Annotated in this window: 209 protein-coding genes and 13 pseudogenes (1 of these 222 cut by a window edge); 104 read left to right on the top strand and 118 right to left on the bottom strand. The window is 61.6% G+C overall.

Features of this window, described 5'->3' with window-relative positions:
- From ACF8R4_RS17895 to tssB, 11 genes are all read right to left on the bottom strand, one after another.
- Positions 1 to 216, bottom strand: the beginning of a protein-coding gene (locus ACF8R4_RS17895; RefSeq protein WP_104835031.1) for a type VI secretion system Vgr family protein. Its footprint begins 1,953 nt before the window's first position; only the first 216 of its 2,169 coding nucleotides appear in the window; its start codon is at positions 214 to 216; its stop codon lies beyond the left edge, outside the window.
- Positions 217 to 290: 74 nt separating this feature from the next.
- Positions 291 to 806, bottom strand: coding sequence for an Hcp family type VI secretion system effector (locus ACF8R4_RS17890; RefSeq protein ID WP_060499231.1), 516 nt, complete (start codon positions 804 to 806; stop codon positions 291 to 293).
- Positions 807 to 938: 132 nt separating this feature from the next.
- Complete coding sequence (icmH, locus tag ACF8R4_RS17885; RefSeq protein ID WP_060499230.1) at positions 939 to 1,802, bottom strand: type IVB secretion system protein IcmH/DotU; 864 nt, start codon at positions 1,800 to 1,802, stop codon at positions 939 to 941.
- 1 nt (position 1,803) lies between these two features.
- Positions 1,804 to 3,141 (bottom strand): type VI secretion system baseplate subunit TssK, encoded by a 1,338-nt coding sequence (gene tssK, locus ACF8R4_RS17880; RefSeq protein ID WP_104835029.1) that lies wholly within the window; start codon positions 3,139 to 3,141, stop codon positions 1,804 to 1,806.
- 56 nt (positions 3,142 to 3,197) lie between these two features.
- Positions 3,198 to 3,998, bottom strand: coding sequence for a type VI secretion system lipoprotein TssJ (tssJ, locus tag ACF8R4_RS17875; protein ID WP_104835028.1), 801 nt, complete (start codon positions 3,996 to 3,998; stop codon positions 3,198 to 3,200).
- Positions 3,995 to 4,564 (bottom strand): FHA domain-containing protein, encoded by a 570-nt coding sequence (locus tag ACF8R4_RS17870; RefSeq protein ID WP_060499227.1) that lies wholly within the window; start codon positions 4,562 to 4,564, stop codon positions 3,995 to 3,997. The genes tssJ and ACF8R4_RS17870 overlap by 4 nt, the downstream gene beginning before the upstream one ends.
- The gene (gene tssG, locus ACF8R4_RS17865) at positions 4,561 to 5,577 is read right to left on the bottom strand and encodes a type VI secretion system baseplate subunit TssG (RefSeq protein WP_156866769.1); all 1,017 of its coding nucleotides are present in this window, start codon (positions 5,575 to 5,577) and stop codon (positions 4,561 to 4,563) included. The genes ACF8R4_RS17870 and tssG overlap by 4 nt, the downstream gene beginning before the upstream one ends.
- Complete coding sequence (tssF, locus tag ACF8R4_RS17860; RefSeq protein ID WP_223624682.1) at positions 5,541 to 7,307, bottom strand: type VI secretion system baseplate subunit TssF; 1,767 nt, start codon at positions 7,305 to 7,307, stop codon at positions 5,541 to 5,543. The genes tssG and tssF overlap by 37 nt, the downstream gene beginning before the upstream one ends.
- Before the next feature lie 3 nt (positions 7,308 to 7,310).
- Positions 7,311 to 7,721, bottom strand: coding sequence for a type VI secretion system baseplate subunit TssE (gene tssE / locus ACF8R4_RS17855; protein WP_104835023.1), 411 nt, complete (start codon positions 7,719 to 7,721; stop codon positions 7,311 to 7,313).
- Complete coding sequence (gene tssC / locus ACF8R4_RS17850; protein ID WP_060499223.1) at positions 7,718 to 9,208, bottom strand: type VI secretion system contractile sheath large subunit; 1,491 nt, start codon at positions 9,206 to 9,208, stop codon at positions 7,718 to 7,720. Before tssC ends, tssE begins: the two co-directional genes overlap by 4 nt.
- 17 nt (positions 9,209 to 9,225) lie before the next feature.
- Complete coding sequence (gene tssB, locus ACF8R4_RS17845; RefSeq protein ID WP_104835022.1) at positions 9,226 to 9,729, bottom strand: type VI secretion system contractile sheath small subunit; 504 nt, start codon at positions 9,727 to 9,729, stop codon at positions 9,226 to 9,228.
- A gap of 328 nt (positions 9,730 to 10,057) precedes the next feature.
- Here tssB and vasI point away from each other — a divergent pair, with 328 nt between their 5' ends.
- The 3 genes from vasI to tssM are packed head-to-tail and all read left to right on the top strand — an operon-like array spanning position 10,058 to position 15,782.
- The gene (gene vasI, locus ACF8R4_RS17840; protein ID WP_082426398.1) at positions 10,058 to 10,708 is read left to right on the top strand and encodes a type VI secretion system-associated protein VasI; all 651 of its coding nucleotides are present in this window, start codon (positions 10,058 to 10,060) and stop codon (positions 10,706 to 10,708) included.
- Positions 10,696 to 12,159 (top strand): type VI secretion system protein TssA, encoded by a 1,464-nt coding sequence (gene tssA, locus ACF8R4_RS17835; RefSeq protein WP_223624686.1) that lies wholly within the window; start codon positions 10,696 to 10,698, stop codon positions 12,157 to 12,159. The genes vasI and tssA overlap by 13 nt, the downstream gene beginning before the upstream one ends.
- Positions 12,156 to 15,782, top strand: a complete 3,627-nt coding sequence (gene tssM / locus ACF8R4_RS17830) for a type VI secretion system membrane subunit TssM (RefSeq protein WP_392493037.1) — start codon at positions 12,156 to 12,158, stop codon at positions 15,780 to 15,782. The genes tssA and tssM overlap by 4 nt, the downstream gene beginning before the upstream one ends.
- Before the next feature lie 18 nt (positions 15,783 to 15,800).
- On the opposite strand, the gene ACF8R4_RS17825 is transcribed toward tssM, so the two are convergent.
- From ACF8R4_RS17825 to ACF8R4_RS17810, 4 genes are read right to left on the bottom strand one after another with little or no spacing between them, the layout of a single operon-like run.
- On the bottom strand, positions 15,801 to 17,483 hold the full coding sequence (locus tag ACF8R4_RS17825) for an FAD-dependent oxidoreductase (protein ID WP_392493035.1): 1,683 nt from the start codon (positions 17,481 to 17,483) through the stop codon (positions 15,801 to 15,803).
- 40 nt (positions 17,484 to 17,523) lie between these two features.
- On the bottom strand, positions 17,524 to 17,844 hold the full coding sequence (locus tag ACF8R4_RS17820; protein WP_025753224.1) for an NIPSNAP family protein: 321 nt from the start codon (positions 17,842 to 17,844) through the stop codon (positions 17,524 to 17,526).
- Positions 17,829 to 19,562 carry an FAD-dependent oxidoreductase gene (locus ACF8R4_RS17815; protein WP_392493033.1) on the bottom strand — a complete coding sequence of 578 codons (1,734 nt, stop codon included), beginning with the start codon at positions 19,560 to 19,562 and terminating at the stop codon, positions 17,829 to 17,831. The genes ACF8R4_RS17820 and ACF8R4_RS17815 overlap by 16 nt, the downstream gene beginning before the upstream one ends.
- Before the next feature lie 4 nt (positions 19,563 to 19,566).
- Positions 19,567 to 20,376 carry a shikimate dehydrogenase family protein gene (locus ACF8R4_RS17810; protein ID WP_392493032.1) on the bottom strand — a complete coding sequence of 270 codons (810 nt, stop codon included), beginning with the start codon at positions 20,374 to 20,376 and terminating at the stop codon, positions 19,567 to 19,569.
- A 154-nt stretch (positions 20,377 to 20,530) separates the two neighbouring features.
- Here ACF8R4_RS17810 and ACF8R4_RS17805 point away from each other — a divergent pair, with 154 nt between their 5' ends.
- Positions 20,531 to 21,301, top strand: a complete 771-nt coding sequence (locus tag ACF8R4_RS17805) for an IclR family transcriptional regulator (protein ID WP_104835010.1) — start codon at positions 20,531 to 20,533, stop codon at positions 21,299 to 21,301.
- Positions 21,302 to 21,413: 112 nt separating this feature from the next.
- Here ACF8R4_RS17805 and ACF8R4_RS17800 read toward each other — a convergent pair whose 3' ends face one another.
- The 8 genes from ACF8R4_RS17800 to ACF8R4_RS17765 all read right to left on the bottom strand — a co-directional run bounded on the left by ACF8R4_RS17800 (position 21,414) and on the right by ACF8R4_RS17765 (position 29,370).
- Complete coding sequence (locus tag ACF8R4_RS17800) at positions 21,414 to 22,658, bottom strand: OprD family porin (protein WP_392493030.1); 1,245 nt, start codon at positions 22,656 to 22,658, stop codon at positions 21,414 to 21,416.
- A gap of 194 nt (positions 22,659 to 22,852) precedes the next feature.
- Complete coding sequence (locus ACF8R4_RS17795; protein WP_019099336.1) at positions 22,853 to 23,896, bottom strand: polyamine ABC transporter substrate-binding protein; 1,044 nt, start codon at positions 23,894 to 23,896, stop codon at positions 22,853 to 22,855.
- Positions 23,893 to 25,029 (bottom strand): NAD(P)/FAD-dependent oxidoreductase, encoded by a 1,137-nt coding sequence (locus ACF8R4_RS17790; protein ID WP_392493029.1) that lies wholly within the window; start codon positions 25,027 to 25,029, stop codon positions 23,893 to 23,895. The genes ACF8R4_RS17795 and ACF8R4_RS17790 overlap by 4 nt, the downstream gene beginning before the upstream one ends.
- Positions 25,026 to 26,384: an FAD-dependent oxidoreductase gene (locus ACF8R4_RS17785; RefSeq protein WP_392493028.1), complete on the bottom strand. Its 1,359-nt coding sequence runs from the start codon at positions 26,382 to 26,384 to the stop codon at positions 25,026 to 25,028. Before ACF8R4_RS17785 ends, ACF8R4_RS17790 begins: the two co-directional genes overlap by 4 nt.
- The gene (locus tag ACF8R4_RS17780; protein ID WP_060499212.1) at positions 26,381 to 26,671 is read right to left on the bottom strand and encodes a (2Fe-2S)-binding protein; all 291 of its coding nucleotides are present in this window, start codon (positions 26,669 to 26,671) and stop codon (positions 26,381 to 26,383) included. Before ACF8R4_RS17780 ends, ACF8R4_RS17785 begins: the two co-directional genes overlap by 4 nt.
- Positions 26,672 to 26,685: 14 nt before the next feature.
- The gene (locus tag ACF8R4_RS17775) at positions 26,686 to 27,480 is read right to left on the bottom strand and encodes an ABC transporter permease (protein ID WP_156866759.1); all 795 of its coding nucleotides are present in this window, start codon (positions 27,478 to 27,480) and stop codon (positions 26,686 to 26,688) included.
- Positions 27,481 to 27,484: 4 nt separating this feature from the next.
- Positions 27,485 to 28,354: an ABC transporter permease gene (locus ACF8R4_RS17770; RefSeq protein ID WP_060499211.1), complete on the bottom strand. Its 870-nt coding sequence runs from the start codon at positions 28,352 to 28,354 to the stop codon at positions 27,485 to 27,487.
- Positions 28,351 to 29,370 (bottom strand): ABC transporter ATP-binding protein, encoded by a 1,020-nt coding sequence (locus tag ACF8R4_RS17765; protein WP_060499210.1) that lies wholly within the window; start codon positions 29,368 to 29,370, stop codon positions 28,351 to 28,353. Before ACF8R4_RS17765 ends, ACF8R4_RS17770 begins: the two co-directional genes overlap by 4 nt.
- A gap of 249 nt (positions 29,371 to 29,619) precedes the next feature.
- Here ACF8R4_RS17765 and ACF8R4_RS17760 point away from each other — a divergent pair, with 249 nt between their 5' ends.
- Complete coding sequence (locus ACF8R4_RS17760; protein ID WP_025753220.1) at positions 29,620 to 30,447, top strand: IclR family transcriptional regulator; 828 nt, start codon at positions 29,620 to 29,622, stop codon at positions 30,445 to 30,447.
- 3 nt (positions 30,448 to 30,450) lie between these two features.
- Here the strand turns inward: ACF8R4_RS17760 and ACF8R4_RS17755 are convergent, their stop codons facing one another.
- Positions 30,451 to 32,304 (bottom strand): ABC transporter ATP-binding protein, encoded by a 1,854-nt coding sequence (locus ACF8R4_RS17755; RefSeq protein WP_156866758.1) that lies wholly within the window; start codon positions 32,302 to 32,304, stop codon positions 30,451 to 30,453.
- A 590-nt stretch (positions 32,305 to 32,894) separates the two neighbouring features.
- On the opposite strand from ACF8R4_RS17755, the pseudogene ACF8R4_RS17750 reads away from it, so the two are divergent.
- The 20 genes and pseudogenes from ACF8R4_RS17750 to arsH form a co-directional block, all read left to right on the top strand.
- Positions 32,895 to 33,410: pseudogene (locus ACF8R4_RS17750) on the top strand (MFS transporter); the annotation flags it as partial.
- Positions 33,411 to 33,698: 288 nt separating this feature from the next.
- Positions 33,699 to 35,189, top strand: coding sequence for a BcsE family c-di-GMP-binding protein (locus tag ACF8R4_RS17745; RefSeq protein WP_104834999.1), 1,491 nt, complete (start codon positions 33,699 to 33,701; stop codon positions 35,187 to 35,189).
- Positions 35,186 to 35,371, top strand: a complete 186-nt coding sequence (gene bcsF, locus ACF8R4_RS17740; protein WP_104834998.1) for a cellulose biosynthesis protein BcsF — start codon at positions 35,186 to 35,188, stop codon at positions 35,369 to 35,371. Before ACF8R4_RS17745 ends, bcsF begins: the two co-directional genes overlap by 4 nt.
- Positions 35,364 to 36,977, top strand: a complete 1,614-nt coding sequence (gene bcsG / locus ACF8R4_RS17735) for a cellulose biosynthesis protein BcsG (RefSeq protein ID WP_104834996.1) — start codon at positions 35,364 to 35,366, stop codon at positions 36,975 to 36,977. The genes bcsF and bcsG overlap by 8 nt, the downstream gene beginning before the upstream one ends.
- Positions 36,974 to 37,192 carry a cellulose biosynthesis protein BcsR gene (gene bcsR, locus ACF8R4_RS17730; RefSeq protein ID WP_104834994.1) on the top strand — a complete coding sequence of 73 codons (219 nt, stop codon included), beginning with the start codon at positions 36,974 to 36,976 and terminating at the stop codon, positions 37,190 to 37,192. The genes bcsG and bcsR overlap by 4 nt, the downstream gene beginning before the upstream one ends.
- Positions 37,189 to 37,896 (top strand): cellulose biosynthesis protein BcsQ, encoded by a 708-nt coding sequence (gene bcsQ, locus ACF8R4_RS17725; RefSeq protein WP_104834993.1) that lies wholly within the window; start codon positions 37,189 to 37,191, stop codon positions 37,894 to 37,896. The genes bcsR and bcsQ overlap by 4 nt, the downstream gene beginning before the upstream one ends.
- Complete coding sequence (gene bcsA / locus ACF8R4_RS17720) at positions 37,893 to 40,502, top strand: UDP-forming cellulose synthase catalytic subunit (protein ID WP_104834991.1); 2,610 nt, start codon at positions 37,893 to 37,895, stop codon at positions 40,500 to 40,502. Before bcsQ ends, bcsA begins: the two co-directional genes overlap by 4 nt.
- The gene (bcsB, locus tag ACF8R4_RS17715; RefSeq protein ID WP_104834990.1) at positions 40,499 to 42,787 is read left to right on the top strand and encodes a cellulose biosynthesis cyclic di-GMP-binding regulatory protein BcsB; all 2,289 of its coding nucleotides are present in this window, start codon (positions 40,499 to 40,501) and stop codon (positions 42,785 to 42,787) included. The genes bcsA and bcsB overlap by 4 nt, the downstream gene beginning before the upstream one ends.
- A complete protein-coding gene (gene bcsZ / locus ACF8R4_RS17710) occupies positions 42,787 to 43,902 on the top strand; it encodes a cellulose synthase complex periplasmic endoglucanase BcsZ (protein WP_104834988.1) in 1,116 nt (371 codons plus the stop codon). The genes bcsB and bcsZ overlap by 1 nt, the downstream gene beginning before the upstream one ends.
- The gene (bcsC, locus tag ACF8R4_RS17705) at positions 43,890 to 47,408 is read left to right on the top strand and encodes a cellulose synthase complex outer membrane protein BcsC (RefSeq protein ID WP_223624705.1); all 3,519 of its coding nucleotides are present in this window, start codon (positions 43,890 to 43,892) and stop codon (positions 47,406 to 47,408) included. The genes bcsZ and bcsC overlap by 13 nt, the downstream gene beginning before the upstream one ends.
- Positions 47,409 to 47,752: 344 nt before the next feature.
- Complete coding sequence (dapA, locus tag ACF8R4_RS17700) at positions 47,753 to 48,619, top strand: 4-hydroxy-tetrahydrodipicolinate synthase (RefSeq protein WP_104834985.1); 867 nt, start codon at positions 47,753 to 47,755, stop codon at positions 48,617 to 48,619.
- Between the two features lie 186 nt (positions 48,620 to 48,805).
- Positions 48,806 to 49,849 (top strand): aliphatic amidase, encoded by a 1,044-nt coding sequence (locus tag ACF8R4_RS17695; protein ID WP_060499207.1) that lies wholly within the window; start codon positions 48,806 to 48,808, stop codon positions 49,847 to 49,849.
- A gap of 54 nt (positions 49,850 to 49,903) precedes the next feature.
- Complete coding sequence (locus tag ACF8R4_RS17690; protein WP_060499206.1) at positions 49,904 to 51,025, top strand: AAA family ATPase; 1,122 nt, start codon at positions 49,904 to 49,906, stop codon at positions 51,023 to 51,025.
- Between the two features lie 21 nt (positions 51,026 to 51,046).
- Positions 51,047 to 52,204: a transporter substrate-binding domain-containing protein gene (locus tag ACF8R4_RS17685; RefSeq protein WP_060499205.1), complete on the top strand. Its 1,158-nt coding sequence runs from the start codon at positions 51,047 to 51,049 to the stop codon at positions 52,202 to 52,204.
- On the top strand, positions 52,201 to 52,785 hold the full coding sequence (locus tag ACF8R4_RS17680; protein WP_060499204.1) for an ANTAR domain-containing response regulator: 585 nt from the start codon (positions 52,201 to 52,203) through the stop codon (positions 52,783 to 52,785). Before ACF8R4_RS17685 ends, ACF8R4_RS17680 begins: the two co-directional genes overlap by 4 nt.
- A gap of 12 nt (positions 52,786 to 52,797) precedes the next feature.
- Positions 52,798 to 53,310, top strand: coding sequence for an AmiS/UreI family transporter (locus ACF8R4_RS17675; protein WP_060499203.1), 513 nt, complete (start codon positions 52,798 to 52,800; stop codon positions 53,308 to 53,310).
- Between the two features lie 474 nt (positions 53,311 to 53,784).
- Positions 53,785 to 54,141, top strand: a complete 357-nt coding sequence (locus ACF8R4_RS17670; protein WP_025753212.1) for a metalloregulator ArsR/SmtB family transcription factor — start codon at positions 53,785 to 53,787, stop codon at positions 54,139 to 54,141.
- A gap of 29 nt (positions 54,142 to 54,170) precedes the next feature.
- The gene (locus ACF8R4_RS17665) at positions 54,171 to 55,454 is read left to right on the top strand and encodes an arsenic transporter (RefSeq protein ID WP_019099351.1); all 1,284 of its coding nucleotides are present in this window, start codon (positions 54,171 to 54,173) and stop codon (positions 55,452 to 55,454) included.
- A 14-nt stretch (positions 55,455 to 55,468) separates the two neighbouring features.
- Complete coding sequence (locus tag ACF8R4_RS17660; RefSeq protein ID WP_023048558.1) at positions 55,469 to 55,939, top strand: arsenate reductase ArsC; 471 nt, start codon at positions 55,469 to 55,471, stop codon at positions 55,937 to 55,939.
- 23 nt (positions 55,940 to 55,962) lie between these two features.
- The gene (arsH, locus tag ACF8R4_RS17655) at positions 55,963 to 56,676 is read left to right on the top strand and encodes an arsenical resistance protein ArsH (RefSeq protein WP_392493019.1); all 714 of its coding nucleotides are present in this window, start codon (positions 55,963 to 55,965) and stop codon (positions 56,674 to 56,676) included.
- A gap of 324 nt (positions 56,677 to 57,000) precedes the next feature.
- Here the strand turns inward: arsH and ACF8R4_RS17650 are convergent.
- Together ACF8R4_RS17650 and ACF8R4_RS17645 are read right to left on the bottom strand one after the other, a co-directional pair.
- Positions 57,001 to 57,425, bottom strand: a pseudogene (locus ACF8R4_RS17650) (transposase); the annotation flags it as partial.
- Between the two features lie 291 nt (positions 57,426 to 57,716).
- Positions 57,717 to 59,405 carry an NAD(P)H dependent flavin oxidoreductase family protein gene (locus ACF8R4_RS17645; protein WP_104835468.1) on the bottom strand — a complete coding sequence of 563 codons (1,689 nt, stop codon included), beginning with the start codon at positions 59,403 to 59,405 and terminating at the stop codon, positions 57,717 to 57,719.
- A 78-nt stretch (positions 59,406 to 59,483) separates the two neighbouring features.
- Between ACF8R4_RS17645 and ACF8R4_RS17640 the strand changes: the two genes are divergently transcribed.
- Complete coding sequence (locus ACF8R4_RS17640) at positions 59,484 to 60,968, top strand: PLP-dependent aminotransferase family protein (RefSeq protein ID WP_392493017.1); 1,485 nt, start codon at positions 59,484 to 59,486, stop codon at positions 60,966 to 60,968.
- Positions 60,969 to 60,972: 4 nt separating this feature from the next.
- Here ACF8R4_RS17640 and ACF8R4_RS17635 read toward each other — a convergent pair whose 3' ends face one another.
- Entirely contained in the window at positions 60,973 to 62,217 is a 1,245-nt protein-coding gene (locus ACF8R4_RS17635) for a DUF1835 domain-containing protein (protein WP_104834980.1), read from the bottom strand.
- Between the two features lie 226 nt (positions 62,218 to 62,443).
- On the opposite strand from ACF8R4_RS17635, the gene ACF8R4_RS17630 reads away from it, so the two are divergent.
- Complete coding sequence (locus tag ACF8R4_RS17630) at positions 62,444 to 63,334, top strand: alpha/beta fold hydrolase (RefSeq protein ID WP_104834978.1); 891 nt, start codon at positions 62,444 to 62,446, stop codon at positions 63,332 to 63,334.
- A gap of 140 nt (positions 63,335 to 63,474) precedes the next feature.
- A complete protein-coding gene (locus tag ACF8R4_RS17625; protein ID WP_104834977.1) occupies positions 63,475 to 65,100 on the top strand; it encodes a methyl-accepting chemotaxis protein in 1,626 nt (541 codons plus the stop codon).
- A 77-nt stretch (positions 65,101 to 65,177) separates the two neighbouring features.
- Here the strand turns inward: ACF8R4_RS17625 and ACF8R4_RS17620 are convergent, their stop codons facing one another.
- Complete coding sequence (locus ACF8R4_RS17620; protein WP_392493094.1) at positions 65,178 to 66,404, bottom strand: MFS transporter; 1,227 nt, start codon at positions 66,402 to 66,404, stop codon at positions 65,178 to 65,180.
- Positions 66,405 to 66,656: 252 nt separating this feature from the next.
- Positions 66,657 to 67,532, bottom strand: a complete 876-nt coding sequence (locus ACF8R4_RS17615; protein ID WP_104834975.1) for a universal stress protein — start codon at positions 67,530 to 67,532, stop codon at positions 66,657 to 66,659.
- 243 nt (positions 67,533 to 67,775) lie between these two features.
- Here ACF8R4_RS17615 and ACF8R4_RS17610 point away from each other — a divergent pair.
- A pseudogene (locus ACF8R4_RS17610) lies at positions 67,776 to 67,877 on the top strand (DUF2780 domain-containing protein); the annotation flags it as partial.
- A 117-nt stretch (positions 67,878 to 67,994) separates the two neighbouring features.
- Here ACF8R4_RS17610 and ACF8R4_RS17605 read toward each other — a convergent pair.
- Positions 67,995 to 68,948 carry an RHS repeat-associated core domain-containing protein gene (locus tag ACF8R4_RS17605; RefSeq protein WP_159924421.1) on the bottom strand — a complete coding sequence of 318 codons (954 nt, stop codon included), beginning with the start codon at positions 68,946 to 68,948 and terminating at the stop codon, positions 67,995 to 67,997.
- A 367-nt stretch (positions 68,949 to 69,315) separates the two neighbouring features.
- Here ACF8R4_RS17605 and ACF8R4_RS17600 point away from each other — a divergent pair.
- Positions 69,316 to 69,723 (top strand): annotated as a pseudogene (locus ACF8R4_RS17600) (hydratase); the annotation flags it as partial.
- On the opposite strand, the gene ACF8R4_RS17595 reads toward ACF8R4_RS17600, so the two are convergent.
- Positions 69,713 to 70,531, bottom strand: a complete 819-nt coding sequence (locus tag ACF8R4_RS17595; protein ID WP_025753189.1) for a helix-turn-helix domain-containing protein — start codon at positions 70,529 to 70,531, stop codon at positions 69,713 to 69,715. The pseudogene ACF8R4_RS17600 and the gene ACF8R4_RS17595 sit on opposite strands and share 11 nt — an antisense overlap.
- A 106-nt stretch (positions 70,532 to 70,637) precedes the next feature.
- Here ACF8R4_RS17595 and ACF8R4_RS17590 point away from each other — a divergent pair, with 106 nt between their 5' ends.
- The 11 genes from ACF8R4_RS17590 to ACF8R4_RS17540 all read left to right on the top strand — a co-directional run bounded on the left by ACF8R4_RS17590 (position 70,638) and on the right by ACF8R4_RS17540 (position 81,316).
- Complete coding sequence (locus tag ACF8R4_RS17590) at positions 70,638 to 71,069, top strand: MAPEG family protein (RefSeq protein ID WP_025753187.1); 432 nt, start codon at positions 70,638 to 70,640, stop codon at positions 71,067 to 71,069.
- An 80-nt stretch (positions 71,070 to 71,149) separates the two neighbouring features.
- The gene (locus ACF8R4_RS17585) at positions 71,150 to 71,383 is read left to right on the top strand and encodes a hypothetical protein (RefSeq protein ID WP_016714321.1); all 234 of its coding nucleotides are present in this window, start codon (positions 71,150 to 71,152) and stop codon (positions 71,381 to 71,383) included.
- Positions 71,384 to 71,523: 140 nt separating this feature from the next.
- Positions 71,524 to 72,555 (top strand): phosphate ABC transporter substrate-binding protein PstS, encoded by a 1,032-nt coding sequence (pstS, locus tag ACF8R4_RS17580; RefSeq protein WP_105948661.1) that lies wholly within the window; start codon positions 71,524 to 71,526, stop codon positions 72,553 to 72,555.
- A 70-nt stretch (positions 72,556 to 72,625) separates the two neighbouring features.
- The gene (pstC, locus tag ACF8R4_RS17575) at positions 72,626 to 73,591 is read left to right on the top strand and encodes a phosphate ABC transporter permease subunit PstC (protein WP_104834972.1); all 966 of its coding nucleotides are present in this window, start codon (positions 72,626 to 72,628) and stop codon (positions 73,589 to 73,591) included.
- The gene (gene pstA / locus ACF8R4_RS17570; RefSeq protein ID WP_016714318.1) at positions 73,591 to 74,484 is read left to right on the top strand and encodes a phosphate ABC transporter permease PstA; all 894 of its coding nucleotides are present in this window, start codon (positions 73,591 to 73,593) and stop codon (positions 74,482 to 74,484) included. The genes pstC and pstA overlap by 1 nt, the downstream gene beginning before the upstream one ends.
- Positions 74,485 to 74,535: 51 nt before the next feature.
- Positions 74,536 to 75,321, top strand: a complete 786-nt coding sequence (gene pstB, locus ACF8R4_RS17565; RefSeq protein ID WP_060499193.1) for a phosphate ABC transporter ATP-binding protein PstB — start codon at positions 74,536 to 74,538, stop codon at positions 75,319 to 75,321.
- Between the two features lie 90 nt (positions 75,322 to 75,411).
- Positions 75,412 to 76,110 (top strand): hypothetical protein, encoded by a 699-nt coding sequence (locus ACF8R4_RS17560; protein WP_104834971.1) that lies wholly within the window; start codon positions 75,412 to 75,414, stop codon positions 76,108 to 76,110.
- Positions 76,110 to 76,709 carry a hypothetical protein gene (locus ACF8R4_RS17555; protein ID WP_060499191.1) on the top strand — a complete coding sequence of 200 codons (600 nt, stop codon included), beginning with the start codon at positions 76,110 to 76,112 and terminating at the stop codon, positions 76,707 to 76,709. The genes ACF8R4_RS17560 and ACF8R4_RS17555 overlap by 1 nt, the downstream gene beginning before the upstream one ends.
- 258 nt (positions 76,710 to 76,967) lie before the next feature.
- Complete coding sequence (locus ACF8R4_RS17550; protein ID WP_016714314.1) at positions 76,968 to 78,155, top strand: porin; 1,188 nt, start codon at positions 76,968 to 76,970, stop codon at positions 78,153 to 78,155.
- 130 nt (positions 78,156 to 78,285) lie between these two features.
- Complete coding sequence (gene nosP / locus ACF8R4_RS17545) at positions 78,286 to 79,449, top strand: nitric oxide-sensing protein NosP (protein WP_060499190.1); 1,164 nt, start codon at positions 78,286 to 78,288, stop codon at positions 79,447 to 79,449.
- Positions 79,379 to 81,316, top strand: coding sequence for a NahK/ErcS family hybrid sensor histidine kinase/response regulator (locus ACF8R4_RS17540; protein ID WP_374754798.1), 1,938 nt, complete (start codon positions 79,379 to 79,381; stop codon positions 81,314 to 81,316). The genes nosP and ACF8R4_RS17540 overlap by 71 nt, the downstream gene beginning before the upstream one ends.
- 106 nt (positions 81,317 to 81,422) lie before the next feature.
- On the opposite strand, the gene ACF8R4_RS17535 is transcribed toward ACF8R4_RS17540, so the two are convergent.
- The 6 genes from ACF8R4_RS17535 to ACF8R4_RS17510 form a co-directional block, all read right to left on the bottom strand.
- On the bottom strand, positions 81,423 to 82,088 hold the full coding sequence (locus ACF8R4_RS17535) for a response regulator (protein ID WP_392493013.1): 666 nt from the start codon (positions 82,086 to 82,088) through the stop codon (positions 81,423 to 81,425).
- 54 nt (positions 82,089 to 82,142) lie between these two features.
- The gene (locus ACF8R4_RS17530; RefSeq protein ID WP_156866752.1) at positions 82,143 to 82,691 is read right to left on the bottom strand and encodes a PQQ-dependent catabolism-associated CXXCW motif protein; all 549 of its coding nucleotides are present in this window, start codon (positions 82,689 to 82,691) and stop codon (positions 82,143 to 82,145) included.
- Positions 82,692 to 82,814: 123 nt separating this feature from the next.
- Positions 82,815 to 83,606: an ABC transporter permease gene (locus ACF8R4_RS17525; protein ID WP_060499187.1), complete on the bottom strand. Its 792-nt coding sequence runs from the start codon at positions 83,604 to 83,606 to the stop codon at positions 82,815 to 82,817.
- Positions 83,603 to 84,343 carry an ABC transporter ATP-binding protein gene (locus ACF8R4_RS17520; protein ID WP_164524460.1) on the bottom strand — a complete coding sequence of 247 codons (741 nt, stop codon included), beginning with the start codon at positions 84,341 to 84,343 and terminating at the stop codon, positions 83,603 to 83,605. Before ACF8R4_RS17520 ends, ACF8R4_RS17525 begins: the two co-directional genes overlap by 4 nt.
- Positions 84,340 to 85,326, bottom strand: coding sequence for a YVTN family beta-propeller repeat protein (locus ACF8R4_RS17515; protein WP_060499185.1), 987 nt, complete (start codon positions 85,324 to 85,326; stop codon positions 84,340 to 84,342). Before ACF8R4_RS17515 ends, ACF8R4_RS17520 begins: the two co-directional genes overlap by 4 nt.
- 30 nt (positions 85,327 to 85,356) lie before the next feature.
- Positions 85,357 to 86,535 carry an ABC transporter substrate-binding protein gene (locus ACF8R4_RS17510; RefSeq protein WP_060499184.1) on the bottom strand — a complete coding sequence of 393 codons (1,179 nt, stop codon included), beginning with the start codon at positions 86,533 to 86,535 and terminating at the stop codon, positions 85,357 to 85,359.
- 161 nt (positions 86,536 to 86,696) lie between these two features.
- Here ACF8R4_RS17510 and ACF8R4_RS17505 point away from each other — a divergent pair, with 161 nt between their 5' ends.
- Entirely contained in the window at positions 86,697 to 87,971 is a 1,275-nt protein-coding gene (locus tag ACF8R4_RS17505; protein ID WP_060499183.1) for a histidine kinase, read from the top strand.
- Positions 87,971 to 88,609, top strand: coding sequence for a response regulator (locus ACF8R4_RS17500; RefSeq protein WP_392493012.1), 639 nt, complete (start codon positions 87,971 to 87,973; stop codon positions 88,607 to 88,609). The genes ACF8R4_RS17505 and ACF8R4_RS17500 overlap by 1 nt, the downstream gene beginning before the upstream one ends.
- Positions 88,610 to 88,703: 94 nt before the next feature.
- Here ACF8R4_RS17500 and ACF8R4_RS17495 read toward each other — a convergent pair whose 3' ends face one another.
- A complete protein-coding gene (locus tag ACF8R4_RS17495) occupies positions 88,704 to 89,363 on the bottom strand; it encodes a pentapeptide repeat-containing protein (RefSeq protein WP_200928529.1) in 660 nt (219 codons plus the stop codon).
- Positions 89,364 to 89,429: 66 nt separating this feature from the next.
- The gene (exaA, locus tag ACF8R4_RS17490; protein ID WP_033693183.1) at positions 89,430 to 91,325 is read right to left on the bottom strand and encodes a quinoprotein ethanol dehydrogenase; all 1,896 of its coding nucleotides are present in this window, start codon (positions 91,323 to 91,325) and stop codon (positions 89,430 to 89,432) included.
- A gap of 254 nt (positions 91,326 to 91,579) precedes the next feature.
- Here exaA and pedF point away from each other — a divergent pair, with 254 nt between their 5' ends.
- From pedF to ACF8R4_RS17445, 9 genes are all read left to right on the top strand, one after another.
- On the top strand, positions 91,580 to 92,041 hold the full coding sequence (gene pedF, locus ACF8R4_RS17485; protein WP_016714301.1) for a cytochrome c-550 PedF: 462 nt from the start codon (positions 91,580 to 91,582) through the stop codon (positions 92,039 to 92,041).
- Between the two features lie 5 nt (positions 92,042 to 92,046).
- Complete coding sequence (locus tag ACF8R4_RS17480; RefSeq protein WP_104834964.1) at positions 92,047 to 92,922, top strand: ABC transporter substrate-binding protein; 876 nt, start codon at positions 92,047 to 92,049, stop codon at positions 92,920 to 92,922.
- Between the two features lie 9 nt (positions 92,923 to 92,931).
- A complete protein-coding gene (locus ACF8R4_RS17475; RefSeq protein WP_016714299.1) occupies positions 92,932 to 93,693 on the top strand; it encodes a quinoprotein dehydrogenase-associated SoxYZ-like carrier in 762 nt (253 codons plus the stop codon).
- A 39-nt stretch (positions 93,694 to 93,732) separates the two neighbouring features.
- Positions 93,733 to 94,689, top strand: a complete 957-nt coding sequence (locus tag ACF8R4_RS17470) for a quinoprotein relay system zinc metallohydrolase 1 (protein WP_060499178.1) — start codon at positions 93,733 to 93,735, stop codon at positions 94,687 to 94,689.
- A gap of 105 nt (positions 94,690 to 94,794) precedes the next feature.
- On the top strand, positions 94,795 to 96,582 hold the full coding sequence (gene pedH, locus ACF8R4_RS17465) for a PQQ-dependent alcohol dehydrogenase PedH (protein WP_060499177.1): 1,788 nt from the start codon (positions 94,795 to 94,797) through the stop codon (positions 96,580 to 96,582).
- A gap of 133 nt (positions 96,583 to 96,715) precedes the next feature.
- The gene (locus ACF8R4_RS17460; RefSeq protein ID WP_104834961.1) at positions 96,716 to 98,236 is read left to right on the top strand and encodes an aldehyde dehydrogenase family protein; all 1,521 of its coding nucleotides are present in this window, start codon (positions 96,716 to 96,718) and stop codon (positions 98,234 to 98,236) included.
- A 229-nt stretch (positions 98,237 to 98,465) separates the two neighbouring features.
- Positions 98,466 to 98,537 (top strand): pyrroloquinoline quinone precursor peptide PqqA, encoded by a 72-nt coding sequence (gene pqqA / locus ACF8R4_RS17455; RefSeq protein WP_010455123.1) that lies wholly within the window; start codon positions 98,466 to 98,468, stop codon positions 98,535 to 98,537.
- A gap of 144 nt (positions 98,538 to 98,681) precedes the next feature.
- Complete coding sequence (gene ercA / locus ACF8R4_RS17450) at positions 98,682 to 99,845, top strand: alcohol dehydrogenase-like regulatory protein ErcA (RefSeq protein WP_014591380.1); 1,164 nt, start codon at positions 98,682 to 98,684, stop codon at positions 99,843 to 99,845.
- Positions 99,829 to 101,493: a NahK/ErcS family hybrid sensor histidine kinase/response regulator gene (locus ACF8R4_RS17445; protein ID WP_060499175.1), complete on the top strand. Its 1,665-nt coding sequence runs from the start codon at positions 99,829 to 99,831 to the stop codon at positions 101,491 to 101,493. Before ercA ends, ACF8R4_RS17445 begins: the two co-directional genes overlap by 17 nt.
- Positions 101,494 to 101,661: 168 nt before the next feature.
- Here ACF8R4_RS17445 and ACF8R4_RS17440 read toward each other — a convergent pair.
- A pseudogene (locus ACF8R4_RS17440) lies at positions 101,662 to 101,916 on the bottom strand (hypothetical protein); the annotation flags it as partial.
- Here ACF8R4_RS17440 and ACF8R4_RS17435 point away from each other — a divergent pair.
- Positions 101,908 to 102,030: a hypothetical protein gene (locus ACF8R4_RS17435; RefSeq protein ID WP_263298266.1), complete on the top strand. Its 123-nt coding sequence runs from the start codon at positions 101,908 to 101,910 to the stop codon at positions 102,028 to 102,030. The pseudogene ACF8R4_RS17440 and the gene ACF8R4_RS17435 sit on opposite strands and share 9 nt — an antisense overlap.
- Positions 102,031 to 102,254: 224 nt before the next feature.
- Here ACF8R4_RS17435 and dsdC read toward each other — a convergent pair whose 3' ends face one another.
- Genes dsdC through ACF8R4_RS17420 form a run of 3 tightly spaced genes read right to left on the bottom strand, consistent with a single transcriptional unit; the run spans position 102,255 to position 105,964 of the window.
- Positions 102,255 to 103,202 (bottom strand): DNA-binding transcriptional regulator DsdC, encoded by a 948-nt coding sequence (gene dsdC, locus ACF8R4_RS17430; RefSeq protein WP_060499173.1) that lies wholly within the window; start codon positions 103,200 to 103,202, stop codon positions 102,255 to 102,257.
- A 34-nt stretch (positions 103,203 to 103,236) separates the two neighbouring features.
- Entirely contained in the window at positions 103,237 to 104,586 is a 1,350-nt protein-coding gene (locus tag ACF8R4_RS17425) for a D-serine ammonia-lyase (RefSeq protein WP_392493011.1), read from the bottom strand.
- Between the two features lie 34 nt (positions 104,587 to 104,620).
- The gene (locus ACF8R4_RS17420) at positions 104,621 to 105,964 is read right to left on the bottom strand and encodes a gluconate:H+ symporter (protein WP_060499171.1); all 1,344 of its coding nucleotides are present in this window, start codon (positions 105,962 to 105,964) and stop codon (positions 104,621 to 104,623) included.
- Positions 105,965 to 106,161: 197 nt separating this feature from the next.
- Between ACF8R4_RS17420 and ACF8R4_RS17415 the strand changes: the two genes are divergently transcribed.
- Positions 106,162 to 106,425: a DUF3077 domain-containing protein gene (locus ACF8R4_RS17415; protein WP_164524462.1), complete on the top strand. Its 264-nt coding sequence runs from the start codon at positions 106,162 to 106,164 to the stop codon at positions 106,423 to 106,425.
- Here the strand turns inward: ACF8R4_RS17415 and ACF8R4_RS17410 are convergent.
- From ACF8R4_RS17410 to ACF8R4_RS17375, 8 genes are all read right to left on the bottom strand, one after another.
- Complete coding sequence (locus tag ACF8R4_RS17410) at positions 106,416 to 107,138, bottom strand: hypothetical protein (RefSeq protein ID WP_060501652.1); 723 nt, start codon at positions 107,136 to 107,138, stop codon at positions 106,416 to 106,418. The two genes, ACF8R4_RS17415 and ACF8R4_RS17410, sit on opposite strands and share 10 nt — an antisense overlap.
- A 73-nt stretch (positions 107,139 to 107,211) precedes the next feature.
- Positions 107,212 to 107,991, bottom strand: a complete 780-nt coding sequence (locus tag ACF8R4_RS17405) for a transglutaminase family protein (protein ID WP_060501654.1) — start codon at positions 107,989 to 107,991, stop codon at positions 107,212 to 107,214.
- Positions 107,988 to 108,938: an alpha-E domain-containing protein gene (locus ACF8R4_RS17400; RefSeq protein WP_060501655.1), complete on the bottom strand. Its 951-nt coding sequence runs from the start codon at positions 108,936 to 108,938 to the stop codon at positions 107,988 to 107,990. The genes ACF8R4_RS17405 and ACF8R4_RS17400 overlap by 4 nt, the downstream gene beginning before the upstream one ends.
- A 3-nt stretch (positions 108,939 to 108,941) precedes the next feature.
- Positions 108,942 to 110,351 (bottom strand): circularly permuted type 2 ATP-grasp protein, encoded by a 1,410-nt coding sequence (locus ACF8R4_RS17395; RefSeq protein WP_060501657.1) that lies wholly within the window; start codon positions 110,349 to 110,351, stop codon positions 108,942 to 108,944.
- A gap of 372 nt (positions 110,352 to 110,723) precedes the next feature.
- Entirely contained in the window at positions 110,724 to 111,653 is a 930-nt protein-coding gene (locus ACF8R4_RS17390; protein ID WP_060501660.1) for a LysR family transcriptional regulator, read from the bottom strand.
- Between the two features lie 98 nt (positions 111,654 to 111,751).
- The gene (locus ACF8R4_RS17385) at positions 111,752 to 112,261 is read right to left on the bottom strand and encodes a flavin reductase family protein (RefSeq protein ID WP_060501662.1); all 510 of its coding nucleotides are present in this window, start codon (positions 112,259 to 112,261) and stop codon (positions 111,752 to 111,754) included.
- Between the two features lie 25 nt (positions 112,262 to 112,286).
- Complete coding sequence (locus ACF8R4_RS17380; protein WP_060501664.1) at positions 112,287 to 113,321, bottom strand: methionine synthase; 1,035 nt, start codon at positions 113,319 to 113,321, stop codon at positions 112,287 to 112,289.
- A 27-nt stretch (positions 113,322 to 113,348) separates the two neighbouring features.
- The gene (locus tag ACF8R4_RS17375) at positions 113,349 to 114,332 is read right to left on the bottom strand and encodes a DUF1852 domain-containing protein (RefSeq protein WP_060501666.1); all 984 of its coding nucleotides are present in this window, start codon (positions 114,330 to 114,332) and stop codon (positions 113,349 to 113,351) included.
- A gap of 491 nt (positions 114,333 to 114,823) precedes the next feature.
- Between ACF8R4_RS17375 and ACF8R4_RS17370 the strand changes: the two genes are divergently transcribed.
- The 5 genes from ACF8R4_RS17370 (at position 114,824) to ACF8R4_RS17350 (ending at position 117,675) form a co-directional block, all read left to right on the top strand.
- Complete coding sequence (locus ACF8R4_RS17370) at positions 114,824 to 114,964, top strand: hypothetical protein (protein WP_177337144.1); 141 nt, start codon at positions 114,824 to 114,826, stop codon at positions 114,962 to 114,964.
- A 329-nt stretch (positions 114,965 to 115,293) separates the two neighbouring features.
- Positions 115,294 to 115,584, top strand: a complete 291-nt coding sequence (locus ACF8R4_RS17365; protein ID WP_060501668.1) for a hypothetical protein — start codon at positions 115,294 to 115,296, stop codon at positions 115,582 to 115,584.
- 177 nt (positions 115,585 to 115,761) lie between these two features.
- Positions 115,762 to 116,262, top strand: a complete 501-nt coding sequence (locus ACF8R4_RS17360; RefSeq protein WP_156866747.1) for a peroxiredoxin — start codon at positions 115,762 to 115,764, stop codon at positions 116,260 to 116,262.
- A gap of 383 nt (positions 116,263 to 116,645) precedes the next feature.
- Positions 116,646 to 117,221, top strand: a complete 576-nt coding sequence (locus ACF8R4_RS17355) for an NAD(P)H-dependent oxidoreductase (protein WP_060500019.1) — start codon at positions 116,646 to 116,648, stop codon at positions 117,219 to 117,221.
- Between the two features lie 73 nt (positions 117,222 to 117,294).
- Entirely contained in the window at positions 117,295 to 117,675 is a 381-nt protein-coding gene (locus tag ACF8R4_RS17350; RefSeq protein ID WP_060500020.1) for a MerR family transcriptional regulator, read from the top strand.
- A 196-nt stretch (positions 117,676 to 117,871) separates the two neighbouring features.
- Here ACF8R4_RS17350 and ACF8R4_RS17345 read toward each other — a convergent pair whose 3' ends face one another.
- From ACF8R4_RS17345 to ACF8R4_RS17335, 3 genes are all read right to left on the bottom strand, one after another.
- Positions 117,872 to 118,231 carry a cupin domain-containing protein gene (locus tag ACF8R4_RS17345; RefSeq protein ID WP_060500021.1) on the bottom strand — a complete coding sequence of 120 codons (360 nt, stop codon included), beginning with the start codon at positions 118,229 to 118,231 and terminating at the stop codon, positions 117,872 to 117,874.
- Positions 118,228 to 118,836, bottom strand: coding sequence for a GNAT family N-acetyltransferase (locus tag ACF8R4_RS17340; protein WP_392493010.1), 609 nt, complete (start codon positions 118,834 to 118,836; stop codon positions 118,228 to 118,230). Before ACF8R4_RS17340 ends, ACF8R4_RS17345 begins: the two co-directional genes overlap by 4 nt.
- A 314-nt stretch (positions 118,837 to 119,150) precedes the next feature.
- A complete protein-coding gene (locus ACF8R4_RS17335) occupies positions 119,151 to 119,564 on the bottom strand; it encodes a low molecular weight phosphatase family protein (protein ID WP_104834945.1) in 414 nt (137 codons plus the stop codon).
- Between ACF8R4_RS17335 and ACF8R4_RS17330 the strand changes: the two genes are divergently transcribed.
- Positions 119,564 to 121,123 (top strand): mechanosensitive ion channel family protein, encoded by a 1,560-nt coding sequence (locus ACF8R4_RS17330; RefSeq protein WP_392493008.1) that lies wholly within the window; start codon positions 119,564 to 119,566, stop codon positions 121,121 to 121,123. The genes ACF8R4_RS17335 and ACF8R4_RS17330 overlap by 1 nt on opposite strands.
- 36 nt (positions 121,124 to 121,159) lie before the next feature.
- Here ACF8R4_RS17330 and ACF8R4_RS17325 read toward each other — a convergent pair whose 3' ends face one another.
- The 7 genes from ACF8R4_RS17325 to ACF8R4_RS17295 form a co-directional block, all read right to left on the bottom strand.
- Positions 121,160 to 121,777 (bottom strand): LysE family translocator, encoded by a 618-nt coding sequence (locus tag ACF8R4_RS17325; protein WP_060500026.1) that lies wholly within the window; start codon positions 121,775 to 121,777, stop codon positions 121,160 to 121,162.
- Between the two features lie 69 nt (positions 121,778 to 121,846).
- Positions 121,847 to 122,479 carry a hypothetical protein gene (locus ACF8R4_RS17320; protein WP_060500027.1) on the bottom strand — a complete coding sequence of 211 codons (633 nt, stop codon included), beginning with the start codon at positions 122,477 to 122,479 and terminating at the stop codon, positions 121,847 to 121,849.
- A 125-nt stretch (positions 122,480 to 122,604) separates the two neighbouring features.
- Positions 122,605 to 123,414 carry an AraC family transcriptional regulator gene (locus tag ACF8R4_RS17315; RefSeq protein ID WP_060500028.1) on the bottom strand — a complete coding sequence of 270 codons (810 nt, stop codon included), beginning with the start codon at positions 123,412 to 123,414 and terminating at the stop codon, positions 122,605 to 122,607.
- A gap of 75 nt (positions 123,415 to 123,489) precedes the next feature.
- Entirely contained in the window at positions 123,490 to 123,957 is a 468-nt protein-coding gene (locus tag ACF8R4_RS17310) for a DoxX family protein (protein ID WP_392493006.1), read from the bottom strand.
- Between the two features lie 9 nt (positions 123,958 to 123,966).
- On the bottom strand, positions 123,967 to 124,722 hold the full coding sequence (locus ACF8R4_RS17305) for a DNA-binding domain-containing protein (protein WP_060500030.1): 756 nt from the start codon (positions 124,720 to 124,722) through the stop codon (positions 123,967 to 123,969).
- On the bottom strand, positions 124,719 to 125,552 hold the full coding sequence (locus ACF8R4_RS17300; RefSeq protein ID WP_060500031.1) for a DUF692 domain-containing protein: 834 nt from the start codon (positions 125,550 to 125,552) through the stop codon (positions 124,719 to 124,721). The genes ACF8R4_RS17305 and ACF8R4_RS17300 overlap by 4 nt, the downstream gene beginning before the upstream one ends.
- 16 nt (positions 125,553 to 125,568) lie before the next feature.
- Positions 125,569 to 125,853 (bottom strand): DUF2282 domain-containing protein, encoded by a 285-nt coding sequence (locus ACF8R4_RS17295; RefSeq protein ID WP_060500032.1) that lies wholly within the window; start codon positions 125,851 to 125,853, stop codon positions 125,569 to 125,571.
- Positions 125,854 to 126,033: 180 nt separating this feature from the next.
- On the opposite strand from ACF8R4_RS17295, the gene ACF8R4_RS17290 reads away from it, so the two are divergent.
- The 3 genes and pseudogenes from ACF8R4_RS17290 to ACF8R4_RS17280 form a co-directional block, all read left to right on the top strand.
- The gene (locus ACF8R4_RS17290) at positions 126,034 to 126,621 is read left to right on the top strand and encodes a sigma-70 family RNA polymerase sigma factor (protein ID WP_104834942.1); all 588 of its coding nucleotides are present in this window, start codon (positions 126,034 to 126,036) and stop codon (positions 126,619 to 126,621) included.
- Complete coding sequence (locus ACF8R4_RS17285; RefSeq protein WP_060500033.1) at positions 126,608 to 127,249, top strand: DUF1109 domain-containing protein; 642 nt, start codon at positions 126,608 to 126,610, stop codon at positions 127,247 to 127,249. Before ACF8R4_RS17290 ends, ACF8R4_RS17285 begins: the two co-directional genes overlap by 14 nt.
- A 32-nt stretch (positions 127,250 to 127,281) precedes the next feature.
- Positions 127,282 to 127,623, top strand: a pseudogene (locus ACF8R4_RS17280) (isochorismatase family protein); the annotation flags it as partial.
- A gap of 42 nt (positions 127,624 to 127,665) precedes the next feature.
- Here ACF8R4_RS17280 and ACF8R4_RS17275 read toward each other — a convergent pair.
- Both ACF8R4_RS17275 and ACF8R4_RS17270 read right to left on the bottom strand, forming a co-directional pair.
- Positions 127,666 to 128,673: a zinc-binding alcohol dehydrogenase family protein gene (locus ACF8R4_RS17275; protein ID WP_104834940.1), complete on the bottom strand. Its 1,008-nt coding sequence runs from the start codon at positions 128,671 to 128,673 to the stop codon at positions 127,666 to 127,668.
- A gap of 135 nt (positions 128,674 to 128,808) precedes the next feature.
- The gene (locus ACF8R4_RS17270; RefSeq protein ID WP_060500035.1) at positions 128,809 to 129,603 is read right to left on the bottom strand and encodes an SDR family oxidoreductase; all 795 of its coding nucleotides are present in this window, start codon (positions 129,601 to 129,603) and stop codon (positions 128,809 to 128,811) included.
- A gap of 106 nt (positions 129,604 to 129,709) precedes the next feature.
- Between ACF8R4_RS17270 and ACF8R4_RS17265 the strand changes: the two genes are divergently transcribed.
- From ACF8R4_RS17265 to ACF8R4_RS17240, 6 genes are all read left to right on the top strand, one after another.
- Entirely contained in the window at positions 129,710 to 130,651 is a 942-nt protein-coding gene (locus ACF8R4_RS17265) for a GlxA family transcriptional regulator (protein WP_392493005.1), read from the top strand.
- 126 nt (positions 130,652 to 130,777) lie between these two features.
- Positions 130,778 to 132,028: a dienelactone hydrolase family protein gene (locus ACF8R4_RS17260; RefSeq protein WP_164524470.1), complete on the top strand. Its 1,251-nt coding sequence runs from the start codon at positions 130,778 to 130,780 to the stop codon at positions 132,026 to 132,028.
- Between the two features lie 3 nt (positions 132,029 to 132,031).
- Positions 132,032 to 132,817 carry an SDR family oxidoreductase gene (locus ACF8R4_RS17255; protein ID WP_060500038.1) on the top strand — a complete coding sequence of 262 codons (786 nt, stop codon included), beginning with the start codon at positions 132,032 to 132,034 and terminating at the stop codon, positions 132,815 to 132,817.
- Between the two features lie 78 nt (positions 132,818 to 132,895).
- Positions 132,896 to 134,134, top strand: a complete 1,239-nt coding sequence (locus tag ACF8R4_RS17250) for a styrene monooxygenase/indole monooxygenase family protein (RefSeq protein ID WP_060500039.1) — start codon at positions 132,896 to 132,898, stop codon at positions 134,132 to 134,134.
- 12 nt (positions 134,135 to 134,146) lie between these two features.
- Positions 134,147 to 134,680, top strand: a complete 534-nt coding sequence (locus tag ACF8R4_RS17245; protein WP_104834937.1) for a flavin reductase family protein — start codon at positions 134,147 to 134,149, stop codon at positions 134,678 to 134,680.
- Between the two features lie 36 nt (positions 134,681 to 134,716).
- Complete coding sequence (locus tag ACF8R4_RS17240; RefSeq protein WP_060500041.1) at positions 134,717 to 135,649, top strand: transporter; 933 nt, start codon at positions 134,717 to 134,719, stop codon at positions 135,647 to 135,649.
- Positions 135,650 to 135,819: 170 nt separating this feature from the next.
- Here ACF8R4_RS17240 and antC read toward each other — a convergent pair whose 3' ends face one another.
- The 3 genes from antC to antA are packed head-to-tail and all read right to left on the bottom strand — an operon-like array spanning position 135,820 to position 138,739.
- The gene (gene antC, locus ACF8R4_RS17235; RefSeq protein ID WP_164524473.1) at positions 135,820 to 136,851 is read right to left on the bottom strand and encodes an anthranilate 1,2-dioxygenase electron transfer component AntC; all 1,032 of its coding nucleotides are present in this window, start codon (positions 136,849 to 136,851) and stop codon (positions 135,820 to 135,822) included.
- Positions 136,852 to 136,862: 11 nt separating this feature from the next.
- Complete coding sequence (gene antB / locus ACF8R4_RS17230) at positions 136,863 to 137,354, bottom strand: anthranilate 1,2-dioxygenase small subunit (protein ID WP_060500043.1); 492 nt, start codon at positions 137,352 to 137,354, stop codon at positions 136,863 to 136,865.
- Complete coding sequence (gene antA / locus ACF8R4_RS17225) at positions 137,351 to 138,739, bottom strand: anthranilate 1,2-dioxygenase large subunit (protein ID WP_164524474.1); 1,389 nt, start codon at positions 138,737 to 138,739, stop codon at positions 137,351 to 137,353. The genes antB and antA overlap by 4 nt, the downstream gene beginning before the upstream one ends.
- Positions 138,740 to 138,949: 210 nt before the next feature.
- Between antA and ACF8R4_RS17220 the strand changes: the two genes are divergently transcribed.
- A complete protein-coding gene (locus ACF8R4_RS17220; protein ID WP_060500045.1) occupies positions 138,950 to 139,921 on the top strand; it encodes an AraC family transcriptional regulator in 972 nt (323 codons plus the stop codon).
- A gap of 18 nt (positions 139,922 to 139,939) precedes the next feature.
- Here the strand turns inward: ACF8R4_RS17220 and ACF8R4_RS17215 are convergent, their stop codons facing one another.
- The 4 genes from ACF8R4_RS17215 to ACF8R4_RS17200 form a co-directional block, all read right to left on the bottom strand.
- Positions 139,940 to 140,965 (bottom strand): AraC family transcriptional regulator, encoded by a 1,026-nt coding sequence (locus tag ACF8R4_RS17215; RefSeq protein WP_060500046.1) that lies wholly within the window; start codon positions 140,963 to 140,965, stop codon positions 139,940 to 139,942.
- Positions 140,966 to 141,176: 211 nt separating this feature from the next.
- On the bottom strand, positions 141,177 to 141,872 hold the full coding sequence (locus ACF8R4_RS17210) for an anti-sigma factor domain-containing protein (RefSeq protein WP_060500047.1): 696 nt from the start codon (positions 141,870 to 141,872) through the stop codon (positions 141,177 to 141,179).
- Positions 141,869 to 142,417, bottom strand: a complete 549-nt coding sequence (locus ACF8R4_RS17205; RefSeq protein WP_060500048.1) for a sigma-70 family RNA polymerase sigma factor — start codon at positions 142,415 to 142,417, stop codon at positions 141,869 to 141,871. Before ACF8R4_RS17205 ends, ACF8R4_RS17210 begins: the two co-directional genes overlap by 4 nt.
- A 100-nt stretch (positions 142,418 to 142,517) precedes the next feature.
- Entirely contained in the window at positions 142,518 to 143,051 is a 534-nt protein-coding gene (locus ACF8R4_RS17200) for a DUF3455 domain-containing protein (RefSeq protein ID WP_060500049.1), read from the bottom strand.
- Positions 143,052 to 143,344: 293 nt separating this feature from the next.
- Here ACF8R4_RS17200 and ACF8R4_RS17195 point away from each other — a divergent pair, with 293 nt between their 5' ends.
- Positions 143,345 to 145,246, top strand: a complete 1,902-nt coding sequence (locus ACF8R4_RS17195) for a potassium transporter Kup (RefSeq protein WP_060500050.1) — start codon at positions 143,345 to 143,347, stop codon at positions 145,244 to 145,246.
- A gap of 63 nt (positions 145,247 to 145,309) precedes the next feature.
- Here the strand turns inward: ACF8R4_RS17195 and nhaA are convergent, their stop codons facing one another.
- On the bottom strand, positions 145,310 to 146,662 hold the full coding sequence (gene nhaA, locus ACF8R4_RS17190; RefSeq protein ID WP_060500051.1) for a Na+/H+ antiporter NhaA: 1,353 nt from the start codon (positions 146,660 to 146,662) through the stop codon (positions 145,310 to 145,312).
- Between the two features lie 520 nt (positions 146,663 to 147,182).
- Between nhaA and ACF8R4_RS17185 the strand changes: the two genes are divergently transcribed.
- Positions 147,183 to 147,353: a metal ABC transporter permease gene (locus ACF8R4_RS17185; RefSeq protein ID WP_198035904.1), complete on the top strand. Its 171-nt coding sequence runs from the start codon at positions 147,183 to 147,185 to the stop codon at positions 147,351 to 147,353.
- A 4-nt stretch (positions 147,354 to 147,357) separates the two neighbouring features.
- Here the strand turns inward: ACF8R4_RS17185 and ACF8R4_RS17180 are convergent, their stop codons facing one another.
- The 8 genes and pseudogenes from ACF8R4_RS17180 to ACF8R4_RS17145 form a co-directional block, all read right to left on the bottom strand.
- A complete protein-coding gene (locus ACF8R4_RS17180; protein ID WP_104834933.1) occupies positions 147,358 to 147,498 on the bottom strand; it encodes a DUF2256 domain-containing protein in 141 nt (46 codons plus the stop codon).
- The gene (locus ACF8R4_RS17175) at positions 147,495 to 149,021 is read right to left on the bottom strand and encodes a cryptochrome/photolyase family protein (RefSeq protein WP_060500052.1); all 1,527 of its coding nucleotides are present in this window, start codon (positions 149,019 to 149,021) and stop codon (positions 147,495 to 147,497) included. Before ACF8R4_RS17175 ends, ACF8R4_RS17180 begins: the two co-directional genes overlap by 4 nt.
- 8 nt (positions 149,022 to 149,029) lie before the next feature.
- On the bottom strand, positions 149,030 to 149,563 hold the full coding sequence (locus ACF8R4_RS17170) for a DUF3833 domain-containing protein (RefSeq protein WP_060500053.1): 534 nt from the start codon (positions 149,561 to 149,563) through the stop codon (positions 149,030 to 149,032).
- A 3-nt stretch (positions 149,564 to 149,566) separates the two neighbouring features.
- The gene (locus ACF8R4_RS17165; RefSeq protein ID WP_156866738.1) at positions 149,567 to 150,115 is read right to left on the bottom strand and encodes a chalcone isomerase family protein; all 549 of its coding nucleotides are present in this window, start codon (positions 150,113 to 150,115) and stop codon (positions 149,567 to 149,569) included.
- A gap of 161 nt (positions 150,116 to 150,276) precedes the next feature.
- A complete protein-coding gene (locus tag ACF8R4_RS17160; RefSeq protein ID WP_156342171.1) occupies positions 150,277 to 150,438 on the bottom strand; it encodes a hypothetical protein in 162 nt (53 codons plus the stop codon).
- Positions 150,439 to 150,626: 188 nt separating this feature from the next.
- Positions 150,627 to 151,118, bottom strand: coding sequence for a DUF1543 domain-containing protein (locus ACF8R4_RS17155; RefSeq protein WP_060500055.1), 492 nt, complete (start codon positions 151,116 to 151,118; stop codon positions 150,627 to 150,629).
- 64 nt (positions 151,119 to 151,182) lie between these two features.
- Positions 151,183 to 151,407: pseudogene (locus ACF8R4_RS17150) on the bottom strand (histidine ammonia-lyase); the annotation flags it as partial.
- A gap of 340 nt (positions 151,408 to 151,747) precedes the next feature.
- Positions 151,748 to 152,848 (bottom strand): SDR family oxidoreductase, encoded by a 1,101-nt coding sequence (locus tag ACF8R4_RS17145; RefSeq protein ID WP_392493001.1) that lies wholly within the window; start codon positions 152,846 to 152,848, stop codon positions 151,748 to 151,750.
- Between the two features lie 73 nt (positions 152,849 to 152,921).
- On the opposite strand from ACF8R4_RS17145, the pseudogene ACF8R4_RS17140 reads away from it, so the two are divergent.
- The 5 genes and pseudogenes from ACF8R4_RS17140 to ACF8R4_RS17120 form a co-directional block, all read left to right on the top strand.
- Positions 152,922 to 153,098, top strand: a pseudogene (locus tag ACF8R4_RS17140) (MerR family transcriptional regulator); the annotation flags it as partial.
- Positions 153,099 to 153,202: 104 nt separating this feature from the next.
- Positions 153,203 to 153,727: an RNA polymerase sigma factor gene (locus ACF8R4_RS17135; protein WP_104834928.1), complete on the top strand. Its 525-nt coding sequence runs from the start codon at positions 153,203 to 153,205 to the stop codon at positions 153,725 to 153,727.
- Positions 153,724 to 154,560 (top strand): FecR family protein, encoded by an 837-nt coding sequence (locus ACF8R4_RS17130; RefSeq protein WP_392492999.1) that lies wholly within the window; start codon positions 153,724 to 153,726, stop codon positions 154,558 to 154,560. The genes ACF8R4_RS17135 and ACF8R4_RS17130 overlap by 4 nt, the downstream gene beginning before the upstream one ends.
- A gap of 77 nt (positions 154,561 to 154,637) precedes the next feature.
- A complete protein-coding gene (locus ACF8R4_RS17125) occupies positions 154,638 to 157,076 on the top strand; it encodes a TonB-dependent siderophore receptor (protein ID WP_392492997.1) in 2,439 nt (812 codons plus the stop codon).
- A gap of 233 nt (positions 157,077 to 157,309) precedes the next feature.
- Positions 157,310 to 157,825, top strand: a complete 516-nt coding sequence (locus ACF8R4_RS17120) for an MgtC/SapB family protein (protein WP_104834925.1) — start codon at positions 157,310 to 157,312, stop codon at positions 157,823 to 157,825.
- A gap of 40 nt (positions 157,826 to 157,865) precedes the next feature.
- Here the strand turns inward: ACF8R4_RS17120 and ACF8R4_RS17115 are convergent, their stop codons facing one another.
- The 3 genes from ACF8R4_RS17115 to ACF8R4_RS17105 form a co-directional block, all read right to left on the bottom strand.
- Complete coding sequence (locus ACF8R4_RS17115; protein ID WP_392492995.1) at positions 157,866 to 161,975, bottom strand: CheR family methyltransferase; 4,110 nt, start codon at positions 161,973 to 161,975, stop codon at positions 157,866 to 157,868.
- A gap of 120 nt (positions 161,976 to 162,095) precedes the next feature.
- The gene (locus ACF8R4_RS17110; RefSeq protein ID WP_060500062.1) at positions 162,096 to 163,193 is read right to left on the bottom strand and encodes a mechanosensitive ion channel family protein; all 1,098 of its coding nucleotides are present in this window, start codon (positions 163,191 to 163,193) and stop codon (positions 162,096 to 162,098) included.
- A gap of 72 nt (positions 163,194 to 163,265) precedes the next feature.
- Complete coding sequence (locus ACF8R4_RS17105) at positions 163,266 to 163,766, bottom strand: DUF4142 domain-containing protein (RefSeq protein WP_392492994.1); 501 nt, start codon at positions 163,764 to 163,766, stop codon at positions 163,266 to 163,268.
- Positions 163,767 to 163,981: 215 nt separating this feature from the next.
- On the opposite strand from ACF8R4_RS17105, the gene ACF8R4_RS17100 reads away from it, so the two are divergent.
- The 6 genes from ACF8R4_RS17100 (at position 163,982) to ACF8R4_RS17075 (ending at position 168,657) form a co-directional block, all read left to right on the top strand.
- Positions 163,982 to 164,167 (top strand): hypothetical protein, encoded by a 186-nt coding sequence (locus tag ACF8R4_RS17100; RefSeq protein ID WP_060500064.1) that lies wholly within the window; start codon positions 163,982 to 163,984, stop codon positions 164,165 to 164,167.
- Between the two features lie 14 nt (positions 164,168 to 164,181).
- Complete coding sequence (locus tag ACF8R4_RS17095; RefSeq protein ID WP_200929472.1) at positions 164,182 to 165,507, top strand: iron-containing redox enzyme family protein; 1,326 nt, start codon at positions 164,182 to 164,184, stop codon at positions 165,505 to 165,507.
- The gene (locus ACF8R4_RS17090; RefSeq protein ID WP_060500066.1) at positions 165,507 to 166,460 is read left to right on the top strand and encodes a class I SAM-dependent methyltransferase; all 954 of its coding nucleotides are present in this window, start codon (positions 165,507 to 165,509) and stop codon (positions 166,458 to 166,460) included. Before ACF8R4_RS17095 ends, ACF8R4_RS17090 begins: the two co-directional genes overlap by 1 nt.
- A 7-nt stretch (positions 166,461 to 166,467) precedes the next feature.
- A complete protein-coding gene (locus ACF8R4_RS17085) occupies positions 166,468 to 167,574 on the top strand; it encodes a carboxylate-amine ligase (protein WP_104834919.1) in 1,107 nt (368 codons plus the stop codon).
- Positions 167,575 to 167,673: 99 nt separating this feature from the next.
- Positions 167,674 to 167,811 carry a PSPA7_2676 family Cys-rich small protein gene (locus tag ACF8R4_RS17080; protein WP_177337118.1) on the top strand — a complete coding sequence of 46 codons (138 nt, stop codon included), beginning with the start codon at positions 167,674 to 167,676 and terminating at the stop codon, positions 167,809 to 167,811.
- 9 nt (positions 167,812 to 167,820) lie between these two features.
- The gene (locus ACF8R4_RS17075) at positions 167,821 to 168,657 is read left to right on the top strand and encodes a Ku protein (RefSeq protein WP_392492993.1); all 837 of its coding nucleotides are present in this window, start codon (positions 167,821 to 167,823) and stop codon (positions 168,655 to 168,657) included.
- 1 nt (position 168,658) lies between these two features.
- Here the strand turns inward: ACF8R4_RS17075 and ACF8R4_RS17070 are convergent, their stop codons facing one another.
- From ACF8R4_RS17070 to ligD, 5 genes are read right to left on the bottom strand one after another with little or no spacing between them, the layout of a single operon-like run.
- A complete protein-coding gene (locus tag ACF8R4_RS17070; RefSeq protein ID WP_392492992.1) occupies positions 168,659 to 169,321 on the bottom strand; it encodes a glycosyltransferase in 663 nt (220 codons plus the stop codon).
- Positions 169,318 to 169,917 (bottom strand): class I SAM-dependent methyltransferase, encoded by a 600-nt coding sequence (locus ACF8R4_RS17065; RefSeq protein WP_392492991.1) that lies wholly within the window; start codon positions 169,915 to 169,917, stop codon positions 169,318 to 169,320. The genes ACF8R4_RS17070 and ACF8R4_RS17065 overlap by 4 nt, the downstream gene beginning before the upstream one ends.
- Positions 169,914 to 170,684, bottom strand: a complete 771-nt coding sequence (locus ACF8R4_RS17060; RefSeq protein ID WP_060500071.1) for a PIG-L deacetylase family protein — start codon at positions 170,682 to 170,684, stop codon at positions 169,914 to 169,916. Before ACF8R4_RS17060 ends, ACF8R4_RS17065 begins: the two co-directional genes overlap by 4 nt.
- Positions 170,681 to 171,703 (bottom strand): acyl-CoA dehydrogenase, encoded by a 1,023-nt coding sequence (locus ACF8R4_RS17055; RefSeq protein WP_104834914.1) that lies wholly within the window; start codon positions 171,701 to 171,703, stop codon positions 170,681 to 170,683. The genes ACF8R4_RS17060 and ACF8R4_RS17055 overlap by 4 nt, the downstream gene beginning before the upstream one ends.
- Positions 171,703 to 174,168 carry a DNA ligase D gene (ligD, locus tag ACF8R4_RS17050; RefSeq protein ID WP_223624742.1) on the bottom strand — a complete coding sequence of 822 codons (2,466 nt, stop codon included), beginning with the start codon at positions 174,166 to 174,168 and terminating at the stop codon, positions 171,703 to 171,705. The genes ACF8R4_RS17055 and ligD overlap by 1 nt, the downstream gene beginning before the upstream one ends.
- 154 nt (positions 174,169 to 174,322) lie before the next feature.
- Here ligD and ACF8R4_RS17045 point away from each other — a divergent pair, with 154 nt between their 5' ends.
- Both ACF8R4_RS17045 and ACF8R4_RS17040 read left to right on the top strand, forming a co-directional pair.
- Positions 174,323 to 174,784 carry a phosphotransferase system, HPr-related protein gene (locus ACF8R4_RS17045; protein WP_392492988.1) on the top strand — a complete coding sequence of 154 codons (462 nt, stop codon included), beginning with the start codon at positions 174,323 to 174,325 and terminating at the stop codon, positions 174,782 to 174,784.
- Entirely contained in the window at positions 174,781 to 175,011 is a 231-nt protein-coding gene (locus ACF8R4_RS17040) for a metallothionein (RefSeq protein WP_082426428.1), read from the top strand. The genes ACF8R4_RS17045 and ACF8R4_RS17040 overlap by 4 nt, the downstream gene beginning before the upstream one ends.
- Before the next feature lie 97 nt (positions 175,012 to 175,108).
- Here ACF8R4_RS17040 and ACF8R4_RS17035 read toward each other — a convergent pair whose 3' ends face one another.
- The 5 genes from ACF8R4_RS17035 to ACF8R4_RS17015 are packed head-to-tail and all read right to left on the bottom strand — an operon-like array spanning position 175,109 to position 179,413.
- Positions 175,109 to 175,537 carry a hypothetical protein gene (locus ACF8R4_RS17035; RefSeq protein WP_156866729.1) on the bottom strand — a complete coding sequence of 143 codons (429 nt, stop codon included), beginning with the start codon at positions 175,535 to 175,537 and terminating at the stop codon, positions 175,109 to 175,111.
- Between the two features lie 27 nt (positions 175,538 to 175,564).
- Positions 175,565 to 176,524, bottom strand: coding sequence for a lysylphosphatidylglycerol synthase domain-containing protein (locus ACF8R4_RS17030; protein WP_392493091.1), 960 nt, complete (start codon positions 176,522 to 176,524; stop codon positions 175,565 to 175,567).
- Positions 176,524 to 177,726 carry a cardiolipin synthase ClsB gene (gene clsB, locus ACF8R4_RS17025; RefSeq protein WP_392492987.1) on the bottom strand — a complete coding sequence of 401 codons (1,203 nt, stop codon included), beginning with the start codon at positions 177,724 to 177,726 and terminating at the stop codon, positions 176,524 to 176,526. The genes ACF8R4_RS17030 and clsB overlap by 1 nt, the downstream gene beginning before the upstream one ends.
- Positions 177,723 to 178,496 carry an endonuclease/exonuclease/phosphatase family protein gene (locus tag ACF8R4_RS17020; protein WP_060500077.1) on the bottom strand — a complete coding sequence of 258 codons (774 nt, stop codon included), beginning with the start codon at positions 178,494 to 178,496 and terminating at the stop codon, positions 177,723 to 177,725. Before ACF8R4_RS17020 ends, clsB begins: the two co-directional genes overlap by 4 nt.
- Positions 178,493 to 179,413: a DUF72 domain-containing protein gene (locus tag ACF8R4_RS17015; protein WP_104834905.1), complete on the bottom strand. Its 921-nt coding sequence runs from the start codon at positions 179,411 to 179,413 to the stop codon at positions 178,493 to 178,495. The genes ACF8R4_RS17020 and ACF8R4_RS17015 overlap by 4 nt, the downstream gene beginning before the upstream one ends.
- A gap of 165 nt (positions 179,414 to 179,578) precedes the next feature.
- Here ACF8R4_RS17015 and ACF8R4_RS17010 point away from each other — a divergent pair, with 165 nt between their 5' ends.
- Positions 179,579 to 179,959, top strand: coding sequence for a low affinity iron permease family protein (locus ACF8R4_RS17010; RefSeq protein ID WP_060500079.1), 381 nt, complete (start codon positions 179,579 to 179,581; stop codon positions 179,957 to 179,959).
- A gap of 91 nt (positions 179,960 to 180,050) precedes the next feature.
- Positions 180,051 to 180,215, top strand: a complete 165-nt coding sequence (locus tag ACF8R4_RS17005) for a DUF6021 family protein (RefSeq protein WP_392493089.1) — start codon at positions 180,051 to 180,053, stop codon at positions 180,213 to 180,215.
- Between the two features lie 153 nt (positions 180,216 to 180,368).
- Here ACF8R4_RS17005 and ACF8R4_RS17000 read toward each other — a convergent pair whose 3' ends face one another.
- Positions 180,369 to 180,908 (bottom strand): type 1 glutamine amidotransferase domain-containing protein, encoded by a 540-nt coding sequence (locus tag ACF8R4_RS17000; protein ID WP_156866726.1) that lies wholly within the window; start codon positions 180,906 to 180,908, stop codon positions 180,369 to 180,371.
- Between the two features lie 166 nt (positions 180,909 to 181,074).
- Between ACF8R4_RS17000 and ACF8R4_RS16995 the strand changes: the two genes are divergently transcribed.
- Together ACF8R4_RS16995 and xth are read left to right on the top strand one after the other, a co-directional pair.
- Complete coding sequence (locus ACF8R4_RS16995; RefSeq protein WP_392492986.1) at positions 181,075 to 181,317, top strand: hypothetical protein; 243 nt, start codon at positions 181,075 to 181,077, stop codon at positions 181,315 to 181,317.
- The gene (xth, locus tag ACF8R4_RS16990; RefSeq protein ID WP_060500082.1) at positions 181,314 to 182,111 is read left to right on the top strand and encodes an exodeoxyribonuclease III; all 798 of its coding nucleotides are present in this window, start codon (positions 181,314 to 181,316) and stop codon (positions 182,109 to 182,111) included. The genes ACF8R4_RS16995 and xth overlap by 4 nt, the downstream gene beginning before the upstream one ends.
- A gap of 46 nt (positions 182,112 to 182,157) precedes the next feature.
- On the opposite strand, the gene ACF8R4_RS16985 is transcribed toward xth, so the two are convergent.
- From ACF8R4_RS16985 to ACF8R4_RS16970, 4 genes are all read right to left on the bottom strand, one after another.
- Positions 182,158 to 182,406 (bottom strand): hypothetical protein, encoded by a 249-nt coding sequence (locus ACF8R4_RS16985; protein WP_392492985.1) that lies wholly within the window; start codon positions 182,404 to 182,406, stop codon positions 182,158 to 182,160.
- 78 nt (positions 182,407 to 182,484) lie between these two features.
- A complete protein-coding gene (locus ACF8R4_RS16980) occupies positions 182,485 to 182,949 on the bottom strand; it encodes a hemerythrin domain-containing protein (RefSeq protein WP_392492984.1) in 465 nt (154 codons plus the stop codon).
- Between the two features lie 333 nt (positions 182,950 to 183,282).
- A complete protein-coding gene (locus ACF8R4_RS16975) occupies positions 183,283 to 183,516 on the bottom strand; it encodes a PLDc N-terminal domain-containing protein (protein ID WP_016486342.1) in 234 nt (77 codons plus the stop codon).
- 13 nt (positions 183,517 to 183,529) lie between these two features.
- Positions 183,530 to 184,732: a zinc-dependent alcohol dehydrogenase gene (locus ACF8R4_RS16970; protein WP_392492983.1), complete on the bottom strand. Its 1,203-nt coding sequence runs from the start codon at positions 184,730 to 184,732 to the stop codon at positions 183,530 to 183,532.
- A gap of 312 nt (positions 184,733 to 185,044) precedes the next feature.
- On the opposite strand from ACF8R4_RS16970, the gene ACF8R4_RS16965 reads away from it, so the two are divergent.
- The gene (locus tag ACF8R4_RS16965; protein ID WP_223624746.1) at positions 185,045 to 185,425 is read left to right on the top strand and encodes an NUDIX hydrolase; all 381 of its coding nucleotides are present in this window, start codon (positions 185,045 to 185,047) and stop codon (positions 185,423 to 185,425) included.
- Between the two features lie 15 nt (positions 185,426 to 185,440).
- Here the strand turns inward: ACF8R4_RS16965 and ACF8R4_RS16960 are convergent, their stop codons facing one another.
- The 10 genes from ACF8R4_RS16960 to ACF8R4_RS16915 form a co-directional block, all read right to left on the bottom strand.
- Positions 185,441 to 187,639, bottom strand: coding sequence for a xanthine dehydrogenase family protein molybdopterin-binding subunit (locus ACF8R4_RS16960; RefSeq protein ID WP_392492982.1), 2,199 nt, complete (start codon positions 187,637 to 187,639; stop codon positions 185,441 to 185,443).
- Positions 187,636 to 188,637 carry a xanthine dehydrogenase family protein subunit M gene (locus ACF8R4_RS16955; protein WP_060500088.1) on the bottom strand — a complete coding sequence of 334 codons (1,002 nt, stop codon included), beginning with the start codon at positions 188,635 to 188,637 and terminating at the stop codon, positions 187,636 to 187,638. Before ACF8R4_RS16955 ends, ACF8R4_RS16960 begins: the two co-directional genes overlap by 4 nt.
- Positions 188,634 to 189,161: a (2Fe-2S)-binding protein gene (locus ACF8R4_RS16950; protein ID WP_104834901.1), complete on the bottom strand. Its 528-nt coding sequence runs from the start codon at positions 189,159 to 189,161 to the stop codon at positions 188,634 to 188,636. The genes ACF8R4_RS16955 and ACF8R4_RS16950 overlap by 4 nt, the downstream gene beginning before the upstream one ends.
- A 98-nt stretch (positions 189,162 to 189,259) precedes the next feature.
- A complete protein-coding gene (locus ACF8R4_RS16945; protein WP_392492981.1) occupies positions 189,260 to 191,047 on the bottom strand; it encodes a thiamine pyrophosphate-requiring protein in 1,788 nt (595 codons plus the stop codon).
- Between the two features lie 174 nt (positions 191,048 to 191,221).
- Positions 191,222 to 191,602, bottom strand: coding sequence for a hypothetical protein (locus ACF8R4_RS16940; RefSeq protein WP_060500091.1), 381 nt, complete (start codon positions 191,600 to 191,602; stop codon positions 191,222 to 191,224).
- Between the two features lie 83 nt (positions 191,603 to 191,685).
- Positions 191,686 to 192,138 (bottom strand): hypothetical protein, encoded by a 453-nt coding sequence (locus ACF8R4_RS16935; protein ID WP_392492980.1) that lies wholly within the window; start codon positions 192,136 to 192,138, stop codon positions 191,686 to 191,688.
- A 745-nt stretch (positions 192,139 to 192,883) separates the two neighbouring features.
- Entirely contained in the window at positions 192,884 to 194,254 is a 1,371-nt protein-coding gene (chrA, locus tag ACF8R4_RS16930; RefSeq protein WP_060500092.1) for a chromate efflux transporter, read from the bottom strand.
- The gene (locus ACF8R4_RS16925; protein WP_151458235.1) at positions 194,247 to 195,188 is read right to left on the bottom strand and encodes a chromate resistance protein ChrB domain-containing protein; all 942 of its coding nucleotides are present in this window, start codon (positions 195,186 to 195,188) and stop codon (positions 194,247 to 194,249) included. Before ACF8R4_RS16925 ends, chrA begins: the two co-directional genes overlap by 8 nt.
- 159 nt (positions 195,189 to 195,347) lie before the next feature.
- The gene (locus ACF8R4_RS16920) at positions 195,348 to 196,526 is read right to left on the bottom strand and encodes an ATP-binding protein (protein WP_392492978.1); all 1,179 of its coding nucleotides are present in this window, start codon (positions 196,524 to 196,526) and stop codon (positions 195,348 to 195,350) included.
- Positions 196,519 to 197,307: an alpha/beta fold hydrolase gene (locus ACF8R4_RS16915; protein WP_256219299.1), complete on the bottom strand. Its 789-nt coding sequence runs from the start codon at positions 197,305 to 197,307 to the stop codon at positions 196,519 to 196,521. The genes ACF8R4_RS16920 and ACF8R4_RS16915 overlap by 8 nt, the downstream gene beginning before the upstream one ends.
- Positions 197,308 to 197,493: 186 nt before the next feature.
- Between ACF8R4_RS16915 and ACF8R4_RS16910 the strand changes: the two genes are divergently transcribed.
- Positions 197,494 to 199,092: a histidine kinase famiy protein gene (locus tag ACF8R4_RS16910; RefSeq protein WP_392492976.1), complete on the top strand. Its 1,599-nt coding sequence runs from the start codon at positions 197,494 to 197,496 to the stop codon at positions 199,090 to 199,092.
- A 182-nt stretch (positions 199,093 to 199,274) separates the two neighbouring features.
- Positions 199,275 to 199,424, top strand: a pseudogene (locus ACF8R4_RS16905) (aldehyde dehydrogenase); the annotation flags it as partial.
- Positions 199,425 to 199,520: 96 nt separating this feature from the next.
- Here the strand turns inward: ACF8R4_RS16905 and ACF8R4_RS16900 are convergent.
- Together ACF8R4_RS16900 and ACF8R4_RS16895 are read right to left on the bottom strand one after the other, a co-directional pair.
- Positions 199,521 to 199,769, bottom strand: a pseudogene (locus ACF8R4_RS16900) (hypothetical protein); the annotation flags it as partial.
- A 142-nt stretch (positions 199,770 to 199,911) separates the two neighbouring features.
- A complete protein-coding gene (locus ACF8R4_RS16895; RefSeq protein ID WP_104834891.1) occupies positions 199,912 to 200,769 on the bottom strand; it encodes a glucose 1-dehydrogenase in 858 nt (285 codons plus the stop codon).
- A gap of 196 nt (positions 200,770 to 200,965) precedes the next feature.
- Here ACF8R4_RS16895 and ACF8R4_RS16890 point away from each other — a divergent pair.
- From ACF8R4_RS16890 to tcuB, 4 genes and pseudogenes are all read left to right on the top strand, one after another.
- Positions 200,966 to 201,169, top strand: a pseudogene (locus tag ACF8R4_RS16890) (hypothetical protein); the annotation flags it as partial.
- Between the two features lie 107 nt (positions 201,170 to 201,276).
- Entirely contained in the window at positions 201,277 to 202,197 is a 921-nt protein-coding gene (locus tag ACF8R4_RS16885) for a LysR family transcriptional regulator (RefSeq protein WP_013972228.1), read from the top strand.
- A 148-nt stretch (positions 202,198 to 202,345) separates the two neighbouring features.
- A complete protein-coding gene (tcuA, locus tag ACF8R4_RS16880) occupies positions 202,346 to 203,800 on the top strand; it encodes an FAD-dependent tricarballylate dehydrogenase TcuA (RefSeq protein ID WP_156866718.1) in 1,455 nt (484 codons plus the stop codon).
- Positions 203,781 to 204,962, top strand: coding sequence for a tricarballylate utilization 4Fe-4S protein TcuB (tcuB, locus tag ACF8R4_RS16875; RefSeq protein WP_392492973.1), 1,182 nt, complete (start codon positions 203,781 to 203,783; stop codon positions 204,960 to 204,962). Before tcuA ends, tcuB begins: the two co-directional genes overlap by 20 nt.
- 60 nt (positions 204,963 to 205,022) lie before the next feature.
- On the opposite strand, the gene ACF8R4_RS16870 is transcribed toward tcuB, so the two are convergent.
- The gene (locus ACF8R4_RS16870; RefSeq protein WP_013972231.1) at positions 205,023 to 205,916 is read right to left on the bottom strand and encodes a LysR family transcriptional regulator; all 894 of its coding nucleotides are present in this window, start codon (positions 205,914 to 205,916) and stop codon (positions 205,023 to 205,025) included.
- A 147-nt stretch (positions 205,917 to 206,063) separates the two neighbouring features.
- Between ACF8R4_RS16870 and ACF8R4_RS16865 the strand changes: the two genes are divergently transcribed.
- From ACF8R4_RS16865 to ACF8R4_RS16850, 4 genes are all read left to right on the top strand, one after another.
- The gene (locus ACF8R4_RS16865) at positions 206,064 to 207,143 is read left to right on the top strand and encodes a 4-oxalomesaconate tautomerase (RefSeq protein WP_015270082.1); all 1,080 of its coding nucleotides are present in this window, start codon (positions 206,064 to 206,066) and stop codon (positions 207,141 to 207,143) included.
- A gap of 73 nt (positions 207,144 to 207,216) precedes the next feature.
- Positions 207,217 to 208,530, top strand: a complete 1,314-nt coding sequence (gene dctA, locus ACF8R4_RS16860) for a C4-dicarboxylate transporter DctA (protein WP_060500099.1) — start codon at positions 207,217 to 207,219, stop codon at positions 208,528 to 208,530.
- Between the two features lie 123 nt (positions 208,531 to 208,653).
- Positions 208,654 to 209,958 (top strand): CitMHS family transporter, encoded by a 1,305-nt coding sequence (locus tag ACF8R4_RS16855; RefSeq protein WP_060500100.1) that lies wholly within the window; start codon positions 208,654 to 208,656, stop codon positions 209,956 to 209,958.
- Between the two features lie 58 nt (positions 209,959 to 210,016).
- Positions 210,017 to 211,270 carry an OprD family porin gene (locus ACF8R4_RS16850; RefSeq protein WP_060500101.1) on the top strand — a complete coding sequence of 418 codons (1,254 nt, stop codon included), beginning with the start codon at positions 210,017 to 210,019 and terminating at the stop codon, positions 211,268 to 211,270.
- 62 nt (positions 211,271 to 211,332) lie between these two features.
- On the opposite strand, the gene ACF8R4_RS16845 is transcribed toward ACF8R4_RS16850, so the two are convergent.
- The 3 genes and pseudogenes from ACF8R4_RS16845 to ACF8R4_RS16835 all read right to left on the bottom strand — a co-directional run.
- Positions 211,333 to 212,232, bottom strand: coding sequence for a DMT family transporter (locus tag ACF8R4_RS16845; RefSeq protein ID WP_392492971.1), 900 nt, complete (start codon positions 212,230 to 212,232; stop codon positions 211,333 to 211,335).
- Between the two features lie 23 nt (positions 212,233 to 212,255).
- Positions 212,256 to 213,767 carry a GGDEF domain-containing protein gene (locus ACF8R4_RS16840; protein WP_104834878.1) on the bottom strand — a complete coding sequence of 504 codons (1,512 nt, stop codon included), beginning with the start codon at positions 213,765 to 213,767 and terminating at the stop codon, positions 212,256 to 212,258.
- 160 nt (positions 213,768 to 213,927) lie between these two features.
- Positions 213,928 to 214,476: pseudogene (locus tag ACF8R4_RS16835) on the bottom strand (NAD-dependent dehydratase); the annotation flags it as partial.
- A 124-nt stretch (positions 214,477 to 214,600) separates the two neighbouring features.
- On the opposite strand from ACF8R4_RS16835, the gene ACF8R4_RS16830 reads away from it, so the two are divergent.
- On the top strand, positions 214,601 to 214,987 hold the full coding sequence (locus ACF8R4_RS16830; protein WP_060500103.1) for a MerR family transcriptional regulator: 387 nt from the start codon (positions 214,601 to 214,603) through the stop codon (positions 214,985 to 214,987).
- Positions 214,988 to 215,284: 297 nt separating this feature from the next.
- Here the strand turns inward: ACF8R4_RS16830 and ACF8R4_RS16825 are convergent, their stop codons facing one another.
- Together ACF8R4_RS16825 and ACF8R4_RS16820 are read right to left on the bottom strand one after the other, a co-directional pair.
- The gene (locus ACF8R4_RS16825) at positions 215,285 to 216,538 is read right to left on the bottom strand and encodes an arsenic transporter (RefSeq protein ID WP_060500104.1); all 1,254 of its coding nucleotides are present in this window, start codon (positions 216,536 to 216,538) and stop codon (positions 215,285 to 215,287) included.
- Positions 216,539 to 216,545: 7 nt separating this feature from the next.
- Positions 216,546 to 217,790, bottom strand: coding sequence for an MFS transporter (locus ACF8R4_RS16820; protein WP_177337119.1), 1,245 nt, complete (start codon positions 217,788 to 217,790; stop codon positions 216,546 to 216,548).
- 299 nt (positions 217,791 to 218,089) lie between these two features.
- On the opposite strand from ACF8R4_RS16820, the pseudogene ACF8R4_RS16815 reads away from it, so the two are divergent.
- Together ACF8R4_RS16815 and ACF8R4_RS16810 are read left to right on the top strand one after the other, a co-directional pair.
- A pseudogene (locus tag ACF8R4_RS16815) lies at positions 218,090 to 218,269 on the top strand (substrate-binding domain-containing protein); the annotation flags it as partial.
- Between the two features lie 455 nt (positions 218,270 to 218,724).
- Positions 218,725 to 219,657, top strand: coding sequence for a LysR family transcriptional regulator (locus ACF8R4_RS16810; protein ID WP_104834874.1), 933 nt, complete (start codon positions 218,725 to 218,727; stop codon positions 219,655 to 219,657).
- Positions 219,658 to 219,685: 28 nt separating this feature from the next.
- Here the strand turns inward: ACF8R4_RS16810 and ACF8R4_RS16805 are convergent, their stop codons facing one another.
- Positions 219,686 to 220,987, bottom strand: coding sequence for an amino acid permease (locus ACF8R4_RS16805; protein ID WP_200928493.1), 1,302 nt, complete (start codon positions 220,985 to 220,987; stop codon positions 219,686 to 219,688).
- A gap of 56 nt (positions 220,988 to 221,043) precedes the next feature.
- Entirely contained in the window at positions 221,044 to 222,162 is a 1,119-nt protein-coding gene (locus tag ACF8R4_RS16800) for a PLP-dependent aspartate aminotransferase family protein (RefSeq protein ID WP_104834873.1), read from the bottom strand.
- 163 nt (positions 222,163 to 222,325) lie between these two features.
- Here ACF8R4_RS16800 and ACF8R4_RS16795 point away from each other — a divergent pair, with 163 nt between their 5' ends.
- A complete protein-coding gene (locus tag ACF8R4_RS16795; protein ID WP_104834871.1) occupies positions 222,326 to 222,937 on the top strand; it encodes a trimeric intracellular cation channel family protein in 612 nt (203 codons plus the stop codon).
- A gap of 95 nt (positions 222,938 to 223,032) precedes the next feature.
- Here the strand turns inward: ACF8R4_RS16795 and ACF8R4_RS16790 are convergent.
- Positions 223,033 to 223,387, bottom strand: a 355-nt coding sequence (locus ACF8R4_RS16790) for an HD-GYP domain-containing protein (protein ID WP_392492967.1), incomplete at its 5' end; no start/stop codon positions are given.

The following is a 223,387-nucleotide window of genomic DNA, read 5'->3' as shown; positions in this document are numbered from 1 at the left end:
TACGTACCGTACAGGGCGTTCACCCTGCCAGATGGTGAAGAGCACGGGTTTGTCGAGCAGGTGGCCGAAGTCGATGTCGTGTTCGAAGCTGATCAGCTCCAGGGTCAACGTAAATGGTTGGCTGAGCGCTTCTTCGAGCTTGAATGACACCACTTCGAACTCAGCGTTGCCAACGAGGGGCTGGAAGCTGTATCGCAAGTCAGATTGGCTGGGCATAAGCAGTTCTTGTCCGTCGTCTGAGACTTCGAAGTGCCCAGGCAGACCATGACTGCCTGGGCTTTTCCGTTAGATCAGGCGATCGGTTTACGCCAATCGTCAGAGCCTTCGGTACCTGCGGTCACATGTGTCCATGAGATCTTGCGGTATGACAGGGCCACTTCGACAAGCTGCGTGTAATGCTCGTTTTTCTGATTCTGGGCATGCGGAAGGACGGTATTGATGTCCACGATGGTGGCGTCCTCCAGCATGGTGGTGAAGAAGTGCTCCTGCTTGCCTTCCACTGAGGTGCGGTACCAGTTCACTTCAACGGTCGGCAGCATTTCGCCGCTGGCCAGGGCCTGGTACATCAGTGGTGTGGCTTTGTTCAATGAACTGGTGAAAACGAAGGGCTTATGCACCCTTTGACCGGCAGGCTGGCCACTTTGCGGATCGGTCGGGACAGTTACCTGGTGCTTGATTTCCTGCACCAGAATTTCGTCTTCATGGCCCTCAACGAACACATTGCCGACGGAGTCGGACGTGAATGCACCTGCGGTGATGTTGCCTTGGGTCTTGCCTTCGATCTTGATGTAAGCGGGTGTTGGCATGGCAGTTTCTCCTGCGTCCATGTGGATTAACACGCACACCACAGGTGGCGTGGCCATCGAAAATGATGGGCTTTTCAATGAGGCAGATGCCTCGCTAATGGGGTGAATTCGGTGGGTGCATGTAGCCTTCGCCTACTGCTGCAGGATGGCGTTGAGCGACTCCAGTACTTCTGTGGTAATCAGGTGCAACCGGTAGCTGTAGATGCCGTAGGCCACGGCCATGGCGATGGCGGAAATCACCAAAGGGCTCCACCAGGGCCATTGCCGGTTCATGCGGAAGTTGCGTGGGGCCACATTGGTGTAGGGGTCGCAGACTTCTTCAGGGGTGGGGCCACGCAGTTCGCGGATGATCCCGTGCAGTTGGTGAATCAGTGCAGTGACGGTTTCTTCGCCTTTCGGCGCCAGCGCATATTTGCCCCTCAGCCCAAGGCAAAGGGCGAAGTACATGAACTCCAGCACGTCCTGATAACGCTTGGGCTCCTGCATCAGGCGCGAGATCACGGTGAAGATCTTTTCTCCGCCCCAGGTCTCGTCGTGGAAGATGCTCAGTAAGGGTTCCTGGCTCCAGCAACTGCTTTTGCCCCAGGGCCGCTCCATGACGGCTTCGTCGATGAACAGGCACAGGCCGTAGGTATACGCCAGCAGCTGAGCGGGCTCGTACCCGTGCTGGCGCATTTCTTCCTGAATGTTGTCGATCTGGTTGCGCACTTGCTGGTGCACATCTTTGATATTTGGCAATTCGTCCAGCGTACGCAGGCGTATGACCAGGCCAAACAGCGGTGATGCTGCATCCAGCATCAGGTTGGCGAACCCGCCCCGCAGCTGAAACTGCGGGTCGGCGGGATAGCCTTCATACACAGGCTCAGGCTTTTGCGCAGAGGCTTGCCCATTGGCCGGCGCGGCCTGGTGGTCGGGTACTGATGGTTTAAGGTTTGCATTCAGCTGACTGACTTCAGCGTTTGTTGCATCGGTGGGGGTAGTCGTGTCATTTGCCATCTCACTGACTCCTGATCGCCCAGAACTGCAGTTCGAGGCCGGGGAATTCGCCCGCGATGTGGAGACCAAAGCCATTGGCCTCGGCCATGCACGCCCAGGCCGGGTCGCGCCTGTTCACCTCGAAGTAACTGAAGCCCGCGTGGAAAGGCAGGTCGCGCGGCGCCACCGGCAAAAGCAACAAGGGGATGCCCGGCAGTTGCAGCGGCACCAGGTCGTACAGCGACTCCAGTGAGGTGATCTTGGCTTTCTGGATGAACATCTGGCGCAACACCTGCGGTGGCAGGTCGGCGCGCACGGCAAGGATGAAGTCGGCTTCGTCGATCAGACGGCGGTCTTCCAGCCTGGTCGTCATCACACCGAACGCTTCGTTCACCAACGGCAGTGAAATGGCGCGCGGCTGCAGGACGGTGCTCAGGGCGCGGCGCAAAGTGTCTTCCAGCGGCTTGAACGAAGTGCGCAGCGCTGTGTGGTGGTATGCGGGGTAATCTTGCGGGAGCCTGCTTTCGTCGGTGAACGTGACAAACTCGCCGCAGGCCTGGCTCATGCACAGGTAAAGCTGCTCGGGGTGCGTTTGCGCTTGCCGGGCCAGGTGCTGAAAGCACGGCCACCAGCGGTTCATGGCCTGCAGCAGGTTGAAGTCGCGAATGTCGGCGATACCGGACTGGCCCGAGGCGCCAATACGCTTGGCAAGGCCTCGCGCTCGCTCGCGCAGGGTGTTGGTCATTTCGTCAAGAAACCGCTGCAGTGCCGGCACCGCCCGCACTGACACGCTGGTGGGGTAGAAGGTTTCGTCCAGTTGCAGGCTGCCGTCAGGGCGCCGCTCCAGGATGCGTGTCATGGCCAGGCGTGTGTAGGCACTGCTGTCTTCAGCCTTGCGTTTTAGCTGCAGGTTGGGCATGGCAAGGTCTACCTGTACCAGGTCACCGTTCGCAGAGTGGGTGTCCTTGATCTCCTGTGGCTGGGCGGTGTAGCGGTAGTTGGCGGCAGTGTCGGGCCAGCTCACTTCGCAGCCGCCCTCGGTGCGCAGCGGCAGGCACAGATACACCTCGCTGTCCTTGCACGCGTCGTCGTCGATTTCCAGCGGCGGCGGCGGTGGCAGGTCGGCGGGGATGTCAAACACGGTGCCGTCCGGCATCACGCCCCGCGCCCGGGTGATAGCGATCTTGCCCAGGCTCAGGTACTCGTCGTTCAGCTGTAGCTCGCTAAAGCCGTAGAAGGCTGCGTTCAGGCTGGCAAGGCGCTGGTGGAGGGCTGCTTCACCCGCCCGGGCTGCTTGCTGGAAATGCTGTGGTTTTACGAACAGGCCTTCTGGCCAAAGAACGGGATTGCGTGAACTCATGGGCACTCCATGTCAGCGTGAGTAAGCGGGAAGGGCAAAGGGGAGTAGACGTGCCATCAGTCTTCTTCCTTGAGCACGATGTGCGTGTCGTTGACCAACACCGACAGCATGATCTGGCGGCCACGCGGCGGAATGCGCAGCACTTGCCGCCAGCTGGCGTCCTCAAGGCCTCGGTAGTCGGCAATCACCGCCACGAAACGGGTTTCGGCATGGATGGGTTCGAACGGGATGTACTTGAACTGGCCAGGGCGCAGCAGGTAATCGTCATCACGGATGTAGGTACTGCGCAGGGCTTTGGCCGGGTCCTGGTCCAGCAACTGGTACACGGTGTTGCGCAGTAGCGAGTCGTCGCGCAGCTGCAGGATCTTGATGGCAATCGGCGTGGCGACGGGTTCCGAGGCCATGGTTGTGGTGTGCGGCAAGGTCAACGTTACGGTCGGGTCGTCGTAGCTACCGGGGGTGCTCTCTTCCAGAGGAGAGCGAGCTGGGTCATCGTTGCCTTCCTCATCCACCTCGATGGGGGACATGGCTGGAAACTGCTCGTGCAGGTATTCCAGCAGGGTCACGATCTTTTCCGTCAGTGCATAAGGGTCGCCCGCACTCAGGGTTACGGCGTAGGGGCTGGGCTCCAGGGTGCTGTGCTGTTCTTCGGCCGCTACCTCAAGGCTGTTCGGATTACCATTGAGGGTAGGGCTCGCGTTGATGCTGAACGCAACTTCGGTCGGATGATCCTTCGGCGGCCCGATGGGCAACGTGTGGTCCATGGCAACTTGGCTCATCCTGCTTAACGAGGTGCAGCCGGCACCCCCGAACATTGCAACCAGCAGGGCCGCGACCAGCAACGGTTGGCGGGTCATGGGCGCTCTCCGGCAATCAGCCGCAGCAGCGGGCTCGACGGGGAAGCCACCGACTCAGCGGCTGCATCCAACGCTGCCAAAGGATCGTTGCCCATGGCGGGCTCGAAGGCCGAGTAGATCTCGGCAGCCGGTTGGGTAGCAGAGGGTTCGATCGGCCAAGGGGTTGCTGTTTCTTCGGCTATCAGGCGGTCGATTACCCCCTGATCCGGATAGAACATGTCCTCCAGCGAACGCATGGTGGCGGGGTCCTGGGCGTACTGAACCTGTAGCCGATAAGCACCCACACGAAGCTGGTCGCCTTCAAGCAGGCGTCTGGGTGGGTGTGCACCCAGGCTGGTGGTGCTGCCATTCAGATAGGTGCGCTGGCAATGATCGATCACACAGAAGCTGCCTTCTATCCAGCGGATCTCGCAGTGGATGGGCGCAACGCTCTGATTAGGGTCGTCGAGTCGCCAGCTTGTCTGTGCGCTGCCAATGGTTCCGCCCTTGCAATCGAATCGGTGCCTGGCAATAACGCCATGTCGCAGTTGGTCCAGGTTGATGATGCTCACGGTCAATGTGTTCATGAGCGCCCCCTGAACCGTACAACGGGACTGTTCTGGCCATGCCGGTCGTCGATGAAGCTGGTCCAGCCCAGGTAGGCGCCTTTGCTGCGGTGCAAGCAGAAGGGTGACAACGCGTTCTGCTTCAGGCGCAGCTCCAGGTCGTAGGCAAGGCCGTCACGCAGCAGAACGTCGATCAGTGCACGCAAACGGCCGAAGTTGATGCCGCTGGGGAGCAGGTCCCGCAGCTGCGTCTGGTCGAGTTCGCTGATCACGATGGTGAACTTGCTGCTGCGTGTGCGTGTACGGCTGCCGATCATGAACGTACTGCCCAGCAGGCCGTTGGCGCGCCCCAGGCTTACGCGTTGCCCGGCCGCAGTGGGTACCGAGCGCGTTTCGAATTCGCGGATCTGCACATGCTTGAGGTCGAAGCAGTGCGCAATGATGCCGGCCACGGTGCCAGGCGCACGGCTGCGGCTGGCGATGACCCCGGCAAAACTGAGCAGGCGGCTCCAGGGCAGTGCCGTATCTCCCCGCAGTTGCTTGTCATTAAGCCCCAGCAGGGCAAAAACGTACTGCGAGAACCCGTCACGGGCGCCCGGCTGGAAGCGGATGTAATACCGGTATTTGCGCCAGCTGCGGTGTAACAGGCTGAGCAGGTAGTGATTGAAAAAGTCGAAGAATGCCGGCCGTACACCGCTGCCTTGCGCATGTTCATAGGCCACCTGCTCCAGGTAATAGGTGGGCAAGGGTGAATCGGTACCGTGTAACCCGAGGAACGTGGCGACGACCTGGTAGCGCGCCTCTTCGTCGGGCATGCGTTGGGCTTTGTAAACATCCGATACGGGAAAGGTCAGCCGTGGGTCACAGGCCAGACGCACGCGCAACCGGGTAGCCTCGTCAGGCCAACGGGGTTCCAGATCGTCGCCATGCAGCCCATGCAGCCGCTCCAGCAACTGGAAGAAGTTGTACTGGTGCGCCTCGGTGAGCAGTCTGTCGGCTAGATCAGCGGTTGTTTGCCGGTCTGTATTGGCCATGTGTAGTGCTCGTTGTTGGTGATGTTGATCACTTCCAGCTGATGGAAGGAATTGATGCTGGCGTACAAGGCAAAGAAGTGGGCAAGCACGCAACTGAACAGGTACAGGTCGCCTTCGCAGAGGAAGGCGGCCTGGTCCAGCTTCAGCCGGGTGTGCAGGCCGCGAATGGGTTGCCCCTTGATTAGCCAGTCCATAGGCTGTGTATGAATGTCGCGCATGCCGTCCAGGCGCTTCTGGGTGGTACGCGCCTGCTGGATATCGTGCAGGGCGACGAAGTCATAGGCGCGGATCACCGCTTTGAGCGGCTCGATCGAGAGCAGGGACAGGTAGTTGAGCGACATGTTGGAAATCAATGCCCATTGCAACTGGCCGTCCAGCACCGGGCGACAAGGGCGGGTGGGCTTGCAGATGTTGGTGTAGGTGGCCAGTGGCGGCGTAAACTCGGTACGCACGTTGATGTCACCGATGCCCAACGCCAGCGGCAGGTCTCGATTGGTGCACGTCAGGTCGATGGATGCGGTTTCCAGCTCGCCGATATAGCTGTTGGCATCGGCACGAACGAACGCGATGCGGTGCGTGACGCCATCGCCGCGCAGGCACGCCTCCAACTGGTAGCGGTAATACAGCGCAGTGCGTCCTTGAACGTGCTCGATTTCATGGGCGAACGATTCGAAGGGCCGAAACGTTCGCAGGTGCTCACCGACACTCCCGTCGGTCGTCGTTCGCGTGCTGATGACCTGGTCGACACTGAAAATTTCGTAACCGTGTGGCTCCGCTCCCTTGGGTTTTAGTGGGACCAAGGCGTCCTCGCTGGACAAGTCGATGGGCTCGGCACTGTGCTGAAACAAGTTGACTGCAGGTGCGCAGAACAAACTGAAATCTGCGTTGCTGACACGCAATGTGTCGGGTAACTGGCGCGTGAAGTGAAACTCGAGGTTTACCGCCAGGCTGTCATGCGCTGGCCAGGCTCGATCCAGTCCGGTGACGCTGAAAAAGTGGAAGCGCTGGGGGAAGACAAAGTACTCCTGCAGGATCCGGTAGCCATCAAAGACGTTTTGTGGGTAGGGCAGCAAGGCGTCGTCGGGGCTAAATCCCGGGAAGGAGATGCTGCCGGCCGGCAGCCGACGAACTTCACCCTTGACGATCACGTTGATGTGCTTGAGGTATTGAGAAACCCACAGGTACAACGTCCGGGCCGTGCGGACATCACCGCTGAGGTAAAAGTCGAGGCTGGAGCAGCCCACGCTGTTCAGTGGCCGGTCGACCAGTGCCTGCAGGCCGATGCTTATCACCGCGTTGTCGAGTGTCTGGGTTGCACTCACCGTGTCGATCTTGAACGGATGAATGCTCACCGCAGTGCACGTGCGGAACTCGCAGGCTACGCCGTCCACGGGTTCCGAGCACAACCTCGACCCCTTCGGAATGTGCTGGGACTGGCTAAGGGATTGCTTGACCGGGGTGAACTGGATGATCGTCGCGCTGGGCAGGGGCCGCAGGTAATTGGGCCACAACAACTGCAGCATGGGGTGAGTCAGCTCCGGCAGGTCGTCTTCCAGTTTGAGCCGCAGTTTGGCGGTCAGGAATGCAAAGGCTTCCATCAGGCGTTCGACATCGGGGTCACTGGCACCTGTGCCAAGCAGCCTTGCAAGTTGTGGGTTGTCCTTGGCGAAGTCGTTCCCCAGTTCGTGCAGGTAACGCAGCTCTTCGCTGAAGCGGTCTTTCAGTGACATCGGTCACCTCACTCGGGTGTAGCGGTTGTGCCCGTTGACCAGCAGCTCGAGTTGCAGCTGCTCTGCGTGGTTGTTGACCTGCACCTGGCAATCGAGCCTGAAATGCAGCTCCAGCGGGGCATGGGTATCGGGCACTGCCTTGAGCGTGCGTATCTGGATGCGTGGTTCGAAGCGCTGAAGGGTGCGGCGAATGTCCGCGCTCACTTGTACGAGCAAGTCGCCGCGGTTCACGTCATGCCCGTTGAAGTCACGCAAGCCCAGCTCAGGACTGCTCTGAGAGCACCCCTGGCGGGCGTTGAGCAGCGTTTCGAGGTGGCGCTTGATGGTGGCGAAGGTGTCCGCAGCGCTTTCCTGTCGAGTGGCCTGGGGACGGGAACTAGGGTCCACCGTCAAGCGTTCAAAAAAACCACTCATTGCGTATCGAGCCGCCCAACCAGAGAGATCTCGAAGTTGGCGCCCATGTACTTGAAGTGCGGACGCACGGCGATCGAAACCTGGTACCAGCCTGGGTCACCGGCAACATCCGAGACTTCAATGCGGGCGGCACGTAGCGGCCGGCGGCTGCGAACATCGGCAGACGGGTTTTCCTGGTCGGCGACATACTGCTTGATCCACTTATTCAGCTCGGATTCAAGGTCTCGGCGTTCCTTCCAGCTGCCGATCTGTTCGCGTTGCAGCACTTTGATGTAGTGGGCCAGCCGGTTGACGATGAACAGGTAGGGCAGCTGGGTCCCCAGCTTGTAGTTGGTCTGTGCCTCCAACCCTTCGGGGGTTTTCGGGAAGTTCTTGGGTTTTTGCACCGAGTTGGCAGAGAAGAACGCCGCATTGTCGCTGTCTTTACGCATGGTCAGGGCGATGAAGCCCTCTTCGGCGAGCTCGAACTCCTTGCGATCGGAAATCAGCACCTCGGTAGGAATCTTGGCCTGCAATTGCCCCAGTGACTCGTACAGGTGGACTGGCAAGTCTTCGACCGCACCACCCGATTGCGGGCCGATGATGTTCGGGCACCAGCGGTAGCGGGCGAAGCTGTCGTTGATGCAACTGGCCAGCAGGAAGGCGGAATTGCCCCACAGGTAGTGGTCATGCCGCCCGGCGATGTCTTCGTTGTAGTTGAAACTCTCGATTGGCTTTTCTTGCGGGTGGTAGGCGGAGCGCAGCATGAAGCGTGGCCCGGTCAGCGCGACATGACGAGCGTCTTCGCTTTCGCGAAAAGCGCGCCACTTGGCATGGCGTGGGCCGGCGAAGAGGTCTTTTATTTCCTTGAGGTTGGGCAACTCTTCAAAGCTGCTCAAGTTGAAAAACTCGGGGGAAGGTGCGGCAAGGAAGGGCGCGTGGGACATGGCACCTACGGAGGCCATGTAACTCAACAGTTTGATGTCCGCAGAGGCGGGGCCAAAGTTGTAGTTACCTACCATGGCCGCAACCGGCTCTCCCCCGAACTGGCCGTACCCAGCGGTGTAAACATGTTTGTAGAGGCCGCTGCAGGTAATGTCTGCGGCATTTTCGAAGTCGTCGAGCAAGTCTTCTTTGCTGATGTGCAAAATTTCAAGCTTGATGTTCTCCCTGAAATTCGTGCGGTCGACCAGAAGTTTCAGGCTACGCCATGAGGACTCAAGCCGCTGGAACTCGGGTTGATGCAAAATGGCATCCATCTGTTTGCCGAGAACCCGGTCAACCTCTGCAATCATCTGATCGACCCGGTGTTTGTTGATCAGTTGATCTGGGTCATTGCTTTTGAGGATTTCGGCGATGAAGGCAGATACGCCCTGTCTGGCAACCTGATAGCCCTCCTGCGTAGGTACCAGTTTGGTTTCTGCCATGATCTGGTCGAGCAAGGTGCCATTGCCCAATGTATCGTGGGTTGCGTCTGTGGTGACGGTGGTGGTGTTTGGCTTAGGCATGGGGACGCTCCGTTGTCTCAGTCTTTTTCTGGTGCTTCAGGTAACAGGTCCAGTTCTTGTGCGAGCTGTTTACGGGTTTGCTCGTTGTTCAGCAGGTGTTGCAGTTGCTTGCGAAAGGCCGGGACGTTGCCAAGCGGGCCTTTCAGGGCGACCAGCGCTTCGCGCAGTTCCAGCAGCTTGTTCAGCTCGGGGACCTGCCGCGCGATTCGGTCCGGCCCGAAATCGTTAATGGAGCTGAACTGCAGATGGACCGCCAGCTCGGCATCCGGGGCGGCACTGAGCACGGAAGGCACAGATACCGCCAGGCTCACGTTGGCGTCGTTCAACACGCTGTTGAACGTGTGTTTGTCGACACGCATCACCTGACGGTCTTCGAGCGCGCGGTCTTCATCCAGGCCGAAGTCGCCCAGTACCAGCATTTTGTGGGGCAGCTCTACCTCAGCCTGCTCATCGCTCGTAGCGGGGACGTATTTGATATTGACGCGTTCTTTAGGCGCGACAGAACCCGTATTTCTAGACATCGGTACGTAACTCCCTGTTGGTTTGTAGGATGTTTAATTGTGGGGGTTGTTTAATGTGCTGTTTCTCTTGTAGGAAGTTTCTTGCATATGTTTATCTGGCGGGGTGAGTTGCCTTGTTCCTATAAAAACCATGCAGGGTGAAGTGCTCTTTGGTCGAGCATGAAGATGTAAGTAAATATTTGTTTGTATGCAGTCGTCGCTGTGTATTAGTCTCCGTCCGGTTTTGTTTTGGCTGGCTGTTTTTTTTGGCGCGTGAGCCGATATGTGTTTGTAGGAAAGTGGGCGCGGCCATATAGGCGTTTGTACTGTTTTTGGAGAGTGAATCAGGATGATTAACCGTTCTGTATATGGCGCCGGTCTCTCGTTGCTGTTTTGTTTGCAGCCGGTACTGGCAGGCCCCACGCGGGACTGTTCACGGATTGTGTCGAACGTCGAGCGACTGGCCTGTTTCGACCAGGCTGCGAACACGCCGGCATACACGACAGAACGGCAGTGGTCTGCACCAGAGCAGCAGGCCCCGAGCGTGCTGCGCGTGATGGCAAATGAAGCGGCGCGGACGCCAGATGACCTGACGTTTCACATCGGTAGCCGAACCGATGACGGTGCCGGCGTTTCAGCGCTCGTGATATCAGCGCCTGCCATCGCATCGGGTAACGAACCCGCTTACCTGGCAATCAGTTGCATCCAGGCCATCTCCCGGCTGCAACTGATTGCCAAACGCCCGATCGAGGCAAGCTGGGTCAAGGTACGGCTGACAGGGCAGGGCTGGTCTACCCGTGAAACACCCTGGCAGGTGATGGAGAACGGGCAGGTAATCGATGCCGGCCGGGGTTTGCCGGCAATCGAGCAGATCAGGAAGCTGATTGGTGCCCATCGCATCGAAGTGGTGAGTGAGCACAGCGAGCTCGACGGGTTGATCTTCGATGCACAAGGGCTGACCCCGTTGATAAGCCAGGCGCGAAGCACATGCCGGTGGTAGCGCAGGTGTCAGAGGGCAAGCTCACGCGACTGCTGGCGCCGATCGATCCCGCAGTACCGGCTGGGCTGTTCGATGTCGAGGACGAAACCTACCAGGCAATCGACCAGGAGATGGTCAAGCTGGGCGGGCTGCAGGAGGCGATGATCGACTGGGTTTACATCGAAGAGGCGTCCTGTCAGTACCTGAGCCAGCAATGCAAGCACCTGCGAATCGTCGCGCACTTGAGTGCCGCCTGGTTACGCAGCCGCTGCTGGGAGCGTTGGGGAGATACCTTGGCGTTGCTGGCCCGCATGATCGAGTGCTATTGGGAACCCGCCCACCCCAAGCCAGGGCCGAAAGGTTTCCTGACCAAGCGCAAGCTGGTCGGGCTGGTGATCAACCGCTTGACCGAGGCGCTGCCGCGTCTCGACCGTTTCACTTATACCCCTGCCCATGCAGCAGCAGCGCAGGCGGCATTGAAACACCTGCAACAACAGCACGCAGCACAGCTGGAGGCTGCTGTTCTCGATGGGCTGGAGCGCCTGCTGTGCCAACACATTGAACGTGTCAGCGGTGCCGGCGAGGCTGACGTGCCCAAGGCGCCGGCTGCAAGCGTGAAGCCTGCGCCGCTGGCCGATGTCATCGCCGCGCCCATGCCGCGTGTGTCGATGGGCACTGAACGTGAGACACGACGCGCCATATTGGCCATGGCCGAACTCATCAACCAGCAGGATCCTTACGACCCAACCGGCTACCAGTTGCGGCGTTTTGGCTTGTGGGCACACATTCAGGCGGCGCCTGCGGCCAGGCAAGGCAGCCGCACAGAATTGATGGCGGTGCCTCTGGATATCACGCGGGTCTATGAAGAGGCCATTGCCAGCACAGCGATAGACCCAGCCTTGCTTCAGCGCATCGAAAAGAGCGTGGCGGCGTGCCCCTACTGGATTCGTGGCAGCTTTCTGGCTGCAACCGTCGCCACGCGGCTGGCGATGAGCGATGTGGCTGAGGCCATCCGTTGCGCGACCGCCCGGTTTGTACAGCGCATGCCGGCCCTTCAGCAGCTGTGCTTCAGCGACGGATTGATATTTGTCGATGACCAATGCCTGGCGTGGCTCAAGGGCGCGCAAGGGCCTTCTGGCCAAGCGGCCGCACCCCACGCGTTTGGTGGCCTGCACGAGGAACTGGCCGGGCAACTGGACAGCGGCGGCGTAGAGCCCGTGCTGCTGAGGCTGCAAGCACTGCAGGCGGACCTGGGTACCCCTCGGGACCGCTGCCATACCACCATGATCGCAGCCGACTTGCTGGCCGCACGGGGCGTGTCCTGGCTGGCCCAGGACTTGTGCGCCGGCGTTGCCCGAACGATGCAGCAAACCACCGCCAGTGCGTGGGAGCCAGAGGTATTCCAGCGGCTTCAGCAGTACGCAGTCGCTCCAGCGCTGGCTGATCAACACAAGGACCAGGAGCCTCGATGAATCATATATGGAAGCAATTCAAAGGCTGGGGCTTGCCGTGGGTAACGCGCATTGGCCTGGCGCTGCCGCTGTTGCTTGGGTTGACGGCAACGCTGCTGCTGGTCGCCATTTGGTGGCTCGGCCCGCAATGGACGTGGCGTGAGCAACAGCCACTGGCCAGTGTGGCGCACCGCAGCGTGGCAACCCTGGTACTCATGCTCGTGCCGCTCATAGGCTGGCTGGTGGTGCTGCGTACACGCTTTCGCCGATTGCAAGCGGAACGCCGGCAGGCACGGGCCGCCGAACAAGATCGCACGCTGCCGTTGGTGCAGGCGCAAGAGAAGGCGCTCAGCCAGGGGCTTGACCGGTACCTTGACAATGCCGGTGGGCCACGTGCCTTGTACCGGCTGCCCTGGTACCTGGTAATAGGTGATGAACAGGCCGGTAAAACCAGCTTCATCGACTGCACCGATCAGCGTTTTACCCTGACGCGTATCGATCAGGTCCAGGCACAAGGGCGACAGACTGAAGCGCTGGCCTATCCGGTGGGCTGGTGGGTCAGCGACGATGCTGTGCTCATCGACCCACCCGGTGCGTTCATTCGCCAGCAGCCAGCGGCGGGCTCGGCAGCTGATGCTCCCGCTGAGTCAGCGTCCTCTTTTGTGCCGGGGGCCCAGGCCAGGTTGTGGGACCACCTGTTGGGCTGGCTGCTGCGCAATCGCAGCCAGCGAGCGCTTAACGGCGTGGTGCTGGTCGTCGATTTGCCGGCACTGCTGCATGGCACGCCTGAGCAGCGCGTTGCGTTGGCCCACAGGTTGCGCACCCGCCTGTACGAAGTGAGCAGCCACCTGGGTTCGCGCTTGCCGCTCTACGTGGTACTGAGCAAATTCGATTTGCTGGACGGCTTCGATCAGTTCTACAGCAAGCTTTCGGCCGCCAGGCGCGAAAACCTGTTGGGGTTCACCTTCAAACTGGATGCGGTTGACGCGTTCGACGCCTGGCTGGATGAGTATGACGAGCACTACGGTCGGTTTCTCGTCAGTTTGCAGGAGCAGCTCATCGATCAACTGGATGTGCTGGTGAACGCGCCACCGTGTGGGCGCCTGTTTTCGCTGTATGGGCAGCTGGTCGGGTTGCGCCCCATACTGCTGGCATTTCTGCGCGAAACCCTGGTGAGTGACCGTTACTCCACGCCTGCTCTGGTACGCGGTGTGTATTGGTCGTCTGTGATGCAGCAAGGCGACATGCGCAATGCCTTTGTCCGTGAAGCCGCACAGCCCTACAAGACGAAACTTCCGCTGCGTGAAGGCAAGGCACAAGGCAAGGCATTGGCCTACTTCATTCAGCAAGCCTTCAGGCGGGTCATCTATCAGGAGGCCGGCCTGGCGGGCGACAACGTTCGGGTGGCGCGCAGCAAGCGTCAACTGCTGTGGGTCGGCTCGGGCGTGGGCATCCTTGCGTTCAGCATCGCCGTGGCGAGTTGGCAACGCTATTTCGATATCAATGGCTCCAAGGCCGCCAGCGTGCTCGCCAAAAGCCAGGAGTACAGCCATCACCAGGTCGATCAGCGCCTTGACCCGAGCGGGCGCAACCTGTTGGCGCCACTGGACCAGATCCGCGATGCGGTGGCGGTGTTTGGCGACTATCGCGTGGCATGGCCAGGGGTTGCCGACCTTGGCCTTTACCAAGGGCGCAACATTGGCCCCACGGTTGACGAAGCGTACCTCAGCTTGTTGTCCAGGCGTTTTTTGCCGGCCTTGGCCAGCGGCGTGATCGATGCCATGAACGCAGCTCCGCCGGGCAGCGAGCAACAAATGGCGGCGCTCAGGGTTTACCGGATGATCGAGGACCGCCACAGTCGCCGGCCTGAATGGGTGGAGGACTGGATGGCGCGCCAATGGCAAAAGGCGTTCCCTGGCCAGGGGCAGTTGCAGCGAGACCTCATGCACCATTTGAAATACGCCCTGGCCTACGCTGACACCGATTTGCCGCAGTACCGTGAGCGTGTCAGCGAAGTGCAGCAGGCACTGCGTAAATTGCCTTTGCCACAGCGGGTTTATGAGGGGCTGAAGCAACAGGCTCACGAGCAATTGCACACCGGCCTGAACCTGCGTCACCAGGTAGGCCCTGCCTTCGATGTCGTGTATCAGCCATCTTTCGGGGCCGGGCATAGGGAGGAGGATGTACAGCTGTCCCCCATGCTCACAGCCAAAGGCTTCAGGGAGTACTTTGAACCGCGCAGCCAGCGGTTCGCTGAAATGGCGATGATCGATCAGTGGGCGCTGGGGGAGCGTGCCCAGCTCGATTATTCGAGCGTTGATCGAGAGGCGCTGACCGAACGGCTGCACAACCTTTACAGCGCCGATTACGTCGACAGCTGGCGTCGCGCCTTGAACGCCTTCACCGTGGCGGACTTCCGTGATCTGGACCATGGTGTCACTGTCCTGGAACAGTTGACTGGCCCGGCAGCACCGTTGCAGCGGCTGCTGCATACGGTCAGGGACAACACGTCGCTTGCGTCACCTGCAGTTGTCGAGGCACCGGGCGAGGCGGGTTCGTTGCTGCCAGTAACGGGCAAGCCCGAGCAACAGCAAGCACAGGCCATCCAGCGGGCTTTTGCAGGCCTGGGCGCTATGTTGCAGGTGACAGGAGACAAACCGAGCTACTACGACGAAACCTTGGGTGCCGTATCGGCTGTGCTGGACTATGCCAAGGCCGTACAGGACAGCCCGGACCGCGGCAAGGCTGCACTGCAAGCTGTGCATCAGCGCTTCTCGATGACCGGGCAGGACCCGATTGGCACCCTGCAACGTGTTGCCACAGGTTTGCCGGAACCGATCAACCACCAGGTCAGAAAGCTTGCCGACCAGACAGCCCAGGTGCTGAACGTTGAAGCATTGCGCGAACTGGAGCGACGTTGGGATGCTGAGGTGTACAGCTTCTTCCAGCAACGTCTGGCAGGCCGTTACCCCTTTGTGGTGAGGGCGCCTGATGCTTCACTGGATGACTTCGAAGCATTCTTCGGGCCCAAAGGGCGCCTGCAGCAGTTTGATGATCAGTATCTCAAGGTCTTCCTCAAGGACAACCTTGAGGCGTTGCAGTCTGGCCAGCACGGGCATTCCCTGATTCGCCCCGACGTGATCGAGCAGCTCGAGCTGGCCGAACGGATTCGCGAAACCTTCTTCGATCAGCGCGGCAAGTTGAGTGTGCAGTTCAGTATCGAACCGTTGGGGCTCAGTGCGAACCAGCGTACCAGCCTGCTGGACCTGGATGGCCAGTTGATCTCCTACACCCATGGGCCTAGCCGGATCACCGGTATTGTCTGGCCCAATACCATGGGTCAACAGGTACGCAGCAACCTGACGTTACTCAGGCAGAACGGCAATAGCAGCAGCCTCGAATACCGTGGCCCATGGTCGATGTTCCGCTTGCTTAGCCGCGGCTCGCTCAATGGGCGGACGGCGACCAGCGTGGACCTGAGCTTCAGGACGGGTGACGGTGTAATGCGCTATCGGTTGAATGCTGAAAAGGCCTTTAACCCCATTACCCAGCAACCATTCAAAGGTTTCCGCTTGCCACGCGGGTTGTTGCAATCGTCCCCCAAGGTTGCTCAATCGGGGCAACCGCATGAACAGCCTTTATGACGCCATGTCTTGCTGAGGTCATGGCGAGCTTAAGCCGCTCAACGCCCTACCGGCCAGATACCCGAAGGTCATCCCCGGCCCCAGGGTAATGCCACCGCTGGGGTAGTGCCCACCCATCACGCTGTGCATGTCGTTGCCCACCGCAAACAACCCGGGTATCGGCTGCCCAGCGGGGTCCAGCACACAGGCGGAGGCGTCTGTGCCCAGGCCGGCGAAGGTGCCCAGGCTGCCCGGCAGTAGCTTCACGGCGTGAAACGGCCCATGCAGCAAGGGCCGCAGCGACGGGTTGGGGGCTTGCAACGGTTCGCCCTGAGCCCGGTTGTAGGCCGATGCGCCACGCTGGAATACCGGGTCCTCACCTTGGGCTGCATGCCGGTTGAAGTCGTGCACCGTGCGCTGCAGCTGCGCGGCATCGATCCCGCAGCGCTGCGCCAGTTCCGCCAGGCTGGCGCTACTGTGCAAGTAACCGCGGCGTTGATAGAAGCGGGTAGAGAACGGAAAGGGCTTGGCCCAGCCAATGCCGTAACGACGTTGTGCTGCGTGGTCGCAGATCAGCCAGGCTTCAGGTGTTTCGCCGTGCGGTGTAGCGGCGAACAGTGCGTTCATGAAGTCATGGTAGCAATCGGCCTCGTTGACGAAGCGTCGGCCATCGCGACGTACCGCGATGAAGCCAGGTTTGGCGCGGTCGATCAGGTGCGGGAAATGGCCGAAACTGCCATCGCCGCGTGGCACCTTCGATACAGGTGCCCAGGCGCCAGCCTGGGCCAGTGCCGTACTGACCAGGCCACCGGCTTGTTCACCCAACCGCAGGCCGTCGCCGCTGTTTTCCCGGGGTGCTGCGGAGTAGTGCTGGTCACCCTGCGGCGCATGCGGCATCAGTTGCGCGATGCGCTGGCGGTCATGTGGGAAGCCACCGCAGGCCAACACCACCCCACGGCGTGCCTGGATGACCTGGCCGTCGGCAAACCGTGCGCCACTGACCCGGCCTTCGCCCAGCAGGTGGCTGGCCGGTTTGTTGGTCAGCAGTGTCACATCAAGGTCCAAGGCGCTGCGCAGCAGGCGCGCCACCAGCGCGTTGCCATTGACCAACTGCTGGCCGCGACGATGCAGCAGCAGGTCTCGCCCATGGCGCAGCAGGCGCTTGCTGACATGCAGCGCCGCCTTGGCCGAGCGTGTGGCGTTGAAGAAGGCGGCCATGTCGGTGCCACCGGTAATGCCCATGCCGGCCAGGCTGACGATGTCCAGCGGTGGGCGTAATGTGTGCAGCCAAGGCCCGAGCTGGCGCCCGTCGTAGGGCAGGGCACACAGTGATCGACCGCCGTGTGCACTGCCATCGCCTTCACGCATGTCGGGCATGCGGCTGCCACTCTGGAACTGTACCGCCGTGTGCTGTTGGAAAAACGCCACCATTTCCGGGCCATGGCGCAGGAACGCACGTTGACGCGGGTCCAGTTCGTGGGTGTGGGTTTGCGCACGCAGGTAGCGCTCTGGGGCATCGTCGGTTTCGACGATGCCTTCAGCGATGGCCAGCGGGTTGCGCGGTATCCACAACCAGCCCCCCGACCAGGCGCTGGTGCCGCCCAGCTGGCGGGCTTTTTCCGCAACGATCACATGCAGGCCGTGATGCGCGGCGGTTACGGCGGCAGCCAGGCCCGAAGCGCCGGAGCCAATGACGAGTACGTCACATTCGAGGGGTTGCATGAAGGGGGTCCGCCCAGGCGTTGGTAGAGGATGGCGCGCTTTACTGCAGCGGCGAAAAACCGGTGGGCCGCAGCAGCCGCGATTGCAGGCGCACAACGGCCCCGAGCTCGCGGTTAAGCCGCGAAAAGGCTGCCCAGCGCGGGTCCGCTGCCATGGCTGTGCGCCGTGCGATGCGATCGTCGAGGCTGGCATAGCCCCAGATGTGCACCACCTGGTTGACGTCGCCGAACTCGCTGGTGAAAAAGCCGACCAGGTTCCCCAGGTGTTCGCTTTGCACGTCCAGCGCGTGGCTTTGGTACAGGGCTAGCCAGTCGGCCATTTTCAGTGGGTCGAGGGTGTAGGTTCTCAGTTCGTAGTACATGCCGGAGTCTCCGTAGGGGTGGCCGGCGCCTGCAGGCGCGCGTTGATGTGGTTGGCAGCGAGCCAGCCGAAGGTGAGGGCAGGGCCCAGGGTGATGCCGGGGCCGGGGTAGGTGCCCTTCATCAGTGAGTTCATGTCGTTGCCGACCGCGTACAGCCCGGCAATTGGCTGGCCGCTACGGTCAAGTACGTTGGCATCGGCGTTGGTCACCAGGCCACGGGCCGACCCGAGGTCGCCGGTGTGAATGCGGATGGCGTAGAACGGCCCGTTGCTCAACGGCGCCAGGCAGGGGTTGGGCGTGTGTTGCGGGTCGCCCATGTAGCGGTTGTAGCTGTTGCCGCCTTTGCCGAACGCACGGTCGATGCCATTGCGGGCATCCGTGTTGAACTGCTCGAGGGTTTGCGCGAACACGTTGGGCTCTACGCCAATGGCTTGGGCCAGGGCCTGCGGTGTAGCGGCCCGGTACAGGTAGCCGGCGTCGATCAACGCCTGGTTGTTTACAGGCTTCGGCCGCGCCAGGCCGAGCCCATAACGGTTCATCGCCTCGGCATCGCACACCAGCCAGCAGCTGGCGATGCCGTTGGCAAACATGGTCTGCACGAAGTGGTGGTAGGAGTCGGACTCGTTGACGAAGCGCCGCCCGTTCGGGTCTACCGCAATCACGCCAGGTTTGGCGCGGTCGGTGACCAGGTGCGGGAAGCGTTCCCGCTGGCCACCGGCATGACGCCGTTCGGAAACCGGCGCCCAGAAGAAGTTGGCCGCCAGGCCTTCGCCCTCGGCGGCCGATACCGCCTGACTAAGGCGCAGGGCGGCACCGTCGTTGCTGGCGGGCGACATGGTCAGGTGCGGCGCCTCTTGGGCGGGGCGGTAGCTGGCGGCCAGTGCGCCTGCAGCGAACCCGCCCATGGCGCACACCACACCGCCACGTGCCATTACCCGCTGACGTCGGCCCTCGTGCAGTACAACCACGCCGGTCACCACGCCGTGCTCGACAATCAGCTTTTCGGCTTCGCTGCGCAACCACAGTTGCGTGCCATGGGCGAAGGCACTGGTGGCCAGGCGGGCGATCAAGGCGTTGCCAGTGGTAAGCCGAGTGCCACGCGGGTGCTGCAGGCGGTCCCGCGCGTAGCGCGCCATCAGTTTCAGGCAATGCCACAGCGAACTGGGCGAGCGGCGAATGCTGAGAAAATGCTGGATATCCACGCGGTTGACCATCATGCCGCCGAACAGCAGCATGCCGGGCGGTGGCATCTGCAGGTCCTTGAAGCGCTGGCCGAGGTGCTTGCCGTCGTACTCGACCATTTCCAGTGCGCGGCCGAACTGCGTGGCGCCGGGCGCATCCGGGTAATAGTCGGGCGAGTGCGGGCGCAAGGCATAGCGCAGTTCGGTGTGCTGCTCCAGCCAGCGCAGCGCCTGGTGCCCATGCTCGATGAAAGCGTCGCAGAGCATGGGGTCGTAGCCATCACCGATGACGTGTTTGAGGTAGGTGCGCATGGCCTCGGGGGAGTCTTCGGCACCCGCGTCACGGGCCTGATCGGTGCCGTACAGCCATACCGCACCGCCGGAAATCGCCGAGGTGCCGCCAAAGCGTTCGGCCTTTTCCACGACCAGCACCTTCAGCCCGCGGCAGGCGGCGGTGGCAGCCGCAGCCAAGCCGCCTGCGCCACTGCCCAGTACCACCAGGTCAACGCTGTGTTGTGTGTGTTCAAGGGTCGCCATGGCTTCAGATCTCCAGCGGCGTCACGCCCATGAAGGCGCCAAGGTGGCCGAGTTGGGCGTAGGCCATTTCCGGCCCTGTCTGGATCGGGCAGCCAACTTGCCTTGCGCGGTTCAGCAGTGGGGTGATCTCGGGCGACGTGACCACGTCGGCCACCAGGGTGTCGGGTTGCAGGGTAGCCAGTAGGGCGGCGCGCAGCGGCAGCTCTGCGCTTGTGCCCATGCCGACCGGAGAGGCGTTGGCCACCAGGTCGAAGTCTTCCAGCCCACTGAACTGTGTGCTGACCGTAAGCGCAGGGAAGGTATTGCCGAGCAGTTCGCACACCGCCCCCATGCGCGCTGTGCTGGGGTCGCTGAGGGTAATGCCGGCAATACCTGCCTCGCCCAGCGCATAGGCGATGGCGCTGCCAACACCGCCGCAACCGATCACCAATGCCCGCTTGCCCGTCGGTTTGAAGCCATGCTTATGCGCAGCGCCCAGGAAGCCGGCGCCGTCCACGTTGTCGCCCAGCAAGCGTCCGTCGCGCTCGCGGCGTATCACATTGACCGATCCCAGTGCCGCCGCGCGTTCGCTCAGGCTGTCCAGGCGGTTGGCCAGGGCCTGCTTGTACGGCACGGTGACCACGCAGCCGCGCAGGTTTTGCCAGCCGCGCAGGGTGTCGGCAAAGCTGTCCAGCGCCGCCTGGTGCAGGTCGATGGGCAGCATGGCGAGGTTGCAATTGTTGTGGGTGAACCAGGTGTTGAAGTTTTCCGGGGACTTCACCTGGGCGATGGGCGAACCGACGATGGCGACCAGTTCAGTGGAACCACGAATCATGCTGACCTCCTTATTGGCGTTGTTATGGCGGTCAGCGTGAAGCAGCGGGCCGTGGGCAACAATGCGCTGATCGGTGGTTTAGTGCGATAATCGCAGCCATGTTTCGGTTATCGCGATAATCGGCTGTTTTTCTCCCTGCTAGCGAGTTGAAGGCATGAACACTCCCGCCATTCACCCCCGTGACCTGATTGCCGGCTTGCAGAAAGGCCTGGCCCTGATGCAACTGTTCAGCGCCGAGCAGCCACGGCTGAGCGTGCCGCAGGCAGCCAGGCTGTCTGGCCTTACGCCCAGCGCTGCCCGGCGCTTTTTACTCACTTTGGTGCATGAGGGTTTTGCCGAAACCGACAGCCGCGAGTACTGGCTGACGCCCAAGGCGTTACGCCTTGGCCAGGCGTATGTCGACTCGGCACAATTGCCGCGCATGCTGCGGCCGATTGTCGAGCAGGTGGCGCGGCAGACCCAGGAGCATGTATCAGTGGGCACCCGCGATGGCGACGAGATCATCCACCTGGTGCGCAGCCGCTACAGCCATGTAGCGTCGCTGTCGATCAGGCCAGGCTCGCGGGTGCCGATGTATTGCACGGCGGGGGGACGGATATGGCTGGCCTGGCTGGATGAAAACGAGTGGGATGACTACTTTGCACGCAACCCGCTGCGGGCACTGACGCCTTACACACAGACTGACCGTGGGCTGCTGGAGGCGGAATTGCTGCGGGTGAAAACGCAAGGCTTCTGCATGGTCGACCAGGAATACGAGGTGGGTATGCGTGTGTTGGGGGTACCGCTGCTGGATCGGGCCGGGCAGCTGAAAGCAACGCTCACCATTACGACCCATGCTTCGCGCCTGAGCGTGGATGAAATTCGGTTGCGGTATCTGCCGACGCTGTATGAGGCGCAGGCGTTGTTGCAGCCAGTGATGGCTTGAGGCGGCATGGCTGGGGAATTGCGTTGCCTTCTTCGCGGGCAAGCCCGCTCCCACAGGTATCGTGCAGGGTGCCGTGCTTGCACAACCCTTTAGGAGCGGGCGGTACATGCCCTTAGAAAATATTGAGCGGGTACTCGGTAATCACCCGCACTTCATCAATCTGGCCGCCACGCTCCGAGCTACGGTAGCTGGCCTGCCGCACCCGGAACGACAGGCCCTTGGCTACGCCGGCCTGCACCACATAGCGCACTTCAACGTCACGCTCCCAGGCCTTGCCATTCAGGTCACCGCCGGTGCCGCTCTTGAAGTCGGTGCCTTTCACATAGCGGGTCATGAAGCTCAGCCCCGGTACGCCATAAGCGGCCATGTTCAGGTCGTAGCGGGCCTGCCAGGACTTTTCGTTCTCGTAGTCGAAGTCCGAATACTGCACCGAGTTGGCAAAGTTGTAGACCGCGTTGCCGTCTGGCCCGTACACGTAGTCGCCGGTGCCGGACACCTTCTGGTAGGCCAGGGTGAAGGCATGAGCACCCAGCGTCCAGGTACCGCCCAGGCTCCAGATGCGGTTGTCCAGGTTGCCACTGCGGGCCTGGCCGATGCTTTGCGTGTCGTAGGCGTTGAAGTCGAACTTCAGCGACTGGCCGGTACCCAGCGGCAACAGGTAGCGGGTGTTCACGTAGTACTTGCGAAAGTGCTCGGCAGTTTTGGCGTAGTACAGGCTGCTGGAGAGCCGCTCATTGAACGTGTACACCCCGCCCAGGTAGTCCACGGCGGTCATGTGCCCGCTGTCTCGGGATGACTGGTTGCGGTTGGTCAGGCCGGTGAAGTGCCCCGCGTCCAACTGCAGATTGCGGATTTCCTTGCTGGTGAGCGAGAAACCGTCGACGGTTTCCGGCAGCAGGCGGCTGTCGGAGGTGGCCAGCACAGGCACTGCCATGACCTGCGTGCCGTATTTGAGCACGGTGTTGGACGCGCGCATTTTCAGCACTGCGCCGGCTTTGCTCATGTCTTGCTTGGCGCCATGGCTGTCCTGCTCCAGCAAGCCCGTACCGCCCCCCGTGCGGCCGTCACCCGTGTCGAGCTTGAAGGCGTACTGGCCGATCAGGTCGATGCCAACGCCGACGGTGCCTTGGGTGAAGCCGGACTGAAAGGTACCGATAAATCCTTGGGCCCATTCCTCGCCGTAGTTTTGCCGTGCGCCGCTGGCGCGGTTGTCACGCTGCATGTACATGTTGCGTGCCTTGACAGACAGCTTGCTGCCTTCGATGAACCCTGCCGATTCGGACTGTTCGCTGGCCTGCAGCAAGGGGCTGGCAGACGCCAGCAAAAGGGCGGTGACGCCGAGTGTGTTGATGCTCATTTCATGCTCCGTTTGCTTGTTCTAGTTAGGTGGCAGCGTGATGCAAGGGGGGCCTGAGCCGTTTTGCAGGCGTGCAGAAGCCCTGTCCGCGCCTGTGCAGGGCAGAGCATTCGTACGTTTACAGAGGGCTCAAGCGGGTGGTGCGCCCGCCGACCGGCACCTGAGGTACCGGCAGCGGGCCAGGTGGCCTCGGCCTATCGCTCGATCTGGCGATTCCAGCGGGCGTTCCATTCCGGACGTTGGGTGTTGACCTGGTCCCAGTCGATGGTCACGGCCGTTTGCAGGTAGGTCTGCATGGCCTCGACCTGGCCGCGGGTCTTGTCGCTGGTCGGGGTGTTGGGGTTGGACGGGATCTGGTCACCCAGCTCCAGAGCCGGTGCCTGCGCTTCGGGGCTCAGCAGGAATTCGGCGAGCTTTTGCGCAAGCTCCGGCTGGTCGTTGTTGGCGGTGACGCATTCGGCCTGGTTGAGCACCACGGCGCCTTCCTTGGGCGCTGCGTACTCCACCGGGATGCCTTTGAGCTTCAGTGCCGTCACCTGGGTGGGGGTGAGCGGGAACAGCGCGGCTTCGTCGGTTTGCACCATTTCCGAAAGCTTGGCCGAGTTGGGGATGTACTCCAGCACGTTCGGGCCAACGTTCTGCTTCCAGGCCGCGAAGCCCGGGTTGACGTCGGTATCGGTGCCGCCGTGCAGGCGGTTGTACATCAGGAAACCGTGCAGGCCGAAAGTGGACGAGGCCATCGACTGGAACACCACCTTGTCTTTGAAGCGCGGGTCGGCCAGGTCATTCCACGAGGTGGGTGCGGCCCAGCCCTTTTCCTTGAACAGGCGGCTGTTGTAGGCCAGCCCGGTTACCCCCAGGCTGACGGCGGCGGCTTTGTCCTTGATCAGGGCCTTTTCCGGCAGCTGGGCCAGGGTCGGGTTGGGCTTGAGCGTGCTGCACAGCCCCATGCCAATGGCGCGGTACATGATGCCGTCATCCAGCACCATCACATGGATCGACGGCTTGTTCGGCGTAGCCTGGACCTTGGCCAGGATGTCGGCCGACGTACCGGGCACGATCACCACCTTTACATCGTTGGCCTTCTCGAACCGGGGCAGGATGTTGTCGCTGAACAGCCGTTCCATGGTGCCGCCGTTCATGCCCAGGTACAGCGTGGGTTGGGCCATGGCGGGCAGGCAGGCGAACAGGCCGGGCACGGTGCAGAACAGGGCGAGCAAACGTTGCTTGTGCGTCATGACAGGTTTTCCTTGTGGTGGTGGTTGGGCTGAAAACGGTGGATGGAAAAGGCCGCCAGGCTGATGTCGGGTGCGCCCTGCAGGATGCATTGCGCCAGTGCTTCACCCGCCGCCGGGCCAATCTGGAAACCCGCGCCGGCAAAGCCGAAGCCATGCAGCAGGCCGGGTTGGCGCAGGCTGGGGCCAAGCACTGGTTCGTCGTCGGGCAGGTAGCCTTCGGTGCCGCTCCAGGTGCGGATGGCCTGGGCGCCGGCCAGGGCCGGGTACAGTTCGGTGGCGTTGCGCAATATGTCGAGCACGGCGGCCTGGCCCGGGCGTGCGGTGGTCGGGGTCAGGGCAAAGCCGCGCCCGCCGCCGAGCACGCAGTTGCCGCGCGCTACCTGGCGGGCGTAGATACCGCCGCCTTCGACCCCGGTGCTGGCGGTCATGAACAGCGGCAGCGGCTCGGTGACCAGCATGGCCGGGTGGGCGGCGGTGAGTGGCACCGGTTCGCCGAACCTTTCGGCCAGCTGCGCCGACCAGGCGCCGGCGCAGTTCAACAGCCAGGGTGCCTTGAAGCACTGGCCGTTGCTGGTGAGTACGCTGAAGCGCTGGCCGTCGTGGTCTACATCAAGCACCTTGCACTGCTCGTGCACCTCGGCCCCGCTGTGCCGGGCCGCCTCGGCGAACGCCGGCGATACAAGACGAGGGTTGGCGTGGCCATCCTCGGGGCAATACGAGGCACCGACGGCGATGTCGCCCACCCAGGGGAAGCGCTGGCGCAGTTCACGGCGCTCCAGCAGTTGCAGGCGCAGGTCAAAAGCCTGGGTACGGCGTGCATAGGCCTTCAGGGCATCGAAATCGGTTTCGCTGCGGGCCAGCTTCAGGTGCCCGCTGCGGGCATACTCGCCGTCGATACCGATCCATTCGCGCAGCTGCCCCCAGATGGCATGGGCGCGCATCGACAACGGCAGCTGGGCCAGCGAGCGTCCCTGACGGCGCACGCCGCCATAGTTCACCCCGCTGGAATGCGAGCCGCAGAAGTCGCGCTCCAGCAGCGCCACCTGTTGGCCAGCACGGGCCAGGGTCAAGGCAGCGCTGCTGCCGACGATGCCGCCACCGACGATGATGGCGTCCATTTCAAGCAGCCTCATGGCTTTATCTCCAGACCAAAGGGCAGCGGTTTGACGGGGGCCTGGCCGCGCAAACGCCCGACCTGATCAATGGGCCGACCGCTTTCGCAGGCGATCAGCTCGGCGGCAGCGGCGCCGCACACACGGCCTTGGCAGCGGCCCATGCCGACCCGGCACATGGCCTTGACCCGGTTGATTTCCCAGTGCCCGGCGCGCACGGTAGCGCGGATTTCTCCGGCGCTGACCTGCTCGCAACGGCACACGGTCAACAGGTCCGAGGCTTGGCTGGCCCATTGTTCGGGGAACGGGAAGGCTTGCTCCAGGCCCTGGCGAAAGCGCTGCAACGTGGCCAGGCGCTTTTCCAGCTGTCGCTGGCGTTGCGGGTTGCCAGGCTTGCCGAGGTCGGCCAGCAGCGTCAGGGCTGCCAGTTCGCCGGTCATTTCCGCACCATCGGCACCCAGGATGCCGGCACCGTCGCCGGCCAGGTACACGCCGGGGCTGCTGGCGCGGCCCTGGGGGTCACGTACCGGTAGCCAGGCGCGGTTGAGGGCGTTCCAGGCAAACTCGCAGCCCAGCAGGTCGGCCAGCTGGGTTTCGCTGCGCAGGGCGTGGGCGAAGGCCACAGCGTCGCAGGGCAGTTGATGCTGCTGGCCGTTGAGTGACCAGCGAACGCCGCTGGCGCGTTGTTCACCGTCAATGCCGAGCAGGGTTACGCCCTGGTGCACCGGTACGCCTTTGCGGGCAAGCCAGGTGCGGTAGTAAAGGCCCTTGGCAAAGGTCCCCGGCTGCAGCAGCAGGCGTGGCAGGGCACGTACCTGGGCGCTGAACGGCGAGGTGTCGAGCACTGCGCTGACCGTGGCGCCGGCTTTGGCGTACTGATAGGCCACCAGGTACAACAGCGGCCCACTGCCTGCCAGCACCACCCGCTCGCCGATGGCGCAGCCCTGGAACTTCAGGGCAATCTGTGCAGCGCCCAGGGTATAGACCCCAGGCAAGGTCCAGCCGGGGATCGGCAACACGCGATCGGTGGCGCCGGTGGCGACAATCACCCGGTCGAACGCCAGGCGGTCGGCCAACTCACCCTGCTGCAAGGTGTCCAGCACCTGCTGCTCGGCGTTCCACACCAAGGTATCCGGGCGGTAGTCGAGTTGCCCGCGCAGTTGCTCAAGGGTGGTGTGCACGGCTTGTGCCTTGGCGGCCTCGAAGCCGTATAACGCGTTGGCCGACCGGCGAAAGTTGGCCGGCTGCTGGCGGTAGATCTGCCCACCACCGCGGCTGGCTTCGTCCAGCAGCACCGGGCGCACGCCATGGGCCACCAGGGTTTGCGCGGCGCGGATGCCGGCGGGGCCGGCACCGATGATCACGATTGCAGTCATGGCCGGCGCCCCGGGTCGCGGGTGATGCACTGGCCGGCTTCCAGAAAGGTCGAGCAGGCGCGCACCCGGCGCCCATCCTGCAGGCGTACCCAACAGTCCTGGCAGGCGCCCATCAGGCAGAAACCGGCGCGCGGCTCGGCGTTGAAGTCGCTGCCGCGCAGGTGCGTGGCGTTGGTCAGAATGGCGGTCAGCAGGGTGTCGCCGTTCATGCCCTGGGCTGGCTGGCCGTCGAGCAAAAAGGGCAGCGGCTCGCGGTCGTGCTCGGCCACGCGCTTGAACAGGGGCATAGGGGCATTCCTTGTCATTGCTTGCCCACCAGTACGCGGTCCAGGCCGTATACCCGGTCCAGGGCGACCATGGTCAGGGCGGTGACGGCGATCACCAGCGCCGAAACGGCGGCCATCATCGGGTCGATCGATTCGGTGGCGTACACGTACATGCGCACGGGCAGGGTCTGGGTGGCGGGCGAGGTGACGAAGATCGACAGCGTGACTTCGTCGAAGCTGTTGATGAACGCCAACAGCCAGCCACCGGCCACCCCCGGCAAGATCATTGGCAGCGTCACTTTGCAGAACAGCGTGACCCGGTCCGCGCCCAGGCTCTGTGCGGCCTGCTCGGCGCTGCGGTCGATGCCAATGGCGGCAGCCAGCACTAGGCGCAGCACGTAGGGGGTGATCACCACCACATGGGCGAACACCAGCCAGGCGAAGCTGCCATTGACCCCAAGCAAGGCGAACAGCCGCAGCAGGGCCACACCCAGCACCAGGTGCGGGATGATGATGGGTGACAGCAGCAGGCCGTTGACAAAGCCCTGGCCCGGGAAGCTGTAGCGGGTCAGCGCCAGGCCTGCGGGCACGGCGATCAAGGTGGCCAGCGAGGCCGCCAGGGCGGCGAGTTTCAGGCTGTTGTAGAACGCGTCAAGGAAGTCGGCGCGCTCGAATACGGCGCTGAACCAGCGCAGCGAGAAGCCGGCGGTGGGCAGGCTCAGGGTGTTTTCCGGGGTGAATGCCACCAGGCACACCACCACCAGCGGGGCGAGCATGAACAGCATCACCAGGGTGTGAAAAGACAGGGCCAGCGGGCCGTTACGGGTCATGGGTTCAAACTCCAAGTGCGCGTTTGTAGCGGCGTTCCACCAGCCGGTTCCAGCTGAGCATCACCAGCAGGTTGATCAGCAGCAGGGCGACCGCGAGGGTGGCCCCCATCGGCCAGTTCAGTTCGGCCAGGTACTGGTCGTAGATCATGGTGGCGACCATCTTCAATCGGCGCCCGCCCAGAAGGCCGGGGATGGCGAACGAGCTGGCCGCCAGGCCGAACACGATCAGCGTGCCCGACAGCACGCCGGGCATGATTTGTGGCAGCACGATGCGACGGAACACCGTCCACTGGCTGGCGCCCAGCGACAGTGCAGCCTGCTCGGCGGCCGGGTCGAGCTTCTGCAACGAGGTCCATACCGGGATGATCATGAACGGCAGCATCACGTGGACCAGGCCGATGATCACCGCAAACGGGGTGTACAGCAGCTTGACCGGCTGCCCGCCGAGGGCGCTGATGCCTTGGTTGATCAAGCCGTCAGAGCCCAGCAGCAGGCTCCAGCCGAAGGCGCGCACCACCACCGAAATCAGCAGCGGGGTCAGCACCAGGATCAGGAAGATCGAGCGCCACGGCGCGCCCATGCGGCTAAGCACCATGGCCTCGGGGATGCCGATCAGCACGCACAGCAAGGTGACCAGGGCGCTGATCCAGAAGGTGCGGAAGAAAATCTCGTAGTAATAGGTGTCGGTCACCAGGCTCAGGTAATGGCTGAGGGTGTACTGGCCGGCCTGGATGCCGCTGGTGTAGTCGAACGCGTTGAACGACAGCAGCACGGTCAACCCCAGCGGTATCACCAGCAAGGCCAGGAACAACAGCAGGGCCGGGCTGCTCAGGCCGTAGCCCCAGGCGTTGTTGCGCAGTTTTGCCGTACTCATGCCGCCACCTCGGCCGCGTTCAGTACCCGCAGCAGGGCATCGTTCCAGTCCAGGCCGACCGGCGCACCTTCGTCCAGCGGCGCGCTGCCATCGTTGGCGCGGACCACGGCCAGGTTGCCCAGGGCAGTATCAACGCGGTACAGCCACTGGCTGCCGAGGAAGTAGCGGCAGCTGATGCGCCCTGCCAGTTTGCCGCTGCCCGCCGGGCCGAGGCTGATTTTTTCCGGGCGCAGGCTGAGGGTCAGCGGCCCCTGGGCCGCCGCCTGCGGTTGGCCGCCGGGGCCGGTGACGCCACGCAGGCGGTTGGCCTTGCCGACAAAGTCGGAAATGAACGGCGTGCCCGGGTGTTCGTAGAGGCGGTAAGGGTCATCGACCTGGGTGATGCGCCCGGCTTCCATCACCACCACCCGGTCGCTGATCGACAAGGCTTCGGCCTGGTCGTGGGTGACCATCAACGTGGTAATGCCGATTTCATGCTGGATACGGCAGATCTCGAACTGCATTTCTTCACGCAGGTGCGCGTCCAGGTTGGACAGCGGCTCGTCCAGCAGCAGCACGGGCGGTTCGATCACCAGCGCGCGGGCCAGTGCCACACGCTGGCGCTGGCCGCCGGACAGTTCCCGGGGGTAGCGGTCGGCGTGCTTGTCCAGGCGCACCAGCGCCAGCGCCTGGTCGACGCGGCGGGCGATGTCGGCATTGGCCACCTTGCGCATGCGCAGGCCAAAGGCAACGTTGTCGCGCACGGTCATGTGTGGGAACAGCGCGTAGCTCTGGAACACCACGCCCAGGCCGCGGCTGGCCGGTTTGGCGTGGGTGATGTCGCGGCCATCGAGCACGATGCGGCCACTGGTGACCTCGACGAAGCCGGCAATCATCTGCAGGGTGGTGGTCTTGCCGCAGCCGGAAGGGCCGAGCAGGGAGACAAACTCGCCTTTTTCGATGGCCAGTGACGAACTGGCCACGGCCTCCGTGGCGCCATAGCGCTTGCAGAGTTTGTCGATCAACAGAAAGGTCATGGCTGTGCTCCATCGCAAACGGAACCGGGGTAAACCGGCAGTTTCAGGGTGGGCAGAGCGCCAGCGGCGAAAAGCAATGCTTTTACGGACGTTGGCGCTCGCTTCTGTGGCGGCGGCCGATGTTGTGATATCGCCCTATGGACCGGAGAGTAGGGCAATGATTAGGATGGCGACAAAGGGTAATTTCACTGAGTGACAGATATTTTGAAATTATTCCACTCAATGAAATTTGAGAGGGTTTAGCGAAAAATGGATTCCGATAAACGAAATGAGCAAGCCAGGGAAGTGGGTGTCAGTGCCGTGTCCCGTTTGTTCGCCGTGTTGCGTGCGTTGGGCGACTGCGGTGGCGAGGGCGAGAAGGTCAGCCAGCTGGCCCAGCGGGTTGGCCTGGCACAGCCCACCACACACCGGTTACTGCGCAGCCTGATCGAAGAGGGCATGGTCGACCAGTGTGCGACCAGCAAGCGCTACCGCCTGAGCCTGGATTTCTTTGCCCTGGCGGCCAAGGCCGGGCAGGCCGGCAATTTGCGCGATGTGGTGCGCCCCAGCCTGCTGCGGCTGTCGGCTTCGCTGGGGGATTCGCTGTTTCTGCTGGCGCGTTCGGGGTTTGACGCCGTGTGCCTGGACCGCAGCGAAGGGCCTTACCCGATCCGCACCTTTACCGGCGACATCGGCGGCCGTGTGGCCTTGGGCGTGGGGCAGGGCAGCCTGGCCATTCTGGCTTTCCTGCCTGAGGAAGAACGTGACGAGGTAATCCGTTACAACCTGCCGCGGCTGAAGGACTTTCACCATTACGACGAAGTGCTGCTGCGTGCCGAAATCGACAATGTGCGCAGCCTGGGTTATGCCGGGCGCAATACCGGCGTGCTAGACGGCATGGCCGGCCTGGCTGTGCCGATTCTCGACCGCAACGGCCACGCTGTGGCTGCGCTGAGCGTGGCGACCATCAGTGACCGCCTTGGGCCTAACCGCATGCCGACTGTGGTGGCTTTGCTCAAGCGTGAGGCGGCGGCGATCGGCGAACGGGTCAACCCGTTCGACCCGGTGCTGCGCCGCCCCTCGCATGTGTTTGGCTAAGGCCTATTCCACCGCCTCGGCCACACCTTGGTCCTCACCCAGGAACCCGCCGCTCTGGTGTTGCCACAGCCGGGCATAGGTGCCCTGTTTCGCCAGCAACTCAGCGTGGGTACCTTGCTCGATGATGCGGCCTTCATCCATCACGATCAGCCGGTCCATGGCCGCGATCGTCGACAGCCGGTGGGCGATGGCGATGACGGTCTTGCCTTGCATCATTTCATCCAGGCTTTCCTGAATGGCAACTTCCACCTCCGAGTCCAGCGCGCTGGTGGCTTCGTCCAGCAGCAGGATCGGCGCGTTCTTCAGCATCACCCGGGCAATGGCGATGCGCTGGCGCTGGCCGCCGGACAACTTGATACCGCGTTCGCCCACCAAGGTGTCGTAGCCGCTGCGGCCCTGGCGGTCACTGAGCTGGCTGATGAACCCGTCGGCTTGAGCATTGGCAGCAGCAGCGCGTATCTGCGCCTCGGTGGCGTCCGGGCGGCCATAGGCGATGTTGTCGCGAATCGAACGGTGCAACAGCGAGGTGTCCTGTGTGACCATGCCGATGGCGCTGCGCAGGCTGTCCTGGGTGACCTTGGCGACGTCCTGCCCATCAATGCGTATGACGCCGCTGTCCACGTCATAGAAGCGCAGCAGCAGGTTGATCAAGGTGGATTTGCCTGCGCCAGAGCGGCCGACCAGCCCGACCTTTTCGCCTGGGCGAATGTGCAGGCTCAGGTCGTTCAGCACCTGGCGCTCGCCGTTGTAGTTGAAGCTGACCTTGTCGAACGTTACTGCGCCGCCCTGAGTCACCAGTTCGCCTGCATCGGTTGCATCCTGCACCTTGGGGCCGCGGGTGAGGGTAGCCATGCCGTCCTGCACGGTGCCGATGCTCTCGAACAACGAGGTCATCTGCCACATGATCCAGTGCGACATCCCGTTGATACGCAGGGCCATGGCGGTGATTGCCGCGACGGCACCGGTGCCGACCTGGCCTTGGTGCCACAGCCACAGTGCGTAGCCGCCGGCGCCGAAGATCAAGCCCACCACCAGCGCCTGGTTGACGATTTCGAACTGGCTGACCAGGCGCATCTGGCGAAAGCCGGTCTGCTTGAAGTCCTCCATGGCCGCGCGGGCGAAGTGCGCTTCGCGCCTGGAGTGCGAGAACAGCTTTACCGTCGTGATGTTGGTGTAGGCATCGGAAACCCGCCCGGTCATCGACGACCGCGCGTTGGCCTGTTCCTGCCCGACCTTGCCCAGGCGTGGCACGAAGTACAGCATGGCCAGCCCGAACAGCGCCAGCCAGGCAATGAACGGTAGCATCAGCTTCAGGGCAAAACCACCCGCCAGGGCGATGATTGCAATGAAGTACACGCCGATGCCGGGCAGTATTTCGATGACGGTGAACAGCACCTCGCGTACCGCCAAGGCTGTCTGCATCACCTTGGTGGTGACCCGGCCCGAAAACTCGTCAGAGAAGAACGACAAGCTCTGGCGCAGCATCAGCCGGTGAAAGTCCCAGCGCAACCGCAGCGGCAAGTTGATCGCCAGCACTTGGTGCTGAACCATGGTACGCAATGCCATCAGCCCGATACTGGCCACCAGGACGATTCCGATGCCCCACAGCACACGGCGCTCCTCAGCACCTACGGCGCCCCCGGCCTGCCAGTTCGAGAGCAGGTCGACCACCTGGCCGAGGAAGGCAAACAGCCAGGCTTCGTAAACCGACACCCCGGCACTGAGCAATGCAAGGGCAAGGATGTAGCCGCGAGCGCCCCGGGTGCAGGCCCACATGAAGCGCAGCAGGCCCACCGGGGGTGGCGGCACTTCGTCAGGGGGGAAGGGGTCGAGCCAGCGTTCAAAAACACGAAACATGTGGGTCTCCGCAAATCAGGTTTTGCTTACCGGGTAACCATACCGCACATCCAGGCATTCGCCTGCGTCGTGCAGCGCTTGTCACAGTAGGCAAACCGGCACGCGTGCCTGACGGGTTGATCATAAGGATGTCGTGAACAGGCAATAAATGACACGTTATGGACAGGTATTAACAGCGCGAGTATCAAACTTTCCAGGCGACGACATGCGGATGTTGTTGATACGACATATTGGCGCATTTATTGGATAAAAAGTTTAACTCCGGGCAGCTCGCTTTTTGCGCGCGAGAACCTTCTGGCACCGTCATGCAAATGTCAGATCACGCCACTGATAACGACTTTTTATTCTATTTTCCAACGCCGCCGCAGTGCAGAGCACTTGACACCGAAGTGGCACTTCATTCCTTCGTTTTCTGCCCGGTTCCTGGACCCCGCCAGCAGCCTTGACCCTGGCTGAAAGGCTCATCTATGCTGTGTCTACACATAGTAGACAATATGCTTGTCCGTGCATCCGGGTGGTGCGGACTGTGCCGCCATGCGTGCGCGTCTGAATAGAGCCGGCTGCCAACTATGAAGTTCGGGTTGACTCCCTCGCCAACATGCCTGAGCAGGCGACGGAGCAAAGGCGATTGGGCCTCGCACGGCTCGGTGCTGATTACGTTGTTGTTCATGGTCGGCTGCATTGTTGCAACACGCATGATCGACACCCTGGGGCGTCGCCCGTTGATCATCCACAGCTTCCTGTGGTCCACCCTCGCACTGCTGGGTCTGGGCGTATTCTCCAACGGTTCGGAGGTGCTGGTACTGGTGCTGTTCGGTGCCTACGCGCTGTTTATCGGTGGGGCGCAAGTGCTGGAACTGGTGTACCCCAATGAACTGTTCCCCACCGAAATCCGCGCGTTTGCGGTGGGCATGGGGTCGTCCATGTCACGTATCGGCTCTGCCGCTGGCACATGGCTGGTGCCCGTTTCGTTGCAGAGCATCGGCATTGGCAACACCATGCTGGTCGCTGCACTGGTTTTGCTTGCCGGGTTGATCGTGTCGGTGTGGCTGGCGCCTGAAACCCGTGGCATGAGCCTGGAAGCGGCAGCATCGCTGGAGCGCTGAAACCCGGCGTGATCTGAAGAACGCCCCTGCAGGCTCGCCTGCGGGGGCTTTTGCTTTTAACCCTGGAGATGGCCGGTTTTGGCGGGTTTTTAACAAAATTTTGCAATTTATTACATTTCAAGTTGATTTCAATTTTTCGTGGTGCTGTAGAATTGACGGGTTTTGGTTGGCTGCATCGTTATTGCCGTTTTTTTGACGTGAGTCATAAGGCCTCAACGGCGAATGTGCCATATTCCTCTTTCAATTCGTTTCAATTCAATTTGCAGAGCCAGTGTTTTGACTAATGGAATGCCGTTGTTGGCGATTTCCGGCTTGAGCGCCGAGTGCCGCCAGCTTCATCAACAAGGACTGTATTGGTTAGCCTGTGACGCCGCAGAAGACGCCACCTTGCTCTGCCGCCAGGTGCTTGCCGGTATGCGCGGTAATGCCAGGGCTGCCCTGATCGGCGATGCACAGGCCGTGGGCGATGTGCTGGGTGGGCTTGATGCCGCCCAAGGCCCAGGCGAACTGGCGCTGTATGAAGCCAACCCGCAAGCCATCCTCCATCTGATCAAAGACCTGCCCCGTCTGGGCGCCCATGGGCGTGTGCTGGTGCTGCTGGCGCCGGCCGACACGTGGGCGCGCGCCGAAGTCGAGCGCTGGTGCAATGCCCTGCGCGTTGGGCTGTTGTCTCAGGCGGCGCTGCTGCTGGTTATCAGCGGCGGGCAGAGCACTGCCTTGATCGAGCGCTTGCGGGTGTTCAACCAAGGCCTCGATGGCTTGGCCCAGGTGTATCGCGGCAAAGGTGGGATACGCTACCTGCAGCATTTCTGGAGTAACCCACTCGGAAAGGCCTCCACCCGGGACATGGAGCTTGTGCGGCGAGGCGCCAGCTTTGCCGTTGTCGCCACGGCGCAGGCACCCACCGACATGGGGGGCGACGAGTTGCTGTACCTGGCGCAGCGCGCGGTACTGGAAGGCGCGCCAGCCTTTTCCGAGCACTGGCAGGTCTTTGAAAGCCTGGAGGAACTGGGCGCCAAAGCCAGCCGGGCGGTTTCTGCCACGGTGATTTTTGCCATGGACGGTGGGCAGCGCCTGGATAGCCTGGCGCGCCAACTGCACTACTTGCGGCAGTTGCGAGGCAATGCCCTGAAACTGGTTGTGCGCGAGATGGCACCGACCCTGCGCTATCAGGACGAACAGCTGTTGCTGGCGTGCGGTGCCACCCAGATCGTGCCGTTCGGGGCCAGCCTCTCGCGCTTTCTGACCATGGTCGAGAGCATCCAGGGTTACGTCTGGCGCCGGCACCTTCCAACCGACTTCGACGCCTTGTTGGCCCGCTTGCGGCCTTTGGCCATCTGCGGGCTGGTAGCCCCACGAGCGTTCGCCGATGCGGTGCAAAGCATGTGGCGCGGGGTGCGCAACGGCGAAATTGTCCACCAGTTGCTGGTGTTGCGCCCGGCGCCAGGGCTGACCCCGCTGCAGGCCTGTTCGCGTACGGTGTTCCGCCGCGACGGCGACGTCGCGTGCGTGGTTGGCGAGGTACTGTTCCTGTTCCTGTTCGCTTGCCGCGCCGAAGGTGTCGAACAAGCGCTGGACCACATCTTCCAGTTGTCGTGGAAGGAGCTGTTCATCAGCCAGGAGGTGCTTGCCGACGTCGACAGCCTGGCAGACCCTGCGTTTCTCGACAGCCATGAGCCACAGCCACTGCGGACCAACCTGGCGGCGCAGTTGCCGACACAGGGGTGGTTGGCATTGTCACCGCGCAAGGCCACGCAGGCCAAGCGAGGTAAGGCATGAACTTCGCGCAACTGCTTCAGGTGGCCGGGATTACGGCTCTGGTCACCTTGGGCCTGGTCCTGCTGCTACTGCGTCTGTGGACTGCCCTGCGCGGCGGGTTGCGCCGCCGCCTCCCCCCCCGTTACCTGAAACCGCTGGGCGTACGCCACCGCGCTGCATGCCAGGAACCCCAGAATGACTAATACAACCGTCACCCTCCCGGTACTGGCCCGCTGGCCTGGACTGGGAGGGTGGAATCTCTATTTTTTTGCCAAGTTCCTGTTGGTCGCCCTTGGCATGCTCGACTTCCAGGCGCTGCCGAACCTGTTGTTCGCGGCGTTTCTGCTGATCCCTTTGCCGGGCAAATGCTTGCGTATTGCCCGGCAACTGGTAGCGGTGCCCCTCGGTATTGCGCTGTTCTACCAGGACACCTGGCTACCCCCCTTCAGCCGCCTGCTGGCGCAGCCTGGGGTGCTGGACTTCTCGTGGGACTACCTGGTCGAGCTGCTGGGCCGCTTCGTCAACTGGAGCCTGCTGGGTGCACTGGCGTTGTTGCTGGTGGGTTACCTGTACCTGCGCCATTGGCTGCGCTTGAGCACCCTGAGCCTACTGGGGTTGGCATGGTTGGCAGTGGGTGGCTTGCCGTCGCTGGGGGCAAGCCAGGCACCCAGCGTGGCGGCGGGCGCCACGAGCGATCCGATACAAGCCAGTGCAACGGCCGACAACGCCACGCTCGACAATTGGCTCGAGCGCTTTTTCGCCAGTGAGCGCGAACGGGTGACAGCGTTCCCTGCCGTGAACGCCGACGAGCAGCCATTCGACCTGCTGGTGATCAATATCTGTTCGCTGGCGTGGGATGACCTGTCCGCTGTCGGTCTGCGGGACAACCCGCTGTTGTCGCGCATGGACGTGGTTTTCGACCAGTTCAACTCAGCTACCTCATACAGCGGCCCGGCCGCGATTCGTGTACTGCGTGCCAGCTGCGGGCAGTCGTCGCATGCCGGCCTGTACCAACCTGCCCCAGAGCAGTGCCTGTTGTTCCAGAACCTTTCACGGCTGGGTTTCCAGAGCAACACGTTACTCAACCACAGCGGCCGCTTCGACAACTTCATCGGCGACATTACCCAGCAGCACATGCCGCAACCGGGCATGCGCAATACCGACTTCCCACGGGCACTGGTGGGCTTTGACGGCTCACCGATTGCCAGCGACCTGGAGGTGTTGCGCCGTTGGTGGGGGCAGCGCAAAGGTACCCCGGCCGAGCATGTGTCGCTGTTCTACAACAGCATTAGCCTGCATGACGGCAACCGTATCGTCACCGCCGATGGCGGTACTCGCGTGGCCGACTATGCCACCCGTGCCAATCGCCTGTTCGGTGAACTTGGCACCTTCCTCGATGAACTGGAGCGCAGTGGCCGCCGGGCAGTGGTGGCCATTGTTCCGGAGCATGGCGCCGCGTTGCATGGCGACCGCATGCAGCTGTCGGGCATGCGCGAAATTCCCACACCGTCGATTACCCATGTGCCGGTCGGCCTGAAGTTCATCGGCATGGGCCAGCCGGCCCGCAGCGAGCCGTTGCGGGTCACGGCACCCACCAGTTACCTGGCCTTGTCCGAGCTGATCTCACGCGTGTACGTGGGCTTGGGCCAGCAGCAGGTTCTGGATGTGCCCGGCCTGTTGACCGACCTGCCGACCACCGAACAGGTTGCCGAAACCGCCGGTGCGCAAGTGCTGAATTATCAGGGGCGCGCCTACATGCGCCTGCAAGGCCAGCCTGACTGGCAGCCCATTCCCAAGGAGCGTCCATGATCACAGGCAAGGCAGACCCGTCCGACCGTAGCGACGATATTGCCCAACTGCGCGAGCATCTGGACATGCCAGCGCTCAACTACCAGGACATCTCGATGCTGGTGGGCGTCCAGCAGGCCCTGCAACGCTGGCCGTTGCTGGGTGAAAGCTGCCGGGCCAGCCGCCAGAGCATGCTGTACGCGACTGTAACGCAGCGTGAAGGCATTTCGTCATGACCAGCCTGGCCTTGCACGGGGTGCGTGGCGGCCTGGGGCGAAGTGCCTTGCTGGCTGCGCTGGGCTATGCGTTGCAGGGCGTGGGCGAGCGGGTGCTGCTGATTGACCTGTGCCCAAGCAATTTGCTCGGGCTGCACTTTAACCTGCCATTGGATACGTCCGAAGGTTGGGCGCTGGCCGAGCGGGAAGGGCGGCCGTACAGCGATGCCGTGTATGAAGTGCTTGATGGCTTGCACTTGCTGCCGTTCGGTCACCTGCCTGGCAGTGCGCGGCAGCCTGTGCCCGACGCGCAGGTGTGGCGCGCGCGTCAGGCCGAGCTGGCCGAGCATTTCGACTGGCTGTTGTTCGACTTGCCGCAATGGCAAGCCGATACAGCTGGCAACGGCATCGAGACCGACGTGCGGGTGCTGGTGGCAGAGGCCGAAATGGCCAGCCACCTGTTGCTCGGGCGCCGGCCGGTCGAGTGCTACGACATGCTGCTGGTCAACCGCTACGACGCAGCCAGCCGCTTGCAGAGCGACCTGTTGATGGTGTGGCGCGACCTGTTTCGTGATCGTTTGCCGATCCAGGTGGTGCACCGCGACGAGGCCTTCCTCGAAGCCCTGGCATGCAAGGCCCCCCTTGGCCTTTACGCACCGCAGAGCCTGGCCTGCCGGGATGTGCAGAGCCTGGCGGTGCGCTGCCTGACGAGGCGCCGGCCGTGACCTTGACCCCCTTGTCCGCCTATGCCTGGTTCACTGCGCGCGGCGCGCGCCTGCCGGTCGCCTGGCTATTTACCCTTGGCGTGTGGCTGGCCTTCCTGTTTCTGCGCCTGGAGTCACCCGCCTGGCAGGCGCTGCTGGCCGAGCGCCAGCGCCTGTACCCGCAACTGGCGGGCAAGCGTCCGAGCCTGGGCGACCCGCTACGCCTGTTGATCCAGAGCCTGTGGCTGCTGCTATGCCGACCACCGGTGGCACGCACAGTCGGGCCTGGCCGCCGGGCATGGAGCGCCGTGCGTAGGCAACTGCGTCGTGCAGGTGGTATTGCGCATCACCACCGTCACCGGGTAATCGCGGCACTGCACCAGCTGCCTTCGCGCTACCGCGCCAGTGTCTTCAAGCACAAAGCCTCGGCACACCTGCGCGGCCTGAGCGTGTTCGCCCGGCGGGTATTCTACAGCGTGCTGACGCTGTGTGCCATCAGCCTGGCGCTGCTGTGTGTGACAGAACCGTTCGGCTACCTGGCGCAGCTGATGTTCATCTGCCTTCTGTTAGGCATCGCCCTGCTGGTACGCCACATGCCAGGGCGTTTCCCAACCCTGATGCTGATCGTGCTGTCGACCATCATCTCCTGCCGCTACCTGTGGTGGCGCTACACCGCAACCCTGAACTGGAACGACACCACCGACCTGGTGTTCGGGGTGATCCTGTTGGCGGCTGAAACCTATTCGTGGTTTGTGCTGATCCTGGGCTACATCCAGACCTGCTGGCCGTTGCAGCGCAAGCCGGCCAACCTGCCGGCCAACCCGCAACAGTGGCCCACTGTCGATTTGCTGATTCCCACTTACAACGAAGAGCTGTCGGTGGTGCGCACCACGGTACTGGCCGCGCTGGGCCTGGACTGGCCCCGCGAGCGCCTGCGCATCTACATCCTTGACGATGGTCGCCGCGATGCGTTTCGCGCGTTTGCCGACGAAATCGGCGTGGGCTACATCGTGCGGCCGGACAGCAAGCACGCCAAGGCCGGCAACCTCAACCATGCGCTGGGCGTGACCGACAGCGAGCTGATCGCCATCTTCGATTGCGATCATGTGCCGGTGCGCTCCTTCCTGCAACTGACCGTGGGTTGGTTCCTCAAGGACCCGAAACTGGCGCTGGTGCAAACGCCTCACCATTTCTTCTCGCCTGACCCGTTCGAGCGTAACCTCGGTTCGTTCCGCCGCCGTCCCAATGAAGGGGAGCTGTTCTACGGCCTGATTCAGGACGGCAACGACATGTGGAACGCGGCGTTTTTCTGCGGTTCGTGTGCCGTGCTGCGTCGTACGGCGCTGGAAAGCATTGGTGGTTTTGCCGTCGAGACCGTGACCGAAGATGCCCATACCGCCTTGCGCATGCACCGCCAGGGCTGGTCGTCGGCTTACCTGAGCATCCCCCAGGCCGCGGGCCTGGCCACCGAAAGCCTGTCGGCGCACATTGGCCAGCGCATTCGCTGGGCCCGCGGTATGGTACAGATCTTCCGCACGGACAACCCGCTGTTCGGGCGTGGGCTGAGCCTGTTTCAGCGCGTGTGCTATGCCAACGCCATGCTGCACTTCCTGGCCGGCCTGCCGCGGCTGGTGTTCCTGACGGCGCCACTGGCGTTCCTGCTGCTGCATGCCTACATCATCTACGCCCCGGCGTTGATGATCCTGCTGTACGTGCTGCCGCACATGATTCACGCCAGCCTGACCAACTCGCGCATGCAGGGCAAGTACCGACAAACCTTCTGGGGCGAGGTGTACGAGACCGTGCTGGCCTGGTACATCGCCCGGCCAACCACGGTCGCGCTGTTTGCGCCGAAAAAGGGCAAGTTCAACGTTACCGCCAAGGGCGGCCTGATGGAGCAGGAGCAGTTCGACTGGCGTATCGCCCAGCCTTACCTGTGCCTGGCGGCGCTCAACGTGGTAGGCCTGGGGTTTGCCGTGTGGCGCCTTTTCACCGGCCCCACGGCGGAAGTCGGCACGGTGATCGTCAGTTCGCTGTGGGTGATCTACAACCTGTTGATCATCGGCGCCGCAGTTGCCGTGGCCGCCGAAGTACGCCAGGTGCGCCGTGCCCACCGGGTGCAGATGCGCTTGCCGGCGGGGCTGGTGCTGGCCAGCGGTCATGCCTACCCCTGCACCCTGGTCGACTACTCCGATGGCGGTGTTGGCCTGCAGGTGCAGCAAGGCCTTGAACTGAGACCAGGCGAGCAGGTGCGTCTGTTGCTCAATCGTGGGCAGCGCGAGTTCGCCTTCCAGGCGTGTGTCACCCGCACTGTCGGGCAACACGTAGGCCTGGTGTTCCACGACCTTGCCCAGCAACAGCGCATCGACCTGGTCCATTGCACCTTTGCTCGCGCCGATGCCTGGCTTGGCTGGAGTGAGCAGCATGAGGTAGAGCGCCCGCTGCGCAGCTTGGTCGATGTGCTGAAGCTGGGCGGTGTCGGTTACCTGCGCCTGGTGGAGCATATGCCGCCATGGCTGCGGGTGTGGTTACGCCCTCTGCGCACGCTGGCACGCTGGATGGCCAGCTATTGGCCCCGCACACCGCGAGCAATCCCTTCCATGAACCCTGTTGATCGAGACGCATGATGACTGGTTATCCCGCGCGTACCTGGGGCTTGGCGATGGCGCTGTTAGCCGCCTTGTCGCAGAACGCCGCTGCCGCTTCCGTAGCCCCGCTTGCCGAGCCAGCGCTACCCACACCCATGGTACCGAACTGGCCGGTTGTGAAAACCTTCGAGCAGCTTGGGCATGCGTCCGACAGCCTGTTGCTTGGCGTGCGCAATAGTGAGCAGATCGATTTTGGCCTGCGCCGCGACCGCCTGGCCACCGATGCCAGCCTGCAACTTGACTACACGCCTTCGCCCGCCTTGCTGCCGAACCTGTCACACCTGCGCGTCTACCTCAACGATGAGCTGATGGGCGTAGTGCCGGTGGAGAAAGACCAGTTGGGCCAACGCGTGCGTCGCCAGCTGGCGATGGACCCGAAACTGCTCAGCGACTTCAACCGGGTACGCCTGGAGTTTGTCGGGCACTACACCGACATCTGCGAAGACCCGGCGCACAGCGGCCTGTGGCTGAACCTGAACCGCAAGAGCCAAGTGCAGTTGCACGAACAGGCGCTGGTACTGGACAACGATCTGGCGTATTTCCCGTTGCCGTTTTTCGACGCACGCGACACCGGCAAGGTAGAGCTGCCGGTAGTGTTCAGCGGTGTGCCGAGCCTGGGCGAGCAGCGGGCGGCGGCTATCCTGGCGTCCTATTTCGGCAGCCAGGCAGGCTGGCGCAAGGCCAGCTTCCCGGTGCTGTACAACCGCCTGCCGGCCCGTTGCGATAAACCCACGCCGAGCATTGTGTTTGCCAGCAATGATCGCCGCCCGGCGTTCCTCGCTGACCTGCAGCAGTTCCCGCCGGTTGACGGCCCGGTGCTGCAGATGATCGACCACCCGGACGACCGTTTCAGCAAAGTGCTGCTGGTGCTGGGCCGTAACGATGATGACCTGGTCAAGGCCGCTTCGGCGCTGGCGGTGGGGAACAACCTGTTCCGCGGCGCGCGAGTGAAGGTGGAACAGATGACCGCACTGCAACCGCGCCAGCCCTACGATGCGCCGAACTGGACGCGCACCGACCGGCCGGTGCGTTTTGCCGAGCTGCTGGATTACCCCGAGCAGCTGCAAGTCAGTGGCTTGCAACCGCGGCCGGTGACGCTGGAGCTGAACCTGCCGCCCGACTTGTTCGTCTGGCGCAACCAGGGTATTCCACTGCGCACGCTGTACCGCTACACGGCGCCCGCCGTGACCGATGAATCGAGACTGAGTATCAGCGTCAACGACCAGTACATCACCAGCATGCCGCTGGTGGGCAATGACCGGCGCGGCGGTACCCTTGAGGAAATGCGTCTGGCCGTGCTGTCCGGGGATAACACGGCATTGACCGAGAAGTCGCTCGTGCCCGCGCTGAAAATGGGTGACCGCAACCGGCTGCGTTTCGATTTCAGCTTTGCCAGCACCCTGGGCAGCGCCCAGCGTGACCGCTGTCAGACCTCGCTGCCGGTGGACGTGCGCGCAGCAATCGACGACAACTCGACCATCGACCTGTCCGGTTACCACCATTACATTGCCATGCCCGATCTGCGTGCATTTGCCCGTAGCGGCTTCCCGTTCAGCCGCATGGCGGACCTTTCCGAAACCCTGGTCATCATGCCGGCCAAACCCACGGCGATGCAGGTCGGCACGTTGCTTGACAGCGTTGGCGGGCTGGCCGGGCAAGTCGGTTATCCGGCGCTTGCCGTACGATTGACCGACGACTGGAAACAAGCCGCAGCGGCAGACGCCGACTTGCTGCTGATTGGCAGCCTGCCCGAGGCTCTGGGCGATGCGCCCAACCTTGGCCTGCTGCTCAGTGCCCAGCGTGACTGGCTACTGCAAGGGCGCAGTGCAAGGTTGCCGGGCGGTCAGCGCTTCGACACCGAGCCGGTAGCAGCCAGCAGCCGAGTGGCAGTGAGCGCGCAGGCGCCGATTGCAGCTATAACCGGGTTGAAATCGCCGTTTCACGAGCAGCGCAGCGTTGTCGCCCTGCTGGCCAACAGCGACAGCGAATACGCGTTGCTGCGCGACGTGCTTGGCGATGTAGGCAAGCTCGATGCGGTGGCAGGTTCGGTAACACTGGTACGTAGCAGCGGCGTGAGCAGCCAGTTTGTTGGCGAGCACTACTTCGTGGGCTCACTGCCGTGGTGGCTGCTGCTGTGGTTCCACTTGTCCGAGCACCCGGTATGGCTGGCGGTGATCGCGGCTGTTTGCGTGGTGCTGTTCGCCTTCCTGTTGTGGCAGGCATTGCGTTGGGCAGGCAAGCGCCGCCTGGGTGAGGTGGGGTGATGCTGCGCCAGATGCTGACTGGGTTGGCCGCCTTGGGCCTGCCCGCGTTCGCCAACGCCGAGGCGGCTTGCCCGTGGCCTGCCTGGGAACGTTTCAAGGCCGAACTGGTGAGCGTGGACGGGCGGGTCATCGACCCAAGCGACAAACGGCTGATCACCACCTCGGAAGGGCAGAGCTACGGGCTGTTCTTTGCCCTGGTGGGCAATGACCGACAGACCTTTGCACAGTTGTTGCGCTGGACCGGCAACAACCTTGCCGAAGGTGACCTGGCCCGGCGCCTGCCGGCCTGGTTGTGGGGGCGTAACGAGCAGAAGCAGTGGCAGGTGCTGGACGCCAACAACGCCAGCGATGCCGACTTGTGGATTGCCTACAGCCTGCTGGAGGCCGGACGGTTGTGGGAGCAGCCGGAATACACGCAACTGGGCCAGCGCTTGCTATGGCGTATTGCTGCGCAGACCGTTCGCAAGCTGCCGGGCCTTGGCGTGATGTTGTTGCCAGGTGACTACGGCTTCGAGGACGCCCAGGGTACTCGGCTGAACCCCAGTTACCTGCCGCTGCAGTTGTTCGAGCGTTTCAGCGAGGTGGACCCACTGTGGGGTGAGCTGGCGGCCAACACGCGGCGTTTGTGGCTGGCTTCGTCTCCAAAGGGCTTTGCCCCGGACTGGCTGCTGTGGACACCGGCCGGTAAACCTGCGGCAGACCCGAACCATGGCAATGCCGGTGACTATGACGCCATTCGTGTGTACCTGTGGGTAGGCATGTTGGCCAAGGATGCCGCGCAACGTGGCGAGCTGGTGGCCCATTATGCGCCAATGGCGGCCTTGACCCAGCATCAGGGGCTCCCACCTGAGCGGGTGGATGCACGCAACGGGGAAGCCAGCGGCCATGGCCCGGCTGGATTCTCTGCGGCTTTGCTGCCCTTGCTGGCGGCATCGCCAGAGCATGTGGCGGCATTGGCGGCACAGCGACAGCGCCTACGCGAACAGCCTGTCGAGGCCAAGGCATATTACAACCAGGTGCTGGCGTTGTTCGGCCAGGGCTGGGACGAGGCCCGTTACCGTTTTGATTCGCACGGCCGCCTGTTACCGGCCTGGAGCATGCCATGCAGCGAATGATTGGCGTGCTGATGCTGGCGGCAGTCACTTGGCAGGCAGCGGCACAACCCAGGGATGCCAACGAGCAGCGCCAATGGCTGCTGGACCAGGTGCGCCGTGGCGAGGCGCTGCACCGTGATGACCTGGTGCGCGATGCCCTGGGGCGGCTGCAGTTGCTTGAACCGCGCAACCCGGATGTGTTGCTGGCGGCATTGAGCCTGGCGCTGCGTGAGAAGAACAGCAGCGAAGCCGAGCAATTGGGCGCGCGGATTCTTGTCGTCGCACCGGGTAGCCTGCAGGCGCGCCAGGCCAGTCGCCTGCTCGCGCTGCAACAACCAGAACCTGCGCGGCGCTTGCAGCAAGCCCGTCTGCTGGCGGTGACCGGGCGTAATGAGGAGGCGCTGGCAGCCTATGAGCAGTTGTTTGCTGGCGAGCCACCCAGCCTTGAGCTGGCCTTGGACTACTGGCGCGTGCGCGGCAACCTGCCAGGCCAGCGCCCTGAGGCGATCACACAGTTGCAGCGGCTGGACCAGCAATACCCAGGCAGTGCCGGGCTGCGTCAGACCCTGGCCGGCTGGTTGTTCGCCGAGCATCGCGACCGCGAAGCACTGGCGTTGCTCGATCAACTGTCTCGCGACCCCGGTGCACGGGATGCCGCTGCCCAGCGCGAGTTCGATTACCTCTCCGGTCAAGCCGTAAGCGCGGCCAGTGCCACGGCCTGGCAAGCCTTCCTCCAGCGCTACCCCACCTCACCGCTGCTGCCACAGGCCACCGACACCTTGCAGCAGCAACGCAAACTGCTGGCCGACCCGGCCTGGCAGGCGGGCCAGCGCGGCCAGGCGCTGCTCGACAAGGGCCGGAATGCCGAAGCCGAGGCACAGCTTCGCCGGGCGCTGCGCCAGTATCCGGACGATGCTCGGCTGCATGGGGCGCTGGGTTATGCGCTGATGCGTCAGGGGCGCTACAAAAGCGCCAATGGTGCGTTCCGTACGGCGAGCGCAAAAGAGCAGGACACCTACTGGATCAGCCAATGGAAAGACCTCGAGTCGTCCAGTCAGTATTGGGCTCAACTGAACGAAGCCGAGCGGGCCTTGCAGGCGAAAGACTTGCGCGGCGCGCGTGCGCTTTACCTGCGGGCGCGTCAGCTGCGGCCGCAGGATGAATTCGCCTTGTTGGGCCTGGCAGATGTTGCGCTGGCTGAGGGTGATGCGGCGGCTGCCGAACGGCTGTTCCTGCAGGCACGGCGTATGGCGCCGGATAACGAAAGTGCCGTGCGTGGCCTGATGCGCGTGTATCAGTCGCAATCGACAGACAAGGCGCAGGCCTATCTGGACAGCCTGCCGCCACACCAACAAACGCAGTTCGCCAGCCTGCGTCGTAGCCTGGAGCTGGCGCGCCTGCGCCAGCAAGGGGACGAAGCCCTGCAGCGCGAAGACTGGTCGACGGCCAGCAAGGTGCTGGCCAAGGCCACTGCCTTGGCCCCCGATGAGCCTTGGCTGGTCTATCAGTTGGCCAACAGCCTGCGTCACCAGGGGCGCACCGCCGAAGCCGACGCGGCATTCGCCAAGCTGGTGCAGCGCCAGCCACATGACCCGGCAACGCGCTATGCCCACGGCCTGTTCCTGGAGTCCAGTGACCGTGATGCCTTGGCCCTGGACAGCCTGGAGGCGGTACCGCAGGCGACGTGGAACCCGGACATGCAGGCGTTGCAGCACCGCATTCAACGGCGCATGACCTTGGCCTCGGCGCAGCAGCTGCAGGCACAAGGCCGCGGAGTCGAAGCGACAGCCATGCTCGAAGCCAGCCTGGCGCGTGGTGAAGGAAGCCCGGACGACTGGATGCTGTTGGCCGAGTGGGCAGCAGCGCGTGGTGAGCCAGGCAAGGCGCGGGGCTATTACCAACGCGTACTGGCCGTGCAGCCCGGCCGCCCTGATGCGCGCCTTGGGGTGATGGAAAGCGCAGTGGCCGAAGGCAACCTGCGGCAGGCCCGGCATATGTTAGGTGTGAAGGTGCCAGCGTTTGCCACAGATGACAGCAGCGCCCAGCGGCGCCTGGCGGCGGTCTGGGTTGCCTTGGGCGAGCACGAACAGGCATCCAGGTTGCTGGATCGGGTTGCTGCGCAGCAGGCGCGCCCCGATCCCCTGTTGCGACGTGACGCCGCACGGCTGGTAGCGCAGCAGGACCCGCAACGGGCGCTGGACCTTTATGCTGCAGCGATGGCCGATGCCGGGATGCTTGACCGCGCTGCCGTAGCGCCACGGGATGACCGGGCGTTGACGCTGGCCAGCCGCGAGCAGGCGGGGGACGACTGGCTAGCCCGCAGCCTGCGCAGCGATGTGGACGCCCTGTATCGCCAACGTACTACCCATGTCACGTTGATGCACGACTACGGCTGGCGCGAGGACGACGGAACGCCCGGCACTTCCGAACTGAGTACTCAGTCGACCTTGCTGCATGTCGACACCCCTTGGCAGGACGGCACCGCCTTTGTGCGGGTAGAGCGCATCGGTATGGATGCGGGCTCGTTCGAGCAGAGCGATGAGGGCGGCTACACCCCAGACTTCGGCAGCTGTCAGTTTGTTGGCCGGGCCGCCGATGGCAAAACGCTGCCCGCGTGTACGGGGGGGGCGCAGACCGCAAACGGCAGCGTACTGGCGCTGGGTTGGCAGGGCAGTCGCTGGGCGCTCGACCTGGGCACCACCCAAGGTTATGCGATCAACAACTGGCTGGGTGGCGCCACGGTGAACGGTGACGTCGGGCAGGTTGGCTGGTCGCTGACCGCCTCGCGCCGGCCGATGAGCAATTCGCTGCTGTCGTTTGCAGGTGCGCGCGACCGCCCGACGGGCGTGCGTTGGGGTGGGGTGACGGCCAATGGCGCCACGCTCGGACTGAGTTGGGACCAAGGGGGCGACAACGGCGTGTGGGCCAGCCTCGGGCACCATTGGCTGTACGGCGAGAACGTGGCCGACAATCAGCGAACCCGCGCCATGGCCGGCATTTACCACCGTGTGGTGGAAAAGGCCGACGAGCGTGTACGGGTCGGACTGACGCTGATGCACTGGCGCCACGACAAGGACCTGAGCGGTTATAGCCTGGGGCAGGGTGGTTACTACAGCCCGCAGCGCTACAGCTCGGTGGGTGTGCCGGTCAGTTATGCCTGGCGCAACTATGACTGGTCGGTGTTGCTGGAAGGTTCGGTCAGTTGGTCCAAGGCCCACAGCGCCAGCAGTCGTTTGTACCCGGACGCGCACATCAACCGTAAGGTGCTGGCGCAATATGGCCTCGACTCCAACATCGACGCCATGACAGCGGCCAGCGACAGCAGCGGGGTGGGCTACCGCGTGCGTGGTCTGTTCGAACGGCGCCTGAGTGACCAGTGGGTACTGGGCGGTGGCTTCGACTGGCAGCACAGCGATGACTACGCGCCTAGCCACGGCATGCTCTACCTGCGCTACCTGTTCGAGCCCTGGCGTGGCAATCTGGCCTTGCCGGTAACACCGCTGGAGCCCTACAGCGAGTGGCGTTGACAGGAACCGCTGAGTTTTACGCGGTTCTGTGGGGCTGGGTGCAGCCTGGCGCTATGGGAGGTTGACATCTGGCACGCCATCCCACCATTATCCAGCCATACCAACGCAACGGGCTTGCCAGCATGTCCACATCCAACCACGCCATCTTCGCTTCGGGCTTCATTGCCCAGGCAGGTGCGTGCGTTGCCGTTGCCAAGAAATCCAAGAAACAGCCGCTCATCTGACCGAGGCGCGCTGTCTCGTCAGGTGGGCTGACGAGACAGAAGGCGCCAGGTATCCCTGCCAGACCACTTCGACTCTTCACCCTCTGACGCTGACTTTCGGTCAACATCAGGAGTTTTTGCATGTCGAATTTCCGTGGTATCTGGATCGCCCTCGTCACGCCAATGCGCGCCAATGAAATCGACTTTGCCGCCTTGGAAAAGCTGGTGAAGAAGCTGCTCGAGGACGGCGTGGCCGGGTTTGTGGTGTGCGGTACCACGGGTGAGGCGGCGGCACTGTCCAAGGCCGAGCAACTGGCGGTGCTGGATGCGGTGTTGGCCTGGGTGGAGCCGGGCAGGGTGGTGATGGGCCTTTCGGGTTACAACCTGCGTGAGCTGCTGGCCTTCCAGGCTGAAATTCAGCAGCGTGATATTGGCGGGCTGCTGGTCCCCGCACCGTGCTACATCCGCCCATCGCAGGCCGGCCTGGAAGCCTTCTTCGCTACCGTAGCCGATGCCGCCCGCGTGCCAGTGATCGTGTACGACATTCCCTATCGCACTGGGGTGCGCATCGAGCGTGAAACCCTGCGCCGTATCGTGCGCCACCCGCGCATTGCGGCCGTCAAGGATTGCGGCGGCGACAGCGAGACTACCCTGGCCCTGATCGAGGATGGCCATGCCCAGGTGCTGGCCGGTGAAGACCTGCAGATCTTCAACAACCTGTGCCTGGGGGGGGCCGGGGCCATTTCGGCCTCCGCACACGTGCGCGCCGACCTGTATGTGCGCATGCTGCAGCAGGTCGACAGCGGTGACTGGGTGGCCGCGCGTGGTACGTTCTTCCGGTTGCTGCCCTGGATCAAGCTGGCGTTTGCCGAGCCCAACCCGGCGGTGGTGAAGGCAGCGTTGCAGTTGCAAAACCTGATGGCAGACGAGCTGCGCGAACCGATGCAAGCATGCACGGATACAACCCGGGACAGGCTGCAACGCGTGCTGGGCTCACTCGGCGCCTGAAGAGGCAGCAGCTGTTGCCGGGTTGACAAGCCGCCACACCCGGCATATACCGTTGGTTGTCAGGAGCTGCGCATCAATGGCGATGCCGCTGCCTCCACCCCGAACCCCAAAGAGCAAATGAGCTCTCTCCGCATGCGGAGAGGGCTTTTTGTCGTCCCTGAAAAATAACAACAAGAGGTGTTCAACATGCGTCATGGTGATATTTCCAGCAGCAACGACACCGTCGGTGTGGCCGTGGTCAACTACAAGATGCCGCGCCTGCATACCCGCGATGAAGTGCTCGAAAACGCCAGGAAGATCGCCGACATCATTGTCGGCATGAAGCAGGGGTTGCCGGGCATGGACCTGGTGATTTTCCCGGAGTACAGCCTGCAGGGCATCATGTACGACCCGGCAGAAATGATGGAAACCGCCGTGGTCGTGCCCGGCGTGGAAACCGAAGTGTTCGCCCAGGCCTGCCGCAAGGCCAATGTCTGGGGCGTTTTCTCGCTGACCGGCGAGCGCCATGAAGAGCACCCGCGCAAGTCGCCCTACAACACCCTGGTGCTGATCGACAACAACGGCGAGATCGTGCAGAAGTACCGCAAGATCATCCCTTGGTGCCCGATCGAAGGCTGGTACCCGGGCGGCCAGACCTACGTTGCCGATGGCCCCAAGGGCCTGAAAGTCAGCATGATCATCTGCGATGACGGCAACTACCCGGAAATCTGGCGCGACTGCGCCATGAAAGGCGCCGAGCTGATCGTGCGATGCCAGGGCTACATGTACCCGGCCAAGGACCAGCAGGTGCTGATGGCCAAGGCCATGGCCTGGGCCAACAACTGCTACGTGGCAGTGGCCAACGCCGCCGGCTTCGATGGTGTGTATTCCTACTTCGGCCACTCGGCGATCATCGGCTTCGATGGCCGCACCCTGGGCGAGTGCGGTGAAGAGGAAATGGGCATTCAGTACGCCCAGCTGTCGATCTCGCAGATTCGCGATGCACGGCAAAACGACCAGTCGCAGAACCACCTGTACAAGATTCTGCACCGCGGTTACAGCGGCATGCATTTGTCCGGCGACGGTGACCGTGGCATCGCCGAATGCCCGTTCGACTTCTACCGCACCTGGGTGCTGGATGCCGAGAAGGCCCGCGAAAATGTCGAGGCCATTACCCGGCGCACCTCGGGGGTGGCGCAGTGCCCGGTTGGCAGCCTTCCTTACGACGCGAAGGAAAAGGAAGCCCGTTAAAGGGCGTGCCCGGCGTGCCTGCGGGCACGCTGTTTCACCGTTGAGGGGAAGACCATGCCGTTCTTGAACGACCTGCTGGAGCAGACGCGCCGCGACGCGTCCTCCAGCGCTGCACTGAATGCCGAAAACTGCCACACGCGGACAATCGTCGAAACCCACCTGCGTAGCGAAGACACCCTGCAGTCGCGATTCCGCTTCGACGTCGCCGCTATCATGCAGGTGTTACGCAGCGAAGTACTGGGCCAGGACGAAGCCCTGCAGGCCATCGAAGATGTGCTCACGGTGGTGCGTGCGGATATTCTCGACCCGCGCCGGCCATTGTTCACGGCGTTGTTCCTTGGCCCGACCGGGGTTGGCAAGACCGAGATCGTGCGCGCCCTGGCCCGCGCACTGCACGGTGATGCCGATGCCTTCTGCCGGGTCGACATGAACACGCTGGCCCAGGAGCATTACGCCGCTGCCCTGACCGGTGCGCCGCCGGGCTATGCTGGCGCCAAGGAGGGCCGCACGCTGTTCGACCAGGCGCTGCTGGACGGCAGCCAGGGGCGCCCGGGGATCGTGCTGTTCGATGAGCTGGAAAAGGCCAGCAAGGAGGTGTCCCAGGCGCTGCTCAATGTGTTCGACAATGGCCTGCTGCGCTTGGCTTCCGGGGAAAAGAGCTTCAATTTCCGCAATACCCTGGTGTTCATGACCAGCAACCTGGCGGCAGACGAAATACGCCAGCACCGGCTTGGCCCGCTGGTATCGCTGCGGCGTTTGCTGGGGCAGCGGGCAGGGCAACGGGAGCGTCTGCTGGCCCTTGTGCGGCGACGCCTGGTGAAGCGTTTTTCTGCCGAGTTCGTCAACCGCATCGACAGCACCGTGGTGTTCAACGCCATCGAACAGGCAGTGAGCGAGCGCATCGTCGAGCTTGAAGTGTCGCGCCTGAACCGGCGTCTGGCCAAGCATCACTGCCGCCTGCAACTGGATGCGGCAGTGGTCGGCAAGCTGGCCAGCGAAGGGCATGACGTGGAGTTCGGCGCCCGCGCACTCAAGCGATTCATCCGCCACGAACTGGAGGTGCCGCTGGCCGAGTACCTGCTCGGCAACCGCATCCCCTGCCGGGCCGAAGTGGCCTGCATCACGGTGGCCGGACACCTCGAACGCGGGCGTATCCGTTTTTCGGTGTCTACATGATGGCTGCAACAGGACAGTGTGATGAGTAGACAAGACAGGCAATTGAAGGTGGGCTTGCTGTTCGCCGAAAGCGGCGTTACCGCAGCCATCGAGCGCTCGCAGCGCTGCGGCGCGTTGCTGGCGGCAGAACAGGTGAACCGCGAAGGCGGTGTGCTTGGCCAGCCGGTGCTGACCCTGGTCGGTGACCCCGGGGGCGACCCGGACCGGTACCGCAACCTGTGCGACGACTATGTGCGCAACCACGGCGTGCGCCTGATGCTCGGCTGCTACATGTCGCATACCCGTAAAGCCGTGATGCCGGTGGTCGAGCGCGCGGATGGCTTGCTGTTCTATCCCACGCCTTACGAGGGGTTCGAGTACTCACCCAACATCATCTATGGCGGGCCGGCACCCAACCAGAACAGCGCGCCGCTGGCGGCTTACCTGACCCGCCATTATGGCGCCAGGGTCGCCTTCGTCGGCTCGGACTACATCTACCCCCGGGAAAGCAACCACGTCATGCGCCACCTGTACAAGCAGCATGGCGGCGAAGTGGTGGAGGAGGCTTACATGCCACTGTACCCCTCGGCCGATGATCTGGCCCAGGTGGTGGAGCGGGTGGTTCGCGCTGCCCCGGATGTGGTGTTCTCGACCGTGGTCGGTACGGGTACGGCAAGTTTCTATCAGGCATTGGCGCAGCGTTACGGTAATGGTCCTCGGCCGCCCATTGCCAGCCTGACCACCAGTGAGGCCGAAATCGCCGAGATGGGCGCCAAGGTGGCCTGTGGCAACATCGTCGTGGCGCCGTATTTCACCAGTGTCGACTCGCCACAAAGCCAAGCGTTCGTCAGCGCGTGTCGGGCGTTTTTCCCGGCTGATGTGCGCATCACCGCCTGGGCCGAGGCCGCCTACAGCCAGATGCGCATGTTGTGCCAGGCGGTGAATGCTACCGAAAGCCTTGAGGTGGAGGTGATCCGCAATCACCTGTACCACGCGAGCCTGGACAGCCCCCAGGGCAGGGTGCATGTGGAGCAGCAGAACAACCATTCGCACCTGTTCGCGCGCATAGGCGAGATCGATGCGAGCGGGCAGATCTGCATCAAATGGCAGTCGCCCGTGGCTATCCGCCCCGATCCCTATGTGGTGGTGCACAACCTCGATGACTGGACGGCGAGCATGGCGGGAGGCGGCCCCTCATGAGCACCACGAACATCCTGAATACGCTGCGTGAGCTGCATGTAGGCATTGTTTGCCCGCCCAGTGAAATCACCGATGCCCTGGTGTTGCAACTGATGCGCATCGGTTGTTCGGTAAAGCAGTACTGGCCACCGCCCAAGGCGTTCGACACCCACACCGACCTGGTGTTTTGCGGGGTGTTCGAAGGGCGCCACCATGGCGAACTGGGCAAGCTGCTGGCCCAGGGCGGGGTTCGCCTGACCGCTGTCGCGCTGGTGGAGTACGAAAGCCCGACCATCCTCTCGCAGATTCTGGAGCTGGGGTGCCATGGCGTGATCGTGCTGCCGCTGGACAGCCACAAGGTGCTGCCGGCGCTGGTGTGCGCCAGGAGCAATAGCGAAGCCCACGCCCGTTTGATGCAGAAGAACGCCCAGTTGCAGGAGCGCCTGGAACACCAAGCCGACATCAACAAGGCCAAGGTCCTGTTGATGGCGGCTCAGGGCTGGCAGGAGCCTGAAGCCCATGCCTACCTGTCGAAAGAGGCAATGAAACAGCGGTTGTCGATGTTGGAAATGGCAAGAAAAACCCTTAAACAATTCGAATGAGAAGAGGTTGCCATGTTGTACGGACTGGTTCTGCTGTATGTGGGTGCGGTGTTGTTCATCAACAGCATCTGGCTGATGGGGCGTATCACCGACCGTGAAGTGGCGGTGATCAACCTGTTTGTCGGCTTGCTCAGCCTATTGGTGGCGGTCTACCTGATTTTCGTGGTGGGCGCGGCCGAAGGCATCAAGGCGGGTGCCTTGACCATCCTGTTCGCCTTTACCTACCTGTGGGTGGCCGCCAACCAGTTGTTGCAGGTCGACGGCCGCGGCTTGGGCTGGTTCTGCCTGTTCGTCAGCGTGACGGCGCTGGTGGTGACGGTCAGCTCCATCCCGGGCGCCGAGGGCCTGATGAAGGTGTGGGATGTGCTGAACTGGGCCGCGTGGACGGTTTTGTGGTTCAGCTTTTTCCTGTTGTTGGCACTGGCCAGGAAAATCCAGCGGCTGGTGGCGGTGATGACCCTGGTATGCGCGATCTTCACCGCCTGGGTGCCTGGGCTGCTGATCCTGTGGCAGCAGATGGGCTAGGGGCAACACTATCGCCCTGAAACAGGGCCCGATTCCTGTAGGAGCGGGTAAACCCGCTACTACAGGTCTCAGCCTTCAGAGGCTGCCTCATTGCTGAGGTGCGACTCACGAGATTCACAACCCGAAGAAAACCGTTCCGCTGGGCATGGTGCATCTGGTGCTTGCGGGTACGGTGATGTCCCACCTTCGGGCTGCAAAAGGTCTTGGGTCGGCAAGCCCGCTGCAGTCAGATGCTCAGCCAGGCCTTGGATTTGATCGGTACCAAGCAACCGGACAGAGATATCAGGCTGGTTCATTGGAGAGTCTGGGGATGGTATCGACGGCCAGTATAGGGCCCAGAGCGCGGGCATTGTCCGGTTTTTATGACGTCCCGTAAGGCGAGGCGGTTGTAAATATCTACTTTACCGTATATTCGAGTCGTCATATATTCGGTTTTGCAGATATTGGCCGTACACGCATTTCCCAGGAGGTCACATGCGGGAAACACTGACACCCCCCATCGTTTTCAAATGCCTGGCTGATGACACCCGGGCCCGGATGACCCTGCTGATCGCCCGTGAAGGCGAACTCTGTGTCTGCGAACTTACCCACGCGCTGGAACTGAGCCAGCCGAAGATCTCCCGGCACCTGGCTCAGTTGCGCGAGGCTGGAATCCTGATGGATCGCCGCAAGGGTCAGTGGGTGTACTACCGACTGCACCCCGAACTGCCGCAGTGGGTGGACGCGATACTGAAGGGCGTTGTCGAAGCCAACCAGGAATGGTTGAGCCCCGATGCATTGCGCCTTGCCGAAATGGGCGAGCGGCCGCAGAGCCCTGTTGCCTGTGCTTAAGACTTCCCTTCGCTGATTGAGTTGTAGCCATGCTGATCGCTTTTTTGATTTTCTTGGTGACGATCGTTCTCGTCATCTGGCAGCCCAAAGGCCTGGGCGTGGGCTGGAGCGCCGCACTGGGGGCCGTCGTGGCACTGCTGGCGGGCGTCGTGAGCCTGTCCGATATCCCCGTGGTCTGGCAGATCGTCTGGAACGCTACCGCCACTTTCATCGCCGTCATCATCATCAGCCTGCTGCTGGATGAGGCGGGGTTCTTCGAGTGGGCGGCATTGCACGTGGCCCGCTGGGGCAATGGCAGCAGCCGCAAGCTGTTCGCCTTCATCATCCTGCTGGGCGCCGCCGTCTCGGCGCTGTTCGCTAACGACGGTGCGGCACTGATCCTGACCCCGATCGTCATCGCCATGCTGCTGGCCCTGCGCTTCTCCCCGGCGGCGACGCTGGCATTCGTCATGGCGGCGGGCTTCATCGCCGATACCGCGAGCTTGCCGCTGGTGGTATCCAACCTGGTGAACATCGTTTCCGCCGACTACTTTGGCATTGGCTTCAGCGAGTACGCCTCGGTCATGGTGCCGGTGAACCTGGTCAGCATCGCCGCCACGTTGGGCATGCTGCTGTGGTTCTTCCGCAAGGACCTGCCGCGTACCTATGAACTCGACCAACTGAAGGCTCCCGAAGCCGCTATCCGCGACAAGGCGACGTTCGTTGCCGGCTGGTGGGTGCTTGCGCTGTTGCTGGTCGGCTTCTTCGCCATCGAGCCGCTGGGTGTACCGATCAGCGCCATCGCTGCTGCCTGTGCGCTGATCCTCTACCTGATCGCCGCGCGCGGGCACGTTATTTCTACCCGTAAGGTGCTCAAGGACGCGCCCTGGCAGGTCGTGGTGTTCTCACTTGGCATGTACCTCGTGGTCTATGGCCTGCGTAACGCCGGCCTCACCGAGTACCTGACGCAGATCCTCAATGTCTTCGCCGGCTACGGGATCTGGGGCGCATCCCTCGGGACGGGGTTGCTCGCCGCTGGCCTGTCGTCGGTCATGAACAATATGCCCACTGTGCTGGTAGGGGCCTTGTCGATCCATTCTGCCGAAGCCACCGGCATTGTGCGCGAGGCCATGATCTACGCCAACGTCATCGGCTGTGACCTCGGTCCGAAAATCACCCCCATCGGCAGCCTGGCCACCTTGCTGTGGCTGCACGTGCTGGCCCGCAAGAACATCGTCATCACCTGGGGTTACTACTTCCGCACCGGCATCGTCCTGACGCTGCCGATCCTGCTTGCCACCTTGGCCGCATTGGCCATCCGCCTGAGCTTTTGAACCGGAGATACCTGATGAAAGTCTTGTTCATGTGCACCCACAACAGCTGCCGCAGCATCCTGTCCGAGGCGCTGTTCAATCACCTGGCCCCCGAGGGTATGGAAGCTGTGAGCTCGGGCAGCTTTCCAAGCGGTAAGGTCAATGAGCGGGCACTGAATACCCTGGAAGCCGCCGGTATCCCCACCGCTGGTCTTTCAAGCAAGGCCTCGGATGCCTTCGAGAGCTCTCCTCCCGACATCGTTGTCACCGTGTGCGACCGTGCTGCCGGCGAGGCCTGCCCGATCTTCTTTGGCCCATCGCTCAAAGCCCACTGGGGCCTGGCCGACCCTTCGGCGGTCACCGGGAGTGAGGCAGAAATCGAAGAAGCCTTCCAGACAACACTTGCGAAGATCGATGAGCGCGTGCGCGCCTTCATTGCGCTGCCTTTCTCGCAACTGAGCCAGGACGAACTGAAAGCCGAGCTTGCCCGCATCGGCGCGCTTTAGGCCCTGGACCAATGGAGACCGAAATGAACGACCACCTGCCAAATGTCCAACCAGAACTGATTGATCTGCCGTCGCTGGAGCGGCTGGCGCCGAAGGATCCTTCCACACACAAACCGCGCATCCTGCTGCTTTACGGATCGACCCGCGAACGCTCATTCAGCCGCTTGATGGTCCAGGAAGCTGCGCGCCTGCTGGAAGAGTTCGGCGCCGAAACCCGTATTTTCGACCCTTCCGGCCTGCCGCTGCCGGATGACGCTCCGGACTCCCACGAGAAGGTGCTGGAACTCCGCGAGCTGATGCAGTGGTCCGAGGGCCAGGTGTGGTGCTCACCCGAGCGTCACGGCTCAATGAGTGCTGTCTTCAAGGCGCAGATCGATTGGGTACCGCTGGCCATGGGCGCCGTTCGCCCGACCCAGGGCAAGACCCTCGCCGTGATGCAGGTTTGCGGTGGCTCGCAGTCTTTTAACGTGGTGAACCAACTGCGTGTGCTTGGCCGCTGGATGCGTATGTTTACCATCCCGAACCAGTCGTCGGTGCCGAAAGCCTTCCTGGAGTTCGATGAGGCCGGGCGCATGAAGCCGTCTTCTTTCTACGATCGGCTGGTCGACGTGATGGAGGAATTGACTAAGTTCACGCTGCTGCTGCGTGATCGCCAGGATTATTTGGTAGATCGCTACTCCGAGCGCAAAGAGTCGGCGGAAGAACTATCCAAGAGAGTCAATATCCTGTCTATTTGAGGTCATGAGCATGTCGTATTCTTACTCATTGAAATCGTTGCCCCATACTCCGGGTGAACTGATTTTTACGCCTTGTCCGGGCACGCCGTGGCGATGGTTACCCTGATGTCGGATACAGAGCTGAATCGCCGATGGTTCCGTAGACACGTCGAACGGCTGCTGTGGGTCCAGGCTGTGTGAAAACGCAAGTAAGTACGTCGAGGAGCGAAAGAAGCTGGGTCAGCCTGTAAATTCAGCAGATCTAAGTGCAGGTCTCACTCAGTCGGGCGCCAGGCGCTGCCTGTGCTATCTGGGCCGCGGCAGCGGCCCAGATAGCCGTATACGGACGCATAAAACGCTTGGGGAGAAAAGATTGAGGTTGCGGCAAAGCACTACGAATTGCCGGCAGACGCTGCGAATGGCTTTGCCGTTGTCTCGGCGAAAGTCGGCAATCGTTTTGAAGTCAGGCGCCAACCGGCCCGCTAACCACATCAGCTCGACATTGCGCGCTGCCTCGCGTTCAAGCCGGCGGCTGGACTGAATCCGATTGAGGTAGCCATAGATGTAGATTTTTAGCAGGACTGCTGGATGGTAGGCCGGACGACCCGTTGCAGCCGGATCGACACCCTCGAACCCGAGTGCTCCGAGGTCGAGTTCATCGACGAAAACGTCGACCACCCGAACTGGGTTTTCTTCGGTGATGTAATCATCCAGGCACTCCGGCAGCAGCGTGACTTGCGTCCGGCTTCACCTTCAATGAACCGTTTCATGATCGTCCCCGCCACGATCTCGACGATCAGAAGGTTAGACAATCGCAGGTGTTTTCACACAGCCTGGGTCGAAAGCAGCCGTTCACGCGTGTCCGCTTTCGCCCTTGGCAGGCATAGCGTTCGCTGCTGATTTGGGCACTTCAGTAGGTCTAAACCCATCAGAGCCAACAACCCTTGAGATTCCGCCTTGCGTTGGCGCAGACTCGATCAGCCCGGTCATGGCTTGGGCCACAGGCATGCCGAAGGGGTTGCGCGCCTGATTGACGCGCACCTCGCGTCCTGACGGTCGTTTCAAGCTGTGGTCGCCACGACAGGCCTGGCCTCGCCAATCAGGATGTCTTCAAAAAACGCCCCGACGGGTTCGGTAGGGTGGCACAGCTGTATTTCCAGTACCCATACCACCTCGCTAGGGACGATCTCTACCTCGGCCAGTTTGTCCTGCCCATACAGCACATGGGGGAAATCGGCGATGCGGTGCCCGGCCAAGTTGCGCTCGAGCTGCCAGCCTTTGGCCTGGGCACTGCGTTCGGCGAAGTCATACAGTTCGCGCCCGGTCAGCCCAAGGCCCCAGGCCTGACGGGTTTCGTCGAACACCTCATGCAATGCCTTGACGCAGGCGTGGTGCAGTTCGTGCTGGCCGAACACGAAGGTGTCGCCATAGTCACCTTCGTAACCATCCCAGACCGGGCCGACGTCGACCACGACGATATCCGTGGTACGTAATACGCGTTGCAGATCAATACCTTGCCGTGGGGTACGCACGGTGTCATCGCCGAAGCGGATGTAGGTGGGGTGCCAGGTGTGCGACGCACCCATCGCCTGCAGGGTTTGCGCGGCCATTTCAAGCGCCTGTGCAGTGGTCATGCCGACCTGCAGTTGGCTGGCTATCGCGGCCACGGACCGTACCGACTGCTCGCGGGCTGCGAGCATGCCGTCCAGCGAATAGCGCGGGCCGACCTTTTCCAGCTTCGGGTGCAGTGTGCTGGCCGATGAGGCCTGCGCTGCCGGTGCGCCACTGGCGACAAAGGCTTCGGCGACAAAACGATGGGGGTGTACGCCTGCCGCAATGCAGTGTTCGCGGGCCTGGCTGATCATTGTGGCATTGCCGCAGGCGTAGACCTGGGTATCGTCCCAGCGATGCGGGTGGGCCAGCGCCGCCTGCTGCACTCGCGCCTGGTCCGAGTGTACCGGGTGCCAGCGAAAGCGTGGGTGCGCATGGCTGGCCTGTTCGAGAAACTCATGGTCGTAGAAGTCCGCTTGCGATGAACCGCCCCAATACAACGTGACCTCGGCATCGCGGGCCAAGGCAGTCAGCAGCAAGGGCTTGATGCCGGCATAACCTGTGCCGGTGGCGAGCAGCACCAACGGGCGTTGGTCCTCGTGTTGCCAGGTGCAGGCACCCAGTGGGCCTTCGAGCGTTACTGAAGCACCTGCTTGCAGGGTGGGCAACACGCCTTCGGTGAACAGGCCACCGCTGACCTTGCGAATGTGAAACACCAGTTGCCCCTGTTCCTGGGCTGGCAGGTTGGCAATGGAGAAACAGCGGCTGTCGCCATTGCCCAGCTGGAACCGCACATACTGGCCGGCCCGAACATCCAGTGGCTGGGCAGGCTGCAGCACGAGCTCGACGATATCCGTGCTCAGCGCGCGCCGGCCAACCACTTGGGCGCGGACTTCCAGTGCCGGTTTATCCAGTGACCAGCCGGGTATCTCCAGGCACATGTCGCTGCAGGCGTGGCTCTGACACAGCAGCATCTCGTCGGCAGCCAGGGGATAGGAGGGGGCCGGTGTGTCCGCATCTCGCTGCTTGTCGTGATACTGCCCCGACACCACCTTGACCTTGCACGAGCCACAGGCGCCACGGCGGCAGGAGAAGGGTACCGGCAAGCCGCTGGCGAGCATGGCATCGAGCAGCAACTCGTGGCTGGCTTCGAAGGTTTTGCCCGAGGGCGACAATTCAATGACGTGGCGGCTTTGCATGAACACCTCGGCTCAAATGGAGCTTTGATTGTTGCTATAGTCCAGGACCAGCAGAACCTCCAGATTTGGATAATTTACATGGTCCAGCTTCGTAAATGGCAGCCGCTGCTCAAACTCGACGGGGCGCAAGCTTCGTACCGGCAGATTGTCGAGGGCTTGGTGGCCGCGATCAGTGAGGGTCGCCTGCGCCCTGGCACGCCCTTGCCGGGCACGCGGGAGATGGCGCAATTGCTGAAGGTCAACCGCAAGACGGTGATCCTGGCCTATGAGGAAGCCGAAACCAAAGGCTGGCTACAAAGCGTGCAGCGCCGGGGCACCTTTGTCAGCCAGCAGCTGGCGGCCAGTGCGCGGGCCGAACCGGATGCCACCCGGCGCTTTGCCCTGGCGCTGCCCGAGGAACCCGCTGTTGCCTACTTTGCGGCGAACGAGCAGGCCGCCGCGCAGCAGGGGCGGCCAGGTGCGTTGTTTTTCGACAACGGTGCCTGTGACCATCGCCTGCTGCCGCAGGCTGTACTGCACCGCTATTACCGCAATGCGTTGCGCAGCAGTTTCATCAGCAACAGCGTGCGCCACGGCAGTGAATGCAGCAGCCGCTACCTGCGCAGCGCCCTGGCTGACATGCTGCGGCACAATCGCAGCCTGAACGTTGGCGCCGAGCATATCTGCCTGACACAGGGGGTGCAGATGTCGTTGTCGCTGGTGGCCAGCGTGTTGCTCAAGCCGGGTGATGTTGTGCTGGTCGAGCGCCTGAGTTATCCGCCTGCGTGGGAAATCTTCCGTCAGCTGGGTGCCCGGCTGGTCACCGTGGAACTGGACCATGAAGGCTGCCGGGTGGATCAGCTCGATGCCCTGTGCAGGCAGCACAAGGTAAGGATGATGTACATCACGCCTCATCACCAGTTCCCCACCACGGTCAGCCTGCCGGCCGGGCGCCGGCAGCAGTTGCTGGAGCTGGCGCGCCAGCACGACTTTTGCGTGGCCGAGGAAGACTACGACTACGAATACCACTTCTCCGGGCGGCCCTACCTGCCTTTGGCCAGCGACCGCCAGCAGCGGCATGTGATCTACATCGGCACGATGTCCAAGCCCTTGGGCAGTACGTTTCGCTGCAGTTACATCGTGGCGCCCGTGGAGGTGATTGCCGTGCTGGAGCGCCGAGCGACGCTGACCTTGGGGCAGGGCGATGCGGTGATGCAGCGCATGCTGGCGGATTTGATTAATGAGGGCGAGCTGAAGAAGCACTTGCGCCGGGTCAACCGCGAGTACCGACGCCGCCGGGAGACCCTGTTGGCGTGCTTGCACGAAGCGTTTGGCGAGCACATTTGCGTACAGGAGCCGGAAGGGGGCCTGGCGCTGTGGGTGCGCTTTGCCGACGCAATCAATGTGGATGAGTTGGTCGAGAAAGCGCTGGAGCTGGACCTGGTGGTGCGCAGTGGGCGGCAGTTCTCCCCGTTTGGCCATGCCGAGAACGCCCTACGCCTGGGGTTTGCTTCGCTGGATGTGGATGAGATCCGGCTGGCCACGCAACGGTTGGCGCAGGCCGCCCAGCGGCCCCCTTGCTGAACCGCTATCGACGCCGCCACACCTCGCCTTGCTCGCTGACCACCCAAGGCCTGTCCGCCGCATCGATCAGCACCCCGCCAACCCAATGCGGCGCGGGGTGGCAATCGAGCCAGTGGACCTTCCCGGCAAGCACCTGTTCGGCGAGCGGGGTCAGCTGCAACCGCCGCTGTGCCCAGGCCTCTCCAGGACCTTCCAGCAGTAATGGCTGCGGCCCATGGATCAGGGGCTGCAGCAGGACGTGGAACATCATGTCGCCCAAGTAAGGCAGGGGATCATCCTGCATCATCAACTGGCCAAACACGCGCCCGGCCGCCATCTCGCCGCGTGACGCCAGTGCACGCAGCAGCAGGCGTTCGGTAAGGCTCAAACCATCGATCGCTCCCGGCAGCTCTTGCAGCTGGCGCGCCAGTGCCCGACCCAGCAATGGCAAGGCCGTATGTTGGCGGCCAGCCAGGCGTGCCCAGGCCTGTGGATCAGGTGCGGTGTAGGCCGCCCATGCCTGGCGCGCCAGGGCCAGTGCATCCTCGCCCAGTGCGCGACGTTGTGGCCACAGCCAGGCCAGCAGGTCGGGGGCCAGTTGGCCGATGCCGATGAAGCGCTCGATACCGGGCACCTGGTCAATTTCGATCAGCTCCAGCCGACGGGGCAGGCCGGGCAGGCTGGCGAGCACGCGAATCAGGAACAGTTGGTCGTAGGCGTCGGCCTCGCACCACAACACGAGCTGGCTGTCGTGGCTCAGCCCGGCCAATGCATTGCGCTGTACCGCCTGGCGCTGCTCAAGGTCTTGTGGGGTCAGCTTGAACGCCTGCTGCACGTAGGCACCACGCACCTGCCAGTACTGTGCCTCGGGCAATGCCGGTACCGGCCCCATGACCATCGGGTCTTCGAACATCTGGAAGGCGCCGGTAAACCCGGCGGTGCGCAAGCTGTGGGCGATGTCGTTGCCACAGCGCCAATGCTGTACGGCAGCCTCGTCATCCGCAGAAAAACCGGGATGGCGCGCGGCGAACGCCACGGCATCGGCATGGGCCTTGAGCCTGGGCCAGCTGGCAAATCCGGCCTCGCGGGCGACCAGCCATTGGGTGTCGGCAAGCCGGTAGTCGGGGCCGGGCAGGCCAAGCGTGCGCAATTGCTCGCGGGTGTCGTCGGCTTCGTGGTTTTTCAGTGCAGTCAGCAAGCGCTTGGCGCGTTTGCGCAAGGCAGGCAGGTCGAGCAGGCCGTGGTGGCGAGATGCATTGATGGCGGGCATGCCAACTCCTTTGGGGCTCGGTCCGCCGACAAGCCGGGAGCTGGTACGAAAATGTAGGGGTGTATGGCTCGGGCAACCCCTTCGCGCGGACCGCAGGCGCAGCCGGCGCCCAGGCCCCGACTTTAACGGTGTAGCGCACCGGGTTGCAAACGATAGTTTACCCATGCCGCGTGGCACGCCTTATAGTGGCGGGCTTTTCCAGGTTCAAGTCAAAGGAATGGCCACTATGCGTGTACGAACCCTGCTTGCGGCAATCGGTGCCAGCGTTGCCCTGTCTTCGGCGTTAGCCGCACCAGGCCAGCCAGTGCCTACGGCTGATGAACGCATTTCTGTGCAGGTCGAGGGCGCCGGGCCAGACGTTATCCTGATACCTGGGCTGGCCTCATCGCGTGAGGTATGGGCAGGGCTCGCCAGTGTGCTGCGCCAGCAGCACCGCCTGCATCTGGTGCAGGTTGCAGGTTTTGCCGGCGCGCCTGCCGTGCCCGCTGCGCAGGGGCGTGTGGCAGCTCCCGTGGCCGAGGCAGTCGCAGGCTATATCCGCAGCCAGCACCTGGAGGCACCGGCCATCATTGGCCATTCGCTGGGCGGCGAGGTTGCGCTGATGCTCGGCGCGCGTCACCCTGAGCAGGTGGGGCGGCTGATGGTGGTCGACGCGCTGCCGTTCTACACGTTATTGATCGATCCGGCGGCAACCGCTGAAACCGCAGCATCACAGGCTGGCGCCTTGCGCGAGGCGATGTTGGCGGCACCGGCAGCGCAGGCCGAAACGATGCAGCGGGCAGCCATCGACCGGTTAGCCAAGACCGCAGCGGCCAGGCCGGCACTGGTTGATGCAGCGCTGCGCTCGGACCGCGAGACGGTAGCCGATGCCACCCATGAACTGATGACCACCGACTTGCGCCCGGAACTTGGCCGTATCCAGGCGCCGGTAGAGGTCGTGTATGCCTATGACCCGCTGTATGGCATACCTGCGGCCAGTGTCGATGCAACCTTCGCTAATGCCTATGCCGGCACGCGGGGCATCAGTTTCAAGCGGATCGACGGCAGCTTCCACTTCGTCATGCTGGATCAACCCCAGGCGTTCGCTGAGGCTGTGGTCGACTTCCTCGGGCGTTGAGGCTGGCCTCTTCGCAATCTGTTCGGTTACCGCCCATAACCGCCTCCAGGCACCTCAAGCCTGCGCCGGCACCTCCGATAGCAGCACACCCACCGTCGAATCATCGACCAGAAGTGGTGCCAACCAGGAGTACTGCCCGCATGCTTGCCAACCTGAAGATACGTACCGGAATGTTCTGGGTATTGTCGCTGTTCAGCCTGACCTTGCTGTTTTCTACCGTGAGCGCCTGGTGGGCAGCGGTGGGCAGTGACCAGCAGATCACCGAACTGGACCAGACCGCACACCAGTCGGACCGGTTGAACAATGCGTTGCTCATGGCGATTCGTTCCAGTGCCAATGTGTCCTCGGGCTTCATCGAGCAGCTGGGTGGCCATGACGAGAGCGCAGGCAAGCGCATGGCGCTGTCGGTCGAGCTGAACGACAAGAGCCAGAAGCTGGTCGACGAATTTGTCGAAAGCGCGCGCGAGACCGCCCTTCGCACACTGGCTATCGAGCTGCAGGCTACCTTTGCCGAGTACGCCAAGGCGGTGGCGGGGCAGCGGGAAGCGACCCGCCAGCGTTCGCTGGAGCAGTACTTCAAGGTCAACAGCGATGCCGGCAATGCCATGGGCCGGTTGCAGGCGTTGCGTCAGCAACTGGTTGGCGCACTGAGTGAGCGGAGCCAGCAGATCATGCTTGAGTCCGACCGGCGCCTGGCCCGTGCGCAATGGTTGAGCCTGGGCCTACTGGGTGTGACCTTGCTGTTGGCGGTGCTGTGCTGGGCCTTCATTGCCCAGCGGGTACTGCACCCGTTGCGTGAAGCCGGTCGGCATTTCCAGCGCATTGCCGGTGGCGACCTGAGCGTGCCGGTGCAAGGGCAGGGCAATAACGAGATCGGCCAGCTGTTCCATGAACTGCAACGCATGCAGCAGAGCCAGCGCGATACCCTTGGGCAAATCGACCACTGCGCCCGGCAGCTGGACGCTGCTGCCACGGCATTGAACGCGGTCACCGAGGAAAGCGCCAACAACCTGCGCCAGCAGGGGCAAGAGCTGGAGCAGGCCGCTACCGCCGTGACCGAAATGACCACGGCTGTGGAGGAGGTTGCACGTAATGCCATCACCACTTCGCAGACCACCAGTGAGTCCAACCAGCTGGCCGCACAAAGCCGTCGTCAGGTCAGCGACAACATCGACGGCACCGAGGCCATGACCCGCGAGATCCAGACCAGCAGTGCGCACCTTGAGCAGTTGGTCGGGCAGGTACGGGATATCGGCAAGGTGCTGGAGGTGATCCGCTCGGTGTCCGAGCAAACCAACCTGCTGGCGCTCAATGCGGCCATCGAGGCTGCCCGCGCAGGTGAGGCCGGCCGTGGCTTCGCTGTGGTGGCGGATGAAGTGCGCACGTTGGCCTACCGCACACAACAGTCGACCCAGGAAATCGAGCAGATGATCGGCCGCGTGCAGGCGGGCACCGAGGCCGCAGTGGCTTCGATGCAGGCCAGCACCAACCGTGCCCAGTCGACGCTGGACGTGACCCTGGCCTCAGGGCAGGTGCTGGAGGGCATCTACAGTGCGATCGGCGAAATCAACGAGCGCAACCTGGTCATTGCCAGTGCGGCCGAAGAGCAGGCCCAGGTGGCGCGGGAGGTGGACCGTAACTTGCTGAACATCCGTGAGCTGTCGAACCACTCGGCGGCGGGCGCACAGCAAACCAGCGAAGCGAGCAAGGCGTTGTCGGGGTTGGTCGGGCAGATGACAGCGCTGGCGGGTAGGTTCAGGTTATGACGGTCAGTGCAGGGAGCGCCTGTATGCAGACGCAGGCTTACCCGCGAGGGGCTGCACAGCAGCCCCGGCACTACAACTCAGCCTGGCTGCGCCGCCAGGCTGTTGCTGACGTTGCGGCCCAGCACCAACACCGTGACAAAGCCGCAGCCTACCAGCGCCGTAGCCAGGCTCAGCAGCACCGCTGTGCCCATGTGGTCGACCACCTGGCCGCCGAAGAACGAGCCCACGGCAATGATCACCTGGAACATGGCCACGAACAGCGGCATGCCACGCTCGACATCCTTGGGGGCTACGACAAACATCCAGATGTTGGCGCAGGCCGGGAACGCACCGAAGGCGAAGCCCCACAATGCAATCAGCATCGCGGCGCCGGTCATGCCGGTGGCGAAGTGCGGGAACAGGGCTGTGCTGACGGCGATCATCAACGCGACCAGCATCAGGGTATGCCGCACGCTGCGGTTGGCTGCAAAGCCGGCGAAGATGTTACCCATGAAGCCGGCCACACCATACAGCAGCAACAAGGAGCCGATCGTAGGCCCGTCGAAGCCGGCATTCTGTTTGAAGAACGGTGCAACGTAAGTGTATGCGGCAAAGTGCGCCAGGCCAATCAGCAACACGGCGATCAGGCCGACCCGCGCTTGCGGGTTGATGAACAGCGCCGGCAGGTCACTGATGCGAATGGCCTTTTCCGGCAACAGCCGCGGCAGCAGGAACATTTGCGCCAGCAGCACGGGCACGCCCACCAGCGCAGTCACCAGGAAGGTCATGCGCCAGCCCATCAGGCCACTCAGCCAGGTGCCCACGGGTACACCCACGACGGTTGCCAGGGTTACGCCAGCCATGATGATGGAGTTGGCCTTGGCCACGCCCATGCCGTCAGGTGCCAGTCGGCCGCTGAGGGCGATGGCGGTCGCCCAGAAACCACCAATGCTGACGCCCAGCAGCACACGGCCGACCAACAACAGGTTGAAGTCGCCGGCATAGGCCACGGTCGCGTTGGCGATGATCATGATCAGCGTCAGGCCGATCAGCAGGTAGCGCCGGTCCAGCGCACCCACGCCGACGGAAATCAAGGGTGCGGCCAATGCGGCCATGATGCCGGGCAGGGTCACCATCAGGCCGGCAAGGCCGGCACTGATGCCCAGGTCGCTGGCCACATCGTTGAGCACCCCCACCGGGAGGAACTCACTGGTGACCAGGGCGAAGGCACCCACGGCGACCGAGAGGATTGCCAGCCATTGCTGCAGGACACTCTGTTGACTATGTTCGGGAAGGCCGCGAGGGGCCTGGCGGTTGCTTGGCATGGGGTTCGGTTCCATGAGGGATATCGCCTGTAGCAGGCGCAGGAGCGGGGGGATTTGCTGGGGATTATAGGGACGGCCTTGTCAGGCCGACAGGCAGGCGGCTTGATAGTAAACATCAGCGCAATCGATGAAACGCCCTGAGCAGAGCGCTTGCAATGGCAATGCCACTGTACATATTAGTTTCTGGACTTGGGAATGCTGCCCGTAGGCAGTGCAGCCTTCGGAAGGAGGCTGCCCGCTTGGTCCGGGGTGTTATGGCGACACTAGCACATCACACTGCGATTCGTTCAGTACATGCTTGGTGACGCTACCCACCAACAGCTCCTCCAGCGCGCTGGTACCCTGCTTGCCGACCACGATCAGGTCGCATTCCAGCTCCTGTTCCTGTTCGGCAATGCGCCAGCCGGGGTCGCCATGCACCACGATCTGCCGTGCATCGGGCATGCCGGCTGCCTTGCTCAGGGCGGCGAGCTGTGTCACTGCATCCTTGCGGATCACATTGCGGTAGTGGGTGAGGGTGTCGTGGTCGATATGGGCGAAGCGCACGCTGCTTTCGAACGGTGCTTCGTACACATGTAACAGGATGATCTCGGCCTGTGGGGCAATACGCCTGGCCAACGCGATGGCGCGCAGCGATACGGGGGAAAAGTCGACGGGAACCAGCACCGTGCGGTAGGCATCACGAGGGGCAGGCTTGACCACCAGCAAAGGGCAGGGCATGCGGCTGAGCATTTTCTGCACGGTCGAGCCCAGCAGCAGGCGCCGAGCCACGCTTTGGCCCCTGGCGCCGCACACCAGCAGGCTGCTGTGTTTGTCCTGTACCACCCGGGTGATTTCCGTGGTTACCGAGCCGCTGGCAACCTGCACACCTGCAGAGATGTCGTAGCGCTGGAACAGCATGGCGGCCAGCGCGTGGATTTTTTCCCCGGCGCTATCCAGTACGCGATTCAACAGGTCGTCGTCAGGCACTACCAACTGCTTCAGGCGCTCGAAAGGTGCAGGGTTGGCAACGTAGAGCAGGTCAAGCGAGGCCTGTTGCGCCTTGCTCAGGTAGGCGGCGCGCTCCGCAGCGTTGCGGGCATAGGGGGACAGGTCGGTGGCAACCAGTATGTGTTTCAGCGGGTTCATGTGGGGCTCCTTGTCCAAGGCCGCGCACAGTGATATTGGGTAAATCCCTATTGCTGTGCGGCTGGCGGTGCTTGAGTCATTCCTTGCTTGAAGCCATCCTCGCGCGAACCCGGCGTGAGGGCTTGATGTGTGTCAATGGAATGGAGAAGCTGCAGCTGCAGCTGCAGCGAATCATGCTGGCAACAGCACGCGCAGCACCCCTGTGACGACAATGGCAAACACCACCACCGGCAAGAAGGAAAACCATTGTTTCTACTTTACGTTGGGCAGCAGGGGGCTGCCGGGCCGTTGTTGCAGAATCTGGGTAGCTTGTGGACGGCGCCGTTGGTACAGCTTTCGGTCTGAAGGTCTTTTGGCAGGTACTATCGCCGGGAGGCCTTGTCCTCTGTGTCGGGGTTGGCTGCCGGTTATGAGGTCACCCCGATAGATCCCGATTCAGCGCATTATTCCGGCTCAATGTTATCAAGTAGTTGGATTGAGTCTAGGCGGTAAAGGTGGTATTTCGCCACGGACAGCAGCGTTGTCCGTGGCGAGAGAGTTAGATCCATTTCCTAAGTTAATTTCAGATTGTATTGCCGTTTGTAGCGGATGTCCCTGGGGTAGGGTGTTTAATATCATTATGTTATGTTCGTTGGCATAGTTCTGTCGGCTTGCTTGGTCGAAAATGTTAAATGAGCCGATATCAATGTCGTTCTGAGAATAGGTGCGTTTATTTTTCAGGATGGATTTTGGTTCGTCGTTGACTCCGTGAGAGATATTACTGGGCATCAGATGTTTATTGAAGTGCACGGATCTTTTGTCGCCGGATATTAGTTTCTCCCCTTTGATAGGGTGTGTGACGCTATCTCGTTGCAATGGGGGGCGTTTGCTTAGGTCTTTGGATGCCTGGGCTTGGCGTTTGAATACCTGGGCTTTTACTCCTCCGCGAGGTACGCCGATATTACTGACTACGCGTCTTGTCTGTGCGGATGGGTCTGAATAGTTAATGGGGTCGGAAGAGCAGTAAGCGTATGTGTTTATCCCTCCGTCCCTGAAGGGGCTTAAGCTGTCAGGGCTTAGGAAGCGCATAAGAATAGGGCTGTAATTGCGATGCCCCGCTCCAAGCGCGTAACAGTTTGTCATGGAGTCCAATGCCTGACCAGTGAAGCTGATTAACTCCAATATTGAGTTTTCAGCGGGGTCATAGCCATAGGGTGAATAAACATTTGTTTTTTTTTGGTTGGTGTTTTGGTAGTTAAGAACTGAGTGGCTAGCATTGATTGCAATAAGGCAGGAATCACCTGTTTTGCTCGAATCCATTAGCGCGAGTGGCTGTTCGCCATTTCTGAAAGCAGAATGAGTTCTAGCGTGCTCTTTGATTGAAATAAGACTTTTGTTCTGGTAAAAATATAACCTGAAAATAGGTGTGGCATTCATCGTGCTATTACCTCGGTCCATTGAGAAGTGTGCAAGCGTGCAGGTATAAGTCTCTCGTGATTTCAAGTCGGGTACTACTGGCAAAAATGATAGGTATACGCATCCATGGCCGGCTGACCAAGGCGGTCACGGGTTTGTACCTGTTACCTTGCGCCGTGGCGGTTGCAGTAGCTTGGGTAACAGGGTTGGTTGGCCATTTATCCAGGCTTTTTTAGTAAGACCGCAGCGAAGGTCATGTCGAAGCCGTAGTTGCGCGGGTCGCCGAGCAACGGCCCGATTTGCGCGCCAAGGCTGGTGAAAGCCACCCAGGTGGCCCGCCGGCACAACGCTATGCCCATGAAGTATCGCAGGCTGAAGGCGCCGCGCTGATGTGCGCGCCACCTGCGTCACCTTCGAAGTGGTGCGCTCGCGCTTTGTCGACCGCAAGAGCGTCGGCTGGCCAAGCTTCGTGGCGGACAACGTGGGGTTTGAAGCCTTGGTCGTGGGCAGCAGCCTCGGCGCAGGCATCGACGTGCCTTTGCTGGCCGACCTGGCCGAGACCACCGAGGTGCATGTTGATGGCGAACTACGCGTGCGGGGCTTGACGGACGATGCCGCAACCGACCCGTTGGTGTCGCTGGCCCACCTGTATGCCCATGCTGCCGAACGTGGCTTTACCCTGAATGCCGGGGATGTGGTAACCACGGGGGCCATGTGCCAGCCCTTCGACCTGAAGGCAGCAGGGCATCAGGTCAGTGCCAGGTTCCTTGGCCAGACGTTGTCGTTCACCCTGTAACGGCCGACCACTGTTCGAATGCCGCCTGCATCCGCTGCCGTGTCTGCGGGTCGGCAGGGATCAGGTGCTCGATGCGCAGTGATTGCACGGTAATGTCCTGCGGCATGCCGAATGTGGTGAAGGTGGACAGAAACGTCAGCACACCGTAAGGCGTGCATACACGGGTGAGCAACACGGGAGCCGCCGCCGCCGTTTCAAGTGGGCTGGCCGGGGCCGGCAGGCTGTGCAAGCGCTCGGCCAGTGCCGGGTTGCCGGCGGCCTCCCTGGTGGCGCGCTGCCAGGCAGCGGCGCGGATCTCTTGCGCATTGGCCAGGTGGTCGCCCAGGCCGCCAGGGCAGAGCAGTGTTTGCAACAGGTTAAGCCCTGTCACCGGTTGTGCCGTAACGCCTGCCATCGCCAACAGCAGACCCGTACTGGTATTGGCGGCGATGACGTCCCAGTTGCTGTCGATGACGATTGCCGGTGCGGGGTTGTTCACCTGCAGGATATGGTCGATAGCGGTGTGTACCAAGGCCAGTTCAGGCGCATCGAGTGGCGAGGCCGCGTAGCGGGGCGCGTACCCGGCGGCGACGAACACCTCATTACATAACGCCAGCGGCGCGCCAAGCGCCGAAAGCAGGGCATGCAAGGTGCTCGGGCTGGGCTTGGCGCGCCCGGTTTCCACACAGCTCAGATGACGCTGCGACAGCCCCGCCAGCAGCGCCAGTTCCAGTTGGCTGAGGTTGGCCTGCCGGCGCAGCTGACGCAGATGCTGGCCCGCCGTGGTCTGTGGGGCAGGGGTATTTCGATGGAAAAGATGCGGATTCATGCGTTGCCCTGATCGTCCTTGAGTGCAATGTCCATGACCTCACGGGTCATTGAGCGCAAGCAACCCTATCACTACTGTGCTGGCAAACCCTACCAAGGAGAGGACGATGGGCTTGCATGTCTTTGCGCTTTGCGTGGTCGCGTTGTTCCTGAAGATGTTCCTGGTCTCCTGTTATCAGGGTTACCACCGCTTGCGCGTTGTCGCGTTCACCAACCCGGAGGATGCCGCTGTCTTCAAGCGCGCCCCTCAGCCAGCGGAGCGCCCGCAGGTAATCCGCGCCGCCAGAGTGTGGGCCAATGATCTTGAGAACATCCCGGCTTTTTTTGCCCTTGGCGGGCTGGCCATTGCACTGGATTCGCCTGCCGCACTCACTGCCTGGCTGTGCGTCGTGTTCACCTTGGCCAGGGGCCTGCACACAGGGGCCTACCTGGCGGCGCTGCAGCCTTGGCGAACACTTTTCTATGGTATCGGTGTGCTCTGCCTGCTGGGCTTTTGCGTGCTCATCCTGATGAGGGTATTCAGCCTTTACCGGGCCTGATGACCGCCCGCGCAATTTTGCATGAGTCAGCTTGATGCTTTCCTCTAGCAGTACTAATACTAAAGCACTGCCGAAGAGGGATGATCATGCAGACGCGCTTCGTTGTGGTTCCTGCCGTGCCGCTCCAGAAAGAAATCTACCCGCGCCGCCTCGGCTTTCCTGCCGTGTTGGGGGAGGGCTACGACCTTTATGACACGCAAGACAAGATGCGCCTGAGCCTCAACTTTCCGACCCGGGCTGCGGCGGAGTTCGAGTGCCTATGCCGTAACCGCTGCCCAGAAACAGATGAGGGGGGTATTGCCGGCCTTGGTTGATGCCGGTGAGCCGCGCATGGCATCAATCTGCCGTGATGGCGCAACCAGAAAGCTCTAACGTGCGGCCTGCCATTCAATAGTCACAAAGCTGTAACACAGCTGATGCAAAGTGTGCCGGCCATCACACGGAGCACATTTTGATGAAACGCCTGATGAAGTCTGCTGCACTCGCTGTTGCCGTTTCCCTCTGCGCCACTTCGGCAGCCTTTGCTTCCGAAAACGTTCGCCTGACCGGTTCCGGTGCCAGCTTCCCTGCACCCATCTACCTGACATGGTTCAAGGACTTCAGCAAGAACACCGCTGGCGTCACCGTTGATTACCAGTCCAAGGGGAGCGGGGCGGGCGTACAGGACTTCCTGAACAAGACCGTCGACTTCGCCGCCAGCGACTCGGCCATGAGCGAAGCAGACATTGCCAAGGTTGGCGAAGGCGTGCAGTTGCTGCCAATGACCGCCGGTGAAATCGTGCTGGCTTACAACCTGCCGGGCAACCCTAAAGGCCTGAAGCTGCCGCGCGATGTGTACTCCAACATCTTCCTCGGCAAGATCACCCAGTGGAACGACCCGCAAATCGTTGCGGCCAACCCTGAGCTGAAGCTGCCTGCCACGCCGATCACCGTGGTGGTACGTGCCGACTCCAGCGGTACCACCGCCGTCTTCACCAAGCACCTGTCGGCCATCAACGCTGACTTCAAGCAAGGGCTGGGTGAGGGCAACACCGTTAACTGGCCGGCCACTGACAAGTTCATCAAGTCGCCGAAAAACGATGGCGTAACCGCCACCGTCCGCCAGACCCCAGGCGCCATCGGCTACATCGAGTACGGTTTTGCCAAGCTGGCCAAGGTCGACTTCGCCGTGCTGCAGAACAAGGCTGGCCAATACGTCGTGCCTAACGCCGAGAGCGGTGCCGAAGCACTGGCTGCGGTGAACATGCCAGAAAACCTGGTGGCCTGGCTGCCGGACCCAACCGGTGCCAAGTCCTACCCGATCACTTCCTACACCTGGATGATCTTCCGCAAGGACAACGGCAACCCGGCCAAGGCCAAAGCCATGCGTGAAATGGTCGAGTACAGCCTGACCAAAGGCCAGACCATCGCCGATTCGATGGGTTACATCCCGCTGCCACCGTCGGTTGTCGACCAGGTGCGCAAAGCGTCGGCCAACATCCAGTAATACCCAGGCGCTCCCGGTATGGCAGTGAAGCCGTGCCGGGCGTGTTTGTCCCTTGTCCCGGAATTTGCCCATGAACACACCCTTTGCCATACCGGATAACCCCGACTCCGCGTGCCAGCCACCGTCTGCGAAAGACTTCCTGGTTGACCGTACCTTCCGTGCGCTTGCACGCATTGGTGTGGTGCTGGTATTGGCGCTGGTCGTCGCGCTGGTCTACGAAGTGGGCCGCAAGGCACTGCCAGGCATTGAAAAACACGGTTTTGACGTGCTGTTCGGCACGGTCTGGGACGTTAACCAAGGCAAGTACGGTATTCTGCCAGCGATCTGGGGCACGCTTTACAGCGCCTTCATCGCACTGTTGATCGCCGGTTTCTTTGGCGTCAGCATGGCCATTTTCCTTACCCAGGATTTCCTGCCGGCACGGCTGGCTGCCGTGTTCCGCACCATCGTCGAGCTGCTCGCCGCCATCCCCAGCGTGGTGTATGGCCTGTGGGGCATCTACGTCGTTATCCCGGCCATCCGCCCGCTGACCACCTGGTTGAACAGCGAGCTGGGCTGGATCCCGTTCTTCGGCACCTCCCTGAGTGGCCCTGGCCTGCTGCCTGCGGCACTGGTGTTGGCCATCATGATCCTGCCGACCATTGCCGCCGTTTCCCAGGATGCGCTCACCAGCGTACCGATGAAAACCAAGCAGGCGGCCTACGGCATGGGGACTACCCACTGGGAAGCCATCCTCAAGGTGATGGTGCCATCCGCCGCCACCGGCATCTTTGGCTCGCTAGTGCTGGGCCTGGGCCGTGCCCTGGGTGAAACCATGGCGCTGGCCATGCTGGTCGGCAATGCCAACACCATTTCCGTGTCCCTGTTCGCCCCGGCCAACACCCTGGCGGCGCTGCTGGCGCTGAACTTCCCGGAAGCCGGCCCGAACGAGGTCGAAGTACTGATGTACGCCGCACTGGTGCTGATGTTCATCACCCTGCTGGTGAACGTGCTCGGCTCGATGATCATGCTCTACGCCCAGCGGGGTAACAAATAATGACGGACCTCAGCACCCCAACAACTGCTTTGCCCAGCCTGCAGCGCAAGCTGGAAGGCCGTGCCCTGCGCAGCCTGATACTGACCACCCTGGCCTGGGTGGCCGCACTGGTGGCCAGCGTGCCGCTGATTTCCGTGCTGTACATGCTGGTTACTCGCGGCGGTGCACGCCTTAACCTGGAAGTGTTCACCGAGCTGCCGCCCACCGGCTTCGAGATGGGCGGTGGCTTCGGCAACGCCATGGCCGGTACCTTCGTCATGGTCGGTATCGCCGCAGCCATCGCGGTACCGGTTGGCATCTTGGCGGCGGTATTCCTGGCCGAGCTCGGGCCGGACAGCAAGCTGGCCAACGCCGCGCGCTTTGCCGCCAAGATGCTCACTGGCCTGCCGTCGATCCTGGCCGGTGTATTTGCCTACGCCCTGGTGGTGATGACCACCGGTACCTATTCGGCGCCGGCCGGTGGCGTGGCCCTGGCGGTACTCATGCTGCCGATCGTGGTGCTGACCGCCGAAGAGTCGATGAAGATGGTGCCCAAGATCATGAAAGATGCTGCCTACGGCATGGGTTGCACCCGTGCACAGGTGATCTGGAAGATCGTCTTGCCCACCGGCCTGCCGGCCATCCTGACCGGCGTCATGCTGGCCGTGGCCCGCGCCGCTGGCGAAACCGCGCCGCTGCTGTTCACCGCGCTGTTCAGCAACTACTGGATTTATCACGACGGCAGCCTGGCGGTCATGAACCCGACTGCCTCGCTGGCCGTACTGATTTACAACTTCTCCGGCATGCCGTTCGACAATCAGCTGGAGCTCGCCTGGGCGGCCTCGCTGGTACTGGTAATGATCGTGCTGGTAATCAACATTCTTAGCCGTGTATTCGGCAAGCCCAAGTATTGAGAAAGGGAGCATCCAAACTTGAACGTATCCACAGCACAAAAGGCCGCTCCCATGGTCAACGAAGCCCCCATCGTCATGGACTGCAAGCTGGACAAGATCTTCTACGGCAACTTCATGGCCGTACGCGACAGCCATGTGCCGATCCGCAAGAACGAGATCACCGGCTTCATCGGGCCGTCCGGCTGCGGCAAGAGTACCGTGCTGCGTAGCCTCAACCGCATGAACGACCTGGTCAAAGGCTTCCGCTTCGAAGGGCATGTGCACTTCCTGGGCCAGGATGTCTACGGCAAGGGCGTCGACCCGGTAGTCGTGCGCCGCTACATCGGCATGGTGTTCCAACAGCCCAACCCGTTCTCGATGAGCATCTTCGACAACGTTGCCTTTGGCCTGCGCCTGAACCGCTACAAGGGCGACCTGGGTGACCGCGTAAAGCACGCCCTGCAAGGCGCCGCCCTGTGGGACGAAGTGAAGGACAAGCTCAAGGTCAGCGGCCTGTCCCTGTCCGGCGGCCAGCAGCAGCGCCTGTGTATTGCGCGTGCTATTGCCACCGAACCGGAGGTGCTGCTGCTGGACGAGCCGTGCTCGGCACTCGACCCCATCGCTACCCGCCGCGTGGAAGAGCTGATGGTCGAACTGAAGAAGGACTACACCATCGCGCTGGTCACCCACAACATGCAGCAGGCGATTCGTGTCGCCGACACCACCGCGTTCTTCTCGGTCGATATCTCCCAGGGTACCCGTACCGGTTACCTGGTCGAGATGGGCCCGACCACGCAGATTTTCCAGAACCCGCGTGAACAACTGACTGCCGACTACATCAGCGGCAAGTTCAGCTGATCGCTTTTCAAGGTGGCCGGGCGTTGCAGCCAGGAAGGGTGCAACGCCCGGCCGCGTTACATTCCGTTAAAGTGTTACCCGGGATTTCCAATGCGAGCGATGCGTCGTCTTGATCTGTCAGCGGTAGAGCGCGCACTGCGCGAGGTGCAAGGCCGCTTTGCCGAACTCAGCCAGCATTTCACCGAACCGAGGGACCCGTTCACCGACGAGGTGCTGCTGAATGTGCTTGAAGGCTATGCCCTGATTGACGACTATGTCGCTCGCGGTATCGACCTGTTCGACCTGCAACAGCTGAACCTGATGCTGGAAATCAATGCCACCGTGCTGTGCGGCAGCGACCCGGCCCGCCGCCTGGAGTTCGCCCCCCACCTGGCTGCAACCGAGGCGCACTTTTTCAACAACGTCGAAGGTGGCATCAAGGATTTGTACAACTGGTACTGCGCGTACCGCAGCGATTCGGTCTGGAAGCGGGCTGCCGGTGTGTATGTACGTATCCTCAGCAAGCCCCAGCTGTTCATCGAAGGCAACAACCGCACGGGTTCGCTCATTGTCAGCTATTTGCTGATGCGTGCCGGGCTGCCGCCATTCGTGCTGTCGCTGGATAACGCCGAGGGTTACTTCAACCCGTCCTCGGTCATTCGCAACTCCGCCAAACACGGTGTCAAGGCTTTGTACGAACTACCCAAAATCAAGAAAAAGTACGCCGCTTTCCTTGAAGCGAAGGCGCCTGAGCCCGACAAGTTCTTTCTGAGCAGTACGCCTGTGCCTGCCTGCGAGAGGAGCCGCTGATGCTTCGTTCATCCATGCTCCAGCGCGGGCGCCAAGCCATCGAGCGCAAGCTCAAACGTGGCCAGGTGCGCATTTCCTTTGATATCGACGACACGCTCGCCTGCTTGCCTGAGCACGCTGATGCCGAAGACAGCAAGCTGCCGGGCTTCGTCCACCGCTGGTTGGGCGAACCCCTGCGCAGTGGCACGCGTTCGCTGATTCGCGACCTGCGCCGCCAGGGGTGCAGCATCTGGATCTATACCTCTTCGGGGCGCACACCGGCCTACATTCGCCGCTGGCTGATGTTGTATGGCATCCATGTCGATGGCGTGGTCAACAGCGACCGGCACCAACACATCCTGGCCCAGAAAGGCCTGGAGAATTCCCCCTCGAAGTTACCCTCGGCGTTCGATATCGACCTGCATGTCGATGACTCCGAAGGTGTGCGGCTGGAAGGCGTCGACCACGGGTTCCGCGTTGTGGTCGTGTGCCCGAAGGATGAGAACTGGACACAGAAGGTGAAGGACGCGGCGGTCGATGTGCAGGCACGGCTGGCCTGGCAGCAACCGCACCGCTATGAAATGCCATTGCGCCAGCGTTCGCAGGTGCTTGCCTCCTGAAGCTAAGCGATAGCTCTCAGATAGCGTAATTGGGGCTGCTTTGCAGCCCCGGTTCGTTCAGGTGTATCAATACCCGCCGACCATTTATACATACGTCCTAAGTCTTGCATCCCGACCCAAGCAGGTACCAGCACCTAATCACTGCGCCACCCCCGCCACCCCAAAGCACCCAACACCCCGCCCCAAAGCAGCGTATCTGGCAATTTGCCCTGTTCTGATAATCGCCTCCGACATCCAGTCCCCTGTTTGGAGCGCGCCATGTACAACAACAATAAGCACCTGCCGCCTCGTTTCCTCGCCGCCGCCATCGCCAGCTTTTCTGCCCTGGGCCTGAGTGGCGTCGCCGAAGCCGAGATCATGCTGTATGACAAAGACCAGACCACCTTTTCCACCGACGGCTACATCAATGCCTTCTACGTCAACAGCAAGGTCGACCGCGAAGGCGAGCAGTTCGATCGCCGCCAGTCGCGGGTGAAAATGGGCTTCCTGCCCAACTACCTGGGCTTCAACATGGGCAAGCAGGTGGATGACCTGAAGCTCGGCGCACGTGCCTCGTTCTGGGTCACCATCAACGACAGTGAAACCAACGGCACCGACACCGCCATCGACGTGCGCCAGTTCTACGGCACCGTGGCCAATCCCGAGTGGGGCGAGGTGTTGATCGGCAAGGACTTCGGGCTGTTCGCCCGTTCCAACATCCTGCTCGACGAACTGCTGGCCGGCTACGGCCAGGTCAGTGACACCTTGGGGCTGGTGGACGGCGGCGGGGTGTCGTTCGGCAACATCGGCAGTGGCTACCCATACCCGTTCCCCACCTCGCAGATCACCTACCGCACCCCGGTAATGGACGGCCTGCGCGTGGCGGTGGGCATCATGGACCCGGTGGACACCAACGACAGCAGCCCGACCGGCAAGGCCTACCAGGAAAATCCGCGTACCGAGAGCGAAATTACCTACCAGTTCGACCTGGGCGGGGCGCAGATCTACAGCTGGGTCAACGGCAGCTACCAGACCTCCGACAATACCGACTCGACGGTGGAGACGATCACGTCCAAAGGTGTTGGCTATGGCGTGCAGGCGAAGATGGGCGGGCTGTCGCTGACCGGCTCGGGGTTCCAGGCCAAGGGTATCAACCCGTTCTTTACCAACAATGCCGGCGAACCGGTCTTGCGTAACGTCGACAGTGACGGCTACCTGTTGCAGGGTTCGTACAAGGTCGGCAAGAACCGCATTGCCTTGTCGTATGGCAAGACCAAGGACGACGGCAACGGCGCGGTGGGCAGCGGTGCGGACTACGAGACCCGTGGCGTGGCACTGTTCCATGATGTCAACGACAACCTGAAGCTGGTTGCCGAGTACAACCAGTTTTCCATCGATGGGCATGACACCAGTGCGCAGAACGAAGACACCGATACCTTTGCAGTGGGTGCGGTGCTGACCTGGTAGGCACCCGGGGCCGCAAAGCGGCCCCAACATTTACGCCCATGGAACCGCCCACCCGCTACCCAAGTAGCATTCGTCCCCCGCAAACACCTTCGTACACTGACCCCTCAGCCACCCCGCGCCGGAGACCCCAATGCAGCAGGCTCAAAACGACGGTGTGGTCAGCGCCATGTCCCAGGCCACCGACGCCCGGTTGGCCGCCCAGGACCTGGCGCGGCAATTGCTGCACCCGCACCTGGGTTTCGTGCTGTTCTTCTGTTCCGCCGAATACGACTTGCAGGCCTTGGGTGAGGCCCTGGAGCAGGGTTTTGGCGGCATCCGCCTGGTCGGCTGCACCAGCGCCGGCGAAATCACGCCCCAGGGGTACGGCCGTAATTGCGTCACAGCGGTAGGCTTTGATCACCGGCACTTTTCCATCGCCACCGCGCTGATCGATGAAATGGAGCACTTCAGCCTGATCGACGCGCAGCAGATGGTCGAGCGCCTGGTCGGCACCTGCCGCAGCAATACGTTGGCACCCATCAAGGGTCACAGCTTTGCCCTGACCTTGCTCGACGGCCTGTCCAGCCGCGAGGAAATGGTGCTTGCCGCGCTCAGCGCGGCATTAGGTGACATTCCGCATTTCGGGGGCTCTGCCGGTGACGACAACTACCTGACACGCACCCATGTGTACTACGGCGGCGCCTTTCACAACGGGGCGGCTGTGGTGGTGCTGGTCAACACCTGGCTCGATTTTGAAGTGTTCACCACGCACCACATTTTGCCGCGCCAGGAAAAGCTGGTGGTAACCGGCGCCGACAGCGCCCAGCGCCGGGTTTTCGAATTGAATGCCGAGCCCGCAGCCGAAGAGTACGCCCGCCACATCGGCGTACCCGTGGCTGCGCTTGACCATCGGGTGTTCGCTGCCCACCCGCTGGCTGTACGTATTCACGACCAGTACTACGTGCGGGCGATCCAGCAGGTGCACCCGGACCTGAGCCTGAGTTTTTACTGTGCAGTGGAAAACGGCATCGTGCTCACGGCCATGACCCCGGGCCCGCTGTTGCCCAACCTGCACCAGCTGTTCGACGGCCTGCGCCAGCGCCTCGGCCCGCTGCTGCTGACCATTGGTTGTGATTGCTTCCTGCGGCGGCTGGAACTGGAGGCCCGGCAGGGCCTGGAACCGGTCGGCGCGTTTCTGCGTGAGCAGCGGGTGATCGGCTTCAACACCTACGGAGAACAGTTCAATGGCATGCACATCAACCAGACCTTCACCGGGGTCGCCATTGCCCGCAACCGGCCTCCTGTCGGGCGCTGAACTGCAGGCCGAGGTCACCCGGCTGCAGCACGAAAACCAAAAGCTGCAGCGGATCAACGGTGCGTTGATCGAACGCATCGAGTCTGGGGTAACCCGGGGCAACGATCCCTATGCGGCGTTTCAGCATTCCGTGGTGCTGGCCGAGCAGGTTCGTGAACGCACCGATGCCCTGAACCAGGCCATGGCCGAGCTCAAGGCCGTCAACCGCTTGCTCAGCGAGGCCCGACAGCGGGCCGAGACCGCCCACCAGCACCAGATTCGCCTGATTACCGATAATGTACCGGCGCTGATCGCTTACCTGAACGCCGATCTGGTCTACGAGTTCACCAACAAGGTCTACGAGGAATGGTACTGCTGGCCGCACGGTGTGATGCTCGGCCAGAGCCTGCGCGAGGCCCACAGCGAGCAGCACTATCAGCGCCTGGAAGCCTATGTGGCACGCGCACTGGCGGGGGAGAGCGTTACCTTCGAATTTGCCGAAACCAATATCAATGGCCAGGAACGCTACATGCTGCGCTCCTACGTGCCGAACCGCCTGGCCAGCGGCGAGGTGGTGGGCATCTTCGTGTTGATCCGCGATATTACCGAGCGGCGCAACACTGCCCAGGCGCTGCACCAGGCCTATCAGCACCTGGAGCAGCGGGTGCGTGAACGCACCGCCGAACTCACCAGCCTCAACGACCAGTTGCTGCGTGAAATCGAAGAGCGAAGCCAAGCCGAGGCTCGCCTACGCGAGGCCAAGCGCGAGGCCGAACAGGCCAACCTGTCGAAAACGAAGTTCCTCGCAGCGGTCAGCCACGACCTGCTGCAACCGCTGAACGCGGCGCGGCTGTTCACCAGCGCATTGCTGGAGCGCCGCGACCCGCAAGACAGTGCCCACCTGGTGCGTAACGTCAGCAATTCGCTGGAAGATGTGGAAAACCTGCTCGGCACTCTGGTCGACATTTCCAAGCTCGATGCCGGGGTGATCAAAGCCGATGTCGCCCCGTTTGCCCTGCGCGAGCTGATGGACAACCTTGCTGCCGAATACGCACAGGTGGCGCGCAGTGAAGGCCTTGAACTGCATTTCGTGGGCTGCTCGGCGGTGGTGCGCAGTGACATCCAGCTGCTGGCGCGGATCCTGCGCAACCTGCTCAGCAATGCCATTCGCTATACCCGCAGCGGGCGTGTGGTGCTGGGCTGCCGGCGCCTGCGTGGCGGTCTGCGGATCGAAGTGTGGGACAGTGGCATCGGCATTGCCGAAGAGCACCTGGACGACATGTTCCAGGAGTTCAAGCGCGGTGATGTACAGCGCCCGGACCAGGACCGTGGCTTGGGCCTGGGCCTGGCGATTGTAGAAAAGATCGCCGGCATCCTTGGGCATCGGATAAGGGTACGTTCATGGCTTGGCAAAGGCTCGGTATTTGCCGTCGAAGTGCCACTGAGCACCACCGCGCCCAAAACTCAGCCGAGCCAGGTGGTCAGCGAGCCGATGCTCGAGCGCCTGCGCGGGGCGCGGGTGTGGGTGCTGGATAACGACGCGGCGATTTGCGCCGGCATGCGCACCTTGCTGGAGGGGTGGGGCTGCCGGGTGGTCACGGCGCTGTCGGAGGAAGACCTGGCGCGCCAGGTGGACAACTACCATGCCGAAGCCGACCTGTTGATAGCGGATTACCACCTGGACAACGACTGCAACGGTGTCGACGCCGTGGCGCGGATCAATGCCCGGCGCACCCAGCCATTACCGGCGTTGATGATAACCGCCAACTACAGCAACGACCTCAAGCAGCAGATTCGCGAGCTGGGCCACACCCTGATGCACAAGCCGGTGCGGCCGATGAAGCTCAAGACGGCGATGAGTCATCTGCTGGCAAACAGCGGGACATAGCTACCGGCCTCTTCGCGGGCAAGCCCGCTCCCACAGGAATTCTACAGGCTTCAAAGCTGCACAATCCCTGTGGCAGCGGGCTTGCCCGCGAAGAGGCCAGAACAGGCTAACGCCGCAGGTAATCAGCAAAATCAATATCACCAGCACTCAAGATGGCCTGGACCCGATTATGCACATTGAGCTTGCGCAAGATCGCCGAAACATGGGCCTTGACCGTGGTTTCAGCGATATCCAGCGTATAGGCAATCTGCTTGTTCGACTCCCCCTTGGTCATGCGCTCCAGCACCAACAGCTGCTTGCGTGTCAGGGCCTGGAGCATTTCCGGCGGGAAGCTCGGCGGCTCGTTGTGGCGCCGGCTGGTGCTGCTTTTCTGGGCGCGGATGATGTCGGGCGGCAGGTAGACATTGCCGTTGAGGATCTGCTCGATCGCTTCGATCATCTGTGAACGGGGCGAGGACTTGGTAATGAAACCCACGGCACCGTAGGTAATGGCCTGCAGCACGATCTGCTTTTCCTGCTCGGCCGAAACGATCACCACCGGGGTGGTCGGCGCCTCGTTGCGCAGGGTAATCAGGCCGTTAAGGCCGTGCATGCCGGGCATGTTCAGGTCGAGCAGGATCAGGTCGAGGTCGTCGTGCGCCTGGGTCAGGGCCAGGGCGCTGTCCAGGTCTGCGGTTTCCATGACCTCGCTGCCCTGGAAACCATCGCTGATGACGTTGTGGATGGCTTCGCGAAACAGCGGGTGATCGTCGGCAATCAAAATTTTGTACATGGCCTTTTCACCTTGTTTTTATTGGAGGGGGCGGGGCACGCATTTGCTGGCAGTTCAGGGAAAGGGCACGGGTTGTGCTGGCTGCAGCGGCAGGTTGGCCTGCTGCCAGGCGTCCAGGCCGTCGCGGTACCAGTACAGGTTGTTGTAGCCCAGGGCTTTAGCGCGTTTTACCGCGTTCCAGCTTAACCAGCAATCGGAGCGGCAATAAAAAACCAGGGGGTGCTCCGGGTGCCCGGCAGTGGCTTTTTGCAGGTTGCGCACGAAGTAGTCCTGCCAGGCCGGGCTCAGCTCGCCGTCGCCGGTGTTGGCCAGCCAAAGGCTACCGGGGAGGTTGGCGTGCGGTTCGTCTTCGATGAATTGGCCTTGCAGCCATTGGCGGCGATAGACGTCGATCAGTACGGGCCTGGGGCTGTTTGCCAGCAGCGTTTGCAGCGCGGCGGTGTCGATGACCTGGCCGCCCTCGACCTGTTGCGGGGTCGGGCTGCGGTAGAGGGTGGCGCGGTAGCCTTCGGCGGAAAACAGCGGGGTGGTGTCGGCCTGGGCGATACCCAGTGACAGACACAGCGAAAGGGCAGCCAGCAAAGGGTGCGGGGCACGTGGCATGGTTTTATCCTTCTTGTTATAGGCCCATTACATGCCAGCGGTGGTGTGTTGTGAATGCGACGATCAGACAGCAAAGGCAGTACTAAAGTAGTAGAAAAATGCTCAGGTATATGGGCGACAGGTTCAACGCGGCTTGCGCAGCGCCGCATGCTGGGGGTTGAAAGTGAGGATCGCCAGCAGGGTGAACAGCGCCGTCAACCCAAGGCACACCACCAACGCCAGCAGGTTCAGGCGCTCGTAAAGGGCAAAGCGCACAAGTTCTACCGCATGGGTGAACGGGTTCACCGCACACAGCCAGTACAGCCACTGGCTGGCCTCGCGCATCTTCCACAGCGGGTACAACGCCGACGACAGAAAAAACAGCGGGAAGATCACGAAGTTCATCACCCCGGCAAAGTTCTCCAGCTGGCGGATCGCGTTCGACAGCAGCAGCCCCAGGGCGCTGAGCATCAACGCAACCAGCAGCATTGCCGGCAGTGCCAGCAGCAGGCCCGCAGCGGGCGGCTGTACGCCGTACAGCCAGGCGATGGCGAGGAAGGCATACACCTGCAGCAGGGAAATCAACGCGGTCGCCAACAGCTTGCTGCCCAGCAGGAACGGCCGTGGCAATGGGCTGGTCAGCAGCACGCGCATGCTGCCCATCTCCCGGTCATACACCATCGACAGCGAGCCCTGCATGCCATTGAACAGCAAGATCATGCAGGCCAGGCCCGGGATGATGTACACCTCGTAGGGAATGTAGGTGTCGTAGGGCTCGATGATGGCAATGCCCAGGGCCGCACGAAACCCGGCGGCGAACACCAGCAACCACAGCAGCGGGCGCACCAGCGCACTGAGCAGGCGCGTGCGCTGCATCACGAAGCGTAGCCATTCGCGCAGCATGATGCCGTTGAAACATTGCCAGTAAGCGTTCATTGGGCGTTGGCTCCTGAGGGCGCGCTGGTCAGCCGGGCAAAGGCACTGTCGAGGTCGCCACCGTGCTCCAGGCTCAGGGCGTCGGCGGTACCGCGTGCTACCAGGCGGCCTTGATGCAATATGAGCAGGTCATCGCTGGGCTGGACCTCGTCCAGCAGGTGGGTGGTCCACAGCACGCTGAGCTGCTGCTCGCGGCACAGCCGTCGTACGTGCTGGTTGAGCGCCAAGCGGCTGGCCGGGTCGAGGCCGACACTGGCTTCGTCAAGCAGTAGTAGGCGTGGTTCGTGCAGCAGGGCGCGGGCAATCTCCACCCGGCGCCGATGGCCGATGTTCAGCGCACGAACACGCTCATGCCGACGTTCGCCCAGCCCTTGACGGGCCAGTTCGGCGTCGACCCGTTGGCTGCTCTGGCGCCGCGACAGGCCATGCAGCGCCGCGTGGTAGCGCAGGTTCTGTTCAACGGTCAGGTCCAGGTCGAGGGTGCTTTGCTGAAACACCACGCCCAGCTGGCGCAAAGCCGGGCGTGCTGCATTGCGCAGCGAGCAGCCGCCTACGCGGATGTCGCCGTGCTGCAGGTCGTACAGGCGGGTAAGCAGCGCGATAAGTGTCGATTTGCCGGCACCGTTGGGGCCCAGCAATGCGGCGAAGTGCCCTGGCGCCAGGCTGAACCCGACCTGTTTGAGTGCCGCGCGCTGGCCATAGGCAAAGCTTACGTCACTGACGTCGAGGGCGTTCATGGTGTGACCACCACACCCCAGGGGTAGCGCCCGACCTTCACCGACTTGAGCACTTTGAGGTTTTTCGCATCGATGACCGAAACATCGCCGCTGACGCCGTTGGTGGCCAGCAACTGGCTCTGGTCCGGGGTGAACGCCAGCTGCCAGACCCGTCGCCCGACCAACAGGTAGTCGAGTACCTCGTAGGTGTTGGCATCGATCACCGCCACATGGTTGGCCGGGCCCAGGGCGACGAAGGCGTACTTGCCATCGGCGCTGAGCTTGATGCCCACCGGCTGGACCTTGTCCGGGTGTACGCCCTTGATCTGGAAGTTCAGGGTTTTGAGTACCTGGCGCGTGGCCACGTCAAGAATGGTCACCGTGCCGCCGATTTCCGCCGATGCCCACAGCCGCGAACCGTCCTTGTTGAACTCGACGAAGCGTGGCCGCTGATCGACCAGGGTGCTGTCGGCCAACGTCTGAGTGCTGGTGTCGATCCAGTGCAGCATGTTGGTGGTTTCGCTGGTGTTGACTGCCCATTTGCCGTCAGGGCTGACCGCCATGCCTTCGGGTTCGATGCCAACGTCGATCTGCCCCAGCACCTCGTCGGTGACGGTGTCGATCACTGTCACCAGTGCGTCATCCTCGTTGGACACGTACAGCCAGCGGTCGTTGGGGTGCAGGGCGAACTGCTCGGGGTCCTTGCCGGAGGGCAGCTCCTTGATGATCTTGCGGGTGGCCACGTCCATCACCTGCACCCGGTCCGAATCGCTGGCGCAGATGTACAGCAGTTTGTTGTCGTGGGACAGCAGCAGGCCGCGCGGGCGCTGGCCGACCGGCAAGGTGTCGGTGACTTCAAGCGTTTGCATGTCGATCAGGCTGAGGCTGTTGTCTTTCTCGTTGGAGACCCAGGCAGTGGCAGCCATGGTATGCCCGCTGGCCAGTGCCAGGGCGGCCGATAGCAGGCTGGGGCAAAGCAGGGCCCTGTGAAAGAGGCGGCGCATGGCGAATTCCTTATTGTTGTGGTGATCGGGTCAGGGGTAGCTGCAGGTCACTTCGGGCTTGTCGTAGCCCAGGCTGTCCATTTCGTTGAAGGGGTGCAGGAAACCTTCCTGCGGCGAGGTGCTGACCAGGGCGCGCGGCTGTACCAGCGGGATTGGCTGGCGCAGTTCGCCGTTCCACGGGCGGTAGCTGAGCTTGCGGCCCTTGAACCCGTCCAGCGGCAACTGCTCGCTGAGCAGCAGTTGCTGCAATGCACGTGGTTCGGTCTGGCGCAGTTTGCTGACTGCACTGGCGACGCTGCGCACGGCCATCCAGGCGGCAAAGTCGCGGTCGTTCATCCAGCGCCCGGCCTGGGCTTCGAAGCGTTTTTGCAGCTGCGCGGCGCCGAAGGTTTCCACGGTCTTGTGCCAGCCGGTGGGGGTCAGCCCCTGGGTGCCTGCCACCGGGCGCGGGTACCAGGTCTGGTAGGGCAGGTACTCGCCGAAGTCGCCGCGTTCGTCCGCCACAAGCACCACATCGTATTCGGCGGTTTGCGTGAACAACGGCATGTCGGCCTGGGCGCTGCGGCGCTGGTCGTTGTCAAAGGTCCAGGCTTTCTCTGCAACCAGCTGCACGCCAAAGCGCTTCATGGCCCTGCGCAGGGCGGCGGCGTAAGCCTGGTCGTCCTCGGTCTGGCCGACCACCAACAGCGCCCGCTGCCATTTGCGCAATACCATGAACTGCACCAGGGCGTCGGCCAGCATGGCCCGGCTCGGCAGGCTGTGCAGCACATTGCCCGGGCACTGGCTGCTGCGCAAGCTGTCGTCGGGGCTGCCGGCATTGAACAGCAGGCTGTCGGGCAGGGCGGCAGACAACGCGCGCAGGCTGGCGGCCGGGGCATTCACCACGAACAGCCGCAGGCCCTGGTCGTGCTGGGCCTTGGCCGCCTGCAGCAAGGCTTCGGGGCTGTCGGCGGTGGCCTTGGCCAGCTGGAATTGCTGCTTCAGGAAGCGCCCTGTGCTGTTGCTGTCGACAATCGCCAATTCCGCGCCTTGCAGCCCGGCATCGGCAGGCTCGGGGATGATGTTGGACAACAACGGGCCTGGGTCGGGGCGATAGCTCAGGTAGCCGATGCGTACCTGCAAGGGTTCTGCGGCGGATGCCAGCGGTGCGCACAGCGCTGCGGCCAGGGCCAGCAGACAGGTCAGGGCAAGAGGGGCAGGCTGGCGCATAACATACTCCACGGCAGATGGCGCCAGCATAGGAAGCCCACTGGGAGGGGGAAATATGCAGAAAGTAGCGCCCGGCCGGTACCAAGGTAGTAATTCGGCCTAGGTGCTGCGGCTTTACGATGGGAAACACGATGGGCTAAAACGCCCAAGGAGAATCGCCTGTGCGCCCTGTCAACCTGTCGGCCCTGTGGCGGATCAACCTCTGGGTCACCTGCTGCTTTGCCCTGGTGACGCTGGCCTGTGCCGGCGTGCTGTTGCACCAGGCGGTGGCGGATGTTGAGCGTGAGTTGCAGTCTGCCGAAGCCGTGGTGGCTTACCTCGGCGACACCGCCGAACGTGACCCGGCAAGCCTGCAACCACGGCTGACCCAGAGCCTGCGCCATGTGCGGGTACACTGGCTGGCGGTGGGGGAAGCACCGCAGCTACCGGCGCAGAGCGGCCTGGATGCCTGGCTGGGCCGCCAGCTGTTGGGTGAGCGGCACAGTAGCAGCCGGCTGCTGGACCTGAATGACGGGGCCCGGGTGCTGATTGCTGTAGATGCGCGGGATGAGATCGACGAGGTCTGGGATGCCTTGCAGCAACTGCTCGGCTTGTTCGGCCTGGCATTGCTATTGAGCCTGTTGACCATCCGCTGGGCGGTACGGCGTGGCATGGGGTTGCTGGATGAACTGCTGCAAGCCTTGCGTCAGGTCTCGGGCGGGCAGTTGACGGCCCGCCTGCGCGAGGCCGGCCTGCCGGAGGCCCGTCAGCTGGCGGAACACTTCAACCGCATGGCCGCCACCCTGGAGCAGACCCAGGCCGACAATACGCAACTGACGCAGGCCCTGCTGGCGGTGCAGGAGCAGGAGCGCACCCACCTGGCGCAGACGCTGCACGACGACCTTGGCCAATACCTGGCAGGTATCCGTGCCCAGATCTGCCTGTTGCGCATGGTGGCCGACCAGCCGACCGTGGTGGAACAGACGGCGCAAGCCCTGGCACTCAATTGCGAACGCCTGCAACAGGGCTTTCGTGCGTTGGTGCGTGACCTGTATCCGGTGGCGTTGCAACACATGCCGCTGGCTGAAGCCTTCGACCTGCTCGTCAACCAGTGGCAGGCCAGCCAGGGTATCGCTTGTCGCCTCCAGGTTGGCGAGCGCTTGCCAACGTTGCCCGGGACGAGCCGCACGCACCTGTACCGGTTGCTGCAAGAGGCGCTGACCAATGTCGCCCGGCATGCCGGTGCCAGCCAGGTGCGGGTACGCCTGCAGCGCAGCGCCAAGGGCCTGCGCCTGCTGATTCGCGACAATGGCTGCGGAGCCCGTCAGCCGCAGCGGCCCGGCGTAGGCCTGCATTCGATGGCCGAACGCGCCCGCAGCCTGGGGGGCGAACTGCGCATTTTCAGCCGCCCCGGGGCTGGCTGGGCATTGGCTCTGAATATTCCCTTGGAGGTGTGATGAATATTGTATTGGTCGATGACCATGCCGTGGTCCGCCAGGGCTATGCCAGCCTGCTGCGGGCGGTGTTGCCCACGATGGAAGTGCGTGAGGCTGCCAGTGGCGAAGAGGCCTTGGCCCGGGTTCAGGAGCAAGTGCCTAACCTGGTGATCATGGATTTTGGCCTGCCTGGCATTAGCGGCCTTGAAACCACCTGCCGCCTGCGGCAGCGCCTGCCCCAGTTGCGGGTGCTGTTTTTCAGCATGCACGATGAGCTGCCGCTGGTGCGCCAGGCGCTTGAAGCCGGGGCCTTGGGTTACCTGACCAAAAACTCGGCGCCCGAGGTGTTGATCGAGGCGGTGCAGCGGGTGTTGGCCGGGCATGCTTATATCGAACAGCCTTTGGCTACCCAGTTGGCTTGCACGTCACAACAAAGTGCCAATGACCCGCGTTTGCAGCGCATGACCCAGCGTGAGTTGGAGATTTTCACGATGTTGGCCAAAGGCACTCCGGCGCGGGTGATTGCCGAGCAGTTGTGTATCAGTGGCAAGACTGTGTCCAATCACCTGACCTTGCTCAAGAGCAAGTTGCAGGTCAGCTCGCATGCCGAGCTGGTACATCTGGGGATTGATCTGGGGGTGGTGCGGGTGGCGGGGTGATTCGACGTGATAGCTGCGGCGCCTGTGAGACCGAGCGCCGCCCGTGCGGCGCTTGATCTCACAGGCGCTGAATATGCACCGGCGAACCCTTCGCTCAATTATCCCAAGTCTCAGGGCACCCCTTGCACCCCTCCATGTTGGCCTCCTGAAAATTCCCGTAATGCTGCCGCGCCCCGCGCAAATCGGCGCGTTCCAGGTTGCTCTGGCCAAATTTGGCTTCTTGCAGATTAGCGTCCCCCAGGTTGGCCTCCTGCAGGTCCGTCTTGCTCAGCCAGGCCATTTCCAGATCTGCGGCCTGCAGGTTGGCCTGGTGCATCTTTGCTCCTGACAGCCGGGCGAACTGCAAGTAGGCCGCGCCGAGGTCGGCTTTCTCGAACTGCGCGCCTTGGGCGAACATGCCCCAGCCCTGGATGGCGACCAACTTGCTGTTGCTCAGGTCAGCCAGGCGCAGGTTGCTCTGCTGCAGGCTGGCGCGGGTCAGGTTGGCGCCTTGTAGGCGAGCCTTTTCCAGGTTGGCCAGGTCCAGCCGGGCATGGCGCAGGTCGGCCTCACGCAGGTCGGCGCCGGCCAGGTTCATCTTGCGCAGGTCCTGGTTGGCCAGGTTGGCGCCGCGAAGGTTGGCCCCCGGGCACTGGCTGGCTTCGGCAATCACGCAACCGTTGACGGTCAAGGGGGCATCGTTGCCATCTTCGTCGGCACTTACCGCCATGGCGGGGGAGAGTACCAACAGCAAGGCATAGGGCAGGTAGTTCATGGTAGAAGGCTCCTGGCGGAAGATGAGCAAAAGCGGGGAGGGGGTTGGCCCGCTCCCCGCTGGCGATCAACGCTGCGCGGTCTTGTTGTCCCAGCTCGGGATCTTGAACACCCAGAACGAGCCACCCTGGGCCACCGGCTTGGTCAGCTCAGCCATGTCACCGCCCCACAACGGCACGGCGCCGCCGTAGCCCACGGTCACGCCGATGTACTGTTCGCCGTCCTGCTCCCAGGTGATGGGCGGCGAAACGATGCCGCTTCCGGTCTGGAACTTCCACAGCTCCTTGCCCGTCTTGGCGTCGAAGGCCTTGAAGAAGCCGTCGCCGGTGCCGGTGAACACCAAGTTGCCCTTGGTGGCCAGCACGCCGGCCCACAGTGGCAGGTGCTCCTTGTGCTCCCACACCAGCTTGCCGGTGGTCGGGTCCATCGCCCGCAGGGTGCCGACGTGGTCGTCGTACATGCGCTTGATGCGGAAGCCCATGCCCAGGTACGCCGAGCCTTTCTTGTAGTTCACTTCCTCGGTCCAGTACTCCTCCTTCCACTGGTTGCCGGGGATGTAGAACAGGCCGGTGTCCTGGCTGTAGGCCATGGGGTTCCAGTTCTTGCCACCGAGGAATGGCGGTGACACTTCCACCGGTTTGCCCTTGGTTTCACCTGGCAGCGGCTTGGCTGGGCGCTGGCCAGGGTTTTCTACCGGGCGACCGGTTTTCAGGTCGATGTGGCTGGCCCAGGTGATGTTGTCCACGAACGGGAAGGCGTTCTGCAGCTTGCCGTTGTTGCGGTCGACCACGTAGAAGAAGCCGTTGCGGTCGGCGTGGGCGGTGGCCTTGACCACCTTGCCGTCCTTGTCCTTGTAGTCGAACAGCACCAGCTCGTTGTTGCCAGAGAAGTCCCAGGCATCGTTGGGCGTGTGCTGGTAGAACCACTTCACCTCGCCGGTGCTTGGGTCGACGCCGACCTGGCCCGAGGTGTAGAGGCTGTCGTAGTCGTGGGGGTTGCCATCCTTGGAGGTGCGTGCCCAGGTGTTCCAGGGGCCGGGGTTGCCAGCGCCGACGATGATGGTGTTGGTCTCGGCATCGAAGCTTGCACTTTGCCAAGGGGCGCCGCCGCCGTGGCTCCAGGCTTCGACCTTGCCGGTCTCGGTGGTTGGGTCATCTGGCCAGGACGGCGCCTTGACGTCGCCGGTCGGGGTACTGTCCTTGCCGTTCAGCCGGCCCATATGGCCTTCGACGAAGGGCCGCATCCACACTTCTTCACCCGTTTCCGGGTCGCGGGCGAACAGCTGGCCGACCACACCGAACTCATCGCCGGAGCTGCCATGGATCAGCAGCACCTTGCCGCTGGTCTTGTCCTTGATCAGCACCGGGGCGCCGGTCATGGTGTAGCCGGCGCTGTGGTCGCCGAACTTCTTGTTCCACACCACCTTGCCGGTGTGCTTGTCCAGGGCGATGACCCGCGCGTCCAGGGTGCCGAAGTAGATCTTGTCGCCGTAGATCGCCGCCCCGCGGTTGACCACGTCGCAGCACGGGCGAATGTTGTCGGGCAGGCGGTGGTTGTAGGTCCACAGGCGTTTGCCGGTTTTGGCATCCAGGGCGAATACCCGCGAGTAGGAGCCGGTGACGTAGACCACGCCGTCACTGACGATGGCCTGGGATTCCTGGCCGCGCTGCTTCTCGTCACCGAAGGAATAGGACCACGCCGGGGTGAGCTTGAACACGTTCTTGTCGTTGACCTGGGCCAACGGGCTCCAGCGTTGGGCATTGGTGCCCATGCCGTATTGCAGCACGTCCTTGGTGGTCAGGTGGTCGTTGGCGATGTCTTCCCAGGTCACGTTCTTGCCGGCAGGTGCCGCTGGGGGGGTGGCCGCGATGGCCGCGTTGCTCAGGGCCAGGCTACCGGCCAGCAGCAGGGCCCGCACGCTGAGGGCCAGAGGGGAAAGGGCGGGTAGCGTTCTTGTTGTCATGGTTGCAGTTCCCTGTGGAGGTTTTGGCCTGCACAGGGTGCGGCGATGCAGCCTTGGCCGGATACGGAAAATATCCCGCCCTTGCCGGGAATAGTTCCCGAGCGGCACCTCAATTGGCCCTTCACCACAAGCCCTACTACCAAGGGAGTAAGGCCCGGCCACCAAAGCAGCATTCGACCGCCTGCGGGCTGTTTTTAAGATGGCGGCACGGCCTCTGTGGTTGAGGCTTTGCGTGCAATGGTGAGGGCATAACAATGACAACAAAACGCAATGTGTTGCTGGCTACAGGGCTGCTGGCTGCGGCTGTGCTGAGCGGTACGGCCTGGGCTCATGGCAACGTGGTGCCCCAGGCGGTGGAGACCAAAGGCCTGACCCCGATCAAGGACGCTGGCGTAAGCCTGGACGGCGACGGCTGGGCGGCGGTCAACCCGTACCGTACTTCGCCGGAGCACGACAAGGCCGTGGAAATCGGCGCTTCTGCCTACAACCAGAATTGCGCCGCCTGCCATGGCCTTGAAGCGAAATCCGGTGGCATTGCGCCCGACCTGCGCATGCTTGATGCGGGTGAGGCGGGCGATGAGTGGTTCGTCGAGCGGGTACGCCATGGCGCGGTTCGCGACGGCCGCGTGTACATGCCGAAGATGGCCGACTACCTGAGCCAGGAAGCCTTGTGGGCGGTACGTACCTATCTGGACAGCGTGCACGTCGAGGAGTGACGGCCATGCGTCTGTGGGCGGTGCTGTTGAGCGGCCTGCTGCTGTGTTGCGCAGCAGCCCAGGCGCAGGTGCGCAACTATGACGCGATCATCGCTGCCGGCGAGTTGAAGGTGGCGGTGTACAAGGATTTTGCCCCTTACAGTTTCGAGGACCACGGCAAGCCCCGCGGTGTGGATGTGGAGCTGGCACAGGCCCTGGCCACGGCCATGGGGGTGCGCCTGCATCTGATGTGGGCGCCGCCCGGGGAAAAGCTCGACGATGACCTGCGCGATTATATCTGGCGCGGCAGCCCGCTGCGCCACCAGCAGTTGGCCGACCTGATGATGCGGGTGCCTTACGACCACGACTATGCGCAAAAACGCAACGAGGTGGGCGAGCTGGAAAACGGCCAGGTGGTGATGTTCGGCCCCTATCAGGAAGAGCGCTGGCAAGTCGCGTACGACCGCCGTCGACTGGCATCGGTGGCCAGTGTGGCAGTGTTCCAGCAGCACCCCATCGGGGTCGAGGTAGACAGCGTGCCGTCGTTTTACCTGACGTCGGTGTTCAACGGCATGCTCAGTGCCAAAACCCACCATTATCCCGGTGTGCAACAGGCGTTCGCCGCGATGCAGGCCGGGCAGGTGGACGCGGTGATGGCCATGCGCGGCGAGGTTGACTGGCAACTGCACCAGGCTGCCGATCCGCAACTGGCGCTGGCGGAAAACGCCTACCCCAACCTGGGCAAGCAGGCCTGGGAGATTGGCATGGCGGTGCATGAAAGCAATCGCCAGTTGGCCTATGCCGTGGAAGAAGCCCTCGAAGCGATGATCCGTGATGGCCGGCTCAAGGCCATGTATGCTGCTTACGGCCTGCGTTACGAGGTCCCGGAGATGTATCAATAGGAGCAGGCCATGAACTGGCGAGCGACTTTTTTGCTGGCCTGCTGGATGCCTTGTGCGGCCCTGGCGGCCACGCAAGGTACCCAGACAGACCCGGTACCCTCGGTAATGTGGGACTTCTACCACAAGCAGCTACTGGGCCAGGCCGCGTTCGTCTTCGACGACCGGGTCAAGCTGCTGGCGCCGCCGTTTGCCGAGGACGCGCGCCAGGTGCCGCTGGAGATCGATGCCCGGGCGTTTTCTGGCGATGTGGTGCGTATCATCGCCTGGGCGGAGCTGAACCCTTTGCCGCGTATTGTCGATTTCCAGCCCGGCGAGCGCGTGCTGCCCTGGTTGTCGATCCGCATCCGCATCGAACAGGCCACGCCGCTGCGCGCTGCGGTGCAGACGCGTGACGGCCTGTGGCACGTCGGCTCGACCCTGATCGACGCCGCTGGCGGTGGCTGCACCGCACCCAGTGTGGTGCGCACGCAACCTGGCTGGGAGGAGCACCTCGGCGAAGTGCTGGGCGGGCGCTACCCGCGTGGCGACAGCAGCCGCTTGCGCCTGCAGGTGGCTCACCCGATGGATAACGGCCTGGTCAGCGGCATTCCCGAATTCTTCCTCAACCAGGCCGAGTTGCAAGATGCGAACGGCCAGCGCCTGGCCCACCTCGAGCTGTACCCGGCCGTCAGCGAAAACCCCAACCTCGGGTTCGATATCCAGGGCCCCGGGCCGACCCGGCTGGTGCTGCAGGACAACAGTGGCAACCAGTTCGAGGCGGCGGTGCCCTGACCCTGTTGCCCGACTTCACCTGTGACCAGAGGCGCCTGTATGCGTTGGATACCCTTGTTGCTGCTGTGCCTGGGCCTGCCGGCCTGGGCTGACTTTGAATATCGGCTTGCACCTCGGCAAATAGCCGCAGATACCTGGCTGCTGGAAGGCAGCACCGACAATTTCGCCAGGAGCAACGGCGGCAACATCGTCAACACCGCGTTCATCGTCACCGACAGCGGTGTGGTGGTGATCGACAGCGGCCCCTCGAAACGCTACGGCGAAGCGCTGCGCCAGGCCATCGCCTCCACCACCGAAAAGCCGGTGCTGGAGGTGCTGCTGACCCATCATCACCCCGACCATGTGCTGGGCAACCAGGCCTTCACCGATGTCCCTATCGGGGCATTGGCCGGTACCGGTGATTTGTTGCGCCAGCAGGGCGATGCCATGGCCGAGAACATGTACCGCCTGGTCGGCGACTGGATGCGCGGCACCGAAGTCGTGCTGCCCAGCCGTGTGCTGGAGGCGGGTATCCACGAGGTCGGCGGGCACCGGCTGCGTCTGCTGGCCCTGGGCGGGCATACCGGTGCCGACTTGGCGATTCTGGATGAAAAGACCGGCGTGCTGTTCGCCGGCGACCTGGTGTTTTACGAGCGTGCCCTGACCACGCCCAACAGCCCGGGGCTGGAGGTGTGGCTCAAGGATCTGGACACCTTGCAAGCGCTGCCCTGGAAGCAGCTGGTGCCGGGTCATGGTCCGGTTGCCAGCGATGCCCGGCCCTTTGCGCAGATGCGCGACTACCTGGGCTGGCTGGATGGCCTGATGCGCGACGGCGCGGCCCGTGGTGATGACATGGCCGAGATGATCCGCAGCCCCATCCCCGCGCGATTTGCCGGTATCAGCCTGACGCGGTACGAGTTGATCCGCAGCGTCAGTCACCTGTATCCGCGTTATGAGCGTCAGCGTTTACAGCGCGTTGATAGTGAACCGTCCGCCAGCCTTGTACCAAGGAACTAGAAATCTCCGCACTGCGGGCAATTGTTGGCAACCGGGTCGGGACCAAGAATTCCCGGCACACCGGGAAATTTTCCCGGATACAACAAAAAACCAAAGGTAGCCGTCATGACCCGATCCCCGCGTCGCCCCTTGTTCGCCGTGAGCCTGGTGCTCAGCGCCATGCTGCTTGCTGGTGCGGCCCACGCCGCTGTCAGCAATGAAGAAATCCTTCAGGACCCGAAGAACCCGCAGCAGATCGTGACCAATGGCCTGGGCGTGCAGGGCCAGCGCTACAGCCCGCTGGACCTGCTCAATGCCAACAACGTCAAGGAACTGCGCCCGGTCTGGGCGTTCTCTTTTGGCGGTGAGAAGCAGCGCGGCCAGCAGGCCCAGCCGCTGATCAAGGACGGGGTGATGTACCTGACCGGCTCCTACTCGCGGGTGTTTGCCGTGGACGCCCGCACCGGCAAGAAACTGTGGCAATACGATGCGCGCCTGCCGGATGACATTCGCCCGTGCTGCGACGTGATCAACCGGGGCGTGGCACTGTACGGCGACCTGGTGTTCTTCGGCACGCTGGACGCCAAGCTGGTGGCCTTGAACAAGGACACCGGCAAGGTGGTGTGGAGCAAGAAGGTGGCCGACCACAAGGAAGGCTATTCCATCAGTGCCGCGCCCATGATCGTCAACGGTAAGTTGATCACCGGCGTGGCCGGTGGCGAGTTCGGCGTGGTGGGCAAGATCCAGGCCTACAACCCGGCGAACGGCGAGCTGCTGTGGATGCGCCCTACCGTGGAAGGGCATATGGGCTACGTGTACAAAGACGGCAAGGCCATCGAAAACGGTATCTCCGGCGGCGAGGCGGGCAAGACCTGGCCAGGCGACCTGTGGAAGACCGGCGGCGCTGCGCCGTGGCTGGGCGGTTACTACGACCCGGAAACCAACCTGATCCTGTTCGGCACCGGCAACCCGGCGCCATGGAACTCGCACCTGCGCCCTGGCGACAACCTGTATTCCTCGTCGCGCCTGGCGTTGAACCCGGACGACGGCACCATCAAGTGGCACTTCCAGAGCACGCCGCATGACGGCTGGGACTTCGACGGCGTCAACGAGCTGATTTCGTTCAACTACAAGGACGGCGGCAAAGAGATCAAGGCCGCCGCCACCGCCGACCGTAACGGCTTCTTCTACGTGTTGGACCGCACCAACGGCAAGTTCATCCGTGGCTTCCCCTTCGTCGACAAGATCACCTGGGCCACCGGCCTGGACAAGGACGGGCGGCCGATCTACAACGAAGCCAGCCGCCCGGGCGCACCGGGTAGCGAGGCCAAAGGCAGCTCGGTGTTCGTCGCGCCGGCCTTCCTCGGTGCCAAGAACTGGATGCCGATGGCCTACAACAAGGACACCGGGTTGTTCTACGTGCCGTCCAACGAGTGGGGCATGGACATCTGGAACGAAGGCATTGCCTACAAGAAGGGTGCGGCGTTCCTCGGTGCCGGCTTCACCATCAAGCCGCTCAACGAAGACTACATCGGCGTGCTGCGTGCCATCGACCCGATCAGCGGCAAGGAAGTGTGGCGCCACAAGAACTACGCGCCGCTGTGGGGCGGGGTGCTGACCACCAAGGGCAACCTGGTGTTTACCGGTACGCCGGAAGGTTTCCTGCAGGCCTTCAACGCCAAGACCGGTGACAAGGTCTGGGAATTCCAGACCGGCTCCGGCGTGCTCGGCTCGCCCGTGACCTGGGAAATGGACGGCGAGCAATATGTGTCGGTGGTTTCCGGGTGGGGCGGCGCCGTACCGCTGTGGGGCGGCGAAGTGGCCAAGCGGGTCAAGGACTTCAACCAGGGCGGCATGCTCTGGACCTTCAAGCTGCCCAAGCAGTTGCAGCAAACGGCCAGCGCCAAGCCGTAAGGCTGCGGCCCTGCCGCCTACTACCAAATGAGGAGAGCCCCGCTGCCAACGATGCATTCGCCTGGCACGCGGGGCTTTTTACCATCGCTGCATCGCCTGTCGCTGGACAGGCATCGACCCACAGAGGCTCAGCATGATCTACGCACAACCCGGAACTCCAGGCGCCGTCGTGTCCTTCAAGCCACGCTATGGCAACTTCATCAACGGCGCGTTCGTACCGCCATTGGCTGGCCAGTACTTCACCAACAGCTCGCCGGTCAATGGCCAGCCGATCGCCGAATTCCCGCGCTCCACCGCTCAGGACATCGATCGGGCGCTGGACGCTGCGCATGCCGCCGCTGAAGCCTGGGGCAAGACCTCGGTGCAGGACCGCGCCCTGGTGCTGCTGAAAATCGCCGACCGTATCGAGCAGAACCTGGAGGTGCTGGCCGTTACCGAAAGCTGGGACAACGGCAAGGCCGTGCGCGAAACGCTCAATGCCGACGTGCCGCTGGCGGCCGATCACTTCCGCTATTTCGCCGGCTGCATTCGTGCCCAGGAAGGCGGGGCGGCCGAGATCAACGAAGGCACCGTGGCCTATCACATTCACGAGCCGCTGGGTGTGGTCGGGCAAATCATCCCGTGGAACTTCCCACTGCTGATGGCAGCCTGGAAGCTTGCCCCGGCCCTGGCTGCCGGCAACTGCGTAGTGCTCAAACCGGCTGAACAGACACCGCTGTCGATCACCATTTTTGCTGAGCTGATTGCCGACCTGCTGCCGGCCGGCGTGCTGAACATCGTCCAGGGCTTTGGCCGTGAGGCTGGCGAGGCGTTGGCCACCAGCAAGCGCATTGCCAAGATCGCCTTCACCGGCTCCACCCCGGTGGGCTCGCACATCATGAAATGCGCCGCCGAGAACATCATCCCGTCTACTGTCGAACTGGGCGGCAAGTCGCCGAACATCTTCTTCGAAGACATCATGCAGGCGGAGCCCGCGTTCATCGAAAAGGCCGCCGAAGGCCTGGTGCTGGCGTTCTTCAACCAGGGCGAAGTGTGCACCTGCCCGTCGCGGGCGCTGATCCAGGAGTCGATCTACGAGCCGTTCATGGCCGAGGTGATGAAAAAGATCGCCAAGATCACCCGGGGCAATCCGTTGGACACCGAGACCATGGTGGGCGCCCAGGCTTCGGAACAGCAATATGACAAGATCCTCTCTTACCTGGATATCGCCCGGGAAGAGGGTGCGCAGCTGCTCACCGGTGGTGCTGCCGAGCGGCTGCAAGGCGACCTGGCCACGGGTTACTACATCCAGCCGACCCTGCTCAAGGGCACCAACGCGATGCGCGTGTTCCAGGAGGAAATCTTCGGGCCGGTGGTGGGCGTGACCACCTTCAAGGACGAAGCCGAAGCGCTGGCGATCGCCAACGACACCGAGTTTGGCCTGGGTGCCGGCCTGTGGACCCGCGATATCAACCGTGCTTACCGCATGGGTCGTGGGATCAAGGCTGGCCGCGTGTGGACCAACTGCTATCACCTGTACCCGGCGCATGCGGCGTTTGGCGGGTACAAGAAGTCGGGGGTGGGCCGTGAGACCCACAAGATGATGCTTGACCACTATCAGCAGACCAAGAACTTGCTGGTGAGCTACGACATCAACCCATTGGGCTTCTTCTAAACCGCGTCGCCTTCTTCGCGGGTAAACCCGCTCCCACAGGGATTGCACAATTTTCAAGACTTGTGCGGTACCTGTGGGAGCGGGTTTACCCGCGAATAGGCCGGCACAGGTATCTTCTCCCTCCTACCAATGCACTCTGCAACTTCCTTCCAAAGTAGCATTCGGCTCAGTCCGTTCCCGTGCATTAATGCCTCTACCGGAATCCCCCGGCATAAGAAGAGGATTGCCCATGTGGAATAAACCCGCCTTTACCGACCTGCGCATCGGCTTTGAAGTGACGATGTATTTCGCCAATCGTTGATGTGCCGCCCGGCCATCGCCACGGTGGCCGGTTCCCCCTGATTCCCTGTGGTTGAGCCAGTGCCACGCTTTGGTCTGGTTGCTTTCGCTGCGGGATGCTTTACGCTGGCAGTTACCTTCCAGAACAATAAGAACAGGCTTCACGATGAGCCAGAGTTTCAGCCCGCTTCGCAAGTTTGTATCGCCTGAAATCATCTTCGGTGCCGGTTGCCGGCATAACGTTGCCAATTACGCCAAAACCTTCGGCGCCCGCAAGGTGCTGGTGGTCAGCGACCCCGGCGTGATTGCCGCCGGCTGGGTGGCGGATGTGGAAGCCAGCCTGCAGGCGCAGGGCATCGACTACTGCCTGTATACGGCTGTATCGCCCAACCCACGGGTGGAAGAGGTGATGCTCGGCGCCGAAATCTACCGGCAAAACCACTGCGACGTGATCGTCGCCGTGGGCGGCGGCAGCCCGATGGATTGCGGCAAGGCCATCGGCATCGTGGTTGCCCATGGGCGCAGCATCCTCGAATTCGAAGGCGTGGACATGATCCGCGTGCCCAGCCCGCCGCTGATCCTGATCCCCACCACCGCCGGCACCTCGGCGGACGTGTCGCAGTTCGTGATCATTTCCAACCAGCAGGAACGCATGAAGTTCTCCATCGTCAGCAAGGCGGTGGTGCCGGATGTGTCGCTGATCGACCCGCAAACCACCCTGAGCATGGACCCGTTCCTGTCGGCCTGTACTGGTATCGATGCGCTGGTGCATGCCATCGAGGCCTTCGTGTCCACCGGCCATGGCCCGCTGACCGACCCCCACGCGCTGGAAGCCATGCGCCTGATCAATGGCAACCTGGTGGAGATGATCGCCAACCCCACCGATATCGCCCTGCGCGAGAAGATCATGCTAGGCAGCATGCAGGCGGGGCTTGCGTTTTCCAACGCGATCCTGGGTGCAGTGCACGCGATGTCGCACAGCCTTGGCGGGTTTCTGGACCTGCCCCATGGCTTGTGCAACGCGGTGCTGGTGGAGCACGTGGTGGCGTTCAACTACAGCTCGGCGCCGGAGCGCTTCAAGGTGATTGCCGAGGTGTTCGGCATTGATTGCCGTGGCCTCAACCACCGGCAGATTTGCGGGCGCCTGGTGGAACACCTGATCGCCCTGAAGCACGCCATCGGCTTCCACGAAACCCTGGGCCTGCACGGCGTGCGCACGTCCGATATTCCGTTCCTGTCGCAGCATGCGATGGATGATCCGTGCATTCTCACCAACCCCCGCGCGTCGAGCCAGCGTGATGTCGAGGTGGTCTATGGCGAGGCCCTCTGACGAGCAGCAGCGGGCGCTGGCCGGGCTGCTGGGGCTCGGCGACCACTCGGCGCGCAAAAGCCATTATCCGGAGCTTTCTGCCCGCCTGGACGAACTGGAAGCCGAACGCAACCGCTATAAATGGCTGTTCGAAAACGCCGTGCACGGCATTTTCCAGGCCAGCCTGCAGGACGGCATGCGTGCCGCCAACCCGGCGTTGGCGCGCATGCTTGGCTACGACGACCCGCAAGCGGTGCTGTTTTCCCTGACTGACCTGGCCACTCACCTGTTTGACGGCGGCGCCGAAGAACTGCAGGCGATTACCGCGATCCTCGCCCGTGAGCGCAGCCTGCACGGCTACGAAACCCGCCTGCGCCGCAAGGATGGCAGCCACCTGGATGTGCTGATGAACCTGCTGCTAAAGCCAGGGCAGGAAGGGCTGGTGGAAGGTTTTGTCGCCGACATCACCGAACGCAAGCAGGCCCAGCAGCGTTTGCAACAGCTCAACGACGAACTGGAACAACGGGTTGCTGCGCGTACCGATGAATTGCTGGAGGCCCGGGATGCCGCAGAGGCCGCCAACCGCAGCAAGGACAAATACCTTGCCGCCGCCAGCCATGACTTGCTGCAACCGCTGAACGCCGCCCGCTTGCTGATCTCTACCTTGCGCGAACGGCCATTGCCAGAGGCCGAGCATGTGCTGGTGGAGCGCACCCACCAGGCCCTGGAAGGCGCCGAAGACCTGCTGACCGACCTGCTGGACATTTCCCGGCTCGACCAGGCAGCGGTCAAACCGGACGTGGCCGTGTACCGTCTCGACGAAGTCTTCGCGCCGCTGGTCTCGGAGTTTCGCACAGTGGCTGATGCGGCAGGCCTGACGCTGCACGCACGTATCGCTGACCATGCCATCAGCACCGACCTGCGGTTGCTGACGCGCATTCTGCGCAACTTCCTCAGCAATGCCTGCCGCTACACCGACGAAGGCCGGATACTGCTAGGTGCCAGGCGCCGTGGCGAGCATCTGCGGCTTGAGGTGTGGGACACTGGCCGGGGCATTGCTGCGGATCGGCTGGATGCCATTTTCCTCGAATTCAACCAATTGGACGTCGGCCGTGCTGCGGATCGCAAAGGGGTGGGGCTGGGGCTGGCTATCGTTGAACGGATTGCCAAGATTCTCGGTTACCGGATCGAGGTACGTTCATGGCCGGGGCGCGGCTCGATGTTCAGTATCGAGGTACCGATTGGCAAAGAAGTGCCGCTGGCCGTTCACCAGGCTGTGCCGCTGCCAAGTGCCGGCAACCCGCTGCCGGGCCGCCGCTTGCTGGTGCTGGACAACGAAGTGAGCATCCTCGAGAGCATGGGCGCGTTGCTGGAGCAGTGGGGCTGTGAAGTGGTCACTGCAACCGATCAGGAGGCAGCTTTGCTGGCGTTGCAGGGGCGGGCTCCGGAATTGATCCTGGCCGACTACCACCTCGACCATGGGGTGGTGGGCTGCCAGGTGGTCAAGCACTTGCGTGAGCATTTTGCGGTTGCGATACCAGCGGTGATCATTACCGCCGACCGCAGCGACCAGTGCCGTCGGGGCTTGCAGAAGTTGGGGGCGCCGCTGCTGAACAAGCCGGTTAAACCGGGGAAACTGCGCGCGGTATTGAGCCAGTTGTTGGGGTAATTCATCATCGCCCGTTAACGACCTACAGCGAACTAGAGCAATCAGGGCACACCGTTAACTTTGGATCCAGTTGTGAGTAAAATCTTGCTCTTCGGTCAGCATTGTAGAATGTTAGTCTACTCACTAACGTGACTTTAAATAACGCTGGTCGGTGGTGGTGTTCAGGCAGTGCTGGCCGGTCAGGGTCTGCAAGTCGATGATCGCCAGCACGAAGGGCAGCAGCGCCAGCACCGAGGCCCACAGCACTGCCAACGGCTCTGCCACCAGGGCAGCGATGACCGCACCGGAGATCATCTTGCGCAGGGCGATATGCGGTACGCCCAGGTTGCGCAGGAAGTTGGCTTCGCGCATCAGGGGTGGGGCCATGGTGTCGCCGGGGATGCCGAGCAATGCCGTGGGGACGGCGTGGGTCATGTGCTTGGCGCCAACCATGCGCTGGACCTGATCATTCGCCGCTTCGTGGTACCGGGCGATGCGGTGCTGGTGGAAAACCCGGGCTACTACCCGTCATCGACGAGTTGGCCGACTTGCAGATGATGTTGCACACCAGTTGTTCGGAACTGTGCGAACGCACGGCGGATGTGATCCTCAGCGAAGGGCATTACCTGCGGCACCCGATGCGCCTCCAGAACCGGGTGCGGGAGGCTACCGCCGGGGGCGATCTTCCGGACCAACCAGAAGGCCGTGACGCCTTGGACCCGGTTCAATGTGGCCTATTTGCAGGAACTGGTTTTTGCGCAGTGCATCCGTGGTTGAGCAAGTCAATGGCTTGAGTCGGGCGCTTGGGCGCATTCCACAAGCCAGTCGATCAATACCTGCAACCGTCTGGGCATCGGGTCATGAGGCGGGTAGACCAGGTAGTAGCCATAGCTGGGGGTCTCGACGAAACCACCCAACGGCAGGACCAGCTCACCGCGTGCAATGCGCTCTCTGACCAGTTGTTCCCGGCCGATGGCGATGCCGGCATGGTTCAGCGCTGCGAGTGTGCAAAGGTCGGAGCGATCGAATGTTAGAAACCGGTGTGGAGGGGTGATACCGGCGCCTGTGGTGCTGGCCCACAGCTGCCACTCTGCATCGAATGCAGCATTGTCCCAGGCTGCTACGTCATGCAAGGCGGTGCAGTGGTCCAGCCGGTGCAGGTCGCCGGTCAATGCATGGATTTCTGCGTAATGGGGGGAGCACACGGGGGCGATCCGCTCGTTCATCAAGTGGAGGGTCTTGAGCCCGGGGTGATGGCCATCCGAGTAACAGAGGACCAGGTCGATCTTGCGTGTGCGGTAGTCGATGCTCTCATTGCCCACCCTGATATCCAGCTGGATATCAGGGTAGCGGGAAGTGAACTGCGCAAGCCGCGGCACCAGCCAGCATTGTGCTACTGACGGGCGTACATACAATGTCAGTTGGCCGGCGATCTCGGCGTGAGCGCGTTCCTGCACGGCCTCGCTGAGCTCATCCATGGTCCGCTGCATGACCGCGAACAGGCGCTCGCCGTCTTCGGTGAGGCTGACCTTGCGCGGCATGCGATGGAACAGCTTGAGCGCCAGTTCATCTTCGAGGCGATTGATGCGATGGCTTACCGCGCTGGCCGTCAGGCACAGCTCATCCGCGGCCCGAGAAAAGCTCAAGTGCCGTGCGGCCACCAGAAAAACATGCAGGCTGCCCAGGTGCGAGCCATTGAGTTTCACGGCGGCGGCGCCGGTTTTTTTCATCTATCAATCCTTTCGCACAATGTACTGACTGCGGTTACACGTTTGCCTGCAAACTGTACCCCTTCGCCAGGTAGGCGTTGAACTCATCGTCCGGTACCATGCTGCCACCCGTGCCCCAGACGAGGTGAGTGGCCTGCTGAAGCTGAGCGGGGGTGAAGCCCTGGCGCGCCAGGTACTCACCTGCTTGCAGTACCCTTACCATACCGGGTACGCCGGCCAGGGCAGAGGGTTCCAGTTTGACCTTGTCCTGCTCATAGGCGATGACCATCAAGCGGTACAGCGCTTCGTCGGTCACCGTGTAGTAACCATCGATCAGCCGCTGCATGGCCTTGCCGACAAATCCGGACGGGCGACCGACCGCTAGGCCGTCGGCGGCGGTGATGTTGTCGATGCCGAAGTCTTGCACACTGGTTTCATCGTGCAGGCCGGTATAGACACCCAGCAGCATGCAGGGGGAGTGGGTGGGCTCGGCAAAGATACAGTGCACCGCATCGCCGAACACCAGCTTCAGCCCGAATGCGACACCACCGGGGCCGCCCCCGACGCCGCACGGCAGGTACACGAACAGCGGATGATCTGCGTTCACCTGGATGCCGGCCTGGTCGAATTGGCGTGCCAAGCGCTCGGCGGCAACGGCATAGCCGAGGAACAGCTGCGGGGAGTTTTCGTCGTCGACAAAGTAACAGCTGGAGTCAGAAGCCGCCTGCTGGCGCCCTTGCTCGACCGCCACGCTGTAGTCGGAGGCATGCTCTACCACCGTTACGCCGTTGGCACGCAGCTTGTCCTTCTTCCATTGCCTTGCGTCAGACGACATGTGCACGCTTACCTGGAAGCCCAGCTTGGCGCTCATGATGCCAATCGACAGCCCGAGGTTGCCGGTTGAACCTACGGCGATCTTGTACTGGCTGAAGAATGCGCGGGCCTGGTCGCTGGCCAGTTTGCTGTAGTCATCCGTTGGCGTGATCAAGCCGGCCGCCAAGGCCAGGTCTTCGGCGTGCTTGAGCACTTCATGAATACCGCCCCGGGCTTTGATCGAGCCGGAAATAGGCAAGTCACTGTCCGCCTTGAGCCACAGGCTGCCCACGTTTTGCAGTGATCCTTCCTCGATTAGAAGTTTGCGAAGCTGCGCCAGCGGCGTGATGTGCGATTCGATGACACCACCGGTAGCGGCTGTCTCGGGGAACACGGTGGCGAGGTAAGGTGCAAATCGCTGCAACCGTACGCTTGTCGCTAGCACGTCAGCAGCCGTCAGGCCTACGTCGTGCAGGGCCTCGGCAGTTCCGGCGATACCAGGGTTGAACCAGCTGGTCTCTTTCAGGGCAACCAGGTCGGCGATGATCGGGTGGCTTTGTTGCCAGGCTTCAAGGGTTTTTCCGTGAATCATGATTTCACCTGTTGCACAGTATGTGCAGAGTAGATCAGACAATCTTCGAAAGGAGCAGGGTCAGGCACAAGGCAACTACCGAGGCCAGTACTGTAGCGGCCGTGAACTTCTTCAGTGCGTCGCTCAGGGAAAGGCCCAGGTATTCCTTCACCACCCAGAACGCCGAGTCGGTGATGTGGGTCCAGCCGATGGCCCCGGCGCCGATAGCGATCACCAGGATTTCCCGGTTGTATTCCGGATGCTGGCCAAGCATCGGCATGACCATGCCGGCCGCGCTGATCATTGCAACGGTGGCCGAGCCGACGGCAAAGTGCATGATCCCGGCAATCAACCAGGCAAGGATGATCGGATTGAGTTGCGTATGGTTGAGCACATCGGCCAGTGCCTTGCCGATACCGCTGCCCACGAGCATGTCATTGAAGGCGCCACCGGCACCGATGATCAGCAGAATGCCGGCCAGGGGAGGGAAGCAGCGCTGGGTCAGGCTCAGCAGGCCAGCCATGTGCAGGCCGCGACGCAAGCCAAGCGCCCAGTAGGCGAACACCACCGACAGCGTCAGGGCAATCAATGGGCTGCCGAAAAACGCCACCCACTCATACAGCGCAGACCCCTTGTCCAGAACAGTGACTGCCAGAGTTTTGCCAACCATCAACAGAAGCGGCAGCAGTACGGTGGCGAGTGTGATGCCGAAGGCGGGCATTGGCTGTTCTTCTGCTTGAGTCACCGTGCGTGCAGACAGGAAGGCCTGTTGGGATTCGCTGGCTTCACGTCGGCAGGTGAAACGCACCCACAGCGGGCCCGCGACGATGGCGGTCGGGAGGCCAACGATCAGCCCGTACAGGATGACAGTGCCGATATCCGCATTGAGCATGCCGGTGATGGCCGTGGCAGCGGGGTGTGGTGGAAGAATGCAGTGCACCACCATCAGCGAGGTGGCCAGTGGCACACCGAGGTACAGCATGCTGATGCGGGTTTGACGTGCGACCACGTAGATCAGCGGAATCAACAGGACGAAGCCAACCTCGAAGAACACCGGGATGCCGGCGATGAAGCCAACGAGCATCATTGCCCAGGAGGCATTGCGTTCACCCAGCGTGTTCAAAAGCGTGGTGGCGATGCGTTTGGCACCTCCAGACTCTTCCAGCAATTTGCCGAGGATACTGCCCAGGCCGATGATACCGGCGAGAAAGCCCAGCGTGCCGCCCATGCCTTTCTCGAATGCGGCCACAATTGCCGTGGGCGCCATGCCGGTGCCGACACCTACCACCAGGCTTGCGGCCATCAACGCGAGAAAAGGGTGGACTTTGAATTTGCTGATCATGGCTACGATCAGGAGTATTGCAGTGCCCAGGACGAATAATGAGAACGTTGGAGTCATCGTGTAGTTATCTCTATCGCTGATCGCTTCCGTGCGAGCTTCTTGTTGGTTTGCACCCATTAGATTTCAGCGATTTGATCGACTCAAACGATGGCTCCTCACAGCATGGATGAATGCATGTCATGCATGCTGATACACAGCTGCCACCTTTCCGTTTGACAGCGGGTTGGCGGTGGCCCTCCCGAGAACACAGTGCGATGTACACACAGAAAAACAAATTCACCGTCGGCAAAACCACCTTCTACCAAGGTGAAAACCAGACCCACCCCCTGTTCCGTATCGAGGCCGGCATTCCTTGCCAGAGCGCTCGCGAGCAGGCTTCAGAGTTGATGGGCTACGCACGGGACATGACCCTGGATGGCTTGATGGAAGACAAACCGCAGCTGATTTGGGCCTCGCATTACCTGTGTGCCTTGGCCAAGGCACTAGAGGGTACGAATGGTTTGCTCAATCAGCTATAAGGCGGCGCAGGCAGCTCAGCCAACAACCGCTTCAACCCATCGCTCCATTGCCTACGAATCTGCTGGTAATACGCATCCTCACCGGTAATGCGTTTGCGTGTCATGCATTCCAGGCTGCCTTCGCGGTACACCAGCAAGTCCAGCGGCATGCCCACCGACAGGTTGCTGCGGATGGTGGAGTCGAACGAAATCAGGCCGCAACGCAACGCCTCATCGAGTGGCGTCTGGTATTGCAGGTTGCGGTCGAGAATAGGCCGCCCGTATTTGCTTTCGCCCAGTTGCAGGAACGGGGTGTCTGGCGTGGCCTGGAAGAAATTGCCCTGCGCGTAGACGTTGTAGATGGCCATGGGTGCGCCGGCTATCTGGCCACCGACAATGAATGAACTGCTCAGGTCGATGTCGCCCGTAAGTTTGCTGCGGTCACGGTTGACCACTTCGCGCAGGGTGTCGGCGACCAGCACCGTTGCATCGTAGAGCGTGCCAACGTTCAGCAGGTGAGGGCCGCTGCCCTGGCTGCGTTGCTGCAGCAGGTTCACCACCGACTGCGAGGTTGCCAGGTTGCCGGCGGTCTGCAGCACGATCAGCCGCTCGCCCGGCACGCTGAACACGAACAACTTGGCAAAGGTGGAGATCTGGTCGATGCCGGCGTTGGTGCGTGAATCGCTGATGAAGACAAGCCCGTCCTCAAGGTGCATGGCGACACAGTAAGTCATGCGGTTTCCCTGGTATTGGATATGGAGCGGTCTTGCCGCATCTGCGCGGCAAGACCGGCCTGCTGCAAACGTGTCACTGGCGGTGCACGTGAACGCTGGCCTGCATCGATTCGATACCGCCGCCGCGGCGTACGCCCCGGACCGGGCAGGCATCGAGGTAGTCCAGGCCAACCGCCAGCTTCAGGTGACGGTCTGGCCGCGTCAGGCGGTTGGTGATGTCGAAGCTGTACCAGGCGTCGTCGATCCAGGCTTCTGCCCAGGCGTGGCTGGCCAGGTGCTGCTCGTCCTCGGTGCACAGGTAGCCCGAAACGTAGCGTGCCGGCACCCCCAGGCTGCGGGCGCAGGCCAGGAAGGCGTGGGTGTGGTCCTGGCACACCCCGGCGCCGCCGTTGAATGCTTCGATCGCGGTGGTACCCACCGAAGTGGCCCCCGGGCGGTAGGGCATGTGCTCGGCCAAGCCTTGCATCAGCCCCGTCAATGCCGCCCGGTCTCGGTGCTCGCCACATTGTCGGGTGGCGAAGGCCTTGAGCGTGTCATCGGCCTGGGTCAGGCGGCTGACACGCAGGAATGGCAGGGGAGACTGGCTTTCGGCCTCCTGCTCGCAGTCCGGGTCGATCTCTACTTGCCCGCTGGCAGTCAGCGCCAGGTGGCCGTGGGGTTTGTCCAGGGTCAGCACATGCAGGATGTTGCCGTACGGGTCGATCTGGCTTTTGACCTTGCAGGGCAGGCCCAGTTGCCATTCATTGATGCGTTGGCGTGCGCTGCTGCGCGGCGTCAGGCGCAGAAACTGGATGCTGTTGCTGACGTCGCTGGCATAGCTGTAGGTGGTGTCGTGGCGAATGGACAGTTTCATACAACCTCCAGGTAGGAGTGATGGACCGCCTGGCCCAGTTGGTTGATGCGGCCGATAAAATCGCTGAGCCAAGGGTGCAGGCCCGCTTCGAGGACTTCATCGATGGCGGTGTAGCGCAGGCGCGCGTTGAGTTCGGCCGCCATGCGCTGTGCGGCGCGCCCGGTACTGCCCGGCAGGCCGGCCAGGATCAGGTCCAGTTCCTCGATGCAGGCATGCAGCGAGCGTGGAACGTCCACCCGCAACAGCAGCAGCTCGGACACCGGCCGCGCGCTGGGGGCGGCGCGATAGATCTCGTTGAAGGCTTCATACGAGGTCAGCGCACGCAGCAAGGCGCTCCACTGGTAATAACCACGGGCGGAATCGTCGCTGACCTCTTCGGAGGTTTCGCCGAACATTTCATAGCGCGCATCGAGCAGGCGCAGGGTGTTGTCCGCGCGTTCCAGGAAGGTGCCCAGGCGGATGAAACTGTAGGCATCGTTGCGCATGATGGTGCCGGAGGTGGCGCCACGGAACAGGTGCGAGCGTTCCTTGACCCAGTCGCAGAACTGGCTGATGCCATAGCGGCCAAGGCCATTGCTGGCGATATTGCGCATCTCGATCCAGGTGGCGTTGATGTTTTCCCACATGTCGGCGGTGATGCGGCCACGCACTGCATGGGCATTGGTGCGGGCGGCCTGCAGGCAGCAATAGATGCTGCTGGGGTTGGTCGCGTCGAGGGCGAAGAAGTGCAGCATGCGCTCGGTGTCGAGCTCGGTGTGCCGGCGGATGTAGTCGTCCAGCGTGCCGGATGCCAGCAGCGACATCGCCAGCTCGGCATGGCCATCGCTGCGCCCGGCCTGGGGCATCAACGACAGCGAATAGCTGACCTCAAGCATGCGCGCGAGGTTTTCTGCACGCTCCAGGTAGCGCGACATCCAGTACAGGTCGGAAGCGGTTCGCGAAAGCATGGTTCAGTCCTCCACCACCCAGGTGTCCTTGGTACCGCCGCCTTGCGACGAGTTGACCACCAGAGAGCCTTCCTTCAGCGCCACGCGGGTCAGGCCGCCGGGCACCAGGCGGGTTTCACTGCCCGAAAGCACGAACGGGCGCAGGTCGATGTGGCGTGGTGCGATGCCGCTGTCGACAAAGGTCGGGCAGGTGGACAGGCACAAGGTGGGTTGCGCGATATAGGCGTGCGGGCGGGCTTTGATGCGCGCGCGGAAGTCTTCGATCTGGGCACTGGTCGATGCCGGCCCAACCAGCATGCCGTAGCCGCCGGAGCCCTGGGTTTCCTTGACCACCAGTTCAGGCAGGTGGGCCAGGACGTGGGACAGATCCGCAGGCTTGCGGCACTGCCAGGTGGGCACGTTGTTCAGGATCGGCTCTTCGCCCAGGTAGTAGCGGATCATGTCGTCGACATAGGGGTAGATCGACTTGTCGTCGGCTACGCCGGTGCCGACGGCGTTGGCCAGTACCACATTGCCGGCGCGGTACACCGAGATCAGCCCTGGTACACCGAGCATCGAGTCCGGGTTGAACGACAGCGGGTCGAGGTAGTCGTCGTCCAGGCGGCGGTAGATCACATCAACCTGCTGTGGGCCGGCGGTGGTGCGCATGTAGACATGCTCGTCACGCACGAACAGGTCGGCGCCTTCGACCAGCTCGATGCCCATTTCACGGGCCAGGAACGCATGCTCGAAATAGGCGCTGTTGAAACGGCCGGGGGTGAGCAGCACGGCCGTGGGGTTGTCCAGCGGGCTGGCGCTCTTGAGCGTGTCCAGCAGCAGGTTGGGGTAGTGGTCGATGGGGGCGATACGTTGGGCGGCAAACAGTTCGGGGAACAGGCGCATCATCATCTTGCGGTCTTCGAGCATGTAGCTGACGCCGCTGGGGGTGCGCAGGTTGTCTTCCAGCACGAAGTAGCTGCCATCGCCATCGCGCACCAGGTCGACACCGGCGATGTGGGCATACAGCCCGCGGTGCAGGTCCAGGCCCTGCATGGCGATCTGGTAGCCCTCGTTGGCCAGTACCTGCTCGGGCGGGATGATACCGGCCTTGAGGATGCGCTGGTCGTGGTAGATGTCCTGCAGGAACAGGTTAAGCGCCTGCACACGCTGGATACAGCCGCGCTCGACCGTGCGCCATTCGCTGGCGCGGATGCTGCGCGGGATGATATCGAAGGGGATCAGGCGCTCAGTGTCCTGGCTGTCGCCGTACAAGGTGAAGGTGATGCCGGCACGGTGGAACAACAGGTCCGCCTCACGTCGGCGCTGCTCCAGCAGCTCCAGCGGGGTGTTCGCCAGCCAGCGGGCGAACTCCTGATAATGCGGGCGGCAACTGCCGTTCGCTTCGTACATTTCATTGAAAAAAGCCCGGGACATACCCACTCCTTGCCGCCGTTGCCGGCAGCTTCATTGCGGTTCATCTGCGTTTTTCGGGGTGCTGCCTTGCTGGGGTCGGTGGGTGCCGTGTCTCGCGTGAGCCTCGGTTGCGATGGATTGCCTGTGCGGTGAGCACAACAAGCATTGCAATGAAGGTGCCGAAAACGCTGTGCAGCGGGGATGTTGAGGGGGAAACGCCGCGAAACACGGGATTTGGGCGGGTAATCCGTGGCAGTACGGGACGGTGTTTGCTGTAGCTACGAGTGAGCAACGCCGGGCCGACAGCCAGGCGTGCATCAAAAAAGGGCGCTTTGAACCCCGTTATCGATTTTGACCCGAATTGGGGCGTGGACTGCCAAGGACGCGCAGCTGTCAGAGTACGGGCCCTGACGCCACGCTGACACCCGCCAGCGTGGTGAAGGAGATGTCCTTGGCGGTGAGCAGAAAATCGCTCACGTATGGCACTTCCAGCATGTCACTGCGCAGTGCGGCGTAGAGCCTGGCCTGCAAGCCCTGTTCGCCAAGGCGCTTGGCAGTTACATAGCCACGCGAGCTGTACTCATGCACTGCCCAGTTGGGCAGGCAGCAGACACCGCGCCCGGACGCTACCAGCTGCATCATCATCACGGTCAGTTCCGAGGTGCGTACCTGTGCCGGCTCGACGTCGGCCGGGTCGAGAAAGCGGCTGAAGATATCCAGGCGAGCGCGTTCGATCGGGTAGGTGATCAGCGTCTGGTGGGCGATATCGGAAGGTTCCAGGTAAGGCTTGTCGCGCAGGGCGTGGTGGTTGTCGATGGCCAGCAGTGCCTCATAACCGAACAACGGCACGTAGGTGATGCCCGGCAGTGTTACCGGGTCGGAAGTGACTACCAGGTCCAGGTCGCCGCGCTCCAGGGCTGGCAGTGGTGCGAAGGAAAAACCGGAGGCGAGGTCCAGTTCCACCTCTGGCCAGGCGCTGCGAAACTCATCCACTGAAGGCATCAGCCACTGGTAGCAACTGTGGCATTCGATGGCGATGTGCAGCCGCCCGGCCGAGCCCCCGGCCAGCTTGCCAAGGTCCCGTTCGGTACTGCGAATTTGCGGCAACACCTGGTCGGCCAGCTGCAACAGTTTCAGCCCCGCACTGGTGAAGCGCACCGGCCTGGATTTGCGCACGAACAGCGGCATGCCGATACGCTCCTCCATGTCGCGGAACTGGTGCGACAGGGCTGATTGGGTCAGGTGCAGGCGCTCGGCGGCCTCGTGCAGGCTGTCGGTTTCACGCAGCGCGTGGAGGGTTCGCAGGTGGCGTAAATCGATCATGGGTAAATTACGGACCAACTCGATGAACGTGGGTTCTCCTCACGCTCGAGCGGCCCTGGCAATCCCTTTCAGTAGGTTTCCGTTGGTGGGGCAGAGGCTCAAGCCGCGTTGTGCGCGGCGATGTTGCGGTATTGCCCCTTGAAATACAGCAGTGGCTGCGCATCAGCCGATGCCTGCTGGCTCAGTGCTTTAACTTCACCAATCACGATCAGGTGATCCCCGGCGGCGTGTTCGGCGTGAATTTCGCAATCAAGCCAGTGGATGCTGCCAGCAATGATCGGGTTACCCAGGGGCGATATCTGCCATTGCACGCCCTGCCATTTATCGGTGCCGCGCTGCGCAAAGCGGTTGGAAATGCCGACCTGTTCACCTGACAGGATGTTGACCATGAAGCGGCCAGCCTGGCGAATCTTCGGATAGCTGGCCGAACGAGATATCACGCTGAATGACACCAGCGCAGGGCTCATCGACACGCTGTAGAACGACTGGCAGGTGAAGCCGACCGGCTCACCGTCAATGTACGATGTGATCACCGTGATGCCGGATGCGAAGTGCCCAAGCGCCTGGCGAAAAATCGACGGCTCGATAGCCTTACCGGAAAGCAACATAGTAGGTCCTGTGGCTGCGTTTGCTTCAGCGTGCGTTGACGAGTTCCTGACGGACGATTGCCGCGCCTGCACTCAACGCCTTGAGCTTGCCGCTGGCTACCTGACGAGGCAGGGGTGCCATACCGCAATTGGTGCACGGGTAGAGTTTGTCGGCATCGACGAACTGCAGTGCCTTGCGCAGGGTGTCGGCAACCTGCTCCGGTGTTTCAATGACATGGCTGGCCACATCAATGGCGCCGACCATGACTTTCTTGCCGCGAATCAGCTCGATCAGGTCCATTGGAACATGCGAGTTATGACATTCCAGCGAGATGATATCGATGCCGGACTGTTGCAGTTTGGGGAAGGCTTGCTCATATTGCCGCCACTCCGAGCCCAGGGTCTTTTTCCAGTCAGTATTGGCTTTGATGCCATAGCCATAGCAGATGTGGACGGCTGTTTCGCACTTGAGGCCTTCAATGGCCCTTTCCAGCGTGGCCACGCCCCAGTCATTCACTTCGTCGAAGAAGACATTGAATGCCGGTTCGTCGAACTGAATGATGTCAACACCGGCCGCTTCCAGCTCCCTGGCTTCCTGATTGAGAATCTTGGCGAATTCCCAGGCCAATTTCTCGCGGCTTTTATAGTGGCTGTCATACAAGGTATCGATCATGGTCATGGGGCCAGGCAGCGCCCACTTTATCGGCTGCGTGGTCTGTTGGCGCAAGAACTTGGCATCTTCGACAAACACGGGTTTCTGTCGGGCGACAGCACCCACCACGGTTGGCACGCTCGCGTCGTAACGATCGCGGATTCTAACGGTCTCGCGTCGCTCGAAATCAACACCACTCAGGTGCTCGATAAAGGTGGTGACGAAGTGCTGACGTGTTTGTTCACCATCACTGACAATGTCGATGCCGGCGTGTTGTTGTTCTTGCAAGGCCAGGCGCAGGGCATCCTGTTTGCCTTCGATAAGTTGCGCGTCCTGCAACTTCCACGGCGACCAGAGTGTTTCAGGTTGGGCAAGCCAGGACGGTTTAGGCAGGCTGCCGGCAGTGGACGTGGGGAGTAGCGTGTTCATGAGCGATGACCTTGTACTTTGAATGATTCAACGGGCGTATTGAGCGGACCATTGCTCAAGGGTGGCCTGATAGGGTTTGACAAAGTGCGCCTCGGCAAATTTGCCCTGTTCGATCGCCAGTCGGCTGCGCTCATCCCGATCGTAGACAATGCGCGTGAGCGAGTAGTCCTGATGCTTCAGGCTGGGCTGGTAGGCCTTGCCGGCTGCAGAGTTGGCATTGTAGATTTCGGGGCGGTAAATCTTCTGGAAGGTATCCATGGTGCTGATGGTGCTGATCAGCTCAAGGTTGGTGTAATCCGCGAGCAAGTCACCGGCAAAATAGAATGCCAACGGGGCAACACTGTCCGGTGGCATGAAATAGCGAACCTTCAAACCCATTTTCTTGAAGTATTCGTCCGTCAGCGAGTATTCATCCTGCTGGTATTCAGCGCCCAGTACAGGGTGCTGGTTTTCGGTGCGGTAGTAGGTTTTGCTGCTCGACACACTCAGGCAGATAACCGGCGGTTTGTTGAAATGCTGCTGGTACGTTTGCGAATTTACGAAGCACTTGAACAGGTTGCCGTGCAGCGCGCCAAAGTGCTCGGGCGTGCTGAAGGTTGACCGATGCTTGTTGTGCTCCAGCAGCAGTACACTGAAGTCGTAGTCGCGAACGTACGAGGAAAAGTTATTGCCTACCATGCCCTCGATGCGGGTATTGGTTGTGCGGTCGACAATATGGGTTTTCAGCATTTCTATCAACGGCAGGGTATTGCCGTGCTGTTCGGCTTCCAGGTTCATTTCCACCGAAATGATTTCCAGCTCGACGTGGTAGCGGTCATTGTCGGGGTTATCCCAATGCGCCAGGGCGTTGAAACGGTTGTCAATCATCGTCAAGGTGTTGCGCAGGTTTTCCTGGCGGTTCGCCCCCCGCGCCAAATTGGCGAAGTTGGTGGTGATGCGGGTGTTTTCGGCAGGGTGATAATGTTCGTCGAAGGCAATGCGCTTGACGCTAAACGTAGGTGCTGTATTCATGGTGAGCGGTGTCCTGATGCTTGAGGTCGAGCCTTCCAGTGCTGTCCAGTTGCACCTTCCGGGGCCTTCGCTCAACAAACTTTATGCTGATGCTTGATCAGGACGTAGTTTAAGCAGGGCGTCTACATGAAAGGTATTGAAGATAATTCACAGGTTTTTTAGCGTTGCTCATGATGTGTGCCATGGCCAGTACCAGGCGTGTGCCTGATGGACGCGCCGAGCGAGCCCTTGGATGACAGCCTGTACTGTAGATGAGCGCTCCTCGGGCCATGCCTGGTTCTCAAGCGCGCAGAAGGTATTTTGGGACTTGGCACGAAAATCTCATGTCAATCGAAAGCCATACTAATCTTTTGAATTTGCCACCACCCTTCATGGAAGAAGAATAAAAGGGGACTTACATGAGTTGTCTGATCTGCGCAGGGCAGGCTGAAACTGTCGAATGCGCCCACGGATGGGAAGCGCGGTGTTGTTCTCGATGTGGATGTTACCGAATGTCCCAAACGCTCATCCTGGCCATGATGGAGGAGGGGCAGATTTTCGATACTGCGCGAATGCGCGAATGGCTGAGGGCTCGGCGCGTTCAGGACGCTGTGCCTTCGATCGACCATCATCAGGCGATACTGGCCCGCTGAACAGGCGATGCGCCACATTCAGGGTGATATCATAATAATATTATTCGGCGCGTTGCGCAGACAAAGTTGCATCAGGACATCGCCCGGTTTAAAGAGTTCCTTGCGACAGGGAATAATTCTGCCTGTGCCTGTCGGGCCAGAGAATCGATTGAACAAGGGTTCTTTACCATGGTTAAATTGCGCCAGCTCAAACGCCTGGCAGCGCCTGAGCTTCGTGAGATACATGGACGGCTCGCAGTGAATCGTTAGACAAGCCTCGTGTTATTTCAACAGCGCAAAGGTTGCTGTGGCGTAAATTCACACACTTACTAAAGGGAATTAGGCATACCATGCTGTTTTCGAACGAGCGGGAAATCATTGGCAGCTACAAGATGCTGCCGACCAAAGACGCGGACGCCATTTACTCGCAGAAAAGCATGCTCCTCAAGGCTGCCAAGTTCCTCAAACTGGTGGGCTGGTTTTGCATCATCCTCGGGTTGCCCATGCTGTTCATGCTTGTACCCGGCATCATCATGATTGGGCTCGGTGTTTTCTTATTGGTACGTGCCAACAAGAATATCAAGGTGATCGAGCAGGCAACCGAAGCGTATTGCGCTGAAATCGGTGTGGCGCCGGTCTGACGGGGTTGGGCCGCTAGCGTCATCAACACCCAAGCCGTAGTCTCCTGTTCGCGCAAGAGGCTGCGGCTTTTGCATTTCAGCTGCCAGGGATATCAAACCCGCACGGCAACCACGGACATTTCGACCAGACTGCGGCATCATGGCTTGCTCAATCATCACCTGATGCAGGAGACAACGATGATCAAAACTGGCGATCAACTGCCCGACGTTACCCTTTACGAATACAACAACGACGCTGGCATCTGCGCGATCGGCCCGAATGCCTTTTCTGTTCGCGAGCGCTGCAAGCAGAAAAAAGTGGTTATTTTCGGCTTGCCTGGCGCGTTCACGCCCACGTGCTCCGAACGCCACGTTCCGGGTTACGTAGCGCAGGCACAAGCATTGTTTGCGGCTGGCGTTGACGAAATTTTCTGCGTTTCGGTAAACGATGCCTTTGTCATGAATGCCTGGGGCAACAGCCTGCAGGTGGGCGATGCCGTGAAGATGATCGGCGATGGCAATGGCGACTTCAGCGATGCACTGGGCTTGATCCAGGACCTGTCGGCCCGCGGGCTGGGGCGCCGTTCGCTGCGTTATGCCATGGTGGTCGACGACCTGATCGTCCAGCACGTTGCGGTGGAAGCGCCTGGCAAGTTCGAGGTCAGCGACGCGGCGAGCGTGTTGGCTGCACTGCGCTAGGTTTACCCGCCCCCAAATTTGACACCCTCGATGAAGCATCTGATGATGCCCCTATGACGACTTACAGCCGCGTGAACATGATGCGTCCCATGAGGACTGCCTTGGGCGGGCCATAGGACGTTGCGCGTGTGAATCCTGACGTAACCCTAAGCCCCGCCATCGATGGTCGGGGCTTTTTCATGCTCCGGTCATGATCAGCCATGACAAGGAGTTATCAGGTGGAGGCTGAAGGAATCTACACCTCGCCTTCGGGGCTTGAGCTGGCATGCACACCCATGCACAAGCGATTGACTGGATGCTCATGGCAGCGATAAAGCCTGAGCAGTTGACTCTCCCGTTAGGGGCAGACTTTACCCTGCACGCTTCATGTTCAGGATGAAGTGATGATGAGCAAACGAGTACTCGTGGTGCTGGGGCACCCGTCAGGCGAGAGTTTCTGCGCAGCGCTGACCGAGAGTTATGTCGAGGCGGCTAGAAGTGCCGGCCATGATGTAAGGGTGTTACGGCTTGATGCGTTGAGCTTCGACCCGGTGCTGCGCAGCGGCTACCGGCAAGCGCAGCCACTGGAACCCGACCTGCTCAGGGCTCAGGCCGACATCACCTGGGCCGAGCACTTAGCCTTTATCTACCCCATTTGGTGGGGCGGTATCCCTGCATTGATGAAAGGCTTTTTCGACCGCGTGTTCTTGCCCGGTTTCGCGTTCCGGTATAGGACAGGCAAGGCTTTCCCCGAGCAACTGCTCAAGGGGCGCACGGCGCATCTGCTGGTGACGATGGATACACCGCCGTGGTACTACCGCTGGGTGTATCGCATGCCTGGCCTTCACCAAGTGCGCAAGACCACGTTGCAGTTTTGCGGTATCAGGCCGCTGCGTACCCTGATGTTCGGGCCGCTGCTCGGCTCCAGCGCGCGGCGGCGCGCAGCCTGGCTCCAACAGGCACGAAAGCTCGCCGGCTGACCTGCGCCAATGAGGTTCCCGAACCGCTGGCGTCATGCAATGATGCGCCGCCCTCCTTATGAAAAGGACGTTCATGTACATTGGCAAAGCCGCCCAACTGTCGGGCACCACCGTCAAAACCATCCGCCACTATGAAGCGATTGGCCTGCTGCCGCCGCCCGAGCGCCAGGGGCAGTACCGCGTCTACAACCAGCAGAGTGTCGAACTGCTGACATTCATCAAATGCGCGCAGCAGTTGGGTTTCAAACTGAAGGAACTGCAGGGGATTCTGCCGAGGCATCAGGGTGCTGATTTGCCGTGGGAGTTGGCGGGCAGGGCCATTGCCGACAAGAAACGCGAAGTGCTGGGGCAAATCACTGGGCTCCAACAGATATACGCAGGGCTCCAGGCGTTTGAAGCACGCCTTGAAGATGCCAAGTATCAGTGCGGGCTTGACCCACGAGTAAGGGCGTAGCCCGTGCCAGGCAACTCTATTTCCTGGTCTGGCGGCATCAGCGTGAAAGGTGCGGCTCACACGTGACCGCTCTCAACCCAAGCAAACACTGAGAGGTAGAGGGCTGTTGTGGCCTGCCGAAATACATTCGAGCGCCGCCAGCAGGCAAGCATGCAAACTGTCCTTATGCTGCGCTCGATGAAACATGACCCCGTGCCTAGTTCGCGGGCAAGAGGATCACGAAGTTCTTTTTCATGTCTTCCAGCACGGTCCATTTGCCCTTGGCGCCCGGTTCGATAATGAACGTGTCGCCAGCGGCCAGTGTGACGGGGGCGCAACCCTCGAGTTCGATGACGCAGCGTCCACTCAGCACATGGCAGAACTCCCAAACCTTGTAGTCGATGCGCCACGCTCCGGTGCTGGCTTCCCATTCTCCGGAAATGCGACCTTGCTGTTCATCGTGATAATACTTTGAAGTCAGCGTATGCGGGGTGCCTTCCACAACCTCTTCAAAAAAGGGAAGGTCGCGCACCGGTTGAATGTCCAGTTCGCGGAACACGGTCAGTTTCTTGTTCATGGTTTTTTCTCGAGCACGTTGTGGTTAGGGCGATACATCAAATAGGCTTCACCGGTTACGCCCAGCATCGGGTGCGGAACGATCTGGCAGGTTTTAACAATTTGAAAACCGTGACGTTCATAGAAGCGGCGTGCACCGTGGTTTTCTGCATAATCGATCAGGCATAGCCCATCCAGACCAGCGACCTCCGCGCGCTGCTGGGCGTGGTGAAGAAACTGGACGCCCAGCCCCTGGCTGCGCCAGGCCTCATCCAGGGCCAGGCTGGATATGTACAAGGTGTCGGGTATTTCCATGTCGGAATACGGCGCCAGGACCGGGTCTGTCTCGACCGGCCTGTCAGGGGTCTCGCGCAAGGCATAGCTGTGCATCATGCCGATGACGCGCCCTTCGTAAGTGGCCATCAGGCAGTTCTTGTACGAAAAGTCGCCCTGTTCCCTGGCATAGCGAGACGCACCGACACTCAGCAACGCTTCGCCAGGTGCGGCAAGTTTGCTCCAGATGTAATCGGCCATGCCTTCCGATGTCAGTTGAAAGAAGCGCGCAATATCCTGCGCGTCCGAGGCTTGAGCGGGTCTGAAGTCGATAGGCACGTACGGTGCTCCCATGGGATCGGGTGGTTAGTTTTCAAGGATTACGCCTTAGACAGGGGGCAGGGTAGGCGGGTTGAGCGGTTTGCATCATGCTCTGGGCGAACACCGTCAGTACCGCGTGCGACGCAGCACCATGCTCAAAGGCACATGGCCGTCTAATGACTCAGGCTTGGGAACGCGATCGTGCAGTTGCCGGAGGTGGTGAGAAGAGAAGCGGGCGACGCGTACTTCCATGGCGGTATGGCCGGATTCAGAGCGGGGGCGCTTCCGTATCGAGAACCTGAAGCAACGCGTCACTCGGTATCAGGGAATGCGCCTCGCACGCCTGCTCAACGCGTGCCGATGCGATCCAGCGCGTGCTGAAGTTGATCACGGTCGAGGTTGTCGAAAGGCAGTGCAAAGAAGGCTTCGCAGCGTGACGCGATGTGCGCCAACGTGGCTTGGAACGCCGCGTCTACCACCGCTTCGTCACCCCGTACTTCGGACGGGTCTGCAAGCCCCCAATGCGCTTTCAGCGCGGGGCCGAAATACACCGGGCAGGCTTCGCCGGCAGCGTTGTCGCAGACGGTAATGACGATGTCCGGCGGGTTGCTTTCAAAGGCGTCGTTGCCCTTGCTGCTCAGGGCCTCGGTCGAAATACCGGCTTGCTGCAAGGTGCTCAGGCTGCGGGGCAGTACCTGCCCCCTGGGAAAGCTGCCGGAACTGACGGCCTCGAAGCCAGCCGGTGCCAGATGGTTGAACAGTGCTTCGGAAAGCTACTGATGGTGTGCCGGATGAACCCGCAGAGTTGCGTATCGCCAACCGCAGCATTTTCACCTTTCACGCCACGCTGCTGGGCGAAACCCCCGCTGCACGCGCGCAGCGGGCCTCATCGGTTATCGACGAGGCCTTGCGTGGTACCGACGAGCTGAAGGTCAGTGTCGACCCGATCGTCAATAGCCACCTGGTGCTGCTGGGCGGGCGCAGGGCGTTCATTGTCGCGCCCCAGGACCTGGGCGTAGAGGGCGGCGATACCCGTGAAGCGGCCGAGCAGGCAGCCGCTACGTTGCGCCAGGTAGTGGATGAGACCGGCGAAGCACGCAGCCTGCGCTTCCTGCTCAAGGCGCTAGGGTTTTCTGCCGTCGCCACACTGGTGTTCGTGGTGCTGATCAAGGGTGCCAACCTGGGCCGGCGCAAACTGCGCGGGCGCCTGCCGCAATTGATGCGTGAACGTGCCCGGCAGATCAAGGTGGGCCAGCTGCCGCTGTTCGACATGCAGTACGTGTACTTTCTGATCGACCGTTTGCTGCGTCTGATGTACTGGGCAATCGTGCTGCTGCTCAGCTACCAGTGGCTGAGCTTTGTGCTATCGCAGTTTCCTTATACACGGCCGTGGGGTGAAAGCCTCAACGTGCACCTGCTCGATCTGCTGCGTTATCTGCTCGATGGCATTCTGCACGCCATCCCTGGCATCGCCGTGGCCGTCATGATTTTCTTCATCGCCCGGGGCATCAGTGGCTTCAGCCGGCGCATGCTGGAGCGCATGGCCCGCCCCGGTACGCTGAAATGGCTGACCGAGGAAACCCTGCAGCCCACCACGCGGCTGACGTCACTGGCGATCTGGCTGTTTGCCCTGGTGATGGCATACCCGTACCTGCCAGGCTCTGGCACCGATGCCTTCAAGGGCCTGTCGGTACTGCTCGGTTTGATGATTTCGCTGGGGGCTCCCAGCGTGGTCGGGCAGGCAGCGGCGGGGCTGATCCTGACGTATTCACGTACGCTGAAGGCGGGTGAATACGTGCGCGTGGGCGACAACGAAGGCACGGTGACTGAGGTCGGCATGTTCAACACCACCATCCGCACCGGCCTGGGCGAAGTGCTGACGTTGCCCAACTCGATGATTACCGGGTCGGTGACGCGCAACTATTCGCGGGTGGTGCAGGGGCCAGGTTACATCGTCGATACGGTTGTCACCATCCGCTACGACACGCCGTGGCGCCAGGTGGAAGCCATGCTGGTAGAAGCCGCTCACCGCACCGATGGCATACTGGAAAACCCCACGCCGCAGGTATTCCAGACCGGCCTTTCAGACTTCTACCCCGAGTACCGCCTGGTGGCCCAGGCAGTACCCCGCGCGCCAAGGCCGCGTGCGGAGTTGCTGAGCCTGTTGCATGCCAACATCCAGGACGTGTTCAACGAGTATGGGGTGCAGATCATGTCGCCGCATTACCTGGGTGATCCGGCGCAGGACAAATGGGTACCGCGCGAGAAATGGTTCGCGGCGCCTGCACGAGCCCCATCGGCAAAGCCTGACCGGCAGTAGCTTTACAGGACGATGGGCGTGGGGCGCCAGTGACCTTTATCGGGCAAGCGCCAGGTGCGCGCCAAGCCCGACCAGCGCCGCCCCCATCGCCGCATCGATCGGCCGTCGCATGCCCGCGTAGATCAGGCGAACCCGTTGGGTCGAAAACATCAGGGCCAGCGTTGAAAACCACAGGAACGAAACCAGCGTCACCACCACGACAGCGCTGCCAAGTACCCAGACGGGAGCATGCTGAGGCAGTACGGTAATGAAAAAGCTGCCGAAGAACACAGCGGCCTTGGGGTTGGTCATCGACACCAGAAAGCCGACCCGAGGCGCTGGGGTAGTGGTATTGCTGGAGGTGGCGATCGCCAGCTCCTGATAGGGGCGGCGAGCACCGAGCAGCATCTTGGCGCCCAGGTAGAGCAGGTAGCACACCCCGACCACGCGGATGGCGTCGTACAGCCAGGCCAGTTTGGTGAGCAGCACGCCCAGGCCAATGACCGCCATCACGGCCCAGACGCAGATGCCCAAGGCGGTGCCCAGGGCAACTCCCAGGCCGCGATTGCGGCTGATCAGCGCGTTGGAGGTGACGGCGATGAAGTCCGGCCCCGGGCTTATGCAGCCCAGCAGCATGACCGCAGCAATGGTCAAGAGTTGAGGTATGTAGTCCACGCGGTGGCCTCCTGTAAAGTCGATTGCATGTACACAGCCTGCGGCCTGGAAGCCGGGCAGTGCGGCCGATCAGTTGCCTATGTCGTAATGGACAGACAGCTGGCCCTTCTTTTCTTTGATCTTGAGCACTTTGACCGGGCCGATCTCGCCAGCGGATACAACATGCGTACCCCCGCAACCGTGCATGGGCAGCGTACCGAAAGACACCGTTCTCAGGCCGTTCTGGTCAAGCAGGTGGCGAGGTACGTCATCGTTGATCAGTTGATTGACGGCGTGCTCCAGCTGCTCAGCCGTCAGCGCCTCGGATTGCGGCTGGCGCTCTAACACCACACGGCACTCACCCGGCCAGTGGTGCCCCTTGACCGGCTGCCAGCCCAACAGCTGACCTACGCCAGAGATCAGGTGGCCAGCGGAGTGCAGACGGGCGTGCAAGCTGCGAACGTCAGGTGAGACAGCGATTTCGGCAGGGCCAAGTGGAACCGGGTGCTCAAGGACATGGATGACCTGGTTTTCATTCTGGCTTACGCCCTTGACCGGTATGCCAGCGATGACACCCTGATCGGCCAGTTGCCCACCGCCTTGTGGGTGGAACAGCGTTTCCTCCAGCACCACCTGGAACTTGCCGTCATCCGTTGGCGTGCAGCTCAGCACGTCTGTGCGCAGGGTGAGTTCATCGCTTGTGTAATACGCGCGCAGTGTCATCAATGGCTCCTTGACCGTTTCTATCAGTACGGGGCGGGGACAATGCGGTGTCCGGCCCGGTGCCCAAGGTTAAGAAGCCTGTGCGAGACGCGCTTGTATAAAATTGAGTGATCTGGACGGGGGCGTCAGTACAGCGAGGGTGCCACGCCAAACGCCTGCTTGAAGGCCCGGTTGAAATGGCTTTGATCGTAAAAGCCGACTTCCTGAGCAACCTTGGTCAGCTCCCACTGTGTGTGGCTGAGCAGTTCGCAGGCGCGCTCCAGGCGCAGGCGAACCAGCCACGCATGGGGCGTCATGCCCACGGTCTGCTTGAACATTTTGAGGAACTGGAAGCGCTCAAGGCCACACAACGCAGCCAGTTCCAGCAAGGTGATCTTGTCTGCCAGGTGAGCGTTGCAGTGCTCTGTCACCCTGCGCCATTGCAGCGGTGAGAGGGTGCCTTTGAGGAACTGCTGCTTGACCATGCGGGTTTCGCTGAACAAGCGGCCCAGCAATGTCAGCCATTGCGACTCGACGAACAAGGGCGACGCGGGCATGCCCTGTGCCAGCGTGCTGTGCAAGTGCGCCAGTTCCATGGACAGCCCAGGGTCTTGCAACAGCGCGCCGCCAAGCGCAGAAAACCGGTCGTGCCCGGTCAGCTCCTCGGTGACATCCTTGAGCAGGGCGGCCGAAACGCGAAAGGTCTTGAGGGTGTAGGACGCGGTATCGGCACTGACACCGTCATGGATTTCGCAGGGCGGCATCAATTGAATGGTGCCGGGGGTAAGCAGCACGGATTCGCCGTTCAGCCCTTGGCGCTGCACACCCTCGGTAATCAGGCCTACGTGGTAGTCGAGGTGATAATGGCGATCAAAGCGAAAGCTGGAAAACCGCCCCTCGCTCAGCACCAGGCCGGGGATTTCGCTATTGCGCTTGTAGTCAACATGGTCTGCCACCAGCCCCTCCCGAACTGCCTTCGTCTGCCAAGCCATCGCAAAACCGAGGCGCGAGCCTGATTTTACAACGGCGGGTCATCTCACGCCCAGCAGCCGATCAAGCGACAACGCACCGGCTCCCCGCCCGATCAACAACAGCAGCAAGCCGGCCCAGGACAAGTGCGTTGGCCAGGCTTCGGGGTAGACAAACACTTCGATCACCGTGGTCATGCCCAGCAAGGCGAAGGCCGAAAGGCGCGTATACAGGCCCAGTACCAGCAACAGCGTGAACAGGTGCTCTGCATAGGCGGCCAGGTGGGCCGCCAGCCAGGGGGACACCAGCGGCAGTGCATATTCGCTCTGGAACAGGTCATAGGTGCTGGGCGTGATGGTCAGCAAGCCTTCGACCTTGGTACGGCCGGACAGAAAGAAGATCGAGGCAATGGCAAGGCGTGCCACCAGGCATAACAGTGTGTCGCTCAACAGCAGGTGCAGCCGTTCGGCGAGGTGGTTCCAGCGTTGGCGCAGACCGTGGCCAGTGCGCGAAGTATGGGTGATGTCCATGGTGGTTCCTCAAGCGAAGGAAAGTGGACGAAACACCTGGGCGGCCAGCAGTCGGCCGAGCAGGGCGGCGAAGTCCAGGTCGGGCTGAGCCTGCTGCGCAACCTGTGAGGCCTGCTCCAGCGTCAGGCCTTGGGCGCAGGCATCGAGCAATGCACAGCCCCCGATTTCCAGCGCTTGTTGTACGACACCTTCGTCAGTGCCGCTCAACAAAGCGCCTTCTGCGCGCCAGGGCTGGTCTTGCGGCCAGGCCAGGCCTTCACGGCTGTGGCGCCACAGGCTGAACGCCGGAGTTTGCGCGAACCAGTACCAGCGCACGCTGCTGCGCGGGGCCAGGTAGCTGCACGCCAGGTCCGTGGCGGTCATGCCGGCAAGGTCGGCCAGGTCAAGGCAGGGCTCGCGAAGGGCACTGAAGGCTTCGCACCAGGCGAAATCCAGGCGTGCCACATCGGCCAGGTACGGCAAGCGGTGATGGGCTTGCTGTTGTTCGAGAAAGTCGGCAAACGCCGCCCCGTAGCGGATCAGCCGCGGGTCGTCGGGGGGCGTGCATTGTGCGTAGGCTGCGGCAGCGTCCTGCATCCAGGCCGGGCCGACCAGTGCCTCGACGGCGGGGAAGTTGGCGCGAAGGGCGTCAACACAACCTGCCAGCACGGTGTTGCGATACACCGCAAACGCTGGCTGGCCAGTCAGTGCGGCCAATTGTGGGGCAGAGCGGTGATACAGCGCCTCGACAAAGGCGGTTTGAAACTGGCCAAGGGAAAGGTTCATGGTCGTGCTCCGGCCTGATCGAGCAGCGCCTGGGCGGTATTGCGTTCGGCTAGCAGTTCCGTGAAGGCGGGCACGTTGCCGTCACGCTCGATCAAGGTCGGGCGCGGGCCGATGCGTGCGATCACTTGCTGGTACAAGGCCCAGACCGGTGCGGCGATGGCCGCGTCATGGGAGTCGATCAGTAGCGTGCTCTGCGTGTCCTGGCTGTGGCCGGCCAAGTGTATTTCGCGGATTGCCCCTGCCGGGAACCGCTCAAGGTATCCGGCGGCGTCGAAGCCGAGGTTTTGGGCACTCACGTACACGTTGTTGACATCCAGCAACAATCCGCAGTCGGTCCTGCGCACCAGTTCATGCAGAAATTCGGTTTCATCCCAGTCGTGGCCATCCAGCTCCAGATAATGGCTGGGGTTTTCCAGCGAGAGGCTGCGCCCCAGCGCGTCCTGGGTACGCAGGATGTTGTCGCTGATACGGGCAAGGGCCTCGTTGCTGCGGGGGAAGGGCAGCAGGTCAGGGTGATACTGCCCGCCCCAGGTCGACCAGGCCAGGTGCTCCGACACCAAGGCCGGCTGCACCAGATCGACCAGCGCCCGCAGGCGACGCAGGTGCTGCGCATCGGGTACGGCATCGGCCGCCAGTGACAGCGCGACGCCGTGCAGTGACAGTGGATGGCGTTCGCCAATGCGCTGCAACCCGTCCAGCCGTGGGCCGCCGACCATGTAGTTTTCCGGGTGCACTTCAAACCACAGCCCGTTGGCCTGGCAAGCCCAGACTTCGGCAAAGTGCTCGGCCTTGAGCCCCAGGCCGGCGCCCATGCAGGTGATCCCGTTCATGATCGGCGGCCTCCGCTCACGACTTGATCGGAGACAGCGAGCCCATGCCATTGGGCGTCTTGATGGAGGTGCAGGTGCCAGCGGGTACGTTCTTCCAGTGCATGCCGTCGTAGTCCTTTTTCGCGCTGCCGGCGCAACTGGTGCCGGCGCCGGCCTTGCAGTCGTTCTTGCCGGCCATGGCAACGCCGTAGCATTTTTCCATGGCGGCGCCGGTTGCGTTGTTGGTCGCGTCAGCGGCCAGGGCGGCACCGGCCAGTGAGGCGAGTGCGAGGGCGGCGGTGGTGAGGGCGAGGGTTTTCATGATGTGTCTCCGGGAAGTGGGGCCGTGGCGATGTACCGGCGGCTCATGAACTAGTTCGCGGCTTTGGCGGATCGGGTTACAGGCGCTGGAAAAAAAATCACGACGTCGTAGCCGTCGCCTAACGTATGAAGGCAACAACCCTAGGTAAAAACTCCACGGTGGATGTAACCCGGGCGGCCAATGCTACGAACTACTTCTCAGCAGGCACTCATCGCACGCGAAGCCCGGTTGCAGGCGTTACTGCTGCAAGGGTTGACGGGCGATGCCGTGGCGTACAGGGCCTTTCTGGCGGCGCTGGCGGTGCATGTGCGTGGTTTTTTACTAAGGCGCCTGGCGCAGCGCCCCGGCGAAGTGGAAGACCTGCTACAGGAGGTGTTGCTGGCGGTGCACAACGCCCGCCACACCTACCAGGCCCAGCAACCGCTGACCGCCTGGGTGCAGGCCATTGCCCGCTACAAGCTGGCGGATCACTATCGCAGTTATGCCCGCCACGATGCGCTGCACGACGGGCTGGAGGATGACAGCGACCTGTTCACCGCCAGCGAGGAAGAGGCGGCCCAGGCCACGCGGGACCTGGGCAAGCTGTTGGCGCAGTTGCCGCCACGCCAGCGCCTGCCCATCGTTCACGTCAAGCTGGAGGGATTGTCGGTGGAGGAGACTGCACGCATGACCGGGCTTTCTGCCTCGGCAGTCAAGGTTGGCATCCACCGGGGCTTGAAGGCATTGGCCAAGTTGATAGGAGGCAAGGGCGACGATGAGGACCGATGAACTGATTGCCCTGTTGGCCGCTGGGGAAGGGCCGGTGGACCGCCATGTGCTGGCGCGGCGTATGGGTATGGCGTTGCTGGGCGGTATGCTGGGCGCGGTATTGCTGACCGTGACCCTGTTCGGTGTCCGTAACGATCTGGCGCTGGTCGCGTCCACACCGTTGTTCTGGGCCAAGCTGGCCTTGCCCGGCAGTTTGGCAATACTGTCGCTGTGGCTGACCCAGCGGTTGGCCAGGCCGGGTGTGCAGGGCGGTGCGTGCTGGGCCTTGTTGGGGCTGCCGTTGCTGCTGGTCTGGCTGGGCGCGGCCGTGAGCCTGTCTGGCGCTCCGCTGGAAGCCCGCGCCGAGCTGATCCTGGGCCGCACCTGGCGCACCTGCCCGTTGAACATCACCTTGCTCTCTGTGCCTGCCTTTATCGCGGTGTTCGTCGCCTTGCGCGGCCTGGCACCAACCCGCCTGCGTCAGGCTGGCGCGGCGGGGGGCTTGCTCGCAGGCGCCACAGCGACGTTGGCCTACTGCCTGCACTGCCCTGAAATGGGCGTGCCGTTCTGGGGGGTATGGTATGTGCTGGGGATGCTGGTGCCGGCCGTGGTGGGTGCAGCATTAGGGCCACGATTGCTGCGTTGGTGATTGTTGGTTTTCACCCGGAACGCTGCGCCACGGCGCCAGTGGTGGAGAAGCTGCACTTTTCCTGCGTACCCGCCGAATGCCTGCCGCAGGCGATGATGCAGCGTGAGCAGGTCATTCTCTGTGGCATCGAATGCCATGTGTGCGTGCTGCAGACCGCACTCGACCTGCTGGCCAGTGGCAAGCAGGTGTTCGTGGTCGCCGACGCCACGTCGAGCCGCACAGCGGAAAACCACCTCGCGGCCCTCCAGCGCATGGCGGCGGCTGGCGTACAGGTCGTCACCCGTGAAATGGTCGTGTTCGAACTGCTGCGCAGTGCAAGCCACGAACAGTTCCGTGTAATCAGCAAAGCCTTCCTCGCGGGCGAGCAGCCTTAGCTGACCCATGCAGGGTAGCCTGGGTAGTTGTGCTGGCGGCAATCAGAAGCCTTCCAGCACAATCTTGCCGCGCGCTTTTCCACTTTCGACCATGGCGTGGGCGCGCTTGAGGTGCTCGGCGTTGATCGTACCGTAGTGTTCGCCGAGGGTGGTTTTGAGCACACCGCTGTCGACCAGTTGCGAAACGCGATCGAGCAGTTGGTGCTGCTTGATCATGTCCTCGGTCTTGTACAGGGAACGCGTGAACATGAGTTCCCAGTGCAGCGACAGTGACTTGCGCTTGAGCGGCATGACATCCAGCTGCGCCGGGTCGTCGATCAACGCAAGCTTGCCTTGTGGGCGAAGCACTTCCACCAGTTGCGGCAGGTAGGTGTCGGTATGGGTGAGGCTGATCACGTAATCGACCGGGCCCAGCTTGAGCGCCTCCAGCTGAAGCGGAATCGACTCGACGTGATCGATCACATGATGGGCGCCCAGCGCCTTTACCCACGCCTGGGTTTCGGGCCTTGACGCTGTGCCGATGACGGTCAGCCGAGTGAGTTTGCTGGCAAGCTGTACCAGGATGGAGCCAACCCCGCCACCGGCACCGACCACCAGAAGGCGCTGGCCTTCGCCAGCGTTTTCCTCAACGCCCAGGCGGTCGAACAGCAGCTCCCAGGCGGTAATGGACGTAAGGGGCAGGGCGGCGGCACTGGCATTGTCCAGGCTGCGAGGCTTGTGACCGACGATGCGTTCATCCACCACATGCAGCTCGCTGTAGCTGCCCGGGCGGTCAATGGCGCCGGCGTAGAAAACTTCATCGCCCGGTCGGAACAATGTGACCTCAGGCCCGACCTCGCGGACAACGCCGACAGCGTCCCAGCCCAGCACCTGTGGCTGGTCACCGCCGCGGCTTGCACGGATTTTAGTATCAACCGGGTTGACGGCAATGGCCCTGACTTCGACAAGCAGGTCCCGGGCACCGGGTTTGGGGGCGGGCAGTTCCGCGTCGTACAGCGATTGTGGGGCGTGGATCGGCAAACCGGGTTGGGTGTAAACGACGGCCTTCATTGGCGCTACCTCCAGGGTGGTCGAAAAGTGCATTCAGGCTAAGCGTTTTGATTTGCTCGAAAAATAGCCTGAATGCAGTAAGACTTTCTCGTCTTCAATGAAAATGAACGATGCGGCTTGGGCTCATCTTGGTCACTAGGCCCTGTAGCGGGGCGCGAGCTGGTTGCTGGACAGTTGGCCGAACAAGGCCTTGCGGCTGGCTTCGTAGTGCTCGAACGCTTGCAGGTCGTGCACCGAAGGCAGGGAGATCAATACACCCTTGTCGAAGTCCTGCAGGGCGCCGTCCACCAGGTCCTCGGCCGACATCACGATGGCAGGGTCGAGGTTTTCGAGCGGCAAACCGCCTGTCTGCCAAAGGTCGGTAGCGGTGGCCCCAGGCAGTACTGCCTGGACCTGAACGCCTTTGCCTGCCAGCTCTTTGGCAAGCGCTTGCGTAAACGCGGTGACATAGGCCTTGCTGCCGCCGTAGACGCCGTTGAGCAGCTCCGGCGCCAGGCTGACGATGGACGAGATATTAATGACCGCGCCTTGCTTGCGAGCGACAAAGCCTGGCACCGCCGCGTAGGTGAGGCGGGTGAGGGCGGTGATGTTGAGGCTGATCATTTCGGCCATGCGTTCGACGTCACTTTCCAGCAGGCCGGTATGGGTACCGATACCCGCATTGTTCACCAGCAGGCTGATGCTGGCGTCTTCGCGCAGTTTGCGTTCGACCTTGGCGAGGTCGGCTGCGTTGGCCAGGTCGGCCGGGAACACTTCCACGTTCTGCCGGGTTTCGCTGGTGAGCCGGGCGGCCAATGCGTTAAGGCGTTCGCGGTTGCGTGCTACCAGCACCAGGTCATAGCCACGTCGTGCCAGATGGTCTGCGTAGATCGAACCGATGCCGGTGGAGGCGCCCGTGATGAGCGCGGTGCCTTTGAATTGCTGCGTCATGGTGATGCTCCGGTATTTGGGTGTGGAGTCATCATGCAGAATGTGTGTTTTGACTTAAATGACGTATATGGTACGTTTTTAGGACATCGCAAAGAGGGCTTCAATCATGCACCGGGTCGGCTACCTGATACCCGAAGGCTTCCAGGTCATGTCCCTGGCTACACAAACCGTATTCGAATTCGCCAATATCGCAGCGGGCGAAGCGGTTTACAGGATCGAGAATTTTTCCATCGGGGGCGGCACGGTGCGTTCTTCCCTGGGGATGCATATCGACACGTTGACATTGAGCGCGCCGGGCCTGGCCGACACCTGGATGGTCGCCGGTACGCTGACCCCGCTCACGCCCCCCAGTGAAGAGGTACTTGCCAGCGTGCGTGGATTCGTCGACGGTGCGCGTCGCACCGCAGGCCTTTGTACCGGCTGCTTCGTGTTGGCGCAGGCCGGTGTGCTGGATGGCCGGCGCGCCACCACCCACTGGGCTTATGCAAACAAGCTGCGTGAGTTGCACCCGAAGATCGACGTCGAGGAAGACCGGATTTTCATTGTTGACGGGCCGGTATGGACGTCCGCCGGCATGACCGCCGCTCTGGACATGGCGCTGGGCATGGTCGAAAAAGACCTGGGCACCGACCTGGCAAGGTCGGTGGCGCACAAGATGGTCATGCACCAACGCCGCTCTGGTGGGCAATCCCAGCATTCCGAACTGTTATCGCTCTCGCCCAAGTCGGACCGTATCCAGAGCGCGCTGGATTACGCCCGCAAACACCTCAGCCGCCCGTTGAGTGTGGAGGAACTTGCCGATGTGGTGCACCTGAGCCCGAGGCAATTCACCCGTGTATTCACCGCTGAGACCGGTGAGTCACCCGCCAAGGCCGTTGAGCGCTTGCGGCTGGAGGCAGCCCGTTTGATGATCGAGCAGAGCCGCCACAGCCTGGATGTCGTAGCCAGAGAGACCGGGTTCAGGGACCGCCGGCATCTGCGTGAGGTGTTCATGCGTGGGTTTGGTGTGCCTCCACAGGCTGTGCGCAGGGATGCGCGACGGCGATGATGCACGCCACTTGACTGCCTAGCCGAATTTCCCGCACTCAACGGATAATTCACGCACCTCCCGGACAGCCCTTTGGTTTCCAGCGCCTGAATATGTCTCCATCCCCCCGCGACTGGAGACATAACAATGAAGGGCCAATACATTACCCTCGCTGCCGATTCCGGCGAGCACTTCCAGGCCTACCTGGCCACGTCGATCGATGGCCATGGCCCGGGCGTGGTGCTGTGCCAGGAAATCTTCGGTGTTAACGCGGCCATGCGCGAGGTGGCTGACCACCTGGCGCAAGAAGGCTATACGGTGCTGGTGCCAGACCTGTATTGGCGCCAGGAGCCAGGCGTGGACCTGGGCTATACCGAAGCGGATTTTCAGCGTGCCTTCGCCCTGTATCAGGCATTCGACGAGGCACTGGGTGTACGCGATATTGCCGCCAGCCTGCGGCATCTGCGCAGCATGGAGGCTTGCAGCGCGGATGGCCTCGGTGTGGTCGGCTATTGCCTCGGCGGCAAGCTTGCCTATCTGGCGGCGTGCCGCTTGCCCGAAGTGGCCTGCGCCGTGGGTTACTACGGTGTGGGTATCGAGAACGCGCTGCATGAACTGGAAGGCCTGACAGGCCGGCTGGTGCTGCATTTTGCCGAACAGGATCAGTTCTGCCAGGCCGATGCCCGCGAAACGATCATCCGCGCACTGCATCAGAAGCCCGGCACCGAGGCCTATGTCTATCCGGGTGTCGACCATGCGTTCGCCCGTCCAGCAAGCGACCACTACCACAAACCCTCGGCCTTGCTCGCCCATGAACGCAGCATCGCAGCGCTGCGCCGTTCCATCGGGCCGGACTACAACCTGTCGGCGCTGTGGGATGAACATGTCCGCCACGAGTTCGCTACCCGCGACGTGCCGGCGACCATGGCAACCATGGTCCCCCAGCCTTACGTCAACCATATCCCGACCATGACAGGTGGTGTCGGCTATCGCGAGCTGGCGCGGTTCTACCGTTACCACTTCGTGCATGGCAACCCGAAGGACATGGCACTGACGCCGATCTCGCGCACTGTCGGTGCGTCGCAGATCGTCGACGAGTTCATCATGAGCTTCACCCACGATCAGGAAATCGACTGGATGCTGCCGGGCGTGGCACCCACAGGGCGGTTTGTCGAGATCCCGATGTTAGGTGTGGTCAAGTTCCGCGGGCCGAAGCTCTACCACGAACATATCTACTGGGACCAGGCCAGCGTACTGGTGCAAATCGGCTTGCTCGACCCTAGCGGCCTACCGGTGGCCGGTGTGCAGACTGCGCACAAACTGCTCGACGAGACGCTGCCGTCCAACACCCTGATGCCGGGTTGGGCCAGTAGCGCCAACCTACCGATCGAGGGTTGAGCCATGAGCATGAACCTGGCAGGTAAGGTGGCGGTGATCAGTGGCGGTGCGACCCTGATCGGAGCGGCGGTGGCGGAGGTATTGGTGGCTGCGGGGGCACGGGTGGCACTGTTGGATATCGACCCGAAAGGTGCCGACGTGGCGTCAAGTCTTGCTGAGGCATGTCTGTTTGTGCCGCTGGACCTGACCGACGATGCGGCCATCGAGCAGGCGGTCGGCACAGTGAAGCAGTGCTGGGGCCGGGTCGACATGGTGATCAACCTGGCTTGCAGCTACCTCGACCAAGGCTTGGCTTCTGACCGGGCAGAATGGCTGCGGGCCCTGGACATCAACCTGGTGTCGGCGGTGCAGCTGGTGCGTGCACTGCACGACGAGCTGAGGGCCAACAGCGGGGTGGTGGTCAATTTCGCCTCGATTTCCGCTGGCTGCGCGCAGACCGGGCGCTGGCTGTACCCGGTGTCCAAGGCGGCCATCAAGCAGTTGACCCGCTGCATGGCCATGGACCTGGCCGGCGACGGCATCCGGGTCAATTCGGTGTCGCCGGGCTGGACCTGGTCGCGGGTCATCGCCGAGGTCAGCGGCGGTGATCGCAACAAGGCCGACCAGGTGGCCGCCGACTATCACCTGCTGGGGCGCCTTGGTGACCCCGCCGAGGTGGCCCAGGTGGTGGCCTTCCTTTGCTCGCCAGCGGCCAGTTTCGTCACGGGTGCTGACTACGCGGTGGACGGTGGCTACTCGGTAATGGGGCCGGAGCGCAATGTTCCGGCCATTCCAAGGCTGGCCGAATAAGGCTGGCGAAAGCGTGTTTCCAGCGCGCACCAAGCGCGCTGTTTTCCACAAAAACAATCCTACAATGGGAGTTACTCCATGCGTCGCATCGCTATCGTCGGGGCCGGCCAGGCCGGCCTGCAACTGGGGCTCGGGCTGCTTGCCCAGGGCTACCAGGTGAGCATTACCACCAACCGCACCGCTGAACAGATTCGTACCGGCAAGGTGATGTCCAGCCAGTGCATGTTCAACACCGCCTTGCAGACCGAACGGGACCTGGGCCTCAACTTCTGGGAAGAACAATGCCCCGCCGTGGAAGGCATCGGCCTCAGCGTCCCGCACCCTGAACAGCCGGGCAGCAAGGCGATTGACTGGAGTGCGCGCCTCGAACGCTACGCCCAAGCCGTGGACCAGCGCCTGAAGATGCCGGTGTGGATGGATGAGTTCGTCCGCCGTGGCGGCGAGTTGACCATCCAGGACGTCGGTGTCAAAGAGCTGGAAGCATTGGCTGTCAGCCACGACCTGGTGCTGCTGGCGGCGGGCAAGGGCGAGATCGTCAACCTGTTCCCCAAGGATGCCGAGCGCACCTGCTTCAGCCAGCCGCAGCGGGCGTTGGCGCTGACCTACGTGAAAGGCATGACGCCGATGTCGCCCTATTCGCGGGTGGCCTTCAACCTGATCCCCGGCGTAGGCGAGTACTTCGTGTTCCCGGCGCTGACCTTGAGCGGGCCGTGCGAAATCATGGTGTTCGAAGGCGTGCCTGGCGGGCCGATGGACTGCTGGCAAGACGTGCAGAGCCCCGAGCAGCACTTGCAGCGCAGCCTGGAAATTGTTCGCCGCTATGTGCCTTGGGAGGCCGAGCGTTGCCGCAATTTAGAGCTGACCGATGCGGGAGGTGTGCTGGCCGGACGTTTTACGCCGATGGTGCGCAAGCCGGTGCTGGAGCTGCCGTCAGGCCTGCCGGTGTTCGGCATGGCCGATGCCCTGGTGGTCAACGACCCGATTACCGGCCAGGGCTCCAACAACGCTGCCAAGTGCAGCAAGGTCTACCTCGATGCCATCGTTGCTCATGGCGACCAGGCGTTCACCCCGCAATGGATGGTGCAGACCTTCGAGCGTTACTGGGACTACGCCCAGCACGTGGTCGGCTGGACCAACAGCATGCTGCTGCCGCCCCCCGAGCACCTGCTGAAACTGCTCGGCGCTGCCAGCAAGTCCCAGGCGCTGGCCTCGATCATCGCCAACAACTTCGATGACCCGCGGCAGTTTGCTCCCTGGTGGTTCGATGCCCAGGCCTGCCAGGCCTTTGTTGACAAGCTGTGCCAGCAGGCAGCCTGAGGAGCCATGAGCATGAACGCAATGCATTTGCCTGACAATCTGATCGCCGCCGACAGCAGCGAGCCACGGGCCCTGCGCAACCTGCTTGGGCAGTTCGCCACGGGGGTTACGGTGGTCACCACCCGGGCGAGCGACGGTCGCAAGGTGGGGATGACCGCCAATTCGTTTTCCTCGGTGTCGCTGGAGCCGCCGCTGGTGCTCTGGAGCCTGGCGCGCACGGCGCCGAGTGTGAGCGACTTCCTGGCCGCCAGCCATTTCGCCATCAATGTGCTGGGCAGCGACCAGCACGGTTTGTCCGGGCACTTTGCGCGGCCTTCGTCAGACAAGTTCGCTGGCATCGAGCATGTCGAGGCCACCGCCGGCGTGCCGCTGCTCGACGGTGCCATCGCTACCCTGGTGTGCCGCAACGTCACCCAGTACGAGGGCGGCGATCACCTGATCTTCCTCGGTGAAATCGAGCACTACCGATACAGCGGCGGAGAACCGCTGGTCTTCCATGCCGGGCAGTACCGGGTCGCCGTCGCGCACCCCGAACTCGGCCGTTGAGTCTCCTGCCACCAAAAACAACATTCGGAGCCTTGCATGAATAACATCCGTTACCTGGCCTGCGCCCTTGCGCTGGGCAGTGGTGCGGCCCAAGCGTATGACCTGCCGGTGGTCAACCTGGGCCTGACCAGCTTTCTCGACGGCGGCCTGCCGGCGGGGCCGGGCTGGTACCTGCAACAGTACTTCCAGAACTACAGCGCGAACCGGCTGGTAGACAAGAACGGCGACAAGCTGGGCTTGCCGAAGACCCAGCTGGACTATCAGGTGGCGGTGACGCAGGTCAGTTACCTGTCTGAGCTGCGCGTTGGCAACGCCAGCCTGGGCCTGAACACGGTGTTGCCTATCGTCACCCGGATGAAAGTCGATGACGGTTTGAACAACGCGGCCCTGAAGGACCAGGGCGGGGTGGGTGACTGGCTGATCGGGCCGTTCATCCAGTTCGACCCGATCATGGGGCCGGACGGCCCACGCTTTGTCCACCGCATCGAATTGCAGGTCAACCTGCCCACCGGCGAGTACAGCGACAAGAAGGACATCAACCCCGGCAACAATGCGGTTTCTTTCAACCCCTACTGGGCGGCGACCTATTGGTTCACCCCCGACTGGACCGCCTCGGTGCGTGCGCATTACCTCTACAACTTCAAGAACCACGACCCCAACTACGGCTTTGGCGATGCCGACGATATTCAGGCTGGCCAAGCGCTGCACGCCAACTTCGCTACCGAGTATGCGGTCACCCCGCAACTGCGCCTGGGCATCAACGGGTACTGGCTCAAGCAGATCAGTGACACCCGGGTAGATGGCCATGAAGTCTCTGGGCGCCGGGAAAAGGTCTGGGCAATCGGGCCGGGTGCGATGTACAGCTTTTCCAAGGACGATCACCTCGTGTTCAACGCCTATTTCGAGCAGGACGTGGAAAACCGCCCGGACGGATCGCGGTTGCAGGTGCGCTATATCCACCACTTCTGATCGAGGCGGTGTTCGCCTCTTGATGAAGGTTTGGCCTGCCCATTTGGCAGGCCTTTTTTTTGAAGAGTGCGTGGCACAGCAGAGCGTGCCCCCGGAATGCATTGAGCCCGGGCATTCCAGGAAATGCCCAGGCTCATTGTGTTTACCTCTGTTGTGCCGTTATTTCAGGGTTAGGGCCGGCTGGCGCTTTGCAGGAACTTCTCGGCGTAAACCTGCACCCCGGCCGGGGCCTGCTCGGTGACCCAGTTTTTCACGGCTTCGACCATGGGGGGCGGGCCGCACAGGTACATGTCGAACGGCGTGGCAACCAGTCGCTCACGGTCGAAGTGCTCATGAATGTAACCGCGCCTTCCGGTCCAGCTGGCGCCGGGCTGGCTGACCACGGGGGTGAACTCAAAGCCGGGAATACGCGCGCGCAGGGCCTCCAGGCGCGCGGTTTCGCACAGGTCGGCTTCCTGGTTGACACCGTAGAACAGCTGGATCGGGTAGCCGCAGTCACCGCGCTCGGCAATCTCGTCGAGCATGCCGAGGAACGCCGACAGGCCAGTACCGCCCGCCACCATCACCAACGGCCGTTCCACCTGACGCAGGTAGAAACTGCCCAGCGGCGCCTCCAGCAGCATCTCCATGCCGGGCGTGCAGTGCTCGCGCAGGAAGTTGCTCATCACACCGTCTGGCAGCAGGCGAATCAGGAACTGCAGCTGGTTGCCAGGGTTTGGCCGGTTGGCGAATGAGTAGGCACGGCATTGATCGGTGCCGGGCACTTGCAAGCGGGCATACTGGCCGGGCAGGAAGTGCAGGGTGTCTGGCTGCTCGCTGGCATCCAGGTGCAGGATGGCGGTGCTGGCCGATACCAGCTCCACATCGGTTACGCGGCTGCGCAGCAGCAGGGGTTCTCCAGCATGGCAATGGCTGGAATCGTGGTCGAAGTAGAAGGTGGCATCGGACTGCACGCGGGTCTGGCAGGCCAGTACCTTGCGTTGGGCCAGGTCGTGGGGGCTCAGGGCCTCTTCGTCGACGTAGTCCTGCTCATAGCGACCGGCCTCGCAGCGGCCCTGGCAGGTGCCGCAGACGCCTTCGCGGCAGTCCAGCGGCAGGCTGATGCCTTGGCGCAGTGCAGCGTCGAGCAGCAGTTCGCCGGGCTTGACGGCAATGAAGAAGGTCTTGCCGTCGGCGAAGCTGAGGGCAACGTTATGGGTCATGCTGGCGGCCCTCAGAGGTGGTAGAAGTCGAGCACGGAATCGATGGTGTCGTTGAGCAGCAGTACATGCTTGCGGCGAATGCGGAACGTTTCGCCGGTCTGTCGCAGGCGATAGGTGCAGTGGCCGAAGAAACTGCTCTGCTGGCCCTGACGGGTGTACAGGGTGTGCCAGGCCACGCGTGCTTCGAATTCGTTGTCGCCCAGCATACGCAGCCGCAGGTTGCTGACCTGATGCAAGGTGCGAGGTAGCGGCGTGGAAGCTGCGGACTTGCCAGTGCGCAGGCGGAATACCCGGTCTTCCAGGCCGGAGCGGTCGGCGTAGTAGATGTACGACAGGCCCTGGTCCGGGTCTTCTACATAGCGGTGCTCGCTGATCCACTGCGGCAGGTGGAATTCGCTGTCTGCATCGAACAGCTCCAGATAGGCGTCCCAGTCCTGGGCGTCGCAGAGTTCGGCCTTGCGGATCAGGAATTGTTCGATGGCGTAGTGCTGGGTGATGTTCATGCCTGAACCTCCTTGAGTTGCAGCGCGCGGCGGGCCAGGCCTTCGAGCAGCAGACGCTGCCAGGTGCCGTGCTGGTTGACGTAGAGCCCTTCGTGGGTGAATTCGCGGCCGGTCAGCACCGGTTGAATGCCCAGCGCCTCGCTGTTGGGCGTGGGGCCGTCTGCCCAGCGGTGATGGCCTCGCGAGATGTCGCTCCAGCGTTCCAGGCGGGCCTGGAAACCGCGCTGCTGCTCGCGGAACTCCACCAGGTCGTCTGGCGTGCCCATGCCCGAGACGTTGAAGAAGTCCTCGAACTGGCGAATCCGGTTGCGCCGGTCGGCAGCGGACTCGCCCTTGACTCCGATGCACTGGCTGATGACCTCGGTCTTGTTCCAGGCCACCGGGCGGACGATGCGCAGCTGCGAGCTGATCTGGTCCATGAAGAACAGGCTCGGGTAGATATTGAGGTTGCGCAGGCGGTGCATCATCCATTCGGCGCGAGTCTGCCCGTATTCCTCGACCAGCCTCGGCATGACACTGTCGTAACCGGGGCGTACGGCGGGGTTGGGCATGTCGCTGAACAGCAGGCTGTGGCCGTTGTGGAAGGTAAACCAGCCGTCGTCGGTCTCGGCATCACCAGCGCCCAGCTTGCTGTAGTCCAGGGTGCTGCCGCTGCCGCCTTTTTCCGCGTTGACCTGCTGGCGGTGCTGCACGGTAGACACGTAGTTGTAGTGCACGGTGGACACGTGATAACCGTCCAGGCCGTTCTCGTTCTGCAGCTTCCAGTTGCCGTCGTAGGTGTAGGTCGATTTGCCGGGTAGCACTTCGAGTTCGCCGGTGGGCGACTGGGCGACCATCATGTCGAAGAAGATCCGTGCATCACCCAGGAAGTCTTCCAGCGAGTCGTTGGCGTTGCTGTCGAGGCTGATGAAGACGAAGCCCTTGTAGCTCTGGATACGCGCCTTGCGCAGGCCTCGGGTGGCCTTGTCGAAACCTTCCGGGTATTCGCCGGGGGCCTTGACCTTGACCAGCCGGCCATCGCTCTTGTAGCACCAGGCATGGAACGGGCAGGTGAAGGTGGATTGGTTGCCCGCGCCTTGGCGGGTGAGGGTGGCGCCGCGGTGCTGGCAGGCATTGATCAGCGCATGCAGCTCGCCGTTGCCGTCACGGGTGATGATCATCGGCTGGCGGCCGGCGCGCAGGGTGATGAAGTCGTTGGGCTTGGCGATTTCACTTTCGTGGCAGGCGTAGATCCACTGCTTCTCGAAAATCAGCTCCATCTCCAGGTCGAACAGTTCTGGCTCGGTGAAGATATCGCGGGCGACGCGATAGACCCCCTCGACGGGGCGAAAGTCCAGGCAACCCTGGACGTAGGTTTGCCATTGGGTCAGGCTGCGGGCGCTCATCAGGCGTGTCCTCATTGTTGGGGTTGTGTGCACGATTGAAGCGCTGGCAGCACATTCGCTCTAGCCACTTAATGGGCGTTGATCAGCCATTTTTTCCGGCGTTGCAGTGCGTGGATGACACGGTTGCAAATAGCTGCAGAAAATGGATAGTGGCGAGGCCGTACTGCGCCGGACAATTGAGCCAGACCATTGTTTTGACGGGAGATGCCCATGCACAGCGTCGCTGCCACGCTGCACAATCGCTGTGCCGAACTGGGCCTGGCCCAGCAATGGATGAGCGAGATCTGCGGCCCGCACCAGTTGCGCTCCCGGCACCCGGAGCAGCTGTGCTTCAGTCACCTGGGCACGCGCCTGCCGGCGTTGGGCACGGTACTTGGGCGTATCGCCTACGGCACGGAGGTGAACATCGATATCCGCTCCCTCGATGCCTACAGCATCAGCCTGCCTCTGCGCGGGCGGCAGCGCCTGCGCAGCGGGCGGGACCAGGTGCGATCCGACGCAGCATGCGGCCTGGTGGTGTCACCCCTCGAAGCCCATTCGCTGGAGCTGGGAGGGGACTGCGAGAAACTTCAGGTGGTGATCCGCCGGCAGGCCCTTGAGGAAGTGGCCGAAGCCTTGTTGCAGCGGCCGCTGGCCGAGCCAATCCGTTTTCGTGCAGAAATGGATACCGGGTGCGCGGCGGTGGCCGCCTGGTGGTTGAGCATCCGGCAGGTGCTGGAGCACTGGCCGCAGATGAGCGCGCTGTACGGTCAGCCGCGTCTGGCGCGCGACATGGAATGCCTGCTGATTCGGGGCCTGCTGCTGGCCCAGCCGAGCAACTATTCGGCGGAGCTGGAGCCGGGCGCAATGGAGCGCGTTCCAGAGTATCTGGTGCGTGCCCGCCAGTTTCTTCACCAGCATGCCCGCGAAACCTTGCGCCTGGATGATCTGGAGCAGGTCGCGGGGGTGTCGCGAGAAAAACTCTACGAGGCTTTTCGCCGCCATCATGGGCTGACACCCATGGCCTATCTGAAGCATCATCGGTTGGCAGCGGCGCGCAGTGCGCTGTTGAATGGCGGAGCCTCGGCCAGTGTCTCCAGTGTGGCGCTGGAGTGGGGCTTCAGTCATTTGGGTCGCTTTGCCAGCGATTATCGCAAGGCGTTCGGTGAGTCGCCATCCGCTACACTGGCGCGATTGCGCTGAGGCAACCGCGCCGTCCCCTCAGGACGCTCGAAACCGTCGGGTCGCCGAGGGCAGTTCCCCATAGCGACGTTTGTACTCCTGAGCGAACCGCCCCAAGTGGGCGAAACCCCATTTGAACGCCACATCGGTCACTGAAGCCTGCTCGTTGCGCGCCAGCTCCTCATGCACCTGTTCGAGGCGCAATTCGCGCAGGTAGGCCATCGGGCTAGTATTGCGGAAGGTGCGAAAGCCCGCGAACAAGGTGCGCACACTGACGCCAGCCTGTTCGGCCAGCGACTCGACGCTGAGCGGCTCGTGCAGGTGCTCTCGGATAAAGGCCTCGGTGCGCTTGATGAAGTAGGGCGAGACAGTGCTTTCTGCCGGGCGGTCGAGGTTGTCCAGCGCACTGTGGGGCTGGCCATACAGCAGCGAATTGAGCAGTGCCGATTCAAATTGCTTGAGCACCAGCGGTTGGTGCAGCGGGTGTTCCGGGCTGCCGATGGCGGTGACCAGGGTGTTGAGCAGTTGCAGGAAGTAGGCGGCGCCCGGGCGCGAGAAGTCCAGGCGCGGGTCGAAACGCGGCAGGCGCTGGCTGGCTTGTGGGATGTGCTGGCGGCAGTGGTAGGCCATGTCGGCCTGTTCGATACGCAGTGTCAGTTGCGGCGCACCACCTTGCCAACGCATGCGCGCCGGCAGGCTGGGTGACAGCAGCGAGGCTACCAAGGGAGAGGATTCGAACTCCATGCCTTCGCAGAGGATGGTCGCGCCACCGTGGATGGGGATCTGGACCAGGTAGAAATCCTCAAGCCGCCCTGGGTCGATATTGACCTCCGTCGCATACTCCAGGCGCCCCAGTGACAGGCCCCCACGGACCACATGGTGCATGCTTGCCGCTACCGTCTCGCCAGTGCGAACGGCGGACAGCTCATGGGGTTTGAATATCCGCCCGACACTGCTGCGCACGTTGTCCAGGTCGTAATGCAGGAATAACTGGTTCTGTTCGGTGAACAGTTGCAACTCACTGAAGCATTCACCACTCGCAAGGCTTGTATCGTTGATGATCATTGTCACCTCTCGTTACACAGGCAATCATGGCTGCACCGTTCTGGCCCGAGGGGTCTGCAGTTACCGGACGGTGGTTGCAGTATTCGGATAACGCCAAAGCGGGAGTGTGATTGTGGGTACCGATCACCGTCGGCTTGGCACTTACGTAGCAAGGACCAGACCAACCTGTGAGTGAGGGTATGCCAGGCCGAGCGTCGGGTCTTCAGGCGCCTCAGATTACTTTCACCGCGCGCCCAATGAATTGCACCGGGCCAGTCGGCCGCCCTGTTGGGGAACCGCCCAGCTTCTCCAGCGTCAGCTCGAAGAGTTGATTGGGCTCCAACGCAGGCAGCTTGTCGAGCGGCACGTCGGTCTGTTGCCCAGGCCTGATCAGGCCAAGGGAGACGGGCGCTTTCCATTGATCGCCCTTGGTCCAGAACTGCAAGACTTTGTCCGGCGGCACCTCGGTTTTGCCCAGGGGGATGAGCTGAATCTGGTGTGTGTCACGGGCCTGGATCACCCAGCCAGGTGCCTGGGTGGTGGGCGCTACGAGCACCACCAGGTAGGTGGTTGTCGGAGGTTGCGCAGTCACTAACGCCAGGGCCAGCAATACGCTCGCGGCCAGACTCGTGGCGGCCAAACCTTGCCACAACCCCAGGCGTTGCCACCACGAAGGGCGGGCAGGGCGGTCACCCAGGCTGCGCTCGATCCGCTGCCACAACCTGCTGCTGGGCGGCTGGGGCGTGGCCAGCGTGTTCAGCTCCAGCAACCGGTTCTCCCATGCGTCTACCGCATCGCGTAATGCGCGGTCGGTGCCCAGGCGCCGGACCACCACGGCATGCTGTTCGGCCGATAATGTGCCCAGCACATACTCCCCGGCCAGCTGGTCGAGGTCATCAAAGTTTTCGGCGCCGGGTTCGGTCGTCATTCCATGCACTCCCGCAGCGCTTTCAGGCTACGTCTGATCCAGGCCTTGACCGTGCCCAGCGGGCTACCGAGCAGGTGGGCGATTTCGGCATGGCTGCAGCCGTCGACATAGGCATGCAGGATGCACGTGCGAGGAGCAGGCTCAAGTTGATCGAGGCAACGGTGAACCTTTGCCGAGTCAGCCAGCAATGCCATGTCATTGTGTTCGGGTGCCATTGCCGCCATGGCATCAATGGCGACATCGTCCAGCACGGTTTCTCGACGGGTATCACGTATGAAATTCAGTGCCAGGTGCCGCGTCAGGCTGTAAATCCAGCCCCTTGCCGAACCGCGCGCGGGGTCGAAGGTGGCGGCGCGGGTCCAGATGCGGATGAAGGCATCATGGACTATGTCTTCGGCCATGGCATCGTCACGGGCGATGCGCCGTGCTACACCAAGCAGCCGGGCACCTTCCTGGTCATAAAGCGCCTGCAAGGCGCTGCGTTCGCCCATGGCACAGGCCTCGAGGCAACGCTGGAAGTCGAACGGCGTCGTAGGCAGGTTCAAACCGGTGCGTTCCTTCTGCTGGCAGAAATACCCCGGCCGGCTGGCCGGGGGTGCTCATGAGCGTAGCTGAAGGCTGGCGGCACGCTCGTACGCCCGGCCCTCAGTTGGCGGCCCAGAAGATGTAGTCGGCCTGGTATTTGACGATCTGCTTCTCACCCTTGTTTTGCGCTGTACAGGCGCTTTGTGGTGCAACGCCGCCACGTGTGGCCAGGCGCTGGACGAAGCTGATGCCACTCATGGCACCTTTGCCATCGGCGGGGTTTGCCTTGACCAGTTGATACGGCAGGTCGCCCTTGGCCGCTGGGGCGATGGCCAATTGGGTGCCGGTTATCTTTGAGCCATCCTTCGCCTGCCAGGTGGCGGGCGGGCCGAAATAGTCCCCCACAGGTTTGCCTTTGCGATCATTGAGCACGGCCCTAGGGCCAACAAATGCCCATTCGGCCTGCCCGGGCGCCTCGGCTTTGTCGCGGCATTCGTAGGTGATTTCGCCAACGCCGACGGTTTCTAGCGCCACTTTGTAGCCGCTTGGCACCTTTACGGCATCGGGCACTCCGGTCTGGGCGTGCGCGGCTGGCAGCACCATGGCCAGTACCAGGCCAGAGGCAAGCAGAAACGAGACATGAGTGATGTTCATCGAGTGATCTCCTGGTGGGGGATTGGCAGGGCAAGGATGTGTTGCCCTTGGGTAATACCCACGGGAAGGCCACTTGGATGCAGCAAAATGAAAAAATAACCAAGGGCTCTTCGCCCCGGCAGCCAGCGGGTGAAGGCGGCTGTTCTTTTACGCGGACGGTGAGGCGGCCGACGGTTTTTTTACGCATTCTTTATGCGCTGGATCACGGCCAGGGCCGATACTGGCGCAGCTTTTTCAAGCACCCGAATTCCTACCTACGCCAGAATTTACGCAAAACAGACGAGACGTTATCTGTGAGCCAAACCGCAACTGCTGAAAATCAATCCCACGCTGGCAAGAGCACGGGCGTCGGCCTGCTGGTCGCTGCCGTTGGCGTGGTCTACGGCGACATCGGTACCAGCCCGTTGTACACCCTCAAGGAAGTGTTCAACGGCCATTTCGGCGTGCAGGCCAACATTGAAGGGGTACTGGGCATCCTCTCGCTGGTGTTCTGGTCGCTGATCTGGGTGGTGTCTGTCAAATATGTGCTGTTCATCCTGCGTGCTAGCAACCAGGGCGAAGGCGGGATCATGGCACTGACTGCGCTGGCCAGGCGGGCGGCGCGGCCTTATCCAGTCCTGAGCAGGGTGCTGGTGCTGTTGGGTCTGTTCGGCGCGGCGCTGTTCTATGGTGACAGCATGATCACCCCGGCCATTTCTGTGCTGTCGGCGGTCGAAGGCTTGCAACTGGGCATCGATGGCATTGATCACTGGGTGGTACCGATCTCGGTGGTGGTGCTGGTCGGGCTGTTCGTGATCCAGAAGCATGGCACGGCGCGTATCGGCATACTGTTTGGGCCGGTGATGGTGCTGTGGTTCGTGGTGCTGGGCGCGCTTGGCGTTTATGGAATCGCTCAACGGCCCGAAGTGCTGCAAGCGCTCAGCCCTGCATGGGCCGTGCACTTCTTCGTCGCTCATCCGGGTGTGGGCGTGGCGATACTGGGCGCGGTGGTACTGGCCCTGACGGGGGCCGAGGCACTGTATGCCGACATGGGGCATTTCGGCCGCAAGCCAATTTCCCGGGCCTGGTTCATGTTGGTGTTGCCAGGCCTTGTGCTCAATTACTTCGGCCAAGGCGCGTTGATCCTCAACGACCCAACGGCAGTGCGTAACCCGTTCTATCTGCTGGCCCCCGAGTGGGCGCTATTGCCGATGGTCGGGTTGGCCACCCTGGCCACCATCATCGCCTCGCAGGCGGTGATTTCCGGTGCCTTCTCGCTGACGCGGCAGGCTATCCAGTTGGGCTATGTGCCGCGTATGTTCATCCAGCACACCTCCAGTGAAGAGCAGGGGCAGATCTACATCGGCATGGTCAATTGGGCGCTGATGGTGGGTGTGGTGCTGCTGGTGGTCGGTTTCGAGTCTTCCAGCGCGTTGGCCGCCGCTTACGGTGTGGCGGTGACGGGTACCATGCTAATCACCACGCTGCTGGCCTCGGCGGTGGTGCTGTTGCTGTGGAAGACGCCGCGCTGGTTGGCGATTCCGCTGTTGTTGGGCTTCTTGCTGGTGGATGGTCTGTACTTCGCGGCCAACGCACCGAAGATTCTTCAGGGTGGCGCCTTCCCGGTGATTGCCGGTCTGGCCCTGTTCGTGCTCATGACTACCTGGAAGCGCGGGCGCTCGATCATCTTCGATCGGCTGGACGAGTCAGCATTGCCGCTGGACCTCTTCATTGCCAGTGTGCAGGCACAGCCGCCGCATCGGGTACAGGGTACTGCGGTGTTCCTGACGGCCCGCACTGATGCCGTGCCCCATGCACTGCTGCATAACCTGCTGCACAACCAGGTACTGCATGAGCAAGTGGTGCTGTTGACGGTGGTATCAGAGGATTCGCCGCGGGTCAGCGTGGGCGAGCGCTTCGAGATCGAAGATTTCGGCGATGGGTTCTTCCGGGTAAGCCTGCACTTCGGCTTCATGGAAGAGCCAGACGTACCGCTCGCGTTGAGCCAGTGCGGCGCAGCCGAACTGGACTTCAGCCCCATGCGCACCACCTACTTCCTCAGCCGGGAAACCGTGGTACCGACCAAGCGGATCGGCATGGCCAAGTGGCGCGAGCACCTGTTCGCGTTCTTGCTGAAGAATGCCAACAGTAACCTGAAATATTTCAAATTGCCGTTGAACCGGGTGATTGAACTGGGCACCCAGGTCGAGATGTAAAACCGAGAGCCTGACTTGCGGGCTGCCGAGACGCAGCGTGGCCCGCAAGCGGTACTTTGCAGGCTAGCTGGCGTTCAGTGGGCTGGCGGCTTTTCTCACACTGACTGCGCCCCACAACAGCCCGACTGTTGCAGCAATGAGCGAGCCGGTAAGAATGCCGAGCTTGGCCGCACCCAGTGCGCCAGGGTCGACAAAGGCAAGGTTGGCAATAAAGATCGACATGGTGAAACCGATACCTGCCAGCAAGCCGATCAAGGTAATGCCACTCCAGGTGACACCCTTGGGCAGCTCACACCAACCCAGGCGCACCATTAGCCAGCTGATGCCGACGATGCCCAAGGGCTTGCCCAGGACAAGTGCCAGGGTGACAGCGAGCATGACGTGGTATGGCCCTTCGGAGGACAGGTCTACTCCAGACAGCCCGACCCCGGCATTGGCCAGCGCGAACAGGGGCATTATCACGAAGGCGACCCAGGGGTGCAGTGCACTCTGGACCCGCACCACAGGCGGTACCATTTCACGCTGGGCAAACCGCAGGCGTTTCAGTGGGTCAATCAGGTTGCTGCTGTCCTGCTCTGGCGCTTTTGCGGTGCCGAACAGGTCGTTGGAAAACCGTTTGACGGCATCCACAGGGCGCTCACCCATGGGCGCTGAGCGAACGGGTGTCATGAGCCCAAGCACCACACCCGCCAGTGTGGGGTGGGCGCCGGTCATCAGCACGCCGAGCCAGGTAATTGCGCCCGGAATCACGTAAGCGTAGGCCGAGCCAACGCCGATCTTCTGCAGCCCGACAACCAGCAGGATGCCGATGATGGCAACACCAAAGCCTGCGTAGTCCAGGCCGCCCGAATAGAAGATTGCAATGATCAGCACCGCGATGATGTCGTCGATGATCGCAAGTGCCAGCAGGAAGATACGCACGTTGGACGGGATCGATTTGCCAAGCAAGGCGAGCACGCCAACCGCGAAGGCGATGTCGGTCGCCGTGGGGACCGCCCAGCCGTTCTGTTCTTGGGGTGCATGAGCGAACGCCAGGTAGATCAGGGCAGGTACAACCACGCCGCCAACGGCTGCCGCCATGGGTAGGGTGGCTTGGCGCAGGCTTGCCAGCGCGCCTTCGTGGATTTCCCGGCGGATCTCCATGCCGACCACCAGGAAGAAAATGGTCATCAGGCCATCATTGATCCAGAAGTGCAGGGATTGCGAGAAGACCATCGAACCCACACCGAACGTGAGCGGTGTGTGCCAGAGCGCATCATAGCTATCAGCGAGTGAAGAGTTTGCCCAGGCGAGTGCAGCCAGGGCGGCGATGAGCAGAACGAAACCACTTACGGCCTCGACATGCAGGAAGCGCTCAAGCGTGGCGAACGCGCGACGGGCCAGTTGTTGGGCAAGGGGAATTCGAATTTTTTGCATAGGCACAAGTAACCCCGCAAGGCGGCCCGACCTGCGCTGTTCTTTAACCTGCGTTGCTGCGTTATGCAGCTAGCACCCGGTGCGAAGTCTACCATCCTGACGCGGCTTTGGGGGAATTGAGAAATGGCAGTAGACCTGTTTGCGATCGGCAGGGTAGCAATTCATACTCGTTGCACTAAAGCCAGCAGTACCCGTGCGTGTCGTGCGGGTTCAAACAGCGGCGCCCCTACCGTCAACCTAGCCGTTTCCTCTGACAAGACGTGGAAGTGTCGGATGTTCGAACAATACAAGCACCTTTCCGGACCCTGACGCCTTGCCGGTGCGCTGCTTGGCGCGCTGCTGTTCCGGCCATTTTCAGTGAGAGCCCCGTGTCCGACAAACCGGCGCGCACTATGGCGGTGTGCTGTATGTCGACTCGCTCAACGGGGAAGAGGGTCTGGTTCCGACTTACCTCGACCCGTGACGTGTTACCACCCAAACCATCGTTGAAGGGCTGATCGAGCCGTTCGCCCATGGCTATATGCGCAATGCGATGTGGGTGTCGATGCTGGTGGGCGGCGTGTGTGCGTTCCTGTCCTGTTTCCTGATGCTCAAGGGCTGGTCGTTGATCGGTGATGCGCTGTCGCATTCGATCGTGCCGGGAAAGCTGTCGTCAGCCGGGCCAGCCGCTCTGGTGGGGCAGAGCGGGTAGCGCGTTAATGTGACGTGTGGCGTGAGCGGCGGCAGCGTTCGGAACAGTAACGCACTTGTTCCCAGCAGCCGGCCCACCGCTTGCGCCAGGTGAAAGGCAAGCCACACTCGGCGCAGACTTTGCTGGGTAGAAACGGTTTTTTCATATCGACTCCCCGGCATCCAGGTGCGTCATTAGCTGCTGGCCACGTTGCCAGACAGCGTCGCGTCGGCTGGCTGACATGCTGTCCAGCCCCCGATAAACCAGCGTCAGGCGGGGGTTGCTAGACAGCAAAGGGCGATGGCGGATAAGGAAATGCCAGTAGAGCGCATTGAACGGGCAAGCGTCGTCCTCCACAACGCGATCGACCTTGTAACTGCACGCCTTGCAATGATCGGACATCCGCTGGATGTAGCGGCCGCTGGCGCAATACGGTTTCGAGCCCAGGTAACCCCCGTCTGCGTGCATCACCATGCCCAACGTATTGGGTAATTCGACCCAGTCGAAGGCATCCATGTACACGGCCAGGTACCATTCGCATATCGCCGGTGGGGCAATGCCGGCCAGTAACGCGAAATTGCCGGTGACCATCAAGCGCTGGATATGGTGCGCGTAGCCCAGCTTCAGTGTCTGCCCAATCACCTGGGCCATACAGCGCATGCGTGTCTGGCCTGTCCAGTAGAACTCGGGGAGCGTACGCACATTACCCAGGTAATTGAGTTGCGCGTATTCGGGCATGCGCAACCAGTAGATACCCCGCACATATTCCCGCCAGCCAATCAGCTGCCGTATAAAACCCTCTGCCGCATTGAGTGGCACACGCCGCTCACGCCAGGCTGCGTCGACATCCTCGCACAACTGACGCACATCCAGCAGGCCAACATTCAGTGCTGCACTGATGCGGGCATGGAACACATAGGGTTCACCTTCGGCCATCGCATCCTGGTAGTCGCCAAAGGCTGCCAAGCCGAATTCCAGAAAGTGTTCCCAGAGCTGCCGCGCCTCTTCGTGGGTTACGGGATAGTCGAAGGCATCGATTGCGCCGTAATGGTCGGTAAAACGCTCACGAACCAGTGCAATGACCGAAGTGGTGATGGCGTCGCGGGTAAACTGCGCGGGTATTGCCCCGCGCAAGCCGCGTGGCAATGACTTGCGGTTGGCTCCATCGAAGTTCCAGGCACCGCCGGCGGGGCTGCCGTCAGGCTCCAGCAGCAGGTTGCAGCGTTTGCGCATCCCCCTGTAGAAATGCTCCATGCGCAGCTGTTTGCGGCCCTCGGCCCATCGTGCGAACGCTTCGCGTGAGCACAGGAAGCGGGTGTCGCGGTGCCAGACAAGTGGCAACGCGGCATCGCGTAGAGCCTGCTCCAGGCGCCACTCTCCACATTCGGTTACATGCACCTCGTCTGCGCCCAGTAACACCAGCCAGCGCTTTAGCTCGCCGGCGATAGAGCCGCTGTTGCCTGGCGTGTCCAATGTTTGGTACTGCACACGCCAGCCCCGTTCGCGCAATGCATGAGCAAAATGGCGCATTGCACTGAAAATAAACACGATTTTTTGCGGGTGATGAGGGACATAGCGTGCTTCACCGTCCACTTCTGCCATCAACAACATATCGCGCTGAGGGTCCAGCGCACGCAGCACCGGCAAGTCGAAGGACAGCTGGTCGCCCAGCACCAAGCCCAGTCGCATCGTCGGCACTACTCTTTGCTGGCCGGAAGACGGCGGAAGAACAAGGTTATCTGCCCAATCTCCACACCGAGCTTGCTCATGCTGGAGCGGTTGATGAGGGTGTCTTCGTCCATCCGGTACATCCAGTCATCCAGGTCCACCTCCCAGTGGCGGCCATCAACGGGTAGATCCAGGCGGTAGCGCCAGCGCAACGCGTTACCTGCCACTTCTCCGCTGGCCTCACCGATCACGTCTCCCGCAGTGCCACGCCAGCGCCCGGGGCCGTTCGGGGTGAGTGCCCAGGTTCGCTGTTGGCGCGTGCCGTCGCTGTAGACAAAGTGCTCGTCAAGGATCAACTGTTCACCTTCGAGACGGCTGTCGATCCGTACATGAAAGCGTTTGACGACTTCCCCTGAACGTTTCTGGAACATGCCCCAGGCTTGCACGGGCCGCGAGAAAAACTCCACCAAATCCAACTGTGGCTGTTCCTGGGCGTAATGCTCAACGCCGACTTTGCAGCTACCCAGCAGCAGGCAGGCGATCAACAGCAATAGTTTGTGCATGTTTCAGTCTCCTTGATCCTGCTCGGTCAGCCCAAGCAATCGCTGGCGCAGCTGTGGATCGCGGGCCCGCGGGTCGAGCCAGATGGCAAAGAAGGCACGGGCAAAGGCGGGGTCGTTCACTTCCTGGACAAGTTGGCCATCGACGTAGAAGCGGCAACCTTTTCCAGGCAGGTATAGGCCACTGATGCGCATGCCCGGGCGTACATCCACAAAGGCTTGACGCATAGCCTGGGACCAACGATTCAGGGTCTCTGCCGGCATTGGGCGATCAGCCAGGCGCTGCATTTCATCCATGCTGGCCTGTACCAATGTGTCTCTGGACAGCGACCGGTGATAAATCAACTCGAGGGCGAACGGCTCGTTCCAGTCCCACGCGGAACCACTGTGCCAAAGCTGGGCGGTATACAGACGCAGGCCAAACCAGCTGAACTCGCCGCTACCGGCCATGTGTGCCGATGACAGCGATTGCCGCCAGTCTGCGCTTGCGGGCAGCGCCATTGCGGTCAGAATGGCCAAGGTGTACAGGCTGAGCGCCGCGCTTCTGCTTGCCATGCGTGTGATACCGGAAAACAAAATACTGTACAAATATAAATTGATGTACAAGTTTTTGCACAGGTAAAGATGCGAATTCCAAGCGTGCGCTGAAACTGAACAAAAAAACCGGCATTATCAAAATATGCCGGTTTCATGGCTTTCAGGAGCTGCCCGCAAGGTCAGACGATGAAGTTCACCAATCGGTTAGGTACCACGATCATTCTTCCAGCGCCTTCCAGATACTTGCCAAGGCGCAGGGCAAGAAGGAACTGGTGGTGCTCGACGGCCTGGCGCACATGGACCTGTACGACGGCCCGGGCGTGCTTAGGGCCTTGCAGCATCTGACGCCGTTCTTCCAGGCAAACCTCTGAGCGTATAAAGCGCTGGTGTCGATCACCGGGGGCAACTTCGGCCGCCTGATCCGCGAAGGCTTCAGCAACTTCCAGCCGGTCAATGCCGAGTCACTGTTTACGTTTGGCAGGATTTTCGGGTCAAAGAACGGGCTGGTTTTGGCCTGGGCTCATAGGCTTCAGAGCAGGATGTAGTCGCTGAATTGGCGAATACCCGCATGCTCACCCTTGACCAGATGCACATAGCGTCCTGCCACCAGGTCGACCGGCAGGCAATCGTCGACATCCAGCACGGCGTCGGTATGCGGCTTGAGCCAATCTTCTGCCATACGTTGCTTGCCCAGGCGCTTGGCTTCGGCCTTGTCGACAGCCACCACCAGCAGGTACCGGTGCGCTTCGCCAAATACCTGCCGTTCATAACCGCCCAGGTTCAGGAAAAACAAGCGCATGGCGCCGGGGCCGGGGGCTACTTGGCTCAGTTCGACACGGTAGCCATCGACCCCGCCGACTTCCAGCCAGGAGTCGATGTGCAGGCCTTGTGCGCTGCCAAACCAGGCTTCGCGCAACTGGGGATGGAGCTGTTCCAGGGTGTCGGCCTGGGCGAAGACAACATCGTGGACTTCGATACGGGCTCGAGGGTGGCGACCGCCGAGCATGACGATGTAGAGCATGAGTAATCCTTTGGGGCAGCATCAAGCGCTGTAGTGTGAACACCCTGGCGCCGTTCAGCACGCGTCATAGCAGCCAAGGAAAGGCAGCGTCAAGCAGGCCGGGATTCTTCAGGATCGATGCACTGCTGGCGATGTCCGGAGCCAGCTAGCGGTCCTGGGCATAGGCAGGCACCCGTTCGCGCAGTAACCGCCAGACTACCTGGGTACCTGCGCCAACGCGCTGCTCCTTGAGAAACTCGAATGCCTGGGCCGCCAACAAGTATTCGATGGCAAGGATCTGCGTACAGCGCATGATCAGCGCTATCCGCTGACGCCTTCGGCCGAGGCGTTCAAGGCGCTGGCGGTGGCATGGTTCGCGGAACGACCTTCGTTTGCATCCGAGTGAACAGCGGGTGGGGCGAAAGGATTGTAGTCATCGAGAGGATTGCCATTGCCCAACATCTTCTCGAACACGGCTAGGGATCGGATTTACTTCCTGCGGACCGTAGCTCCGAGCGTGTGGAAGAAATTGCAAGGAGTAATCCTTACATGGTCAACTCCAGGGACACCCTCAGTTCGTGCTGGCACCGAGCATGGCAGGTGCCGATGCGCAGGGCTCAGCTGGGTGTACTCAGGGCAGAACCCGTTTGTTATCTCTCGGCAGGGTTTGCAGAAGTGTGAACATGACGATTGGGCAAGTAACCCTGGACGTAACGCACGGTCTTTTCCAACGCTCGCGCCATGTCGGGATGTGCCAGCTGATACTTGAGTTCCAGTTGCTGGCTGTCACTCATGTCGAAGCGCTGCGTCTGGACGAAGTTCAGTGACTCGGCGCTGATCGATAATCGGGTGGCCAGTCCGGGAATCGCCAATAGCCACTTCAGCAATCCTATAGGTACATGGCGGCGGGGAGCCCTTATATTCAGCGTTTGTGCCAATTGTTCGAGCATACCCTGCAGGTTTGGCGTGTGCTCATACAGCGCCAGCACCTGCCGGTTGGCCATTGACGGGTCGAACGCCACGCAGGTCATCATCTTTACCAGGTAATCGACGCTGACCAATGGCAACCAGTGCCTGTCGGAACCCGGGACAGCCTTGAACCGGCCCAGTGCCAGATTTCGAATGAGATCTACCAGAGGTTGTCCTTCAGGGATGTGCCCACTCTCGCTGTGACCACACACCGTAGCAGGATGAACGATCGCGTAATCTGCGCCTACCGCCTGCATGTAACGGATGACGGCGAAATGGGACTCCAGCTTGCTCCCTTCGTAGCCACCTACACGGCCGTAGACTGCAGGCCAATTGGTGTTTTCAGGGTGCTCGTTATCAACTCCGATACTTGCAAGATGTGTAAGGTTCTGCAGCATATAACCGCCCACCATCAGCAAGCGCATGCGCTGGCTCGCCGCGAGCCCGGCGACATTCAGCGCCCCTTGTACATTGACTGCGCGGGCCTGTTCCATTGTCAGGCCCCAGGTAAACTGCGCCGCGAGGTGGAAGACCACAGCGGCTGAAGCTACGCATTGCCTGTCTGCTTCGCTGAGTCCAAGCCCATCCCTGCTGATATCTCCTCCAACTGCATGGATATACGCAGGGTTACCTCCCAGTTGCACGACTTGCGCTTTGAGGCGTCCGATATTTTCAGGGTTGCGCATGAGCACCCAAGTCTTATGCCCTGTGGCGGTAAGATGGGCCAGCAGATGTTGACCCACAAACCCACTGCCGCCTGTGACGAAGCACTCCACGCTCATACCTGAATCCTTGTTTGAATGATCGGCGCAGGCTAAGGTGTAGAGCGTACTCTACAGTCAAGGAGTTTTTACTGTGAATGTTGGAGAGTTGGAGCGCCGGAGTGAAGTCGGCCGCCATACATAGCGCTATTACGAGCAACTCGGGCTTATCGTGGCCCATCGCCAAGCCAACAACTACCGCAGCTACAGCGACCAGACCGTTGGTGATCTGGCCTTTGCCGTTGCCAACGGGCTGACCATTGCTCACCTTCCTGCGATTTAGCATACCGCAACGCGGCAGCTGGTTTATTCGCAATTATTTCTCATTTACACTTGTGTCTTGTTTCGGAGCCTACCTCTTATCCAGGATGCATCGTGTCGTTCGATCCCGCCAAACCGACGCTGCTGTCTACATTGGTACGTCACTATGACGATCTGGTGGACCACATTCGCCGACGCTTCGGCGACAGAAGCATGGCGCGTGATGTGGTGCATGACGTGTGCGTGCAGTTGCTTGAGCGCGGTGAGAAAGAAGACGTTCGAACCCCATTGGCCTTGCTACGAAAAATCTCCCACGATACCGCTATTAGTCGCTATCGTAGCGATCGCCGCCGGGGCGCCTGGGTAGAGGCGGTCTCCGAGCTGCCTGAGGTGGCCTGCCCGGCGGCCACCCCGATGACCCGGTATGACAGCGAGCGCGAGTTTCAACTGCTCGTCGACGCGATCACAGACCTCCCACCTCGCTGCCAAGCTGTTTTCGTCATGCACAAGATTCACCAAATCCCCCAGGCAGAAGTAGCCACTCGCCTCGGTATTTCCATCAAGACCGTGGAAAAGCACCTGCGCCTGGGGCTGGCGGCGTGCCGGCAACGGCTTGGGCGTGATGAGGTGCGCCCATGACGAAGCAACCCGAACAGGTGCCACTGGACGAGGCTCTTGGGCGACATCGTGAAGAGCTCAAGCAGCTGTTCCCCATGCCGCCGTCCAGGCCTGCGCCCTCGAAGGCAGCAAAGTCGGCAGGTATCACGCTGGCGGTTGCGATCGCCTTTGCAGGCCTGGCCTGGCTGAACCCTGCCTACAAGAGCGAGCGTTTCGCTACCGCCATTGGTGAGCGGCGTGCTGTGCTGCTGAACGACGGAAGCAAGCTGCTGCTGGACAGTGGCACGCATGTCGATATCAGCTTGCGTCTGCTCAGCCGCGAAGTCGACCTGCGCGCAGGGCAGGCGCTTTTCGATGTCTCCTCGGCCGTGTATCGCCCCTTCGTAGTGTCCGCTGGCCCGGCGAAGGTCGAGGTGCTCGGTACGCTGTTCAATGTCCGCCGGCTGGATAACGATGCGGTGCGTGTGACCCTGGCCCGTGGACGCGTGGACGTCACCGCTGCAGCTTCAGAACACGCGCCTGTCACCCTCAGGCCAGGGCAACAGGTCGACTCCATCGGCGGGCAACTGATGCCGGTTTCGAAGGTCGACGCCTTGAAGGCGATGGCCTGGAAAGATGATCGCATCGTGTTCGAGCAGACGCCGCTGGATGAAGCGGTGTCGTTGCTGCGTCACTATCGCAAGGCATCCATTGAGCTGAGCGACCCAAGCTTGGCTGCACTCAAGGTGACAGGGGTCTTCGAAGCGCACAATGTCGACCGACTGCTGGATCTGCTACCGAGCATCCTGCCCGTCGCCGTGTTGAAAACAGAGGATGGCAGCGTGCGGATTCAACGTAAATCGGCAAGAAAATAAAGCTCAAGCCAGGTAGGGTTTCTCGATTCCCATGGCGGCTATTGAAAAAAGCCCAACCAGAAAAAGGAACTCGAGACGTGCATTTTCCCCTCCGCAGTCGCCAACTACGCCTGTCATTGCTCGCCAGTAGCCTGCTCATCGCAATGTCGGCCCAGGGCCGGGAAAAGGTGAACGTGGATCTCCCCGCCGCGCCGCTGGGGGAGGCCATCAACGCCCTTGCACAGCAGTCTTCGGTACAGGTCATCTTTGCCAGCGATCTCGGTGCAGGCCGAAACGCGCCTGCGGTGAAAGGACGGTTCACACCTGAGCAAGTACTTAAAACGCTGCTCAAGGACAGTGGCTTGCAGTTGCAGGCCAAGGATGAGCGTACGTTCGTCATCGTCGCGCAGGGTGCCCCCGCATCCAGCCCCGTGACCCAGAGCGTGCCCGTGGAAATGGCGCAGATGGAAATCACCGCCTCGCGCACCAGCAGCAGCCTGGTTTCCGCAACGCGGCAATCCACCGTTCTTGAGCATGAACAACTGCAGGAGCTGCGCCAGGGTTCAGACAGCCTGGCCACGGTACTGGCCAAGGCGATTCCGGGCATGTCCGACTCCAGCCGCACCATCACCGAGTATGGCCAGACCCTGCGCGGGCGCAGCATGCTGGTCATGGTCGACGGGGTGCCGCTCAATACCAACCGCGACTCGTCGCGCAACCTGGCCAATATCGACCCGGCGCTGATCGACCGGGTCGAAGTTATCCGTGGTAGCAGCGCCATCTACGGCAGCGGCGCCACGGGAGGCATCATCTCCATCACTACACGACCTGCAGGTGGTGAAAACCGTGCCGAAACCAGCCTGAGCGCCACCTCGCCACTTACCCGACTGGGCAGCGATGGCCTGGGGGGCCAGTTCCAGCAGTATTTCGCAGGCTCTCAGGGAGCGGTGGACTACGCGTTCGACTTCGGCACCCGCCACATCGGTGCCTCGTACGATGCGCATGGTGACCGGATCGCCCCGGAGCCCAGTCAAGGTGACCTGTTCGATTCGAACATCTACAACATCGGCGGCAAGCTGGGGCTGCACATCGACGAGAACCAGCGAATCCAGCTTGCAGTCAGCCACTACGATGCACGCCAGGACACCGACTACGCTACAGACCCAAGCGTCGCGAAACTCCCCGCAGGCTCTGTGCCGGCCAATGCGATCAAGGGCCTGGATCTTGACGAACAGAACCGTATTCGCAACACGCTGGTGAACCTGGAGTACGAGAATCTCGACATTCTCGGCAGCCGGCTCTCTGCCCAGATGTACTACCGGGACTACTTCACCCGTTTCACGCCGTTCGATGCCCGGGCCGTTGCTACCCGCGGCAGCAACGTGGACCAGATCATGCAGAACAGCGAAGTGTTCGGCAGCCGCCTGACCCTGCGCACGCCACTTGGCGACAGCGGCAGTACCGAGCTGGTGTGGGGGGGCGACTATAACCAGGAGCGCAGCGACATGCCGCTCGATGTCTTCGACCCTGCGGTTTATGACGCCAGTGGCGGCCTGGTCTTCGACAAGACGGGCAAGCTCACCTACATGCCCCCGCTGAGGACGCGAAGCGCCGGTGCGTTCGCCCAGCTACAGCATCGCTTTGATGAGCATTGGTCTGTCGACGGCGGCCTGCGCTACGAATACTCCACTGCCGAATTCGATGACTTCGTTCCGTTGTCCGAATCCACCGCTGCCTCACCGGTGGCGGTGAAGGGGGGCGAAGTTCATTACGATGCGGTGCTGTCGAACCTGGGCGTCGTCTACTCACCGGTACTCGGCCAGGAGATCTACGCCTCCTTCAGCCAGGGCTTCCAATTGCCCGACGTGGGCATTCAATTGCGCAATGCGCGCCGTGGTTTCGACATCGGCGTATCGAACCTGGAACCGGTCAAAACCAACAACTATGAGCTTGGCTGGCGAGGAGAGCTGGGCAGCAACACCCTCGGTACCTTGGCGCTGTTCTACACCACCTCCAAACTGGGGGATGTGCAGAGTTTCAACAATGGCCTGATTCTGACCCGCACCAAGGAGCGCATCTACGGAGCCGAAGCCAGTGCAGATTGGCTGTCCGACGATGCGGTGTGGGGCGCAGGGGGGAGTGCGACCTGGATGCGCGGACGAGAAAAACCGGACGGCAAAGGCTGGCAAGACATGACCGGCTATCGCGTTCCGCCCCTGAAGCTGACCGCCTACGTCCAGTACAAGCCGACACTGGAGTGGAGCAACCGCTTGCAAGCTACGTTCTTCGACGGCAAGGACTATAGGCTCGATGGCGTGGACAGCTTCGGTCGGCATCAAGTGAGTAGCTATACGACAGTGGACCTGGTGAGCCAGTACCAGATATCCGCTGACGACAAGGTAAGCGTCGGCATCCAGAACCTGTTCAATCGCGACTACTACCCGCTCTACAGTCAATTGCTGCGCAATAACAACAACACCAGCCACTTGCCAGCACCCGGCACTGTGTTGACTGCCAGTTATACGCACGATTGGTAAGGAGATGAACATCACCGGGCCGGTTTTGACATCAAGTCAAGCCACCTGAGGCGCCTATGTATCTGAAGGCTTTAAGACGCTTTGTGGAACTTGATGCAGCAACCTTGCAGTGCTCGCAGTCATACGCTTTAACCGTCCTCGGAAGCCGCTGCCATGCCGATCAAGATCGGACCAACGAGAGCCTGTGAAGAGCGCCGCATCAGCAGAGAACCTCATCCGGCCGGTATCTGTCAATGGACATGATCTGGCAAACAATCCAGGCCGAATTCGCCGATATTGGCGATGAGCGCGAGATCGTGCGAATTCTGGTACGGCTGGTGATGGCTGCCGTATTGGGCGCTGTTCTAGGCTTCGAGCGAGAGCACAAGGGCAAGTCCGCCGGGGTGCGCACGCACATGCTGGTTTCGCTGGGTGCGGCGCTGTTCGTGCTGGCACCCAGCATGGCAGGTGCCGATGCGCAGGCACTCAGCCGGGTGATTCAGGGCATCGTTGCCGGTATCGGCTTTCTGGGTGCGGGCACCATTCTCAAGGGCAATGGCCAGGACACCAGTCATGTCAAAGGCCTGACCACAGCTGCCGGGTTATGGATGACGGCTGCCATCGGTACGGCAGCGGGGATGGGACGCGAAGCCACGGCGCTGGTCAGCACGGTGCTGGCGCTGTTGGTGCTGGGCACGATGCCTTTGCTGATGGACAAGGTTGAAGGGCAGGACGAAGAAAAACAGAAGGAGGAGGGCAGGAAGCACTGAGGGGGTGTGAGTCGCCCCCGCAAAGCCCATCTGCCGTTAATCAGACCGATGCTGAGCCATTCAGGCGCTCGATCGCGTCGATCAGGTCGTCGTAACCCACCGGCTTGTTCAAGTGGCGGTCAAACCCGGACTGCCGGGACTTGTATTGGTCAGCGCTTGCCCCGAAGCCAGTCAACGCGATGGCCGGGATGTAGCGCAGATGTTCCAGACCGCGCAGCGCCCGAATCAGTGCATGACCGTCCATGCCAGGCATGCCGATGTCGGAAATAATCACGTCGTAACGCGCATCTGCCGCCGATTGCAGCGCCAGTATCGGGTCGCTGTAGGCGTCAACGTCGGCGTCCTCCATCAACAGCAATTGTTCCATCACTTCCAGCACATCGAGCGAGTCATCCACCAGCAGGATGCGAATCCCTTTCAGGCGACCTTCTGATGGCAGCGCTTCGCCCTGAGCCTGGGGTTGCTGGGTATACACGCACAAAGGCAGGGTGATGATGAACGTACAACCCTGGCCTATTCCGGGAGACTCTACGCTGACCGCTCCGCCATGGGCTTCTACCAATTGACGAACCAGGGAAAGGCCAATACCTAGCCCCTCTCGCCCATGGCCGGTGGGTGCAGCCTGGTTGAACAGCTCAAAAATATCTTCCAGGGAGTTTTTGGCGAGGCCTATACCCTGATCAATGACTTCAAGTCGCGCCTGCTCATCCTGCCGAGCAAGTCTCAACAGAATTTCGCCATCGGCAGGGCTGAACTTCAATGCGTTGTTCAGTAGGTTCCAGATGATCTGCTCGACACGTGTGCTGTCGGCCTCCACATAGACCGGTTCCCCATCAGCCGGCAGCGTCAGCCGAACACTTCGGCCGCGCTGCTCATTGCAGGCTACGGAGCAGATACCCTGCAGCACGGCGCACAAATCGACCGGCTGGGTCTTCAGTTTGAGTTTGCCCGTGCGGATGCGCGCTACATCGAGCAAATCATCGATGATCCGCGCCTGGCTGGTGACCGCATCGCGAATGACGTTGACCGCTTTGTTCGCCATGCCGGTACTTGTGACCGATGGTATACGTCGCAAGATATCGGCATTGAGCTGAATCAGGTTCAACGGGTGCTTGAGCTCATGGGACATCACCGCGAAGAACTCGTCCTTCATGTGGCTGGAGCTTTGTGACTCGGCCAGGCGCTTGCTTTGTTCGTCTTGCAGGCGCTTGTGGCCGGTGAGGTCACGGGCGATCTTCACGTAACCGCGCAGGCTGCTGCCCTTGAGGCGTGAAACTTCACCGCTGCAATAGAAGCGGCTGCCGTCCTTGCGCACATGCCAGCGTTCGTCCTGGCCGCGGCCATGCAGGCGGGCAGCGCGCAATTCGCGTTCCGGCTCGCCGTTTTCGCGGTCCTGCTCGGTGAAAATCAGCGCATAGTGAAGGCCCAGCACTTCATCCTTGGCGTAGCCGAAGATCAGCGCAGCGCCCGTATTCCAGTCGATGATCAGGCCTTGTTCGTCAAGCAGGATGATGGCGAAGTCATGGGTGCTCTCTGCGACCAGGCGCATGCGCTCCTCACCTTGACGCAAGCGTTCTTCGGCAGCGCGACTCTTGGTGATGTCGATAAACGTCAGCACGGTGCCATCGACATTCTGCTCGCTGGCCCGGTACGGTAGCAGGCGCGCCAGGTACCAATGCTGGTCCTGGCCGATCACTTCACGCTCGATCGTGGTTTCGCGCTCGATCACCGCACGCGCATCGTCAGCCAGGCCTGGATATTCCAGGCGATGGGTGATGTCGAGCAGCGAGCGGCCGGTGTCGACCGGCAATATGCTGAAAATGGCGGTGGCCCCAGGGGTGAACCAGCGAATGTGCAGGTTGCGGTCGACAAACACGGTGGCGATCTGAGTCGAGGCGATCAGGTTGCTCAGGTAGTCGTTGATCTTGTCGGTTTCATCGACCTTGGTCTTGAGCTCGTAGTTGACCGTCAGCAGTTCTTCGTTGATGGATTGCAGCTCTTCCTTGCTGGTTTCCAGCTCTTCGCTGGCCAGGCGCAACTCTTCGTTGATCGCCTGCATTTCTTCGTTGGAGGCCATCAGCTCCTGGCTGGAGATGTCCGATTGCGCGATGGTTTCCTGCAACTGCTGACGGGTACGCTGCAGTTCGCGCTCCAGGGTGCTCAACACCATGCCTTCGGTTTGCTGAATAGCAGGCGGGTTGTGGGGATCAGCTTCGCGAACCTGAAAAACCACCAGCAGGCATTCGCTGCCACTGGGTTCGTCCTGGTGGGGCTGTACCTGTACCTGGACTTCGACGCGCTGATCGTCGACGGTGGTGATCACTGCGCCCGAGCTGACCGGCTGGCCGGTGTTCTGAGCCTGCAACAGGGTACTGCGCAGGGCCGGGCGCAGCGGCGTGAGTACCAGGTTCAGCAGGCTGGGGCTGACTTCGCCACCGGCGTGGCGCAGGAAGCGGCCGACGCCATCACTCATGTGCAAGATGTTGCCATCGCCATCGACGATCAGGCTGGGCGGTGAGCGCCTGGACAACGCCCGGTGATGGATTTCAGCATAGGACAGCTTGCGCAGGAGCTTGGGTTTGGCGCGTACGGCTTGCGTGTCGGGCGTCTGAAGCCGCCCCGGACGGCGCGCCGGTTCTACTTCCCTGGCGCGGAAGATGCGATGGCGTTTGTCCACGGGAATGAACAGGTCGGCCGCCACGTCCGCAGATTCCGAACTGCCCAGGAACAGGTAACCTCCTTTGCGCAGGGCGAAGTGGAACAGCCGCAGGATTTCCCGTTGCACTTCTCGGTCCAGGTAGATGAGCAAGTTACGGCATACCACCAGGTCCAACTGAGAGAACGGTGGATCGGACAACAGGTTGTGCCGGGCGAACAGCACTTTTTCGCGAATGTCCTTGCGCACGCGGTATTTCTGATCTTCCTTAATGAAGAACTGGCGCAGCCTGGCCGTGGGAACATCGGTGGCGATGGCTTCGGGATAGACGCCCAGCCGACCGACATTGATCGCGCGCTCGTCGAGGTCGGTGGCGAACACCTGCACCTTGGCACTGCGCTGCTCCATCGCCAATTGCTCGGTTGCCATAATCGCCAGGCTATAGGCTTCCTCGCCGGATGAACACCCCGCCGACCAGATACGTATTTCGCGCTGCGGATCCTCGCTGTCGTCGTTGGCCAGCCCCGGCATCGCCTGTTGTTGCAACGCTTCGAAGGCGTCCCGGTCGCGAAAGAAGTTGGTGACCCCGATCAGCATGTCCGCCAACAGGGCGCGAGACTCTTCAGGATGCCGCTCGAGGTAGTCGCGGTAACTGGCAAGGTCGGTCTGCGCGGTGACGTGCAGGCGACGTTCAAGCCGGCGCAGGACGGTCGCGCGCTTGTAGTGCTGGAAGTCGTGGCCGGTGCTGGCATGCAGCCGGGCGAGGATGTCGTCGAGTAGCGGGTCGCATTGGGCTGGGTCGCCTGAGCGTTCGCCTAGCGGCGGCGGGAGGCTGTCATCCTCGATTTCCGGCAGTTTGACCTTCTGAGCCGAGCGCCACAGTTCCACCAGCTTGCCCGGAATCTCGGTCACCGGAAGGATCAGGTCGACCATGCCGGTGGCGATGGCGGCCTTGGGCATGTCAGGGTACTGGGCGTCATCGGGCGACTGCACAAGGGTCACGCCACCTTGTTCCTTGATGCGCGACAGGCCCACTGCGCCATCGCTGCCGCTGCCCGAAAGGATCACGCAGAACGCATGGTCCTTGTGCACATCAGCAAGGTCGCGGAAGAACAGGTCAATGGCGACGTGGTCACCGCGGCTGCGCCTGGCCGGGCTGACCCGCAGGTAGCCGTCATTGGTGGACAGGCGGTTGGCCGGCGAAATGACATAGACGTGGTCACGCTCGATCGGTACCGGCTCGCTTACCTGGCACACCGGCATGCGCGTGACGCGCTGGATCAAGCGGTCGGCCTGGCTCTGGTGGTCCGGCGACAAGTGCAACACCACAACGAATGCCATGCCGCAGTTCTCGGGGGCGTGCTTGAAAAACGCCTGGACCGCCTCCAGGCCGCCGGCCGATGCACCGATACCCACCACTGGAAAGTCCAGATGGCTGGGGCTTAGCGCAGGGTTTTGCGGCGAGGCGAGCGTGGGCTTGCTGGACGATTTCATGGGCACGAGCCTTGTGCGGACCGGGAGTGAGCAGTGGCGGCGATTATAGGCCTGGCACCGATCAATCTACGAGCGGGATTCAAGTAGGACTGCCCATGCTGGCCAAAGTGCCGCTGTCGATCAAAGGGCCTGGGGCTGCTCGAGGGATTGTGGCAGTGCGGTCACCTTGATGGCACGTACCGGTACGGCAAACTTGGCACCGATCCTGTTGAAGCGCTCGAGCAGGTGGAAATTGATCGCCTGCTGAATATCCATGTAGAGGTTGTAGCCAGGGTCTCTCACGATATAGACGCATTCGAACTCCAGTGCCTCTTTGCCAAAGCCGCGCAAATGAGCGCGGTCAAAACGCACCTGCTGTTGGGCTGTGATCGCCTCTTCGACGAGGGCGGGCGCCTGTTTCACCGCCTCGGTGGGCGTGTCATAGGACAAGCCGAACTCGAACACGATGCGTCGTTCCTGCAAGCGCTTGTAGTTCTGGATCGTGCTGCTGATCATGCTGGCATTGGCCATGACGATCTGCTCGCCACCCAGGCTGCGGATCCGCGTGGTCTTCAGCCCCACGTGCTCCACCGTACCGGCCAGCGGCCCGATGACGATGAAGTCACCGACCTCGAACGGTTTGTCGACGGCAATCGACAACGAGGCGAACAGGTCACCCAGGATGTTCTGCACGGCCAGGGCGACGGCAATGCCGCCCACACCCAGGCTGGCCACGAAGGCGGTGATATTGACGCCCAGATTGGACAGCATGGCCAGCAACACCACCGACCACAACAGCACGCGCGCGCCCCAGGCCGAAAGCGTGGCCAGCGCACTGCCTTGGTATAGGCCGTCGGCGCTGTGCCGGCTGAAGTAGCGGGTCAGGCCCAGCGCGATGGCGCGATTGACCCAGAGGCCGATCTGCAGGGCAGCGACCACGAACCACAAGCTACTGACCCGGCCCAGCCAGCGCTCGGGCAGGTCCAGCATGCTCAAACCCACCAGCAGCGAAGCGAGCAGCAGCAGGCTGTTGCTGGTGCCAGCCAGTACCTTGGCCAGCACCTGACTCATTGCCCCGTCATGTTCGGACCAGCGCTGCACCCGGCGCATCAACAGGCCGATGACAGCTCTGGCAATCACGAACGTCAGCACGGCAACGCACAGCGCTACCAGCAGGTTGAGGATGGAAATGCCGAAGAATGTGGTGTCGGTGAACAGTTCGATGATTCGATCATTCATGGGGAGCCCACCTCCAGATGGCTCAAGGCAGGGCCGCAGGGCGGCCCCTGGGATTGCGCGGTGACGTGTGGGTTACTTGCCGTGGGTGGCTTGCAGCGCCTTGGCCTGTTCCAGATGGTGCTGCAGCGTTGGCAGCTTGTCGTTGGCGAAGGCCTTTAGCTCCGGCTTGTCGGAGGAGGCGGCCTCTTTCTTGAACAGTTCCACGGCCTTTTCGTGCGCGTCGACCTGGTTATTGACGTATGACCGGTCGAACGACTCCTCGCGCCATTCGAGGATCATCTTCTTCACCTTGTCGGTCAGCGAGGCTTCGTCGGGCACGCTGATGTCCAGCTTGCGGGCGATATCACCGAGTTCCTGGTTGGCTTTGGTATGGTCTGAGACCATTTGCTGGGCGAATTGCCTGATGTCTGCGCTCTGGCTCTTTTCCTGCGCCAGGTTGCCGGTGACCACTTCGGCGATACCGGCTTCAGTGGCCGCATCGACGAAATCGTCCGAAGACGCTGCCTGTACCTGCAGCGAAGCCAGGCCCATCAACAGGGTAACGCCGGCGATTTTCAAGAATGGTGTGTTCATGTCTCACTCCTTCGTTCTGTTGGCGCGACCTCAATGTCGCACTCGGTTGAACCGCAGGTGCGGGTGAAGGTTTAGTTTTTCTTGAAAACAGGGCCGCCGTGGCAGCGCAATCTGCGTTCCCGGGCACCGCTCATCCGCTATGTCGTAATCAGAACGAATTCAGGAGGACGGGTGAGACTCGTTGGTTTAGGTCTTCACAAAAACGAGTAACCATCATGAAAAACAACCTGATCGCCCTGTTGCTGTTGACTGCCAGTTTCTCGCTGCTCGGAGGGTGCTTCGACCGCGACAGTGATCATCCAGCGAAGGATGCCGACCCAAGCAAACCGTCACTTCAGATGCAGCAACCCAGTGACCCTGCAACTAACCCTCCAGCTGAGACCAAACCGCAGAATCAATGAGTGAGGTACAGGGCATGGTGGCGACGACAAAGGCAGGTATAAGGCCTCACAATGCCGACTTAGGGCTGGAACATCGCTATCGAGCGCTACTTGAGGGCCCGGAGCCCACCACCGAGGCCTGGCTGGAGGAGCAACTGCGTCTGGCCCGTGCGCTTTGCGACGACCTGCCAGATGATCCTGGGCTACTCCCGCAATGGGCCGATAACCATGCGGGACGTGTCGCCAGTGAGCATGCGGCCTACCTGGAACAACGGCGTCAGGGCGGCCCCCGTCGTTTTTTTGCCAATCGTGCCCATGCCTTGTGGTTTTTGCAGCAAGTCGCGCCGACCAAAGCGGTCGACGGCGCATGGCTACACGGCGCCCTATGGCATTGGCAGGACCCGCGCTTCCATGGGTTGATCCGCACCTTCCTCGAAGAACTCGGAGACGGTGACCCACGCTGCAATCACGTATTGATCTACCAGCGCTTGCTCAGTCGTCTTGGTTGCCTGCAGGAGCCATCGCTTGACCCCGCTCGCTACCTGCAGGGCTCGTTGCAATTGGCGCTCGGCCAGCACTTCGAGCGTTTTCTTCCAGAAGTGATCGGTTACAACCTGGGTTACGAACAGCCCCCCTTGCATCTGCTGATCACCACCCACGAGCTGGCCGAGCTGGGTATCGACGCCCATTACTTCCAGTTGCATGTGACCATCGATAATGCCGCCAGCGGCCATGCGCGCCGTGCCATAGAGAGCTTCACCGAGCTGATGCGGGATGAGCAACCCGCCTTTTACGAGCGTGTCAGGCATGGCTACCGTCTTAATAACCTGGGGATCGACACGCCGTCGTTGATCGCCTCGTTCGACCTGCGGGCCGAGTTGCTCGGCGCGCTGGAGCGCAAGCGCATCTATGGCCAGTGCATGCATTCTGACCGTTGTCGCCTGCAAGGACGCACCATCAACCAGTGGCTTGCCGAACCCGGCGCGATGCCTGATTTTCTGGAGGCGCTACAGGCTCAGGGTTGGATCAAGCGCGACACCGATCCCCGCCAAAGCCGCTTCTGGTCGCTGATAGAAGGCCCTGTAGCGGCCATGTTCGGTGTGTTCGATGCTTATGAAAAGCAGCTTTGGCATGACTGGATCGCCGGAGACTGGCAAGGCGCAGAGATCCGTCGGGTGCCGCCAGGGCAGTGGGAGCACGCCTTGCAGTTGGCAGATGAAACACCCCTTGCGCCGCTGGCTGCAGACATGGCTGCGTTGATCGAAGCGATGGCTGGCAATCGGCATGCTACCCCGCAGGGCCTGCACGCCACCCGCGCGTTCATTCAGGCCACCGGCCTGATGCAAGGAGGGCTCTACTGATGCTGCTCGACCAGGACCAGATCCGTGCCGATGAGGCCTTGTTGCAGTTGGGGCGTCGCCTGCGTGCCGACGGCTATCGTTTCACCTGTGTGACGCCGGCGACCCAGACCAGGGTCAATGCACGGGCCGATGCGCAGCAGGCGCGTACCCTGCGTGATGTGTTCGGCTGGAGTAGGCCGTTCGCCGCGTCACTGCTCAGCCCCGATGAACTGGCGCAGCTGCGCCTCGCTGGCGTGCTGGAGGCCCAAGGTGCGCTGTGGCGCAGCACTGTGCGCTGGTCCAGCCTGGACGACCTGTTGCTGGTACATGCTGCCTGGCCAACGGACAGCCGTGACGCGGTGTTCTTTGGCCCCGACAGCTACCGTTTCGCCCAGCTGATACACGATCATTTGAGCAGCACGCCCGAGCGCGTGCAGCATGCCGTAGACATCGGCTGTGGCAGCGGTGTCGGGGCGTTGCTGATCGCGCGCGCCGCCCAAAACGCTCAGGTTTGCGCCGTGGACATCAACCCTATGGCATTGCGCTACACCGCCATCAATGCCGCCTTGGCCGGTGTGGCCAATGTTTCGGTCGAGCGCAGTGACCTGCTCAATGACATCGCCGGTACGTTCGACCTGATCGTCGCCAACCCGCCGTACATGCTCGACGCCGGACAGCGCGCCTACCGCCACGGCGGCGGCGCACTGGGTGCCGAGCTGTCGCTGCGCATCGTCGAGCAAGCCCGGGAGCGCCTGTCGCCCGGGGGCACGTTGCTGCTGTACACCGGTGTCGCGATCGTCGAGGGGCGCGACGCGCTGCTCGAAGCCATGCGGTTGCGCCTGGCAGGGCCTGCGTTCAGTTGGTTCTATCGCGAGCTGGATCCGGATGTATTCGGTGAGCAATTGCTTGACCCCGGTTACGAGCAGGTCGAGCGCATTGCCGCCGTGGCCCTGACCGTCACCCGTCGCGGCTGATAGCGTCGTGGCGCGGGAGTGCACGTTTGGCATCGAGGAAGAATACCTGCTGGTGAAGCTGGCCACCGGGCAGGTCATGGCGGCTCCGTCAGCAGCCGTGGCCCGCTGTTGTCGGGATGCGCTCGGCCCTTGGTTCGCCGAAGAAATGTTCCACAGCCAGATAGAGATCGCTTCGCCGGTTTTCGACACGTTGCACCAGGCGCGTGAGTTCTTTGGCGAGCGGCGACAGCGCCTGGCCCAGGCGCTGGCCGATGAGGGCGCCGGGCTGTACGGCGCGGCAAGCCACCCCAGCGCCCAGTGGCTGCGCCAACGCCCACGTGGCTCCCCGCACTATCGCCAGTTGTTCGACGATTACCAGCTGGTGGCCCGGCGCAGCCTGTTGAATGGCCTGCACGTGCACGTTGGCGTACCGGTGGGCATCGATCGTATGCGGGTGATCAATCGGGTGCTCTACTGGCTGCCCTTGTTATTGGCGCTGAGTACCTCGTCTGCGTACTGGGGCGGTGAGGATACCGGCTACATGAGCTACCGCCGCGCAGTGTGCGGGGAATGGCCGCACATGGGGCTGCCAGAGCCGTTGCCGGACTGGAGTGCGTACCAGCGCTACCGGGCATTGCTGCAACGTACCGGCAGCCTGGCCGAGGACGGCGACTTCTGGTGGGCGATCAGGCCCTCGCGGCGGTTTCCGACGGTCGAGCTGCGTATCTGCGATGGCTGCCCGCGGCTAGAGGATGCCCTGGCTGTCGCCGGCCTATTTCGCCACCTCGTCGAGAAGGCGCTGGCCCGCCACGATGACCCCGCCAGCCGAGAGATGCGCTGGGTCACCCAGGAGAACTACTGGCGCGCCCTGCGTCAGGGCCGCCTGGCCACCTTCATCGGTGTCCACGCGCAACAGCCGGTCAGCGCCGAGGGCTGGCTGATGCAGTTGCAGCAGCAGTGCCCGGCTGACACCGCCGATGCCGAGCGTTCATTCAATCAGGCCCGGCACATCCTGCGCGAGGGCAGCAGCGCCGATCGCCAGCGCCAGGCCTACGCACTGGCCCGTGAGCAGGGCCTGGATAGCCGCCAGGCGATGCGCGCAGTGTACGGGCAAGTGATGAGTGACTTTCGGTAGGTGGCCTGATGGCTGTCCGGGAAATCCGTATAAACCTTCTCGGCGCCGCGTAGTCAGTCTCAGTAAGGGCCCGTATTTCTCGGGCCAGGGAGGTGGCTGATGAAACTCGTCTGCTTGCTGCGAGGCTGCCAATGGCGCAGCCTGGTGGTGTGTGAAGTCGCCGGGCTTCACTGCCAGTGTTGCGAACGCTGTGGCGCGCTGCGCTACAGCCAGCCCGGTCAACCTTTCAATGTGTAGGAGCGGACCATGGCCCGGTCAATCTGGAAAGGCGCGATCAGCTTTGGCTTGGTGCACATCCCCGTCTCGCTGAATACCGCCGTGCGCAGTGAGCGTGTGGACTTCGACTGGCTGGACAAGCGCAGCATGGAGCCGGTTGGCTACAAGCGGGTGAACAAGGTGACCGGCAAGGACATCGACAAGGAGCACATCGTCAAAGGCGTGGAGTACGAAAAGGGTCGCTACGTGGTGATCAGCGAGGAAGAAATCCGCAAGGCCAGGCCCGAGGCGACCCAGACCATCGACATCTTCTCGTTCGTCGATGCCGGCGACATCCCGCTGCAACAGTTTGATACCCCTTACTACCTGAGCCCCGACCGTCGTGGGGGCAAGGTCTATGCCTTGCTGCGCGAGACCTTGCACAGCACCGGCAAGGTGGCCTTGGCCACCGTGGTGCTGCACACCCGCCAGCACCTGGCCCTGCTGCGCCCGCTGGAAGATGCACTGGTCTTGATCACCCTGCGCTGGCCGGAAGAGGTGCGCGGGCTGGATACCCTGGAACTGGACAAGAGCGTGACCGAGAGTAAGGTCGATAAGCGTGAGCTGGACATGGCCAGGCGCCTGGTGGAGGACATGAGCGGGCAATGGACGCCCGATGAGTACCATGATGCGTTTCGCCAGACCATCCTCGACCTGGTGGAGGAGAAAGCCAGCAAAGGCAAGATCGGAATCGTGGACAAAGGCGAGCGCGCGACGGCTGAGAAGGGCGCCAACATCATCGACCTTACCGAGCTGCTTAAACGCAGCCTCGGCGGCAAGACCAAAGCGAAGAAGCCGGCGGCCAAGCGACCGCCCAAGGCTTCATGAGTTACGCAAGCGGTCCCTCCAGCCTCTTGAGATAGTCCCCAAAACCCTCGCGCGCACGGCTGTCCACCCGGCTGCTGGTGGCCACGCTGTGCGCTGCGGTCCAGACGATCTGTGCGCCGCTGGCTTCCAGGGCCAGCACCAGTTGCACATCTTCATGCGCCGGCAATGGCTGGAAGCCGCCCACGCGCTCGTAGGCCTTGGCGCATACACCGAGGTTGGCGCCATGGATATGCCGATGCCCTTCACGGGCCTGATAACGGCTGCGATACAACTGGCGTAACGCTGCGTTCTGCCAGGGCTGCCAGCGTTCGATGTGCACCGTGCCGCACACCGCGTCCGCGTGCCATTGCAGCTGTGACACCAGCCAATGCCTGGGCACGCGACTGTCGGCGTCGGTGAAGGCCAACCACTGGGCTCCGCGCTCGATCATCCACGCCGCGCCCAGGCGCCGGGCGATGCCGACGTTGCCGGCCTCCAGCTCCAGTGTATGCACGCCATGGCGGCGGGCGATGCGCGCGCTGGCGTCGACACAGCGGTCGAGCACCACCAGGACCTCGACTGCAATGCCCGCCGTTTCGGCTTGGGCCACCGCCTGCTTGACGGCAGTAAGGCAGTACCCAAGCCGACGGGCTTCATTGTGAGCGGGAATGATGACGGCGATCATGGGCAGATCTCGTCGAGGTCGACGACACTGGGCTGACATGACCAGTACTCGAGCAGGAAGTCTGCCTCCTCGTGGCGCAGCAGCGGATACAGCGGCAGATGCCGGGCCAGCAGGGCGTGGACCTCGCGGCCATCCTGCGGGCAACCGGCGATGGGATGGCGCCAGTGGCAGGCCAGCAAACCACCGTCATACGCCAGGCTGGCCACCGACTGCTCGATCACCTGCAACCAGTCGGTGGGGTCCAGGTAGTAGCCGATCTCACTGAGCACGATCAGGTCAAACTGACCGCCCGGCCAGTCGCCGGGCAGGTGGCCCTGTTCGACATGGGCGTGGCTCACGCCTGCAAGCCGCTGACGGGCCAGGGCCACGGCGGTCGCGTCGATGTCCTGGCACGACAGGCTGGCGCAGCGCTCGGCCAGCAGAACGCTCAGCTCGCCGTTGGCGCAGGCCGGCTCGAATACGCGCTCGTAGCATTGGCGCGGCAGGCTGGCCAGGGTCAGCTCGCGCTTGCGCCGCTCGTACCAACGGGTCCGAAAGGCCCAGGGGTCATCGCTACCGGCATACAAGTCGGCGAAGTACTGTGCGTCCATGCTCATGTTGCCTCCGTTGACAGAAAGATCAGCTCGAATGGTTGCAACAGGCAAGCCTGCAGCTGTTCTGGCACAACCGGTGGGCGGTCACCATCGGGCTGCAACTGGCTGGCATGGGCGGCAAGGGCTTGGCGCTTGAGCGCCAAGTGCTCATCGCCCAGCTGCAGGCGGTGAGCCCGGGGCCAGGGCAGGCGCGGGTCATCGGGGCTTGCCCAGTGCCAGGCCCAGACCGGGGCCTCAGCCAGTTGTACGCGCCTGGCTTGTGCCGCCTGGGCACAGGCGCGACCTGCTGCTTCGTGGTCGCAATGGCCGTCGCCGCGCCACGTGGTCAGCAGCAGGTCGTCAGGTTTGAGCAACTGGTTCAGGTGGTTGACCAAAAAGGCTTCATCGTGGGGCAGCGCGCCATCCTTGAGGTTGAGTCGTCGCCAGTCGAGGCGGTTGAGGTCCAGCCCAAGCAGTTGCAGGGCATGGCGGCTTTCCAGTGGACGCTGATGGCGCAGGCGGCGCTCGGGCCATTGCGAGGAATGCGGGTGGCTGCCCTCGCCATTGGTGGCAGAAACCAGCAGCACGTCCTGTTCTCGTCCCTGGAAGCTGGCCAGCAGCCCGCCGGCCATGAGGATTTCGTCGTCCGGGTGCGGAGCCAGCAGCACCAGGCGCCTTCCGGGTGGGCATAACTGCGCAGGCAGCGTCCAGCTGGCGCGGGCCAACTGAGCAGAATGCTGCCAGGCACTCCAGGGGGTGCCTTGCGCAGCCTGTATCAAGTTCTGGCTCATAGTTGCCATGCTCCCGCCGGCAGGCCGGTCAGTTGCCGGCCCAACTCGGCCAGGTCGCGTTCGGCATGGCTCTGGCGTATGTATACCGGCAGGTCGGCACTGAGCCGGGCGAAATGGCTGCTGCAACAGAACAGCGTGGCACCGAGCGCCCGGCCAGCATGCTGAGTGACCTGCTCGACCGCCTGTTCGACCTGGGCGCGGGTGCGCCGCACCTCGAAGCTGGCGTCGTCCTGCGGGTGGAGGTCGATCCAGGTGGCGCATTCGCGAAGGGCGGCACGGGCACCGTACAAGGCTGCATCGATTGCGCCCAGATGCGCATCGGCATGCGGGTCGCGGCGGGGTTTGCGGCACTGTTCGTGAAGGTAGCCGGCCAGGGCCTCGGCGGCGCCATACCAGCAAGCGGCGATACCCGCGCCGCCTTGCCAGAAGCCAGGCCGGGACAGGTACTGGCCGGGCGAACCGATGGCCAGCCCTGGCGAGTCGTCGAATTCGATCACAACGCTGCGGGTGGCGGCCATGCCTACGGCCTGCCAATGCTCGGCCTGGATGCGCTGGCTGGGATGAGGCAGTTCGATAGCCACCAACTGAGGCTGGTCGTCCTCCCAGGCAGTCAGCAGGGCACGGTCGATCTGCAACGCGCCCGAACACCAAGCCTTGCGGCCTTGCAGGCGTACGCGTTCACCGTTCCGCTCGACGATGTAGGCCCGGGCATCCGGCGGCTCGGCGGCCCACACGCCCCAAATGCCGTTGCAGGCATGCTGGGCGGCACCGCATTCGGCGAGGATCGCCAAGGCGTCGGTATGGCCTTCATAGAGTTTGGCCAGGCTTAGATCGCAACCGGCGACCCGCGCCAGGACGCGCCAGCGTTCGAGCGTGCAGCCCTGGCCGGGCAACGGGAGTACGTCGAGCCGTTCGCCGTGCAAGGCCTGCATCAGTTCTATTAGCGAAGCGTCGCGCTCGATGGCCTGCAAACGGTGAGCAAAACGGTGTAACAACGAATCGAAGTGGGTCAGTTCCATTATGCAATACCCAACTGCTTGCGCATACGCAACGTGATCGACTGGCGTGTCTTGCCCATTTCGGCCCACGGGTCTTCGACCTGTGCAAGCCGCGTGTGAAGGTTGCCGATGTTCCACTGGTTGGCACCCTTGAGCTGGCTCAGTTCCTCCCGCCAGATCGGCACCGACACCGGCAGGCCCTCGCGGGCCCGCAGCGAGTAGGCGGCGACGGTGGTGGCACCCTTGCCGTTACGCAGATAGTCGATAAAGATCCGCCTGACCCGGTTCTTCGGCCCGGACACGGCGCTGAGACGGTCAGGGAACAGCCCGGCCATGTGGTTGACCAACGCACGGCTGAAGTCTTTCACCTCGTCCCAGCCGGCGCGTCGGGTCAGGGGTACGACGAGGTGCATGCCCTTGCCGCCGCTGGTCTTGAGAAACACCTTCAGGCCCAGTTCGTCGAGCAGGGTAAGGGTCAGCTGGGTGGCCTCGAGCATGGCTTTCCAGGGCAGCGCCGGGTCAGGGTCTAGGTCGAGGACAAAGCGGTCGGGTTTATCGAAATCCTTGGTAGTGGCATTCCAGGTGTGCAGTTCAAGCGTGTTCATCTGCACCGCGCCCAGCAGGCTGTCGGCGCGGTTGAGCACCATCGCCGCTTGGCCGGCCTGGGCCTTGTTGTAGCTGAGCACCTTGGGGATATGCAGCTGGCCGGCGTTTTTCTGGAAGAACAGTTCGCCGTCCAGACCGTCCGGTGCCCGCACAAGGGCTACAGGCCGGTCCTTGAGCTGTGGCAGCAGCCAGTCGGCGACCTGAGCGTAGTACTGGGCGACCTCACGCTTGGTGGTACCGGTGGTTGCGTCGACCACGCGGTCGGGGTGGGTCAGGCGCAGAGTGCCCAGGTTCTCGGGTTCTGTCTGTGCTGCGCGCTTGGTGGGCATTGCTCGCTCCAGGTCGATGGCGGTGGCAGGTTTATCGTCACGCAGGCCGTGGAACACCGAATGACGCACGATGCCTTCGCGGGTCATCTGGGCATAGGCGACCTCTGCCAGCAGCTGTGGCTTGAGCCAATGCACGCCGCGCGCTTCGGCACCGGTAGGTGGTTTCGGCAGGGGCGATCGGTCGGTTTGCAACGGCTTGAGGCGGGCGTGAATGCTATCCAGCGTGGCCGCGCTGAAACCCGTGCCGACCTTGCCGGCGTAACGCAGTTGGCCGCTGCCGTGGTCGTGCAGGGCCAGCAGCAGGGCGCCGAAGCCGTTGCGGCTGCCTTTGGGGTCGGTGTAGCCGACGATCACGAATTCCTGGCGCTGCTTGCACTTGAGCTTGACCCATTCGCTACTGCGCCGGCCAACGTAAGGGCTGTCGGCACGTTTACCGATCAAGCCTTCGAGTTCCAGTCGGCAGGCGCTGTCGAGCAGTGACTCGACGGGCGCCTCAAAATCGGCGGAATACCTGAGTACCTGCGATGCATGGCCTTCCAGCAACCGGGCGAGGGTTGCACGGCGCTGTTGCAGCGCCAGTGCTCGCAGGTCCTCACCGCCCAGCCAGGGCAGGTCGAACAGGTAGTAGGTGATGCGCTCGTCATGCTCGGTGTCGAAGGCGTTCTGCAAGGCCTGGAAGTCGGCCACGCCGTTGTCGTCGACCACTACCATCTCGCCGTCCAGCCATGCCGAGTCGAGGCCCAGGGCCTTGAGCGCCTCGACCTGCCGGGGCATCTTCGCACTCCAATCGTGGCCATTACGGGTAAACAGGCGTATGTCGTCACCGTCGATACGCGCCAGGATGCGGTAGCCGTCGAACTTGACTTCGTAGCGCCAATCGCCGCTTGGCGGGGAATCGACCAACGTGGCCAGTTGCGGCTGGAGCGTATCCGGCAAGGCTTTGCGGCTGGCTCGCTTGTGCCTGGCAGTGGTCGCCTTGGCCGGGCTGCGCGGGGGCAGGGTGCGCTCGCTCAGCACGCTGTCCGGCAGGGCCTCGACAATGCTGTAGTCCGTTTCACTGCGCGCCTGCCCGTCATGGGACTTGACCAGCATCCACTGCTCTTTCTTGCCTGCCAGGTGAGTGCGGAACAGATTCCAGACCCCTGACAGTTTCTCGCCCAGCAGGCGAAAGCGAAGCTTGCCCTTTGCGTAGGCTTCGCGCGGGTCGCCTTCGGGCTCCCACACACCCCGGTCCCAGACAATGACATCGCCGGCGCCGTAGTGGCCTTCAGGGATGCTTCCTTCGAAGTTGGCGTAGTCCAGCGGATGATCCTCCACGTGCACTGCCAGGCGCCGGACCTTGGGATCCAGTGAGGGGCCCTTGGGGATGGCCCAGCTCTTGAGGGTGCCGTCGAGCTCCAGGCGAAAATCGTAATGCAGGTGGCTGGCATCGTGCTTCTGGATGCAGTACTGCAGCGCATGGGCCGAGCGGGGATGGGCGCGTTTACCAGCCGGCTCGGGCGTGGCATTGAAGTCGCGCTTGCGCTGGTACTCCTGCAGGGGCTTGGCCATGACGGGCTCCGGAAGGGTTTGCGGGTCTCAGGATTGGGAGGTGGCGGCGCAGCGAGGAGTTCAAAAAAAGCGAGGGTCCGGGGCTGACAGAAACTCTGAATCATTTGCCGTCGGCGAGAGTCGACCGAGTGAAGCCCACTAACGGAGAACGTTCATGTCCACACCCGATGAACCAAGACCGCCCATTGAGATCGATGACACCGAGGACCGCATGGGCAGCGTCCACGAGCTGGATTTCAGCGAACGCCGCGATGAACGCCAGGGACGAATTGGCGACGAGCGTTCGGCGCGGGAGGTCGCCGAGGACTATCCGCCCCGGCGTGTCGCCGAAAGCGGGATGACCGGCGGCGAGGCGCTGAGTGACAGCCTGCAAGAGGACAATGTCACCCTCGATGACCTGAGCCCCGATACGCTGCTCGATGAGACCGGTGCCCGCGATCCGGATGAGCCTGGCAGCGGCGGCCCGGCGGACAAGACTTTGCGCCAGGTGGAGGCCCACGAGATCGGTGGTGGTTTCGGCCTGGACGAGGCCGAACTGGCCCGCTCCGCGCCGCTGGACGGCGAGCCGTGGACCGATGACGTGGTACCCGATGACGAAGGGAGAGAGCCGAGATGAACGAGCAACGCTGTTCCTGCACCCATTGTTCTTGCACCGTGGAGGCCAATGCTGTGGTTCAGGATGGTAAAGTCTATTGCTGCGAAGCCTGCGCGACGGGCCATCGTAACGGCGAGCCCTGTCGTATGAGCGACTGCAAGTGTGGTGAGTTGGCGGAGTCGAAAGAGTCCAATGTCGATAATGCGCTGGAGGAAACATTCCCGGCGAGCGATCCGATTTCGCCATAACGCCCAGTGGCTGACAGATGTGAGACGGGAGAGCGACAGGACGACGTTCAGATCATGCGGAAACTCACCCGTCACGCATCTGGTTTGAGTTACGCCCTCAATGGGTCTGCCAGACACCGTTATTGCGGTCGCAATCGCTACGTGCCTGGCCCAGGCCAGGGGTGTCGTAGTAGTAAGTGATGATCCGCGCATCCTTGGGTAGTGCAGGGCGGGTGGCAGGCTCATCACGCCCAGCGGCATCGGGGTTGGCCAGTGTCTCTTGCGTCAGTGGCGCGATACAGCTGCCAACGCTGCCGTTGGGGCAACGCTCCACTCGACGCTTCTGGCTGTTCAACATCTCCTTGCTTTCGTTGCTGCACGACCAGGCAATCGCCTCAGCGGGCATGTTGCCGTAGCTGTAACAGGTGTGTTGCTGCACCGGTTTGACCGCCTCGCTGGATGAGCGGGTGACCACGTCGCAACCTTCGGCCAACACCTGCCCGCTGCTCAGGGTGCCCAGCATTGCCATGTACAGAGCGAATCGCATGATATACCTCCCGTGCACCAGGCCCTGTCAGCGCTTGTCGAGGGCTGCCCCGGCCTGTCTGCGCAGGGCCTTGGCACGCTTTTCGAGGATCAGGTAGGTCACCACCGCCAATAGCAGCGGGATCAGGTAGTACAACGTCCGATAGCCGAGCAGTGCGGCCACCAGGGGGCCTTGGCCTAGCTGGCCGTGGAGCAGCGCCAGGAATACGGCTTCCAGGACGCCGAGCCCGGCAGGGATGTGAGCGACCACCCCGGCAACGCAACTGATCAGCAACACACCCAGCACCGAGGGATAGAACAGCTCAGGGGGCAACAGCAGGTGAATCAGCGCTGCCATCAACGCCCAGTTGCTTGCGCCCAGCGCCACCTGGCAGAGCGCCATACGCGGGCTCGGCAGGGTGACTTCGTGCCCGCGCAGCGCCCACGTGCGCCGCGTGGCGAAGGCACAGGCGCACAGGTAAGCCAACGCTATCGCCACCATCAATACGCCGATCAGGCGCAGGCCGGTGGCACCCACCGCCCAGCTTTCCGGCAGTTTCACAAAGCCCAGGGCGAATACCGTGCCGGCCAGCAGCAGGTAGCCCATCCAGTTGGTCAGCAGCCCCAAGGTGAGGATGCGGGTGATGGTCGGGGTATCCAGACCCAGCCGGCTGTACAGGCGATAACGCAGGGCCACGCCACCGACCCAGGTGGTGAAGTTGAGGTTGAACGCATAGCAGACGAATGCTACCGGCAATACCTGGCGAGCCGGCAGGCGGTGGCCAGTGTAGGCGCGGGCGAGCAGGTCGTAGCTGGCGAATACCAGGTAGCTGCACAGGGCCAGCAGCAACCCCAAGGCCAGGGTCGAGGGCCGGTATGCCAGCAGCGACTGGCGGACTTCGTTCCAGTCCAGGTTACGCGCCAGGGTGAACAGCAGTACCGGTATCAACACCAGGAACAGCACGGTCAGCAAGCGTTTGCCCCAGGTCTTCCAGCGTGAAGTGGCCATCATGTCTTGCCCCCTTGGTAGTCGGCCGGGGCCTCGCCGCCGGCTTGCAGCGACTGCAGGCGCTGCCGGTGCGCCGGAAACCAGCCGGCGATCCGCGGGAAATAGCGCGTGATGTGAAAGCCCAGAAAGATCAGCGGGGCACGCCACCAATAGCCGCGGATCATACGCTCCAGCGTAACGGTCTTGCAGTGCTCCCGGCTCAGTTCGGTCAAGTGCTGGTACAGTTGTTCATTGAAGGCGGGGTCGCGAATCAGCAGGTTGGCCTCAAGGTTGAACGACAGACTCAGTGGGTCGAGGTTGCTTGAGCCTACGGTGGACCAGTCGTTGTCCACCAACGCAACCTTGCCATGAAGCGGCCGCTGGCAGTACTCATGGATGCGCACGTTGTCGCGCAACAGGTAGTTGTAGAGCAGCCGCGAGAGCGCGCGTACCCAGCGCATGTCCGGTTGCCCCTGGAGGATCAGCGTCACCTCGACCCCGCGCCGGGCGGCGTTGCGCAGTTCGCGCAGCAAGCGGTAGCCCGGGAAGAAGTAGGCGTTGGCCACGACGATACGATGCCTTGCTTCACGGAAAACCTGCAGGTAGCAGGCTTCGATATCGTTGCGATGGTGCTGGTTGTCGCGCTCCACCAGCACGGCGCTCGTCGGGCCTGAAGCGATGCCGCCCGGCTGAACCCTGCTGGCGGCATCCAGCACCGGTGCGAGCATGCGGCAGGAAGAAGCATGCACCTGGGCCACTACCGGGCCGACGACCTCCACGGCGTAGTCCTGCTTGGCCTGGGGGCCGAAGTCGCCCAGGTGGTCGGCACTGTAATTGATGCCGCCGATGAAGGCGCGTTGCCCGTCGATCACCAGGATCTTGCGGTGCAAGCGGCGAAACAGGTTGGTGCGCATGCCCACCAGCCGGGGTTGCGGATCGAACGAATGGAAACGCACCCCGGCCTCGGTCATCGACGAGATGAACTCGTCAGGCAGGTCGGCGGTGCCGTAGCCGTCCACCGCCACCTCGACCCGCACCCCGCGCCGCGCGGCATCGATCAGGGCCTGGCGCAGTGGCTGGCCGACTTTGTCGTCGTAGATGATGAAGGTTTCCAGGAGGATTTCCTCGCGTGCCTGAGCCATGGCCTCGAATACGCGGGGGTAATACTGCTCGCCGTTTATCAGCAACTCGACCCGGTTGCCGTCGCACCAAGACAGCTTCATAGCGTCACCTGCGCCACCAGCGGGGCATGGTCGGAGAGGTGGGACCAGGGGTATCTGGACAACACCCGTGCTTCGCAAGCTTGAGCGTTACGCAGGTAGATGCGGTCCAGCCGCAGTATCGGCAAGCGCGCGGGAAAGCTGCGTGCCGGCTTGCCGAAAGCCTCCACCAAGTGGCCCGACAGCCTCGCATCTGCTTTCAGGCGCCAATCGTTGAAGTCGCCGGCGACGATGACCGGCTCATCCGGCGGCAGGCTGTCCAGCAATGCCAGCAGCAGGTTGACCTGACGCTGACGATGCTCCTCACGCAGGCCCAGGTGTACGCAGACGGTGTGCACCTGTTCATGGCCCGGCACTTGCAGCTGGCAATGCAGCAGGCCCCGTTCTTCGTTGCCATGGACCGAAACATCCAGGTTGTCATGGGCACGGATGGGGAACTTGGACAGCAGTGCGTTGCCATGGTCGCCATGGGGGTACACCGCATTGCGGCCATAGGCGAACTGCGGCCACATGCTGTCGGCGAGGAATTCGTACTGGGGTGTCTGTGGCCACTTGGGATGGCGCTCGGCATGGTGTTGATGACTGCCATGCACCTCCTGAAGAAACACCAGGTCAGCGCCGGTCGAGCGTACCGCATCGCGCAGCTCCGGCAAAATGAAGCGGCGGTTGAACAGGGTGAAGCCTTTATGCACGTTGAGGGTCAGTACCGTCAGGCGATGTACGGCGGTGACCTTGTCGATGATGCAGCGGGGGGCGGGCAGTGTCGGGTTCATAGCGGCTCCTGCGGCTCGACGCCTGGTTCGGTCACCAGCTCGCCGTCAAGGCCTAGCTTGTCCAGCAGGCGGCGGGCATCGTAGGGGGCGTGGACTTTCTGGTCGTTGTCGAAGTAGCAGTAGACGTCACGGGAGGTGCGTATTGCCGGGGCGCGGCTCACCACACGCTGAGCATCCTCAGGCTGGCTACCCGCCGCCCAGGCCTGGATGCGCAGGCGCCAGCGGCGCAGCGCCCTGGCCGTGTAGCCGCTGCTGTAAAGTTCGACATCGCCATGCAGGCGCAGGTACACGAAATCGGCCGTGACCTCTTCGACATAGGGCCATTTGCCGGCGCTGTCGGCGACCACCAGGGCAACCTTGTGTTTGCGTAGCAGGTTGATGAAGGTGTCGCAGAGGAAGCTGGGGTGGCGGATTTCCACGGCGTGGCGCAGGCGCGCATTACCCCGTACGGCCGTGCCGCCGTTGCCTTGCAGGCGTTCGGCGGCGTGGCGCGCAAGGCTGCGGGCGGCTTTGCGGTCGCGTGGCAGCTTGGCCAGAAAATCGCTGAAGCGCTGCGCGTCGAATTTCAGGTTCGGGGGAAACTGCCACAGGAAGGGGCCCAGCTTGTCACCCAGCAGCAAGGGGCCTGATGCGAAGAAATTGGCAAGCGCCTCGTCGATTTCGCGCAGCCTGCGTACGTGGGTGATGTAGCGCGGCGCCTTGACCGAGAACACGAACCCCGCCGGTGTCTGGTCACGCCACTTGCCATAGCGCTCGGGCGTTTGCAGTGCGTAGAACGAACCGTTGATTTCGATGCTGTTGACTGCCCGCGAGGCAAACGCCAGTTCGTCGTCCTGGCGCAGCCCCTCGGGGTAGAAGTCCTTGCGCCATGGGCCATAGCGCCAACCGGAAATTCCGATGCGAATCTCGCTCACCATAAGTCCCTGCGCTCCCGTATGTAACAGTAGCGACAGGTGCCGGGACAGGATTGTTCAGTGCGATTGACGAGCGGATGGCCATGCAAAAAGGGAACTTTACTGGTGTTGCAATCCTCCACCGGATGCCTGGGTTCCACTGAGGTACACCATGAAGGAGGCTCAGCCATGAAGTTCGATCGGTTTGCACAATGGCTAGCCAACCATACCGGGCGGCCGTTGACCTTCGTTATTGCCTTGATGCTGATCATTGCCTGGGGCGTAAGCGGGCCCTTGTTTCATTTCAACGACACCTGGCAGTTGGTCATCAATACGTCGACCACGATCATCACGTTCCTGATGGTCTTCCTGATCCAGAATACCCAGAACCGTGATAGCGACGAGTTGCACATCAAACTTGACGAACTGTTGCGCACTACGCAGCGGGCGCACAAGGCGTTGCTCGACCTTGAAGATATGGGGCCAGCTGAACTCCATGCGCTTCGAAAGCGATACCAGCAACTGGGGGAGCATGACGAAGCGGAGCCAGACAGGGAGGACTCTCATTGACGTGTTCAAGATCAAACCATGGCGTTGTTCAGACAGGGGCAAGGCCGTGACGGTGAACAAACCACACTTCTCACACTTCGGAGAGCAGATGATGAACAAACCCGACGATCAGCGGCAGAAAGGCCCCCATTCTTCCGATCATGCAACGACTGATCAGGACCTGGCGTTCGATCCGGACTCTCCGGACCTGGATGACCCTCAAGTGGACCCGCAGGGCCCCGCGAAACCACCCAGGGACGTGGAAAAGAAAGCGTAAGCCTGACTACCGTGGACGAATGACTGCCGCACCTGCATCCATCTGTTGCCGCGGCTCGTCTTCCACAGTTCGACATGCTTGCCATGCCGGGGCAAACGGCGTGGGCTTGCTGAACTGGCAAACCCGTTGTTTGCCAGTTCATGGGCCAGGCAGCTAGCCAGCAAGGGCTTTGATCAATTGCTCGCTGAAGGCGGGGATATCATCCGGCTTGCGGCTGGTGATCAGGTTGCCGTCCACTACTACCTCTTCATCGACCCAGTCACCACCTGCATTGCGGATATCATCCTGCAATGTCTTGTAACTGGTCATCCGTTTGCCCTTGGCCAGTCCACTCGACACCAGCAGCCAGGCGCCGTGGCAGATCACCGCCAGCGGCTTGCTGGCCGAGTTGTGGCTTTTCACCAGTTTCTGGGCGCCAGGTATCAGGCGGATGGTGTCGGAATTCTGTACCCCACCCGGTAGCACGATGGCATCGTAAAGGTCGAGGTGGGCACTGTCGAACGTCGCGTCCACCGCAAACTCGTCGGCCGGCTTGTCATGGTTCCAGCCGCGGACAGTGCCCTCCTTGTCACTCAGGATGTCGATCACGGCCCCGTTTTTCTGCAAGGCTTCACGGGGTGCGGTCAACTCCACTTGTTCGAAGCCATCGGTGACCAAAAAGGCTACGCGCTTGCCACTCAGTTTTGCACTCATCGTTCTATCTCCGTTTTCGCCAAGTGTGCATGTGGGACGTCTCGGAAGGGGTGAGAAGTTCCAATGCACTGCTTCAGCGGTAGGGAGGCTGACCGGCTGACCGTTGCAGTTGAACATTGCGCGGGGCCTGGGCTCTCATTAGCAGGGAAAGAACGAGGCGGCCGTCATGAGCATCGAACGCAGCATTCCTGAACTTGAAGCCTGGTACGCGCAGTACGACGACATCAGCTACCGGCGCGAATCGCCGGATGCCTACCACCACGAACTGTTTCGCACCGCCGAGGCGCTGCGAGACGACGGCGCGATTGACTGGGATGACTGGCTGGCGCTGAAGGCACTGGCCGACGAGGCACATATCCGGGCACTGGAAGATGCCGTACAGGCTCACGTGAGCGACCCAGACGCATGAAAGCGCTGAAGATCGCCACCTTCAATATCAATGGCATCCGCAGTCGCCTGCCCGCGCTGTTGGCTTGGCTGGAGCGGGAGCAACCGGACATTGCCTGCTTGCAGGAGTTGAAGGCGGCCGATCAGCAGTTTCCTCGTCAGGCCATCGAAGCGGCAGGTTATGGTTGCCTCTACCAAGGGCAACCCTCCTGGAATGGCGTGGCGATCCTGGCGCGCGATAGCGAGCCGCTGGAGGTACGTCGCGGGCTGCCCGGCATGCAGGACGATCAGCAGAGCCGATATCTGGAAGCTGCGGTGCACGGTGTATTGGTGAGCTGCCTTTACCTGCCCAATGGCAACCCGCAGCCCGGCCCCAAGTTCGATTACAAACTGCGCTGGTTCGAGTGCCTGATCAAGCATGCCCAAACACTGCAGGGCGGTAGCCATCCTGCGGTGTTGGCGGGCGATTTCAATGTTGTGCCCACCGATCTGGACATCTATAACCCGCGCTCATGGCTCAAGGACGCGCTGCTGCAACCTGAATCGCGGGCGTGTTTCCAGCAGTTGCTGGCGCAGGGCTGGGTGGATGCTGTTCGTCATCTGTATCCCGAGCAGCGCATCTACACGTTCTGGGACTATTTTCGCAATCATTGGGCGCGCAATGCCGGGCTGCGCATTGATTTTCTGCTGCTCAACCCCAGTCTCAGCCCTTACCTGAAGCGGGCGGGCGTGGATGCCTGGGTGCGAAACGAAGCCAAGGCCAGTGATCATGCGCCGGTCTGGATCCAATTGAGCGGGCGTCGCCAGCAATGCTAGACGGGGCACAACCTTCCGCTTATCCCTGCCAATAGCACAAGTGTGGTCACGCCGTCGCTTCCAGTTGTGTGTTTTTTCGCCAGCCTCGCAGGTTCATGGCACAGAGGCAGAATTGCAGGATGATCAATGCCCAGGCTTCTGCTTGCCAGCTCCAGACGGCCCACAACACGTTGCTTGCGATAAAACAACTGAAACCTGCTTTCCTCCGCCCCGGACGGCGCGAACCGATGCACCACGCTGCCAGCACGGTCATCAACATCGCAGGCCATTCAAGTAACCCGATCCAATATTCCATGCCACCTTCCGACTGATGATGGAGTATCTGAAGCTGATCACCTGCCAGCGTCCTGGGCGCTGGCAGGTGATCGCTTGACTAAGCCGCTCGCTGCTCGCCCTTGAGCATCTTTTTCTGCATTTCCATGGCTTGCCCAAGCTCCTTGAGGGTGTCCTTGCCGAGCAGCTTCTTCGCAGTGGGGAACAGTTCGCCTTCCTCTTCCTCAATGTGATGCTCCAGCAACTCTTTCATGACCTTGACCCGCCCGGAGAATTCGACGGTGCCAGTTTCGGTATGCAGGAGGTCGGGCAGGACGAGGGCGTCGACCGTGCGGTGTTCTTCCTTGGCCTCGTAGTACATCTTCGCTTCTTCCTTGCCACCCGCTTGCTTGATGGCTGGGTAGAGTATTTCTTCCTCGAGCGCGGTATGGATCTGCAACTCCTGCTCGATCCTACGGAGTAACTCGGCCCGTTTCTTCACTGCGCGCTCGGTAGTGGTCGACAGCTCTTCGAGCAGCTTCTTCACGAGCTTGTGGTCTTGGATCAGTAAGTCGATAGCGTTCATGGCGTTACCTCATCACGGATTAAATCAAGCACTTGTTTGAGATTGAGTACACGCAGAAAGAAACGGTTCAATGCTTAAGATGGCTGGCATCCCCCTCAGGCGCGCTCGCCGCCCTCGTTACGCAGACCGCCTCTAGCTATCCCTGCGCCGTGAATGTGTGAGTGTGAAACCCACCGTCGACATCCCTCCTGCCGTTCGGAGGCTCAAAGAGGTTCCCCGATGAGGAAACTGATGAGCGCGCTCCACGTTTTGCACGCGATAGCGTTCGCCTGATTTCATGCCTGTCGCTTGATCGATCATGTTGAAAACCCCTGTAAGTGGAGTTCGGAAATGTCAGCCTTTGCTGTGCTCGTCGGAAGTGGGCCCTGTCCCTCGCTTGATGCCGCGCGGGCCAGCAACGCCCCAGATTCCCAGGCCAACCACCGGCAACGCGAGGATCAACAGGGCCCAGGCCGCTTTGACTGCATCTGACTTGTCGCTTCTGAAGACGCTGACGATGGCCCAAAGATCGATGAGCAAGAGGATTGCCGCCACGGCAATCCAGAAGTAGCTGGCGAGACCGTTCATGACTTCGCCTCCTCTATACGTAGTCAGGACCCAAGGTGCCGGGTGCAGCGCCTGGCACGAGGATAACCTTGCGGCAGTTGTCCTGCTTCTGATCGAACATCTCGTAGCCCATTGCTGCTTCTTCGAGGGCGAGGCGGTGAGTGACGATCAATTCCGGTTGTAGACGTCCTGCTTCGATGTGTTCCAGCAGTTCACGCAAGTATTTCTGGACATGGGTCTGGCCCATCTTGAAGGTAAGGCCCTTGTCGAACGCATCGCCGAACATGAACCCGTGAATGAAGCCCGCGTACACACCTGGCACACTCACGACGCCGCCGCGACGCACGGCAGCAATGCTTTGACGCAATGCTTTGCCACTGCTGCCTTCAATCTTCAGGGCCGTCATCACCGTTTCGGCAGTGCTGCCCTTGGCTTCGAAACCGACCGCGTCGATCACCGCATCGACCCCGCGCATGCCTGGCGTCTGACGGATGATGCTGTCTGCGGGATCATCGTCCTGCTCGAAGTTGATGGGCACAACACCGTAAGCTTGCTGGGCATACGCCAGGCGGTAATCGCTGTCATCGACCATGAAAATGGTCTGCGCACCGAGCATTCGCGCACAGGCGGCACTCAGCAAGCCTACTGGACCGGCGCCGTAGACCGCCAACGTTGAACCTGGGCCAATCTCGGCGTTGATGACTGCCTGCCAAGCTGTCGGCAGGATGTCCGAGAGAAACAGTACCTTGTCATCGGCCAGCTCGGTGGGCACTTTGAACGGGCCGACGTTACCCTTGGGAACCCTGACGTAGTCAGCCTGGCCACCAGGAATACCGCCATAGAGATGGCTGTACCCGAACAGCGCGGCGCCTGGGGGAATGCCCTTCTTGTTGATGATCGAGCCCCGCCCCGTGTTGGTGGTTTCGCAGGCCGCAAACAGGTCGCGCTGGCAAAAGAAGCAGCCACCACATGCGATCACAAAAGGGATCACCACGCGGTCGCCGATCTGGAGATTGGTGACTGCATTCCCGGCGTCCTCGACGATGCCCATGAACTCATGGCCAAAGATATCGCCCGCTTCGGTCTCTGGAATTTTGCCTCGATAGAGGTGCAAATCGGAGCCGCAAATGGCGGTGGCAGTCACCTTGAGGATGATGTCGTCTTCTCGCTCGATGACAGGATCAGGAACGTTGTCGACCCTGACGTCCTTTGCTCCGTGGTAGGTCAGTGCTCTCATGAAAGTCAGCTCCTGCAGCCGCGTATTTCCGTTATCGGTATGCAGGGGAAGCCATGGCGGACAGTAAAGTTCAGACCAACACGTCAGGCGGTACTGATTTGCTGCTTACCCCAAAACTACGCGAGACGACAGAACACTAGAGAAGTCCGGACCGGGTTGTCCCGAACCGGGGCCAGGCAGGCGTTTATCGGGATTTAACTTGAACGTTGCCACCGTTATGTCGGTCATGTAACGGACACACGGACGATTTACGCTCGGCAAGGACCCTGCCGGATCCCGACCCGCCAACTTCAAGGGCAGCGCATGAAGGCAATGGACACTGCAACAGCGAAACGCAAAGGCATCAAGCTGCGCGCTACCATCATCTACCGCAAGGAGGGTGAGGTTTTGTTCGTTCGCAAGCGCAAGGCCAAGTGGAACCTGCCGGGTGGCCGTGTCGAGCGAGACGAAACGCCGCTTGAGGCGGCTATGCGGGAGATGGCCGAGGAAACCGGCCTCGCGTTCGACGAGCTTCGTTACCTCACGATGTACCGGGAGGACAAGGTCATCCATTATCTGTTCGAAGCCCGAAAGGCCGACGATAAGCCACGCCCCCGAAACGAGATCGAGGCTTGCCGTTGGATCAAGGCGAGCGACGTGTCCAAGCGCCGAGTAAGGCGCCCCATAAAGACCCTCCTGAAACGCTGCGCCTGATCACCTCACGCCACATCACAGCACTTTATCGAGCGTGATCGGAAACTCCCTTATACGCTTGCCTGTGGCATGGTAGACCGCGTTCGCCACCGCAGCGGCCACCCCGACGACGCCGATTTCGCCCACGCCCTTGGACCCCAGTTCGTTGACAATGTCATCGTGCTCTTCAACGAAGATCACTTCGATATCCCCGCAGTCTGCATTGACCGGGATGTGGTACTCCGCCAGGTTGTGATTGACGATGCGGCCCAACCGATGGTCGGTCAATGCGGCTTCGTGCAGTGCCATGCCCACCCCCCAAACCACGCCCCCCAGGATCTGGCTGCGTGCGGTTTTGGGGTTGATCACACGGCCTGCCGCCACAGCGCTGACCACCCGGGCTACCTTGATCGTGCCAAGGTCCTCGTCGACGTGAACTTCCACGAATACCGCCGAATGCGTGGCGGTGGAGAACGGTTGGCGCCTGGCGCCGGGCTCTGCGTCGATCTGCACTTCGAACTTACCGTTGGGGGCGCTCGCCACGATGTCCGCCAAAGCCCAGCGATGGTTGCCCGCGTGCAGGTAGCCCTCGGTGAAAACGATCTGCTGCCGGGGTGTGTTGGCCACCTGGGGGTATATGTTGCGCGCGTGTTCCAGCACCTGGGTGAGCAGGACATGGCAGGCTTGGCGCACGGCCGAGCCCACCGACGACACCGTGAACGATCCGCCCTGAAGCGGGGCGGTGGGCAGCGAGGAGTCACCCAGCATGAAGGTGACATCCTGCACCTTGACGCCAGCTGCGTCGGCGGCGATCTGAGTCATGACGGTATAGGTGCCGGTCCCGATATCGGTGGTGGCACTGCTGACGGTAAGGTGGCCCCGGGCATCGATGCGCGCCTTGGCGCTGGCCTTCATCTGCATGGCTTCCCAGACGCCGCCGGCCATCCCCCAGCCGACCAGTTGGTTGCCATTGCACATGCTGCGCGGTTGGGGAGTGCGGTTATGCCAGCCAAAACGTTCGGCACCTTGCTGGTAGCACGCCAGCAGTTCCTTGCTGGAGTAGGGCTTGCCCTCGTTGGCATTGTTGGCGGCAAAATTGCGGCGGCGCAGGTCTAACGGGTCGATCTGCGCAGCACAGGCGAGCTCATCCATGGCGCATTCCAGCGCAATCATCCCGGACGCAGCCCCAGGTGCCCGCATGTCCAGCGGGGTGTACACATCGAGCGAGGCCAGGCGATAGCTGAGCGCAACGTTGTCGCACCGGTAAAGCATGCCGCTCCATTCCACCAGGTGCTCGGTGAAGTCCTCGAAGCGGGAGGTCTGGCCAAGCGCATCGTGAGCGATCGCCAGCAAGCGCCCGTTTGCGTCTGCACCCAGGCGCAAGCGTTGCTCGGTGCGGGGCCGGTAGCCAAAGGTGAACATCTGCTGGCGGGTCAGGGTCACGCGCACAGAGCGCTTCAGGTGCAACGCCGCCATCACTGCCAGCGGCAACTGGTACTGCGGGCGCAAGCCCGAGCCGAAGGCGCCGCCGACGAATGCCGCGCGCACACGGATGTTTGCCTTGGGCAGGCCGAACACCTTGTGCAGGTAGTCCTGGCAGTTCTGCGTGCCTTGGGTCTTGTCGTGGATTTCCAGGGTGCCGTCGGCCTTGTAGTGCACGGTCGACGCATGGGGCTCCATCGGGTTGTGGTGCTCGTTGGCCGTCAGGTAGGTGGCATCCACCTGCACCGGCGCTCCGGCAAACTGCCCGGCGAAGTCGCCACGCGGCGCCGGTGTTTCAGCGGGGGCGGCATGCGATTGTCGGCATGCGCCCAGGTCTGTCTGGTGAGCCTCCTCGGCATACTTGATTTTAATCAGCGAGCCTGCATAGCGGGCCAGTTCGAGGGTTTCGGCGATCACCAGCGCCAACGGTTGCCCACTGTACAGCACTCGATCATTGAACAAGGGCCGAAAAGGCGCCCCCTCGGCAGAGTCGGCATCGCTGTAGTCGTCGTCATAACTGGAGATAGGCGGGCGATGGCCATAGTCGAGCACGGCGATTACCCCGGGCACGCGCATGGCCTGCGTGCTGTCGATGCCCAGAACCCGACCGCGGGCGATGGTACTGGACACGACGCTGCCGTGCAGCAGGCCCGTCTGGGGGTATTCGCCCGCATAGCGGGCCTGCCCGGTGACCTTCGCCACCCCGTCCACGCGGTCCAGGGGCGTGCCGACTACGGGTGTGCTTGTGATCATGGCTGTGCCCCCCCATTAGCGGCGCCGTGCGCCGCGTCATCCAATGCCCGCACGATTGCTCGCTGGGCGAGCGTTACCTTGAAACCGTTGTGGCTCAGGGGTTGTGCACCTTGCAGCAACGTTTGCGCGGCGCGGTTGAAGAGCGCTTCAGAAGGAATCTGGCCGGCCAGCAGGCGCTCCACAGCCGGGTCCCGCCAGGGCTTGTGTGCAACGCCGCCCAGCGCCAGGCGCGCCTGCTGGATCACGTCGCCATCGAAGTTCAAGGCTGCAGCGACTGACACCAGCGCGAACGCGTAGGAAGCGCGGTCGCGTATTTTCAGATAACGGTAATGGTGTTCGAACACTGGGGGCGGCAGCTCGATGCCTGTAACCAGCTCATTGAATGCCAGTTGATTGTCGCGCTCGGGGGTGTTCCCGGGCAGGCGATGGAAATCCGCGAAAGGTATCTGCCGTTCGCCGGACGGCCCCTGGACGTGCACCACGGCTTCGAGCGCTGCCAATGCCACGCACATGTCCGAGGGGTGGGTCGCGACGCAGGCACCGCTGGCACCGAGAATGGCATGGATGCGGTTCATGCCTGTACGCGCAGGGCACCCGCTGCCCGGTTCGCGCTTGTTGCAGGGGGTGCCGGTGTCGTAGAAATAGTAGCAGCGGGTACGTTGCAACAAGTTGCCACCGGTACTGGCCATGTTCCTCAACTGCGGCGATGCCCCAGCCAGGATCGCGTCTGACAGCAGCGGATAATGCTGCTCGATCATCGGGTGCCAGGCCAGGTCGGCATTGCTCACCCGCGCACCGATCAGTACGCCGCCGCCAGGGGTGGCGTGAATACCGTCCAGCCCAAGGCCGGAGATGTCGATCAGGCGCTCGGGGCGCACCACGTTTTCCTTCATCAGGTCGACCAGGTTGGTGCCCCCGGCGATGAAATGCGAGCAGGCGTCAGCCAGGTTCACCGCTTCGCTGACAGAAGCGGGCTTGTGGTAGCTGAAGGGCGTCATGGGTTCTGCCCTCGTTGTGCCTGGGCCCTGTCCGTCATCAAAGGCAAAGCTTCTTCCACCGCAGCGACGATGTTGCCATAGGCGCCACAGCGGCAAAGATTGCCGCTCATCTGCTCGCGAATGGCCTCGCGGGTGTCGGCACGTCCCTCGTGAACCAGCCCGACCGCAGAGCAGATCTGCCCCGGGGTGCAGTAGCCGCACTGGAACGCATCGTGGGTGATGAAGGCGCGCTGCATGGGGTGCAAAACGTCGCCGCTGGCCAGCCCTTCGATGGTCACCAGGTCGGCCCCGTCGCACATGATGGCCAAGGTCAGGCAGGCATTGACGCGCTTGCCATCGCGCAGCACCGTGCAGGCGCCGCACTGGCCATGGTCGCAGCCTTTCTTGGTGCCGACCAGGTCCAATTGCTCTCGGAGCAGGTCGAGCAAGGTGACCCAAGGGTGCACCTGCAGTGTTCGAGGTTGACCATTGAGGGTCAGATGGATGGGGTGCTCTGCAGCCCCGTTTGAAGCGATCGCGGTCATGGTAGGTCCTCACGGTCAGGGTTCGCGCAGTCTGCTGCGTCTCTGTTGTGCGACCGGGCGTGCAGATCAAACGTTCAGCCGGCTCGCCGGGGTGCCGATCACTTCTTGCCAGGCAGCACAGACCCGAGCACCTGTTTGGCTGTCTGCACGAGGATGCCCGCCTGGTCGGGGTCGCCCTTGAGCAAGGTGCTGGCAAACTTCTTCGCCTGCTCCAGCTTGATGTGGGGTGGCAGGGGTGGCACGTTCGGGTCGGTCTTGAACTCGATCAGTACGGGCCGATCAGCAGCCAGCGCACGCTCCCACGCAGCGGCAACGTCCTCTTCGCGATCTACGTAGATACCTTGCAGGCCAATGGAAATGGCAAACAGATGGTAGGGCACGTCAGGGATCGACTGCGAAGCTTCGAACTTGGGGTCGCCCTCCATGACCCGCTGCTCCCACGTCACCTGGTTGAGGTCCTCATTGTTGAACACGGCACAGATCCATTGTGGGTTGTCCCATTGCTGCCAGTACTTGGCCACGGTGATCAGTTCTGCGAGGTTGTTCATCTGCATCGCCCCATCGCCCACCAACGCAACTACAGCCCGTTGCGGGTGGGCGAATTTGGCTGCAATCGCATAGGGCACGGCGGCGCCCATGCAAGCCAGGCCGCCGGACAGCGAACACTGCATACCCTGGCGAATCTGCAGGTCGCGGGCAAACCAGTTGGCACAGGAGCCGGAGTCGCTGGTAATGATGGCGTGGTCCGGCAGGCGAGGGGACAGCTCATGGACCACGCGTTGCGGGTTGATCGGGTCAGCCTTGACCAGCGCGCGCTTAGCCACGGTCTTGTCCCACTGCGCGCGCCAGGTTTCTACCTTGTCGCGCCAGCGCCGGTCGGTCTTGTGCTCAAGCAACAGCAGCAGTGCGCGCAATGTTTCGCTGGCGTCGCCCACCAGGTTGACCTCCATCGGGTAGCGCAGGCTGAGCATGTCGGGTTGCAGGTCGATCTGCACGCCTCGTGCCTGGCCTTCCTTGGGCAGAAACTCGGAATAGGGAAAGCCGGAGCCGATCATCAGCAAGGTGTCGCATTCGGTCATCAGCTGATAACTGGGCTCGGTGCCGAGCAGGCCGATCGACCCGGTGACCCATGGGAGGTCGTCCGGCAGCACAGCCTTGCCCAGCAGCGCTTTGGCCACCCCGGCGCCGAGTTTTTCGGCAATTGCAATGACCTGCTCTGTCGCCTGCAGTGCGCCGGCACCCACCAGTATCGCCACCTTGTGCCCGGCATTGAGCACCTCGGCGGCGCGCTGCAGGTCTTCGTCGAACGGCAACACCCTGGGCTTGCTGTAGCCGATGCCGGAATGCACCGTACCGTGGGCCCTCGGAGGCTCGTTGTAGGGCAGGTCCTGCAGGTCGTTGGGCAGGATGATGGCGGTGACGCGGCGTTCGCCGACAGCCGTACGCACTGCACGGTCAAGCAGGTGGCGCACCTGCTCCGGTGTCGATGCCTGCTGAACGAATGCACCGGCGACGTCCTTGAACATCGACAGCAAGTCCAGCTCTTGCTGGTAATGCCCGCCCAATGCCGCCCGGGCCTGTTGACCGACGATGGCCAGCACTGGCTGGTGGTCCATGCGTGCATCGTACAGGCCGGTGAGCAGGTGCGAGGCGCCCGGGCCGGATGTCGCCATGCAGACACCGAGCTCACCGGTGAACTTGGCATGGGCGCTGGCCATGAAAGCGGCCATTTCCTCATGGCGGGCCTGAATGAATTCAATCTTGCCGTTGGCCCGGCTCAGCGCGCCGAACACGCCATTGATGCCGTCGCCGGGGTAACCGAAGATGCGCCGTACGCCCCATTGATACAAACGCTCTACCAGAAAGTCGCCTACCGTGCCGGTCATTGCCTGCTCCCGTTCTGTTATCGATAGGCGTCTGGACTTGGCACGTGCCGGGAAAGTTTCAACGGTATGCGCAGCGGTCTGGCAGCTGGAGTCTGGTAAATGCCGACAGGCTCGAAGGTGAACCAATAACCCACAAAAATGCTGTGGGCCTTGCACTGCGCCAAAAGTTTCCCGTCACCCCAGTTTATGCAGGGCTTCTACCAGTTGAGCCTTGTTCATGGTCGAACGCCCTTTGAGATTTTTGCTGCGCGCCTCCTTCATCAGGCTTTCCTTGCTTTGCGATTCCAGCGACGCGCGCGAGGTGCGTGAATGCCCCTGACGAGACTCGGCGGCGCGCTTGGCTGAATCCGTGCGTGCGGTCTTCTTCTCGCGCGACGGCGTCTTGCTGCCCGAGCCTCCCGGCTTTTCACCGCCACCGGATTGTTTGTTCACGGTGGCCCAGGCGCGCGCTTCGGCTTCGTCCTTGCCCACGCCCTTGTCCTCGTACGATTGCTCGATGTGCTCGGCCTTGCGTTTCTGTTTGTCCGTATACTTGTCCTTGTCACCGCGTGGCATGGCATTGACTCCTGAGTGAGTTGCTTGATCAATGGCGAAACTGAAACGCCGGGCCATGGATGGGAGATCCACGGCCATTCCACCTAGCTGCCCGATCCTGCGCCTGATCCACTACCGGTTGAGCCACCGCTACCACTCGCCGGACCTGCACCGCTACCGTCCCCTCCGTTACCGCCGGTGCCTGAGTCAGTATCGGTACCGTCACCTCCCGTGTTGTCCGTTCCATTGTCATGGGTACCGCCATTACCCGTGCCCATGCCATCGGCAGGTGTTCCTGAACCTGTCGCACCGCCTTGGCCGTTCATGTGCCCATTGCCGTGCGGTTGCGTGCCCGGGGCGCGTTGATCGTTCAGGTCGGTGGCGGCCAGGGCAAGTGGCGCCGCGCAACCCAGGTACATTGCGAGCAGCAGCGCGTATTTTTTATCTGCCTTCATGGTGAAACTCCGGTTCTGGTTGTTCACCCAATGTTCGGCCTGCCGTTTACCGAAGGGTGCCCTCAGCGCGACGGAAGGTTCTGGTGCAAAGCGGATGAACAAACGCCACTTGTCTGGTCGCGGGCACCCGTGGGCCACGCGCGCTTCTCACGTTTAGTTGCAGATACCATCTGCCTCTGAACGGAGAAAGGACATGGACATTGATGCAAACGAAGATGAACCCTCCCACGGTCCCGGGACCAAAGCGGTTGAGGTGCCACTGCCGCCAGATGAAGAGTCACCCATCGAAGAACAGATGAATGATGTGGATACAAACAACTCAGTGTCCAGTGAGCATCCAAATCCTGGCGGTGCGAACAGTCGGTTGGGTATGCCCCGGGATGCTCAACTGAACGAAGGGGCTCAGGTACCTGACGGCCCGCCCATACCTGATGGTCCGTGTTCCAGTCCCGGCCCTGCCAATGACAAGGAAAACCAGCGCTCCCCTGGAGTACCGGCTAGCGACCCTGAATCAGGGGCGTGAGGCCTTAAACGATGGCACCTCAATGGATATCTCAGTACATCTTTCGCGCAAGGTGATACGCAGATATTCATAGAGGTGTATGTCGCCAGTGCCCAGGATGCTCGGCGGTCTCGACACCTTCGGCAGTTACCGTCATACCCATTGCGTTGCCAAGATTGATGATGGCCTGGACCACGCTACACGGTTGGCGTACCGGGATACTCGGCCGACATCACGACACCAAGACTCACACCCACTTGAACACTATGCCCCTCGACTTGTATGGGGCGTCTGACGTGGTTGATCGACCGACACTGGCAGCATTACTTGGCACCTCCGCTGGTTTCATGCCCGCCACAGGTGAACTGCCAGGCCGGCCAGGGCGCAAGCGAGCAGCACTTCGATCACGCCCCGCTTGAAGCGGAACAAAGCAATCGCAGCTGCAGCCGCAATAGCCGCGCAAGGCCAGTCAAACGTTCCGCCAAAGCCTTTCGGCCAAAGCACGTGGAAGCCGAAGAACAGGGCAAGGTTCAGGATCACGCCCACTACTGCGGCCGTGATCCCTGTCAGCGGTGCGGTAAATTTGATCGCGTTGTGGGTCGACTCTACCAACGGGCCGCCGATGAGAATGAACAGGAAAGACGGCAAAAAGGTGAACCAGGTGACGAGGCTCGCCGTGACAGCGCCAGCAAGGAATGGGTGTTCGCTCCCGAACATCGGATAGACGTAGCCACCTATAAAGCCGACGAAGGCAACCACCATGATCAGTGGCCCCGGTGTGGTTTCCCCCAAGGCGAGACCATCGATCATCTGGGTGGGTGTCAGCCACCCGTAGTGCCCTACAGCGCCCTGGTAGACATAGGGCAATACCGCGTATGCACCGCCAAAAGTCAACAGTGCGGCCTTGGTGAAGAACCAGCCCATCTGCGTCAGGGTGCCGTCCCAGCCAAATGACAGCGTCAACAACCCCATTGGCAGTATCCACAGGCCTGCACCGACCAGCAGCAACCTTACCAGATGCCCAAAGCTGAAACGGGCATGCTCGGGGGTTGGCGTGTCGTCATCGATCACAGCCGGGCCAACGCTGTTCTTCGCGGCCGCGTGATTGCCGCCGATGACAAACGTGCGTGGAGCGAAGCGACCACCCACATAGCCGATGATGGCGGCCATCAGCACGATCAGTGGGAACGGCACATTGTAGGCGAAGATGGCTACGAACGAGGCGCCGGCCATGGCCCACAGCCAGCCATTCTTCAGGGCCCGTGAACCTATCCGGTGGGCGGCGTGGACGACAATGGCCGTGACCGCTGGCTTGATCCCATAGAAGATCCCCGCGACTACCGGTACCTCGCCAAAGGCGATGTAGACCCACGACAAACCGATCAGGATGAACAGCGAAGGCAGCACGAACAACGCGCCGGCAATTACCCCGCCCCAAGTGCGGTGCATCAGCCAGCCGATGTAGGTGGCCAGCTGCTGAGCTTCAGGGCCAGGCAACAACATGCAGTAGTTCAGGGCGTGCAGAAACCGCTTTTCGCTGATCCACCGCCGGCGCTCAACCAGCTCCTGGTGCATGATCGAGATCTGCCCGGCGGGCCCGCCAAAGCTGATGAAGCCCAACTTGAGCCAGAACAGGAAGGCTTCATAGAGGCTAATCGGCTGCAGCGTCGCTTGCGATGGCGGCTGCTTGCTCACTGCAGAGGGGGTCTCAGCCATTTGGGGTTTCCTCAATCGCGAAAGCCGTCAGCAGGCCATCAAAGATGCCTCCGGCGACCATTGTCAGTTGATCGTCATCGCCGATGCGCTCTCTCAGGCCCGCGAGGACACGCTCGATACCGGGTGCTTCGGAAGGTTGGTACCCCCCAACATCCAGGTAGTGGACAACACCTGCCAGGCGTGCCAATCCTGGCTGCTGAACGGCAAAGCTCTCAATGAGGGTTTCGAAGGAAACACGCTGGCCAACGTGGCTGAACATGGCCCCATCAAAATCGAAGCCGAGCGCATCGCTTGGGCAGTCACCTGGACTGTCCAGCCAAATGAATCGGGCGTCGGGATCGATGAAGCGACGGATCAGCCAGGCACATGCCAACCGGTCTACCCATGGGCGCTTTCGCGTTGCCCATCGGCGACCTTGGTATTCGCTGCGCTCCAGCTGGGTGATGGCCTCATCGTGTGCCCTCGGCTCATCGGGGGACAGTGCACGGCTAATCGAGGTCTCAAGCGCCTGCAGGGCCGAGTCGGTTTGTGCCTTGAGCACGCCTGGGAAGAAGTCGATCGCCGCCAACTGGCCGAAAGCCTTCCTGAGCTTGCGCACCTGCCGGGCTATCTGAAGTGCATTATCCAGGGACAGGTCAGCCCGCCAGCCTGCAATTTCCTCCAGCAGCTTTTCGTACTCATCGCTTCTGTCGAATAGCCCGCTGAAACGCTCCTCGCGCTCAGACAGCGACAGCAGATATGCCGTGCCGTTGATGGCCATCACATCTCGCTGCACGGCTTGAAACGCTTCACGGCCCACGCTTTTTTCAGGCAGCAGGTATACGCCATCCCGCAAAACTGCCGCACCAGAGGCCTTCAGGGTTCTCCAGGCGCGCATTCGCTCGGTAGCGTTCGCCGTGGGCAAACCAAGGATCAAAAGCGACCAATCAAGCATGTAGAGATCTCAACATAAAATGTTTATATTTCTACATTAGGTAAGATCCATGGAAAAGCAATGACTGACAAGCTTATGGGGCCCATGCAGATGATGTGTGTTGCGCAACAAACAAGGTGGATGCTACGAGGGTGACGTAGACGTTGCTGCTGTTAGCGACTATCCGTCGTCGGCCGGATTATGAGGTAGCCGTATCGTAAATGTGGTTCCGCACGGCGCATTTGAAATGACGGTGATCGTGCCCCCATGCGCCGCGGTGATTTGACGGACGATGAACAGGCCGAGCCCCACCGACCGTACCGGGTCATCACGGTCGCTGGCGCGAGTCATGGGTTCGAACAGCTTGGGAATCAACGACTCGGGAATGCAACGGCCATGGTTATGCACGCCAATGAGCGCCGCGCCATCTGTCAGCTCGGTAGTCAGGGTGACGGGGTGCTGCGGATCGCCGTAGGCGACGCTGTTGGCCACCAGGTTGCCAATCATCAGTTGCAAACGGTCCGGATCGAGCTCGACCGAGCCAACGCTTCGGGAAAGATGACGGATGGGGGCGTGGGCGAAGGCTACCCTGAGTTCACTCACGCACTGGTCCACGGTTTTCAACAGGTCCACTGAGCGCCGACGAATGGCGATACCCTGGTCGATGCGCATCGAGGCGAAGTCGAGCAGGTCGGCGATCATGCGTTGCGCGCGTTCGCAGGAGCTGTTGATGCTACCGAGTAAGCGCCGCTCCTTGTCGCTGCGCTCACCGCGCTCCAGCAGCTGTGCGGCCATCCTGATCGCGGTCAACGGGTTTTTCAGATCATGGCTGGCAACGGCCACCATCTGTTCGGCAAAAGCCGCGCGTCTTTGGGCGTCCTTGTAAGCGGCTGCCAATTCGCCCTCGGCCTCTTTCAACGCGGCCTCGGCGGCGGTTTTCTGGGTCAGCAGCGCTTCGGCACGGCGACGCGTGGCGAGCAACTCGCGTTCATAGCGATCTCGCTCGATCGTGCCAAACAATGCCAGCTCGTAATACACGCCTTCAGGCCACACGCGGCGAACTCCGTTGAGCAGCATGGTGATGACATGGCCCTGGCTGTGCAGCAGATCGAGCTTAACTTCCGCGACCGAACCCTGCATTTTCATCAACGGCGCCCAGTGCGTCTGATGAACAATCCGACCGCCAACGGTGAGCAGATCTTGGAAGCGCCTTTGCAGCAATTGTGTCGGCGCATGGCCGAGCCAGTTGCCGAACGTCTGGTTGCTGCGCAGGATGGTGCCGTCTTCGGTGGTGATCACCAGCCCGCAGGGTGCATGCTCGAACAACGTGTCGGTATCGGGCAGCGCCGGTCTACTCATGGTCGTCAACCCAAGTTGCCAAGAATGCGTCCATGGCGGTTGCACAGGCGCTGGGAGCGCTCATGTGCGGGCAGTGGCCAATGTTGTCGATCAGGCAGAGCTGGCTGTTGGTCATCACACTGTGCAGGTATTGACCCACCGCCAGGGGCGCAATCAGGTCATCACTCGATTGAAGGATCAACGTCGGCGTCTGCAGGCCCTCGACGTCCCGGCGGTTGTCCGACAGAAAGGTCACTCGGGCAAATTGCCGGGCAATTTCCGGGTCTGTGCGGCAGATGCTGTTGGTCAGCTCCTCTGTCAGCGCCGGTTGCCCGGGGGCACCCATGATGACAGGGGCCATGCTGCTGGACCAGCCCAGGTAGTTGCTGTCGAGGGTGTCGAGCAGGGCCTGGATATCTCCCTCGTTGAAGCCGCCATGGTAGTCACCCGAGTCGATATAACACGGCGAGGGGCCGATCATCACATGTGCAGCGATGCGCCCAGGGCACAAACGGTCGGCCAGCACGCCGATCATCGCGCTGACCGAGTGCCCCACCAGAATGACGGGGCCTTCAGCGAACGCGCTAATGACCTCGTTCAGATCCTCGGCGTCACCTGCGAGTGTGTCGTACTTTTCGCGATCATAAGCGGTGAGGTCCGAGCGGCCAGCACCCACCAGATCGTATGTAACCTGCCGGAAACGCGTTTGAAAATGAGGCAGCAGGTAATTCCACATGGATTGGTCGCAGCCAAAACCGTGGGAGAAGATCAGGGTTGCACTGCCGCTGCCTGAAAGGTTCACGTTGGTGCGCAGCAGCCTGCCATGCAAAAGATCGATTGCAAATGCCAGAGGATGAAACTAAGCGAAGCGACCGCGAGTCGACAGTATTGCACCGATCATAGTTTCAAGCGCAGCGGTGATGGACAAGCAACTTGTCCTTCATCGTTGTCCCGACCGGTCGGCACCCCAGTGATCAAGGAGGTCTGCGTGACCAGCAAAAAGGCGCGCGTTAGTAACCAGGCATCAGGCGACATCACTCAGCTGCCGCACGACATGTTCTTCGCAGCCGTGGAAACTACTCGCATGCCCATGATCGTCACCGACCCCAACCGTGACGACAACCCTATCATCTTCGCCAATCGGGCATTCCTGGAGATGACGGGCTATGGCCTGGAAGAAATTATCGGCCGCAATTGTCGGTTTCTGCAGGGCCCTGAGACCGATGCTTCGATCGTCGACACCTTACGCGATTCCATCGCACAGCGTGTCGATATTGCCACTGAAATTCTCAATTACCGCAAGGACGGCTCAAGCTTCTGGAATGCCCTGTTCATATCCCCCATTTTCAACGAGCGCGGCGACCTTGTTTACTACTTTGCCTCACAATTGGACGTCAGCCGTCGGCGGGACGCAGAAGAGGCACTGCGCCAGGCGCAGAAGATGGAAGCGCTGGGGCAATTGACGGGGGGCATTGCCCACGATTTCAACAATCTGCTGCAGGTGATGGGCGGGTACCTGGGTTTGATCGCCAATGAAGCCGATAAGTCCCAGGTCGATCTCAACCGGGTCCGGCGCAGTGTCGGCCACGCCCAGACGGCGGTTGAGCGCGCCAGTACCCTGACCAAGCAGTTGCTCGCCTTCGCCCGCAAGCAGAAACTGCATGGGCGAGTGCTTAATCTTAATCACCTGGTCGATGATGTGCGGCCGATGATGGAGCGCACCTTCGGTGCTGAGGTGGCAGTGGAGTTCGACCTGGAGACCAGTCTGCGAAACTGCCGCATCGATGCAACACAGGCGGAAGTGGCGTTGCTCAATATCTTCATGAATGCGCGTGACGCGCTCATCGGCCGCAAGCGCCCGCATGTGTTCATTGAGACGCGCAACGTCCAGGTCACGGACATCAACCTGTCCTTCGATGGCCTGTTGCCAGGAGACTATGTGAGCTTGTCGGTCACCGACAATGGTATCGGCATGCCGGCCAGCATCCGCGATCGGGTGATGGACCCTTTCTTCACCACCAAAGAGGAGGGCAAGGGCGCCGGGCTGGGCTTGTCGATGGTGTACGGCTTTGCCAAGCAGTCCGGCGGGGCTGCGCGGATCTATACCGAAGAAGGCGAGGGCACGACGTTACGCCTGTACTTCCCGGTAGACGATGCCAGTATCGTCCAGCAGAAGCCCGTGAAGGTGGCTGAGCGCAGCGCCGGCACCGAGCGTATCCTCATCGTCGAAGACCGGCCGGATGTGGCGGAGCTGGCCAAGATGGTGCTTGAGGATTACGGCTACGCCGCGGACATGGTGCTTAACGCGCGTGAGGCCTTGAAGCTGATACAGGCAGGGGAGCGCTACGATCTATTGTTCACCGACCTGATCATGCCGGGCGGGATGAATGGGGTCATGCTTTCGCGAGAAGTGCGCCGCCTGCAACCGCAGATCAAGGTATTGCTGACAACCGGCTACGCGGAAAACTCGATAGAGCGCACGGATATCGGCGGTTCCGAGTTTGAGGTCATTTCCAAACCCTGCCAACCCCACGACCTTGCGCGCAGGGTGAGGCAAGTCCTCGATGGCCCGACCGGCGTGGGGTGAGGTTGCGAAGCTGTCCTGCCTCTGGGCTTGACAGTCTAGGCGTGTTTGCAACGCCCGTAGCAACGTTGATTAGCGCCACTGATCCGGCTCAAGACGTGACGCATTGAACACTCAAACCTGAGTGAACGCCTGAACAGGGTAGGGCAACTTTTCTGTCGCCCCTCACTTTCAGGGAGTTCAACATGAAAGCAATTGTGTACAACGGCCCACGTGACGTAGCGGTCAAGGATGTGCCGGATGCAAAAATCGAAAAGCCTACGGATGTGCTGGTACGCATCACGACGACCAACATCGACAACCATGATCAGCAGCAACACGAAGTCGAAGGTCGTCAAATCGGCCAGCGAGCGCCGCCCGGCTATGCGAAACAGCAGCATGAGGGCGACGTACATTCCGGCTGCGCGGAGGATCGAGTCCATGACGCACTCCTAGGGGTAAAGGAATGTGGAGAAGTGAACGGCGCTTTCAGGGCCAGCCCTGACGCTGCACTCCAGCGTCCCCACGTGCTCACTGCGAAGGGTCAGGTACAGGGTGGCGACCCCATCGTGCTGGGTACCCAGCTGGAACAGCATGGCTTGGCCATGCGACATCGCCCGTTGCGGCTCCGGTTGTAACGTCTCGATACTGGCGTCACGGAGCAATGGTCCCTCGAGTTGCAGCTCCACCGGCTGACAGGGCGCCTTGGCGCATGACCTCAGACCGCTCGCCGAAGAAACGTTGAGTGCGCGTGAAAACGGCAACGGGTTCGCCGGCAAAAGCACAAACGCTGAAACTGCCACGTAAAAGGGGAGGCTCGCCAGCACGGCGAGCCTCTTTTGGCTATAGGATCGGTTTGCCACCGGTCACTGCGTAACGTGAGCCACTGATGTAACTGGCCTCGTCCGAGCCCAGCAGCACGTAGATCGGCGCGACCTCCACCGGTTGACCGGGGCGCCCCATCGGGTAGCTGGAACCAAAGTTCTTGACTGCCTCGTCTGGCATGGTTGCCGGAATCAAAGGCGTCCAGATAGGGCCTGGCGCGACGCTGTTTACCCTGATGCCTTTCTTGCCTAGCAACTGAGCCAAACCAGCGGTGAAGTTGGCAATGGCCCCTTTGGTCGCGGCATAGGCCAGCAGGCTGGGAGATGGATCGTCGGAATTGACCGAGCTGGTATTGATGATCGAACTGCCCTTGGTCATGGAAGGCAGTGCCGCCTGGCAAATACGGAAGATGGCGGTGATATTGGTATCGAAGGTCTTCACCCATTCATCATCGTCGATCTCTTCCAGGGTTTCGTGGGCCATCTGGAACGCCGCGTTGTTGACCAGGATGTCGATGCGCCCGAACTGGCTGACGGTCTTTTCGACGATGTCGTAGCAGTGCTGTTTTTGCGCCAGGTCTCCGGGCAACAGCAGGCATTGACGGCCTGCGGCCTCGACCCAGCGCGCGGTTTCTTGCGCGTCTTCATGCTCATTCAGATAAGCGATGGCGACGTCGGCGCCTTCACGGGCGTAGGCAATCGCTACTGCCCGCCCGATGCCGCTGTCTGCTCCGGTGATGAGTGCAATCTTGCCTTCGAGTCGATTGTGGCCGGTATACGACTGCTCACCACAATCCGGGTAGGGCTCCATCTTGCGCTGTGAGCCGGGGACATTTTGAGGCTGCGAAGGGAAGGGCGGGGTAGGGAAGTCTAGCATGGTAGAGGCTCCTGCAGTTGAGAACGTTCATACCGGTTCGAAAGGCCTGGCCTCCGCATGTTGGTTTCAATCTGCGGTTGGTACGACGAGCGGTGCGGGCTATCAGTCCAATTGAATTCCAAGCCCCATTGCCTGCGCTACCGAACTCAGCTCCAGGCTCATCCCGTAGCTCGGAGCCCAATTTCCGGAGTAGCGAGTGCCTCGAATCATTACGCCAGCAACCCCTGAGCACGAGATCAGCGAACACAATGCCAGGATGTTCGGCCCTCCCAAGGAGCGTCTGGATTTTTACCGGCGTGAAATCCAGTACGAAACCAGCATCCTGGCCAACCGCACGGATGCTTACCTGGCGACGCAGTCGTTTCTGGTCATTGCCTTCGTCTCCTCCATGGGGAACCTCAAGAGTGGCGCGATCTTCGTCTGGAGGCTGAGAGCGGTAGCAGGGACGATTGAGTGCAAATAAGTCTAACATGGTCAAGGCTCCCCCCATCGTTGAAAGAGATTCGCATGGAGTTACGTCAGCTTCGCTATTTCCTGAGTGTTCTGGAGTACGGCAGTCTTGGCCGGGCGGCGGTCGAGCTCGGGGTCGGCGCCTCCGCACTGAGCCAGCAACTGTCGAAGCTGGAGAGCGAGGTGAGTACCCGGCTTTTGACGCGTTCGAGCACCGGCGTAGCGCCGACCGCGGCCGGACTGGCCTTCGAATACCATGCGCGTCTTGCGCTTCGTCAGGCGGAACATGCTGTGCTGGCAGCTCAAAGTGGCCGCATGAGCGGCTATGCCAGCGTGGGGCTGGCTCCGACCACGGCTTCGATTCTTGGCCTTGCTTTGATCGACAGGATGCGAGAGCGCTATCCCGATATCCGTCTGCACCTGGTGGAGATGCTGTCTGGTTATCTGATGAACCAGCTCAATGCCAGGCACCTTGACCTGGCGGTGCTGTTCCAGGCAGAGACGGGGCCGCGCCTGGAGGTGCGGGGGCTGCTGACGGAACGGCTGTTCGTGCTGGTTCCCGCACCGCTGGTCAAGGACGGCTGGGGCGAGTCGCTCACGTTGCAACAGATCGCGACGTTGCCGTTGGTGATGCCCAGTAACCAGCATGGATTGCGCACGACGTTGCGCTCGATTTTCGAGCGGGCAGGGCTGGAGGCCAGCATCGTCATGGAAGTCGATGGCCTGTCGCTGTTGATGGATTGCGTGTGTGCGGGCCATGCCGCCACCATCCAACCTGGCGCGACAGTGGCCCGGGCGCATCAGGCGGGCCTGCGCGTGTTTGCTGTCGACGAAGCCCTGGCGCAGCGTCGCAATGTGATTGTCAGCCTGACTGATGACGAGCTCTCACCGGCGGCGCTGGCTACGCGGATCGTACTGCAGGACGTTGCCCGGGAGCTGGTGGAGCAGGGCCGATGGCCAGGCGCACGGCTGCTTTGACCCAGGCGCCGGGTGCGCTTGTTCCGACCCTTTAGAAAAACTGAATGCCCCCCCTCGACCATCGCGTTTCGCGGTCTGCGGGCGCTCATTAAAGTCCCCGGTCACGAGGAGCAGCCGAACATTCGGCTCTTCGTGATCTGGAGGCGAAATGATCGATGTGCTAGTCATCGGAGGGGGCAATGCCGCCCTCTGTGCCGCGCTGATGGCGCGAGAGGCCGGAGCCAGCGTGCTGCTGCTCGAGGCCGCACCCCGCGCCTGGCGTGGTGGCAACTCACAACACACGCGCAACCTGAGGTGCATGCATGATGGACCGCAGGATGTGCTGGTCGAGGCGTACCCGGAAGAAGAATTCTGGCAGGACCTGCTGAAGGTTACCGGTGGCCAGACCGACGAAAAGCTTGCGCGGCTGGTGATTCGCGCGTCCTCCAGTTGTCGCGGGTGGATGCGCCGCCATGGCGTGCATTTTCAGCCCTCATTGTCGGGTGCGCTGCACACAGCAAGGACCAACGCCTTCTTCATGGGCGGCGGCAAGGCACTGGTCAATGCCTACTTTCGCAGCGCCGAAAACCTTGGCGTACAGATACGCTACGACACGCCAGTAGCCGACATCGAACTGCAGGGCGGACGCTTCGTCGCGGCCCATGTGCCGGCGCGTGAGGTTCAGGGGCGACACCTGCCTGCCGAGCGCATCGAGGCGCGTACCTGTGTGCTTGCCGCCGGCGGCTTCGAGTCCAACCGTGAGTGGTTGCGCGAGGCGTGGGGGCAGAACGAGCGAGGCGAGTGGCCTTCGGACAATTTCCTGATCCGTGGCACGCGCTTCAATGACGGGGTGCTGTTGCGCCGCATGATCGAACAGGGCGCCGACACGATTGGCGACCCGACCCAGGCGCACATGGTGGCGATCGATGCTCGTGCGCCGTTGTACGACGGCGGCATTTGCACGCGCATCGATTGTGTGTCGCTGGGCGTGGTGGTCAACCGCGATGGCCAGCGCTTCTACGATGAAGGCGAGGACTTCTGGCCCAAGCGCTATGCCATTTGGGGGCGCTTGGTGGCGCATCAGCCTGGGCAGGTGGGGTTCTCTATCATCGACCAGAAAGCCCTCGGGCGGTTCATGCCACCGGTTTTTCCAGGCGCCACTGCCGATAGCCTGGAGGCGTTGGCCAGCCTGCTCGGTTTGCCTGTGCAGGCCTTCCTCGAAACCGTGCATGCCTACAACCGAGCCTGCCAGGAGGGCACTTTCGACCACACCCGGCTGGACGACTGCCACACCGCAGGCCTGGAGCCGGCGAAGAGCCACTGGGCGCGCCCGATTGATACGCCGCCTTACTACGGCTACCCGCTGCGCCCTGGCGTGACTTTCACCTACCTGGGGCTGCGCACCGATGAAACCGCCGCCGTCCATTTCGACGGGCGTCCCAGCCCGAACCTGTTCGTTGCCGGTGAAATGATGGCGGGCAATGTGCTGGGCAAGGGTTACACCGCAGGCGTCGGCATGTCCATCGGCACCGCCTTCGGCCGTATCGCCGGGACCAGCGCTGCTGCAGCGGCGGGTTACGAACATCCAGAAAAAGAGAACAGCCATGACTGCGCAACTGCCTGAGCCACGCCAGCCTGACACCGCCGGGCCGGCCCTCGAACTGATCCCGGTGTTGAACGTCGAGGAGCAGGAAGTGGACCGGCAAATGCGGATCTGCAATGCCTGCCGTTACTGCGAGGGCTTTTGCGCCGTTTTCCCGGCGATGACCCGCAGGCTGGAGTTCGGCAAGGCTGATATCCATTATCTGGCCAACCTATGCCACAACTGCGGCGCCTGCCTGCATGCCTGCCAGTACGCGCAGCCCCACGAATTCGCGGTGAACGTGCCCCAGGCGATGGCCAAGGTGCGCGGGCAGACATACGCCGAGTACGCCTGGCCGGCCCTCTTCGGGCGGCTGTATCGGTACAACGGCACCTATATCGCCACTGCTTTGGCCGTCGCCTTGTCGCTGTTCTTGCTGCTGACCTTGTACGTCAACGGCACGCTGCTGCCCGGGCGGTTGGCGGGGAACTTCTATGCGGTCTTTCCGCACAACGCTCTGGCGCTGATGTACGGCAGTGTCTTTGCAGCTGCAGGTGTGGCCCTGGCGGTGGCAGTACGACGTTTCTGGCGCTCGGTCTCGCCTGCCGAGGCGCTGGGGCAACCGGCCAAAGGGGCAGTGCTCGAGGCATCAAGCGCAGCGTTGACCCTGAAATACCTAGACGGCGGACATGGCCAAGGTTGCAACAATGCCGATGATCGCTACACGCTCTGGCGCCGGCGCTTCCATCACATCACCTTCTACGGCTTCATGTTGTGCTTGGCCGCCACGGTGGTCGCCACCGGTTATCACTACCTGCTGGGCCAGCAGGCGCCGTACCCGCTGCTGAGTGCACCGGTGTTGCTCGGAACACTCGGCGGTATTGGCTTGATCGTCGGGCCGGCCGGGCTGTTGGCGCTGAACCTGCGCAGGGCGCCGGAGCAGGGCGATGTTGCCCAGCGGCCCATGGACCGGGCGTTCATCCTGCTTCTGCTGCTGGTCAGCACCACTGGCCTTGCGTTGCTGGGGCTGCGTGATACCGCAGCGATGGCGATCCTGCTGGCGATCCATTTGGGCACTGTGATGGCGCTATTCGTCACGCTGCCCTACGGCAAGTTCGCTCATGGCCTGTTCCGCAGCGCGGCACTGCTGAAGTTCGCGATTGAGAAACGCCGGCCCAACGAACTGGGCCTGGGAGGGGAGTGAACCATGGGCGCAGCCGGTTTTTCCCCTGTGCCGCTCCGCGCGAAACGCAAGGCGTTTCGCTCACCGGTTGGGCCACTTATCCAGCAAGATCGACACGAACTTCTCTGCAGCTGGCGACAGCGATGCCCCTCGGCGATAGACCAATCCCAGGGTGCGGGTGACCTGGGGTTCGATCAGCGGCACGCTGACCAGCGTCGGGTGGTCGGCGCTGGGCATGGCCAGGCTGGGCATGGCCGACACGCCCAGCCCGGCCTCGACCATGCCCAGCGAGGTAGACAGGTGCTGAACTTCATAGAACCACTTGGGCCGCAGGTTGAGACCGGACAGGGCGTGGTCCAGCAGCATCCGGTTACCGCTAAGCCGGCCTACGCCGATCAGGCGGTAGTCGGCCAGTTCTGTCCAGGTGACGGCCTCGCGGTTCGCCAGCTTGTGGTCCCTGCGGCAGGCCAGGACGAAATGTTCCTGTACCAGGGAGACGAACTCGATGTCCGGGTGCTGGCCGCTCATCATGTTGATGCCGAAATCTGCTTCACCCCGCAGCACGGCCTCAAGCCCGTCGTTGGCGCTGAGGTCCAGCAGACGAATGCGGATCTTGGGGTATTGCTCGTTGTAGTCGCGGATCACCGACGGCAGGAAATAGAACGCCGCGGTCGGGATGCAGGCGAGGGTGACCTGGCCGGTCTGTCGTTCGGCGAGTTCGCGAATGCTCAGAATCGAGTCCTCAAAGTCATCCAGCAGGCGCCTGGCCTTCGGCAGGAAGTCACGGCCGACACTGGTCAGACTGACGCGACGGGTAGTGCGTTCCAGCAACGAAGTGCCCAAGCCTTCCTCGAGCTTCTTAATCCGTCGGCTCAAGGCGGGCTGGGACAGGTGCAGCGCTTCTGCGGCCTCGTGGAAGCTGCCGAGTTCGGCGATTTTCACGAAAGATCGTATGTCTTGCAGCTCATATTCCATCTCGGATCGCTCTTGGCATTGGGTTCGGTATTGATGCTCAAATCGGAACAATAACTACAATATTTGCATTGGATTGATTTATCCATCCCTGTCAATCTTTTGCCCACAGCATCAATGATGTCCATTGATCAACAAGAGTGCGAAATCATGCAACGAATTCCTTGCGTACTCATGCGCGGTGGCACCTCCAAGGGCCCCTTTTTCCATGCATGGGACCTTCCTGCCAATGTGGTCGAACGCGACGAATTGCTGATCAACCTGATGGGTTCCGGGCATGAACTGGAAATCGACGGCATCGGTGGCGGTAGCCCGCAGACCAGCAAGGTAGCGATTGTCAGCCCCTCGCTGCATGCCGACGCCGACGTCGACTACCTGTTCGTGCAGGTCATGGTCGCCCAGCGCCGGGTCGATACCGCGCCCAACTGCGGCAACATGCTGTGCGCCGTTGGCCCGTTCGCCATCGAGCAAGGTCTTGTCAAAGGCCAGGACGGCAAGACGCTGGTGCGTATTCGCAACCTAAACACCGGCACTTTCGTCAATTCGCTGGTGGAAACCCCCGGCGGCATCGTGCGCTATGAAGGCCGCACGGCGATCGATGGCGTACCGGGCACTGCCGCCCCGGTACACCTGACCTTCCTTGATGCGGTCGGCAGCAAGACCGGCAAACTGTTCCCGACTGGCAAGGCCAAGGATGTGATCGACGGCGTTGCGGTCACCTGCATCGACATGGCCATGCCAATGATGGTCGTGGAGGCCAGCCAGCTGGGCGTCACCGGCTCGGAATCCCCGGCCGAACTCGACGCCAACGGCGAACTGCTCGAGCGCCTCGAGGCGTTGCGCCTGAAGGCCGGCAAGGCCATGGGCCTGGGTGATGTCAGCGGCATGGTCATCCCCAAGCCTGTGCTGGTGTCCAAGCCCCGTTATGACGGCACGTTGCAGGTTCGCTACTTTATGCCGCACAACTGCCACCGCGCCTTGGCCATCACCGGAGCGATAGGGCTGGCGACTGCCTGCGTCAGCCCAGGTACGGTGATCGGCGATCTGCTGGGCGAGGGCGCCGTGCAGTTGACTGAAGTGCGTCTGGAACATCCAAGCGGCGGTATCGATGTCGCGCTGTCGCGCAGTGGCGCCGATGGCAAGACGATTCAGGCCTCTGTGGTGCGAACTGCCCGGCGGTTGTTCTCAGGCTTCGTTTACGCGCCTACATTCCGCAGGTTGGCGGGGTAGGCCCAGGCGGTAGTCCAGACCTGTACATTCGCAACAAGCGCATCCGCACAATTTCAACAATGGGTGATGCCTCATGAGACTCGCCAAATCGCTGTACTTCCAGATCCTCTGCGCCGTCCTGCTGGGCGTGGTGGTCGGTCACTTCTGGGCGCAACAGGCTGTTGCGCTCAAGCCTCTGGGTGATGCGTTCATCAAGCTGATCAAGATGATGATCGCGCCGGTGGTCTTCTGCACCATCGTCACCGGTATCGCCGGGATGACCGACAAGCGCTCCCTCGGGCGTTTGATGAGCAAGACCTTGCTGCTGTTCCTGGTATTGACTGTCATCAGCCTGATGATCGGCCTGGCAGCGGTATACCTGTTCCGCCCTGGTGTCGGCATGAACATCGACCCTGCCACGCTCAGCACTGCGGGGCTCGGCCAGTACGCCGCATCTGCGGCGAAGCTCAGCGTGGTCGACTTCTTCATGCACATCATTCCCGACACGTTCATCGGGGCGTTCAACAAGGGTGAAGTGTTGCCGGTGCTGTTCATCGCGGTGCTCAGCGGCTTCGCCTTGTCTTCGATGGGCGAGAAGGGCAAGCCGGTACTCGATGTGCTGGAGTCTGCCTCGACCATGGTGTTTCGCATCTTTGGCTACCTGATGCGTTTCGCACCGGTTGGCGCCTTCGGTGCCCTGGCCTTCACCGTCGGGCAGTATGGCGTGACGTCCCTGGGGGCACTGGCCAAGCTGGTAGGTACGCTCTACATCGCCTGTGCGTTTTTCGTGCTGGTGGTGCTTGGCGGCATCTGCCGTGCCCATGGCTTCAGCTTGTGGAAGCTGCTGCGCTATTTCCGTGAGGAGTTTCTGGTGGTGCTCGGCACCTCGTCCACCGAGCCTGTACTGCCGCGCATGCTGGAAAAGCTGGAGAAACTGGGCTGCAAGAAAGGTGTGGTCGGGCTGGTACTGCCAACCGGTTACTCCTTCAACCTAGACGGTACTGCCATCTACCTGTCGTTGGCGGCGGTCTTCATCGCTCAAGCTTGCAACATCGATCTGAGCCTTGGCCAGACGGTGACGATGCTGGCGATCATGCTGTTGTCGTCAAAAGGCGCGGCGGGTGTGACCGGTAGTGGTTTCGTTGCGCTGGCTTCGACCTTGACCGTCATTCACGACATCCCGCTGGCAGGGCTTGCCTTGCTGATCGGCATCGATCGCTTCATGTCCGAGGCGCGTGCCCTGACCAGCCTGGCCAGCAATGCCGTGGCCACGGTGGTCATCTCGCTGTCGGAGAATGCCTGTGAGCGGGATACCTTGCTGCGCCGCCTGAACGGCATTCCGGCTGCACCGGACGAGGCGGATATTGCGCAGGCCGACTGGTCTGCCGAGCCTCGACATCACGGTTGAACAGCCTCTTCACCTTCCATAGTTGACTTAGAATCCCACTCAGCATCCTTGCGATGCCGAGTGGGGTAGGGGGCCGTCTGCTTTGCCGATGGCCGCAATAGAATAAAAACAAGAGAAAAGACCATGCTCGCACTCCTGGGCCTGATCATGGTGGTGACCTTCACCTACCTGATCATGAGCAAACGCCTGTCGCCAATCGTTGCGCTCACCGTGGTACCCATTGTCTTTGCTGTGATCGGCGGCTTCGCCCCCGAGCTGGGCAAGATGATGCTCGATGGCTTGAAAATGGTGGCGCCCTCGGCGGCCCTGTTGTTGTTCGCCATCCTGTTCTTCGGCCTGATGATCGATGCCGGCCTGTTCGACCCGCTGATCCGCAAGATCCTCAAGCGCGTCAATGGCGACCCGGTCAAGATCGCCATCGGTACCGCGCTGCTCTCGCTGCTGGTGGCGCTCGACGGTGATGGCACCACCACCTACATGATTACCTGTGCGGCCATGCTGCCGCTGTACAAGCGCATCGGCATGAACCCGATGATCCTGGCCACGGTATCCATGCTGTCGCTGAGCATCATGAGTGGCATGAGCCCTTGGGGTGGGCCGGCCACCCGGGCCATTGCCGCGCTCGGGCTGGATGCGACCGAGTATTTCATCCCGATGCTGCCCACCGTGATCGGCGGTGCGGCCTGGGTGGTGTTCACCGCGTTCCTGCTGGGCCGCGCCGAGCGCCGACGCATCGGCAACATCGCCCTGGAGTCGGGTGGCGGCAACTGCTACATCAAGGAAATCCTCGGCGAGAGCCCACATAAGCGCCCACGCCTGGCGTATGTGAACCTGGTGCTGGTGATTGCCGTGATGACGGCTCTGGTGATGGGTGTCATGCACGCGGCACTGTTGTTCATGATCGGTTTCGTCGCGGCCCTGATGATCAACTACCCGCAGCTGGAACTGCAGAAGGAGCGCATCCTTGCCCATTCGGGCAACGCCATGACCGTGGTGCTGCTGGTGTTCGCCGCAGGCATCTTCGCGGGGATCTTCTCGGGTACCAAGATGGTCGATGCGCTGGCTCAGACCCTGGTCGACTGGATTCCCGACGCGTGGAGCCACTGGTTCCCGCTGGTGGTGGCGCTGACCAGCATGCCGCTGACCTTCGTACTGTCCAACGATGCTTACTACTTTGGCGTGGTGCCGATCCTTGCCAACGCTGCGGCCGCCTACGGCATCGACCCGGTTGAAATCGCCCGCGCCTCGGTGCTGGGGCAGCCAGTGCACCTGATGAGCCCGCTGGTGGCCTCGACCTTGCTGCTGGTGGGCATGGTCGATCGCGACATCGGTGACTTCCAGAAGGCCACCGTGAAATGGGCGGTGCTGACATCGCTGGTCATCACCGCGCTGGCCTTGGTCACAGGTGCCTTGTCCTTCTTCGTCTGATCTGCTTTGGGCGCCGCTGGCGCCCACCTCATCCAAGAACAACAACAGAGTATCGAACATGTCCCGAACTGTTTTCCGCCGGGCCACCTGTGGCCTGCTCTGCGGCTGGCTGCCTGTGGCCGGCGCTGCCGGATTCATCGACGACGGCAAGCTCAAGCTGCAGCTGCGCAACGTTTACTTCAACGAGAACTTCCGCGACGAACAAGGCATGAGCGCCCGCGCTGCTGCAACTGCCAAGAGCGAGCGGGTGGAGTGGGCACAGGGTTTTTTGCTGGACTACCAATCGGGGTTCACTCAAGGCCCGCTGGGCCTGGGGCTCGATGCCCTGGGGCTTGTAGGCGTACGGCTTGATTCGGGCCGCGGCCGCAGCGGTACCGGCTTGCTGCCGGTCCATGACGATGGCCGTGCTGCTGACGAGTTCGCCAGTGCCGGGGTGACGGCCAAGGCGCGACTGGGGCAGACCGTGGTCAAGCATGGCACCTTGCTGCCCAAGACGCCGGTGCTGGTCTACAACGATGCGCGGTTGTTGCCGCAGACCTACCAAGGTACGCAGCTGACCAGTACCGATGTCGATGGTCTGACCTTGACTGCCGGCCACCTGGACCGCTTCAAACAGCGAGATTCCTCCGACAGTACTGGACTGTTCCTGGATGGCTACAGCGGCGGGGAGTCTGGCGACTTCAACTTTGCCGGTGCCGACTATGCCGTCAGCAAGCAGCTGCGCTTGAGTTACTTCCACGGCCAGCTCGAACACTTCTACCGCCAGGACTATGTCGGCCTGATCCATGACCTGCCGTTGGCCGGCGGTGTGTTCACCACCGACTTGCGCTATTTCAAGAGCCGCGACAGCGGAGCCGCTCACGGTGGCGAGATCGACAATGACATGTTCAGCGGGCAGCTGTCCTACACACACACTGGGCACACGGTCGGTGCCGGTTACCAGGTGCTCGACGGCGAGGCCGGGCTGCCGTACATCAGCGGTGCGACGGTCTACTCGTTCAGCAACGTGGGTATCGGCAAATTCATCGAGGAGGAAGAGAAAACCTGGATGGCGAGCTATGCCTACAACTTTGCTGCGGCCGGTGTCCCCGGGCTCACGTTCATGGCGCGCTACCTGAGCGGCGACAACGGTCGCTCTGCTGATGCCGGGCTAAGCGAGTGGGAGCGTGACGTGGAGCTTGCCTACGTGGTGCAATCCGGACCGGTGAAAGGGTTGGGCGTGAAACTTCGCAACTATGTCTACCGTTCTGACTTTTCCCGAGGTCGCGACAGCAACCGGATCTATCTGACCTACGATATAGCGGTTTGGTAATGCGGCAGCGCGAGCATGCGCTCTTGGAGCGCTTGCTCGCCAGGTGCAGGCAGAAAAACGAATCACGCTCCGGACGGCTGTGGCGCTTTCTTGCCTAACCGGATCAGCTCGTTGGAGAAACACAGTCCGCTGAGAATCAATCCGGCCCCAAGGTACAAGGTGTCTCGAGGTACCTCATTGAGGATCACGAACGCCAGCAGCGCGGCAAACAGCGGTTCAGTCAGTTCCAGTGCCTGGACTTGCGATGGCTTCAGATACTCGATGGCCTTGGTGGTACAGAAGAAGCCGAGGATGGTCGGCAACGCAGCCAGAGCCAGCAATGCCATGACCGCCGCCAACGAAAGCTCTCCGATGATGAACCCATCGGTCGCAGCCGGCATCAGCAGGTAAAGACTGCCGAAAAACAACAGTTGGCGAGTGAAATGCAGCCCCCCGGAAACGCCCATGCGCTTCATGGCAACCGAAAAAGCGCCATAACCGCAGCCTCCGATCGAAGCGAGCACTGCGCCCTGCAGCGTGAAGCCTTGTTCCAGATCGGCTCCAAAGATTACGGCAATACCGGCTATCGTCAATCCGGCGCCTACTGTGGCGTTGGCGGTGATTGGGTCCTTGAGGACTATCCGTGCCAGCAGTATCGAAGAAATGGAGGCGCTCGCCATCAGGATCACCACGACACCTGCCGCGGCGTAATGGCTATAGGCTGAGGTTTCAAAGTGGAACAGCACAAAAATGCCGAGAAAGGCGCAAACAGCCGCAGGGAGCCACTTGGCCGTATGCAGGGGCCGCTTGAGGAACATGAGCAAGGCTGACAGCAGCAGGCAGCCAAGTACGGTTTTTATCAGGGCGATGCTACTGGAGCTGAATCCACTGTTCATTAACACCTTGCTGAGTACGCCGATCGTTGCATTCAGTGCTGCGGCGCAGAGTGCGAAGAGGACGCCTTTGCCGAAATGAGATTGCATCAATACTTTCCTTGTCACTGGGTTCATACATTCGCCCCGTCGATATGCAGGCGATTGCGGCCCGCTTGCTTGGCGATATAGAGCGCCTGGTCGGCGCGTTCAATCAGTGACGGCGCGATGTCGAGGGCTGCTCCATCGGAGCAGGCGATGCCGATACTGGCGGTTACTTGTCCGAAAGGGCTGCCTTCGTGAGGGATATGTTGCAAGGCCAGGCGCTCGAGCATCAGCCTGGCAACGACGGTTGCTCCATCATTGTCGGTATCGGGCAGGATCACAGCCATTTCCTCACCCCCGTAGCGTGCCAGCAGGTCGCGAGGGCGGCGGATGCAGGAGGAGAGCAGGTGAGCCATCTGCTGCAGGCAGGCATCGCCAGCCGGATGCCCATAGGTGTCGTTGTAGCGCTTGAAATGATCGATGTCGATCATCAGCAGAGCCAGCGTGGTCCCATCTCGATGGGCCATGCGGATCTCCTGGGTCAGCGCTTCGTCAAAGCAGCGCCTGTTGGCAAGCCCCGTCAGCGCATCATGCATCGCTTGGCGTTCGAGCTGTTGGTTGCTCTCAAGCAACTGCTGTTGGGTCAGTCGCAGTTCGTTTTCGACCGCGCTTCGCCGGCTCATGGCTCGAATCAGCAGCCAGCCAATGGTTCCGGTCAGTGCGAGCAGCGCAGCGACCACCATCGACGACAGCAGCGCCTCGAGGCGCCAGGCTGCAAGTGCTTCCTGCTTGCCCAGCGCGACCGTTGTCACCAGGGGTAGCTTGTCACTCTTGCGAAACGCATAGAGGCGCTCTACGCCGTCCAGGCTGGAGGTGAAGGAGGCGGTGCCGGCTGACTGTTCGATGAGGTAATCGGCGAAGATTGGCGACTTCGAAAAGTTGCGCCCCATGTCCTGTTCCCGAAACGGATAGCGCACCAGCATGGAGCCATCGGTAAAGGCCAGCCCGATGGCACCGTCATGGCCAACGTCCAGCTTGCCGAAAAGCTGCAGGAAGTTCTCCACGCCAAGCGTCATGGCAACAACACCGGCGAATGCTCCGCGGTCATCGTTGAATCGCCGGCTGATGGTGATCACCCATTCCTGGGTGACGCGGCTTCGGATTGGCAAGCCGATGAAGGGGTCGCGGGACGGGTCATCACGGTGGTGGATGAAAAAGGCTCGGTCGCTGCTGTTGACACCGACGGGGGTCGGCTGGTTGGACGACATCAGCCAGCGCCCGTCCTTGGAGTAGATCATAATGCCGCTCATCGGCGGCATTAATGGTTGCTGGCGCTTGACCAGTTGATCCAGACGTTCGATCTGCGCAGGTCCGGCGCCCTCGGTTTCCAGGCGCTCGACCAGGCCAAGCAACTGCATCGAGCTCTGGCGGACGATACCTTCCGAATAGGTGGACAGTGCCTGTGTCAGGTTAAGGCCGTGGATATTGACGTCTTCCAGGGCGCGCTCTCGAGAGGCCATGACCTTCCACAGCGTTAACGAGGCGAGAGAGCAACCGATGACCGATAGCAGTAGCACAACGAGGTGGATGTCACGCTTCACGTCAATTCACACACCTTTTTCCCTAAAGAGCAAATTGAGCGTCGACACACTTTAACTAACCAGGCGGTCAGGAAGTAACCAGCCGGTTCATCTTCAACAATATAACACCGTAGTTGCCGGAGTGTTCGCCAGAATTACGCGTTCTAGCAGAATCTGTTTGTTATCTTCCGGCAGGATTTGCAGACGTGTGAACATGACGACTGGGCAAGTGATCCTGGACGTACCGCACGGTCTTTTCCAGCGCTCGCGCCATGTCGGGATGTGCCAGTTGATACTTGTGTTTCAGTTGCTGGCTGTCACTCATGTCGAAGCGCTGCGTCTGGACGAAGTTCAGTGACTCGGCGCTGATCGATAATCGGGTGGCCAGTCCGGGAATCGCCAATAGCCACTTCAGCAATCCTATAGGTACATGGCGGCGGGGAGCCCTTATATTCAGCGTTTGTGCCAATTGCTCGAGCATACCCTGCAGGCTTGGCGTGTGCTCATACAGCGCCAACACCTGCCGGTTGGCCATTGACGGGTCGAACGCCACGCAGGTCATCATCTTTACCAGGTAATCGACGCTGACCAATGGCCACCAGTGCCTGGCGGAACCCGGGACAGCCTTGAACCGGCCCAGTGCCAGATTTCGAATGAGATCTAACAGAGGTTGTCCTTTAGGGATGTGCCCACTCTCGCTGTGACCACACACCGTAGCAGGATGAACGAGATTTTGACCCACAAACCCACTGCCGCCTGTGACGAAGCACTCCACGCTCCTACCTGAATCCTTGTTTGAATGATCGGCGCAGGCTAAGGTGTAGAGCGTACTCTACAGTCAAGGAGTTTTTACTGTGAATGTTGGAGAGTTGGAGCGCCGGAGTGGAGTCGGCCGCCATACATTGCGCTATTACGAGCAACTCGGGCTTATCGTGGCTCATCGCCAAGCCAACAACTACCGCAGCTACAGCGATCAGACCGTTGTTGATCTGGCCTTTATTCAAAGTGCCCAGAGCGGCGGTTTTTCGCTCGCCGAGATCGGCGACATCCTTGCGGCCAAGCGGGGCAATACGATCGATTGTGCGCAAGGCGCGATGTTGGTGGCCAGCAAGATGGCCGACATTCAAGCGAAGATCACCACGCTGCAAGCCGCCTATGCCCTTCTGGGCGCGGAGCGCGCAAAGCTTGAAGCCAGTGCCGTTGCCAACGGGCTGACCATTGCTCACCTTCCTGCGATTTAGCATACCGCAACGCGGTAGCTGGTCTGTGGATACTGCCGCTATCGACAGCGCCGAAGCAGCCCGCCGCGCCGCCATGTGCTCTCCGAACTGCCGTAGCGGTCCGTCGATACGAATCGAGAACTGGCGAAAGCATATGAAAGAGGCCGAATAGCGGGGCTGGCGTGCGAGATTTCTTACAGGGATCTTACCCGGTAAGGACAACGTTACTCATGGCGAGGTCGTTCGGATTCGGAGCCAGCTGGAGCCAGGGCAGGGGCGTATTAAGTGACCCCTCGCTGTAAGCGGGTACGCACAGCTTCACACACAAAGTGCCAGTAGTGCTGCTGCCAGTGCTGGGGGCATCACAAGCAGCCCTAGGCGCAAAAAGCTCCAGGCGCTGACATGCTCGCCTTCGCGACGGATCGCCACCAGCCACAAAAGAGTGGCCAGTGAACCGGTAATCGACAGGTTCGGCCCTAGGTCGACACCAATTAGCAGCGCAGCGGTCGCCTGCTGGGGTAGCGTCACTAAAGAATTCATGGACCCGGCTATCAGCCCAGCCGGTAAATTGTTCATCAGGTTGCTGGCAATGGCCACGCCCACGCCGCCCATCCAACTGGCCCCGATCGGTGACTCTGCGGCCAGGATGGCCAGCGCCTGGGCAAGTCGCACGATCAGGCCGGTCTGGGTGACAGCTTCAACCAGTATGAACAAGCCCGCCACCAGCGGCAGCACGCCCCACGCCACATGGCGCAGTACCCGCATCGGGCTGCGCCGCTGGCGTAAGTGGATCAGCGCGGTGGTCGCCACGCCGGCACAGAACGTCGGCGGGCCTAGTGCCCAGTCCAACGCTGATGCGCCGAGCAGCAAAGTAGCGGTGAGTCCGATGCCCAGCGCGCACAGACGGGCGCCGGGAGACAACGGTTGGGTATCCACATTCATGGTCAGCGGTCGGCGGATCTGCCGGCGTTGGGCGAGTCGCAGCACCAGATAGGTCAAAACGATCGCCGCAAGCGACGGCAGGCTGAACTGTCTCAGCCAGTCCTGTAGCGGGGGCATCTGGCTGCCGAAGACCACCAGGTTGGCTGGGTTGGAAATCGGCAGCACGAAACTGGCGGCGTTGGCGGTGAAGGCGCAGATGAACAGGTAGGGTAAAGGTTCGGCCTTGGCAGCCTTGCACGCCGCATACACCGCCGGGGTCAGCACAACCGCGGTGGCATCGTTGGACAGGAATACGGTGACCAGGGTGCCTACCAGAAAAACGAGGTCGAACAGCCGTTGCCCCGAACCCCGTGCGTGGCGGACCGCATAGCGGGCCAGCCAGTCGAAAAGCCCTTCCTGGCGAGCAAGCTCGGCCAGCACCATCATGCCTACCAGGAACAGGTACACATCGCCGCCTTCGGCCACTGCTAATAGAGCGTTGCGCGGTGTGATCAGGCCCAGGCCAACCAGCAGCAGCGCGCCGCCCATGGCCCAGACGAATTCCGGGATCCGCCAAGGGCGCAGGATGACTCCACAGGTGGCCAGAGCGGCGACCGCCCAGATAATCGAAGCGTTTTCGCTGAGAGGCATGAGGCGTTTAGTTCTCGGCAGGGGTCGGCAGGAGCGATGGCGTGACGCGAAGGTGAGTCTCGGGCAGCGCCATCAGCACTAGTACGAATGCGACCGAGGCAATGCCAGCCAAGGTCAAGAATGCAGCATCGTAGCCGGCTGCTTCAACAACTAGCCCAGCAATGCCAGGGCTGAGCGCAGCACCCAGCCCGCACACCGCCGCTAGCGCGCCGAGGCTGACATTGAAGCGGCCAGTGCCTTCGGTCAAATCCTTGACTACGATCGGGAACAACGCACCGAAGATGCCAGCGCCGATTCCGTCGAGCAATTGCACCCCAATCAGCCAGAATGGGTTGTCGGACGCCACATACAGGGCTCCACGAAGCGCTAAAATGAAGAAGCCGGCCAGCAGGAACGGCCTGCGCCCCCAGATCTCGGCCTTTGCTCCCACCAGCAGCGCCATTGGCACCATCACCAACTGCGCAGCGACGATGCAGGCGGATGTGAGCGGTGTGGCCAAGCGCAGGTCGACTTGCGCCAGCTTCTGGCTGACCAGCGGAAGCATCGCCGCGTTGGCCAAGTGGAACAAACCGCAGCACACAGCGAATACCAAGAGAGTGCGGTTGTGCAAAAGGACCTTTAGCTTGGCAACGCTCTCATCACAGCCCGGACCATGGGCAAGGCCGCGAGCCAACTGGTGGTCGATGGCTGCTGCCGGCACACGACCCACTGCCACAATGCTGGCTACGGTCATGACCGCCATGAGATAGAACACGACCACCGGGCCGAACAGGTACGCCGAGCCACCGGCCAGTAAGGCTGAGAAGGCGTTGCCCGCATGGTTGAAAGTCTCGTTGCGACCCACCCTTCGAGTGAAGGCCTTGGGGCCTGCGATGCCCAGCGAGATAGCGGCAATCGCCGGAGCGAACAGTGAACCGGCTATTGCACCGACCGTCTGGGTTAAGGCCACTCCGCCGAACGACGAAATCCACGGCAGCAGCAGGCAGCTGCCGGTCACCAGCACGGCGGCGGTCACCACCACCGCACGCTTAGCCGTCGCGCGGTCAATCAAGGCTCCAGCCGGCGTTTGCGCCACCAGTGCCGCAATGCCTGCCAGGCTCATTACCAAGCCAATGCTCGCCGGCTGCCACTGATGCACGGCAAGTAGGTAGATGGCGAGGTAGGGGCCGAGGCCGTCACGCACGTCAGCCAGGAAGAAGTTCAGCCAGTCAAGGGCGCGGTCGTTTGAAGCAGGGCGGCTTGAGTGTTCCAAGGATGCAGTCTCTAACAAACAATGGGGAGCGCGATGGGCAGCCAATGATGATGCCGCTCATCTGCGGCCTCTACGGGGGCTGACGCCGAACCAGCTCGCTGGGACGCTCGATTTGCGCAGCTCCGACGCCCTCTGTGACGCTAGTGCTAAATGAAAGGAATCCAGACGAGGAGGGGTGGAGAGATACAAGGTGTCGACCCGCCTTTGACGAGCCCAATGATCATACTGTAGATGCCATTTGCGGGTAGAAAAGTAAAACGTTCTTAATCTTGATTAATCACAAGTATGAGCCCCGCTCCGACACCGTCGGTCTGATCCCAGCTGAAGCGCAGAAAGTGACCATGTATTCGGGCGCTGTTGTCAGTAAGAGCCAGCATCATGCCGCAGCCCAGGCGCTCCTAGACTATCTGGCATCGCCTGAAACCGACGCAGCGATCAAAGACAGTGGCTTGACGCCGCTCCCCCATGCAGCAAGCTGACTGCGAGCGCCGACATCGACACAGGGGCTGCGGCACGACACGCCGGTCTTGGCGCAGCCCTCGCTCTGCGAGTGTCTGCTTTGGGTCCAAAGCGATCGCTTGCGAAGGGCACCTACCGACCCATTGCAGCCATTCAGCACTGCCAGAATTCGCCCTTAGCGGACGGTGGGGGTTTGTAGCCTTCCGTATGCCTGACGCCTAATCAATATCCATCGTTCACTTGAGGTACTTCACAACTTTTGACTAGCAATCGAACTAATTTTTTATGTGTTCAGGGAAACGAATTTGATCAGCGCGAAAATATTTCACTATCCCAGCAACTACTTTTCACCTAAAATTAGCCATGCCGCTGAAAAATGATAGTTGCTTGAGTTTAATATGTTTTTCTATTGGGGGGTTGCCAACCCTGTCATGCATTCAGCGTTTACTGTAATCGCCTCTTAAGGGGATGAGCGATGAAAATCAACATGTATCGGGAGCTTGAGGTTTTTCGTGCCGTCATGCTCGCCGGAAGTACAAGCATGGCCTCGAAAATGCTGGAGATTACCCAGCCAGCTGTAAGCCAGCAGATAAAGAAACTTGAAAGTAAGTACGATGTTGTGTTGTTTGAGCGTAATCGCGGGCGTTTGGTTCCTACCCGCGAAGCACATGCCTTGATGGAGCAGGTTGAGACTTTCTTCAACGGCTTAGCGATGCTTGATCACAAGCTTCGGTCGCTGAAAAGCAGTGTAAAGTCGAGTCTGCGTCTTGCTGTGCATCCCGCCTATGGAAATTTCTTGGCTCCAATGGCCATTGCACGCTTTCGTCAGAAGTTTGATGTGCCGGTGTTCTTTGAGGTATGCAGCTCAGCCAGCGCTTACCAACGGGTACACTCTGGTGAGATTGACTTCGGCATAATTGCAAACGAAATCGAAACGAAAGACTGCGAGCAGTACAATTTCTGCAGTGCTAGAGGATTGATTGTTTCGCCACCTGGCCTTATAGGTGGACACGTTAAGGAGCTAACGACATCTGATTTGCTAAAGTATCCATTCGTGGCCATGAACGCTGAGGATCACACGCGCCTAGAGCTGGAAGCACATATGGGCGCTGCGGCAAAGCAACTTGATATTGCCGTACAAACCCCCTATGCCCTGACGGTTTGTGAACTGGTGGCTCAAGGCGTTGGCGTCGGCTTGGCGCATCCTATTGTGGCGTCTAGCTACTTGCCTGACAAACTAGAAGCAAGGTTGCTTGATAAAGAAGTGCGTTTTACGTCTAAGTTGATTTTTCGGAAAGACTCTAGGCTGTCTTTGGAAGCAAAGGAGCTGATACGTCTACTCAGGATCCAATTGGAAGGCGATATCAAACGCTTGGATAATCTACTTGGATTCAGTGTGTTGGATTGAAAAGGAAGTCCGTTTCCTTTTGCAGGTTTTAGTGCAGGAGGTATTTGATGATATTCTGTACGCCGTTGAACAGACACAGCAGGCCGATGGTCAGTACAAAGTAGTTAACCAGTCCGCCTCGCAGGTGGTGGAGTCTCGGCGACTTGTAAAACGCATACTGTGGCAGGAAGTACACCACAAATACGCTGACCGGCACCATGAAGTATTTGATCAGCATGATGATGTCGAGGTTTGGAATGGCGGGGATCACGGTAATCGCGAAGACCAGCGTCAGGATAATGGCCTTCATCATCCCACCGTCGACAAACTCGGTGCTGCTGCCGAAGTAGTTTTTCGCAATGCCCTTCAGGCTTTCTCGGGTAGCCAGGTACTGAGCCAGGTACGCCTTCAAGGCTGCGAAGAAGATGATGATCTGGGAACTGATCGCCAGCCACGGGTTATCGAATTTTCTTGCCATGTAGGACAAGGCTGTCAGGTTCTCGCCGCGAGCTGCCTGAAGCTCCTGTGGCGAGAGGGCGAAAATGCAGCTCCATGCAAAGAACACCACAGTCACCACGACCACAACGATTGCGATCAGCAAGGTACGTCCGATTCGCTGCTGAGCTTCAGAGCCATACTGCTTCTTGTAGTGCGCAACGAAGCTCGAGACGATTGGTGTGAAGCTGAATGCGTAGATCACCATCGGCAACGACGACCACACCGAGCCCATGATGCCGCTCACTCCACCATAGTCATGCGCCGTGGCCATGAACGATGTGTTCCAATGTGGGATGCCCATCAGGCCAAAGAAGATGAGGGAGAAAATGAACGGGAATACGATGAGCCCGATGGCTTTAACAACGAAAGTTGTTTTGCCTTGAGCGATCAGAAGCGCCGTTAACGTGACTCCGATTACGACCAGCGGGCGGTTCAATCCAGGGATGCCGAGCTGAGTATTGAAGAAGTCGATGAAGGTGTTCGACATAGTGATTGCGTAGACGACAAGTGATGGGAAAATCATCATGAAGTACGCAATGCTCAGCACTCTAACGGCGCGATCCCCAAGCAATTCCCTCGTCGTGTCGACGATATTGCTGGTGGATTCGGCTGTTACGGTACCACTTGAAATATACTGACAAAGCACTCGATAGCTGTAGTAGGTAATCGGGAATGCGATCAGCGTCAGAATGAGCATTGCCCAAAAGCCGGACAGCCCAAGGCTGATAGGCCAGAACAACGAACCACCTCCGACAGCGCAGCCATAGATGCCGAGAACCCAAAGAAAATCATCTTTCGTGAAGCGTTTCTTACAGATTTCAGGTTTTACCGCCTGCATCGTAATTTCGGTCATTTTATGTCGTCTCTTGTTCTTTTTGTGGTTACATGATCAACGATTTTTGGCAAAGCTTACTGAACTTGATTGAGTGCCTTTTTCAAATCCTCCAAGAGCACATCTACTGGTTCCAGGCCGATAGATAGCCGGATCAATGAGGTGTTGATTTTATTGTGCTGCCGACCCGCCATGACTTGCTGTGGGTAGAATGCAGCGAGACTATGTGTGCCGCCCCAGCTTGCGCCAATTGCAAAGGTGCTAAGGGCATCAAAGAAGTTGCCAATACGCTCGTCTGATTTGAGCGAGAAGGAAAACAGCGAGCCTGGGCCGTTGAAGAGGTTTTTGTACAACTGGTGATCTTCAGCGCTCTCCAATGCTGGGTAGTACACCTTTTCAACCAGCGGGTGGGATTCCAGCCAATTGGCGATAGCGAGTGTGCTCTTGCCCTGGTGCTCGAGCCTCAGTGGATAAGTCTCCAGGCCCCGGAGGGTCAGGTAGCAATCATCTGGACTCACGTACATGCCCAGTAGGTCTTGCTGCAGACGCATGCGCTTGTAGAGCTCTGTGTCATTGGTCGTGACGCTTCCCATTAGGAGGTCGGAGTGCCCGCTGATCACCTTCGATAGCGCCTCGACAACCAGGTCGACCCCATGCGCAATGGGCTGGAAGTTCAGGGGGCTCGCCCAGGAGTTATCGATCAGCGTGAGGATGGAATGCTTCTTCGCAGTCCGCACGATGCTTTGAACGTCCTGCATCTCCATGGTGATCGACCCAGGAGACTCCACGAGGATTAGCTTGGTGTTGGGTTTGACGAAGTCCTCGATGGCCTGAGGCAATCCATCGGGGAGGAAAGTGACCTCGATACCGAATGACCGGATGTTGTTGGCGAGGAACTCGCGAATGGGCCCATAGCAGTTGTCTGGTGCGATCACGTGATCGCCGGCCTTCAGGAAGCTCAGCAGGACGAGTACCAGGGCAGCCTGCCCAGAGGGTAAAGCCACGGTATGTGCTGCACCGTGCAGCATAGAGATTGCCTGCTCCAGCTCACGGTTCGTCGGGGTTCCGGTCAGGCCGTAGCTGAAGCCATCAGGCTGACGCTCGCGACGGTTTGCAAAGTCGGCGAAGTTATCAAAGACGACTGTGGACGCCCGGTGAATGGTGGGCACGAGGCTCTTAAACGGTTGGGTTTTCATTGCTTTTTCATTCTTTTCGAAGGGGTGAGGAGAGGCTATTCCCCGACCTTGAATGGATCAATATTCTGGGCTTATAGGGCGATAAGCGTGGCTTATTGAGTGCCAATGTATTTGTATGAAGTCAGAAGGTAGAGTTATCCATCTGATAATTTAGGTACTACCCATGCTTCATTACATATATTTAATGGCGATCACCGCAGAAGCGATGACAGGGGCATTGTCTGCAGGGCGAAGAGGCATGGATTGGTTTGGCGTAATACTGGTGGCTTGTGTCACAGCGCTAGGAGGTGGGTCGGTACGTGACATAGTGCTCGGTCATTATCCGCTCACCTGGGTAAAGCACCCCGAATATCTAATTCTTACCAGTATTGCAGCACTTTTCACCGTCATGATCGCACCATTGATGAGGCACTTGAGATCGCTATTTCTGGTTTTGGACGCCATTGGCCTCATCGCGTTTACTTTGATCGGATGCCAGACCGCGCTCGATATGGGGTACGGATTATTAATTGCTTCCTTGAGTGGCGTTGTGACAGGTGTTTTTGGTGGCGTACTTCGCGATATTTTTTGCAATGATATTCCGCTGGTGTTTAGGCGCGAACTCTATGCGGGTGTTGCATTCGTTGCTTCTTGGTTCTACTTCGCCTGCGACTACTTAGGGCTCTCACATAATCAAGCGATTCTCCTCACCTTTCTAGGAGGTTTTGCTTTCAGGCTTTTGGCTATTCGCTTCCACTGGGAAATGCCCAAGTTTCAATATAGCGATGAGGGGTAGTAAATATGTCCAATCTAAGGGATATAGGCTAGTGTGGTGTTTCAGAAACACCCCACTAGGTTTCACTGAAGGGGTAAGCGCGTGGGTGAGCACATTCAGCGCATCGGCGACGCATCGGTATTGATCGCTCGATCGATGGGACAGCCAGCCAACTGGTGCGAGCGCTTGAGAATGGCGGCGCCGATGCATGACCTCACATCGCAAAGCGCCACGATGCGCGCTTCAAGAGAGATTTGCTCGCCAGACAGCCCACGCGGGTGGCCGGTGCCATCCCATTTTTCGTGATGCCAGTATGCGATGTGCGCCGCCATCTCGGTCAGTTCATCCATCGTGCCATCATGCAGGATGCTATAGCCAATTTCTGGATGGCCCATGATCACTTGACGCTCTTGCGCCGTGAGGACGCCCTCCTTGAGCAAGATGTGGTCGGCAATCCCGATTTTGCATTTA

Source organism: Pseudomonas sp. FYR_2 (assembly GCF_043106425.1).
In the GTDB taxonomy this organism is placed as follows: Bacteria; Pseudomonadota; Gammaproteobacteria; order Pseudomonadales; family Pseudomonadaceae; genus Aquipseudomonas; species Aquipseudomonas monteilii.
The sequence above is the reverse complement of the archived record's forward strand: the minus strand, read 5'-3'. Positions and strand labels throughout refer to the sequence as shown.

Bases quoted from the DNA above. Each gene is read 5' to 3' on its own strand.
- tssG (WP_156866769.1), bottom strand. From the start codon at position 5,577: ATGGCCAATACAGACCGGCAAACAACCGCTGATCTAGCCGACAGACTG.
- ACF8R4_RS17100 (WP_060500064.1), top strand. From the start codon at position 163,982: ATGAAAAACAACCTGATCGCCCTGTTGCTGTTGACTGCCAGTTTCTCG.
- dapA (WP_104834985.1), top strand. From the start codon at position 47,753: ATGTCGAATTTCCGTGGTATCTGGATCGCCCTCGTCACGCCAATGCGC.
- ACF8R4_RS17620 (WP_392493094.1), bottom strand. From the start codon at position 66,404: ATGCCAAGCAACCGCCAGGCCCCTCGCGGCCTTCCCGAACATAGTCAA.
- ACF8R4_RS17255 (WP_060500038.1), top strand. From the start codon at position 132,032: ATGAGCATGAACCTGGCAGGTAAGGTGGCGGTGATCAGTGGCGGTGCG.
- ACF8R4_RS16850 (WP_060500101.1), top strand. From the start codon at position 210,017: ATGTCCCGAACTGTTTTCCGCCGGGCCACCTGTGGCCTGCTCTGCGGC.
- bcsR (WP_104834994.1), top strand. From the start codon at position 36,974: ATGATCACAGGCAAGGCAGACCCGTCCGACCGTAGCGACGATATTGCC.
- ACF8R4_RS17290 (WP_104834942.1), top strand. From the start codon at position 126,034: ATGCTACGAACTACTTCTCAGCAGGCACTCATCGCACGCGAAGCCCGG.
- ACF8R4_RS17260 (WP_164524470.1), top strand. From the start codon at position 130,778: ATGAAGGGCCAATACATTACCCTCGCTGCCGATTCCGGCGAGCACTTC.
- ACF8R4_RS17365 (WP_060501668.1), top strand. From the start codon at position 115,294: ATGCTGTTTTCGAACGAGCGGGAAATCATTGGCAGCTACAAGATGCTG.
- ACF8R4_RS17130 (WP_392492999.1), top strand. From the start codon at position 153,724: ATGACGAAGCAACCCGAACAGGTGCCACTGGACGAGGCTCTTGGGCGA.
- ACF8R4_RS16985 (WP_392492985.1), bottom strand. From the start codon at position 182,406: ATGGAATATTGGATCGGGTTACTTGAATGGCCTGCGATGTTGATGACC.
- ACF8R4_RS17055 (WP_104834914.1), bottom strand. From the start codon at position 171,703: ATGGAACTGACCCACTTCGATTCGTTGTTACACCGTTTTGCTCACCGT.
- ACF8R4_RS17375 (WP_060501666.1), bottom strand. From the start codon at position 114,332: ATGAATACAGCACCTACGTTTAGCGTCAAGCGCATTGCCTTCGACGAA.
- ACF8R4_RS17175 (WP_060500052.1), bottom strand. From the start codon at position 149,021: ATGCGACTGGGCTTGGTGCTGGGCGACCAGCTGTCCTTCGACTTGCCG.
- ACF8R4_RS17530 (WP_156866752.1), bottom strand. From the start codon at position 82,691: ATGCCACGTGCCCCGCACCCTTTGCTGGCTGCCCTTTCGCTGTGTCTG.
- ACF8R4_RS16945 (WP_392492981.1), bottom strand. From the start codon at position 191,047: ATGACCGGCACGGTAGGCGACTTTCTGGTAGAGCGTTTGTATCAATGG.
- ACF8R4_RS17460 (WP_104834961.1), top strand. From the start codon at position 96,716: ATGATCTACGCACAACCCGGAACTCCAGGCGCCGTCGTGTCCTTCAAG.
- ACF8R4_RS17590 (WP_025753187.1), top strand. From the start codon at position 70,638: ATGGGCTTGCATGTCTTTGCGCTTTGCGTGGTCGCGTTGTTCCTGAAG.
- ACF8R4_RS16970 (WP_392492983.1), bottom strand. From the start codon at position 184,732: ATGAGAGCACTGACCTACCACGGAGCAAAGGACGTCAGGGTCGACAAC.
- bcsB (WP_104834990.1), top strand. From the start codon at position 40,499: ATGATGACTGGTTATCCCGCGCGTACCTGGGGCTTGGCGATGGCGCTG.
- ACF8R4_RS16855 (WP_060500100.1), top strand. From the start codon at position 208,654: ATGCTCGCACTCCTGGGCCTGATCATGGTGGTGACCTTCACCTACCTG.
- ACF8R4_RS17070 (WP_392492992.1), bottom strand. From the start codon at position 169,321: ATGATCGCCGTCATCATTCCCGCTCACAATGAAGCCCGTCGGCTTGGG.
- ACF8R4_RS17285 (WP_060500033.1), top strand. From the start codon at position 126,608: ATGAGGACCGATGAACTGATTGCCCTGTTGGCCGCTGGGGAAGGGCCG.
- ACF8R4_RS17695 (WP_060499207.1), top strand. From the start codon at position 48,806: ATGCGTCATGGTGATATTTCCAGCAGCAACGACACCGTCGGTGTGGCC.
- ACF8R4_RS16885 (WP_013972228.1), top strand. From the start codon at position 201,277: ATGGAGTTACGTCAGCTTCGCTATTTCCTGAGTGTTCTGGAGTACGGC.
- ACF8R4_RS17185 (WP_198035904.1), top strand. From the start codon at position 147,183: ATGCGCAATGCGATGTGGGTGTCGATGCTGGTGGGCGGCGTGTGTGCG.
- pedF (WP_016714301.1), top strand. From the start codon at position 91,580: ATGACAACAAAACGCAATGTGTTGCTGGCTACAGGGCTGCTGGCTGCG.
- ACF8R4_RS17660 (WP_023048558.1), top strand. From the start codon at position 55,469: ATGAAAGTCTTGTTCATGTGCACCCACAACAGCTGCCGCAGCATCCTG.
- ACF8R4_RS17270 (WP_060500035.1), bottom strand. From the start codon at position 129,603: ATGACGCAGCAATTCAAAGGCACCGCGCTCATCACGGGCGCCTCCACC.
- ACF8R4_RS16995 (WP_392492986.1), top strand. From the start codon at position 181,075: ATGAGCATCGAACGCAGCATTCCTGAACTTGAAGCCTGGTACGCGCAG.
- ACF8R4_RS17470 (WP_060499178.1), top strand. From the start codon at position 93,733: ATGCGTTGGATACCCTTGTTGCTGCTGTGCCTGGGCCTGCCGGCCTGG.
- antB (WP_060500043.1), bottom strand. From the start codon at position 137,354: ATGAACATCACCCAGCACTACGCCATCGAACAATTCCTGATCCGCAAG.
- ACF8R4_RS17770 (WP_060499211.1), bottom strand. From the start codon at position 28,354: ATGAGTACGGCAAAACTGCGCAACAACGCCTGGGGCTACGGCCTGAGC.
- ACF8R4_RS17775 (WP_156866759.1), bottom strand. From the start codon at position 27,480: ATGACCCGTAACGGCCCGCTGGCCCTGTCTTTTCACACCCTGGTGATG.
- ACF8R4_RS17170 (WP_060500053.1), bottom strand. From the start codon at position 149,563: ATGCACAAACTATTGCTGTTGATCGCCTGCCTGCTGCTGGGTAGCTGC.
- ACF8R4_RS17020 (WP_060500077.1), bottom strand. From the start codon at position 178,496: ATGAACCCGACACTGCCCGCCCCCCGCTGCATCATCGACAAGGTCACC.
- ACF8R4_RS17400 (WP_060501655.1), bottom strand. From the start codon at position 108,938: ATGCTTTCGCGAACCGCTTCCGACCTGTACTGGATGTCGCGCTACCTG.
- ACF8R4_RS16865 (WP_015270082.1), top strand. From the start codon at position 206,064: ATGCAACGAATTCCTTGCGTACTCATGCGCGGTGGCACCTCCAAGGGC.
- ACF8R4_RS16800 (WP_104834873.1), bottom strand. From the start codon at position 222,162: ATGAAAACCCAACCGTTTAAGAGCCTCGTGCCCACCATTCACCGGGCG.
- ACF8R4_RS17295 (WP_060500032.1), bottom strand. From the start codon at position 125,853: ATGAAAACCCTCGCCCTCACCACCGCCGCCCTCGCACTCGCCTCACTG.
- ACF8R4_RS17155 (WP_060500055.1), bottom strand. From the start codon at position 151,118: ATGCTCTACATCGTCATGCTCGGCGGTCGCCACCCTCGAGCCCGTATC.
- ACF8R4_RS17345 (WP_060500021.1), bottom strand. From the start codon at position 118,231: ATGAACAAGAAACTGACCGTGTTCCGCGAACTGGACATTCAACCGGTG.
- antA (WP_164524474.1), bottom strand. From the start codon at position 138,739: ATGAGCGCCCGCAGCCTGACCCAATGGCAAACCTACGTCCAGGGTTGC.
- ACF8R4_RS16810 (WP_104834874.1), top strand. From the start codon at position 218,725: ATGAAAATCAACATGTATCGGGAGCTTGAGGTTTTTCGTGCCGTCATG.
- ACF8R4_RS17795 (WP_019099336.1), bottom strand. From the start codon at position 23,896: ATGACGCACAAGCAACGTTTGCTCGCCCTGTTCTGCACCGTGCCCGGC.
- ACF8R4_RS17120 (WP_104834925.1), top strand. From the start codon at position 157,310: ATGGACATGATCTGGCAAACAATCCAGGCCGAATTCGCCGATATTGGC.
- ACF8R4_RS17045 (WP_392492988.1), top strand. From the start codon at position 174,323: ATGTCCACACCCGATGAACCAAGACCGCCCATTGAGATCGATGACACC.
- clsB (WP_392492987.1), bottom strand. From the start codon at position 177,726: ATGAAGCTGTCTTGGTGCGACGGCAACCGGGTCGAGTTGCTGATAAAC.
- bcsF (WP_104834998.1), top strand. From the start codon at position 35,186: ATGAACTTCGCGCAACTGCTTCAGGTGGCCGGGATTACGGCTCTGGTC.
- ACF8R4_RS17080 (WP_177337118.1), top strand. From the start codon at position 167,674: ATGAAACTCGTCTGCTTGCTGCGAGGCTGCCAATGGCGCAGCCTGGTG.
- ACF8R4_RS16870 (WP_013972231.1), bottom strand. From the start codon at position 205,916: ATGGAATATGAGCTGCAAGACATACGATCTTTCGTGAAAATCGCCGAA.
- tssJ (WP_104835028.1), bottom strand. From the start codon at position 3,998: ATGACCCGCCAACCGTTGCTGGTCGCGGCCCTGCTGGTTGCAATGTTC.
- ACF8R4_RS17480 (WP_104834964.1), top strand. From the start codon at position 92,047: ATGCGTCTGTGGGCGGTGCTGTTGAGCGGCCTGCTGCTGTGTTGCGCA.
- ACF8R4_RS17005 (WP_392493089.1), top strand. From the start codon at position 180,051: ATGAACAAACCCGACGATCAGCGGCAGAAAGGCCCCCATTCTTCCGAT.
- tssC (WP_060499223.1), bottom strand. From the start codon at position 9,208: ATGCCTAAGCCAAACACCACCACCGTCACCACAGACGCAACCCACGAT.
- pstA (WP_016714318.1), top strand. From the start codon at position 73,591: ATGACGGACCTCAGCACCCCAACAACTGCTTTGCCCAGCCTGCAGCGC.
- ACF8R4_RS17415 (WP_164524462.1), top strand. From the start codon at position 106,162: ATGTACACACAGAAAAACAAATTCACCGTCGGCAAAACCACCTTCTAC.
- ACF8R4_RS17815 (WP_392493033.1), bottom strand. From the start codon at position 19,562: ATGGCGACCCTTGAACACACACAACACAGCGTTGACCTGGTGGTACTG.
- ACF8R4_RS17525 (WP_060499187.1), bottom strand. From the start codon at position 83,606: ATGAACGCTTACTGGCAATGTTTCAACGGCATCATGCTGCGCGAATGG.
- tssE (WP_104835023.1), bottom strand. From the start codon at position 7,721: ATGAGTGGTTTTTTTGAACGCTTGACGGTGGACCCTAGTTCCCGTCCC.
- ACF8R4_RS17615 (WP_104834975.1), bottom strand. From the start codon at position 67,532: ATGAACCCGCTGAAACACATACTGGTTGCCACCGACCTGTCCCCCTAT.
- ACF8R4_RS17745 (WP_104834999.1), top strand. From the start codon at position 33,699: ATGCCGTTGTTGGCGATTTCCGGCTTGAGCGCCGAGTGCCGCCAGCTT.
- ACF8R4_RS17240 (WP_060500041.1), top strand. From the start codon at position 134,717: ATGAATAACATCCGTTACCTGGCCTGCGCCCTTGCGCTGGGCAGTGGT.
- ACF8R4_RS17095 (WP_200929472.1), top strand. From the start codon at position 164,182: ATGGTGGCGACGACAAAGGCAGGTATAAGGCCTCACAATGCCGACTTA.
- ACF8R4_RS17820 (WP_025753224.1), bottom strand. From the start codon at position 17,844: ATGTACTACGAACTGAGAACCTACACCCTCGACCCACTGAAAATGGCC.
- bcsC (WP_223624705.1), top strand. From the start codon at position 43,890: ATGCAGCGAATGATTGGCGTGCTGATGCTGGCGGCAGTCACTTGGCAG.
- ACF8R4_RS17810 (WP_392493032.1), bottom strand. From the start codon at position 20,376: ATGATTCGTGGTTCCACTGAACTGGTCGCCATCGTCGGTTCGCCCATC.
- ACF8R4_RS17390 (WP_060501660.1), bottom strand. From the start codon at position 111,653: ATGATCGATTTACGCCACCTGCGAACCCTCCACGCGCTGCGTGAAACC.
- ACF8R4_RS17635 (WP_104834980.1), bottom strand. From the start codon at position 62,217: ATGCCCGCCATCAATGCATCTCGCCACCACGGCCTGCTCGACCTGCCT.
- ACF8R4_RS17685 (WP_060499205.1), top strand. From the start codon at position 51,047: ATGAGTAGACAAGACAGGCAATTGAAGGTGGGCTTGCTGTTCGCCGAA.
- ACF8R4_RS17200 (WP_060500049.1), bottom strand. From the start codon at position 143,051: ATGAACATCACTCATGTCTCGTTTCTGCTTGCCTCTGGCCTGGTACTG.
- ligD (WP_223624742.1), bottom strand. From the start codon at position 174,168: ATGGCCAAGCCCCTGCAGGAGTACCAGCGCAAGCGCGACTTCAATGCC.
- xth (WP_060500082.1), top strand. From the start codon at position 181,314: ATGAAAGCGCTGAAGATCGCCACCTTCAATATCAATGGCATCCGCAGT.
- ACF8R4_RS17040 (WP_082426428.1), top strand. From the start codon at position 174,781: ATGAACGAGCAACGCTGTTCCTGCACCCATTGTTCTTGCACCGTGGAG.
- pedH (WP_060499177.1), top strand. From the start codon at position 94,795: ATGACCCGATCCCCGCGTCGCCCCTTGTTCGCCGTGAGCCTGGTGCTC.
- ACF8R4_RS17670 (WP_025753212.1), top strand. From the start codon at position 53,785: ATGCGGGAAACACTGACACCCCCCATCGTTTTCAAATGCCTGGCTGAT.
- ACF8R4_RS16805 (WP_200928493.1), bottom strand. From the start codon at position 220,987: ATGACCGAAATTACGATGCAGGCGGTAAAACCTGAAATCTGTAAGAAA.
- icmH (WP_060499230.1), bottom strand. From the start codon at position 1,802: ATGGCAAATGACACGACTACCCCCACCGATGCAACAAACGCTGAAGTC.
- ACF8R4_RS17760 (WP_025753220.1), top strand. From the start codon at position 29,620: ATGGATTCCGATAAACGAAATGAGCAAGCCAGGGAAGTGGGTGTCAGT.
- pstC (WP_104834972.1), top strand. From the start codon at position 72,626: ATGAACACACCCTTTGCCATACCGGATAACCCCGACTCCGCGTGCCAG.
- ACF8R4_RS17550 (WP_016714314.1), top strand. From the start codon at position 76,968: ATGTACAACAACAATAAGCACCTGCCGCCTCGTTTCCTCGCCGCCGCC.
- ACF8R4_RS17145 (WP_392493001.1), bottom strand. From the start codon at position 152,848: ATGAGCGTGGAGTGCTTCGTCACAGGCGGCAGTGGGTTTGTGGGTCAA.
- ACF8R4_RS17410 (WP_060501652.1), bottom strand. From the start codon at position 107,138: ATGACTTACTGTGTCGCCATGCACCTTGAGGACGGGCTTGTCTTCATC.
- ACF8R4_RS17630 (WP_104834978.1), top strand. From the start codon at position 62,444: ATGCGTGTACGAACCCTGCTTGCGGCAATCGGTGCCAGCGTTGCCCTG.
- ACF8R4_RS17790 (WP_392493029.1), bottom strand. From the start codon at position 25,029: ATGAGGCTGCTTGAAATGGACGCCATCATCGTCGGTGGCGGCATCGTC.
- ACF8R4_RS17540 (WP_374754798.1), top strand. From the start codon at position 79,379: ATGGCATGCACATCAACCAGACCTTCACCGGGGTCGCCATTGCCCGCA.
- ACF8R4_RS17515 (WP_060499185.1), bottom strand. From the start codon at position 85,326: ATGCGCCGCCTCTTTCACAGGGCCCTGCTTTGCCCCAGCCTGCTATCG.
- ACF8R4_RS17510 (WP_060499184.1), bottom strand. From the start codon at position 86,535: ATGCGCCAGCCTGCCCCTCTTGCCCTGACCTGTCTGCTGGCCCTGGCC.
- ACF8R4_RS17605 (WP_159924421.1), bottom strand. From the start codon at position 68,948: ATGAATGCCACACCTATTTTCAGGTTATATTTTTACCAGAACAAAAGT.
- ACF8R4_RS17180 (WP_104834933.1), bottom strand. From the start codon at position 147,498: ATGAAAAAACCGTTTCTACCCAGCAAAGTCTGCGCCGAGTGTGGCTTG.
- ACF8R4_RS17245 (WP_104834937.1), top strand. From the start codon at position 134,147: ATGAACGCAATGCATTTGCCTGACAATCTGATCGCCGCCGACAGCAGC.
- ACF8R4_RS17500 (WP_392493012.1), top strand. From the start codon at position 87,971: ATGAATATTGTATTGGTCGATGACCATGCCGTGGTCCGCCAGGGCTAT.
- ACF8R4_RS16975 (WP_016486342.1), bottom strand. From the start codon at position 183,516: ATGAACGGTCTCGCCAGCTACTTCTGGATTGCCGTGGCGGCAATCCTC.
- ercA (WP_014591380.1), top strand. From the start codon at position 98,682: ATGAGCCAGAGTTTCAGCCCGCTTCGCAAGTTTGTATCGCCTGAAATC.
- ACF8R4_RS17825 (WP_392493035.1), bottom strand. From the start codon at position 17,483: ATGCAACCCCTCGAATGTGACGTACTCGTCATTGGCTCCGGCGCTTCG.
- ACF8R4_RS17035 (WP_156866729.1), bottom strand. From the start codon at position 175,537: ATGCGATTCGCTCTGTACATGGCAATGCTGGGCACCCTGAGCAGCGGG.
- ACF8R4_RS17555 (WP_060499191.1), top strand. From the start codon at position 76,110: ATGCTTCGTTCATCCATGCTCCAGCGCGGGCGCCAAGCCATCGAGCGC.
- ACF8R4_RS17520 (WP_164524460.1), bottom strand. From the start codon at position 84,343: ATGAACGCCCTCGACGTCAGTGACGTAAGCTTTGCCTATGGCCAGCGC.
- ACF8R4_RS17380 (WP_060501664.1), bottom strand. From the start codon at position 113,321: ATGAACACGCTACTCCCCACGTCCACTGCCGGCAGCCTGCCTAAACCG.
- ACF8R4_RS17640 (WP_392493017.1), top strand. From the start codon at position 59,484: ATGGTCCAGCTTCGTAAATGGCAGCCGCTGCTCAAACTCGACGGGGCG.
- ACF8R4_RS16960 (WP_392492982.1), bottom strand. From the start codon at position 187,639: ATGATCACAAGCACACCCGTAGTCGGCACGCCCCTGGACCGCGTGGAC.
- ACF8R4_RS17585 (WP_016714321.1), top strand. From the start codon at position 71,150: ATGATCATGCAGACGCGCTTCGTTGTGGTTCCTGCCGTGCCGCTCCAG.
- ACF8R4_RS17105 (WP_392492994.1), bottom strand. From the start codon at position 163,766: ATGAACACACCATTCTTGAAAATCGCCGGCGTTACCCTGTTGATGGGC.
- ACF8R4_RS17215 (WP_060500046.1), bottom strand. From the start codon at position 140,965: ATGATCATCAACGATACAAGCCTTGCGAGTGGTGAATGCTTCAGTGAG.
- ACF8R4_RS16895 (WP_104834891.1), bottom strand. From the start codon at position 200,769: ATGCTAGACTTCCCTACCCCGCCCTTCCCTTCGCAGCCTCAAAATGTC.
- ACF8R4_RS17305 (WP_060500030.1), bottom strand. From the start codon at position 124,722: ATGAACCTTTCCCTTGGCCAGTTTCAAACCGCCTTTGTCGAGGCGCTG.
- ACF8R4_RS16795 (WP_104834871.1), top strand. From the start codon at position 222,326: ATGCTTCATTACATATATTTAATGGCGATCACCGCAGAAGCGATGACA.
- ACF8R4_RS16955 (WP_060500088.1), bottom strand. From the start codon at position 188,637: ATGACGCCCTTCAGCTACCACAAGCCCGCTTCTGTCAGCGAAGCGGTG.
- tssM (WP_392493037.1), top strand. From the start codon at position 12,156: ATGAATCATATATGGAAGCAATTCAAAGGCTGGGGCTTGCCGTGGGTA.
- pstB (WP_060499193.1), top strand. From the start codon at position 74,536: ATGGTCAACGAAGCCCCCATCGTCATGGACTGCAAGCTGGACAAGATC.
- tcuB (WP_392492973.1), top strand. From the start codon at position 203,781: ATGACTGCGCAACTGCCTGAGCCACGCCAGCCTGACACCGCCGGGCCG.
- arsH (WP_392493019.1), top strand. From the start codon at position 55,963: ATGAACGACCACCTGCCAAATGTCCAACCAGAACTGATTGATCTGCCG.
- ACF8R4_RS17780 (WP_060499212.1), bottom strand. From the start codon at position 26,671: ATGCCCCTGTTCAAGCGCGTGGCCGAGCACGACCGCGAGCCGCTGCCC.
- ACF8R4_RS17765 (WP_060499210.1), bottom strand. From the start codon at position 29,370: ATGACCTTTCTGTTGATCGACAAACTCTGCAAGCGCTATGGCGCCACG.
- ACF8R4_RS16980 (WP_392492984.1), bottom strand. From the start codon at position 182,949: ATGAACGCTATCGACTTACTGATCCAAGACCACAAGCTCGTGAAGAAG.
- ACF8R4_RS17210 (WP_060500047.1), bottom strand. From the start codon at position 141,872: ATGACGACCGAACCCGGCGCCGAAAACTTTGATGACCTCGACCAGCTG.
- ACF8R4_RS17385 (WP_060501662.1), bottom strand. From the start codon at position 112,261: ATGTTGCTTTCCGGTAAGGCTATCGAGCCGTCGATTTTTCGCCAGGCG.
- ACF8R4_RS17785 (WP_392493028.1), bottom strand. From the start codon at position 26,384: ATGACTGCAATCGTGATCATCGGTGCCGGCCCCGCCGGCATCCGCGCC.
- tssA (WP_223624686.1), top strand. From the start codon at position 10,696: ATGCCGGTGGTAGCGCAGGTGTCAGAGGGCAAGCTCACGCGACTGCTG.
- exaA (WP_033693183.1), bottom strand. From the start codon at position 91,325: ATGACAACAAGAACGCTACCCGCCCTTTCCCCTCTGGCCCTCAGCGTG.
- dsdC (WP_060499173.1), bottom strand. From the start codon at position 103,202: ATGAAAAAAACCGGCGCCGCCGCCGTGAAACTCAATGGCTCGCACCTG.
- ACF8R4_RS17115 (WP_392492995.1), bottom strand. From the start codon at position 161,975: ATGAAATCGTCCAGCAAGCCCACGCTCGCCTCGCCGCAAAACCCTGCG.
- ACF8R4_RS17000 (WP_156866726.1), bottom strand. From the start codon at position 180,908: ATGAGTGCAAAACTGAGTGGCAAGCGCGTAGCCTTTTTGGTCACCGAT.
- ACF8R4_RS17275 (WP_104834940.1), bottom strand. From the start codon at position 128,673: ATGAAGGCCGTCGTTTACACCCAACCCGGTTTGCCGATCCACGCCCCA.
- ACF8R4_RS17165 (WP_156866738.1), bottom strand. From the start codon at position 150,115: ATGGCAAGCAGAAGCGCGGCGCTCAGCCTGTACACCTTGGCCATTCTG.
- ACF8R4_RS17675 (WP_060499203.1), top strand. From the start codon at position 52,798: ATGTTGTACGGACTGGTTCTGCTGTATGTGGGTGCGGTGTTGTTCATC.
- ACF8R4_RS17495 (WP_200928529.1), bottom strand. From the start codon at position 89,363: ATGAACTACCTGCCCTATGCCTTGCTGTTGGTACTCTCCCCCGCCATG.
- bcsG (WP_104834996.1), top strand. From the start codon at position 35,364: ATGACTAATACAACCGTCACCCTCCCGGTACTGGCCCGCTGGCCTGGA.
- ACF8R4_RS16965 (WP_223624746.1), top strand. From the start codon at position 185,045: ATGGACACTGCAACAGCGAAACGCAAAGGCATCAAGCTGCGCGCTACC.
- ACF8R4_RS17645 (WP_104835468.1), bottom strand. From the start codon at position 59,405: ATGCAAAGCCGCCACGTCATTGAATTGTCGCCCTCGGGCAAAACCTTC.
- antC (WP_164524473.1), bottom strand. From the start codon at position 136,851: ATGACCCATAACGTTGCCCTCAGCTTCGCCGACGGCAAGACCTTCTTC.
- ACF8R4_RS17665 (WP_019099351.1), top strand. From the start codon at position 54,171: ATGCTGATCGCTTTTTTGATTTTCTTGGTGACGATCGTTCTCGTCATC.
- chrA (WP_060500092.1), bottom strand. From the start codon at position 194,254: ATGGCTGAGACCCCCTCTGCAGTGAGCAAGCAGCCGCCATCGCAAGCG.
- ACF8R4_RS17250 (WP_060500039.1), top strand. From the start codon at position 132,896: ATGCGTCGCATCGCTATCGTCGGGGCCGGCCAGGCCGGCCTGCAACTG.
- ACF8R4_RS17560 (WP_104834971.1), top strand. From the start codon at position 75,412: ATGCGAGCGATGCGTCGTCTTGATCTGTCAGCGGTAGAGCGCGCACTG.
- bcsZ (WP_104834988.1), top strand. From the start codon at position 42,787: ATGCTGCGCCAGATGCTGACTGGGTTGGCCGCCTTGGGCCTGCCCGCG.
- ACF8R4_RS17010 (WP_060500079.1), top strand. From the start codon at position 179,579: ATGAAGTTCGATCGGTTTGCACAATGGCTAGCCAACCATACCGGGCGG.
- ACF8R4_RS17310 (WP_392493006.1), bottom strand. From the start codon at position 123,957: ATGGACATCACCCATACTTCGCGCACTGGCCACGGTCTGCGCCAACGC.
- ACF8R4_RS17220 (WP_060500045.1), top strand. From the start codon at position 138,950: ATGCACAGCGTCGCTGCCACGCTGCACAATCGCTGTGCCGAACTGGGC.
- tssF (WP_223624682.1), bottom strand. From the start codon at position 7,307: ATGTCACTGAAAGACCGCTTCAGCGAAGAGCTGCGTTACCTGCACGAA.
- vasI (WP_082426398.1), top strand. From the start codon at position 10,058: ATGATTAACCGTTCTGTATATGGCGCCGGTCTCTCGTTGCTGTTTTGT.
- tssK (WP_104835029.1), bottom strand. From the start codon at position 3,141: ATGAGTTCACGCAATCCCGTTCTTTGGCCAGAAGGCCTGTTCGTAAAA.
- tcuA (WP_156866718.1), top strand. From the start codon at position 202,346: ATGATCGATGTGCTAGTCATCGGAGGGGGCAATGCCGCCCTCTGTGCC.
- nosP (WP_060499190.1), top strand. From the start codon at position 78,286: ATGCAGCAGGCTCAAAACGACGGTGTGGTCAGCGCCATGTCCCAGGCC.
- ACF8R4_RS17160 (WP_156342171.1), bottom strand. From the start codon at position 150,438: ATGCTGCAAGGCCCTAAGCACGCCCGGGCCGTCGTACAGGTCCATGTG.
- ACF8R4_RS17340 (WP_392493010.1), bottom strand. From the start codon at position 118,836: ATGGGAGCACCGTACGTGCCTATCGACTTCAGACCCGCTCAAGCCTCG.
- ACF8R4_RS17300 (WP_060500031.1), bottom strand. From the start codon at position 125,552: ATGAACGGGATCACCTGCATGGGCGCCGGCCTGGGGCTCAAGGCCGAG.
- ACF8R4_RS17015 (WP_104834905.1), bottom strand. From the start codon at position 179,413: ATGGTGAGCGAGATTCGCATCGGAATTTCCGGTTGGCGCTATGGCCCA.
- ACF8R4_RS17445 (WP_060499175.1), top strand. From the start codon at position 99,829: ATGGCGAGGCCCTCTGACGAGCAGCAGCGGGCGCTGGCCGGGCTGCTG.
- ACF8R4_RS16920 (WP_392492978.1), bottom strand. From the start codon at position 196,526: ATGAGTAGACCGGCGCTGCCCGATACCGACACGTTGTTCGAGCATGCA.
- ACF8R4_RS16950 (WP_104834901.1), bottom strand. From the start codon at position 189,161: ATGACCGCGATCGCTTCAAACGGGGCTGCAGAGCACCCCATCCATCTG.
- ACF8R4_RS17425 (WP_392493011.1), bottom strand. From the start codon at position 104,586: ATGATTCACGGAAAAACCCTTGAAGCCTGGCAACAAAGCCACCCGATC.
- ACF8R4_RS17060 (WP_060500071.1), bottom strand. From the start codon at position 170,684: ATGAGCCAGAACTTGATACAGGCTGCGCAAGGCACCCCCTGGAGTGCC.
- ACF8R4_RS17755 (WP_156866758.1), bottom strand. From the start codon at position 32,304: ATGTTTCGTGTTTTTGAACGCTGGCTCGACCCCTTCCCCCCTGACGAA.
- dctA (WP_060500099.1), top strand. From the start codon at position 207,217: ATGAGACTCGCCAAATCGCTGTACTTCCAGATCCTCTGCGCCGTCCTG.
- ACF8R4_RS17090 (WP_060500066.1), top strand. From the start codon at position 165,507: ATGCTGCTCGACCAGGACCAGATCCGTGCCGATGAGGCCTTGTTGCAG.
- ACF8R4_RS17805 (WP_104835010.1), top strand. From the start codon at position 20,531: ATGAACACTCCCGCCATTCACCCCCGTGACCTGATTGCCGGCTTGCAG.
- ACF8R4_RS16845 (WP_392492971.1), bottom strand. From the start codon at position 212,232: ATGCAATCTCATTTCGGCAAAGGCGTCCTCTTCGCACTCTGCGCCGCA.
- ACF8R4_RS17405 (WP_060501654.1), bottom strand. From the start codon at position 107,991: ATGAAACTGTCCATTCGCCACGACACCACCTACAGCTATGCCAGCGAC.
- ACF8R4_RS17890 (WP_060499231.1), bottom strand. From the start codon at position 806: ATGCCAACACCCGCTTACATCAAGATCGAAGGCAAGACCCAAGGCAAC.
- pstS (WP_105948661.1), top strand. From the start codon at position 71,524: ATGAAACGCCTGATGAAGTCTGCTGCACTCGCTGTTGCCGTTTCCCTC.
- tssB (WP_104835022.1), bottom strand. From the start codon at position 9,729: ATGTCTAGAAATACGGGTTCTGTCGCGCCTAAAGAACGCGTCAATATC.
- ACF8R4_RS17475 (WP_016714299.1), top strand. From the start codon at position 92,932: ATGAACTGGCGAGCGACTTTTTTGCTGGCCTGCTGGATGCCTTGTGCG.
- ACF8R4_RS17110 (WP_060500062.1), bottom strand. From the start codon at position 163,193: ATGAATGATCGAATCATCGAACTGTTCACCGACACCACATTCTTCGGC.
- ACF8R4_RS17355 (WP_060500019.1), top strand. From the start codon at position 116,646: ATGATGAGCAAACGAGTACTCGTGGTGCTGGGGCACCCGTCAGGCGAG.
- ACF8R4_RS17595 (WP_025753189.1), bottom strand. From the start codon at position 70,531: ATGAATCCGCATCTTTTCCATCGAAATACCCCTGCCCCACAGACCACG.
- ACF8R4_RS17395 (WP_060501657.1), bottom strand. From the start codon at position 110,351: ATGTCCCGGGCTTTTTTCAATGAAATGTACGAAGCGAACGGCAGTTGC.
- ACF8R4_RS17075 (WP_392492993.1), top strand. From the start codon at position 167,821: ATGGCCCGGTCAATCTGGAAAGGCGCGATCAGCTTTGGCTTGGTGCAC.
- ACF8R4_RS17350 (WP_060500020.1), top strand. From the start codon at position 117,295: ATGTACATTGGCAAAGCCGCCCAACTGTCGGGCACCACCGTCAAAACC.
- ACF8R4_RS17420 (WP_060499171.1), bottom strand. From the start codon at position 105,964: ATGACTCCAACGTTCTCATTATTCGTCCTGGGCACTGCAATACTCCTG.
- ACF8R4_RS17535 (WP_392493013.1), bottom strand. From the start codon at position 82,088: ATGTACAAAATTTTGATTGCCGACGATCACCCGCTGTTTCGCGAAGCC.
- nhaA (WP_060500051.1), bottom strand. From the start codon at position 146,662: ATGCAAAAAATTCGAATTCCCCTTGCCCAACAACTGGCCCGTCGCGCG.
- bcsQ (WP_104834993.1), top strand. From the start codon at position 37,189: ATGACCAGCCTGGCCTTGCACGGGGTGCGTGGCGGCCTGGGGCGAAGT.
- ACF8R4_RS17360 (WP_156866747.1), top strand. From the start codon at position 115,762: ATGATCAAAACTGGCGATCAACTGCCCGACGTTACCCTTTACGAATAC.
- ACF8R4_RS17370 (WP_177337144.1), top strand. From the start codon at position 114,824: ATGTCCCAAACGCTCATCCTGGCCATGATGGAGGAGGGGCAGATTTTC.
- ACF8R4_RS17625 (WP_104834977.1), top strand. From the start codon at position 63,475: ATGCTTGCCAACCTGAAGATACGTACCGGAATGTTCTGGGTATTGTCG.
- ACF8R4_RS17030 (WP_392493091.1), bottom strand. From the start codon at position 176,524: ATGGCCACTTCACGCTGGAAGACCTGGGGCAAACGCTTGCTGACCGTG.
- ACF8R4_RS17680 (WP_060499204.1), top strand. From the start codon at position 52,201: ATGAGCACCACGAACATCCTGAATACGCTGCGTGAGCTGCATGTAGGC.
- ACF8R4_RS16825 (WP_060500104.1), bottom strand. From the start codon at position 216,538: ATGCCTCTCAGCGAAAACGCTTCGATTATCTGGGCGGTCGCCGCTCTG.
- ACF8R4_RS17690 (WP_060499206.1), top strand. From the start codon at position 49,904: ATGCCGTTCTTGAACGACCTGCTGGAGCAGACGCGCCGCGACGCGTCC.
- ACF8R4_RS17265 (WP_392493005.1), top strand. From the start codon at position 129,710: ATGCACCGGGTCGGCTACCTGATACCCGAAGGCTTCCAGGTCATGTCC.
- ACF8R4_RS17800 (WP_392493030.1), bottom strand. From the start codon at position 22,658: ATGAGCATCAACACACTCGGCGTCACCGCCCTTTTGCTGGCGTCTGCC.
- ACF8R4_RS17065 (WP_392492991.1), bottom strand. From the start codon at position 169,917: ATGAGCATGGACGCACAGTACTTCGCCGACTTGTATGCCGGTAGCGAT.
- ACF8R4_RS16925 (WP_151458235.1), bottom strand. From the start codon at position 195,188: ATGCTTGATTGGTCGCTTTTGATCCTTGGTTTGCCCACGGCGAACGCT.
- ACF8R4_RS17870 (WP_060499227.1), bottom strand. From the start codon at position 4,564: ATGAACACATTGACCGTGAGCATCATCAACCTGGACCAACTGCGACAT.
- ACF8R4_RS16940 (WP_060500091.1), bottom strand. From the start codon at position 191,602: ATGCCACGCGGTGACAAGGACAAGTATACGGACAAACAGAAACGCAAG.
- ACF8R4_RS17320 (WP_060500027.1), bottom strand. From the start codon at position 122,479: ATGACACTGCGCGCGTATTACACAAGCGATGAACTCACCCTGCGCACA.